The organism is Pseudomonas sp. QC2, assembly GCF_002859085.1.
In the GTDB taxonomy this organism is placed as follows: domain Bacteria; phylum Pseudomonadota; class Gammaproteobacteria; order Pseudomonadales; family Pseudomonadaceae; genus Aquipseudomonas; species Aquipseudomonas petroselini.
In genome coordinates, this window is the sequence record NZ_PKKS01000019.1 from 1 (window position 1) to 229060 (window position 229060).

The following is a 229060-nucleotide window of genomic DNA, read 5'->3' on the forward strand; positions in this document are numbered from 1 at the left end:
CTATGTCTCGCGCTACAACATCAGCAGGCCTCACAGCTATAACGACTACAGGTCGCCGGTCGTGAAGGAAAGGTTGGCGGCGTGAACCGTAATCGGTGTCCAAGATTACTTGACCAGTTCAGCTTGCCCCCGATGAGGCCTGTAAAACCAGTAAAGATCACAAAGCGGGGAAGTGAATCTTGAACGCGGCGCCGCCCAACGGCGAATCGCCCAAGGTCAACCGCGCGCCATAACTTTCAATAATATCCTTGACCACCGCCAAGCCAATCCCCTGCCCCGGATGCTGGCGATCCAGCCGTTCACCCCTTTGCAGAATCCGCGCACGCTGATCCGGCGGAACCCCAGGGCCATCATCCTCAATGCACAATTCGGTGCCTTCCAGGCTTTCCACCAGACTGATGCGCACCTCACTCAGGCACAGGCGGTAGGCGTTTTCCAGCAGGTTGCCGAGCAACTCCAGCAAGGCGCCCTTCTCGATCGGCACATCGCATTCTTCCGGCAACTCAAAAGACACCGTGACGCGTTTATCGCGGTAGACCTTGTCCAGCGTATCGCACAGGCTTTGCAGCACCGGCGCCAGGCGTACCTGATGGCGCACCAGCCCGCTTTTGCGCAGGCTGGCCCGCTGCAACTGGTAGCTGATCTGCTGGCTCATGCGCTCGATCTGCGATTGCAGCACCCAGGCCTGATCGCGATCTTCAGGACGCTGGGCCATGTCTTCGCTCACCCCCTGCAAGACCGCCAGCGGGGTTTTCAGGCTGTGGGCCAAGTCGTCGAGGGAATCGCGGTAGCGCGTCCGTTGCTCACGCTCGCTGTGCAGCAGGCGGTTGAGAGAGCCGGTGAGACGCAGCAGTTCGCGGGGGTGTTGCTCGGAGAGGCTTTCGCGCGTGCCGCCTTCGATCTGGTCGAGTTCCTGGCTCAGCCGCCGCAGCGCTTGCAGGCCCCAGGTCAGGCCCAGCCATAACAAGGTCAGCAGCACCAGCAGCGCTGCGCCGAAGCCCAGGTAGAGGTTTTCGCGCAGGCCTTCGAGGGTCAGTTGGTATTCGCGCACCGGTTGCAGGGCGACGATGCTGAAGGCCGCGCTCTTGCCACCGAGCAGCCTGACCTCGACGTCATACACGAAGAATTCCTGGCCGTTGGCCTCGCGAATCCGCGCAAATTCATTGCCGCGCCCGTCGTAGCGCGGCTTGTAGTTGATATTTTCTTCCTTGGTCGCCCGCGAACGCCATACCAGATGACCTTCACGGTCGTAGATATAGCCCAGCAGACGGCTATCGGTCAGGTTGAAGCGCTCGTCCGGCAACTGCGCCGGCATCAGCAGGCGGTTGTTTTCGACCCGCGCGGCAGAGATCAGGGTGGTGACATCCGACGCCAGGCGTTGCTCGATGGAGTCTTGCAGCGCCAGGCTGAACGCGCCCTGCATGGCCGGCAACAACCCGAGCATAAACAACACGGCCAGGGTGGCGGCCGCCAGCATCAAGCGCACGCGTAGCGAGCGAATCAACGGCAGCGCTCATTGAACAGGTAGCCCAGGCCACGCACGGTGTCGATCGGTTTGAACCCGCCCGGGCCTTCCAGCTTGCGACGCAGGCGGCCGACCAGCACTTCAATGACATTCGGATCGCGCTCGTCGTCATCGGGGTAGAGCTGTTCCATCAAGCGGTCCTTGGCGACCACTTGCTGGTGATGACGCATCAGGTATTCGAGGATGCGGTATTCGTAGGCCGTCAACGCCAAGGGCTGTTCGTCAAGGGACGCCTGCTTGCGGTTGAGGTCCAGCAGCAAAGGCCCGGCAACGATGGTCGACTGGGTAAAGCCACTGGAACGACGCAGCAAGGCGTTCATGCGCGCCTCCAGCTCTTCGAACTGGAACGGCTTGACCACGTAGTCGTCGGCGCCGGCCGCCAGGCCTTCGACCTTGTCCTGCCAGTTGCCGCGCGCGGTGAGGATCAGGATCGGGAAGGTCTTGGCCTGGGTACGCAACTGGCGGATCAGGTCCAGGCCGCCCATGCCGGGCAGGCCCAGGTCGATGATCGCCAAGTCATGGTTGAACTGGCCGGTCTGGTACAGGGCCTCTTCGGCATTGGCCACGGCCTCGACCACATGCCCGCTGTCGGTCAGGCGGGTCAACAGGTGATGACGCAGCAGCGCCTCATCTTCCACCACCAGCAATTTCATAAGGCTCTCCAAGGCAAATCAACTGTCCGACAGAGGGATATCATAGCGGCCCTGCAGGTCTTGCGGGCGCAGTTTAATACCATTGAACTGGCCGGTCAGGTGTTCATAGCCGGCGCGGTAGTCCGGCTGCGGGGTTGCAAGGCCCAGGGACTGGCCCCAAGGCGTGGGTTGGCTGCCGGCGTCTTCGAAGCTGACACGCTGGATCAGCGCGCTGGCTTTCTTGGTTTTCTCACGTCCGAATGCGGCAAAGGCGCCGTCCGAGGCCTGGACCCCGGCGGTGGCACTGAGCATGGTTAACGCCAACATCAGCTTTTTGATCGCAGTCATGGTGTTACCTCTACGCGTTTGGCTGTTGCAGCCCAGACTACGCAGGCGCCCCTGAACTCCCCCTGAACAGGCTCTGAACCTCACCTGAACCGCAGCGGGCTATCCGCAAGCGTTTGAACTCGGCAAAATACCGGCCCATGAATCCCCTACCCGCTTGCTGCACCCCACTCGACGCCCACTGGCCCCTGCCTGAGCCCTTGCCGGGCACGGTATTGCTCAGCACCCGCTTCGACCCTGCCTTATTAACGGCAGGCGACTTCCAGCGCAGCGCCGTACCGCCGCCGGCCAGTATCCAGCGCTCAGTGGCCAAGCGTCAGGCCGAGTTCCTGGCCGGCCGTCTGTGCGCCCGCGCGGCGCTGCAACAACTCGATCACCTCAACTACATCCCCGCGATCGGTGAAGACCGCGCACCGGTGTGGCCCGCACATATCTGCGGCTCTATCACCCACAGCACCGGGCATGCCGCCGCGATCGTCGCGCACAAGGCGCAATGGCGCGGGCTGGGGATGGACCTGGAGAATGTGCTGAGCCTGGAGCGGGCGGAGCGGTTGGCGGGGGAAATCCTCACGGCGGATGAGCTGCACCGCATGGGCTCGCTGCCGCGTGAACAGCATGCGCTGCTGGTGACGCTGACGTTTTCGGCCAAGGAGAGCCTGTTCAAGGCGCTCTACCCGATCGTGCAGAAGCGCTTCTACTTTGAGCATGCCGAGGTGGTGGAGTGGTCAGCTGCAGGCCATGTGCGCCTGCGCCTGCTGACGGACCTGTCTGCCGAGTGGTCCCATGGCACACAGCTGAGCGCACAATTTGCGCTGCATGAAGCTCAGCTGTTGAGCCTGGTGGCCATCAGCGCCTGAGCCCCCCCTCCCACACTCGACCGAGTTCCAGCGTTGGGATGCCATCGACTGAGGGAGGGGGCTTGCTCCCGATAGCGACATCAGGATTTATCCTGATCCCGTGGCCAACTCAGGCTGAAGCAGGCCCCACCCAAATTATTGCTCTTGCCGATCAACGCCCGCCCGCCGTGCCAATAAATGATTCGCCGCACAATCGACAACCCCAGGCCATGCCCACCCGAAGCACGGGTGCGGCTGTCATCCAGGCGCAGGAACGGCGTGAAAATGCGCTCCCAGGCACTTTCCGGCACGCCGGGGCCGTCGTCCTCCACATCGATGCGGCAGCGCACCTGGCCGACCTGATAGCTGATCAACACCTGCCCCTGGGCATGGCGCATGGCATTGCTCACCAGGTTCTGCAGCGCCCGATGCAGATAACGCGGCTCGGCATCCACCCAGGCGTCATCCCAATGCACCGAAGACAGGCAAATACCCCGGGTCACGTTGACCTGCGGGCGCAGTGGCGATAATTCGCCGATCACCTGATCGAGCAGCGCATTGAGGTCGACCCGCTGGAAATTCAGCTCCGGCGAGCCTTGCTCCAGACGTGCATACGTCAGCATTTCGTCCACCAGGCCATCAAGGTCCTGGATATCGCTGTCCATGCCCTCCAGGTATTTGCGCCGCGCCTCGGGGGTGGTGGCATCGCCGACCATCTCTAGGCCGAAGCGCAAGCGCGCCACCGGCGTGCGCAGCTCATGGGACACCGCGCGCACCAGTTCGCGCTGGATCGCCAGCAACTGTTGCAAGTGCTCGGCCATGCCGTTGAACGCCGCGGCCAGGCGCCCCACCGAGTCAGCGCCGCGAGCCGGCACGCGGACTTCCAAGTTGCCCTTGGCGATGCGGGTGGCAGCGGCTTCCAGGCCGCGCAACCGGCGTTCAAGCTGACGCACTAATAGATAGACGATCAGACCGATCAGCGTCAGGCCGATCAAGGCAATCAGCACCAGCCATTGCGCCGGATAAGGACTCATCTGATACAACGGGCCGATTTCCAGCACCCACGGCGTGCCGACCATGCCGGCAAACACGCGGATCGAATCGCCGCCCTTGCCCAAGGCCATCACCGTGTCGCCTTCCGATACGCGGCGGCGCTGGTCTTCATCCATATCAGTCTGGTCGAGGGTCATCAGGTGCATGTCAAAGCCAAAACCCTTGGCTTCTTTTATGTCTGCCAGGCGTTGCGGTTGTTCCGCCACCGGGAAGCGCACCAGTTCGTCGGCGAGCAGGTAGATGGTCGCGCGGGCCAGTTGCTCGCTGATCTGCTGCACCTCTCCCTCCAGCACCAGTTGATCCTGATCACTGACCCATCGCAGCACCCGTGCGGCATGCGGCCCGGTCTGCTCCACCAGCACCTGCCCACGTTGCAGGCGGTTGCGCTGGCTCGAGTCCAGTTGCGTATCCGCGAGGGGGCGCAATTGCAGCGGGATACCCAGCAAACGTTCCCACACCGCCAGGGCGCGTTGGCGCTCGATGGGGCTCATGGGCTGCAGGTTATCGCCCATCAACGCGAAGGTGCCGTGGGCCAGGCGCTCGCGGTATTGGCCGCTGCGCACCTCGTTAAGCAGGTGCAGGGCCAGCACGCCGAGCAGCGCCACCAGGATCAGCGCCGCGCACATACCGCCGTAGATGCGCAGGAAGATCGAGTTCACAGCGGCATGTCGGCGGCGGCTTCGGGGACGAACAGGTAGCCTTTGCTGCGGATGGTCTTGATCAGGCGCGGGTGGATCGGGTCGTCGCCGATTTTCGGGCGAATACGCGAGATGCGCACATCGATGGAACGGTCCTGGCCGTCGTAACCGATGCCGCGCAGGGCGATGAAGATTTCTTCGCGGGACAGGATGCGCCCGGCATTCGCCACCAACAGCCACAGCAAGTCGAATTCGGCGCTGGTCAGCTCGATGCCGGCATTATTCAGCCAGGCCTCGCGCAGGGCGTTGTCCACCACCAAAGGGCCAAATTGCAGGCGGCGCTGGCTTCCCACGGCAGTCGGTTCCGCCGGTTCGCTGCGCCGCAGCAGGGCCTGGATGCGCGCCAGCAACAGGCGCGGGCGTACGGGTTTGCACACGTAGTCGTCGGCGCCCATGTCCAGGCCCAGCACCTGGTCCATGTCGTCGGTGCGCGCGGTCAGCATCAGGATCACGCCGTCATAACGCTCGCGCACTGTGCGGCAGATGCTCAGGCCGTCTTCGCCGGGCAGCATCAGGTCGAGGATCACCAAGTCCGGCTGTTCAGCGATGATCCGCGCCGCCGCCAAGGCCCCATCGCCCTCCACCGACACCTGCAGGCCGTTGCTCTCCAGGTACTCGCGGGTCAATTCGGCGAGCCGCTCGTCATCCTCGACGATCAATACCTGCCAGGCTTCTTGCTCCACGGGTGATCCTCATTGTTATAAAGAAGGTCGTCCTAACCATGCGATCTATTGTCGGAGGGGCTTGCGCTCACATTCTGATCTGCGCCAGCCACACCTTATTTGTAATGTTGGGAAGGCATAACAAAGACCGATTGTAGCCATGCCGCAACCCTGGAACACAAGCTTGGAAATGCATTCGGTGATCGCATTTTTTTGTGATAGGGTTCGCGCCCTCAAAAATCCAATCAGCTGTTTTTACCTTGGAATATTCGGTGACAAACGGCCGAATCCAGCAGCAATGCGGCCTACACGGGTGTTCCACGTTTCATACACATTTTACCCACAGCGTTATCCACAGGTAGTGCGTTGCTAAGCCCCCCAAAACGCATTATCTTGTAGCTCGGCGCAAAAAAAACCCTACATGTAGGGTTTTGAGCGAAAAAACCAAACACAGATCAGACAAGAAACTCAAGCCCTTTCTTGCTCTCGTTTGGTTGAACCAAAGCATTTTTCGAAAGCCCAAACCGCTCACGCGGATGGCAGCCGTTTTCACGCTCCAACAGCGCAAAACGGTACGGGTGTTGCAGTGCTTGAACCTGGCAACTGTCACCCACCAGGAATACGGCCAAGGGCTTTTGAGCCCCGAACCGAAGACTTCGGCATGGAAGCGGCGCGAACAGCTCCCTTCCTCCTGTCCCGAAGTTGTTATGCCAGGCCCAGGCCTGCTGTAAATGCTTCAGGACGGAACGGTGGGCACCGTGATGGTGCCCAAATAAATATAGAACGTGGAGACAACCCCCCATGCAAACCGACACAACTCGCGAGAACCCGCAGGGCTCCGTGCCGCAGGCCGCTGATTCGAACCTGGATCTGTCCGCCACCGCACCTGGCCAACTGCGCGTGATCAAGCGTAACGGGACTGTCGTTCCTTACACCGATGACAAAATCACCGTCGCCATCACCAAAGCGTTTCTTGCAGTTGAAGGCGGCACCGCTGCCGCTTCGTCGCGCATCCATGACACCGTTGCCCGCCTGACCGAACAAGTCACCGCGACCTTCAAGCGTCGCATGCCCTCGGGCGGCACTATCCACATCGAAGAAATCCAGGACCAGGTCGAACTGGCCCTGATGCGTGCCGGCGAGCAGAAAGTTGCCCGCGACTACGTGATCTACCGTGACTCGCGCGCCAAGGAACGTGCCGTGCGCACGCCAGCCGAAGAAGCCGCGGTACAGGCTCACCCGTCGATCCGCATTACCCTGGCCGACGGCACGTTTGCGCCGCTGGACCTGGGCCGCCTGAACACCATCATCACCGAGGCCTGCGAAGGCCTGGAAGAAGTCGATGGTGACCTGATCCAGCGCGAAACCCTGAAAAACCTGTACGACGGCGTGGCCCTGACCGACGTCAACACCGCGCTGGTGATGACCGCCCGTACCCTGGTCGAGCGTGAGCCGAACTACTCGTTCGTGACCGCTCGCCTGCTGATGGACACCCTGCGTGCCGAAGGCCTGGGCTTCCTCGGCGTAGCCGACAGCGCCACCCACCACGAGATGGCTGACCTGTACGCCAAGGCCCTGCCGGCCTACATCGCCAAGGGTATCGAATTCGAATTACTGAACCCGATCCTGGCCACCTTCGACCTGGAAAAACTCGGCAAGGCGATCAACCACGAGCGCGACCAGCAGTTCACTTACCTGGGCCTGCAAACCCTGTACGACCGTTACTTCATCCACAAGGACGGTATCCGCTTCGAACTGCCGCAAGTGTTCTTCATGCGCGTGGCCATGGGCCTGGCGATCGAAGAGAAGCACAAAGAAGACCGCGCCATCGAGTTCTACAACCTGCTGTCGTCCTTCGACTACATGTCGTCGACCCCGACCCTGTTCAACGCCGGCACCCTGCGTCCACAGCTGTCCAGCTGCTACCTGACCACCGTGCCGGATGACCTGTCGGGTATCTACCACGCGATCCACGACAACGCCATGCTCTCCAAATTTGCCGGTGGCCTGGGCAACGACTGGACGCCGGTGCGTGCGCTGGGTTCGTACATCAAGGGCACCAACGGCAAGTCCCAGGGCGTTGTACCGTTCCTGAAAGTCGTGAACGACACCGCCGTTGCGGTCAACCAGGGCGGCAAGCGCAAAGGCGCTGTCTGTGCCTACCTGGAAACCTGGCACATGGACATTGAAGAGTTCATCGAGCTGCGCAAGAACACCGGTGATGACCGTCGTCGTACCCACGACATGAACACCGCCAACTGGATCCCTGACCTGTTCATGAAGCGCGTCTTCGATGACGGCCCGTGGACCCTGTTCTCGCCTTCCGAAGTGCCGGACCTGCACGACCTGACCGGCAAGGCCTTCGAAGAACGCTACGAGTACTACGAAGCCCTGTCCCAGTACCCAGGCAAGATCAAGCTGTTCAAGACCATCCAGGCTAAAGACCTGTGGCGCAAAATGCTGTCCATGCTGTTTGAAACCGGCCACCCATGGCTGACCTTCAAAGACCCGTGCAACCTGCGCAGCCCGCAGCAGCACGTGGGCGTGGTCCACAGCTCGAACCTGTGCACCGAGATCACCTTGAACACCAACAAGGACGAGATCGCCGTTTGCAACCTGGGCTCGATCAACCTGCCGAACCACATCGTCAACGGCAAGCTGGACACCGCCAAGCTGGAACGCACCGTCAACACCGCCGTTCGCATGCTCGATAACGTGATCGACATCAACTACTACTCGGTGCCACAGGCGCAGAACTCCAACTTCAAGCACCGTCCGGTCGGCTTGGGCATCATGGGCTTCCAGGACGCGCTGTACCTGCAGCACATTCCTTACGGTTCGGACGCTGCGGTCGAGTTCGCCGACAAGTCCATGGAAGCGGTCAGCTACTACGCGATCCAGGCTTCCTGCGACCTGGCCGATGAGCGCGGTGCCTACGAGACGTTCCAGGGTTCACTGTGGTCCAAGGGCATCCTGCCGCTGGATTCGCAACAGATCCTGATCGAGCAACGTGGCCAGAAGTACATCGACGTTGACCTGAACGAATCCCTGGACTGGGCGCCGGTACGTGCCCGTGTACAAAAAGGTATTCGTAACTCCAACATCATGGCCATCGCGCCGACCGCGACCATCGCCAACATCACCGGCGTATCGCAGTCGATCGAACCGACCTATCAGAACCTGTATGTGAAATCGAACCTGTCGGGCGAATTCACCGTGATCAACCCGTACCTGGTTCGCGATCTGAAAGCCCGCGGCCTGTGGGACTCGGTCATGATCAACGACCTGAAGTACTACGACGGTTCCGTGCAGCAGATCGAGCGCATCCCGCAAGAGCTCAAAGAGCTCTACGCGACCGCTTTCGAAGTGGACACCAAGTGGATCGTTGACGCGGCCAGCCGTCGTCAGAAGTGGATCGACCAGGCCCAGTCGCTGAACCTGTACATCGCCGGCGCATCGGGCAAGAAGCTGGACGTGACCTACCGCATGGCTTGGTACCGTGGTCTGAAAACCACTTACTACCTCCGTGCCCTGGCCGCCACCAGCACCGAGAAGTCGACCATCAACACCGGTAAGTTGAACGCTGTTTCCAGCGGCAACCACGGTGACGATTCGGTACTCGCTGCTCCGGCCGGCCCGGCGCCAGTGCCAAAGGCCTGCGCCATTGACGAGCCGGATTGCGAAGCTTGCCAATAAGCTGAGTCGTTCTTGGGCTTGAACGCCCGGGATTGAAAAAACCCCTGATAAACCCTGGATGTATTGGGTTTACCGGGGTTTTTTCTTTTCCACTATATGAAAGCGTAAGCATTGCCCTGCTGAGGCCTGCCGCCTTTCTGGCCCCACAATTCAATGTGACCACCAATCACCGCCATTGAATGCCCGCCATAATCCACGACCCCTAGCTTACCGCTTGCGAGTTCAGAGCTGGATGACTGTCTGTAGAGCCCCTTCAAACCAAGCCGATCCAGCGCCTCCCAGCCCATTTCGCCATTGTTCAGGCTTTGCATCGCGTGGGCAAAACTACGCTTTGCATCATTGGGGTTGTCATCAACGCCATTACCCTCCATCTGTGCGCGCTTGGCACTCGCCGCGTACATGAAGTTAGCGTCGGTCATCATGGCCGGATCATCACCTTGAAATTGCGCATAACTCGCTGCTTGCTTCAATTCAGCCTTTGACAAATGCAGATCAAACCCATCCCGCATCTTCACGTCATAACCATCGCCTGCCTGCTTTACTTCCTGAAAGACATCGGTAGGTTTCTGGCCAAACTTCATCATTGCCGACTTTATGGCTGAAACAGTGACACAGTTACCGTCCGGCCCCTGCTTGAAACCACTCCAGATATTGCCAGCTTCTCTGCCCATGCCGGGTTTTTTACCCGGGTTGCTAGGGTCAGGCTTGTAATCAAAGTGGCGCGCGCCCTCGGTAAAGGGCTTGTTGGTCATCGGCTCACTGCCGCCGAAATCGCTCGGATTAACCCTGCCGCCGCCACCACCGCCACCGCCACCGCCACCGGGTGATGGCGGAGACGGAGACGGAGGCGGAGTAACGCCCTCATCATCCTCAGGGAACAACTCTTTCAGCAATCGCTTGAGAAACTCAAGAAACTGCTGATCAGCCTCGTCGATCAGCTTGTTAAGGATTTCCTTGAATTTCTCATCGCCCATTTGCTCGCGCAGTTTGTTTAATTTATCCCGCGAGTCTTGAACCGTCTGCGTCTTGCCTGTTTGCTGCGCCTCAAACATTTCGTTGAGCAGCTTTTTGACCGCAGTTACCTCAGCAGTGGGCGTGACCGATGTGGCATCCCCTCGCACGACACCCGGTAAAGGAACTGTCCGCCCAGCACCTGGCCCAAAAACGCCTGAACTCCACATACTCCGTTCCCCTTGATTGGTGAACCTCCTGGGCTCTGATCCGATCAGTGGCAAGACGGGTAATAGGCGTTCCTTACCGGGCAATTCAGCGCGTAACCCTAGGTGTCGCGGGCTATATTCCTACACGCAAAAAAAAGCCCCTCTTACGAGGGGCTTCTTGTAGAGCATTGATGCATCAGGTCATCTGAATGATGGTCTGCATGATGGTGCTCTGGGTGGAGATGGTCTTGGCGTTCGCCTGATAGTTGCTCTGGGCCTTGATCAGGTCCACCAGCTCGTTGGTCAGGTTGACGTTGGAGTTCTCCAGGGAGTTGGCCACGATCGAACCCAGGGTACCGGCTTGCGGGGTGTCATAACCTGGCTGGCCCGAGGCGAAGGTCTCTCTCCAAGTTGTGCCGCCCGAAGGCTGCAAGCCTTGTTCGTTGTTGAAGCTGGCCAGGGAGATCTGGCCGATGGCCTTGCTCTGCTGGTTGCTGAAGGTGGCGAACATCACGCCGTTGCCGTCGATTTTCAGGCCGGTGATCTGGCCGGTGGCGTAACCGTCGGTGGTCGGCGGGTTGCGGTAGCTGGCCGAGTTGTACTGGGTGACGTTGCCCAGGTTGACGGCAATATTCGGCGCTGTGGCGTCGTTTGGCGCCCATGTACCGTTGGTCACCTTACCCGGTACCCAGCCGGTGAGCGTCAGGGTGGTACCGGTCACACCCGCACCGGCGATGCTCAGCAGCTTACCGGCACCGTCAAAGTTGAAGGTTGCCGGCACGGGCGCTGTGGCGCCAGTGGTTGTAGGCTTGGTGCCATCCAGGTTGCGGCCATCGATCAACGTGTAGGCCTTCCACTCGTTGGCGTCGGTTTTCACCATGTACTGCACCATCTCGTGGGAGTTGCCCTGGGCATCGAACAAGGTGGTGCTGTTCTGGGTGGTGAAGGAACTGGATTCGCTTGGGTCAAACGGATTAGTGGTCTGGTTGATCACCGGCGCCGACGAGTTCAGGTTACTGGTGGAGTCCACCTTGGTGGACGCCTTGGGTGGCAGGTACGACAGGTTCAGTTGCAGGTCGGTCAGGCCGCCCTTGACGATATTGCCGTCCTCGTCCGCGGCATAGCCTTGCAAGCGCGACGTGCCGGTATTGTTGGTGACGTAGCCATCTTTGTCGGCACGGAAGGCACCGCTGCGGGTGTATTCCAGCGAACCGTCGCTGCCCTTCTGGACGAAGAAGCCACCGCCCTGGATCGCCATGTCCAGCACGCCGCCGCTGTTGTTGACGTCACCTTGGGTGAACTGCTGGGACACGGCCGCCAGGTTTACACCGTTGCCGATGCTGTTCTGACCAGTGCCCAGTTTGGACGCGGCGTAGATGTCCGCGAATTCCGCGCGGGACGACTTGAAGCCAGTGGTCGCGACGTTGGCGATGTTGTTGCCGGTCACGTCCAGTTGTTTGTTGGCCGCATAGAGGCCGCTAAGGCCGATATTAAAAGACATGTTTCTCTCCCTCTGCCGTATTTAGCCGGCTCTATGTACCGATAGTCTGAATTTGCGACAGCTTGACGCTGCCCATGCCACCTGCAAGGTTCAGCAGCATCTCGCCGCCGGTCTTGCTCAAGGTCACGCTCGTTACCGTCGCAGGCAGCGAAGTGGCCAGGGCGACAGCCTCGCCCTTGTCGTTCTTGGTAGTGGCATTGAAGGTGTAGGTGCCCGCAGGAGCGACCTCGCCATTGTCGTTCTTGCCATCCCAGATGAAGCTTTGGGTACCGGCGCTCTGGGCCCCCATGTCGAGGGTGCGCACCACAGTGCCATCTTTGTCGGTGATCTTGACGGAGACGTTGCCCACCGCCGAGGTCACCGCCACGGAACCGTTCATGCTCTTGCTGGTGTCGACCATGGCCTTGTCGGTCTGGATGATGATCGACCGCCCTACCAGCGACGACGCCTGCAGCGCTTGCGAGGAGCTGAAGTTGCTGGAGATGTTATTCACCGAATCGTTCAGGGTGTTGATGCCTTCCAGGCTACTGAACTGTGCAAGCTGGGCCACGAACGCGCCGTTGTCCTGAGGCGACAGCGGGTTCTGGTTTTTCAGCTGGGTCACGAGCAGTTGCAGGAACGCGTCCTTGCCCAGCGACTGGTTGCCCGTCGCGGACTTGGCGGCATCGCCGACGCTGCTGTTGTCCGTTGCAGTCTTGACCTTGGAATTGAAAAGGTCCTGGACTGCCGTGGTGTTACTCGTATCAACGATGGCCATTATTTGGCGCCCCTTATCACTGACCCAGGGTCAGGACCTTTTGCATCATGGTTTTGGCGGTGTTCATCATTTCCGCATTGGTCTGGAACGAGCGGCTGGCAGAAATCATGTCCGCCATTTCCTCGACCACGTTGACGTTCGGGTAGTACACGTAGCCTTTTTCGTTGGCCGCCGGGTGGTTAGGCTCGTAGCGGGCCTCCAGATTGCTCTGGTCTTCAACCACACCGAGTACCTGCACGCCGGAGCCTGCGGCACCTTGGTCCTGGAACAGCGAGTCGCTGCCGCCGCTCTGGCCACCCTGGAACATGGTGGCGAACACCGGGTGACGGGCGCGGTAGGTCTGGTCAATGCTCGAAGACACGGTCTCGGCGTTGGCGATGTTACTGGCGACGGTGTTCAAGCGCGTGGTCTGCGCGCTCATGCCACTGCCGGCAATATTGAAAACACTGGACAGGGACATGGCTTACTCTCCGCGCAGGGCTGACATCAGCCCTTTGAATTTGCTGTTAAGCAGGGTGAAGCTGGCTTGGAAGTTCACCGAGTTCTCGGCGTAGGCCGATTGCTCCAGCTGCGCGTCGACGGTGTTCTGGTCGATCGACGGCTGCATCGGCGTGCGATACAGCAACGACTCGTCACCACTGCTCAGGCCTTGCGCTTCAATATGACGGCTGTTGGTCATGTTCAAGGCGAAGGTGCCGTTCTTGGTCTTGTCCTGCTGGGCGGCGAGCACGGCAGAGAAGTCCAGGTCCCGAGCCTTGTAGTTCGGGGTATCGGCGTTGGCAATGTTGTTGGCCAGGACTTCAGCACGCTGGGCGCGGAAGCCCAGGGCTTTTTCGTGGATACCGAGCGCTTTATCGAAGCTGATGCTCATGGCGGAAACCTTTAGGCTGACCTGCTTTTCGTTAACAGGGTTATAGCAAGGTGCATGCCAATCTGATGGAGGCCCGTATATCAAGGGCTTGCGAGGCGGTTGCCGGCGACGATGCCAGAAAAGCGGCAAGCGATTTCCGCGTGGCGCCAGTAAAGCGGCAATGGGGAGTTGCCGCTCTCTTGAAATTTGCCGCAAAAAAATGTGGGAGGGGGCTTGCTCCCGATGACGGTGTGTCAGTGATAGCTATATCAACTGAACCATCGCCATCGGGAGCAAGCCCCCTCCCACATTGATCGAGTGAGATCGTCTTACTTGGCCTGGTAGATGATCCCAGGGCTGCACTGCACCATCTGGTAATGGTCCGGCAGGCCATTCAACGCTTCGGAAGCCCCGAGGAACAGATAGCCGCCGCGCTTGAGCGTGCCGTGAATGCGCAGCAGGATGTCTTTCTTCACCTCGGCCGAGAAGTAGATCAGCACGTTGCGGCAAAACACCATGTCGAACTTGCCCAGGCTCGCGTAGCTGTCGAGCAGGTTGAACGAGCGAAACTCCACGCGGCTCTTGATCGGCGCCTTGACCGCCCAACGCCCGGCCCCTTTGGGGTCGAAGTAACGTTGCAGGCGTTCCTGGGACAAACCACGGCCCAGGGCCAGGCTGTCGTACTCGCCGGTCTTGCAGTTGGTGAGCATGGTGCCGGACAGGTCGGTGGCAACAATTTGCGCGCCTGCCTTTAACTGGCCCATGTTGGTTCGCTCGAACTCATCGATGGACATCGAAATCGAATACGGTTCCTGCCCCGAGGAGCAGGCAGCAGACCAGATGCGCAGACGCTGGCCCGGGCTGGCCTTGATAGCTTCCGGCAGCACTTTGCTCTTGAGCACTTCAAACGGATAGGTATCGCGAAACCACAGGGTCTCGTTGGTGGTCATGGCATCGACCACCATCTCCTTGAGCCCACTGCGCGGCTGCCCCTGGATGCGCTGTACCAGCTCACCCAAAGACTTGATGCCCTGCTGCTCCATCATTTTGTTGAGACGGCTGGATACCAAGTACTGCTTGTTTTCACCGAGCAATATGCCACAGGCTTTTTCCAGGAAGACCCGGAACTGTTCAAAATCCAAATTACCCGTAGACACTGATACCGCCTCTTAAATCGTAAGACCGCCAGGGAAAAGGCCCCTAGCTATGATCTGCTGCCTTGATCCGGTCGACTACCCGGGATGCCAGGTCATCAGGACGGAATTTGGCCAGGAAGTCATCGGCACCGACTTTCTTGACCATCGCCTGGTTGAATACACCCGACAACGAAGTATGCAGGATGATATGCAATTTTTGCATGCGCGGATCGTTGCGTATCTCGGCCGTGAGGGTGTAGCCGTCCATTTCCGGCATCTCGATGTCAGAGATCATCATCAAGAACTCTTCCTCCGGCTTCTTGCCTTCATCCACCAGCTTGCGCAGGTAATCCAGCGCCTGGCGACCATCGTTGAGCGCTACCACTTCGACGCCGACGGTTTGCAGGCAACGGGTCACCTGTTTACGCGCCACCGAGGAATCGTCCACCGTCAGTACCCGCAGCGAAATAGCCTTGTGCGCGGTTTCGGCGTCCACCACACCGACGGAAATCGATTCGGACGTGGGCGCGACTTCGGCGAGGATCTTCTCCACGTCGATGATTTCCACCAACTGGTTATCGACCCGCGTCACCGCCGTGAGGTAGTGATCGCGACCGGTGCCCTTGGGCGGCGGATGGATCTCCTCCCAGTTCATGTTGACGATGCGCTCCACCGAGCGCACCAGGAAACCCTGGGTCTTGGTGTTGTATTCGGTAATGATCACGAACGGGTTCTCGCGGTCCTGCAACCCAGCGGAACCGGTGGCCAGGGCCAAATCAAGAATCGGAATCGTCGCGCCACGGATGTTAGCGACGCCACAGACCACAGGACTGGACTTGGGCATGATGGTCAACTTGGGGCACTGCAGCACTTCCCGCACCTTGAACACATTGATGCCATACAGCTGCTTGCCATCCAGACGAAAAAGCAACAACTCCAGGCGATTCTGCCCTACCAGCTGTGTGCGCTGGTTTACTGAATCCATTACTCCTGCCATGCCTTGACTCCTACGCTAAAACCTTTGGGGGTGCGATGCGCACCCAACACTAAACGGCACGAGCTTTGCTATTTATTGGTTTATGGATATTAAAACGACAGTTTCCCGACGCCCTGGTGCCCGACGATTGCGCAGATTGCTCTGCGCCGCGATGGCATTGCTTGCTGTTAGCCTGGGCACCACGGCCCGTGCCGATAACGTCACATTGCCTGATCTACTTATCGGCGTCACTCAAGGCTTTCTTGAGTTCACTGTAGAAGATTATCTGGCAACCACTCAGACGCCGGGGCGTTATGAAATCCAAGTCAACCAGTTGGACCCGCGTTTACGCATGCCAATGTGCGACAAGGAATTGACAGCCACGCTGGAAAGCCCCGCCCAACCCATCGGCCGCGTGACGGTGAAGGTGCGTTGCGACGGCGCCTCGCCCTGGACAGTGTTCGTGCCGGCACAGGTCAAACTGTTCCGCGATGTGGTGGTGGTTGCCCGGCCAATGAAACGTACCGGCATCATTGGTTTCGAAGATGTGGTACTGCGCGAACGCGACATCAGCATGATCAGCCAGGGCTACCTGACCTCCCTCGACCAAGCGGTCGGACAGAAATTAACCCGACCAGTGGTAACAGACCAAGTCATCACCCTGGTGCATCTTGAACAGGCAGAGGTGATTCGCAAGGGCGATCAGGTGGTGATTTCCGCCAGCAGTGGCGGGCTGAACGTAAAAATGCCGGGGGAGGCACTGTCCAACGGTGGCATGAGTGAGCAGATACGGGTCAAGAACCTCAACTCCAACCGCGTCATCAAGGCGCGAGTGACGGCCCCCGGGCAAGTCGAGGTTGCTTTATAGAGTGCTGGCAGAGGACGCTGGGTTTTTCTACACTGTGCACGAGATATTCCGTGCGCAGATTTATTGTCATTCGCGCCTAAAGTTCGTCCGGGTATTGCCGAAAACATGGCAAGCGTCCAAATACCCAGAGGTTTTTTGATCATGGTCATCGATTTCAGCCGTTTAAATAACACCCCGACAACGTCAGGCACTACGCGTACCACCGGTACCAAGGAAAACGTAGAAGCCAAGGCCCAGCCACTGCCCGCCAAGGCAGAACAGGCCGCCGTCAGCCAAAGCGGGGAATCCGTACACCTGAGCAATGAGGCTCAACAGTTGCAGAAGGTCACTGACTCGCTGCGCGATCAACCGGTGGTCAATAAAGCCCGTGTGGCCGAATTGAAACAGGCAATCGCCGATGGCAGCTATAAAGTCGACAGCAACCGTGTAGCCAGCAAGCTGCTTAATTTCGAAGCCGAGCGCTAGGCAAAGGCCTGCGCCGGGCTTTTGGACGCTTAAAACCCAAGGCCAGCCATGCATCACGACGAAAATCTGCTTCAACTGATCATTGATGATCTAGCGCCGACGCAACAGCTGCTCGAGCTACTCAGGGAAGAATCCCTGGCCCTCTACGGCCGCGACATGCCGCTGCTGGAAGAAATTCTAGCGCGCAAGCAATCGCTGATTGTCCTGCTGGAACAGCATGGCAAAAAACGCAGCCAGATCCTCGTCAGCCTTGGCCTGCCCGCAGACCATGACGGCCTGGCGCAGCTGGCCAGCCACTCTTCGGTCGGCGATCAATTACTGGCCCAGAGCAAAGAACTCAATCAATTGCTCGCCCAGTGCCAGGAAGCCAACCTGCTCAACGGTCAGTCGATCCAGCTTCAGCAAGCTACGACCGCCAACCAGTTGCGTATACTTCACGGCGGAGAGCCTCCAGCGCTTTACAACGCTCAAGGTTCCACCTCGCGCCTGGTCAAGCCAAGCACTCGCAGCCAAGCCTGACGCCGGTTTACAGCGCGGCTATCCAAGACGCGCCACATACTGGCAGAATGCCTGCTCTTGCGTGTAGTCGTATTTTGTCTGGAGATGGAAGAACCGTGTTCAACGCCCTTAATGCGGAAGATGCTCCGCAGCCACCCAAGGTCCTCACCACCCCTCTGGAAATCGCCAGCACCTTGCGGATGCTGCAAGAAAGCCATGACCCGCTGATCATCACCTTCCACGAACGCAGCCAGCGCTTCCAGAGCTACCTGGTCGACGTCAACCGCGACGGCGGCTCCCTGGCCCTGGATGAAATGATCCCCCGCGATGGCGAACGCCACCTCGAAAATGGCGAACCCTTCCGCATTGAAGGCTTCCACGACGGTGTGCGCATTGCGTGGGAAAGCAACGGCAGCCTGAGCATCAGCGAAAAGGACGGCCACCGCATCTACACCGGCAGCCTGCCCGCCGAAGTGGTTTACCATCAGCGCCGCAATGCGTTCCGCGCCGCCTTGAAGCTGGCGCAACTGGTCAACATCGAACTGGGTGGAGAGAAGCTCAAGGCCCCGGTCAACGGTAAGCTGCTGGATATTTCCGCGACGGGCTGCAAATTGCGCTTTGAAGGAGATATCTCCGAGCGCCTGCAGCTGGGCCAGGTGTATGACCGTTTCATCGCCGCCCTGCCCTTTGGCAGCATGACAACCTCAGTCGAACTGCGCTACCTGCACTTCGAAGAGAAGATCAACACCACCTTCGCCGGCGTGCGCTTCCACAATATGAGTGGCTTGGTGCAGCGCCAGGTCGAGCGCTTTGTTTACCAACTGCAACGCGAAGCACGGCGTTTCGACAAAGACGACGACTTTTAAACCTGAAAAGATCGCTGTAAAAAAAACGGGCAGATCCTGATGGACCTGCCCGTTTTTACGTTCAGGGGCGCGCCCTGCTCAAGTCGTGAGGGTGTTCGTCAGGCCCTGCAGGCTCAGGCGGCCCTTCAAAGAGCGGCTCATCCGCCTGCGGATCGGGATCCGTCTCCGTCTCCGGCTCAGGTTCCGGGGCAGCGGTTTGCATTTGCTCCTGCACCACCTGCTCATCGACACGCGGATCCAGAGCAGCCACCAGCGGTGAACTGGACATACTGTCGGGCATCGCCACGTGATGCAGGGGCGCGTCTTCCACCTGATGCAAATTGGTGACGGCTTTCGGCCGGATACGCCACACCAGGATCAACGCACACAGGCTGAAAAACGCATACAGCATGTGGCTGCCGAACATCTTCATCACCACACCGGCCAGCAACGGCCCAATGCTGGCGCCTACGCCGTACGTGACCAGCAGCATCGCCGTGAGGGATACCCGACGATCACCTTCCACATGGTCGTTGGAGAACGCCACTGCCAGCGGGTACAGGCAGAACTGCACCAGCGAACACAAGAAACCCGCCACAAACAGAACTTCCAGCGGCACCTTGGTCATTATTGCCAACGGCAACGCCGCCACCGCCAGGCACAGGGCAAAACAACGAATCAGCAGCGCGCGATCATAGCGGTCCGACAACCACCCCAGCGGCCACTGCACCAGCAGGCCGGCAAAAATGCAGCTACCCATGAACAGGCCCACCTGCTCGGTGGTCAAGCCTTGTTGAGAGGCATAGAGCGGCGCCAGACCGTAGAACGAGCCCACGATCAACCCCGCCCCCAGCACGGTGCTCAACGACTGCGGCACGCGCTTGATAAAGAAGCGCGGCTCCATCGGCGCCGGGTGCAGGGCCGCCGGGTGAATCCGCCGAGTCATGGCCACCGGCACCAGGCACAGGGCAAAACACAGGGCAACCAGCATCAACAGCTCAAGGCCGAGCTGAGGGTGCATGACCAGGATCAACTGGCCGAGTACCAGGCCCAGGTAAGACGCAATCATATAGCCGCTGAACACCACGCCGCGTTGCTTGGCGTCCGCCTGCTCGTTGAGCCAGCTTTCGATGACCATGTACTGGCACATCATGCCCAGGCCCACGATCATCCGCAGCACTATCCAGGCCGGCAGCCAATCGATCAGGCCGTGGCCCAGCACGGCCGCACCGACAATACCGGCACAGGTGGCATAGGCCCGGATATGCCCGACCCGGGCAATCAGGCGGTGCCCGATCTTGCCGCCCAGCACCAGGCCAAAATAGTTGGCCGCCATCAGCGCACCCACCCACAGGCTGTCGACATGGTCGGCCGCCAGGCGCAGGGCCAGGTAAGTACTGAGCAGGCCGGAGCCGATCAGCATCATCAAGGAGGCGAAATAAAGGGCTCGAAAAGATTTCCAGATTTGGCGCATCGGCGTTCCGAGCGGCTCCTTGCAGTGAGAGACAGGGCTATCGGCATGATAGTCCGGGGTGGCCGGGTCCGGACAGGCGGCAGGCGCTGTTTCCGGGGATTAATTTGCTTACAGACTCAGACGCTGTCCGGCCGCTTGCGGGATACACGGATTGCGATAAATACACCGTGCACGTGCTGTGAACCCTGGACTGCAGCAAGGTTCGACTGAATCGTTGGAAAACGCGCACAAAAAAGCCCTGCCAGAATATTCTGTGCAGGGCTTTGAACCTGGTGTCCCAGGGCCGGTTCGAACGGCCAACCTTCCCCTTAGGAGGGGGATGCTCTATCCAATTGAGCTACTGGGACAAATGACCGACGTCGAGCCAAAGACGCGGCGACGGACGGCGTGCATGTTAACGGCCGAGGTGGGTTTTGTCATGTCGTCCGTAGGCTTTTCGAGTGTAGGCCAACCCACACCCGAGTGATTGCGGCCAGCCCCCGCAAACACGGGCACTTGCTACCATCGTGCAAAATGCACCCCCCCAAAATGCCATCATTGCAAATTGCAACCTTTCCGGCATTTGAAGTAGACTCAAGCCATTGATTTTATTGGATTAATAGTTTGGCACGGCACCTGCAATACTTCTCCTACAAACCCAACAAGCCACGGCGTTAAGCGGAGAACATAACCATGAACAGTGCCCTTCTGTTAGCCCTCAATACCGTCGCCTTGGCCGCGTTGGTCACGTTCCATTTCCAATCGACTGGCAGCAATGACCCGGCGCAGATCAGCCAGGCCGTGCCGCATCATCTTCAACAGCGCCCACAGTTGGCGGTGATGACACCGAACGCACAGTCGCCCGTCCGCCTGACCCAAGGCACCCAGGCGGCACCTGCATCTGAACACTGGGTTTTCTGAGGAGGCCACCGATGACCAAATTTGCCTGGCTGTTTCTGTGCCTGACCGCGTTCACCGGCATGCTTGGACTGGGCGCTGAGTCACAAGACGGCCAAACCACGGCGTTCATTGCCAGTGCCGTGTTTGCCAGCCTGCTGCTGCTCACCCTGATTGTGGGTCGTCGGATCAAATTCGACCCGGTCCTGCGCTGATCCCCCTCCCGCCTTACCTTATGTCGCCTCATCCTCGCTAATCGGCAAATTGCCACTAGTCTTAAACCTAAGGGCAAAAGGCCACTTTGCGATAGCATGTGCGACCTCAAACCCTGTGGTGGCCTGGACTTACGGGAAGTTCCCCTGCGCGATTGCGTATGCAAAAGTTTTCCAACCAGTCCGCAAAAATGCAAATGAGTGCTGGCATAAAGCCTCTAGGCAGTTCAATATTTGTCACAGAATTGACGCCAAGGAACTGGCAAATCTGAGGCATGATGCGGCCTCTTTGCAATTCAGGTTGAACTTTGGTCGTGAGCCTTGTCTTAACACTCATCTTGCGGCCAATTCCAAAAACCGCTCCCCTGAACTAACCGGTTAAATATATGCGCCCATTGAAACAGGCAATTTATTCCAGCCGTACGGCTGACAAGTTCGTCGTACGTCTGCCAGACGGAATGCGGGAACGCATTGCCGAGGTGGCTCGCAATCATCACCGCAGCATGAACTCCGAGATCATCGCTCGCCTGGAACAAAGCCTCATTCAGGAAGGTGCGCTGGGCGACGAGTTGAGCATGCGCATGGACAGCCCCGAGCTGTCGCTGCACGAACGCGAACTGCTGCAGCGTTTTCGTCAGCTCTCCCACCGTCAGCAAAATGCTCTCGTCTCGCTTATCGCGCACGACGTTGAGGCGGCCGCAGAAGCCAATTGATTTGCAACTGAAAGCCGAAGCCAGCCATGTGCTGGCTTTTTTTTGCCTGGGATTTGGTGGGAATCTATAGAAGCCGAGCTTCTTTAGCGAGCAAGCTTGCTTGCACTGGAGCGCGAAGCACCTGCCAGGGATACGACTGCTGCGCAGCCGAGCGGGAGCAAGCTCCCTCGCCACAAAAAGCCAGCGCCCAGAGAGGAGCCGGCATGCGATGAACGATCAGAGCAGGAAGATCGTTGCCAGGCCCAGGAAGATGAAGAAGCCACCACTGTCGGTCATGGCCGTGATCATCACGCTGGCCCCCATGGCAGGGTCACGCCCAAGGCGGGCCAGGGTCATGGGGATCAGCACCCCCATCAGCGCAGCGAGCAGCAGGTTGAGCGTCATGGCAGCGGTCATCACCACGCCAAGGGACCAACTGCCATATAGCAAGTAGGCGACCACACCGATCACTCCCCCCCACACCAGGCCGTTTATCAGGCCCACCGCCAACTCTTTGCGCAGCAGGCGCGACGAGTTGGCGGTACTCACCTGATCGAGCGCCATCGCACGCACAATCATGGTAATAGTCTGGTTGCCGGAGTTACCGCCGATCCCGGCAACGATCGGCATCAATGCCGCCAGCGCCACCAGCTTCTCGATTGAACCCTCGAACAGCCCGATCACGCGCGACGCGATAAAGGCGGTAATCAGGTTGACCGCCAGCCAGGCCCAGCGGTTATGCAACGAACGCCAGACCGAGGCAAAAATATCTTCCTCTTCACGCAAACCGGCCATGTTGAGGACTTCGGTTTCACTTTCCTCACGAATCAGGTCGACGATTTCATCGATGGTCAAACGACCGATCAACTTGCCGTTCTTGTCGACCACCGGCGCCGAGATCAAGTCATAACGTTCGAACGCCTGGGCGGCATCGTAGGCATCTTCATCCGGGTGGAAACTGACCGTGTCACTGGCCATCAGATCCGCCACTCTTTTGTCCGGATCATTGACCAGCAGGCGCTTGATCGGCAGCACACCCTTGAGAATGCCTTCGTAATCAACCACGAACAATTTGTCGGTGTGGCCAGGCAATTCCTTGAGGCGGCGCAGGTAACGCAGGACCACTTCCAGGCTGACGTCTTCGCGGATGGTGACCATCTCGAAGTCCATCAGGGCACCGACCTGATCCTCATCGTAAGACAGCGCCGAACGCACACGCTCGCGCTGCTGAGTGTCCAGCGCTTCCATGAGTTCATGGACAACATCACGAGGCAGTTCAGGGGCCAGGTCAGCCAACTCGTCGGCGTCCATCTCCTTGGCTGCCGCCAGAAGCTCGTGATCGTCCATGTCGGCGATCAGGGTTTCACGAACCGAGTCGGATACTTCGAGCAGGATATCGCCGTCGCGGTCAGCCTTGACCAACTGCCAGAGGGTCAGTCGATCATCCAGCGGCAAGGCTTCGAGAATATAGGCGACGTCGGCGGAGTGCAGGTCGTCGAGCTTGCGCTGCAACTCGACGAGGTTTTGCCGGTGAACCAGGTTTTCGACCAGGTTGTTATTCGGGCCATCCTGGCGGTGCGTCAGGTCTTCGACCACGCGCTGGCGCTGCAGCAGCTCGATGACTTGAGCGAGACGATCCTGCAGGCTTTCTTGTGTTTTCTTTACTTCTACTTCGGTCATAGGCGAGCTCCACTCCCAGCAGCGGGGCACGCCGGAAGGATCAATCAGTCAATTCATGATTGGTAAAACGGGGTACTGAGTCACTACTGGGTAAGTCCATGGAGGTATTCCACAAGCCCCGGCGGGGCTGACGGGCGCAATGATACACCGCCCGGCCACTTTAAACGTTAAAAAACTGGAAAGAACAAGCGCTTGCGAGCCAAAGTTGAGTATTGGCTGCATCTATGAACTGCGACGTCGCAGCAAGAAAGGAAAACACAGGGGAGCAGGAGAAAAAGATGAAATCCTACACAAACCCCAGACGGCAAAAAGCCCGCACTTGGCGGGCTTTTTGTTTGTATGGTGCACTCGACAGGATTCGAACCTGTGACCGCTCGGTTCGTAGCCGAGTACTCTATCCAGCTGAGCTACGAGTGCAGATTGTGTTTTTAGACCAGATCACAACTGGTTGTAACCGAATCACCTGCATGACTGCAACTGACTCTTAAATGGTGCACTCGACAGGATTCGAACCTGTGACCGCTCGGTTCGTAGCCGAGTACTCTATCCAGCTGAGCTACGAGTGCATTTGTTGCCGCGCATTATAGGCCGTTCAATCTCTATGTAAAGCTATTTTTTCGAGTAATTTCAAGCACTTACCGAAAAAACCAGATTGCAACGTACTAAGCAAATAATGGCGGAGAACGGGGGATTCGAACCCCCGACACCCTTTTGAGGTGTACTCCCTTAGCAGGGGAGCGCCTTCGGCCACTCGGCCAGCTCTCCGCAACACGGGGCGTATATTAACCACGTTCATCCCCGTTTGCAAACATAAAAAACGATAAAAATTAAAGGCTTGGTTCTTCGTCCTTCTCTTTCTTGATCCGCAGGTAGATTTCCTCGCGGTGCACCGCTACCTCTTTCGGAGCGTTAACCCCGATACGTACTTGATTGCCTTTGACGCCGAGCACGGTCACGGTGATTTCGCCATCACCGATAATCAGGCTTTCTGCGCAACGACGAGTCAGAATCAGCATACCTTTCTCCTCACGCATTTCAGTTCAGGAACAACAGTCTGCAAAAAAAAGGCCTTCGACCTACAACCAAAAGGCCATAGCCCTACCGCCTAAGTATTGTCGAGCGCGCGCAAAAGAACATGCGCCCTACAAAAAAAGAAAGGCGCGGTAAACCGCGCCTTCCTGGCACTGCATCACTCGCCCTGTCGGGCCGGAGCGTCCAGCTCAAAAGCGGTGTGCAAAGCACGCACAGCCAGCTCCAGGTATTTCTCTTCGATCACCACCGAGACTTTGATTTCCGAGGTGGAAATCATCTGGATGTTGATGCTTTCCTTGGCCAGCGCCTCGAACATGCGACTGGCAACGCCGGCATGGGAACGCATGCCTACGCCCACGATCGACACTTTGGCAATCTTGGTATCGCCGACCACTTCACGGGCGCCGATTTCCTTCGCTGTGTTCTGCAGGATCCGCTCGGCCGCATCGTACTCGTTGCGGTGCACCGTGAAGGTGAAATCGGTGGTGTTATCGTGCGAAACGTTCTGCACGATCATGTCGACTTCGATGTTCGCGCCGCTGATAGGGCCCAGGATCTTGAAGGCCACGCCCGGGGTGTCTGGCACGCCACGGATAGTCAGCTTGGCTTCATCACGGTTGAAAGCGATACCGGAAATGATCGGCTGTTCCATGGATTCCTCTTCATCAATAGTAATGAGGGTGCCCGGACCCTCTTTGAAGCTGTGCAATACGCGCAGCGGAACGTTGTACTTGCCGGCGAACTCCACCGCGCGGATCTGCAACACCTTGGAACCGAGGCTGGCCATTTCCAGCATCTCTTCAAAGGTGATCTTGTCCAGGCGCTGGGCCACGGACACCACACGCGGATCGGTGGTGTAGACGCCATCCACATCGGTGTAGATCTGGCATTCATCGGCCTTGAGCGCCGCGGCCAGTGCCACGCCGGTGGTGTCCGAACCGCCACGCCCGAGGGTGGTGATGTTGCCCTGCTCATCCACACCCTGGAAGCCTGCTACAACTACCACGCGCCCGGCTTTCAGGTCAGTACGGATTTTCTGATCATCGATCTGCAGGATACGCGCCTTGGTATGCGCGCTGTCGGTCAGGATACGCACCTGGCTGCCAGTGTAGGACACCGCCGGCACACCACGCTTATTCAGCGCCATGGCCAGCAAGGCGATGGTCACCTGCTCGCCGGTGGACACGATCACATCCAGCTCACGCGGGAGCGGCTGTTGGTCGCCACTGATTGCCTTGGCCAGATCGATCAGGCGATTGGTCTCGCCGCTCATGGCCGACAGCACCACCACCAGATCGTCGCCGGCATCGCGGAATTTCTTAACCTTGTCGGCCACCTGCTCGATTCTTTCGACGGAACCGACCGAGGTGCCTCCAAATTTCTGTACGATCAAAGCCATTTCTAAGCCGCCTCAGCCCGTAAAGGGGCGCCTAATATCCAATCAACCAGCACCGAGCAGCCCGTGACTAGACCACGGGCCGGTTAACAGTGCCTTAAATACCTGCTTCGACAAACGGCACGGTCAGGGCCAGGGCCGCGTCCAGGGCGCCAGCGTCTACACCACCGCCTTGCGCCATGTCCGGACGACCACCGCCCTTCCCGCCCACTGCCGCGGCGGCTTGCTTCATCAAATCACCGGCCTTGAGTTGGCCAGTCAGGTCCTTGGTTACACCGGCAACCAGAACGACCTTATCCTCATGGACACTGCCGAGCAGGATCACTGCGCGGCCGAGCTTGTTCTTCAACTGATCGACCAGGGCCAACAACGCCTTGCCGTCCTGACCATCCAGGCGCGCAGCCAGGACTTTGACGTCCTTGACGTCCACGGCCGAAGCCGACAGATCGTCACCTGCAGCGCTGGCCGCCTTGGCTTGCAACTGCTCCAGCTGTTTCTCCAGGGCGCGGTTGCGCTCCAGCACAGCGGACAGCTTGTCGATCAGGTTGTCGCGGCTGCCCTTGACCAGGCTGGCCGCTTCCTTGAGTTGCTCTTCAGCTGCATTGAGGTAGGCCAGGGCCGCAGCACCGGTCACCGCCTCAATACGACGCACACCGGACGCGACGCCGCCTTCGCTGATGATTTTCAGCAGGGCGATGTCGCCGGTACGGTTGGCGTGAATACCACCACACAGCTCCACCGAGAAGTCGCCACCCATGCTCAGTACGCGAACATTGTCGCCGTACTTCTCGCCGAACAACGCCATGGCACCCTTGGCCTTGGCGGTCTCGATGTCGGTCTCTTCGGTTTCTACCGCAGTGTTCCTGCGAATCTCAGCGTTGACGATGTCTTCCAGGGCCTTGATCTGCTCAGGCTTGATCGCTTCAAAATGGCTGAAGTCAAAGCGCAGGCGCTGGCTGTCCACCAACGAACCTTTCTGCTGGACGTGCTCGCCCAGGACCTGGCGCAGTGCCGCGTGCAACAAGTGCGTGGCCGAGTGGTTCAGCGCCGTTGCATGGCGTACGTCGGCATCGACCTGGGTGTCCACCGGCGCACCGACCGTCAAGTTGCCCAACACCAACACACCGTGATGCAGGAACGCACCGCCGGTCTTGGTGGTGTCGCGCACCTCAAAACGACCGGACGTCGAGCTCAGGAAACCGCAGTCGCCAATCTGGCCACCGGATTCGGCGTAGAACGGCGTCTGGTCCAGGACCACAACCGCCTCGTCGCCTTCACTCAACACGTCGACCGATTTGCCGTCTTTATAGAGGGCAACGATCTTGGCCGCGCCAACGGTAGCCTTGTAACCGGTGAACTCGGTGGGCACGTCAACCTTGACCAGGGTGTTGTAGTCCAGGCCAAAGGAACTGGCGGAACGCGCACGCACACGCTGGGCTTCCATCTCACGTTCAAAACCGGCCTCATCGATGGTCAACTCGCGTTCACGGGCGATGTCGGCGGTGAGGTCCATCGGGAACCCGTAGGTGTCATACAGCTTGAACACGACATCGCCCGGCACAACGGTGCCTTTGAGCTCAGCCAAGTCCTGTTCCAGAATCTTCAAGCCGTGCTCCAAGGTCTTGGAGAACTGCTCCTCCTCAGCCTTGAGCACGCGCTCGATGTTGCCTTGCTGCTGCTTGAGTTCCGGGAAGGCTTCGCCCATCTCGGCAACCAGCGCGGCCACGATTTTGTAGAAGAAGCTGCCGGTGGCGCCCAGCTTGTTACCGTGGCGGCAGGCGCGACGGATGATACGACGCAGCACGTAGCCACGGCCTTCGTTGGACGGCAGTACACCGTCGGCAATCAGGAAGCCGCAGGAACGGATGTGGTCCGACACCACCTTGAGCGAAGACTGGCTTTCATTGGCACAGCCAATGGCCGCGGCCGAAGCGCTCAGCAGGTTGGTGAACAGGTCAATTTCGTAGTTGGAATGAACGTGCTGCATCACCGCACTGATCCGCTCCAGGCCCATGCCGGTATCCACCGACGGCGCCGGCAGCGGATGCAACACGCCATCGGCGGTGCGGTTGAACTGCATGAACACGTTGTTCCAGATCTCGATGTAACGGTCGCCGTCTTCTTCCGGCGAGCCCGGTGGGCCACCCCAGATGTCGGCGCCGTGATCATAGAAAATCTCGGTGCAGGGGCCGCATGGGCCGGTATCACCCATGGTCCAGAAGTTATCGGAGGCGTAAGGCGCGCCCTTGTTGTCGCCGATGCGAATCATGCGCTCGACCGGCACACCGATTTGCTGGGTCCAGATGTCGTAGGCTTCGTCATCGGTGGCATAGACGGTGACCCAGAGTTTTTCCTTGGGCAGCTTCAACACGCCGGTGAGGAAGGTCCAGGCGAACGTAATCGCATCTTTCTTGAAATAGTCACCGAAGCTGAAGTTACCCAGCATTTCGAAGAAGGTGTGGTGGCGGGCGGTGTAGCCGACGTTTTCCAGGTCACTGTTCTTGCCGCCGGCACGCACGCACTTCTGGCTGCTGGTGGCACGGGTGTAGGCGCGCTTTTCCTGGCCCAGGAAGCAGTCCTTGAACTGGTTCATCCCCGCGTTAGTGAACAGCAGGGTAGGGTCATTGCCTGGGATCAAGGAGCTGGAGGCGACACGGGTGTGACCTTGCTCTTCGAAGAAGCGAAGGAAGGCTTCACGGATTTCTGCGCTTTTCATTAGGTTCTTCCACGGAGTCTGCGGCCAAAGGCCAGTGCGCAACATCATCAGACGAAGCGACGGCAAAGGGCCGCATTATATCGGCCCTTTGCCGGTGGTACAGCGTGTTTATGCGATAGAGAGGTTCAATTAGACGGTCTGCACGCTCATTTTGGCGAAAACTCGACAAATGCCTGCAGCACGCGCTCCATCTGCGCGCGGCTGACATCCATATGCGTGACCATGCGCAGCCGCGGCGCAACGCTCAGCTTGATCCCGCGCTCGGCGGCAAAGGCCTTCAGGGCATCGGCCCGGTCACCGATCTGCACGTAGACCATATTGGTCTGCACCGGCTCCACGCTGTACCCGGCCTCGCGCAGCGCATCCCCCAGCCACAGGGCATTGGCATGGTCATCGGCCAGGCGCTGTACCTGGTGATCCAGGGCATACAACCCCGCCGCCGCCAGGGAACCGGCCTGGCGCATACCGCCACCGACCATCTTGCGCAGGCGCCGGGCCTTGGCGATCAGCGCCGTGGAGCCGCACAGCACCGAGCCGATCGGCGCGCCGAGGCCTTTGGACAGGCACACCGACACCGAGTCAAAGTGCTGGGCAATCGCGCGCGCATCCACCCCCAGCTTGACCGCTGCGTTGTAGAGCCGCGCGCCGTCCAAGTGCAGCGCCAGGCCATGTTCACGGGTGAACGCGCGGGCGTTCGCCAGGTACTCCAGCGGCAACACCTTGCCTTGCATGGTGTTTTCCAACGCCAGCAGGCGGGTGCGGGCGAAGTGGAAATCGTCCGGCTTGATCGCAGCCAGCACCTGGTCCAGGTCCAGTGAGCCGTCCGCCTGCACGTCCAAGGGCTGGGGCTGGATCGAACCGAGCACCGCCGCCCCGCCCCCTTCGTATTTGTAGGTGTGAGCTTGTTGGCCGACGATGTATTCCTCGCCGCGCTCACAATGCGCCATCAACGCCAGCAGGTTGCTCATGGTGCCGGTGGGCACGAACAACGCCGCGGCAAACCCCAGGCGCTTGGCCAGCTCGGCTTCCAGGCGGTTGACGCTGGGGTCTTCGCCGTAGACGTCATCACCGCTGGCGGCAGTGGCCATCGCATCGAGCATGCCAGGGGTGGGTTGGGTCACGGTGTCGCTGCGCAGGTCAATCACGGACATGAATCAAGCCTCTGACGATTTGAATAAGTGCCTTATAAGCATGATTACTGCGGGCAAAGCCTCGGAATATCAAGCCCCCGCTGCATTGAATCGAATACCAACCAAACAAACCGATATAGCTTATCGATACGGCGGTCGTGCAGTTTTCGAAAAACCGTGTTAAAAACTCTCCGCCGCCAGGGTTCTGGCGGCAACGTTCTCAGGGCGGGGTGCAATTCCCCACCGGCGGTAATTGCACGCAATGTGCATAGCCCGCGAGCGCTTGGCGCCTCGAACTGCTCACGCGGTACGGCGACAAGGTCAGCAGACCCGGTGTGATCCCGGGGCCGACGGTCATAGTCCGGATGAAGAGAGAACGGGATTGGCACCTAAGGGCCGCGCACCCCGTGTGCTTGCGTACCCTTAAATCCCATTCGATTCATAACGCCCTGTTTTTTTCTTAAACAGGAGTCAGAACATGCAACCCACCGCTATCGACAGCAAAAGCAAAAACCATCACGGCGAGCGCGTCGCGTTTATCCAGGCCTGCTGGCACAAGGATATTGTCGACCAATCGCGTAAAGGCTTCCTCGCCGAAATGATCGCCCAGGGCTACCAGGAATCGGACATCGATTTCTTCGAAGTCGGCGGCGCCTTTGAAATGCCCCTGCACGCCAAGCTGCTGGCCAAGACCGGCCGTTACGCCGGCATCGTTGCCGCCGCGCTGGTGGTTGACGGCGGTATCTACCGCCACGAATTCGTCGCCCAATCGGTGGTCAGCGGCCTGATGCAGGTGCAGCTGGAAACCGAAGTGCCAGTGTTCTCGGTGTCGCTGACCCCGCACCACTTCCACGCCGGCAGCGAGCACACCACGTTCTTCTACGAGCACTTCGTGCACAAGGGCCAGGAAGCTGCGCGTACCTGCGCCGACACCCTGCACAAAGTGCGGGCGATCCGTCGCAGCGAGCCGCGCGCGCTAGCCGTCTAAGCAACACAGCAAAACAAAATGTGGGAGGGGGCTTGCTCCCTCCCACATTTGGATCCGGTTAAGACTTGAGATCTAGGCCAGGCCGGCATCCGTCGTCGGCACAATCAATATCCCCGCCCGCAAACCATTCTTCACCTTCGGGTTAGGGAAGATGATGCGTGCACCCTCCTCCTCGATCACCCAGCGCGTCTTGGCCACATCTTCGGCCAGCAGATAACCCTTTTCCAACTCCGAAAAGTTTTCCACGTCAGCCGGCAAATGCAGCAGGAACGCATCACTGTGCTTGATGACTTCGCGCGACACGGCGAACAGTTTCAACCCGTCCAGGCTGTCAGTCTCAGGTTCGGTGCCTTCGATGATCTGCTTGAGGCGCAGCTCCAGGCGGGAAACATTCACGCCCTGGTTCTGCCCAAACGGCCGCGCCTTGCCCAATTCCAGGGTGAAAGCCTCGGCCTCCAACTGTTCATAGGTAAACGCGGTGAAGGTGATCGAGGTCTTGTTCTGCAGCAGCACCGCTTGCATGCCTGCAGCGTTCAGGCGCGCCAGTTGGTGACGTGAATGCTGGCGACCTTCTTTCCACGGGTACAAGGCGAACTGCTCGATCTTCGAGCCACGAATGGCCGTGTGCAGGTCGTAATGCAGGCGCGAACGGCCCGGCAGGCTGAAGAAACTGCGAGCCAGTTGCTCCAGCTCGGCGGCGCGCATGGCTTCGGGGCCGATGTTTTTTTCATGCCGACCGTTGAACAGCCGGTTGACGTCCAGCTCGAGGTAACGCTCGCCGCGGCGCATGGCCTCGGTGTTGCCGAACAGGAAGAGGACACGAGAGCGGGGTTTGATCTCCCCACGGGCGATGCCATGCAACAGGCGGTCGAGCAGTTCGATCGGCGCGGTTTCATTGCCATGGATGCCGGACGACAGCAGCAGGTCGCTGCCGTTGTCGCGGGCCTCAGGTGGGCGCACTTCAAGCGCGCCCTCACTGAGCCAGCGCATCTGCACGCCGTCGACAGTCAGTTGAATTTTTTGCGCCGGTTCGCGACCGGCGAGGGTCAGTTCAAGCAGTTTGCCGAGGGCGAGCATAAGCAGCTTCCTTAGTGGTTGCAGCCAGGACCGTGGACGTGGTCGTCGTCATCGCCTTCAACGTCGGCCGGTTCCATTTCCAGTTGCAGGCTCATCAGGTTGGTAGCCAGCGGGCGCATCAACAGGTTGGCGTACTCGGCGTCGCCTTCTTCCACGTCCACACCGATCAGCAGTTGGCCACGGCCGTCGTGCTGGATCCAGATCTCCTTGCCCTGCCACACCACGGCGACGCGGGTGCAGGAGGTTTCCAGCTGGGTGCCGTCGGTGTCCTCAAGGATCAGTTTCAGGGTGTCGGTGGTCATAGAGTAGCTCTCAGCATAGGGCGTAAAAGAAGGTGGCGTTAATTGATCTGGAACGGATAAACCGAGCCCAGTTTAAGGATTTGCGTCAGTTCATCCAGTGCCGTCCGGCACTCAAGCAGCAATTGCGGGTCAGCCAGGTCGGTTTCACGCAGGCTGTCGCGGTAGTGCTTGTCGACCCATTGGGTCAGCGTGTCGTACAGCGGCGCCGTCATGATAACGCCTGGATTCACCGCCGCCAGTTCCGTTTCGTTCAAGGCGACACGCAAGCGCAGGCATGCAGGGCCTCCGCCGTTCTGCATGCTTTGCTTGAGGTCGAACACCTTCACTTCGCGGATCAACCCACCGGACGCGGTCAGGCCTTGCAGGTACTGCCAGACGCGTTCGTTGGCGCGGCACTCTTCCGGCACGATCAGCAGCATCGAGCCATCGGCGCGGCTCAGCAGCTGGCTGTTGAACAGGTAGGAACGCACCGCGTCCTCGACACTGACCTGGGCGCGGGGCACGCACACCGACTGGAAGTGGCCGCCCAGCTTGCCTAGCTTGCCGTGCAGTTCGCCGAGCATCTGCTCGGTATTGAGGAACGCATCCTCGTGATAGAACAGCACTTCACCGTTGCCCACCGCGATCACATCATTGTGGAACACGCCGGCATCGATCACCGCCGGGTTCTGCTGGGCGTAGACCACGCCGTCGTCCTGCAAGCCGTGCAAGCGCGCGACCGCCTGGGACGCTTCGAGCGTCTGGCGCGCCGGGTACTTCTGGGGTGCCGGGTAACGGGTATCAAAGGCGCTGCGCCCGTACACAAAAAACTCCACGCCCGCCTCGCCATAATCGCGGCAGAAGCGTGTGTGGTTGGCCGCGCCCTCGTCACCGAACTGCGCCACCGCCGGCAACGCGGCGTGGTGGGCGAAGTGCTTCTGGTCGGCAAACATCGCCCCCAGCACGCGGCTGGTGGTCGGGTGTTCAATGCTGCGGTGGTACTTGCAGTTGAGGTTGGCGGCGGTGAAATGCACGCGGCCGTCAGCAGTGTCGGCACTCGGGCTGACGGTGGCGGCATTGGCCACCCACATGCTCGACGCCGAGCAGCTCGCGACCAGCAGCGGCATGGCGTGCTTGGCCGCCTGCTGGATGACTTGGGCGTCGGTACCGCTGAAACCGAGGTTGCGCAAGGCGGCCACATCCGGACGCTCCTGGGGGGCCAACACACCTTGCACAAAGCCCATGTCCATCAGGGCTTTCATTTTCTGCAGGCCCTGCAACGCCGCTTCCTTCGGATTGGAAGACTGCTGGCTGTTGCTCTGGGACGCGACGTTGCCGTAGGACAAACCGCCGTAGTTATGGGTCGGCCCCACTAGACCGTCAAAATTGACTTCATAGGATTTCATCGGCGAGGCTCCACGAACATCTGTATTTTTATAGGCATCAATAACAAAGCTTCTGTGGCGAGGGAGCTTGCTCCCTCGCCACAGGGTTTCATTGCCCCCCTAAGACAAGCGCACGCCGGGGGTCAGCGTTGCCGGGACCACCAGGCTCGGGGTCTCCAACGAGGCCACCGGGTATGCGCAATAGTCCGCCGCGTAATAGGCACTGGCGCGATGGTTGCCCGACGCCCCTACCCCGCCGAACGGCGCGGTACTGGCGGCGCCGGTCAGTTGTTTGTTCCAGTTGACGATACCGGCGCGGCTTTCCAGCCAGAACTGCTGGTAGCGCGCTTCGGAATCCGACAACAAGCCCGCGGCCAGGCCGTACTGGGTGTTGTTGGCCTCGGCAATCGCCGCTGCAAAATCCGCGTAGCGGATCACCTGCAACAGCGGGCCGAACAATTCTTCGTCTTCGCGCGCAGTCACGCCGGTCACATCGATGATGCCTGGCGTCAGCAGCGCAGCCTGATCCTGTGGCTGGGTCATTTCCAGCAGCGCCACGGCGCCGTTGGCCAACATCAGTTCCTGGGCATCCATCAACGCCTTGGCAGCCGCCAGGGAAATCACCGACCCCATGAACGGCGCCGGTTGCTGGTCGAACGCACCGACTGCAATCGTCGCGCTGACTGCCACCAGGCGCGCCAGCAACGCATCGCCCCAGGCGCCTTCCGGCACCAGCAGGCGACGGGCACAGGTGCAACGTTGGCCGGCGGAGATAAACGCCGACTGAATAATGGTGTAGACCGCCGCATCCACGTCGGCCACTTCGTCGACCACCAGCGGGTTGTTGCCGCCCATTTCCAGGGCCAGGATCTTGTCCGGGCGCCCTGAGAATTGCTGGTGCAGGTGGTTACCGGTACGGCTCGAACCGGTAAAGAACAGCCCGTCGATGCCGGGGTTGGCCGCCAGGGCGATGCCGGTTTCCCGCGCGCCTTGCAGCAGGTTCAGCACACCCGCCGGCAGGCCGGCTTCAATCCAGCATTGCACGGTCAGCTCGGCGACTTTAGGGGTCAGCTCGCTCGGCTTGAACAGCACGGTATTACCCGCCAGCAAGGCCGGGACGATATGCCCGTTCGGCAAGTGACCCGGGAAGTTGTAAGGCCCGAACACCGCCACCACACCGTGTGGCTTGTGGCGCAGTACAGCGGTGGCATCGCCCAGGGGGCCGCTCTTCTCGCCGGTACGCTCGCGGTAGCTCTGCACCGAGATCGCGATCTTGTTGGCCATGCTGGTGACTTCGGTGGCCGACTCCCAGAGCGGCTTGCCGGTTTCTTCGCCGATGCAACGGGCGATCTCATCGGCGCGGTTTTTCAGCGTGGCTGCGAAGGTCTCGAGCACACTGATACGCTCTTCCAGCGGGCGCCGGGCCCAGGCCGGGAATGCTTGGCGCGCGGCCTGCACGGCGGATTCAACCTGCTCGGCAGTCGCACCGTTGCCGGACCACAGCACGTGCTGGGTCACCGGGTTGCGCGACTCAAACAGTTCACCCTGGCCAGCCAGCCAGCTACCTGCGATATACAGCGAATTCATTGTTTCGACTCCCGAGCAGCGGACAACGGTACGGCGCGCACTTGATCACCCACCACCAGTTGCAGGCGCTTGGCGGTCAGCGGATCGACCACCAGCGTGCCTGCCGCCAGGCGGGCCGGTGCGGCGGTAATGCGGCAATCCTCGCGCTTGCGGTTATGGATCAGGAACGGCGTGGCGTCGTCCCCCGGCGTGCCGATGGCCAGTACCAGCGACTGGCTGTCGCGCACGGCGCGGATCTTGGTGGTTTCACACTCCACCGCGGGGCCGGCGTCGAAGATGTCGACGTAGCCCTGGTAGCTGAACCCTTCGCTCTTGAGCATGCTCAGCGCCGGTTCGGTGTCCGGGTGGACCTTGCCGATCACGTTGCGCGCATCCTCGGACAGGAAGCAGCTGTACAACGGAAACTTCGGCATCAGCTCGGCGATAAACGCTTTGTTGCCCACGCCGGTGAGGTAGTCGGCCTGGCTGAATTCCATCTTGAAAAAGTGCCGACCCAGGCTTTCCCAGAACGGCGAGCGCCCGGCGTCGTTGGACACGCCACGCATCTCGGCAATGATCTTGCTGCCGAACAACTGCGGGAACTCAGCGATAAATAGCAGGCGCGCCTTGGCCAGCATGCGGCCGTTGAGTCCGGTGCGGTAATCGGCGTGCAGGAACAACGAGCACAGCTCGGAATTGCCGGTGAGGTCGTTGGCCAGGAACAGCGTCGGAATCTCGCGATAGATGTTCAGCTCCTGGGAGGCGCTGACGGTCAGGCCGACCCGGAAGTTGTACCAGGGCTCACGCAAGCCAACGGCGCCGGCGATGGCAGAAATGCCCACCACGCGGCCTTCGTCATTTTCCAGCACGAACAGGTAGTCGGCATCGCCGCGCCCGGCGTCGCCGCGAAAGGTCTTTTCCGCCCAGCCCACACGATGGGTCAGGCGCTCTTCGTTGGCCGGCAAGGTGGTGAGGCCGGTGCCGGTGCTGCGCGCCAGATCAATCAGGGCCGGTAAATCGCTGCTGCGTACGGGACGAACGATCATGCTATCTCCTCGAACGGGCCGCTGTGGTCAGCCACCCGCGAAACTCTCTTTTTAAACCGCTACCAGGCGCACGCTCGCGCCTTCGCCAACACCCAGGGCTTCGGCCGCTGCGAGGTCCAACGTCACCGGTTTACCCGGCGCGTAATCCAGCTCCAGCATCACCGCGCGGTAATCCTGCAACTGCGCGTTGCTCACCAGGTACTGGCGGCCGACACCCTTGACCATCTCACCGATCTTCACCGGCACCACGCGGCTCTGGGCGATGGAGCGAATGCCCGACACCCGCGCATGCAGCGTTGGGCCACCGTCGAAGATGTCGATGTAATGGTCGGTCTCGAAGCCTTCGCGCATCAGGATGTCGAAGGTGATCTGCGCACGCGGGTGCACCTGGCCCATGGCTTCCTGGGCTTCGTCCGGCAGCAGCGGCACGTAGATCGGGTAGTGCGGCATCAGCTCGGCGAGGAACGTGCGGCTTTTCAGTCCGCACAGGCGCTCGGCGGCGGCGTAGTTGAGGTCGAAGAAGTTGCGACCGATGGCGTCCCAGAACGGCGAATCACCGTTCTCGTCGCTGTAGCCGACGATCTCGGTCACCACCGAGTCGGCAAAGCGCTCGGGGTGGCTGGCGACGAACAGCAGGCGGCCACGGGAGTTGAGTTCCGACCACGGCGAACCGACCAGCGCAGGCTTCACGTAGAAACTGGTGAGCAGGCTGTTGCCGGTCAGGTCGTGGCACTGGGAAAGCACGTGGATCTTGTTGTGGATCTTCAGCTCGCGGGAGGCGTGCACGAAGGTTTCGTTACGGAAGCTGTAGAACGGCTCCGAGTAACCGGCCGAGGCGACGATGGCCGAGCAGCCGGCGAGCTTGCCGGTCTCGGTGTCTTCGAGCACAAAGAAGTAGCTCTCTTCACCGTTGAAACTCACCTCGGCCGCGAAGGAGGCTTCGCTGGCGGCGATTTTATCGCTCAGGCGCTCCACATCGTCCGGCAAGGAGGTGACACCAATCGGGCTGTCCGCAGCCAGACGCTGTACCTCGCCCAGATCAGCCATTTGCGCGGGGCGCATCACCAGCATGGTGTCACTCCTTAACTCGAAAAACTCACAGGGAAAAATGCCGGACAGGTCCTGATTCAACACAGGTCCAAATGTGGGAGCCGGCTTTTGTGGCGAGGGAGCTTGCTCCCGCTGGGCTGCGTAACGGCCCCAAAGATATTGGGAGCGCTTCGCACTCCAGCGGGAGCAAGCTCCCTCGCCACAAAAAGCAGCTCCCACATTTGACTCGGTCCGGCCTACAGAATTTTGCTCGACGCCTGATCGCCAGGCGCCGAACGGTCCATCAGGCTTGTGTCAACGACTTCACGGCACGCTCAAAACGGTCCAGGCCTTCGTTGATGTCCGCCTCTTCCACCACCAGGCTTGGGGCAAAACGCACCACGTCCGGGCCGGCTTGCAGGATCATCAGGTTTTCTTTCTCGGCCGCGTTGAACACGTCCTTGGCCTTGCCTTTGAAGGCATCGCTCAGCACGCAACCGATCAGCAGGCCCATGCCACGGACTTCGGTGAAAATGCCGTATTGCTTGCCGATCTGCTCCAGGCGCGCCTTGAACAGGTCGTGCTTGGCGTTGACGCCGGCCAGCACCTCGGGGGTGTTGATCACGTCGATCACCGCCTCGGCGACCGCGCACGCCAGCGGGTTGCCGCCGTAGGTGGTGCCGTGGGTGCCGACCACCAGGTGCTTGGCCAGCGCCTCCGTGGTGAGCATCGCCGCAATCGGGAAACCGCCGCCCAGGCTCTTGGCGCTGCTGAGGATGTCCGGCACCACGCCGTAATGCTGGTAGGCGAACAGGTGGCCGCTGCGGCCCATGCCCGTTTGCACTTCGTCGAACACCAGCAGTGCGTTGTTCGCGTCGCACAGCTCACGCGCGCCTTGCAGGTAGGCCAATTCGGCCGGCAGTACGCCGCCTTCGCCCTGGATCGGCTCCAGCACCACGGCGCAGGTCTTGTCCGACACGGCGGCTTTCAGCGCGTCGAGGTCGTTATAAGGGACGTGGGTGATACCCGTGATTTTAGGCCCGAAACCGTCGGAGTACTTCGACTGGCCACCGACGTTGACGGTGAACAGGGTACGGCCGTGGAAGCTGTTCAGCGCGGCAATGATCTCGTACTTCTCAGTGCCGAAACGGTCGAACGCCACGCGACGGGCCAGCTTGAAGGCGGCCTCGTTGGCTTCGGCGCCGGAGTTGCAGAAGAACACGCGCTCGGCAAAGGTGGCGTCGATCAGCTTATGCGCCAGGCGCAGGGCCGGCTCATTGGTGAACACGTTCGACACGTGCCACAGCTTGTTGGCCTGTTCGGTCAGCGCACCGACCAGCGCCGGGTGGGCGTGACCCAATACGTTGACCGCGATGCCGCCGGCAAAGTCGATCAGCTCTCGACCCGCCTGGTCCCATACGCGCGAACCTGCGCCACGCACGGGGATGAAGGCGGCAGGTGCGTAGTTGGGAACCATCACCTGGTCGAAATCGGCACGTTGCACCGGGGCTTGCTCAACGGACATCGGAGTCTCCTGAAGAGGAACGCCTGCCTGGAACTGGCGGGCGATGCAGGGATTGTAAGGACAGTTTTCAGAGCGGCCTTGCCGCCAAGCGACAACTTCTTATAGCGCCAACCCCCGTTTTACGCGGGTTTACGCCAATGCGACAAATAGCGTCGCAATGGCGCAGTTTAAACGTTCCACGCCGTCTTAGGCAGCGGGAATGCCGGCAGGTTATTTATCTACCGCCGAGTGCCGGCGCCGGATTGCTTTGCTGACAGCCTTCTTGATCATGCAAAGGACCGCGCTCGTGACCCCATCCTCCATCCCCCTCCACACCCCGCCCTTGAACGCCTACGCCGACGTGCATGAGGAAACCCTCAAACAGTCGATACCCGCCTGGGTCATCAACGCCTCGCCAGCCAAGCGTGCGGCCCTCAGTCGCGGGCAAGCCGCCATTGCCGACTGGTACAAAACCGCAACCCCCAGGGAACATGACACCCTCAAAGCCCTCGTCGGGGCGGCCTGGGTCGCGCAAAACCAGGTGGATCAGGCGATGAACAACCTGCTGTCACCCGCCGATTTTGGCGCTCCACTGCTGCAACAGTTACTCAAGCAGCGCTTCGGCATGGACCTCGATGTACGGGCTACCTACCTGCGGTTTTACGTGCCCCAGACTGTCCCGTGGTTTCCCATCCGCACCGGCGCAGCCCGGACCTGGACCGTCTCCCTGCTGGACGCCGCCTTGCATAACTTCGAAGCGGGTGAAGCCTTTGAAGCCCAGTCGGGCTTCATCACGCAGCCGCGCCACGATGGCCAGTTCGAGCCTTTGCCCACGCTTGACGCACGCATCAGCGTGGCCCAGTTCACCGCCCTGTGCCGCGAACTCGATATAGGCGGTCGGTACCAACACTACCTGGATCAATTCTTCGATGCCCGGAACGCGGTGGCCGTGACCCGACTGCGACTCAAGCTCGACACCACCCACAAAGCGGACCTGGCCGTTGCCCTGCAAATAGCCTGGATGAAAAAAGACCTGCTCGACGACCAGTCCTTTGTGCTGTTGCAACGCCTGCTCAGCCCACAAAGTGGCGGTAAACCCGGCGCGCCCCTGCAGTGTTACGACCTGAGCATCATGTCGAGCACACTGACCGGCATCGTGCTGTTTTCGCAGAGCCTGGGCAGCCGTCACGACGTTCCGATGATCGCCTACATCCCGGACGACCCCTACGCGCCGCTCAAACAATACCCCTCCCCCGCCGCCTTCATGAAGGCCTTGGGAAACAACTTGCGCACCGTCGAGTATCAACAGTTTTTCAGCCGTTTCATCCACCACGACGAGCGCGGGGAGTTTTTCGCCGACCTCAATCACCGACTGTCCCGCGTCACCTGGCACCCACACACACGGGGCGACCCGCTGCCGACGTGGCGCGACACGCCTATCGACAACCCTCATCTGACATTCGGTGGCCATGTCATCCAAGGCGACCTATTCCAACACCTGTACCTGCAAAAGCTCAACAAGGTGTACCGGGACGCGAAAGCCCTCGCCGTGTCCACCGCCAGCGTCGATCAGAAGGTGCGCTGGGAGCGCTGGAGCGTCTTTCAGAAAATTGCTTCGACGCTGCTGCAAATCGCCGCCTTTATTGCTGCGCCCTTTATTCCGCCGATTGGCCTGGTGATGCTCGGCTATACCGCCTACCAGATGCTCGATGAAGCCTTCGAGTGGATTATCGACTGGGCCGAAGGCGAGGTCAGCGAAGCCTTCAGGCATTTGCTGTCGTTCGTCGAACAGGGCATACAACTGGGGCTGTTCATTGCGGGTGCGCCTTTGGCCACTGGCGCCTTGCGCAAGCTGCTACCGCCCGAGGCCTGGGCGTTTTTCGAGCGTCTCAAGCCCGTGATATTGCCAGATGGCCAGGCGCGCCTGTGGAAACCCGACCTCTCACCCTATGCCCACGACCTCACGCTGGCCAAGCACTCCTACCCCAACGTGCAGGGCCTGCACCCCTATAACGGCATAAAGGTACTGCCCCATGCCAAGGGCATGCTGGTGGTACAAAGCGACCCGATCACCGAGCAGCCTTACCTGCAACATCCGTCCCGGCCCAACGCGTACCGCCCGCCCTTGACCACCAACGGCAAGGGTGCCTGGCTGACCGAGTTGGACCGCCCCCTGAGTTGGGACAGCCAGACCCTTATGCAACGCCTGGGCCCGCACACCCAGGGTTTGACCCACGAACAACTGGCCAATGTGCGCCGCATCAGCGCTACCGAAGAAGGCGCGTTACGCAAGATGTACGCCACCGGCCATCCCCCGCCCGCGCTCCTGCTCGACACCCTGGAACGTTTCAAGATCGACCAGGGCTTGCAGGACTTCATACGGCAAATGAGCAGCGATGACCCGCAGGTCTATGGGCATGCCGACATCCAGACACAACTGCAACTGCTCACTAACCTGGGCCAGTGGCCCAAGACCGCGACCCTGCGTTTTGTCGATGCCCAAGGTCAACGCCTGTGGGAGTTTGCCGGGGATAAACAGGCCCGCGTCATTCTGATCCAAGAAGCCCAACTGCAAAACGGGGACCTGTTGCACACCCTGCTCGACGCCCTTGATGAGCCGCAGCAAAAGGCACTGCTGGGCGAATACTTCGGTGACCCGACCCTGTCCACGCGAGCGCGCGCCGCCAACCTGCGTAAAAAGCTGGCCGGCCTGGCCCGATCACACCGCACGGAACTCTTCGAGTCACGCTACCTGCTCCTTGACCGCCCTGCGGACGCGCGGCAAAAAGTGCTGGTCGACGCCACTCCCGGACTGCCTGCCAGCGCCGCCGAGGCCATACTGCACAGCGCAAACAGCGAGGAACTGCAACAACTCGACCAAGACACGCTGGCGCCACGCCTGGCGGAACTGGCCAAAACACTGCAGGAACAAGCCCATCTCAATCACACCTACGAAGGCCTGTTCCTGGACGCCGTCGACGACCTCGACACCCACCGGCTGGCCCTGCATTCCCTCGAAAGACTGCCAGGGTGGACAGGCACCGTGCGCATGGAGATCCGCCGACCGGCACCGGCCTCTACGCTCATCGACGCGATTGGCACACCGGCAGCGCCCACCCTTAGAACCCTGATTCGCGAACCTGATGGGCGTTACACCCCACACGACAGCGAAGGCCCGCTGTTTGGGCAGACGGATCTGTACACCGCCATGCTCCAGGCCCTTCCCGACAGTGAACGCGATGCCCTGAGCCTGCGAATCGGTCAAGCCCCCCAACTCAAGCAGGCACTGGCTGCCCACGCACTGGAGCGTGCACCGCTGAAAAAACTGATCATCGCCCACCCCGCGCCACCACCCCGCGACACCCGCACGCATCTGCGCCTGCTGGGCATGGACGGCTATCGTGCGGCGCCCGGGGAGTCGAGCGCCGGCCCGAGCCACCGGCCTTCCCTGGAAGAACAGGCACAACAGCTCTTCCCTGCGCGCACCGCCGAACAAATCAGCCAACTGATTCACAACTTGCAAACCCACCCCGGTGGGGCTCAACCGCGACTCACTGCACTGAAGCAGGAATATCAACAGCTGGGCCGAGACCTGGACACCTGGGTGGTCAACACCCCCCGGCTATACCCCGGTACCGAGGTGCGCATCAGCCGTTCGGAGTACGGAAACAACAAACAAAATCGACACCTTTGGGCACAAGAGCTCAGACGCTGCTGGCGCCAGGAAACCGAAGTCGACCCGTATTTCGACGTGCCCGAGCGAAACGGCCAGGTACTGACGCTGCTCCACCCCGTCTCCGGCGAACTACCGTCGCTACGGGTGCGCTTCGATCACATTTCCAAACTGGAGATCACCGGCCGTGGCGAGGCATTGGAGGTTGATACGTTTCTACAGCTGTTCCCCAGGCTTCGTCATCTGAGCCTGAGGAAGATCCGACTCCACAGCCTCCCTGGGACGATCGGTACATTGGGGCATCTAAATGCGCTGATCCTCAGCGAATGCAACATCACCCTGACACCCATCAGCCACATCACGTTGACCACCCTCAGCCGGCTCCGGGCCCTGGACCTGTACAACAACCCCTTGGGCCTTATTCCCAACATCGAAAACCTGCCTGAGCTACGCGACCTGGACCTGTCCTCCACAGGCATCACGGCGCTACCCACGGGACTTTTGAGCCGCCCTCAACTGGAACTGGCCGTGCTATCCGACAACCAGATCAGTGAACTGCCGGCGGCTTTTTTCGAGCTGCCCGGCGATACCCGAAAGGAGTTCGACCTTTCCAACAATCCACTTTCCCTGCAGACCCTGGAGCACGTCAAAGCCTACTTCCTGAGGACCGGCCGCCACTGGGACATCGATGCGCCCAGCGAGGAGGTCGAGCAGGTCAATACGCTGTTCCCGAGCTTCAGCACAGACGAGGTCAACCGCCTGATTTTCGGCTTACCCGGAAACCTGGAAACCGGCCGAGTCGAACTGGCCCGCCTGCATCAGCAATACCAAGGCTTGAATAGCGACCTGAACCGCTGGGTCAGCAGTGCGGCATCCCCCGAGGAACAAGCCCGGCGCCTGGCCTTCCAGCACTCGCTCCAGGCGTGCTGGCGGCGGGAAACCCCGCTGGACAACAACAGCCCTCAAGCCATTCCTACCTACACGCTTGAGCATCTACAGCCGATTGAAGGTGAGTTCCCGCCGCTGGACAGCGTATTCAGCCACGTATCCGCGCTGCGGCTGCAAGGCGAAGACGGTCCGTTCCCTTTGCACTCAGCCCCGTTTTTAAGGGGTTTCCCGACACTCAATCACTTGTCGATTGGGCATTACACAATGGGCGATATTCCTGGCCCGCTGCTCGAACTGCCGCAGCTCACGTCTTTAAGCCTGCGCTACTGCGCACTCACCTTGTCTGCCGACAGCGCGGCCTCACTTGTCACCCTGGACGCCCTGGATTTACTCGACCTCAGCCACAATGCGCTGGAATGGGTGCCGGAATTCGGCCGCTTACCACGGCTGTCTCGCCTCAACCTTGAACATACCGGCCTCACTCAAATTCCCGACAGCTTGCTGACACCGGTAGCGCGCACGCAGATCAACTTGAGCGGTAACCGGATCACCCAGATTCCCGACGCGGTATTCAAGCTACGCCCCGAGGTGACCGGCGCCTTCGACCTGTCCCGTAACCCCCTGACAAACCAGGCACTGGCGCAGGTCAAACGCTATTGCCAACGAACCGGCGAACACCTGAAAGCCGACCCTCCTACCGCACTGAGCGAGCGGATCAAGGCCCTGTATCCCACGTTTACCGACAACGAAGCCAATCGCTTTTTCTTTGAATTACCCGGCGACCTGGAAGCAGCGGCGCCGGCGATTGAAGGCCTTGAACGCGAATTCCACCAACTGATGACCGACCTGCAGCAATGGGCCCTGGATATCCCCACACGACACCCCATCCTGGACGTTCCGCTGGACGCTGTGATGCGGGCTCAGGAGCAATTCAACCGCCTGGCCTTCAAGGCACTGCTGGAAGAGGCGTGGCGCAGGGAGACCGAACTGGACGAAACCAACGGCGCCATCACCCACAGAATAGTGTTCGAGAGTCCATTGATGGGGGCGTTGCCGGAACTGTCCGCACGCTTCGACCATGTTTCGCTGCTGGAACTGGGAGGCGAAGGCGCCACCACAAACGTCGACGGGCTCCTACAGCGCTTCCTGCAACTCGACACCCTGATCCTGTCCAAACTCGGCTTGGGCGCTGTTCCCCAGCGGGTATTCGATATGCACAGGCTGACCAGCCTGACCCTGGCGGAGTCCAACATTCGACTGACGGCTGCCAGCGCCGATGCACTGTCAGGCATGAGCACCCTCAGGTACCTTGATTTGAGCGAAAACCCGCTGGGTATCACGCCGGACGTCAGTCAGCTCAACCAACTGGATTCGCTGTACCTGCAGGACACCCAGATCAGCGAAATCCCCCGCGGCCTGTTTGAATTGCGCGAACTGGGCGTGCTGGACTTGAGCGACAACCTGATCACCGAGATACCGGCAGACATCATCGACCTGGCGCCACGGCTCAACGGCGCGTCCGACCTGAGCGGTAACCCGCTGTCGGTGCAAAGCCTGGAGCATCTGCGCCAGTGCTATTTACTCACCGGTAACGACTTCGGCATCAGAGAGGCCACCCAGGATGCCGCCGGCAACCCGTTGGTGCGACCGGACGCCACTGAACCCATGGAGGAATAATCAGCCGCGCTCGGAGGGTACCGACGACAACTCGAATGGGCTGCTGCTGCGTCGCTGGTTGCGGTCTTCGCGAGGGGTGGCGCCGAAGAAGTTGCGGTAGGCGCTGGAGAAGTGCGGCCCCGAGGAGAAACCGCACGACAGGCCGATCTGGATGATCGACTTGCTGGTTTGCATGAGCATCTGGCGCGCTTTGTTCAGGCGCAATTCCAGGTAGTACTGGCTGGGGACACGATTGAGGTACTGCTTGAAGATGCGCTCGAGTTGTCGTCGCGACACACACACGTGCTGGGCGATTTCGTCGGTGGTCAGCGGCTCCTCGATATTCGCTTCCATCAGCAACACCGCCTGGGTCAGCTTCGGATGGCTGGAGCCCAAGCGGTTTTGCAGAGGGATACGCTGGCGCTCGCCGCCTTCGCGGATGCGCTCCACCACCAACTCTTCGGACACCGCACCGGCCAGTTCGGCGCCGTGGTCACGGGCGAGTACCGCCAACAGCAGGTCGAGTACCGACATGCCACCGCAGGCGGTCAGGCGGTCGCGGTCCCAGTCGAACAGATGGCTGGTGGCGATGACTTTGGGGAAGCGTTCGGCGAAATCGTCCTGCCAGCGCCAGTGCACGGCGGCGCGGTAGCCATCGAGCAAACCGAGTTGGGCCAGCGGGTAGACACCGGCCGATAGGCCGCCGATCACGCACCCGGCGCGCACCAATTGCTTGAGCGCAGTGCTCAGTTGTGACGCGATCACGGTCGGCGGTTCGTCCGCCAGCAGGAACAGTTTCTGGAAGCCCTCAAGCTTGCCGGCCCACGGCACGCCCGGCAGTTGCCAGTCGCCTTCGGCGGGCGGTTCGGCCTGCAGGAACGAGAGTTCATACACCACATCCGGATGCACCCGCTGAGCAACGCGCAAGGCCTCCTCAGCCAGCGCAAGCGTCAGTGCTTTTGTGCTGGGCCAAATCAGGAAACCAATTTTGTGGGCGGTCATGGAGTGCTATCCGAAGCCTGTAACAGTAATGAAGACAAGGGCCAATGCTAGCCCGTAAACCAACACAAATCTCAAAAACAATGAAGATCAATGTGGGAGGGGGCTTGCCCCCTCCCACACAGAGCCAACCCCACAAGCAGGAATTATTTCAAGCTGCCGGACAGGAACTGCTGCAACCGCTCGGACTGCGGGTTCACCAGTACTTCACGCGGGTTGCCACGCTCTTCGACGATGCCTTTGTGCAAAAACACCAACTGGTTCGACACTTCACGGGCAAAGCCCATTTCGTGGGTCACCACCACCATGGTGCGGCCTTCCTGGGCCAGGTCCTGCATCACCTTGAGCACTTCGCCGACCAGCTCCGGGTCGAGGGCCGAGGTGGGTTCGTCGAACAGCATCACCTCCGGCTCCATCGCCAGGGCACGGGCAATCGCCACGCGCTGCTGCTCGCCGCCGGACATGTGGCCGGGGAACGCATCCTTACGATGGCCCACGCCGACTTTGGCCAGGTAGTGCTCGGCCTTTTCACGCGCGTCTTTCTTCGACATGCCCAGCACGTGCACCGGTGCTTCCATCACGTTTTCAAGCGCGGTCATGTGCGACCACAGGTTGAAATGCTGGAACACCATGGACAGGCGCGAACGCATGCGCTGCAGTTGCTTAGGGTCGGCGGCCTTCATGGCGCCGTCCTTGTTGGCCACCAGCTTCAGCTCTTCATTGTTGAGCAGGATCTTGCCGGCGTGGGGTTGCTCCAGCAGGTTGATGCAGCGCAAAAAGGTACTTTTGCCTGAACCACTGGAACCGATGATGCTGATCACATCACCGGCCGCGGCGGCCAGGGACACACCTTTGAGCACTTCATGACTGCCATAGCGTTTATGCAGGTCTTGGACTTCAAGTTTGTACATGCGGTCGGTTCTCACAAAAACAGGTGGTCAGTCGTTGAGCAAGCGCCCGTGACGCAGCGCTTCGCGCCCCGCCACCTTGGCCAGCCAGAAACCCGCTTGGGCATAACGTAGCCGTTCAACGGCAAACAACACCCCCGAGGTGCCCGCGCAAATCGTGCTGACGCGGTCTTCCAAGGGGTCAATCACTTCAAAAATCGGCTCGCCTTTTTCGACCACATCACCGGCTTTACGCAGGTAACTGATCACCCCGGCGTGGGGCGCGAACAGCAGTTCGGTGCCTTCAAACGGCAGGCCTTCACAGGGTTCGAACTGCGGCGCGGGCCATTCCCCCTTGATCAAGCCCTGCTCGGCGAGGAACGCGAGGATGCCTTCGGCGTGGAAGATCGCTTCATCGCGTCCGGTGTCGGCTTGGCCGCCCAGTTCCAGCGTCGTCGCCAGACAGGCCAGCGGGATCTGCGCCCCAGGGAACGCCTGGGATAAACGCAGCCATGGCAGCGAACAGGCCTCATCGAACGAACTGCCGCCGGAGTCTTCCGCCAACAGGCCGACTCTCACATTCAAGTGCGCCGACAGCGAGCGCCACTGCGGCCAGTGCTGCGGCAGCGCGTACATGTGCAGCGCGGCTTCGGCATCGCAATGCAGGTCGAGCACCACATCGGCGGTGCACGCGTGGCGGAGCAGGATGCGCTGCATGCCCTGCAACTGGCTGCTCGGCTCTGGCAATGCGCTGAGCACATCGTTCATGGCCTGGCGGATCATGCGCACGTTGGCATGAGGATCATCGCCCAACTTGCCCTTGAGCAGCTCAGTGACCGGCTCGCTCAACTCAACAAAATCGCGGTTGAAGTTCTTGCCGCTGCCCACTTCGAAACGACCCTGGTGGCTGCCTTGCAGCAACTGGCCAAGGCCCATCGGGTTGGCCACCGGCACCAGCTCGATCACGCCGTTGAGGGCGCCTTGCTGTTCCAGTTCGGTGAGACGCTTTTTCAGCTCCCAGGCGGCGCGCATGCCGGGCAATTCATCGGCGTGCAAGCTGGCCTGGATATAGGCCTTGCGCTCGCCCTTGCCGAAACGGAATACGCTCAGCTGGCGCTCGCAGCCCAGGTGGCCCCAGGGCAACAGGTGATCGATACGTTCCATATCAGTGCTTCCGTGGAGCCAGGTAGCTCAGCCAGCGGCGCTCGGCCAACTTGAACAGGCGCACCAGGATGAAGGTCAGGCACAGGTAGAACACACCGGCGGTGATATAGGCTTCGAACGGCAGGTAGAACTGCGCGTTCACCGTGCGTGCGGCACCGGTGATGTCGATCAGGGTGACGATGGACGCCAGGCTGGTGGTCTGCAGCATCATGATCACTTCGTTGCTGTACTGCGGCAGCGCACGGCGCAGGGCCGACGGCAGCAAAATGCGGCGGTACAGCTTGTAGCGCGACATGCCCATGGCCTTGGCCGCTTCGATCTCGCCGTTCGGCGTGGCCTTGAGGCTGCCGGCAATGATCTCGGCGGTGTAGGCGCTGGTGTTGATCGCAAAGGCCAGGCACGCGCAGAAAGTCGCGCTGGACAGCAGCGGCCACAGGACGCTTTCGCGCACCGCCTCGAATTGGGCCAGGCCGTAGTAGATCAAAAACAGCTGCACCAGCATCGGCGTGCCGCGAATCACATAGGTGTAGAGCCAGGCCGCACCGTTGACGATCGGCTGCTTGGACACGCGCATCAAGCCCAGGGGCAAGGCAGCGAGCAGGCCGAAGAACAGCGAGATGGCGAGCAGTTTCAGGGTGGTCAGCAGGCCGCCAAGGTACAGCGGCATGGCCTCCCAGATGACGTTGTAGTCGAAGATCATAGATCAGCCGCCCTTACGCCTACCGAGTAGCGCTTCTCAAGAGAACGCAGGGCCAACAACGACACGCTGGTGATCACCAGGTACATCGCCGCCACTGCGAGGAAGAAGGTAAAAGGCTCGCGGGTGGCATCTGCCGCCTGCTTGGCCTTGAACATCATGTCTTGCAGGCCCACCACCGAAATCAGCGCAGTAGCCTTGGTGAGAACCAGCCAGTTGTTGGTAAAACCAGGGATCGCCAGCCGGATCATTTGCGGCACCATCACCCGGAAAAACACCTGGAAACTGCTCATGCCATACGCAAGGCCGGCTTCGGCCTGACCCTTGGGAATGGCCATGAAGGCGCCGCGGAAGGTTTCCGACAGGTAGGCGCCGAAGATGAAACCCAGGGTGCCGATACCGGCGGCCAAGGGGTTCAAGTCGATATAGTCGTCGTAGCCGAGCATCGGCGCGACGCGGTTGAGCAGGTCCTGACCGCCGTAGAAAATCAGCAGGATCAGCACCAGGTCCGGGATCCCGCGGATCACCGTGGAGTACAAGTCACCCAGCCAGGCCAACCAGCGCACCGGCGACAGGCGTAACGCGACCCCGATCAGACCCAGAACAATGGCCAAGGCCATGGACGACAAGGCGAGCTGAAGCGTCAACCATGCGCCATCGAGGATGACGGCCCCGTAGCCTTTCAACATGATTCAGGTCCTCGAAAAGGGGGATGAAAAAATGGCGCAAACCGCAGGAATTCTGTTGCTTGCGCCATTTTGGACAGACCGTTGCGACGATTTACTTAGGGTCAGCGCCGTAAATATCGAAGTCGAAGTACTTGTCCTGGATTTTCTTGTACTCACCATTGGCACGGATCGCGGCAATGGCTGCGTTGATGCGGTCCAGGTTTTCCTTGTCGCCTTTACGTACAGCGATGCCGATGCCGTCGCCGAAGTACTTGGGGTCGGTGAACTGTGGGCCCACGAACGCGTAACCTTTACCGGCTGGGGTTTTCAGGAAGCCGTCTTGCAGCAGGGTAGCGTCAGCCACGGTGCCGTCGAGGCGACCGGCTTCCACGTCCAGGTAGATTTCGTTCTGCGAGCTGTAAGGCACAACCGTGGCGCCTTTAGGGGCCAGGACTTCCTTGGCGAAACGATCGTGGATCGAACCGCGTTGCACGCCGATTTTCTTGCCCTTCAATTCATCCAGGCTGTCGCTGACGGTGGTGCCTTCCTTCATCACCAGTTGCGCTGGGCTCAGGTAATAGCGGTTGGTGAAGTCCACGGACTTCTTACGGTCTTCCGTGATGGACATGGACGACAGGATCGCGTCGATCTTGCGCACTTTCAGCGCTGGGATCAGGCCGTCGAACTCTTGTTCGACCCAGGTGCACTTCACGTCCATCTGCTTGCACAGGGCGTTGCCGATGTCGTAGTCAAAACCGACGATGCTGCCATCGGGCGCTTTGGAAGCAAACGGAGGGTAAGCCGCTTCGATACCTATTTTCAGAGGCTTGCCTTCAGCGAAAGCCTGCATGGACAGCACGGACAGCGCCAGGGCGCCCAACAGCACGAGTTTCTTCATCTTGGGACTCCATCGGTATAGGGCAAAACAGCAGTATGAGCCATGGCCCACGATGCGACGTAAGGGAAACCGAATTGCGCTGCTGCGTCCTACACCAGTTACACACCGGAGACGACGAGCGAGTGATCGGCATTCTAACGACAGGCCGGAAGCCGATATTTCCTCAATGCGACAACAATTTACAGAAGCACCGAGAAAGCGGTTCCAACTCATTGACAGCCTCTGGATTTTATGCAGAGACAAAAGACATTAAACCTGTAGACGCTGCAAATTGCGGGCCTATTATTCGCAAACCCTTCTAGCACGGCAAGTGTGGCGTTTAATCTTATTTCTGGGGGTGTCTGGAACGCGGTTTTTCGGGGCATGGGCGTAGCACATTGCCTCATGTCTGGGCGCGAGGTTACACATTCAGGGCTGGCGGTAACATTCAGAAACGCCCTACACGAAAAACCGATATTTATTTGACTGGCGCAGATCCCATGTGGGAGGGGGCTTGCCCCCGATAGCGGTGGACCAGCGCCAAATATGGCCACTGACACACTGCCATCGGGGGCAAGCCCCCTCCCACATTTGATCTCCATTGGTTTCAAGATCCCACAAAAAAGCCCCACCCGACTCACGCCGGATGGGGCTTGGTCCCACTAACCCGCGTTACGCGACGTTCATGGTCTTGTGCGTCTCAATCAAATGCGCCACCACGCCCGGATCCGCCAGGGTGGAGATATCCCCCAACCCGTCATACTCGGCCGTGGCAATCTTGCGCAGAATCCGCCGCATGATTTTCCCCGAGCGCGTCTTCGGCAAGCCCGGCGCCCATTGGATCACGTCCGGCGAAGCAATCGGCCCGATCTCCTTGCGCACCCAGTTTTTCAACTCCAGGCGCAGCGCTTCGTTCGGCTCTTCGCCATTTTTGAGCGTGACATACACATAGATGCCCTGCCCTTTGATGTCGTGCGGCACACCGACGACGGCCGCTTCGGCAACTTTCGGGTGCGCAACCATCGCGCTTTCAATCTCGGCGGTGCCCATGCGGTGGCCGGACACGTTCAACACGTCGTCCACACGCCCGGTGATCCAGTAGTAACCGTCCTCGTCACGCCGCGCACCGTCACCGGTGAAGTACATGCCACGGAACGTCTTGAAGTAGGTGTCGACGAAGCGGTCATGGTCGCCAAACAGCGTACGCGCCTGGCCTGGCCACGAATCGAGGATCACCAGGTTACCTTCGGCGGCGCCTTCGATCAGGTTGCCGAGGTTGTCCACCAGCGCCGGCACCACGCCGAAGAACGGGCGTGCCGCCGAACCCGGTTTGAGCGCATGCGCGCCCGGCAATGGGCTCATCATGTTGCCGCCGGTTTCGGTCTGCCACCAGGTGTCGACGATCGGGCAACGGGATTGGCCGACGTTCTTGTAGTACCAGTCCCACGCCTCTGGGTTAATCGGCTCCCCCACCGAACCGAGCAAACGCAGGCTGCTGCCATCGGCGCCTTCAACAGCGGCGGTGCCGGAAGCCATCATCGCGCGGATCGCGGTCGGGGCGGTGTAGAGAATATTGACCTTGTGCTTGTCGACGATCTTCGCCACCCGCGTGATATCCGGGTAGTTCGGCACGCCTTCGAACAGCAAGGTGGTCGCGCCATTGGCCAGCGGGCCGTAGACAATATAAGTATGGCCAGTGACCCAGCCGACGTCGGCGGTGCACCAGTAGATTTCGCCTGGGCGGTAGTCGAACACACGCTCATGGGTCAGGGCCGCATACAACAGGTAGCCGCCGGTGGTGTGCTGCACGCCCTTGGGCTTGCCGGTGGAGCCAGAGGTGTAGAGGATGAACAGCGCTTCTTCGGCGCCCATCTCTTTGGGCGCACACACGGTGCCCGCCACTTTCATCAGGTCTTCGTACCAGATGTCGCGATGCTGGTTCCACTTGATCTGGCCATTGGTGCGCTTGCACACGATGACCTTCTGGATGCTGCTGGTTTCCGGGTTGGTCAGGGCGTCGTCGACGTTGGCCTTCAGTGGAATTTTCTTACCGGCGCGGATGCCTTCGTCTGCAGTGATCACCACCTTCGACTTACAGTCGATGATGCGACCGGCCAGGGCCTCCGGCGAGAAACCGCCAAACACCACCGAGTGAATCGCACCGATGCGGGTACAGGCCAGCATGGCGACCACGGCTTCGGGGATCATCGGCATATAGATCGTCACCACGTCGCCGCGGTGCACATCCTGGCCACGCAGGGCGTTGGCGAACTTGCAGACTTCTTCATGCAGCTCGCGGTAGGTGATGGTGCGGCTCTCGGCAGGGTCATCGCCCTCCCAGATGATCGCTGCCTGGTCGCCACGCTCGGCGAGGTGACGGTCCAGGCAGTTGTAGGAAACGTTCAAGGTGCCATCGGCAAACCACTTGATGTCGACATGGTGATCGTCGAAAGAAGTCTGCTTCACCGTGGTGAAAGGCTTGATCCAGTCGAGGCGCTTGGCTTGCTCGCGCCAGAAGCCATCGGGGTTGACCACCGACTGCTGGTACATGGCCTTGTAGGTTGCCTCGTCGGTCAGCGTGTTGGCTGCTACTTCGGGGCGAACGGGGTACAGGGAAGCCGCACTCATCTTTCTTACCTCGGTGACATAGTTGTTGTTGTATGGCCCTGTTGTAGCCGGGGCTGGCCTATAGAACCATTCGACGATGGTAGTAACAAGCCCCTACAAATTGCCCTGATATCCCCTCCTGCACCTCTAGCCCGCGGCCTGCGGCGCTTCGCAGCATTGTGAAAAAAGCTTTACCACAGGATTGTTACAAAAACCGCCAACAGTGTTTATCAAAAGTACGGGTATATGAATATAACCTGAGGGCCTAAAATCACTTCCGCCAACACGGCACTTTAGTTAAATACAGCAGTGATTAACAACGCAACAGCCCCCACGAAGGCAACGTTAATCCGAACTTCCCAACTCTTAAGTTACACACGTGGCCTCACAAGGGTCCCGTGACCCCTTTCGCCCTGAAGAAGGTAAATAGAGAAATGAAAGCTTTAGTAGTTATGGCCCTCAGCAGCCTGTGCGCCACCGCCGCCCTGGCCGACGAAGCCCCGACTGACGTAGCTGGTCGCAACACCCCGGTCGTTGAGGACTACACTTACAGCACCCATCTGGACGTAGCAAAAGTACTGTCCATGAGCAACATTCCAGAAGTATGCGAAGTTGTACCGGTAAAGATGGAATACGAAGACTCACAAGGTCAGCGTCATATTCTTAATTACCATGTGATGGGCAATGGTTGCTCTAACGGGTAATAACTTGGTTATTTAGATTCAACTCGGATCTTGGTCGCCGCAAGAAATCGATCTTGCGGCCAAGAACCGACCCCAAGCCCGACACCGCCCAAATGTGGGAGGGGGGCTTGCCCCCGATAGCAACAGCCGCCACACCCACCCTATAAAGCCTGACTCACCACTCCTCTCCCCGCCCTACAAAAAACATCCCGCCGCCCGTCAAAAAAATCCAACAGCAGCAAAGCCTTATAAACCCGCACTCTGGCCGAAAAACACGCCATTCGGGCCCGTCTCCGTGACCATCCGCCTCAACACAAACCGGTTTTTTTCCCCTACAATGCGCGGGTAAATCGGGCCTGCAATATCCCTTTACACAGGGATGAAGAGCCAGACCTGAGGCCTCCGCTGGAGCAAGCACCTACCGCTCCGCCCCTCAAGCCTCACGCAGAGCACCCGTTACCCTATTGCGTTTAATGCCTGCGCTAGCTGCTGCAACAAACGATTCCTTAAGATCCACCGCGGCCCTGGGGCCGTGTGAACACCCAACCATCCGGTTTCACACGGGCACCTTGAGCCCTCACGCAGGAGACGACACGTCATGCTGAGCTGGGACGAATTCGACAAAGAAGAAGACGGCGAAGTAGCCACCAAAGGCGCCAACGCCGGCCACGCCACCGAAGCCAACATGGACCGCCTCGACGGTGCCGGCGCCGCCGCCGCGCTGGAAGCCCGTAACGTGACCGCCAACGACTCCGCTGCGATCATCCGCGCCAAGGCCGCCCTCGACAAACTCGACGTCGCCGAAGGCCTCGCCGAACTCGAAGGCTCCGCCGCCCGCGTCGCCGTCGACGAAAAGCGCATGATCAACTGCCGTGCCGACCTCAACCAACTCGTGCCCTTCAAGTACGACTGGGCCTGGCAAAAGTACCTCGACGGCTGCGCCAACCACTGGATGCCGCAAGAGGTCAACATGACCGCCGACATCGCCCTGTGGAAAAACCCCGAAGGCCTGACCGACGACGAACGCCGCATCGTCATGCGCAACTTGGGCTTCTTCTCCACCGCCGACTCCCTGGTGGCCAACAACCTCGTGCTGGCCGTGTACCGCCTGATCACCAACCCGGAGTGCCGCCAGTACATCCTGCGCCAGGCCTTCGAAGAAGCGATCCACACCCACGCCTACCAGTACTGCATCGAATCGTTGGCCATGGATGAAGGCGAGATCTTCAACATGTACCACGAGATTCCCTCGGTCGCCAAAAAGGCTGCCTGGGGTCTGAAGTACACCCGTTCGATCTCCGATCCGAAGTTCGAAACCGGCACCGTCGAGACGGATAAAGAGCTGCTGCGCAACCTGGTCGCCTACTACTGCGTCCTGGAAGGCATCTTCTTCTACTGCGGCTTCACCCAGATCCTGTCCATGGGCCGTCGCAACAAAATGACCGGCGTGGCGGAACAGTTCCAGTACATCCTGCGCGACGAGTCGATGCACCTGAACTTCGGTATCGATGTGATCAACCAGATCAAAATCGAAAACCCGCATTTGTGGGATGCCGAGATGAAGGAAGAAGCGACCCAGATGATTCTGCAAGGGACGCAGCTGGAGATTGAATACGCTCGCGATACCATGCCACGCGGCGTGTTGGGGATGAATGCGGCGATGATGGAGGATTACCTCAAGTTCATCGCTAACCGTCGCCTGTCGCAGATTGGGTTGAAGGAAGAGTATCCAGGGACGACGAATCCGTTCCCGTGGATGAGCGAGATTATGGACTTGAAGAAAGAGAAGAATTTCTTTGAGACCCGGGTGATCGAATATCAGACTGGTGGGGCGTTGAGCTGGGACTAAGCAAATACATAGCTAATAAAGACCCTGAGCTAGCTCAGGGTTTTTATTAACCAAAAACATGATTATTCAATAGCTACGCCTTAGCCTCAGCGACAGCCAATCTTAGGGCATCCAATTCCGTCATCAGTAGTTTATTCATGCGCTCTAGTTCAATATTCCTCTCCTTCAGTACCGCCTTAGACGGCTTATCTGAATTATGATAGCTAGGTATATCAAAAGCTAACTCCAGCTCATCTTTATAAGGCATCAATGGCTGATACAGCTGATAAAACGCCCTCCCAACAGCACCTTTAAAAAGCTCAAGCTCAGGCTTATTTTGTCCCGATGACAAAATATGCTGCGTTGCGATACCTGGATACGGATCTATATAAACTATCTTCTTCAAGCCTAATTGATACGCTTTTTTTGCACAGAGTTCACAAGGGCTTGCCGTGGTGAACAGCACACCACCAGCCAACTTCTGTCCTCCATGCTTCGCTATCTGCATAAACGCATTTTCTTCAGCATGCAGCGCTCGGGTATGAACCTGATTTTTCTCGCCCTCAATTTCATTTTGAACGCTTTTGAAGCAGAAAGAAAAATTCCTATTAGACTCTTTATTTGTTGCAATTAGCTGAGAGTATTTTGCAGAGACCGCCTCTCTAAAAACGGGAGACTTCAACTCATACTCACTATAGTCAGTCTTATTTCTCCCCTCCAGAAGATCCTCAGCGCTTCTCAACATGCAAGGAGTTTGTCCCTGCGGAGTATTATTCCAACCAATTGCCTTGACACTATAACTCTCATCAGTAACAACTGCTCCAACCTGCCGAGAGATGCATCCTGAACTCTGCTTTGCCGTGTATGCGATCTGCATGCAGCTTTCGATTGAGGTTGGCATGACTAAACCTGGATGCATCATCAAGGTGACATACCAAGCTAACTGACTGACTAAATCATTATGAGTAAATTCACTATTTTTCGAGTTATAAATATGTATATCAGAAATCTCAATACACTCTTGTACGTTCTGTGCAACAAATTTTTTCATGCCTGAAATTTTCTCGGGATATTCCTTATCATCCAGAATTTTTATTTCGTGATCAGATAGTTTTCTATATCCTCTAAGGCTATTCAATCTTTCTAAATTTGACGTATTGATTGAAACCAAATAAAAATTTGCATATCGCCGCTTAAGGAAAAATGCCTCATAGGGATTTCTGATTGCATCTATTACGATCCGGCAAGGCACTTTATCTAAGCGTGCTTTCTTATGAGCCAACTTAATCAAAACATTCAAATGTTTTGGAAAATTAAAAATCTCGGCCGCTACAAAATCAGAGCTATTTGCCGCTCCTGAAGATCGAACGTTATCACCAGCTTGTTGATAAACCTGTGTAAATCTTGCCCTTCCTAAAAACCCCATAAAAAGATTGGTAACCTTGGGCATTTCTACGAAGTACAGTTCAAAATTAGCATTTATACGTTTATCTTCCGTAGAGTCACGCGTCTCTTCAACACTCAAAACTCTAGTTCGAACCTCACTCAGAGTTGAAGAAAAACTAGCGACTTCAACATCAGATACTGGAGCAGTGAAAGAAAATCGATTTATATACTCGCAAAACTCACAATCAGACAATAAAAGTAAATGATATGTAATAAGGCTACTGGCTTCAATTCTATAAAATGGTGCCCAACTCCCACCGTCAATATACCTCTTTATTATCTTATGTTTTTTGAACTCGTTACGGGTCAACCCTTCATACCCCTCACTAGGTATGTCGAGCCGTTCTTCACAGAGTATCTTTGCCGCTGTAGTACACCCAGACCCGGTACGACCAGTCATACCTATAATCAGAAAATCCTTTGCATCCTCATAGATATTATCAACTACCAAAGAAGTGCTCGACATCCCTGAAATCTCCATTTTCCATTTAAAATAGCGATTTAACGATGCATTACATTCACACCGCTACCCGTCCATATGAAACCGTTGCTGGCAAAAAGCCTTTATATATTCGCACACTTTTCCAATTGTAGAAATCTCCGACAGTGAAACAGGAATATGTCGTTATTGTTTTCATAAGCCAGCGGCTCTACTCTGGGCTTCGGTGCCTAAGAAACGCCCAACGTGGAAGCGACGTCTCACTCACACAGCAGAACACTGCCTGACCTAAAAGGCGGAATAATGCTGCGCTGAGGCTTAGCCAGTTGGAGTTTCTTAAATCCGCTCTCTACGTTGGGCCCTGGCCCTTCCGAAAATCACGTAGAGGTCATAGGAAATGCCTAGTCCATATCAGCTCGACTTACCAGCCACCAAGAAGGTAGTTCTACCTGCGCCTTCAATTGCCATTATTTTCACCCGACAAAATCTTCTTCTACATGCCCTCCTTTTAGAAAACCAACCGTGGTTCTGCGCGCGCGACCTCGGTCGCTTGATGGGCTGCTACCTAGATGAGCGAACGACTCGAAAGCTCGATGACGATCAACGGCAATACCTGAAGTTGCTGTTTCACGGTCAACCGGAAGAAATGCTGATGATCAGCGAATCCGGTGCATATGCACTGCTGGTCTATCACTACGCACCAGAGAACCGACGACTACGCAGTTGGCTCACCCACGAAGTCGTCCCGACGTTGCGGGACGAGCGTCAGCCACGAACGGTGGAGCGACCACTATTGAGCCTGTTGGATTGGCCAGAGATGTCGCTAAACCTTCTGCATTGGCAGGATGAAGGCTGGATACGTCTTAGGGATATGCCGTATTTGTTGGTGAATCGAACCTATCGCAGAGAGCCGGTAAGAACTCCGTGGTGGCGAAAGCTCATTCAACCGTTCCGAACGAAGCAGCGAATTTACTGACGTAAATGACCGCCAAAGCCCAACAACGCGTAGGAAATTTCGTAGACGCCATAATGGCTACTCAGTATCGTCCGAGGGTTTTCTACCCTCGGCGGCTGTATGGATATTACGAAAGACAAAACGGACTGGAACGACGCGGAACTGGCAGCAGCGGTCGAAGCGTACTTAAAGATGTTGGCCTGGGAAAAGAGCGGCCAACCTTTCAACAAAGCGCTCGAAAACCGCCTTCTCCGTGAAGGCCCGGTGGCAGGCCGTGCAAAGGGCTCCATCGAGTTCCGCATGCAAAACATTTCCACCGTGCTTGTGCGTATGGGCTGGGACCGCATAGAAGGCTATAAGCCTGCAAAGAACGTGGGCACAGGCGTAGAGCAACGTATCCGCCAAGCCCTCGCCGCACAGGGTGTATTCGAATCCGACGACGCCGCCCAAACAGCGGATGAGCAAACGCTTATCCGCCGCGCGTCCAAACTGCAGCAGCAACCTTTCCCTAAGCTACCGGACGGCATTGCCCAGCCCCAGAAGGTATCGACCGTCAGCACGGCCTTCGTCCGCGATCCAAAGGTCCGCGCCTGGGTGTTGAAAGAAGCCAAAGGCATCTGCGAAGGCTGCGGCTCAAACGCGCCTTTTGAAGTCGACGGTTTGCCATTTCTTGAAGTACATCACGTCAAGCACCTCGCCCAGAAGGGTTCGGATCGCATCTCCAATGCTGTAGCCTTGTGCCCCAATTGCCATCAGCGTTGTCACCGGTCGAGCGATCGGGATGCCTTCACCGAGGGGCTTTACGCCAAAGTCGGAAGATTGGCACGGGAGTAAACTCCTGCTGTCACACCTGATGCACACTCAAAAAATACTAGATAGGACCGAGGCCAACCCGTGAACCCAGACATGCTCGAAGCCGGCCCCGCTGACGCCAAAGTACTCTCCGTCTTTGACTTCGACGGCACCCTCACCCACCACGACAGTTTCGTGCCGTTCCTCAAGTTCGCCTTTGGCACCGGTGAGTTTTATGGCCGGATGGTCAAGCTGGCGGTGCCAGGTCTGCGCTTTTTGTTGCAGCAGATCAGCCGGGATGAGTTGAAGGCGCAATTGATCCGCACCTTTATGACCGGGGTGGAGAAGGCGTGGGTGCAGCAGAAGGCCGAGGAGTATTGCCAGCGCAATTGGGCGCGGTTGATGCGGCCGGCCGGCGTGCTGTCGGTGGAGCAGGAGTTGGGTTCGGGGGCGGTGGTGACGCTGTGTTCGGCGTCGCCGGCGTTGGTGTTGCAGCCGTTTGCCGATCGTCTTGGGATCAAGTTGATTGGGACTGAGCTTGAGGTGGTGGATGGGGTGCTGACCGGTAAGCTCACCGGGAATAACTGCCGGTGTGAGAACAAGGTGCTGCGGCTTGAGGCGGTGTACGGCGATTTGGGCGAGTATCGGCTGCGGGCCTGGGGCGATACGCGTGGGGATCGGGAGTTGCTGGCGGCGGCGCAGGATGCGCATTTTCGGCATTTTCATGCGAAGAAGAAGCGGGCGAAAGTGCTGCGCTGATCATTGTGGTGAGCGGGCTTGCCCCGCGCTGGGGCGCGTAGCGGCCCTAAAACCAAACGCCGCATTCTGTCTGACAGCATGCGGCGTTTTTATTGGGACTGCTGCGCAGCCCAACGCGGGGCAAGCCCGCTCACCACAGGTTGATCAAACAGAGGCCTTGAGTTCTACGCCCAACGCCGTCGCAAAGGCTTTTACCATCGGGCTGCGCGGGGCGTTATGGCGCAGGATCAGGTTGAAGGAGGTGCTCAGGTGCACGTGCTCCGGGCACAGTGCGCGCAGGCGCCCTACCCTTACCAGTGGCGCGGCGTAGTGTTCGGGCAGGAAGCCGAGGAAGCGGCCGGTGAGGATCAGGATCGCGACGGCTTCGACTTGCGAGGCCGAGGCGGACTGGCTGTCATAGTTGACGAAGTTGGCCTTGTCGCGATGGATCGCATACCGGTGGTTGACCACTTCATATTGGCGCAGCACCTCGGGCGTAATGTCGTTCGCGGTGAAGAGCGGGTGTCCTACGGCGCAGTAGGCGTGGGCCTTTTCTTCGTACAGCGGGAAGTAGTCGAATTCTTCGCGGCGCTGGTAGACGGGGACGATGCCGACAATCAAGCGCCCTTCCACCACGCCACGTTCAACTTCGTCCAATTGCGAGGCATGTAGGCGCAGTCTAATCTTTGGCGATTCGCTATGTAATTTCCCCAACGCGGTAATTAGCGGGGAATTAACGTCGGACACGGTGTTATCAATAACCCCCACACTAAGGTCGCCGATCAGTTCGTTTTGCGCCGAACTAAGCTTGTCGCGAAAACTGTCCACCGAGGTAAATAACTCGATGGACGCCTGATACACCAACTTGCCTTCTTCGGTCAGCCCAAACCCTTCCCTGCCCCGTGTGCACAGGCGCATGCCGATGCGAATCTCGAGGTCAGAGATCTGTTTGCTGATGGCTGCCAGGCCCACGTTCAGCTCGTTTTGCGCGGCGCTGAAGCCGCCGGCTTCGACCACGGCCATAAATACCCGCAGCAATTTGAAGTCCAGCCCGCTCAGTTGCAGGGGCGGTCGTGTGCCGGGTTTTGGCGGTAGGTTTCCAGAAGTGGAAAGTGGAGTTTCCATAATACGCGTTGACCTCAAGTGCCATATTCAACAGGCTTCAACCCAGTCCTTGAACATAGCCAGGCGGCGATAATGAACATAAACAACCGCCCTTGGCAACCTTGAATACGGCGCGTCAGACGCTGATTCAGTCTAGTTGAAAACTTATTTTTACTGCCTCCGACTCTTCTAAAAACAAGCGTGAGGAATACCCATGTCCCAGCCCACCGACCGCCTTTGGGGCGCTCGTTTCAAGACCGGTCCGTCTGCTGCATTGGCCGCGTTGTCGCGTTGCCCTGAGCGCTATTTTCGCCTGACGCCCTACGACCTCGCCGGCTCCCGTGCCCATGCCCGTGAGTTGCAGCGCGCCGGTTTGCTGGATGAGTCGGAGACCTTGCGTACCCTCGAAACCCTGGAGGGGATCGGCGCTGACTTCGCTGCCGGCCGCCTGCATCCGACCCTGGATGACGAGGACGTGCACACCTTCATCGAACGCGTATTGACCGAGCGCCTCGGCGCCTTGGGCGGCAAGTTGCGCGCCGGGCGTTCGCGTAACGACCAGACGGCCAATGACCTGCGGCTTTTCCTACGCGACCATGCGCGCACCATCACTACCGAGGTGCTGGGTCTGCAACAGGCGTTGGTGGAGCAGGCTGAGCAGCATATCGAGAGCATCTGCCCCGGCTTTACCCATTTGCAGCAGGCGCAGCCGATTGTGTTTGCCCACCATTTGCTCGCTCATGCGCAGTCGATGCTGCGGGATGTGCAGCGTTTGGTGGATTGGGATGCGCGTACAGCGCTGTCACCGTTGGGTGCGGCAGCCATGGCCGGTTCGGCGATTGCGCGCCAGCCGGAGCATTCGGCCAAGGAAATGGGCTACACCGGGCCGTGCGAAAACTCGATTGACGCCGTCGCCAGCCGTGACCATGTGGCGGAGTTTCTGTTTGTGGCGGGCATGCTCGGGGTGAATATTTCGCGGCTGTCGGAGGAGTTTTGCCTGTGGTCGTCGCGCCAGTTTCGCTGGGTGGTGTTGGACGATGCCTACGCCACCGGCAGCTCGATCATGCCGCAGAAGAAGAACCCGGACATTGCCGAATTGGCGCGGGGCAAGGCTGGGCGTTTGATTGGCAACCTGACCGGGTTGATGTCGACGCTCAAGTCGTTGCCGCTGTCGTACAACCGCGATTTGAGTGAAGACAAGCACAGTGTGTTGGACAGCGTGGACACCTTGCTGCTGGTACTGCCGGCGATGGCCGGGATGGTTGCGACCATGAAGGTGCAGGTGGAAGAGCTGCGGCGCCAGGCGCCGATGGGCTTCACCTTGGCGACGGAGGTGGCGGATTGGTTGGCCACCCGTGGTGTGCCGTTTAAAGAAGCCCATGAGATTACCGGCGCGCTGGTGCAGGCCTGTGAGAAGCATGAGATTGAGTTGTGGGAAGCCTCGCCGGCGATGTTGGCGGAGGTGGATGCTCGGTTGCTGCCTGAGGTGCGGGACTGCTTGACCCTGGAGGCGGCGATTGCGGCGCGCAGTGGGTGGGGTGGGACGGCGCCGGAGCGGGTCAGGGAGCAGATTGGGCGGTTGAAGGTGGCGTTGGCTGAGCAACAGCGATGGGCTGAGAGTTATCAGGGGTTTCGGATGTAAGCCTGGGAGATTTGTAGTGTTTGGGCTGGCGCTTTCGCAGGCAAGCCAGCTCCCACATTGGATCGGGTTTTAACTGTTGGATCGAGTAGAGCGGTAATCGCTTTTTTGGAGAATCACCATGAACCAAACCCCGGCCAAGCGCTTGGAAATAGAGCGCAAGTTGTCCGAGAACCAGTTCGATATCACGCAGTACGAACACGTGCCGCGTCGCTATTACGGGCGGATGTTTTTTGCCACGTTGATCGTGATCGTATTGGCCGCGCTGTTGCGCGCATTCGCCAACGGCCAGATCGAATGGTCCTACATCGGTCAGTTCCTTACGTCTGAGGCCATCCTCTGGGGCCTGGTGAACACCATCGTCATGTCGATCCTGGCGATGGCGCTGGGCGTGGTGATCGGGGTGATCACGGCGATCATGCGCATGTCGGCCAACCCGATCCTGCGGTATGTGGCCATTACCTACACCTGGCTGTTCCGTGGCACGCCGTTGATTCTGCAGTTGCTGCTGTGGTTCAACTTGGCGCTGATTTTCCCGGTGATCGCGGTTCCCGGCCTGTTCAGCATCGACACCGTCGACCTGATGACACCGTTCGTGGCCGCCCTGCTCGGCTTGAGCATCAACCAGGGCGCCTACACCGCCGAGGTGGTGCGCGCCGGCTTGCTGTCGGTCGACACCGGCCAGTACGAAGCCGCCAAGTCCATCGGCATGCCGAGCCTGCAAGCGCTACGTAGGATCATTCTTCCGCAGGCGATGCGAGTGATCATCCCGCCTGTAGGCAACGAGTTCATCAGCATGGTGAAAATGACTAGCCTGGCCAGCGTGATCCAGTACTCGGAGCTGCTGCACAACGCGCAAAACATCTACTACGCCAACGCCCGGGTCATGGAGCTGCTGATTGTGGCCGGCATCTGGTACCTGGCGGTGGTGACTGTTCTTTCATTTGGTCAAAGCCGCCTCGAGCGTCGTTTTGCCCGCGGCGCCGGCAAGCGTTCGTAAGTTTGGGTTGAGGAGATTTGCCCCATGAGAAGCATCGTCAAGGCCGTCAACCTGAACAAGTATTACGACCAGTATCACGCGCTGCGCGACATCAATATCGAGGTCGAGCAAGGCGAAGTGATGTGCATCATCGGCCCGTCCGGCTCGGGTAAAAGCACCCTGCTGCGTTGCGTCAACCAACTGGAAAAAATCGACAAGGGCGGCCTGTGGGTCGACGGCGAACTGGTGGGTTACCGCGTCATCGGCAACAAGCTGCATGAGATGAATGAAGCGCAGATCGCCCGCCAGCGCCTGGCCACCGGCATGGTGTTCCAGCGCTTTAATTTGTTCCCGCACATGACCGTGCTGCAGAACATCATCGAAGGCCCGTGCCAAGTGCTCAAGCGCTCGCCCAAGGAAGCCATCGAGGATGCGTTGGAGTTGCTCGCTCGCGTCGGCCTGGCGGACAAACGCAATGCTTACCCGGTGGAATTGTCTGGCGGGCAGCAACAGCGCGTGGCAATTGCCCGTGCGTTGGCGACGCGCCCCAAGTTGATGTTGTTCGACGAGCCCACATCAGCCCTCGACCCGGAGCTGGTCGGCGAAGTGCTGTCGGTGATGCGCGATTTGGCCACCACCGGCATGACCATGATCGTGGTCACCCATGAATTGGGCTTCGCTCGCGAAGTGTCCAACCGCATGGTGTTTATGGATGCCGGCCAGATTGTGGAAGCCGGCAGCCCTGAAGAAATTCTAATAAGCCCACAAAACCCGCGTACCCAAAGCTTTATTTCTGCCGTTCGCACTTAACTAGAAAACTAACGAGAACGCCCCCATGAAAAAATTGTTTATCCCCACGTTGCTCGCAGGCCTGATGGCCTCCACTGTTGTTTTCGCGGCTTTGCCGGCGGCAATCAAGGACAAGGGTGAGATCAGCGCGGCCATCGTGCCGAACTATCCACCGATGGATTTCAAGGACCCCGCCACCAATAAGCTCACGGGTTTCGACTTCGACTTGGGCAACGCCCTGGCCGAGCGCCTGGGTGTGAAGATCAAGTGGCAGGAAACCGGCTTCGAGCAAATGCTCAGCGGCCTGACCACCAAGCGTGTGGACATTGTGCTGTCGGGCATGAGCGACACCGCCGAGCGCCAAAAGGCGGTGACTTTCATCGACTACTTCACCAGCGGCCCGCAGCTGTACACCCTGGCCAAGCGTGAAGACCTCAAGGAATTGACTGACCTGTGCGGTAAAAAAGTCGGCACCAGCCGCCGTACCACCTGGCCGTCGGAAATTGCCGCGTGGAGCAAGCAAAACTGCGAAGCGGCGGGTAAGCCGGCCATCGTGGTGATTGGCACTGAAGGCTCGGCGGATGCTCGCGCGCAGTTGCAGCAGAACCGCCTGGATGCGGCGATGCAGGGCAGCGAGACGATTCCTTATTTGATGGCGCTGGACAAGGGCAAGTACAAGCCGGTGGGCCTGGCAATTTCCAAGCAGTTCACCGGGCTGGGGATTGAGAAGAGCAACACCGAGTTGGTCACGGCGATCAGTGAAGCGTTGCAGGGCATGATTGATGATGGGACCTACGGCAAGATCCTGAAGAAGTGGGAGCTGGAGCAAGGCGCGGTCGAGAAGATCACCATCAACTCCGGCCAGTAAGTCGATCCAAGTGTGGGAGCTGGCTTGCCTGCGATGGCGGCGTCATCTTGCATAATCATTGCCTGAACCACCGCTATCGCAGGCAAGCCAGCTCCCACATTTGATGTGTGTTGTCTTTAGAAAATAACAAGGACACTTGCCCCCAACCGTGGCCACCTACTCCCTGGTAATCCGCCGCCTGCTGGTCTGCTCGGTGACCATCGTGGTCAGCCGTGCCATGACCAGCCCGCTGTTGGCCTTGCTGCTCAGCACGCGCCTGGGCCTCAACCAGCAGGACATCGGCCTGCTGATGGGCATCGCCGTCTTCATCGCGACACTGCTGGGCCTGTACGGCGGCTACATCATCGACCGCCTGGAAAAACGCAAGCTGCTGATCCTGGCCATGCTCTCGAGCGCCATCGGTTTTCTGTTGCTGACCTTTGCCAGCAACCTCTACCTCACCACCTTGACCCTGGTCATCACCGAAGCGGCGTCGGCGCTGTTCCTGATCGGCTCCAAAGCCATCATCAGCGAGAACCTGCCGGTGGGTGACCGTGCCAAGGTGTTTTCCCTGCGCTACACCCTGACCAATGTGGGCTACGCGACCGGCCCGATGGTCGGCGTGGTGATCGCCGGGCACCTGCCGCTGGCGCCCTTCCTGATCGCCAGCGCCATCGCCTTTGGCAGCGTGTTCCTGATGATCGGCATCCCACCCACCCAACGGGATGACAGCCACAAACCCTTGAGTTTCCTCAGCACCCTGCGCACGTTGCGCAGCGACCGCACGCTGATCCTGTTCACCAGCGGCAGCCTGCTGAGCACCATTGTCCATGGGCGCTACACCCTGTATCTGTCGCAGTTTTTGCTGGTGGCCTACAAGCCCGCCGAGGCGTTGAAGATTCTGTCTGCGGTGCTGGCCTGCAACGCCATCACCGTGATCTTGATGCAGTACCAGATCGGGCGGTTTCTCAAGCGTGAGCAACTGCGTTACTGGATCGTGCTCGGCACCTTGCTGTTCATTGTCGGGCTGATCGGGTTCAGCCTGGCCGACAGCCTGGTCACCTGGTGCCTGGCGATGTTCGTATTCACCTTGGGCGAGATGATCATCTACCCCTCGGAGTTTCTGTTTATCGACACCATTGCTCCCGATGCCCTGCGCGGCAGTTATTACGGTGCGCAAAACCTGGCCGCGTTTGGCGGGGCAATGAGCCCGGTGATGTGTGGGTATTTGCTGATCAATGCGGCGCCAGCCAGCATGTTCTATGCATTGGGGGCGCTGACGGCGGTCGGTGGAACGCTGTGCTTCTTGAGCGGCCGAAGGGTTGCAGTTTCTTGCTGATATTTGCGCGGGATCCCGCTATTAATAGCGAAACTTCTCACGGACCCGAGCCCCATGAAATTCGACACGGCCTACAGCCTGAGTCTCGACGACAAGCTGTCGATCTACGACGTACGAGACCTGAATTTCGACGAAACCGCCGATTTCGATTCCGACAAGGACAGCTTCCTCTGCCCCAACGAGGCCTGCCGTGCGGCGTTCGATACGGGCAATACGCTGAGCACCTTCAACGCGAAGAACGTTAACTATCAGCGCACGCCCCATTTCAAGAACAAGACCAGCACCCAGCATATCGACGGCTGCCGTTACGCCAGCACCCACAAGACCGCGACCGGTGAAGGTGACGACGAGCGTGAAGACAACTTCCCCTCGGAGTTTGTACTCACGCGCCGTCAATACGAACGTAAGGCCCCGCTTGCCGGGGCTGAGGGAAGTGCCCCACGCGAGCCAGCGAAAGCGCCTTCAAACCGTAGCTCTGCGCCCCACAGCACCCACGACACCACCCCGGACAAAACCAGCGTCTTCGCCCACCCGGTGGAATGCTATGTGTCGAATATCGACGACAAGGACAAGCTCAAGGCGATGCCGCTGAAGATTGGCGACCACACCGCGACCTACTGGACGTTTTTCAAGAAAATCGAATACCTGCAAGACAACAAGGGCCTGATCTACTGGGGCAAGATAAAGGCGATCAAGGACTACACCAGCAGCTTTCGCATCGACTTCGAGAAGAAGGTGTGGCTCGACAAAAAGCCCTATTCGGTCAACGTCTACCTGAGCAAAAAACTCATCGACACTTACCGCAAGCGCAAGGCTTTCTTGGAGCAGATCAAGGCGGCGGTGGACAGTGAGCGAGCGCTGTATTGCTTCTTCTACGGGGTGACGCCGGCGTTGAAACACGTACCGAGCACAAAAAAACCCGAACAGACGTTCGGGGTGTTCAGCGCGAACATCGAGAACCTGGATCACCTGATTATCCGGGAGGCGCCGGGGGTGGAGTAACGGCTGATTAAACATCCAGTTGATGAGCGGTCAAAACAACTGTACAAAAACACAGTATAGTTTGCCCTCCCCCGTCGAATCCTGGAGAAAACCATGTCCTCTCTGGCAATGAGCTCTTTTGTAGAACAGCAGATCGTCCTGCATCAATTCACCGCCAAGCACAGCGTGCAGGCCCGCGCGATGCTGGGCTGGAGCACCGAAGACCTGGCCCGGTTGGCGGGCGTGACGGCGCAAGCGGTTCAGCACTTCGAAAGCCAGGGCGACGTGGGCGATGAAACCCGCCTGGCATTGGCGTTCAGGCTGGAGGCTGAGGGGCTGGTGTTTTTTCCGGGCTTTGCGCCGGGGTGGGGAATGAGTGTGCGTCGGTTCGACCTTCCTTCAACCGAGCCCACTGCCCACAACAGCGCCCGACGCTCCCTTTGCGATGTACTGGGATGGCCGGTCAAAACCCAGGTTTGATTGCCACCTGGGCGGCCTGCTCATACCCATGGGCCACTGCCAACAAGGTAGGTTCAGCCCAGCGAGTGCCGAAAAAATAGGCACTGGTGGGTAAACCGTCCTCATCCGTCCCGGAAGGTACGGCGATCCCTGGGTAGCCGGCTGCCGCGACACCGAAGTAACTGTTTGTCTCGAAATCCGACACCATGACGTCCAGGTTTTCCGATTTGATCGGGTCATCTATGGCGCTGCGGAAATCCTGGATGAGCGCGTCCCACAGTGGCTGACGCTGCTCCGGCGTCAGGGTTGAGGCACTGATTTCCTTGAGTAGTGGTTGATGATCCTCGTTGGCGCCATCACGTTCATCGTTGAACCTGATGAGTTCGGTCAGTGATTTGACCGGTAGTCCCGAGCGATTGGCCAAGTAAGCATTGAGTTCTTCTTTCGCGTCCGAGAACAACAACTCGTCATAGCGTGAAGCATCGGCCAGGCGCATGTTGACGGGCACCAGTACCGCGCCTTGCTCGCGAAGCACCTCGAGTGTCCGACTGAATTGCGCACTGTTCACCACAGGCAGGGTTTCACCCTCTTTGGAAAACGTCGCAGGGTAACCGATACGCTTGCCCTTCAACGCACCTGGAACCAATAGCTTTGTGTAATCAATGCCTTGGGGCGCGCCCACACTCGCCGTGTCCTGGGGATCGCTGCCTGACATGGCATTGAGCATCAACGCAGCATCCATTACCGAGCGAGCCATCGGGCCTGGCGTGTCCTGGTGCTGGCTCGCGGGAATAATCCCATTGCGGTCCAGCAGGCCGACGCTGGGTTTGAGCCCCACCACACCATTGCGGGCGGCCGGCACAATGATCGAACCATTGGTTTCAGCCCCCACCGCCAAGGGCGCCAACCCTGCCGCGACTGCGGCGGCAGAGCCGGAACTGGAGCCCCCGACGTCGGCATCCGACTGATGCGGGTTACGGGTTTGCCCGCCCCGGCTGCTCCAGCCATCGGGGCCTCCACGAAACCCGGCCATTTCACTCATGTTGGTTTTACCCAGGATGACCGCGCCCTGCTTGATCAGGTAATCCACCAACGGGGCATTCTTGCCGGCACTTGCCCCCACAAGCCCAAACGCACCTGCACTGGTTTGCATGCCTGTGGTTTCGAGGGTGTCCTTGAGCAAAATGGGAATGCCATGCAGTGGCCCGCGCACCTTGCCGCTGGCTCGCTCGCGATCCAACTCGCGCGCTGCCTCAAGCGCTTCAGGGTTGAGCTCGATGACGGACCTCAGTTGAGGGTCCAGCCTGCGAATCCGCTCTTGCAGGAAACTGACCAGATCGACCGAGGTGAGCCCACCCGGCCGGGCCATTTGCCTGCCGAGTTCATTGACACTGAGGTATTCGGTACCGGGGGCGACTGGCTTGGAGGCCGCAGGTAAGTAGTCGCCTGCAATGGACTGCAGGGCCAGCTGGGCAATCGAGCCCAGACCATACGCAATAGAGAACATAAGACCTCTTCAGGGAGTCAGAAACGACGAAGGACCCACATCGATCCATGCCCCAGTCTAAAAACCTCTCGCCCTCCCAGCATTGCGACGCACGTCGCTTACACCGTGGGATTAGTCAACACGTCGAGTAGCCCGGCCTGTACCGGTGTCAGGCGCCGAGCATTGCGGTACACCCGCACCAGAATCGGCAGTAAATCCTTGGAAGATCGCGCGCCATAGAACCACAGCGTTGAACCGTCCCCGAGCGGCTCGCCAAGCCTTGGGTAACCCGTCCAGCACGCCGCATGGAACGCAGCGCTTTGACTGTCGGACACCAGCGCATCCAAGCGGTATTGACTCATTAGCGTGTCGATTTCATTGCGGGTGTGCAGATCGAACCTCAGGGAGTCATCCGCTCGCTGTGCAGGCACCGGCACCAGTGTCAGCCCAGCCAGACGAAGGGTTTCCAGCGCCAGCGTAAAGAGCGCACGGTGCTCAATACGTTCGTGGTCATTGCCGTGCTCGTACCGTTCTGCAACCCCCACGCACAGCCCAGTCGTTCTCCGGTCTGCCGTGAAGGTGGTGTTGTTCTGCACCAAAGGCACCTCCACCATCACCGGCCCCGAAGGATCGATGCCGCTTAAGGCAATCAGCGACAGCGATGGGTCACGCACAGGTTTCACGGGCAGGGCAGGCGCGTCATACCCTGGAATCGGGATGCCGCCCGCGGGGCGTTTGTCGCCACCGGGGGCCGTCCCGAAAGCGATACCGCTCGGGGCGGGTGTATCGACGGAGGGAGTGGGTGGCACTGTCGCCAGACCTGCTATCTCCGCCGGCGAAGATGACGGTGGCGGCGCAGGTGAGCCCGGTCGACAAGGCACGCCCAGCAGCCAAATTTTCCTACACTTGATGTCCATGTGGACAGCCCTCCGGAAGATGACTTTCCGAAGGATCATCGCACCCTCATCCGAGGCCTGGAACTGCTTGGAAACACCCGGAAAACTCCTTTTTCCGACGCGTCTTCCGACTGCCAGCCCAGTCGTCAGCCAGCCAAGTGCTCTTGCGCACCTTGTGTTTCCACCTCCAGCCACCACGCATACCCACGCTCAGGCTGGTTCAAGCTGAATGCCTGCCCCATCGGCGGTGTGGTAATCGACACGTTGCGCTCCCAGGCCAGCGCCATGATCCGGTCAAACGGTTCGTGCCAGGCATGGAACGCCAGGTCGAAGGTACCGTTGTGAATCGGCAGCAGCCAGCGCCCCTTGAGGTCGATATGGGCTTGCAGGGTTTGCTCAGGTTGCATATGCACATGGGGCCAATCGACGTTGTAAGCACCTGTTTCCATCAGCGTCAGGTCAAAGGGGCCGTACTGTTCACCGATACGTTTAAAGCCGTCGAAGTAACCGGTATCGCCGCTGAAAAAGATCCGCCGCGCCCCGTCGATCATCACCCAGGAACACCACAGGGTCTGGTTGGCATCAAACAGCCCGCGTCCGGAAAAATGCTGCGCAGGTGTCGCGACAAACCGAATACCGTCCACCTCAGTGCCCTGCCACCAATCCAACTGGCGCACTTTGCTGGCCTCCACCCCCCACTTCACCAGCAGGTCACCGACACCCAACGGCGCAAGAAAACAGCGGGTTTTCTCGGCCAATTGAACGACAGCCTTGCGGTCAAGGTGGTCGTAATGGTTGTGGGAAAGAATCACCGCTTCCAGCGGTGGCAGCGCTTCAAGACTGATGGGCGGCTGATGGAAGCGCTTGGGGCCCGCCCAACTGAACGGTGAGGCACGCTCGGCGAACACCGGGTCGGTGACCCAGAATTTACCGCGCATTTTCAGCAAAACCGTCGAATGCCCGAGGCGGAACACGCTGTGATCCGGGGCGGCCAGTAATTGCTCGCGGGTCAGCGATTGCACCGGGATCTGCCCCACCGGCCGTGTACTGCGTGGTTTGTTGAACAGCATGTTCCAGAAAATACGCAAGGTCTTGCCAAAGCCTCCGTGCTGCACGGGAGGCTCGTTGCTGAAATGCGCCTGATCGTGCCTGGGCGCTGCTGGCGAAGAATCGACACGGGACGAGATCGTGGCCATTACCGGGTGACTCCTACGGATCGCTTATAAGTTACACTGCACAGTGTAGTTTCAAGATTGCAACAAAATCCGGAGCAAGTAAACTGCCGAGTGTAATTTCCTTGAAGAGCCGAACGCCACCCATGACTGCCCCTCAACGCCTCACCGACCGCAAGCGCGAAGCCATCGTGGCAGCGGCCATTGCCGAGTTTCGCGCAAACGGTTTCGAGGTCACCAGCATGGACAAGATCGCCGCCACCGCCGGCGTTTCCAAGCGTACGGTGTACAACCACTTCCCCAGCAAGGAAGAACTGTTCGCCGAAATCCTCCACAAACTCTGGGCAAGCAGTGTTGCACAGCTCGACGTCAGCTACGCCAGCGACCGCCCGTTGCGCGAACAATTGCGGGGGTTGCTGGAAGCAAAGATGAAGATGATGTCGGACGTGAATTTCCTCGACCTCGCCAGGGTCGCTATCGCTGCCACCATCCATTCGCCGGAACGTGCGCAGGACATGGTCACCCGCCTGAGCCAACGCGAAGAAGGGTTTACCCAATGGGTGCGTGCCGCCCAGGAAGATGGCCGGCTCAACTGCAGTGACCCGGCCTTTGCCGCCCACCAGATCCAAAGCCTGCTCAAGGCGTTTGCCTTCTGGCCACAGATTACCCTTGGGCAACCGACCCTGGATGCGGCCAGCCAAGCCAGCGTAATCGAGTCGGCCATCGACCTGTTCCTGGCCGGCTACGAAGTCAAAGCACCGGGCCAGCCGTAAAAAGCCGTTGCACGAGCGACGTCCCAGGTCGTTTTTGACGCATTCGCCCTCTGTTTTGCGCAAATGGCCTGGAAGGACACTGATTATTCCCCCGCGAATAATTGACAATATTCGTGGGCATTCTCCGATCAGCGGTGAAGCCCACGAACATGTGTCGTCGTATCTGCAAAAAAGAGCTGACCCAGGAATTTATGGAAAACAGACAAGGCAAAGGGCTTTCCTTTGCCAGGCGTATCTACAGGCCAAGGATTATCGGCACAGCCATGTGCTGTATCAGCGTGATAGCGGCCCTGTACCCGCTCGCGATGCCGGGTTGGCTCTGGGCGCTGTTATTGATCAATGCTTTCGTCTGGCCACACGTGGCGTATCAATGGGCAACCCGCTCCAAATACCCCTATGACGCCGAGCAACGCAACCTGCTGTATGACGCACTGTTCAGTGGGTTCTGGGCGGCGACGCTGCAATTTACCCCGCTGACCACCGTGACCTTGCTGTCGATGGTCGCCATGAACAACGTCGCTGCCGGTGGTAAGCGCCTGCTGATACGTGGCGCACTGGCCCAAGTGCTCGGCGCCGCTATCGGCGCTGTGGTGTTCGGCCTGCACTTCAACCCGTCGGTCAGCCTGGTTGAGGTTTACGCCTGCCTGCCCATGCTCACGCTCTACCCCATGGCCATCGGCATGGTCTGCTATCAACTGGCGATCAAACTGTCGGAACACAAGCGAGCCCTCAGCGCCCTGAGCCGTATCGACAGCCTCACCGGCCTGCTCAATCACGGTTCGTGGAAAGACCTGCTGCACCTCAAGTTCCACAAGTGCCAGCAACAGCAAAGCCATGCCACCATCGCCTTGATCGATATCGATCACTTCAAGCGAATCAATGACACCCACGGGCATATCGTCGGCGACGCGGTCCTGCGGCAACTGAGCCTGGAGTTGCGGCGCAACCTGCGGGAAAACGACCTGGCCGGGCGTTACGGAGGCGATGAATTCTGTGTGATTCTTCCACAAATGCCGCTGGAACAAGCCGCCCAGGTCATGGAGCGCATGCGTGAAACCTTCAGCAATTACCGCAACCCGCAGATCCCGGAACTGCGCGTGAGCCTGAGCATCGGCCTGGCGGGGTTCCAGCCGTCCTTTACCAATGCCGCCATGTGGCTCAATGCGGCGGACCGGGCGCTGTATGCCGCCAAAGACACCGGGCGCAACCGGGTCAGCGTAAGTGACGACAAGGTCGCCTATTCCGCTTGACGTTGTCCGATAACTGCTCGTCTGAATAGTGCGTCCTGCACCCCAGGCAGCAGCATAATGCCACCATTGGTCGCCTGCCCAAAAAAGGTCCTGCCCCTGGGGCGAACTTCCCGTCAGGCTGATCACTCTGAACCCGTTGTTCCACCCCGTTCTGTCGGCACAAGGAAGCTGACAATGAGCAAGTCAACCGTATGGCGTATGCCTTACGGGGGCAGGCGCATACCCAAGGAAACTCCAGCAGTCGCTTGCCCGAGCACCCGACCATGTTATTCAACACCCATAAACAAACCATCAACACCCTGCAACACACCGTCGCCCAACAGGCCAGCCTGCTGGATGCCATCGAGCGCGCCATGGCGGTGATCGAATTCGACCTGCACGGCAACGTGCTGCGCGCCAATGCCAACTTCCTGCAGACCATGAACTACCGCGCCGAGCAGGTGGAGGGCCAGTCCCACCGCATGTTCTGCACCCCGGCGTTCGCTCGCAGTGCCGAGTACAACCAGTTGTGGTCGAACCTGCGCAATGGCCAGTTCCAGTCCGGCACCTTTGAACGAGTGGCCGGCAATGGCCAATCGGTGTGGCTGGAAGCCAGCTACAACCCGGTGCGAAATGACGCCGGCCAGGTGATAAAAGTGGTGAAGTACGCGATGGACGTCACCCCACGCCTGCAGGCGGAAAGTGAAGCCAATGCCAAACTGGAGGCCATCGGGCGTGCCATGGCGGTGATCGAATTCAACCTCGACGGCACCATCATCACGGCCAACGCAAACTTTCTGCAGCGCATGGGTTACACCTTGGCGCAGATCCAGGGCCAGCATCACCGCCTGTTCTGCACTGCGGAACTGGCCGGCAGTTCGGCCTACAGCGACTTCTGGCGACGCCTGAACCAGGGCGAATTGTTCAGCGGCCAGTTCGAGCGGGTCGATAAAAACGGCCGGACCGTATGGCTTGAAGCCAACTACAACCCGGTGTACGACGCCAGTGGGCGCCTGTGCAAAGTGGTGAAATTCGCCTCGGATATCACCGCCACGGTGCAACAACATGCGGCCGACGCCGCCAGCGCCGCCCAGGCGTACCACATCTCCCTGAACACGCGGGACATCGCCGAAAAAGGTGCCGAGGTGATCCAGCAAACAGCCAGCGGCATGCGCGACATTGCTGCGGACATCGATGGCTCCTCGCAACTGATCGCCAAGCTGGGCGAGCGTTCGCAGCAAATCACCGCCATCGTCAACACCATTCGAGGCATCGCCGACCAGACTAACCTGCTGGCACTCAACGCCGCCATTGAAGCGGCGCGGGCAGGCGAACAAGGTCGCGGGTTTGCCGTGGTGGCTGATGAAGTCCGGCAACTGGCAGCACGTACCAGCGGCTCCACGACGGAAATTTCCAGCATGATCGCAATGATCCAGGACGAAACCCGCCAGGCCATCCACAGCATGGACGGCACCCGCGACCGCGCCGCGCAAGGTCTCGACCTGGCCGATCGCGCCGGTACGGTGATCCTGCAGATCCGCGCAGGCACGAGCGAGGCTGTGCAGGCGGTGAGTGCGTTTGCCAATGAACGTGGGGCCAACTGACCCGATCTTCATGCGGGCAGCCGGGGGCTCGGTCTATAGTGCACAACTGTCTATTTGTTGAGCACCCGAGCCCGCCATGACCTCAGAAAAGCCCGAAGCCGCCCCCGTCGACCACCTGCGCTTCCACCGCCGCCACGCCCATTTGGCGCCGACCTTCGGTAACGACACCTTTGCCCTCAAGGCCGAAGCCTTCGCACGCTTCTTCGGTACGCCCACGTTCCTCGGTGCGCAAACCGCCATTGTGGTGCTGTGGGTGGTACTGAACATCACCGGCATCACGCATTTCGACGTGTACCCGTTCATCCTGCTCAACCTGGCCTTCAGCCTGCAATCGGCCTATGCCGCGCCCTTGATCCTGCTGGCCCAGACGCGCCAGGCCGCTCGCGACAAAGCCCAGTCCGACGCCGACGCGCAGCACCGCGAAGCGCTGGCCGTTGCCAACACCGAACGCCAGGCCCAGGCCGCGCAGACCACCAAACAGTTGCTGGAACTGCTGGAACAGAACACCCGGCTCACGGAAATGACCAAACAGCTGACAGAACATATCGAAAGCCTGACGTGCGAAATGCATGAGCACTTTGTGCGAAAAACCTAAGGCAAGCGCACATGCCCACTCAGCTCATCAAACAGTGTCACCACCGAGCGCAACGCCCGGCAGTCAGGGCGCGTAAGCAACCACAGCGCCGTATCGTGCCCCGCCAACGCGGGGCCCAGCGGTTGCAGGCCGTCGTCGACTAGAAAGTCGGGCAACGCCGCCACGCCCAACCCCGCCCGTACCAACTCGGTGACCGACTGCATACTGTTGCAGCGATAACTCAAGCGCACGCCGGGCAGGTGCTCGCGGCGCCAGGCCACTGTGGGATGATCGGGCAGGAAATCATCCGGGGCGATCCAAGGCAGGTCCGCCCACTCCCGGCCCGCGTATTGGCTTGCCAACCCTGGGCTGGCGCACACCCGATAGGCCACGCCGCCCAAACGGCGGCCAACCAGATGCTCCGGCGGCGCGCGGGTGAGGCGCAAGGCAATATCCGCATCGCGGCGGCTGAGGTTGGTGAAATCATTCGACGTGCTCAGCTCCAAGGTCAGCGCCGGGTACTGCGGCATGAACTGCGCCAGGGCCGGCAACAGCAAACCTTGCAGCACCGAGTCGGTACAGGTCAGGCGCACCGTGCCGCTGATCACCTCACCGCCCTGCTCCACACCGACGCGCGCCGCTTGCAGCGCTTGTTCGGCACATTCCGCCTGCTGCGCCAGGTGGCTCGCCAGGCTCGTGGGCAGGTAACCGGCGCGGCTTTTTTCAAACAGCGTCTGGCCCAACGCCGCCTCCAGGCGCCGCACCGCACGAAACACCGTGGACACATCCACACGCAATAACGTCGCCGCCCGCGCCAGGGTACCGCCGCGCACCAGGGCGAGGATCAGCGACAGGTCAGGGTAGTCAATGGAATAGTGCGTGGCTGCATTGAACATGTGGGCAAACGCCAATTTTGATTGCGTGAACGCCAATCTATAGTGCGCCCCAGGACACCACAAGCCACGGGATGTACACCATGAACGCCACGCCCTTGCACCTCGCCCTGATCGGCGATTACAACCCTGATGTTGTCGCTCACCAGGCGATTCCCCTGGCGCTGCAACAGGCGGCCGACACGCTGGGCCTGACCCTCCATACCCAATGGCTCGACACGGAGGCGATGCCAGAAACCCTCCACGACTTCGACGGTTTCTGGTGCGTCCCCGGCAGCCCCTACCGCGACACCGATGGCGCACTGCGGGCGATCCGTTTTGCCCGCGAACAGCGGCGACCGTTCCTCGGCACCTGCGGCGGTTTTCAACATGCCGTACTGGAATACGCGCGCAATGTGCTCGGTTGGAAGGACGCCGAGCACGGCGAACTCGCCCCACAGGCCAAGCGCGCGGTGATCGCGCCGTTGAGCTGTACCCTGGTGGAAGCCACCGACAACGTGCGTCTGGTGCCCTACACTCGCATCGCCGACGCCTACGGCACTCTTGATCTGCTGGAAGGTTATCGCTGCCGCTACGGCGTGAACCCTGAGTTCGTCGATGCCCTGCTCGAAGGCGACCTGATCCCCAGCGGCCATGATTCGGCTGGCGACCTGCGCGCGGTGGAACTGCTCGATCATCCGTTCTTCGTGGCCACGTTGTTCCAGCCCGAACGCAGCGCGCTGAAAGGCGTCACCCCGCCCTTGGCGATTGCCCTGCTCAACGCCTGCCAGGCGGTGTCGGCATGATCGCCCGTACGCCCAACCCGCCCTACTACGCGGTGATCTTCAGCTCACTGCGCACCGAGGGCGACCAAGGTTACGGCCAGGCGGCCGGCCGCATGCTCGAACTGGCGCGCGAACAACCGGGGTTTCTCGGCGTGGAATCGGCGCGGGAAGACGGCCTGGGGATCACCGTATCGTACTGGGAGAGTGAGGCGGCGATCCTGGCCTGGAAGCAGCAGGCCGAGCACCAGGCGGTGCGCGAACAGGGGCGCGCCACGTGGTATTCGGCCTTTCAGACCCGGGTATGCAAAGTCGAGCGGGCCTACGCCTTCCAGAATTGAAAGACAGGCCCCTCCTGCGCCTAACTGACCAGGCTGCGCAACGCAGTGATCTGCGGGATTTCGACCCGACGCATATACACCCGCAGTGGCTCGGTGATGTTGATGCGGTCATCGACGTTCTGGTCCAGCAGCAACTGGATGCGTTCGCGGGACAGGGTCATGGTCTGCTCCGGGGCCGGCAGCCAGACGAATTCGGCGGTAGGGATGATGCCGTCATCGGCCACGTCCATGCCGAAGGCGTCTTCGCTGAAACGTACGATGTACTGGCCCGTCTTGCGGTTGAGGCCAACAAACCCGTGGAGTTGGTCGGCGGCCTGGCAGATAAGCTCGGAGGTGATGCGCATGGTAAACCTCACTGAAAAGTCCCACAGGGACTGGAAAGATGGTTTACACGCGTGGCGAAAGTACTGCCCTCTGACGGGGCAGCTTCGCGCAAGAGTACTGCAATGCATCCCCTAAAAACCCGAAAAACTTTGGCCGTGCGCACGTTAATGTCGGTTTGGTGATAGCGCCTTTCGCAATCACTTGTTAAAAAGGAGGCCTTCTCAAAGCTACCTCCACGAAAGGACTTCGCATATGCCTGTCACGTTTACCAAGAGCGCCCTGCTGCTCGCCCTGATGCTCGGCCTCGGCCAGGCACATGCGCAAGACCCGATCAGCCCGGCTGAATTGGCGACTAACGAAGGCATCCCCTACCCTGCCGTGATCGCCCACCGTGGCGCCTCCTATGACGCCCCCGAGTCCACCGCCGCCGCCTACAAGGTCGCCCGCGACCTGGGTGCCGATTACCTGGAAATGGACCTGCAGCGCAGCAAGGACGGCATGCTGTTCGCCCTGCACGACAACAACCTGCAGCGCACCACCGACGTGGCCACCAAGTTCCCCGACCGCAAGGACGCCCCGGCCAACGAATTCACGTGGAAAGAATTGCAAACCCTCGACGCCGGCAGCTGGTTCAACGCCGCCTACCCGGACCGTGCGCGCCCAGGTTTCGTCGGCCTGAAAATCCAGAGCCTGGACGACATCATCAAGATCGCCGAAGGCAACCCGCAGCACAAACCGGGCCTGTACATCGAGACCAAAGAACCCAAGCAATTCCCAGGCATCGAAGCCGACCTGAAGAACAAGCTGCTGGACAAAGGCTGGCTGAGTTCGGCCGGTTCCAAGCTGGGCAAGAGCAACACCGGCGTCGGCCAGGGCAAGGGCCGCGTGGTGCTGCAAACTTTTGAAGTGGCAAGCCTCAAAGCGCTGCAGAACGAAATGCCCAACACCCCGAAAATCCTGCTGTTGTGGGTGGGTGAAGGCAGCATCGAGCCGAAAAACAAGCAGACCTTCGCGGAGTCCGGCGAAACCACCAAGGCCGCGTATTACGCCAAGCAAGAGCCGAAGGATGCTGCCGAGTTCGAAAAATGGGTCGACGAAGCCAAGAGCCTCGGCGCCATCGGCACCGGCCCTTCGGCTGAGCTGACCGCCCATGGCGACCAGAGCTACACCGACCTGGTGAAACCCGAAATGAACAAGCTGACCCACGACAAAGGCCTGCTGGTGCACGTGTATACCGTCGATGAGCCGGTGGACTTCGACAAGGTGATGAAAGCCGGCGTCGACGGCATCTTCACCAACCGCGCCGCCGAACTGCTGAAGTTCTACAAGCGCTGGCCGTCGTCCAGCGTGCAGGATCTGTTGAACGACTATAAGTACTGAGTCAACGGCCTGATCCTCGGGGCGCTGGGACGCATAGAGGCCAGTCGCTAACTGTTTCATCCGAGTCTCGCTTTTACAGGAGGCTCAAGCCTGAAAGCCTGAGTGTTAATCGGATTGAACAAACGGCGTAACGGCTTGAACTAATTAAGGATGAATTAAGTTGCACTGGCTAACCTGATCCCACTTAAACAGCTCACAGAAGAAGGACACACCATGAAAACCCTGACTACGTTGTTCGCCGCTACCGCCCTGACCCTGACCGCCGGCCTGGCCCAGGCTGATGTTCGCCCGGACCACATCGAAGGCCTGCTCAAGTCCGGCGCAGTGATGCCTTTCGAGAAACTCAACGCGGCCGCTGTGGCCAAACACGCCGGTGCCACCATCAACGACACCGAGCTGGACCACAACAAAAGCGGCGTACTGGTCTACGAAGTTGACCTGACCGACACCACCGGCAAGAAGTTTGAAGTGAAACTCGACGCCAAGACCGGCGCCGTGCTGGAAGACAAACTCGATACTTGAGTGACCGCCTCACATAAAAACCGCGCTACCTTTGGGTAGCGCGGTTTTTTTATGCCTGCGGGTAGGAAAACCCTCCCTCTAACGAATGAAATAACACCTACAGCGCACAAGGTCGCTAAAATCCCACTCATTGGCCGGGGCATAACGCTCACCACCTTACGGATCGAGAGTGCTGCATGGGGCAAAAAGCCGCCGACATCGCCACCATTGGCAGAATCAGTGCCGTCCCCGCGATGCTCAAAGTCATCAGCGATATGACCGGCCTGCGCTTTGCCGCCGTCGCGCGGGTGACCGACGACACCTGGACCGCCTGCGCCGTGCTCGACCAACTGGACTTCGGCCTTGGGGTGGGCGGTGAGCTGGACCTGGCCACCACGATCTGCCACGAGATTCGCGGCTCCCACGTGTCCGTGGTGATCGACAAAGCCAGCGAAGATCCGGTCTACCGCGACCACCACACCCCGCGGCTCTACCAGTTTGAAAGCTATATTTCGGTGCCGGTGTTCCGCACCGACGGCAGATTCTTCGGCACCATCTGCGCCCTGGACCCCAACCCCGCCCATCTGCGCAGCAGCAGTATCCAGAGCACCATGGAGTCGTTCGCCCGGGTGCTGTCCTTGCAAATCGAAGCCGAAGAAGCCGCGCATTACACGCAAGCGCAATTGCAGGAAGAACGCGGCACCGCCGAATTGCGCGAGCAATTCATTGCAGTGCTCGGCCACGACCTGCGCAACCCGCTGTTCGCGATCAACTTCGCTGCGGAACGGCTGCTGCGCAAATTCCCCGACCCGGCCACCGACACCCTCGTACGCCATATCCTCACCAGCGGTCGCCGCGCCGCGCAGTTGGTCGAAGACCTGCTGGACTTTGCCCGTGGCCGCCTGGGCAGCGGTATCCCGCTGAACATCGGCGATTGCCAGGGTTTGCAGGAGGCATTGCAGCATGTGGTCTCGGAAGTACAGAGCGTGCACCCGCAACGGGTGATCCAGGCGAATATCGGCGACCTGCAGGGCGTGAGCGGCGACCGCGATCGCCTGGCGCAGTTGCTCTCCAACCTGGTGGCCAATGCCATCCATCATGGTCATCACGATGGACCGGTGGAGGTCACGGCAAAAATCGAACAGGGTCGTTTCAACCTGAGCGTGAAAAACCCCGGACAGATTGACGCCCAAGCCTTGCCCCGGCTGTTCGAGCCCTACTCGCGCCCCGCCAAGGACACCCCCCAGGCCGGTCTGGGACTGGGGTTGTACATCGTCAAGCAGATTGCCGACGCCCATGGCGGTGAATTGAGCGTCTCCACCACCGCTGAGCACGGCACCGTGTTCACGTTCAGCCTGCCAACCGCCTGATCAAGCGCCTAGGCGCGCTGTCACCTCGTTCAACTCGCTCGACAACCCGCGCAGGTTGTGGCTCGCCGCTTCGGTGCGCTTGACGTTGTCGAGGTTGGCCGTCGCCACCGTGGTGATCTGCGTGATATTGCGCGAGATGTCCTCGGCCACCGACGTCTGCTCCTCGGCCGCCGTGGCAATCTGGCGATTCATGTCACGGATGGCCTCGACGGCCTGGGTGATGTGCGCGAGCATGGCGCCGGCCTGGGTGACCTTCTCCACACTGTCATCGCTGCACGACTGACCGCTCACAATCGCTTGGGCCGCATCCACCGCGCCGGTCTGCACCGCCTCGATAATCCCGTTGATCTCGATGATCGACGCCGCCGTGCGTTGCGCCAGGCTGCGCACTTCATCGGCCACCACCGCAAAACCGCGGCCGGCTTCGCCTGCGCGCGCGGCCTCGATGGCGGCGTTCAGTGCCAGCAAATTGGTCTGCTCGGCGATGCCACGAATCACTTCCAGCACCTTGCCGATGCGCACGCTATCGGTTTCCAGACGACGGATGATGGTGCCGGTGTTGAGGATCTCGTTGCGCATCTGACCGATGGTCGCGATGGTGACCTTCATCACTTCGCCGCCTTCACGGGCCGAGTGGTCCGCCTCGTCGGCCGCACGGGAAGCACTGGCGGCGTGGCGCGCGACTTCCTGGGCGGTGGCTGACATTTCGGTCATGGCCGTGGCCACTTGGTCGGTGCGGTTGAATTGATCGCTGGTGCCGGTCGCCATCTGCCCGGCGATGGCATTCAGTTCGCCGCTGGCACCGACCAGGTCGGTGGCGCTGCGCTGCAAGCGGCTGAAGGTTTCGGCGAGGAAGTCGCGCAAGGTATTCGCGGCAGCGGCCAGGTGGCCCAGCTCATCCTGGCGCCGGCTGGCCACGCGCTCAGCGAAGCGACCGTGGCTCAGTTGCGTCACATAGTCGATCAGGCTACGGATCGGCAGGATCAAATTGCGGTTGATCAGCCACAGGCTGAACAGGCCGATTAACACACCGGACAGCAACATGATCGCCAGGCCCACCAGCACGGTGCGCTCGGCGTAGGCACTGATGGCCTTGGATTGCTGGCTGCCTTGTTCGCGCAGGTCACTGACCAGCGCGCTCATCTGCTCACTCGCGGCGCGATCCACACCCTTGACTGCGGTGTCGCCGACGGTTGCATCGCCACCCGCCGCCACGTAGGCATCGCGGCCCTTCTGGTAGGCCACACCCAGTTGCTGGCGTGCCTGGCGCAGGGTTTCGATGCGCTGGTTCAGGGCCGGGTCGCGGGTGGTCTGGGTGACCAGACGCGCGAGGATGCCTTGCACATCGCGTTGGCGGTCCTGGAACTGACCCCAGTATTTCTCCATGTCCTGCGGCTGCTTGCCGCGCAGCAACACGTTTTTCCATTCCTGCACCTGCACCTTGAATTGCAGGTTGGCCTCGTCGATCAATTGTGAGGTCAGCAATGGCCCATCGATCAAACTGCGGTAACTCTGCACCCCGTTGGACAGGAAATTGAAACACGCCAGGGCGATCAATAGCATCGCCAACAGGCTGCCACCGAGCAGCGAAAGGATTTGTGCTCTCAAGGAGGTTCGCAAAACATTCATCGGGGAAAAGCCTCGATACAAGGAAGTGGTGCATGCACGCCGTTAACTTCCCTGTCATCAAAAGCACCGCCGGTCCACAGCGGTTGCTAATGCTTTGGATCCGCCGTGCTAGAGGCTTCTTGAACGGTTCCTGACAAGAGGTCAAATAAATGTCACCGCAACGAAATAAATCGCAAGCCGTCACAAAACTGTCAAATTCCCTTGCAATGATTCGCTACGCGCCCTGTGAAACGTCCTACAGGCCTTTTCTCTGCGAGCCCTCATGAACCACAGCATCGACCACAGCCACCAGGACTCCGACCTGTTTGGCTTGCTTTACGGTTTCCGTTTCCGCCCCGGTGAAAAGGGTGAGCAAATCGATTCGGCCACGGCGCTCCAGGCGCTGCAACAACCGGCCGACCCGGATGAGTTTTTGTGGCTGCACCTGAACCTCGCCCACGCGGCGTGCGAGCGTTGGATGCAGGCACACCTGGATTTGCCGGAAGAATTTTTCGAAGCCCTGCATGAAGGTTCACGCTCCACGCGTATCGAACACGTCGACTCGGCCTTGTTGGCGGTGGTCAACGACGTGGTGTTCAATTTCAGCAGCATGGTGTCGTCGGATATTTCTACGCTGTGGGTTTGCGCCCGCAGCCGCCTGCTGATCAGCGCGCGCCTGCAACCGCTGCATTCGGTGGACAAGTTGCGCTCGTCGGTGAAAGCCGGTGAAAGCTTTCGCTCGCCGCTGGCGTTGCTGGTGCACCTGCTGCGCGACCAGGGTGAAGTGCTGACGCAGATCGTGCGCAAGACCAGCATCAGCGTCGACCATATCGAAGACCAGTTGCTGTCTTCGCGCCTGTCCACCAACCGCGCGGAGCTTGGTGCCGCGCGCCGGGTGCTGGTGCGCCTGCAACGCCTGCTGGCGCTGGAACCGGGCTCGCTGCTGCGCCTGCTCAACCGGCCGCCGCAGTGGCTGCAGAAGGAAGACGTGAAGGAATTGCGTAAATCCACCGAGGAGTTTGCGCTGATCATCAACGACCTGATGGCCTTGGGTGAGCGGATCAAGCTGTTGCAGGAAGAGATCGCCGCCAACCTCAACGAGCAAAGCAACCGCACGCTGTTCACCCTCACCGTGGTGACGGTGTTGGCATTGCCGATCAATATAATCGCCGGTTTTTTCGGCATGAACGTGGGCGGTGTGCCACTTTCGCAGGACCCTGAAGGCTTTTGGATATTGGTGGCGTTGGTGGCGACCTTTACCTTGATTGCCGGGCGATGGGCCTTCAGGAAGCGCAAAGACTACTGAACTGGAACGCAGTTGACATGTGAGAGGGGGCTTGCCCCCGATAGCGGTGGATCAGGCAGTTTGTCTTTAGCTGACCTACTGCAATCGGGGGCAAGCCCCCTCCCACATAGGTTCTGCGGCGTATACAGGATCAGCGGCTATCCCAATTCCATCAAACACTGACCTATGGCAGCATCTCTGTAACATTCTGCAATGACTATGAACGGCATCCTCACAACACTGGATGCTCCGGCATGGCCACCCCTTCCCTGACTGCCTCCACCCACACCTCAGTTGCAGACCCCAAACCCAGGCTGGACAAGAAACCCAGCCTGGTGACGGTGATCATCTTCTTCGCCGTGCTCGCCATGGGGCTGTTGTTCACCGCCTACAGCCTGATGCATGACATGCATGAAATGGGCGCCCAACTCACCACGTGGACGCCGTTTTTGCTGCTCGGCGTGGCGCTGTTGATCGCCTTGGGTTTCGAGTTCGTCAACGGCTTCCACGACACCGCCAACGCCGTGGCGACGGTGATCTACACCAACTCGCTGCCGCCGCATTTCGCGGTGGTGTGGTCGGGCTTTTTCAACTTCCTCGGCGTGCTGCTGTCGAGCGGCGCGGTGGCGTTCGGGATCATTGCGCTGCTGCCGGTCGAGTTGATTTTGCAGGTGGGTTCATCGGCCGGTTTCGCGATGATCTTCGCCCTGTTGATCGCCGCGATCCTGTGGAACCTCGGCACCTGGTGGCTGGGTTTGCCGGCGTCGTCGTCCCACACACTGATCGGCTCGATCATCGGCGTGGGCGTGGCGAATGCCTTGATGCACGGGCGTGACGGCACCAGCGGCGTGGACTGGAGCCAGGCGATCAAGATCGGCTACGCCTTGCTGCTGTCGCCACTGATCGGCTTCGCGTTTGCGGCCATGCTGTTGCTGGCCCTGCGCGCCTTCGTCAAAAACCGTGCGCTGTACAAGGCGCCGAAAGGCGACACCCCGCCACCGTGGTGGATACGCGGCATGCTGATCGCCACCTGCACCGGCGTGTCCTTCGCCCATGGCTCCAACGATGGGCAAAAAGGCATGGGCTTGATCATGCTGATCCTGGTCGGCACCCTGCCGATGGCCTACGCGCTGAACCGCACCATGCCGGCCGAGCAGTCGTTGCAGTTCGCGGCCGTGGCCGAAGTCACCCAGGTTGCCCTGGTGAAAAGCGCACCGCAACCGCTGAGCGGCGATCCGCGCCCGATTCTCTCGACCTACGTGCGCACCAAGGAACCCACTGCAGAACTGGTGCCGGCCCTCGCGGCCCTGGCCGGGCAGATCGGTGAGGAAGTCAAAGGCTACGGGTCCTTGGCGAAAGTGCCTGCCGAAGCCGTCGGCAACGTGCGTAACGACATGTACCTGAGCAGCGAAACCATTCGCCTGATGGACAAGGGCAAGGTCGGCAATTTCGACGCCGATACCCAAGGCAAGCTGCAACTGTTCAAGCAACAGATCGACAATTCCACGCGCTTCATTCCGCTGTGGGTCAAGATCGCCGTGGCAATCGCCCTGGGCCTCGGCACCATGGTGGGCTGGAAGCGCATCGTGGTGACCGTGGGTGAAAAGATCGGCAAGACCCACCTGACTTACGCCCAAGGCGCCTCGGCTGAAATGGTGGCAATGCTGACCATCGGCGCGGCGGATATGTATGGGTTGCCGGTGTCGACGACGCATGTGTTGTCGTCGGGCGTCGCGGGGACGATGGTGGCTAATGGCGGTGGGTTGCAGATGCGCACTATCCGCAACCTGGCGATGGCGTGGGTACTCACGTTGCCGGCGGCGATCCTGCTTTCCGGCAGCCTTTACTGGCTGTTCACCCAACTCTTCTGACACAAAACCAAAGCAAAAGTGAACAGAGAACCAAATGTGGGAGGGGGCAAGCCCCCTCCCACAGTTTTATCCAGCGAACAGTCCAGCCATCATCTTCAGGCGCTTTTTGTAGATCCGCCGCGCTTCCAACGCCTCCTCCAGTGTCACCGCCACAAACCCCGCCCGCTGGTTCGGCTGCATCTGCCCAATCAAGTCCAGGTCGGCGCTGATCACGGTGCCAATCATCGCGTAGCCACCGCCCGACACCGCGTCCCGGTGCAACACAATCGGCTCCAGCCCGGCCGGTACCTGGATCGAGCCGATCGGGTAGCAACTGTCGACGATATTCGACGGATCCGATCCCGCGCCAAACGGCTGCTCCCGTGGCTGGAAGCTCAGCGCACTGCCGCCTTTGAAGCGATAGCCGATGCGGTCGGCTTCGGAACCCACGGTCCAGGGCTCGGCAAAGAAGCTGCTTTTGGCCGCAGCGGTCAGGCGCTCGTAATACAGGCCAGGCACCACACGCAGGGTCACATCGCCACCCACCGACCGGCGCAACGCCATCGGCAGGCTGTTGCCCGCACGGCCCGTGACGCTGGGTTCGCCGATGGGCAATTCATCGCCTGCCTGTAAGCGTCGACCGTGAAACCCGCCGAGTGCGCCAAGGGTATAGGTGGAGCGACTGCCGAGCACCAGCGGCACGTCAATGCCACCCGCCACCGCGAGGTAGGTGCGCGCGCCGGCCTTGGGAAACTCAAAGCGCAAGACCTGCCCGGCGCGCACCTGGAATGCAGTGTCCTGATGCACGACTTCACCGTCCAGGCGCGGCGACATCAAGGCGCCGCTGAGTGCCACCAGCGCGTCCTGCTGAAACTCAAGCTCGGGGCCGATCAGCGTGCATTCCAAGCCCGCCGCGCCCACCGGGTTGCCCACCAGGTGGTTGGCCGCACTCAGCGCGTACTGGTCCAGTGCGCCCGACGGCGGGATGCCCAAATGGTAATAACCTTCGCGGCCAAGGTCCTGCACGGAGGTGGCGAGGCCGGGTTTGAGGACCTTGATCATGCCAGCGCCTCCTGCAGGGTTTTCGGATAGCCGATGGGGTCGGCGAGAAAGTCGTCGAGGGAAAACTCCACCGGACGGATGCGCAAGTCGAAGCGTCCTGCGTCCACCTCGGCGACGGCAAGATCGTAAGCGTCGCGGTCCATGGGTTTGAACTGCACGATGTCACCGGGGCGGAAGAACACCATGTGTTCCTTGAGGTACGCCAATTGCTGCGCCGGGTCGTAGATGGGCGCCGGGGTCACGCCGAACATCTGGTAACCGCCGGCACCGCGCACCGAGTAGATGCAACCAAAACAGCCGCCATGGCCGAGGGTCAGCTTCGGTGTATCGGTGCGCGGCCGCAGGTACTTGGGCACCTGCAATTGGCGCTCGCGCTCGACCATCTGGAACATGAACGGCAAGCCCGCGACAAACCCGACCATCGACACAAACCACGGCGCGCCGCTGTGGGCGGCGATAAACGCATCGACATCGGCCAGGCCATTGATGCGCGCGGCGTACTCCAGGTCGGTGCCGCTGGGGTCTTGATGGCGGTCGCGAAAACGCATGAGCGTTTCATGGGTCCAGGGGTCGTTGTAGAGCACCGGGATTTCGATGATGCGCGTGTGCAAGGTGCGCTCGGCCACAGCCTGGGCTTCGGCAGTCTGCACCGCATCGAGCAATACATGGGGGGCAATGCGGTCGGGGTCGAAGCGAATCTGGAACGACGCATTGGCCAGGCACACATCCAGCACGCCTTCGAGCGCCAGGCGTTCCACGGCGCGTGTCACCGCCATGCCTTTGAAAAAGGCCTCCAGGGACATGCTGTCACTGACCTCGGCAAACAGGTGTTCATCACCGCCGAAGCTGTAGCGGATGGGGGACATTTCAGCCATGTCTGTTCCTCTTGGAATCATTGTAGAAAGGCAGGCGAAAAAAAATGTTCAGGGCGTTTCTTGTTGTGGTGACTGGGCTTGCTGTGGTGAACAAGCTTGTTGTGGTGAGCGGGCTTGCCCCGCGCTGGGCTGCGAAGCGTCCCCTAAACCCGACGCCGCGTGTAGCCTGACACTACGCGGTGGTCTTACTGGGGCGGCTTCGCCACCCAGCGCGGGGCAAGCCCGCTCACTACAGAAACCCATTCGTTACCACGATTCCTGCTTGATCCAGGGCTTCGCGGGTGGCTTCTACCAACTCAAGCGCGCCGGGCGTGTCGCTGTGCAGGCAGATGGAATCGAATTCGATAAACACGTCTTCGCCTTCTACGGTGCGCACCAGACCGGTCTGGCACGCACGCAAGACTCGCGCCGCGACCGTTGCCGGATCCAGCGCCCGGACCTGGCGGGTAAACACGATGGAGCCGCTGAGATCGTACTCACGGTCAGCATAAAACTCGCGCACCACCGGTTGTCCCAGTTCCGTGGCAACCCGCCAGATCACCGAATTGGGCATGCAGTAGAGCAACAGCGTCGGCTCGAGGATTTGCAGGTTCTGCACCAGCAACCGCGCCGCTTCTTCATCGCGGGCGAGGTGCATATACAGCGCGCCATGGGGTTTGATGTGTTGCAAGGTCATGCCCTGGGCCCGTGCGATTTCACGCAGGGCGCCGAGCTGGTAGAGCATGTCGTCGACCAATTCCTGAGCCGGCGCGTTGATGTGGCGACGGCCAAAGCCGACCAGGTCCCGAAAGCCCGGATGCGCGCCGATGGCCACGCCCAATTGCTTGGCCCGCTCGACCGTACGACGCATGGTGCCGGGGTCGCCGGCGTGAAAGCCGGTGGCGATATTGGCCGAGCTGATGTACGCCATCAGCTCCGCATCCACACCGTCGCCGATGGTCCAGGGGCCGAAGCCTTCGCCCATGTCCGAATTGAAATCCACTGCCTGCATCGAGGTCGCTCCGCCTAAGTGATGCAGGAAAAGTAGGCTGCGGCTTGACCCCTTGGGAAGATCTATTATCAGATGGCCCATCTTCTGAAAATCAGATAGCCCTACGTTTTGGAGAGGCCGATGTCCCTGACCCTGCGCCAAGTCCGCTACTTCGTCGCCACCGCCGAAATCGGCCAGATTTCCCAGGCGGCCATCCACCTGAACATCTCCCAGTCGGCGGTGACTACGGCAATCAAGGAACTGGAAGCCATGCTCGGCGTGCAGTTGTTTGTGCGCTCGGCCCAAGGCATGAACCTGACCGACGCCGGGCGGCACTTTCTCAACCGCGCCTATGTGATTCTGCGCAGCGTCGATGACGCGCTGAACAGCCCGCTGCCCGACTACCGCGCCAGCGGCGTGCTGCGCCTGGCCGCCAGTTACACGGTACTCGGCTACTTCCTGCCGCACCACTTGCAGCGCATGGAACACTGGCACCCGGACGTGACCATCGAGGTCTTCGAGCAGGAGCGCCAGGCCATCGAGCACGGTTTGCTCGACGGCCAGTTCGACATGGCCGTGGTGCTCACCGCCAACCTCACTCACCCGGATATTGTCTCGGAAATCCTGTTCAATTCGGAACGCCGCCTGTGGCTGCCCAGCCATCATCCCTTGTGCGAACGTGGCGCCGTGAGCCTGGCCGATGTGGCCCGCGAGCCCTACATTTTGCTCACCGTCGACGAGGCCGAACACAGCGCCATGCGCTACTGGGAACAGGCCGGGCAAACGCCCCAGGTGCGGCTGCGTACCAGCTCGGTGGAGGCGGTGCGCAGCATGGTCGCCAACGGCAGCGGCGTGGCGATCCTGTCGGACCTGGTGCATCGGCCCTGGTCACTGGAAGGCAAGCGCATCGAAACCCTGACGGTGACTGACCCGGTCACGCCGATGAGCGTGGGCCTGGCCTGGCACCGCGAGCGCACATTCACCCCGGCGATGCAGGCGGTACGCGATTACTTCCACGATGCATTCCTGGCCCCGCAGCAATTATCGGCGCGGCGTTAGAGCTGGGATTGCAACGTTGCCGCCAGCCAATCCATGAACACCCGCACGCGTTGCGGCAGGTGCCGTTGGCCCGCGTAGAGCAGTGATACATCCAGCGCTGGCGCGGGGTAATCCGGCAGCACTGCGACCAGTTCACCGCTGGCCAATAAATCACCGATGCCCAAGGCCGGCACCTGAGTAATCCCGAATCCCCCCAGGCACGCCGCTTTGTACGCATCGGTGCTGTTGACCGTCACGCGCCCGGCCATGGCAATACGCTGCACCTTGTTGCCCTGCACGTATTCAAACCCCGCCGAACGCGCGCCCAGTGGTCGCACGTAATGCACCAACTGATGCTGCGCCAGGTCGGCCAGGGTCTCGGGCACGCCATGACGTTGCAGGTAGGCCGCGCTCGCGCAGTTGATCATCGGCAGGCTGCACAACCGCCGTGCCACCACCGTCTGGTCCGGCTGTGCGCCGACCCGCAACACACAATCAAACCCTTCGGCGAGCAGGTCGACCTGGCGGTCGGTGGTGCTGATTTCCAGCTCAATCAACGGGTGCGCATCCATGAATGGCGGCAGGCGCGGCAGGATCAATTCCCGCGCCATCATATTGGGCATGTCCACTCGAATACGCCCGCTGAGTTGCGCTTCATCCTGGCGAAACAGCCCCTCCAGCTCCTCCATGTGCGACAGCAAATCCTTGCTGCGCTCATACAGCACACGTCCGTCCTGAGTCGCCTGCACCGTGCGCGTAGTGCGCTGCAACAGGCGCGCGCCGAGCAGTTCCTCCAGCGCCTGCACGTGCTCGGACACGGTTGAGCGCGGCAAGCCCAGGCTCTCGCCGGCCTGGGTAAAACTCGACAGTTCGGTGACGCGCACGAAGGTGCGCAGCAGCTCAAGTTTGTTCATGGGATTGTTCGCCTTATCCGGCCAGTGATTCCGGTATAGCGCTGTTTATCACGATATGGCCGGACAAATAAACTTCTCCCAACACTCAATCACAGAGGACATCACCATGACCCGCAAAATCGCATTGATCACCGGCGCCAGCCGCGGCCTGGGCAAAAACAGCGCGTTGCACTTGGCAGCTCAAGGCGTCGATATCATCGGCACTTACCACAGCAAGGCCGATGAAGCGCAGGCGTTGGTCGCCCAGATCGAACAACGGGGCGGCCGCGCGGTGATGCTGAAACTCGACGTGAGCCAAAGCGCGACCTTTGGCGATTTCGTCGGCGAGGTTGCCAGCGCACTCAAGGATGTTTTCGCACAGGATCACTTCGATTTTCTGATCAACAACGCCGGTATCGGCATTCACGCCAGCTTTGCCGACACCACCGAAGCGCAGTTCGACCAACTGGTAGCGATTCAATTCAAAGGCCCGTTTTTCCTCACCCAGAAGCTGTTGCCACTGATCCGCGACGGCGGCCGCATCCTCAATATCTCCAGCGGCCTGGCGCGTTTCAGCCTGCCCGGCTACGCCGCTTACGCCGCCATGAAAGGCGCCATGGAGGTGCTCACCCGCTACCAGGCCAAGGAACTGGGTGGGCGTGGCATCAGCGTCAACATCCTCGCCCCTGGCGCGATTGAAACCGACTTCGGCGGCGGCGCGGTACGCGATAACGCCAACCTCAACGCAATGGTCGCCAGTAACACTGCACTGGGCCGCGCCGGCTTACCGGACGATATCGGCGGAGCGATTGCCAGCCTGCTGGCCGACGGTAGCCACTGGATCACCGGCCAGCGGATCGAGGCCTCGGGCGGTATGTTTCTGTAGGAGTTTGTCGCGCAGCACGTCATACCCCCAGTGATACACATAGGTGTACGGCAGGAAGAACAGCAGTACACCGATGTCGAGCATAAACGCCTGCATCAGGCTGATATTCAGCCACGCCGCGATCAGCGGCACGGCCACGATAATCAGCCCGCCTTCAAACATCAGCGCATGCAGCACCCGCGTCCAGCCACCCGCGGGGAGTTGCAGGCGCACCTTGAGGCGGTCGAACAGGCTGTTGAACACGATGTTCCAGGTCAGTGCCAGCAGGCTCAGCCCCAAGGTCACCGCGCCCATTTCCAGGGCCGGCCTGCCTGTGATCCACACCAGCAGCGGTGTACAAATCAACAACGCCAAGCCTTCAAAGCCCAGGGCTTGGCAAACGCGTTCAGTAATCGACTTGGTAGGGCTCATAACCTGCGCTCCATGAATGACGAGGGTTGCCATGATCACGCCCTGACTCGATACTTCATAACCAATAACCATCGACCAAGGCGATAGACATGGCGTCCAACGAAGTGCTGCAAGCGTTTGTCCAGGCGGCCACCCAAGGGTCGTTTTCCGCCGCGGCGCGCAAGCTGGGCAAGAGCCAGTCCACCGTCAGCGCGGCAGTCGCGAGCTTGGAGATCGACCTGGATGTGGTGCTGTTCGATCGCAGCAGCCGCAAGCCGACGTTGACGCCAGCCGGCCATGTGCTGCTGGAACGGGCCGAGCAGGTGCTGGAAGCCAGCAGCCGCCTGGAACTGGCGGCGAGTCAGTTAGCCCAGGGGTTGGAGCCGAGACTGACGATTGCGATGTCGGACACGTATCAATCGCAGCGTTTTGAAACCGCGATCATTGCGTTCGCCGAGCGTTACCCCGACCTCGAACTGGAATGGCTGATCGCCGAATGCGACGACCTGATCGACCTGGTGCAAAGCGGCCGGGCGCAGATTGCGTTTATCGAACAGCAGGACGTCTACCCGCCTGACCTGACGCGCTCGCCGGTGCAGGAGCGCACCGAGATCGCGTTGTTCGTGTCGCCGCAACATGCCTTGGCCAGCCTCGACAGCGTCGACCACCAGACCTTGAAACACCATCGCGAATTGCGCTTGGCGAGCATCGTCAAACCTTACGACAACCGCGCCGCTGGACGAGTCTGGTCCGCCGCCAGTTACCTGATGTTGATGGAGATGGCCCAGCTGGGTTTCGGCTGGGCGCCCCTGCCCCGCTGGCTGGTGGAGCGTTTTGGCAACGCCAGCCTGCAGGAACTCAAGGTGCGGGGCTGGCCACGCTCGGTCACGGTGGATGCGTTGTGGTCGCGCCAGCATGCACCGGGGCCGGCAGGGAGTTGGTTGTTGGCCACGATGCTGGAGTGAGCCCTCTGGACAATGAAGGCAGTGTGGGAGCGGGCTTCATTGTCTGGGGGATTGGAGTTCGGCCAGGCGTTGTTCGAGGAAGCGTCTTTCCGGGATTTGCTGGGTCAGTGACAGGGCTTTTTCGTAGGCCGTGCGCGCTGCTTCGACACGCCCCAGTTGCCGACAGAACTCGCCCCGCGCCGAATGCGCCAGGTGATAATCCTGCAACTCGCCGCGCGCCAGAATCTGCTCTACCTGCTGCAACCCCGCCAGCGGGCCATCGCGCATGGCCACCGCTACGGCGCGGTTCAGTTCGATCACCGGCGACGGCATTATCCTGAGCAGCACATCGTAGAGCCCGACGATTTGCCGCCAGTCCGTCTGGTCTGCACGTGTGGCTTCGGCATGCACCGCCGCGATGGCGGCCTGCAGGCCATACGGGCCAAAGCGCCGGGCGCTCAGCGCCTGTTCCGCCAACGCACAGCCTTCGGCGATCAAGGACGCATCCCACAGCGAGCGGTCCTGTTCATCCAGCAGCACCAATTCGCCACTCGCCGAAGTGCGCGCCGAGCGTCGGGACTCGTGCAACAGCATCAGCGCCAGCAGCCCCATGACTTCCGGCTCGGGCAGCAACGCCATCAACAGACGCCCCAGGCGGATAGCTTCGCGCGTCAACGCTTCACGGGTCAGGTCAGCGCCCATGGAGGCCGAATAGCCCTCGTTGAACACCAGGTAAATCACGCGCAACACGCTGTCGAGACGCTCGGGCAGCTCCGCCAGGGACGGCACCTGATATGGGATTGCGGCCTCGCGGATCTTGCCCTTCGCCCGCACGATACGTTGGGCGATGGTGGCCGGCGTGGCCAGAAAAGCACGGGCGATTTCCTCGGTGGTGAGGTCGCAGATCTCGCGCAAGGTCAGCGCCGCCTGGGCGTCGGCCGCCAGCGCCGGATGGCAGCAGGTGAAGATCAGGCGCAGGCGGTCGTCTTCCACGTCTTCATCACTCCAGTCAGCCGCCTCCAGCGCATCGGCCTGCGCCTGCAGCAACGGGGTAAAACGCGCCTGGCGGCGCAGACGGTCGATGGCCTTGAAGCGCCCGGTCGAGACCAGCCACGCGCGTGGGTTGTCCGGCACACCGTCCAGCGGCCAACGTTGCACCGCGACGAAAAACGCTTCGTGCAGGGCTTCTTCGGCCAGGTCGAAGTCGCCGAGCACGCGAATCAGCGTCGCCAGCACCCGCCTTGATTCGCTGCGGTAGATCGCCTCGACCGAAAAGGTCAATCGCGCATGCCTTGGGTGACCAGGGTTACCAGGCGGTCGAGACTTTGACCCCAGCCATCGTGAAAGCCCATGGCTTCGTGGGCCTGTTTGTCTTCGGCACGCCAATGCATGGCGCGGGCGGTGTAGAGGGTCTTGTTGCCCTCGACCTCCTGCAGGGTCACTTCGGCGGTCATGAACGGCTTGCCCGACGGAATCCAGCCCGGCGTAAAGGCGTCGGTAAACACCAACCGCCGTGGCGCGACGATCTCCAGGAACACGCCCTGGGTCGGGTATTCCGCACCGTCGGGCGCACGCATCAGGGTGCGAAACAGGCCTCCGACCCACAGGTTCATTTCGCACTCGGGGGTGGTCATGCCGTGGGGGCCCCACCATTGCTGGAGCAAGGTGGGCTCGGTCCAGGCACGGAACACGCGGCTTCGCGGTGCATCGATCACGCGGCTGATGGACAATTCAAACTCGGCAGGTTGCGTAGACATGGGGTAAACCTCTTGAGTCTTATGGTTGTTGTTCAGAGATTCAATTCGCGCACGGGGCGCACTTCCACACTGCCGACCCGGGCGGCCGGAATGCCGCCGGCCACCTGGATCGCTTCGTTCAGGTCCCGCGCCTCGATCAGGTAGAAGCCGGCGAGCTGCTCCTTGGTCTCGGCAAACGGCCCGTCGGTGATCGACACCTTGCCATTGCGCATGCGCACGGTGGTGGCGGTGGTGACCGACTCCAGCGCTTCGGCGGCCAGCATGCGGCCACTGCCGTGAACGGACGCCGCATAAGCATGGCATTCCGGGTCCTTGGGGCTGTCGGGCAGACTTTGCAGCAACGCTTCGTCGCTGTAGACCAGGCACAGGTATTTCATGACGTTCTCCGTTTTCGGACTACTGACTATAGATCGCGATAGTCAAGGTTTCAGGTCGAACAGACCGGTGCCGGTTTCCATGTCGAAAGGTGCAGACCAGTGCTCATGCACCACTTTCCATTGGCCATTGATGCGCTGGTAACCGGCGGTTACGCGCATCCAGCAGGTTTTAAGCACGCCATCCGGCCCGGTGCCACCACAGTGGGCGAGCCAGTGGGCAAAGGCGCTGTCGTCGGCGGCGACGATATGCAGCTCATGAAAGTCAAACACGCCGGGGCCAGGGCAAAACTCCATGCAGGCCTGCCAGTGCGCCTGGTAAGCGGCCTTGCCCTTGAATTGCAGGGCGCTGACGGCGTCGAACGCGACGATATCGTCGGCGTAGAAGCTGACAATTTTCTCGACATCCTTGGCGGTGACGGCGTGTTTCCATTGTTCGATCAGGGTGTTGATGGCGGTGCTCATGGTGATACTCCTTCGGGAGGAAAAGCGCGGAATACACCCTTAATCGAACAAGCCAGCGGCAAATCGACAGCCCACTGAAAAATAATTTCGCCCCCGGCAAACCCGCTAGAATCCACGCCTCTTTGTAGGATTTCGGATGCGCCACTGATGGAAACCCGCCTCGTCCCCTATGAGACGCTGAGCCTTGTGCAGAAACAGCACCTCGACACCCTGCAAGTGCATCCCGAGCAACTGGCGTACTCCGGCGATATCTACTGCGCGCTGAACAGCCTGTTGGTCAACCCCAACCCCAACGCCATCAAAGGCTTCGCCCTGCTCGCCGACGACCTGCCCGTGGCCTTTCTGCTGCTCAAACGCCCACCGTGCCTGCCCCATTGGGCGGATGAGCACAGCGCGACCTTGCATGCGTTGCAGGTGGATCGGCATCAACAAGGGCGCGGGTTCGGCAAGGCCTGCTTGCAGGCGCTGCCGGCGGCGGCATTGCAGGCATGGCCGCAGATCAAGGGCCTGGAGTTGTCGGTGGACGCGGATAATGTGGCGGCGATGGGGTTGTACTTGAGGGCTGGATGGGTGGATAGCGGGGAGGCGTATAAGGGCCGGATTGGGTATGAGCGAAGGTTGAGGTGGGTGGTTGGTCAGGCCAAACTTGACACCTTCAAAATGTAACGTATACATAACTTAAATATAACCAAGTAATGAATATGTGACATGGATATTTCTGTAATCACTCAGCGACTCGGCAACCAACTCCGTACCATGCGCCTTAACCGTGGCTATAAACAGGCGGATCTGGCGAAGTTGGCCGGGGTTACACGACAAAAACTGATCGAAATCGAGAAAGGCAGCCTCTCGGTCTCGATGAATGCCTATGCCCGCGTGACTGCAGCCTTGGGCAGCGAATTCAAATTAGTGCCTGTGACCCTGCCGACCTTGGAGGAACTGGAGGACTTGTTCAATGAATAGCCCCCACTTACGCGTTCATACCCCTCAAGGTGAAAGCGGCCGTGTGTTGATGAGTGCCGACGACTATTTGTTTCGCTATGGCGATAGAACACTCGCACATAGCGCAGTCAGTCTGTCGATGCCTGTTCGCGTAGAAGAATATCGCCGCCGAGAACTTCACCCTATCTTCCAAATGAACTTGCCGGAAGGCTACGTCCTGGAGCAACTGCGCAATCGACTCGCCAAGACGGTTAAAGTCGACCCGATGTTGCTGCTGGCGCTCTCCGGTAGCAGCGCGCCGATCGGCCGTATTTTTGTGTCTTCGGATCAAGTAAACGATCTGCTCCATCGCAACAGCCCTCCCACGACCGGGGAAAGTCTCGACGAAATCCTTGCCTGGGACGGCGCGGAAGATCTATTCGTCCAACTGGTGGATCGCTACATTCTGCGAGCGGGTATTTCGGGTGTGCAGCCTAAAGTGCTGGTGCCGGAAAAACCGCATACACCCGAACACAAATTCACCTCGAAAACCAACGACCTGATTATCAAAAGCGGGCGCAACGAATTTCCGGGGCTGGCCATCAATGAATACCTGTGCATGTCCATTGCCCGCGATGCAGGCCTGCCCGTACCGCCGTTTTACCTGTCACAGAATAATAAGCTGTTCATCATGCGGCGCTTTGATCGGGACGATCACCTCAACCCCCTGGGGTTCGAGGACATGACCACACTGATGGGCCTGTCCGCCGAGCAAAAGTACACCAAGAGTTACGCTGCGGTCGCCAAGGCCGTGCGCGTCTTCTGCGCGCCGGAACATCTACGCAGCTCGCTTGATCAGTTGTTCGATAGCGTGGCACTGAGTTGCATAGTGGGGAATGGCGATGCACATCTGAAAAACTTCGGTGTGCTCTACAGTGACCCGGTGAAATCGGATACGCGGTTGGCCCCTGCTTACGACATCGTGAATACCACCGCCTACATCCCCGAGGACTCGCTGGCGCTGGACCTGAGCGGAAATAGATCATTGTTCGCCTCACGCCTGGGTATCCTCGATTTTGCGAGAGCCTGCGAAGTCGAATATCCCGAAACGCGTATCCAGGCGCTGCTCCAAACCCTCGAAATAACACTCAAGCGGGAAGACGATTACTGTCGGTTGGCACCTCACGTTGCAAAAGCCATTCGGCAATCCGCACAGAGCTACCAACACAGCTTTGGCGGCTGAACGCCCCTGTATTCATCCAAGGACAAGGTGACTCACATGCTGACAACCCTCGAACAACTCGAAACCCTCTACGGCCTCCCCCACGAGCGCGCCGTGCGCAAGGAAATCCCGTTTCTCAACGAGGACTACCAGGCCATGGTGCGGGCGTCGCCGTTGGTGGTGGTGAGTTCGTCCGGGCCGGACGGCATCGACGGTTCGCCACGCGGCGATGTGCCTGGGTTTGTGCGGATTGTGGATGAGCGCACCTTGGCGATTCCGGACCGGCCCGGGAACAATCGCGTGGATACCTTGCGCAACTTGGTGCAGGACCCGCGGATTGCGTTGCTGTTCATCATTCCAGGGGTTGGCGAAACCTTGCGCGTGAACGGCCGGGCGCAGATTTCCATCGAGCCTGAACTGCTGGAGAGTTTTGCGGTGAATGGCAAGCCGGCGCGGTCGGTGATTCTGGTGCAGGTAGAGGCCGCGTATTTCCACTGTTCCAAGGCGTTTGTGCGCTCGGACTGCTGGAACCCGGAGAAACATTTGGACCGCTCGGCGTTGCCGTCAGCGGGGGCGTTTCACAAGCGGCTCAATGATGGGCAGTTTGATGCCGAGGCGTATGACCGGGAGATGCCGGAGCGGGTCAGAAGTACGTTGTATTGATGTCCCGTAGGAGCCGGCTTGCCGGCTCCCACAAGGGTCGCGGTCAGCCTCTTTCGCCTACCGGCAACCAGATTTCCACCGTCCCGGTGCCTTTGCGCCCGTCAAAATCGGCACTGTAGCGCTCGAAATCCGCGCCCATCACCTTGTAGCCCGAATGCGGCAGCCATTCGAACATGATGCGCTCGTACGTTTGTTCCAGTGCCTGCACCGGCCCGTAATGCGGGAACACGGCATAGTTGAGCGGCGGAATCTCGATGGACTCGAAGTTGCTCGGTACGTCGCCCTTGGTCGGGACCTCGACACCGGCCATGTAGTCGAATTCGCCATGCTTGGGGTTGTGGCAAACACCATACGTCACGCCGCCAACCCGTTTCTTGATGTCCTTGATGCAGGTATCGAACAATTCCCACAGCTTGGGGATATCCCCCACGGTGGCCTTTGAGTAACGCCCTTGCACCCCGGCGATCACCAGGGCTTTACCGGCTTCCATGCGTGGCTCTAACGGTTGTTTTGTCTGCTGATCCATACGAACAGTCTCCTTCTTATGAGGGTACAAACCCGTATCGAGTATAGGGGCATATCCGCGCTGGACTCCATGCAGAAAATTTTCCTACGCATCTGGACAACTGGCCATCATCGACCGTATTGTCTGCCCCGCAGGCCACCGCAGTGGCCGACGTCGCTCGGACGGTTCCGGGCGCTTACGTACTCTCGAGGCAACAATGGCAGACCAAGGTTCGCCGCGCCGCTTTGCGCGCATAGATCGACTCCCCCCTTACGTTTTTAATATCACTGCCGAGCTGAAGATGGCTGCGCGTCGGCGCGGCGAAGACATCATCGACTTGAGCATGGGTAACCCGGACGGCGCCACTCCCCCGCATATCGTGGAGAAAATGGTCACCGTCGCCCAGCGTGAAGACACCCACGGCTACTCCACGTCCAAAGGCATTCCGCGCCTGCGCCGGGCGATTTCGCGCTGGTACAAAGACCGTTATGAAGTGGACATCGACCCCGAAACCGAGGCCATCGTCACCATCGGTTCCAAGGAAGGCCTGGCGCACTTGATGCTGGCCACCCTGGACCAGGGCGACACGGTGTTGGTGCCGAACCCGAGCTACCCGATTCACATCTACGGTGCCGTGATTGCCGGCGCCCAGGTGCGATCGGTGCCGCTGGTGCCCGGCGTGGACTTCTTCGACGAGCTGGAGCGGGCGATTCGCGGCTCGATCCCCAAGCCAAAGATGATGATCCTCGGCTTCCCGTCCAACCCCACCGCGCAGTGCGTGGAACTGGACTTCTTCGAGCGCGTGATTGCGCTGGCCAAGCAGTACGACGTGCTGGTGGTGCATGACCTGGCCTACGCCGACATCGTCTACGACGGCTGGAAAGCCCCGTCGATCATGCAGGTGCCGGGCGCCAAGGACATTGCGGTGGAGTTTTTCACCCTGTCCAAGAGCTACAACATGGCCGGCTGGCGCATCGGCTTCATGGTCGGTAACCCGGAACTGGTCAACGCCCTGGCGCGGATCAAGAGTTACCACGACTACGGCACCTTCACCCCGCTGCAGGTGGCGGCGATTGCGGCGCTGGAAGGCGACCAACAGTGCGTGAAAGACATCGCCGAGCAGTACCGCCAGCGCCGCAATGTGCTGGTCAAGGGCCTGCATGAGCTGGGCTGGATGGTGGAGAATCCGAAGGCGTCGATGTACGTCTGGGCGAAGATTCCCGAGCAGTATGCCGCCATGGGGTCGCTGGAGTTTGCCAAGAAATTGCTGCTGGACGCGAAGGTGTGTGTGTCGCCGGGGATTGGCTTTGGCGAGTATGGCGATGACCATGTGCGCTTTGCGCTGATCGAGAACCAGGACCGCATTCGCCAGGCGGTGCGGGGGATCCGGGGGATGTTCAGGGCGGATGGGTTGGCCCAGAAAGCCTGACCCGATCCACCTGAAGAAATGTGCTCAAACTGTGGGAGGGGGCTTGCCCCCGATAGCAGAGTGTCAGTCACTGCATCCGGTGACTGAACCACTGCCATCGGGGGCAAGCCCCCTCCCACATTTGATTGGGTGACCCCATGGGATGCTGCGGTGTGGCTTACACCACCAACGACAGCAACATGATGAAGATCAACGCTACGACCGACAGAATGGTCTCCATCGCCGTCCACGTCTTGAACGTCTCAGCCACGGTCATATTGAAATACTGCTTCACCAGCCAGAACCCCGCATCGTTGACGTGAGACAGAATCAACGACCCCGCCCCCGTTGCCAACACCAGCAGTTCACGGTTAACGCCTGGAATCATCCCCACCACCGGCACCACGATGCCCGCGCCGGTAATGGTTGCCACGGTGGCCGAACCGGTTGCCACACGAATCACCGCCGCCACCAGCCACGCCAGCAGGATCGGGTTGATCTGTGCGTTCACCGCCATGTGGCCGATCACGTCACCCACGCCGCTGGTCACCAGCATCTGCTTGAAGCCACCACCGGCACCGATGATCAGGATGATCGCGGCGGTCGGCGCCAGGCTGGCGTCGAGCAGCTTGAGGATCTGCTTGGAATGGATGCCCTGGCGATGGCCAAAGGTGTACAGCGACAGCAGCAACGCCAGCAGCAGCGCGGTGATCGGGTGACCGATCATGTCCATCCAGTTGCGCACCACGTTGCCTTCGGCAAACGCGATGTCGGCGAAGGTTTTCAGCAGCATCAGGAACACCGGCAGCAGCACGGTGACCAGGGTGATGCCGAAGCTCGGCAACGACTTGTTATCGGTCTCGCGGGCCAGTTGGTCGACCAGTTCCTGGGACGGGTTGCCCGGGATGTACTTGGCGATGAACGTACCGAAGATCGGACCGGCAATGATGGCGGTCGGCAAGGCGACGATCAGGCCGTACAGGATGGTCTTGCCGATGTCCGCGCCAAACACGCCGATGGCCAGCAGCGGGCCGGGGTGCGGTGGCACCAGGCCGTGTACCGCCGACAGGCCGGCCAGCAGCGGGATACCGATCTTGATCAGCGACACACCGGTACGGCGCGCGACGATGAACACCAGCGGGATCAGCAGCACAAAGCCGATCTCGAAGAACAGCGGGATGCCCACCAGGAACGCGGCGAACATCATGGCCCACTGGACCTTGTCCTTGCCAAAGGCGCGGATCAGGGTCTGGGCGATCTGATCGGCGCCGCCGGACTCAGCCATCATCTTGCCAAGCATCGTGCCCAGCGCGAGGATGATGCCGACAAAGCCAAGCACCCCGCCGAAGCCGTCCTGGAAGGCCTTGATGATCTTGTCCACGGGCATGCCCGAGGTCAGGCCGAGGAAGCCTGCGGCGATGATCAGCGCAATAAAGGGGTGAACCTTGAACCGGGTGATCAACACGATCAGCCCGATGATGGTGACGACTGCATCTAACAGCAGGTACGACTCGTGGGACATGCCAAACATGGGGGGTCTCTCCTGTTTGTTGTTGTTATTAAAGCGGGTGTTGAATTTCCTGCCGGGGATAGCGCTATCTTTTCCGGCAAAAAATTATTTGGATGGTTCAAAACCGTGTTTCAGCCACCAGGCATTGGTCTGCTCGGCCAATTCCTCGACGCTGTCTTCGCTGGCGTTGAGGGCCAAGGTCAGCGGCTCGCCTTTGGGCGACTCAAGGGTGGCGAACTGGCTGTCGATCAGGCTTGCCGGCATGAAATGGCCGGGGCGATGGGACACGCGGTCAGCGGCCACGGCGCGGGTCAGTTCCAGGAAGACGAAACCCAGGCCCGGCGCGGCTTCGCGCAGGTGGTCGCGGTATTTCTTTTTAAGCGCTGAACAGGTGAGTACGGGATGCTCGCCCGCTTTCAGCGAACGGCGCAGTTCATCGCACAGGATGTCGAGCCAGCCGGCGCGGTCGTCGTCGTTGAGGGGGTGGCCGGCGCTCATCTTTTCGATGTTGGCGGCGGGGTGAAAGCTGTCGCCTTCAATGGCGGTCGCACCGTTCAGGCGGCACAGGGCCTCGCTGACGCTGGACTTGCCACAGCCGGAAACACCCATGATGACCAGGGCGGTAACAGGTTGACTCATGGAACACCTCAGGACGCAGATAGCGCTACCTTTGCACGCTGTAAGGCTAGTGCAAAAACAGGCTTTTCCCGCGCCGTCTTGTCTTTTTTTATGGAGTGACGCGTGCATCCGCTCCAACGCGTTGAACAGGATCAGGCAACCCTTTGTTCAAGAATTTGCAGCCCTTTGGAGACAGCGCTACCTTAGTGCCTCGATTTTTGTTTGGCAAGCCGCCTGATGACCTCTAAGAACGATAAAAAAATGCGCACTACCGGTCGCCCGACCCTTAACGAAGTCGCCCGCCTGGCCGGCGTCAGCCCGATTACCGCCTCCCGTGCCCTACGCGGCATCAGCACCGTCGCCACCGAACTGGTGGAAAAAGTGCAACACGCCGCAGCCGAACTGAACTACGTGGTCAACCCCGCCGCCCGCGCCCTGGCCTCGGCCCAGAGCCATTCGGTGGTGGTGCTGGTGCCGTCGTTGTCCAACCTACTGTTTATCGAAACCCTCGAAGCCATCCACCAGGTACTGCGGCCCAAGGGCTTTGAAGTGCTGATCGGCAACTCCCACTATTCGCGCGATGAAGAAGAAAACCTGCTGCGCAACTACATGGCCTACCAGCCACGCGGTTTGTTGCTGACCGGGTTTGATCGCACCGAAAGCGCCCGACGGATGGTCGAGGCCAGCAATGTGCCGTGCGTGTACATGATGGACCTGGACCCGAACGCCGGCGTGAACTGCGTGGGGTTCTCGCAGCTGGCGGCGGGCGAGACGGCGGCAGCGCATTTGATCTCCCGTGGGCGCAAGCGCCTGGCGTACATCGGTGCGCAGTTGGACCAACGCACCTTGCTGCGTGGCGAAGGTTTTCGCCGAGCGCTGCAACAAGCCGGCCTGTACGACCCGGCGCTGGAGTTGCTGACGCCGCGCCCCTCCTCCGTGGGCCTGGGCGGCGAGTTGTTTTTACAGTTACTGGCGGCGCATCCGGACGTGGACGCGATCTTCTTCGGCAACGACGACCTGGCCCAGGGCGCGCTGCTGGAAGCCCTGCGCCATGGCATCAAGGTGCCGGAGCGTGTGGCGGTGCTGGGCTTCAACGACTTGCCGGCGTCTTCGTTCATGGTGCCGCGCCTGAGCAGCATCAGCACCCCGCGTGAAGCGATTGGCCGGCGGGCGGCGGAGCATTTATTGACGATCATGGCGGGCAACAAGATCGCCAAACCGGTGGTGGACATGGGGTTTGAGTTGCAGGTGCGGGAGAGTACGTAGGACGCCTGTAGGACGCGACTGACATTGCGGTAAGCGCCTTGCCCGGTTGCCTACGCTTACGTCAGAATCCGCCGGCTTGTGCGCCTGGGTGGGGGTCTCTAAGGTTGTCTGGTCGCTGAATTTCTCGGTGATCGGGTTTATGTAGCCCGCTTCCTCACACAAGATAAATGAGCCTATCGATGCTTGATGGTGGCTGTGCGCAGGGCGCCTTCGGGTGCGCCGGGTTTGTGTGGGATACCGGTCTACTAACCTGCGTACAGCTGCCACCCTCGTTTAGTAGCGATGAGGTATCAGCCCATATCAGGTACTTCACTCATGCACAGCATCCCCACGCACACGCTCTTCACTGTCATCCCTGACACCTCCACAGAAACCCTGCTGATCAACAGCTACGAAGCCGTATGTTCCGTCAGCACCTTGCTGCTCGACCTGTCCGATGACCTCAGCGGCAAGCACCGCGATGTGGCCCTGGCGATTTACCAACTGAGTGAACTGAGCATCTTGCTGCTAGGAAAAGCCGTGGACCAGCACACACCAAGCTGCTGAAAGAAGGCTGCGTGAGTTTAACAATTGATTGCCCCTGCAGAACAAAGTCCAAGTTATTGCGTCAGAAAGCCCACTATAAAATCTCAGTACGTTAGCCCAGTCAAATACAATAAGACACTGTGATTTCTGACAGTAGACGTGGTTCCGATAATACGGACTAATAAGCTTCCTGACTCCCAATATGCTCAGGACCAAACGTTTATTTAAACCGGAGGAAAGCAATCATGACCGCTGGCATCCCACACACACCCGACATCAACATCAAAACTAAAAAGGCTAAAGGGCACTTTGATATTGAAGCGTCTCCGATCGGAGCTTTTTTTACTAGCGATGTAATTATGACCGATCGACAGGGCATATTTCGCTTAACCGGCACTCATATTCACTCAAACGAAAACACTCGAGTCACTGTGTATATCGGCAATGAGCCCGGCTCTGTCGAGGGTGAGATCGTAAGTGATGACGTACCTCCTTGGGGTTTTTACGATATCGACAATACAAGCTACCAGGCTTTACGTGGGAAGGTTAAATCAACCTATATTCCTAACCAACTGCATGTAACGCTGGAATTTAGTTTTTTTATAAACATAAAAGGACAGGAGCACGAAGTTAAAGGTGAGGCCAACATTCAATACTTTGATGAACTATAACAACCTCTCATACATTGAGACTTCTCAGCCAACCGGCTCTATATAACACTCTGAGCCGGTTTCTTTCATAGGCACAGTTTCCGCGCAACTCGCTCTTATACGTGCTCCCTGCTACATTGGCCACTGCACATTTCCACCGCCAGGGAAGCACCATGGGCCACTCACTGAAAATCTTGGGTCGCACGTCCTCCATCAACGTGCGCAAAGTACTCTGGACCTGCCAGGAACTGGGCATCGACTACCAGCGCGAAGACTGGGGCATTGGCTTCAAGCCCACCCAGTCCGACGAATTCCTCGCCCTGAACCCCAACGCCCAGATCCCCGTATTGATCGACGACCACGGCGTGCTGTGGGAGTCCAACACCATCTGCCGCTACCTCGTGAACCTTTACCAACGGCATGATCTGCTGCCCGCCGAACCCGCACCGCGCGCGCGGGTCGAGCAGTGGATAGACTGGCAAGCCGTCGAACTCAACCGCGCCTGGGGCGATGCCTTCACAGCCCTGGTGCGCGGCAACCCGGAGGGTCTGGACGCGACGCAGATTGCCGCCGCCGTGCAGCGGTGGAACGACAAGATGGGCATTCTGGAACGCCAGCTGACCAAGACCGGTGCCTACGTGGCCGGCGACGAATTCACCCTCGCCGATATCCTGATCGGCCTCTCGGTGCACCGCTGGCAAATGACGCCCATGGAGCGCCCACCCTACCCCGCCATCGCGGCGTACTATCAACGCCTCAGTCAGCACGCTGGCTTCAAGGCCTTTGCCCTCGACGGTCACAACTAAACCAAGGACGACACCGTGAAAGGACTCAACGTACTGCTGACCGGCGCCTGCGGCAGAATCGGCAAGACGTTTTTCGAAGGCTCGAAAGACCGCTACCGCTTCACCCTCACCGATCGCATCGCGCCGGATTTCGACGTGGGCCAACACCGCTTCGTGCACGCCGACCTCAGCGATCAATCCAGCCTGGTTGCCCTGCTCGACGGCATCGACGTGATCGTGCACCTGTCGGGCATCCCCCATGCCAGCGCCTCGTTCGACGAGTTGCTGCCCAACAATATCCTCGCCACGACCTACCTGTTTGAAGCCGCTGTGAACGCCGGGGTAAAACGCCTGGTATTCGCCAGCAGCGCGCAAACCATCGAAGGCTACCCGGTGGATCGCCAGATCACACCCGGCATGCCCGTGTTGCCCGCTAACCTGTACGGTGTGAGCAAATGCTACGGCGAGGCGTTGTGCGGCTACTACGCGGCAAAAACCCCGCTGTCGACGATTGCCCTGCGCATCGGCGCCTTCGAGTTCCCCGAAACCCACGACCTGAACAACGCCCGCGACCTCAGCGCGTGGCTCAGCCCCCGTGATGCGGTGCAGTTGCTGCAACGTTCGGTGGAGGCCGAGGGCGTGAAGCACTTGATTGCCCATGGTATTTCCAATAACCGCTTCAAGCGCTTGGATTTGAGCGAGACCACGCGGGTGCTGGGTTACCATCCCCAGGATGACGCGTTTCAAACATTCGAGATTCCGATCACTTATTGAGTTTCCCCATGCCCACACTCTCCAGTACCGACGGCATCGACCCCCTCCGCGCCGCCCACATCAGTGCGCGCATCGACCGTCTGCCCGCCGTCGCTACCGTTTGGCGCTTGGTGGCTCTGCTGTCGATTGGTGGTTTTTTCGAGCTGTATGACCTGTTCCAGACCGCCTACATCAGCCCCGGCCTGATCAGCGACGGGATTTTCCACACCGGCAGCGAAGGCGTGTTCGGCTTCTCGGACCAGGCGGCCTTCGCCTCTGCGACCTTCCTGGGCCTGTTCCTCGGCGCCAGCCTGCTCAGCCCCATCGCCGACCGTTTTGGGCGCCGGGCAATCTTTACCTTTGCGTTGATCTGGTACACCGTCGCCACCGTGTTGATGGGCATCCAGACCTCGGCCTTGGGCATCATCTGCATGCGCTTCCTGGTGGGTATCGGCCTGGGCATCGAGCTGGTCACTATCGACGCCTACCTCTCGGAACTGGTGCCCAAGCGCATGCGCAGTTCGGCGTTTGCCTTTGCGTTTTTTATCCAGTTCCTGTCGGTGCCGGCGGTGGCGCTGATGTCGTGGTGGCTGGTGCCGCAGGCGCCGTTCGGCATCTCGGGTTGGCGCTGGGTAGTGCTGTCGAGCGCCGTGTTCGCGTTGTTTATCTGGCAACTGCGCAAACGCCTGCCGGAATCACCGCGCTGGCTGGCACAGAAAGGCCGCTTCGACGAAGCCGGGAAGATCATGGACAACCTGGAAGCGCGCTGCCGAAAGGATCACGGCAAACCGCTGGACGAGCCCGAACCGCAAGCCGTCAGCGTGCAGGGCAGCGGCCGCTTTGCCGACATCTGGCAACCGCCGTACCGCCGGCGCGCGTTGATGCTGATCGTGTTCCATGTGTTCCAGGCCATCGGGTTCTTCGGCTTCGGCAATTGGCTGCCCGCGCTGCTCTCAGGCCAGGGCGTCAGCGTGACCCACAGTTTGCTCTACGCCTTCATCATCACCCTCGCCTACCCGCTGGGGCCGTTGTTATTCGTGAAGGTGGCCAACCGCTTTGAAAACAAATGGCAGATCGTCGGCTCGGCCCTGGGCGCCGTGATCTTCGGCAGCCTGTTTGCCCTGCAAACCACGGCGGTGGGGCTGGTGATCTGCGGGGTGATGATCACCTTCTGCAATGCCTGGCTGAGCTTCAGTTATCACTCGTACCAGAGCGAACTGTTCCCGACCAACATCCGCGCACGGGCGGTCGGGTTCTGTTACTCGTTCAGCCGCTTGTCGACGGTGTTCAGCAGCCTGTTGATCGGCTTTATCCTCGAACACCTGGGCACGCCGGGCGTACTGGCGTTTATTGCCAGCAGCATGTTGATCGTGATGATCACCATCAGTTGGTTCGGGCCACGCACGCGTAACCTGGCGCTGGAAAATATCGCCCACTGATGACGACGCAACCATTGGTCGTAACTGTTATTTCTGACAGTGGACCTGCGGCACTTATGGGCGCCTGATTTGCGCAGGGCTTGCGACACAGCTCTGTCAATTCACCAGTTAATAAACAAGGACGGCGCCATGACAGACTCCCAAATGGAAAGTAACCATAGGAACCCCACAAATGGGAAATTCACAGCACAACTCGTGAGAGGTAGTTTGGTTCTTGAATACAGAGCCGATGAAATCAGCTTAAGAAGAATGGCCTTCCGCTACACATTGGACACGACTCAGAGAGGTAGCGATGTCGTTTATATGGAATTCCATCTCCCACTTGGAATTACCGGAAACCGCGACAAATACGACATCACCCCCGGCGGCCCAGTGACCGCTACCTGCGATTTAAAATACGCCTCCGACCCTCAGCAGATCCGTTTTCAAGCGACAGCGGGGCAAATTACGTTTTTTGAATTTAATACCAACACTGGAAAAGTTTTCGCAAGGTTCTACTTCAGAGCCAGTGACACAGATGGAAACTCCTTAGAAGTCAATGGTGGGGAGATGGATTTGACTGGAATTGGCGTTCTAGATAACAACCAAGCCATCACACCACCACACACTGAGTGATGCCGTGAGACAGCCGCCAACGGCAAGAATTGGCCGCAAACAGGACAGTTCTTGCCTTAGCGACATAGATACGCGCCCTAATTCCAGGCGTTCACACCCGGCACGCTATTTGCTCCTCCTGAGGCACCGAACATTTCCCTAGGTGACCGATCATGCTGGTTAACAACAACACCCAAGCCGTGTCGACCCTTCAACAGATCAAACGGCCCGACATGGACCCCGCCAACGCCGCCGCCAGCGCGCTGTACAGCGGTGCCTTGCAAGCTGCGCAGCAAAGCGTGACCGTGCCGGCCGCGCAGAAGGAGTTGGACAAGGCGACTGACCGTATCGACGAAGCCTTCGCCAAGACCCGCGTGCAGTTGCAGACCACCACAGAGGCCGTTACCGCCTCCACGGCGACAACAGACGTGCCGAAAACCGGTTCGACCACCAGCACGGCGCGGTCCGAGTTCACCGATTACATGAGCAAATCCCCGGCCGAGCGCATTCGTGAGCAGTTGCTCAAGGAGCAGGGTTTGACCGAGGCGGATGTGCAGAACATGTCGCAGGAAAAGCAGGACGCTATTTCCAAGCAAGTGGCGGAACGCTTGAAGCAGCAGCAAGAACAGCAGGTAGCTGCAAAGACCACTGACCCGCAGGCGCGGGCGGTAAAAGAAACCCTGGCCGCGATCTAAGCCCCTTAGCCTGTAGTGAGCGGGCTTGCCCCGCGCTGGGGGGGGGCGAAGCCGCCCTAAAACCAGTCGCCGCATTCTGCCTGACAGAATGCGGCGTTTTTATTGGGGCGGCTTCGCCCCCCAGCGCGGGGCAAGCCCGCTCACTACGCAAAGCGTGCTCGGGGTTACTGCAACTGCAACGTCGAATTGAACTGCCCGATCGCATCCACCACATGCCGTGAGCCTTCCTGAATCTCCAGGATCACCTGCCCCGCTTCGTTCGCCAACTCTACACCCAGCCCTGTGCGGCTCAAGCTCGATTGCATGCTCGACACGGCGCTCAGCGACAGGTCGTGGTTCTTGCGCACCACATCAACAATTTCCACCGTCGCCTGGCTGGTCCGCCCCGCAAGGCTGCGCACTTCGTCGGCCACCACTGCAAACCCGCGCCCATGCTCACCGGCCCGCGCCGCTTCAATGGCAGCGTTGAGCGCGAGCATATTGGTCTGCTCGGCAATGCTGCGGATGGTCTGCACAATGGCGCCGATGATGTCCGACTGCTTGCTGACCGCGTCGATACTCACGGCCGCCTGGTTCAGGTCGAGGGAGATTTCTTCGATGATCTGCACAGTTTGCTGCACCACTTCCGACCCCTTACGGGCGCAGGCATCGTTTTGCACCGAGGTGGCGTGAGCCGAGTCAGCGGCGCTGCGCAGGGTGGTGACTTGGTCGGTGATGTCGCTGGCGAACTTCACCACTTTGTACAAGCGGCCATTGGTGTCGAAGATCGGGTTGTAGGAGGCTTCCAGGAACAGCGTCTTGCCGTATTTGTTTTTGCGCTCGAAGCGGTGCGAGTGGTACTCGCCGCGGTTGAGGGACGCCCAGAACGCCTTATAGGCGGGCGACTCCACTTCGCTGCGGTGGCAGAACAGGCTGTGGTGCTGGCCGACGATCTCATCCAGGGAGTACTGCACGGTTTTCAGGAAGTTGTCGTTGGCGTTGAGGATCTGGCCCTGGGGCGTGAATTCGATCACCGCCATAGAGCGGCCGATGGCGTCGATCAGGCTCTGGTTTTCATGCTCATGGTGAACCCGTGCGGAAATATCCGACGCGACTTTGATCACGCTCAATACGTGATTGTCTTTGTCCAGCACCGGCATGTAGCTGGCTTCGAGCCAGACTTCCTGGCCATGTTTGTTCAAGCGCATAAAGGTGCCACTGAGCGCCTCGCCCCGCGCCAGGTCACGCCAAAGCTTGGCGTAGGCGTCGGTTTGGGTGTAGGCCTCGTCGCAAAAAAGGCGGTGATGTTTGCCGCAAATCTCCTCGGCGCTGTAGCCCATGGCTTTGCAGAAGTTGTCGTTGGCGTCGAGAATCACGCCACTGGGGTCGAACTCGATCATGGCCATGGAACGGCTGATGGCGGCGAGTTTGGCGTTGGATTCAGTGAGTGCGCAGGAGAAACGTTCGATTTGTTGCAGGTCGGATTTGTGATGGCGGTTGAACATGGTCAGATCACCCTTGATTACCGGCGCCCAGAAGGCGCATTCCATTCATTTGTTGGCTATTGCTGGCACACCTTCATGGGGAAATAACCATCCAAATCGCTTTATATGCCAAGCGTCATCAACGGTTCTGGGTGAGCATAGACACGGCTTGGCGCTATGCAAGGCCACTAGTCAGCCAGCATTTTTAACAATGCGCCGGCAGCAGCGGAGGGCGGACAGTGTTGCGCTGCGACCAGGGAGAACTCGCGGTGCACGGGCACGGCCAGTGGCATCACCCGCAGGCCCTGGCGTTGGGCTGGCAGGGTCATTTCCGGCACCAGGGTCACGCCGACACCTTCGCGAACCAGGCTGAAGGCACTGCTCCACTCGCGCACTTCCACGCGAATATCACTCAGCGTCAGCCCGGCATCAGCGCCCAGGCTGCGCGCATTGGCGGTGCAGCCACCTGTGGCCAGTACAAAGGGCTGTGCCAGCAATTCCTCCAGCGTCACCGTGGCCTGCGCCGGACGTTGGGCCAGCGCGTGCTGCACCGGCAACACCGCCAGCCAATTGTCCCGCCCCAACACCGTGGCATTGCGCCCAGGATGGGGGTTGAGCACTACGCCGAAGTCGATCAGGCCTGCGTCGAGCAACGTGTTCACTTCGTTGTCAGTGACTTCAAGGGTGGTGACCTCTATACCGGGGTGAAGCTGCGCGAAGCGTTGTAACAACGGAGTGAGAAAGGCCACCAGCACCATGGGGAAACTTGCAATGCGAATACTCCCACGCAGCATGGGCCTGGCTTCGTCCACGGTGCTGCGAATCGCCTGCAAGGCTGTGAGCATCACCCGCGCCTGCTCGACCACACTCAAGCCCAAGGCAGTGGGCAAGGTCTTGCGCGGCTCGCGGGTAAACAGCTGCGCACCCAGTGATGCCTCCATGCCGGCCATGGCCTGGCTGGCGGCGGATTGGGTCATGCCCACATGCTCGGCGGCGGCGGTGATGCTGCCGTGATCGGCCACCGCCACCAGCAGGCGCCAATGCATCAGGTTCATCATGGCAGTAGCGATCCTTATGGCAGGGGTCTGAAGGTTTAATTTTACGCAAGGTGCCACGCCCACGAGACTGGCGCAAATTCAACGGAGCTGCCCCAGATGAAACTGTATTTCGCCCCCCACGCCTGTTCCCTCGCCCCGCATATCGTCCTGCGCGAATTGGCGTTGCCGTTCGACCTGGTGCGGGTTGATAACCAGGCCAAAACCACCGCCGATGGCGAGGATTTCCTGCAGATCAACCCCAAGGGCTACGTCGCCGCGCTGAGGCTGGACGATGGCCAGGTGCTGACCGAAGCCAGCGCGATCCTGCAGTACTTGGCCGACCTGAAACCCACCGTCGGACTGGCCCCGGCCAATGGCAGCTGGGAGCGCGTGCGGTTGCAGGAATGGCTGAATTTCATCGCGACCGAAGTGCACGGCGGGTTGGCGGTGTTCTTCAACGATGCCATCCAGGGCGAGGTGCGTGCCCTGTTCCAGGCCACCCTCTTCAAGCGTTTCGCGGTGCTGGTGCAGACGCTGGAACACCAGGATTATCTGTTGGGCACCGCATATTCGGTAGCGGACGCCTACCTGTTCGTGGTGCTGCGCTGGGCAGGGTTTCACGCTATTGATCTGGGCGAGTGGCCGGCGCTGGCGGCGTTTCAGCAGCGGATCGGCGCACGGCCGGCGGTGATTACGGCCCTGGCAGCAGAAAGCAGATGAACTGAAATGCAATCAACCTGTGGGAGCGGGCGTGCTCCCACATTTGATCGGCTTCGCTGCAGAGAACCGGTTTCAAGCGGCCATTTGGGGCTTACGGTAGAGGCTGGGAAATCTTGCAGAGGGTTTGCTTACAAGCGTGTCACTCAGTGACCGAACAGGCCTGTCTCAGTTTTCTTGGCTTTTTTGTCGGCGCGTTTTTCATCTGCGGTCTTTGCCGGTTTCTTCTTCGCGGCTTTCTTTGAATCCATACCTTTGGCCATGATGCGTGCTCCACTGACAGGGGATGTAGCAGTGGGTATACCACCTATTGCAAGACAGAAGGCGCTTATAATCCCCGGTCCTTGATAACGCTTGCCTGAACACCATGCCCCCATTGCACATCGAACCGCTGGCAGAGCCGCTTTGGCCGTTGCTGAATAAATTTTACCGCAGCCACAATTCGCCGATGAAGGCGCTCAAGGGCGGGCGTTTGTGGGTGGCGCGCGATGGCGAGATTGTCGCGGGTCTGTGCCTCACACCCGTGGTCGGCGGGCAGTGGCTGACCGGAGTGTTTGTTGATCCGGCCTATCGCGGCCAGGGGCTGGCGGCGCAGGTGATCGCGGCGGCGGTGGCCGATGTCGAAGGTACAGTGTGGTTGTTGTGCCATCCGGACTTGGAGGGGTTGTATCAGCGCATGGGGTTCAGTCAGGACACGCTGTTGCCGCAGTCTCTCAGCGAACGGCTGGTGCGCTACAAACGCAACAAACCGATGATCGCGATGGGCTTAGATCGTTTGGTGAGGTCGACCTCGGATAATGTGTGATCCGAGCGTACAGGGCCCATGCTAGCCTCGGCGGCACAGTGGCCCTTTACAGGATGATCATGAAAACCACACTCGCAGCTCTGTCCCTCACCGCCCTGCTCGCCCCGGTTTTAAGCCAGGCAGCCGACGCCACCTTCACCGCCCAGCAGTACCAGAGCGTGCTCGCCGGCAGTTGGCGCGACCCGGCCAACAGCGCCCGCGACGGTTATCGCCATCCGCAACAGACACTGGCGTTCTTTGGCTTGGGCGCCAAGCAAACCGTGATCGAGATCACCCCCGGCGGCGGCTGGTACAGCGAGGTGCTGGCACCGCTGCTCAAGGATCACGGGCATTACATCGCGGCGGTGCAGGCCGCGAGCAGCAGTGCCTATGCGCGCACCTCGGAAGAGAACCTGAAAAAGAAATTCGCGGCTGACCCTGTTCGGTACGGCAAGGCTGAGGTGGTCGAGTTCGACCCCAAGGCGCCGGTGTTCGGCAAACCCGCTTCGGCAGACGCCGTGCTGACATTCCGTAATGTGCATAACTGGGTCGCGGCTGATACCGCAGCGAAGACGTTCAGTGCCTTCTACACCGTGCTGAAACCGGGTGGCGTGCTGGGCGTGGAGGATCATCGGGCCAAGGAGGGGGCCGATCTGGACGCGATCAAAGACAGCGGTTACCTGACCACGGCCCAGGTGGTGAAACTGGCGACGGATGCCGGGTTCAAGCTGGCGGGACAGAGCGAAATCAACGCCAACCCGAAAGACACCAAGGACTATCCGGCTGGGGTGTGGACGTTGCCGCCGACATTGAAATTGGGGGAGCAGGACAAGGCCAAGTATGTGGCGATTGGCGAGTCGGATCGGATGACGTTGCGGTTTGTGAAGCCGGCCAAATAACCCGACTTGAAAGGCATCCCAACGGTGGGAGCGGGCTTGCTCGCTCCCACCGTTCGGTCTCATTGGGCCTGAACGCTAGGCGTCGGCCGTGGGATCCATGTCCGGAAACATCACCTCGATAAACCCGAACTTGCTGAAGTCAGTGATCCGCGACGGGTACAACCGGCCGATCAAGTGATCGCACTCATGCTGCACCAACCGTGCATGAAAACCATCGGCAAACCGCACGATAGGTTCGCCCTTCGGATCAAACCCTTCATAGCGAATCTGCTGGTAACGGCTCACCGCGCCCCGCATGCCGGGCACGGACAGACAGCCTTCATACCCCTCTTCAAGCACCGGGCCCAGCGGCGTGATCAGCGGGTTGATCAGGATCGTCTGCGGCACCGGCGGCGCGTCCGGGTAGCGTTCGCTGGCCTCGAAACCGAAGATCACCAATTGCAGGTCAACGCCGATCTGCGGCGCGGCCAGGCCGACGCCGCCCACGTGTTCCATGGTCTGGAACATGTCATCGATCAATTGCCACAGTTCGGGGCTGTCGAACATTTCCGGCGGAACCGGAGGCGCGATACGCAGAAGGCGCTCGTCGCCCATTTTCAGGATTTCACGGATCATCGATCAGACTTCGTCAGGGGTGGGCTTGGAATGGTCCCGGCCAAGGCCTGAGACGTGCTGTTTTTCAACGGTGTGGCCGGGTTCATCGAACTCTTTTTCGCCAGGGTCCTTGCCCTCGGCGGACATGTGCTCGATCACCGCATTCATCTCCGCGCCCAGCAACAGCACGGCCGCAGAAATGTAGAAGTACAGGAGCAACACGATGATCGCACCGATGCTGCCATACATGGCGTTGTAGTCGGCAAAGGTTTTGACGTAATAACCAAAACCCAGGGAGGCCACGATCCAGACCACCACGGCCAGCACCGAGCCTGGGGTGATAAAGCGAAATTTCTGCTCGACGTCCGGCATCACGTAATACATGAGGGCCACGGCAAACATCAGCAGGATCACGATCAACGGCCAGCGCACGATGGTCCACAAGGTGACCACGAACTCCTGCATGCCGATCTGCCCCGCCAACCACTCCATCACCTGCGGGCCGAGCACCATCAACGCTGCAGCGGCCAACAGCATGCCGGCGATGCCGACGGTGTAGAAAATCGACAGCGGAAAGCGCTTCCAGATAGGCCGACCTTCGACCACGTCATACGCGGCGTTCATCGCACTCATCATCAGACGCACGCCGGCCGAGGCCGTCCACAGCGCAATCACGATACCCACCGACAGCAGGCCACCCTTGGATTGCTGCAACTGGTCGATCACCGGGTTGACCTGCTCCAGGGCCTGGGGCGGCAACACCAGCTCGGACTGCAGGCGCAGCCAGGTAAAGAAGTCCGGCAGGTGCAGGAAACCGATCAGGGCAATCAGGAACAGCAGGAAGGGAAACAGCGAGAACAGCATCTGGTAGGCCAGCGCCGAGGCGTAGGTGGGCATCTCGTCATCGACAAATTCCTTGACGGTGCGCACCAGCACTTTGTGCAGCTTGAGGCCTTCTAGTACCGGGAAAATCATAGCGTCTCCTTTCGCCGCAAAAGGAAGGTTCGTGGGCGACTCAGGGGCCGTTTTCTACATCAAGGTAGCCTATTTGGCGACCTTGAAACAATTTCGAAACTTTAACCGCATCAGGTGACACAAAAACGGCCATCCGTGGATGGCCGTCGGGCTGCGTGAAACCAGCCAGCGATTCAGGCTTACTTGGTCGCTTTTTTCACGGCGTCTTTGGTATCGCCGACAGCTTTCTGAACTTCGCCTTTCTTTTCCTGCACCACGCCTTCAGCGCGCAGTTTGTCGTTGCCGGTGACTTTACCGACGCCTTGCTTAATGTTGCCGACCGCTTCGTTCGCTACGCCTTTAACCTTATCGGATGTACTGCTCATGGTATTTCTCCTGAAACAATCGATGGTTTTTGGTCATTACGTAAAGATTGACCTGAGGCCGTTCGGCAGAGTTTCAATTATTTTTGCGCAGGCATTTCATCGCCGGTTGCAGGTTTGGCTTTATGTTTTGCGGCCAACCCACGAGAATGCCCGGCACATTCAGGCTACAACGCTGAATAACAGATCCCGTAGGAAGGTTATGAAACTCAATAAAGCACAGGCCATCGCCCGCAGAAACACTGAACTGGGCGGTGCCGTACTCGGCGTCAACAACTGCCACTTCACCGACCTGGACAGCAAACGCAACATCTGGTGGTTCGACTTGCCGGTGGTGCGGATTGGCGTGGGCCAGTACGAGTGGATTCATCTGTTGATGCATAACGCCGAGACCGACCAGTTGCTGCATCTGAAGGTGCCGACGGTGTTCCTGCGCGAGAATCTTGAAGGCCTGGTGGTGCGCAACGCGGGCAAGCGCAAGCCGGAGATCACCCTGGAGCTGAGCGCGGATAAGGATTCGTTCTTGAAGGATGTGCGCCCTGCAGGCGCCGGTGTGAGCTTCGCGCAGTTCGCCCTGTAGAAAACGCATAAAAAATGTGGGAGGGGGCTTGCCCCCGATGCCGGTGTGTCAGCTGCAGATTGCTGACTGATACACCGCTATCGGGGGCAAGCCCCCTCCCACATGGGTATAGCGTTACTTTTTCAGACCGAGCTTCTTCAACTCTTCATCGCGCAACTCACGCCGCAGGATCTTGCCTACGTTGGTGGTCGGCAACGCATCGCGGAACTCCACGGCCCTGGGCACTTTGTAGGCGGTGACGTTGGCGCGCATGTGCTCCATCACCTGCTCCTTGGTCAGGGTTGCGCCTGGCTTGACCACGATAAACAGCTTGATGTGCTCCCCGGACTTCTCGTCCGGCACGCCGATGGCCGCGCACTGCAGCACCCCCGGCAAGCCCGCCAACACGTCTTCCAGTTCGTTGGGGTACACGTTGAAGCCCGAGACCAGGATCATGTCTTTCTTGCGGTCGACAATGCGCATATAGCCGTCGGGCTGGATGATCGCGATGTCACCGGTCTTCAGCCAGCCTTCGCTGTCGAGCATCTCGTCGGTGGCTTCCTGGCGCTGCCAGTAGCCCTTCATCACTTGCGGACCCTTGACGCAGAGCTCGCCGGTTTCACCCAGTGCGAGTTCGGTGCCGTCGTCGGCGATGACTTTACACACGGTGGACGGCACGGGAATGCCGATGGTGCCGATCTGGATGTGCTGGATCGGGTTCACGGTAGCCACGGGGCTGGTTTCGGTCATGCCGTAGCCTTCGCAGATGCCACAGCCGGTCACGGCCTTCCAGCGTTCAGCGGCTGCCAGTTGCAATGCCATGCCGCCCGACAGGGTGACTTTCAGCGCGGAGAAGTCCAGCTTGCGGAAGGCTTCGTTGTTGCACAGCGCGACGAACAGGGTGTTCAAGCCGACAAAGCCGCTGAACTTCCACTTCGACAGCTCCTTGACCATCGCCGGCAGGTCGCGCGGGTTGCTGATCAGGATGTTGTGGTTGCCGATCAGCATCATCGCCATGCAATGAAAGGTGAACGCATAGATGTGGTACAGCGGCAGCGGCGTGATCAGGATCTCGCAACCTTCGTTGAGGTTGGAACCCATCAGCGCCTTGCATTGCAGCATGTTCGCGACCAGGTTGCGGTGAGTGAGCATCGCGCCCTTCGCCACGCCGGTGGTGCCGCCAGTGTATTGCAGCACGGCTACATCGCCGCTGGCCGGGTTGGCGTCGCTGACCGGTTGGCCATGCCCCTTGGCCAACACGTCGTTGAACTTGATCGCCTTGGGCAAGTGAAACGCCGGGACCATTTTCTTCACGTACTTGATGACGCTGTTGATCAGCAGGCGCTTGAGCGGCGGCAACAGGTCAGCGACTTCAGTGACGATCACGTGCTTGATGGCGGTCTTGGGCACGACCTTTTCCGCCAGGTGAGCCATGTTGGCCAGGCAGACCAAGGCCTTGGCCCCGGAGTCGTTGAATTGGTGTTCCATTTCCCGCGCGGTGTACAGCGGGTTGGTGTTGACCACGATCAGGCCGGCGCGGATGGCACCGAATACGGCAACCGGGTATTGGAGGACGTTGGGCAACTGCACGGCGATGCGGTCGCCGGGCTTCAAGTCGGTATGTTGCTGCAGGTACGCGGCGAAGGCGCCGGACAATTCATACAATTCACCGTAGGTGATTGTCTTGCCCAGGTTGCTGAAAGCCGGTTTGTTGGCGAAGCGCTGGCAGGACTGCTTCAGTACCGCCTGAATATTTGGATACTCGTCTGGATTGATTTGTGCAGCAATCCCGGCGGGGTACTTATCCTTCCAAAAGTCTTCGTTCATGGAAGCCCACTCCTCAGCGACGTCAGCGACGCGAATTCATCATCGCATTTGATGCGATTATTATTGGTGTATGTTTTTTTAGGTGAATCTGGCGCTTTCAAGCAGGCCGAGACGTCACAAAGCGCGCCGAGAGTAGCAGCTTTGCCAAGGGCCGCCTAGAGCCAAAGAAGGGGCCCACGGTCATAAACACGACTGTCCTACAATAATTGGTCACGCTTTAAACGAAGCCGAAATACGCTCATGAACGGCTCTGGAACGAGGCTTTCAGGACAACACAGTACCCATGTAGGAAGGGGGCTTGCCCCCGATGGCGCCAGTTCAGTCGACATATGTTGTGACTGACCTACCGCCATCGGGAGCAAGCCCCCTCCCACATTTTTACTGCATTTCAAATCAGGCGATGTCGCGCAGCTCACGCCGCAAAATCTTGCCAACCGGCGTCATCGGCAACGACTCACGCAACACAATATGCTTGGGCACCTTGTACCCCGTGAAGTTGGTCTTGCAGTACGCCTTCAATTCCTCAAGGCTCACCCCTTGCGCACGCGCCACCACAAACAGCTTCACCGCCTCCCCGGTGCGATCATCCGGTACGCCGATCACGGCACAGTTGGCCACCGCCGGGTGGGCCATCACCACGTCTTCGATCTCGTTGGGGTACACGTTGAAGCCCGAGACGATGATCAGGTCCTTCTTGCGGTCGACAATGCGCACAAAGCCATCGTCATCGATCACTGCAATGTCGCCGGTCTTCAGCCAACCTTCGGCGTCCAGCGCTTCGGCGGTGGCAGCCGGTTGCTGCCAGTAGCCCTTCATCACCTGCGGGCCCTTGATGCACAGCTCGCCGCGTTCACCCAACGGCAGTTCGAGGCCCTGGTCATCAATCACCTTCATTGCCGTGGCTGGCACAGGAATGCCCACGGTGCCCAGGCGTGATTTGTTGCCGTAGGGGTTGGTGCTGGCCACAGGGGACGTTTCGGTGAGACCGTAGCCCTCGCCTATCGCACAGCCGGTGATCTGCTCCCAGCGCTCGGCCGTGGCCTTGATCAGCGCGGTGCCGCCGGAGTTGGTGAGCTTGAGGTGGGAAAAATCCAGGCTTTTGAAATCCGGGTGGTCCATCAAGGCCACAAACAGCGTGTTGAGCCCCAACAGCCCGGTAAAGCGCCACTTTTTAAGCTCCTTGATAAAGCCGCCGATGTCGCGCGGGTTGGTGATCAGCACGTTGTGATTGCCGGACACCATCATGCACATGCAATTCGCGGTGAAAGCATAGATGTGGTAAAGCGGCAGCGGCGCGATCATCACCTCCTGCCCTTCCTTGATCAGTGGATGGCCGTCCTCGCCGGTCTGGGACATGCAGGCGCGCACCTGTTGCATGTTTGCCACCAGGTTGCCGTGGGTGAGCATCGCGCCCTTGGCCAAGCCAGTGGTGCCGCCGGTGTATTGCAGCACGGCGATGTCATCCAGGGTCACCGGGTGGCGGGTCACCCCCAGGCCTGCGCCCATGCGCAGGGCGCGCTTGAACGACACCGCGCGCGGCAGGCTGTAGGCCGGGACCATCTTCTTGACCTTGTCGACCAGGGTGTTCACCAGCCAACCCTTTGCGGCGGGCATGAAGTCGCCCATCTTGGCTTCGATCAGGTAGTCGATCTCGGTGTCGCTGCACACCTCTTGCACCCGCGAACCGAAGAGGTTGAGGTAGACCAACGCACGCACACCGGCATCCTTGAACTGGTGACGCATCTCGCGCGGGGTGTACAGCGGGTTGGTGTTGACCACGATCAGCCCGGCGCGCAAGGCACCGAACACGGCAACCGGGTAATGCAGCACGTTGGGCATCTGCACCGCAATGCGCTCGCCCGGCTTGAGGTCGGTGTGCTGCTGCAGGTAGCCGGCGAACGCTGCGCTCTGGCGTTCAAGCTCGGCGTAGGTCAGGGTGATGCCCATGTTGCTGAATGCCGGACGGTCGGCAAAGGCCTTGCAGGAACGCTCGAAGACTTCGATCACCGACTTGTAGGCCGCGAGGTCGATGTCATTGGGTACGCCCGCCGCGCGTTTGTCATTCCAGAAATCAGGTTGCATTATTCTTGTCCTCTTACCTGAGTGTGTCCGGCCGCTGCTGGTGTAAAACCTCTACATCTATAAAAAGCGGAGCTCAGGGGACGTTAGCAGCTATGGCCAAACAGGCAAATACAGGAAAGAGCGTCATTAACTGTGTGAATCTTCCTACAAGGCCCTGCACTGATCAGACGCTTCCCTCGGGATGAGCTATACACTGGAACGAACCTGAGCAGACCAGACCTTGAGCAGACCTTGAGAAAAGGAACCGCTATGAACCACAGCACCTTCTGGCTGACCGCGAATGACCGCTGCCGCCTGTACGTCAATCAATGGATGCCCGACGGTCCGCCCAAGGCCCTGGTGATGCTCTCCCATGGGATGGCCGAGCACAGCGGGCGCTACGCACGCCTGGCCGAAGCCTTGTGCGGTGCCGGCTACGGCCTTTACGCGCTGGACCAGCGTGGCCACGGCCGTACCGCCGATGAAGGCACGTTGGGTCTGTACGCAGAGAAGGACGGCTGGAACAAGGTGGTGGGCGACCTGGCCAGCCTCAACCAGCATATCGGCCAGCAGCAGCCGGGGTTACCGATCATTCTGCTCGGCCACAGCATGGGCAGTTACATCGCCCAGGCCTACTTGGTGCACCACAGCGCCAGCCTGACCGGGGCGATCCTCAGCGGTTCGAATTTCCAGCCGGTGGCGCTGTACCGCGCCGCGCGGGTGATCGCACGGGCCGAGCGCCTGCGCCAGGGCTTGCGCGGGCGCAGTGCGCTGATCGAGTTCCTGTCGTTTGGATCGTTCAACAAGGCGTTCAAACCCAATCGCACCGCTTTCGACTGGCTCAGCCGCGACCCGGCGGAAGTCGACAGGTACATCAACGACCCGCTGTGTGGGTTCCGCTGCACCAACCAGCTGTGGATAGACCTGCTCGGCGGCTTGCAGCAAATCAGCAAAGCGTCCAATCTCGCGCAGATCGATCCCGGCCTGCCGATCCTGGTGATGGGCGGCGAATGTGATCCGGTGAGTGAGGGCAAGCGTCTCAAACACCTGGCCCACGCCCTGCGTGAAGCCGGCTGCCAGCACCTGCAATTGACTATTTACCCGCAGGCGCGTCACGAAGTGTTCAATGAGACCAACCGCGATGACGTCACCGCGGATGTGCTGACGTGGCTCGACCAGGCCCTGACCTTGCACAGGCCCGCCCGCTGCGAATGAATTTTCACTTAAAATCAAACAGTTAAATTACCGATTAGCCACAGGATGCACCTTTAGATGACCCAGGTAACCAACACCCCGTACGAAGCCCTCGAAGTCGGCCAGACCGCCAGCTACAGCAAATTGGTGGAAGAGCGCGATATCCAGCTGTTCGCCGCGATGTCCGGTGACCACAACCCGGTGCATTTGGATGCCGAATACGCCAAGGCGACCATGTTCAAGGAGCGTATCGCCCACGGCATGTTCAGCGGCGCCCTGATCAGTGCGGCGGTGGCCTGTGAGTTACCTGGGCCGGGCACGATCTATATCGGCCAGCAGATGACCTTCCAGAAGCCGGTGAAGATCGGCGACACGCTGACGGTGCGCCTGGAGATCCTCGAAAAACTGCCGAAGTTCCGCGTGCGCATTGCCACCCGTGTATTCAACCAGCGCGATGAGTTGGTGGTGGACGGCGAGGCGGAAATTCTGGCGCCGCGTAAGCAGCAAGTCGTGACCCTGACCGAGTTGCCGCCGATCAGCATTGGCTAAAACTTATGCAATACGAATGTGGGAGGGGGCTTGCCCCCGATAGCGGTAGATCAGTCACAAGATGCAGTGATTGACACTCCGCAATCGGGGGCAAGCCCCCTCCCACATTTCTTACAGCATTTACAGCACAGGGCTTACGACTGGGCGCGAGCCTGGTTACGCAGGGCTTTTACTTGGTCGTGGTTGCGTTGTGCGCCGTGGAACTGACGCTCAACCAGGTCACGAATGCCCAGCAGGTTGTGCTTGTTGATCTTCTCGATCGCTTCCTTGTAAGCCTTCAGGGCGTGGTCTTCACCACGCTCGGCTTCGTTCAGCACGGCCTCTTCATCTTTACCGGTGACCATCGACTTCACGTCGACCCAGCCACGGTGCAGGGCGCCGGCCACGCTGCCGGACTCTTCCGGATCGCCACCCAGAGCACGAACAGCGGTCTGCAGCTCGGCAGCCGCAGTAGCACAGTCAGCAGAACGTTTCACAAACAGGGCTTTGAGCTCTGGATGCTTGATGTCTTCAGCACAAGTCGCGAAGCCTTTCTGGCCGTCTTTGCTGGTCTCGATCAGGTCGTTGAGTACGGAGATCGATTCTTTGTTGATGTCAGTCATTTTTCAATTCCTTGTGCGGGTTTAGAAACGTGTCTTAGTAATTGCAGCGCCCGTGCCAGGTTTTGACAAACAACTTTTCTATTAATTATCAATAGCTTACGAATTATTGAACCATCTGTATGTACGTTATTTGCATGATCTGTCATTTGGCCTTCATGCAGAATGCCTGTATTTTCGAAGACCTCGCCTCTACCGCCTGAAGCTCATGAACCCGGAAAAACTCGAACTGCTGATCACCCGCGAAATGCCCTTCGGCAAATACAAGGGACGGATCATCGCCGACCTGCCCGGTCCTTACCTGAACTGGTTCGCCCGCGAGGGTTTCCCCCACGGTGAACTCGGCGGTTTGTTGGCATTGATGCAGGAAATCGACAGCAACGGTTTGTCTGAACTGCTTGAACCCCTGCGCGCCAAACACGGCAAGCCCGCCCCTCGTCATTAAGAGCCACCTATGCCACGGAATGCAGACAACGAACGTCACTGGCAGGCCGTCGCGCAGCGCTATGCGCTGGAGCCCGGCCCGATCAATCTGGAAAACGGCTATTTCGGCCGCATGAGCCACGCGGTGCAAACGCACTATCTGGAGCAGGTTGCGTTTATCAACCGCAGTAACTCGCTGTATGTGCGTCAGACGTTCGAGCAGGGTGAGAATGTGGAGATTCGTCGACAACTCGGCGAGCTGATGGAGGCTGATCCCGAATCGCTGGCGTTTACCCGTAACGCCACCGAAGCCTTGCAATCACTGATCCGCAACTACAACTGCCTGCAACCGGGTGACCAGGTGCTGATCAGCGACCTGGAGTACGACACGGTCAAAGGGGCCATGCGCTGGTTGGCGGGTTACCGTGGCGTGGAGGTGATCGAACTGTCCCACACTCACCCGGCCAGTTTCGACAGCCTCGTGCAAACCTATCGTGACGTGTTCACTCAGTACCCGCGCCTCAAGTTGATGGCGCTGACCCACGTTACCCACCGCACCGGGCTGGTCATGCCCGTTGCCGCGATTGCCCAGGCGGCGCGCGAGCATGATATCGACGTGATCCTCGATGACGCCCATGCCCTGGGCCAGATCGAGTTCAACCTCGCCGAGTTAGGCATTCAGTTTGCCGGTTTCAACCTGCACAAATGGATCGGCGCGCCGCTGACCCTGGGCTTTCTGTACATCGCCCCGGAGCGCCTGGCCGATATCGACCCGGACATGGGCGAGTTTCACTACCCGGCTACCGACGTACGCGCACGCACGTCCTACAGCACGCCGAACTTTCCGGCGCTGATGACACTGCCATTGGTGTTTGAAGAGCACCGGAAGTTGGGTGGCTCGGCGGCCAAGGGTGCGCGGGTTAATTACCTGCGGGATTTGTGGGTGAACCAAGTGCGGGCTTTGCCGGGGATTGAAGTGCTGACGCCGAATGATCCCAGGTTGTATTGCGGGATTACGGCGTTCAAGTTTGTCGGAAGGGACCAGCAGGTGATGGTAGATCGGTTGCTCAGGGACTTTGACTTGTTTACTACCACGCGTGTCGGTGCAGCATTTGGCACGTGTATCCGGGTAACGCCGGGGCTAGTGACTTCAGCTGCGGACATCAGCGTGTTGGTGAACGCGATTACCCAACTGAACGCAGACTAAAAATGTGGGAGCGGCGTTGAATTCAAGTTTTCTACAGGCAAAAAAAAGCGGCACACCGACCAAGTGCGCCGCAAAAATGCCGTTAAGCACAGCAACAACGATTCGGTAAATCAGCTCAATCCAGCAGCGCCAGCGCCTGTGCGGTGACTTCCTGGATGCGGGCCCAGTCGCCGTTCTTGACCCATTCCGGGTCCAGCATCCAGCTACCGCCCACGCACATCACGTTTTTCAACGCCATGTAGTTTTTGATGTTGGCCGGGCCCACGCCGCCGGTCGGGCAGAACTTCACTTCGCCGAACGGGCCGCCCAGGGCCTTGATGGCCGCGACGCCGCCGCTGACTTCGGCCGGGAACAGCTTGAAGCGGCGGTAGCCCAGGCCATAGCCTTCCATGATGCCCGAGGCATTGCTGATGCCCGGCAGCAGCGGGATCGGGCTGTGCACCGAGGCTTCCAGCAAGTCGCGGGTAATGCCAGGGGTGACGATGAATTGCGAACCGGCCACTTCGGCCGCTTCGAGCATGTGACGGTCGAGTACGGTGCCGGCACCGGTGCACAGTTCAGGACGTTGCTCACGCAGCACCTGAATGGCCTTGAGGCCGAACTCGGAACGCAGGGTCACTTCCAATGCGGTCAAACCACCGGCTGCCAGGGCATCGGCCAGCGGCAGGATGTCCTGTTCGCGGGCGATGGTGATCACCGGCAGGATCCGCGCCTTGGCGCAGAGGCTGTCGATCAGGGCAACTTTATCCGCCATGGACACGGTCGGTTGAGGGCTTTTCATAGCGGCTGATCCTTGGCTCATGGGCACCAGTAAATCTCTAATGTGGGTTGCAAAAACGCGCGAATCGGCATGGCAGCAACGTCGTTGCTGGCCAGCGCGGCGCTCAAGGTGGTCAACTTCGAACTGCCGGAAATCGACAGCACGGTGTAGTTCGCCGTGGCCAGCAACGCGCGACTCATGGTCAGGCGCTGGTGCGGCACGGTCGGCGCCAGCATCGGCCAGCAACGGCGGGTACCGTCGGCCTGCAGTGCTTCAGCGAGGTTCGGACTGTTGGGAAACAGCGAAGCGGTGTGGCCGTCATCGCCCATGCCCAATACCAGCACATCAATGGCGGGCAGCTCGGCCAGCAGGCGATCGGCCTGTTCGGCGGCCTCTTCAAGGTTGGCCGCAGCGCTGTAGAGGCTGAGGAACTTGGCTTTAGCCGCCGGGCCTTGCAACAGGTTTGCTTTGAGCAAACCGGCGTTGCTGTCCGCGTGCTCCACCGGTACCCAGCGCTCATCGGCCAGGGTAACGGTGACCTTGGACCAGTCCAGGCCTTGCTTGGCCAGGTTCTGGAAAAACGCGACGGGGCTACGGCCGCCGGAGACGACCAGCGTCGCTTCGCCACGGGCACTGATGGCCTCACGCAGTTGTTCGGCCACGTCATTGGCCAGGCCGTCCGCCAACAAGGCAGGCGTACGGAACTCATGGGCCGTCACACCCTGAGGCAGTTTCAATTCAGATATCGCCATACCACGACCTCCCATCCCGCGTGATCAGTGCAATCGAGCTCATCGGCCCCCAGGAACCCGCCGCGTACGGCTTGGGCGCATCACCGGACTTTTTCCACCCGGCAATCAACTGGTCACACCACTTCCACGCGGCTTCGATTTCATCTTTGCGAACAAACAGGTTCTGATTGCCGCGCATCACTTCCAGCAACAACCGCTCGTAGGCATCCGGGATACGGGCGCTGCGGTAGGTGTCGGAAAAATTCAGTTGCAGCGGGCCGCTGCGCAGTTGCATGCCCTTGTCCAGGCCCTGCTCCTTGGTCATCACGCGCAAGGAAATACCTTCGTCCGGCTGCAGGCGGATGATCAGTTTGTTGCTGATCTGCAGGCGCTGCTCGGGGGCGAAGATGTAGTGGGACGGTTCCTTGAAGTGGATGACGATCTGCGACAGCTTTTGCGGCATACGCTTGCCGGTGCGCAGGTAGAACGGCACCCCGGCCCATCGCCAGTTGCGGATATCGGCACGCAGGGCGACGAAGGTCTCGGTGTCGCTCTGGGTGTTGGAGTTCTCTTCTTCCAGGTAACCCGGCACCGGCTTGCCGGCGCTGTAGCCGGCGATGTACTGGCCGCGTACCACTTGGGTGGTCAGGCCATCCGGGCTGATCGGCGCCAGGGCCTTGAGCACCTTGACCTTCTCGTCGCGGATGCTGTCGGCGGACAGGTCGGCCGGCGGGTCCATGGCGATCAGGCAAAGCAGTTGCAGCAGGTGGTTCTGGATCATGTCACGCAGCTGGCCGGCCTTGTCGAAATAGCCCCAACGGCCTTCGATACCGACCTGCTCGGCCACGGTGATTTCCACGTGGGAGATGTAGTTCTGGTTCCACTGGGTTTCGAACAGGCTGTTGGCGAAACGCAGGGCGATCAGGTTCTGGACGGTCTCTTTGCCCAGGTAGTGGTCGATGCGGTAGGTGCGGTTCTCCGGGAAAAACTGCGCCACGGCGTCGTTGACCTTGCGCGAGGACTCCAGGTCCGAACCGATGGGCTTTTCCAGCACCACGCGGGTGTTTTCCGCCAGGCCGACCTTCGACAGGTTCTCGCAGATCGCGCCGTACACCGCCGCCGGGGTGGCGAAGTAGGCGATCAGGCGTTGCGCAGTGCCGGCGATTTCCGCCAGGGCCACGTAGTCATCGGCTTTCATGAAGTCGACGTGAACATAGGTCAGGCGCGCCAGGAAACGCTGGGCGATAGTTTCGTCCAGTTCCTTGCCGACGTATTTGCGCAGTGCTTGTTCGATGTGCGCCAGGTGCTGCTGCTCGGAACCGGCTTCACGGGCCAGGGCCAGGATGCGCGTGTCGTCGTGCAGGAGCCCCGCGCCATCAAGTTGGTAGAGGGCAGGAAATAACTTGCGCAGCGCCAGATCACCCAAGGCGCCAAACAGGGCAAAGGTGCAGGGTTCTACGGTTATCGAAGGCATGATGTTTGTTCTTTTATCAAGTTAAGCTACAAATACCTTTTTTCAAGGCATCACTCAAGGAAAAATGTAGTAATAACCACAACATTTTCCCGAAATACGCATTCCGAGTGGTGGTGTTCAGCTACCCTCAGTAGGATAGGCCACCGCAAAAGACCACTTATCGATTGGTTACCACCCTAATTTGCATCGTCGCCCGAAGGAAAGACTGAATGGACCGCGTGCGAAATCTTCTGGAACAGATCCGGAACCGCCTCGAAGAATTGAACAAGGCCGAGAAAAAAGTCGCCGAGGTCATCCTGCTCAACCCGCAGCAGGCGACCCGCTTCTCCATTGCCGCCCTCGCCCAGGCTGCCTCGGTCAGTGAACCGACGGTCAACCGTTTCTGCCGTTCGTTCGGCGTGAGCGGTTACCCTGAACTGAAATTGCAGCTGGCGCAAAGCCTGGCCAGTGGCGCGGCGTATGTCAGCCGCGCTGTGGAGGCCGATGATAACCCTGAGGCCTACACCCAGAAGATCTTTGGCAGCGCCATTGCGTCCCTGGACAGCGCCTGCCAGGCCCTGGACCCGGCGCTGATCAGCAAGGCCGTGGACCTGTTGATCCAGGCACGGCAAATCCACTTCTTCGGCCTGGGCGCTTCGGCCCCGGTGGCCATGGATGCGTTGCACAAGTTTTTCCGCTTCAACCTGGCCGTGACCGCGCACGCGGACGTGCTGATGCAGCGCATGATCGCGTCGGTGGCGCACACGGGCGAGTTGTTCGTGATCATTTCCTACACCGGGCGTACCCGTGAGCTGGTGGAAGTGGCGCGTATCGCGCGGGAAAACGGCGCGTCAGTGCTGGGCGTGACGGCCGAGAACTCACCGCTGGCCAAGGCCAGTACCGTGAGCCTGAACATTCCGCTGCCGGAAGACACCGACATCTATATGCCGATGACCTCGCGGATCATCCAATTGACGGTGCTGGATGTGCTGGCAACCGGCATGACCTTGCGCCGTGGCGTGGATTTCCAGCCGCATTTGCGCAAGATCAAAGAGAGCTTGAATGACAGCCGGTATCCGGTGGGCGACGAGTTCAACTGAGCAAGGCTGTGTGTTGGTTTCACTGGCCTCATCGGGGGCAAGCCCCCTCCCACATTTGAAGGTATTCACAAATTAAACTGTGGGAGGGGGCTTGCCCCCGATGAGGCCATCAACCACATCGCTAAACCCCAGCCCGCGCCTGCAAACTGAGATGCGCCCGCTCCCCCGGCGCCAAACTCGCCCCCGCCATCGCCGACTCCACGCACACAAACCCCGACGCCTCGTTAAAGCTCACGCCTAACAACGGCCGACTGCCTGGGTGCCACACCACCGTGTCGGCGCTGTCGCCGGTGTCGATGCACAGTTCGCGCTGCCAGGCGTGGTCCTTGAGTTGCAATTCGCCTTCGTGATGGAACACCCGCTGGCACCCGCCCTCCACCCGCAGCTCGCCTTCCTGCTGGCAAACCTGGCGATTGAGCTGGTCGTAACCTTGTGCACCGTCGAGCCCAGACAGCGCTACCTCGTCAACGTGACCAATACGCCAGTAAGCGTGCAACGCATGGCTCAATTGGCACGGCAGCTCGTCCTGATGCTCGGTGCTCAGGCGCAATTCCAGGGTGTCGCCCAAGTGCGCGTGCAGGTCGACCTGCCAGTCGCACAGCTGCAATTGCCAGTGCAGGCGCACGCCGTCATCGTCGGTGCTGCTGTCGAGCAGTTTCCAGTCGATCAAGCGCGCCCAGCCATGGGACGGCCAGGCATTCTCACTCGGATGGCGGCCATACCACGGCCAGCACACCGGTACGCCACCACGGATGGCGCCAACTTGCGGCCACTTGGCTGCACACCACAGCCAGGGTTTTTGGCCACGGGGCTGGAAATGCAACAGTTGCGCGCCCTGGCGACTGAACACCGCCTGGCACAGCGGGTGGTCGATCACCAGCACGTCGCGCATCTGGAAGCGCTCCCAGGCGAACACAGGACGCTCGCGCAGGGATTTGAAAAAGCGTTGCAGCGGTTGCTCATGCATGTGCCACGGTCCTGAATATCTTCACAATGCAACCCAAAAAAAAGCGGATAGCCATGGCTACCCGCAAAATGCGCACAGAGAGAAGGAGCTTATCGCAACAGCGTTAGAACGTAGACTGAATTTTCAGGCCCGCCACCAGCGCGTTGTCGACTTTATCCACGCCGCCCGGTTGGACGACGTATTGCAGGTTGGGACGCACGGTCAGCCAGTTGGTGACGTGGAAGCCGTAGTTGATTTCGAAGTTGTACTCGGTTTCGCGGATCGGCGAGAACAGCGCGTTGTCGTAGTCGTTCACGCCATTGGCGACGTTGAGCAGTTCGGCGTTTTTCTTCACGTCGTCGTTGACGTGCAGACGTGCGGCACCAATACCCACGTCGTCTTTTGGACGCGCATCGAATGGGCCTTTGTACACCAGCATCAACGACTGGTAGTTATCGACCAGGTTGGTTTCTTTGTCGTGGAAGGTCGCGTTAGCCGCGATGTTCAGGCCACGCGAAGCGTCGCCGTTGTGCGTGGTGAGTTGTTGTTGGGCAACGAACCAGTAGCCTTTCTTGCTGCTGCGGGTACGGTATGCAGCACGCGTGGTGGCGGCATCGTTGCCGTTCACGTCTTCACGTACGTCAGCGGCATCGGCGGCACTTTTGTAGTAACCCACACGGTATTCGCCCGGCAGGTTATTAACCTTCGGCGACCAGACCAATTCCACCGGAATCACGGTACCTTTGGTGCCGCTGCCGCTGAGCTTGAAGCCATTGCCGTGCTCGAGCTGCGATGGGTTCTGGTTGTACGCACCGATTTGCGCATACAGCTCAGGCGTGATGTTGTATTTCACGCGGATCGCGGCTTGGCTGACGGGCCAGTTGTACCAGGTGTTCACATAGTTACCGACCTGCGAGCCGCAGAACGACAGGTTCTGGAAGTCGCATGGGAAGGTGTTGAAGTCTTCGCCTTCACCGAAGTAACCGAGTTTCACGTCCAACTTGTTGTCGAACATCTGGTGCTGGATCCAGAACTGGGTCAGACGCACCATGTGGCCACGGCCGTAGACTTCCATGGAGGAACTCAGCGTGCCGGCACGCGGGTCGCCAATGCGGTCGTTGGAGATGTTCTGGCCATTACGGTTGGTAAACTGGATCTTGGCCTGGGTGTTATCCCAGCCCCACAGCTTTTGCAGGTCCAGTGCTACGCCCAGACCGAACTGGTCAGAGTAACGGCCGGTCCTGTCGTCGTTGTAGCCGCCGCGCAGGTTGGCGCCCATTTCCCCTACGTAGTCAGCCTTGATGTCGATACCTTGCTCGATCAGCTTGGTACGCTCACCACCCCAATCGCCGGTCATCCACTTGGAGTCGGCACTGAATGCATCGGCCGCCATCGCATTGGCGGACAAAACCAGGGCTGCTGCAGCTGACATTTGGCAGATCAGCCGAGTGTTGTTGTGTTGCTTTTTCATCCCTACATCCTCGTCTTTATTGTTATTAAACTGTTTTTATCTAACGCGGGTTACTTTTTTATTTAAAACAACAACTTAGCTGCTTCAGCGGCCTTTGAATTGGGCCACGTTGTCGGCATGCCCCTGTGCGGGCAATGAAGAAGCAGTGCCTAGGCGTTCGCCAGTGTTGGCGTCGAACAGCAATACCTTGGCCGGATCAAATTGCAGGGTCAGGGTCTCGCCGACCTGGGGCGCCACATCCGGCGCCAAACGGCAGCAGACCTTGGTGTCATTGAGCTGCACGAACACCAGGGTGTCCGGACCGGTCGGTTCGGTGACCTGGACTTCAGCGCGAATGCTCGACGAACCGTTGCCCTCACCCGCCGCCAACACGATCTGCTCCGGGCGCAGGCCCAGAATCACATCACGGTCCTCCAGGCCTGCGTCGTTCATGCCCAACGGCAATTCGCAACGGGCCTGGCCGCTGTCGAGCAGCGCGACCAAACGACCTTCCTTGCGTTTTAGGCGCATAGGAACGAAGTTCATTGGTGGTGAACCGATAAAGCTTGCCACAAACAGGTTGGCCGGGTCGTTGTAAATTTCTTTCGGCGTGCCGAATTGTTGGATGATGCCGTCCTTCATCACCGCCACTTTGTCGCCCAGGGTCATCGCTTCGATCTGATCGTGGGTCACGTAGACCGTGGTGGTCTTGAGGCGCTGGTGCATCAGTTTCATTTCGGTGCGCATCTCGACGCGCAGCTTGGCGTCGAGGTTGGACAGCGGCTCGTCGAACAGGTAGATCTTCGGCCGGCGCGCCAGGGCACGGCCCATGGCCACGCGCTGTTGCTGGCCGCCGGAGAGCTGGCCCGGCTTGCGGTTGAGCAGGTGTTCGATCTGCAGCAGCTTGGCCACGCGCGCCACTTCGGCGTCGATGTCCGCCTGGGCCATCTTGCGGATCTTGAGGCCGAACTCGATGTTCTGGCGCACGCTCATGGTCGGGTACAGCGCGTAGGACTGGAACACCATGGCGATGTCACGGTCCTTGGGGCTCATGCCGCTCACGTCCTGGTCGCCGATCATGATCGCGCCGCCGGTGATGGTTTCCAGGCCGGCGATGCAGTTCATCAGCGTGGATTTACCGCACCCCGAAGGGCCGACCAGGATCAGGAACTCGCCTTCCTTGATCGACAGTTCGATGTTCTTCAAGGTGTCGGGCAGGCCGGCGCCATAGGTCTTGTTTACATTGCGAAGTTCAAGCGTAGCCATGATTACCCCTTGACCGCGCCGGCCGTGAGGCCGCGCACGAAATACTTGCCTGCGATCACATAGACCAGCAGGGTCGGCAGCCCGGCGATCATCGCCGCCGCCATATCCACGTTATATTCCTTGGCCCCGGTGCTGGTGTTGACCAGGTTGTTCAGCGCCACCGTGATGGGCTGGGAGTCGCCGCTGGAGAACACCACACCGAACAGGAAGTCGTTCCAGATCTGGGTGAACTGCCAGATCAGGCAGACCATGATGATCGGAGTGGACATCGGCAGAATGATCTGACGGAAGATGGTGAAGAAACCGGCGCCGTCCAGGCGTGCCGCCTTGATCAGCGCATCCGGAATGCTCACGTAGTAGTTACGGAAGAACAGCGTGGTGAACGCCAGGCCGTAGACCACGTGCACAAACACCAGGCCGGTGGTGCTGCTGGCCAGGCCCATCTTGCCGAGGGTGAACGACGCCGGCAGCAGTACGGTCTGGAACGGCAGGAAGCAGCCGAACAGCAGCAAACCGAAGAACAGCTGCGAACCACGGAAGCGCCAGAACGACAGCACATAACCGTTCAACGCACCGATGGCGGTGGAGATCAGCACAGCGGGAACGGTGATCTTGATCGAGTTCCAGAAGTAGCCATCCACGGTGGCCCAGGCCTTGACCCAGCCGATGCCGGAGACCACGGTCGGCCAGCTCAGCAGGTTGCCGGTGCTGATGTCTTCCGGGGTCTTGAAGCTGGTCAGCAGCATCACCACCAGCGGCACCAGGTACAGCAGCACGGCGAGGATCAGCACCGCGTAGATCGCGATGCGACTCAGGCTGATGGCAGGTTTGGAGGCGAGACTAGTCATTACGTTTGGTCCTCAGCTCGGAATAGAGGTAAGGCACGATGATCGCGAGGATCGCACCGAGCATCAGGATTGCACTGGCCGAGCCCATGCCCATCTGGCCACGGCTGAAGGTGAACGAGTACATGAACATCGCTGGCAGGTCGGACGAGTAGCCCGGGCCGCCGGCCGTCATCGCCGCCACCAGGTCGAAGCTCTTGATCGCAATGTGCGCCAGGATCATCACCGCACTGAAGAACACCGGACGCAGGCTTGGCAGCACCACGCTCCAGTAGATGCGCGGCAGGCTCGCACCGTCGATCTGTGCGGCACGGATGATCGATTGATCAACGCCACGCAGGCCGGCGAGGAACATCGCCATGATGAAGCCCGAGGCTTGCCAGACGGCGGCGATCACCAGGCAGTAGACCACGCGGTCCGGGTCGATCAGCCAGTCGAGACGGAAGCCTTCCCAGCCCCAGTCACGCAGGAGTTTGTCCAGGCCCATGCCCGGGTTGAGCAGCCATTTCCAGGCGGTACCGGTGACGATCATCGAGAGCGCCATCGGGTACAGGTAAATGGTGCGGATAAAGCCTTCACGACGGATTTTCTGGTCGAGGAAGATCGCCAGTGTCACGCCGATGACCAAGGTGATACCGATAAACATCCCGCCGAACAAGGCCAGGTTTTTGCTCGCGACCCACCAGCGATCGTTGTCGAACAAGCGCTCGTACTGTGCAAGCCCTGCCCATTTGTAACTCGGCAGGAACGTCGATGTGGTGAACGACAGTACAAACGTCCACAGGATGTAGCCGTAAAAGCCCACCAACACGATGAACATGCTGGGCGCCAGCACCAGTTTGGGTAGCCAGCGCTGCAGTGCATCGAACGGCGAGGCTTTGCTGAACACAGCAACAGAACTCATGGGAAAATCCAGTACAGGGAAAAAGGACTACAGCCTGTCGGAGCCAGTGTGTTGTGGCGAAGGCGCTCCGCCTTTGGGGGTGCTTCGCACCCCAGCGGGAGCAAGCTCCCTCGCCACAGCAATCCGACTCCTACAAAAGGTGTTACTTGGCAGACTTGATCGCAGCGCCGAGTTTCTTGGCGGTGTCGGCCGGGTCGGCTTTCGGGTCGTTGATGTAGTTGGTCACGACATCAAAGAACGCACCTTGCACAGCCAGGGTGGTGGCCATGTTGTGCGCCATGCTTGGCTGCAGGCCGCCGGTCTTGGCGTCTGCCAGGAAGTCCTTGGCGGCAGTCTGGGCACAAGAGTCAAAGCCGAGCTTGTCCATTTCATTGAGCATGTCGGTACGAACCGGGATCGAGCCTTTGTTGATGCTGAAGACTTTCTGGAAGTTTTCACCCAGCACGACCTTGGCAATGTCCTGCTGACCCGCAGCCGTGCCTTTGTCTTTCTGCTTGAACACCGCCAGGGAGTCGATGTTGTAGGTGAAGGCTTTGTCGGTGCCTGGGAAGGCTACGCACTCGTAGTCTTTGCCAGCGACTTTCTTGGCGGCCGTCCATTCGGACTTGGCCCAGTCACCCATGATCTGCATGCCGGCCTTGCCGTTGATAACCTTGCCCGCTTCGAGGTTCCAGTCCTGGCCTTTGCCGTCGACGTCCATGTAGGTCGCGACTTTTTTCAGCTCAGTCAGGGCCTTGACCATTTCCGGACCGGTCAGCGCGCCGTTATCCAGGTCGACCAGGGCTTTTTTGTAGCCCTCTGCGCCCATCACCGACAGGACGACGGCTTCGAACACCGTGCTGTCCTGCCACGGCTGGCCACCGTGGGCGAGCGCGATGAAGCCGGCTTTCTTCAGCTTGTCGCCCGCGGCGTAGAATTCTTCGAGGGTGGTCGGGTTCTTGGTGATACCGGCTTTCTTGAAGACTTCCGGGTTGATCCACAGCCAGTTCACGCGGTGGATGTTGACCGGTACGGCGACGTAGTCACCGTCGTACTTCACGGTATCGGAGACTTTCTTGTCGAGCAGGGAGTCCCACTTTTCTTCTTTGGCGACGTCTTTGAGCACGTCGGTGTCGAGCAGGCCGGTAGACGCCCATTCCTGGATGTCGGGGCCTTTGATCTGGGCAACGCCTGGCGGGTTGCCGGCGACCGCGCGGCTTTTCAGCACGGTCATAGCCGTGGCGCCACCGCCACCTGCGACGGCACCGTCTTTCCAGGTGAAGCCGTCTTTCTCAACTTGGGCCTTCAGGACATCTACAGCCGCCTTCTCACCACCCGAGGTCCACCAATGCACAACTTCAACCGTCCCTTTCGAGTCGGCGGCAAATGCACTGAGGGGAAACAACGAGGCAATGGAAATAGCGACGGCGAGGCGATTAATCGCGTTCATCTGAGTACCTTTTCTTGTTGTTATGCATGCAAGTCTTAAGCTTGCGCTGCACGGAGTTTAAACATGGATTTTTGAGGCGCAGGTAACAAAGGGATGCACAAATGTCACCAACTGGTGACATAAAGCCCAGCCCCGATGGCACTGGCCATACTCGGTGCCAAGGGCAGTGCAGGCAGCACGACCGCTTGCCAAGCATGGTACAGGTCTGGCTTGCCGCCCCAGATGTTGCTGCTGGGTTGGTTGTGCGGGCTGAGTTCGTGGTGCCAACTGCCGTGGAGACGGTCGATAAAGTGGGCCTCGCAAAACTCCCAGAAACGCCGGTACCAGGTTTCGTAATGCAACTCGCCCGTGCGCTTGAGCAACGCCTGGGCAGCGGCGCTGGCTTCGGCATGGGTCCAGTGCAGGCGTTCACGCACCACTGGGCGATGATGGTTCCAGTCCAGCGTGTAGACGATGCCGGGGGCGCCATCCACTGCCCAGGCGTATTCACAGGCACTGGCGAACAAGCCCTTGGCGTCAGTCACCAACCATTCAGGTGTGACGAGCCCGGCTTGCAGGCGCGCCGCCTCCAGGTGCAGCACCAGCCGCGCCCACTCGAAGCCGTGGCCGGGGGTAATGCCATAGGGACGAAAGCCATCGGCGGGGTTGTCTTCGTTGTAGCCGAGCAAAGGTTGCCAATGAACGTCGAAATGCTCGATCACCATGAACTGGTTACCGGCGGCGTGGGTGTGGATCACACGCTCGACGATCCGCAGCGCGCGGTCCAGCCAGCGCGTATCACCGGTCACATCGGCGAGGGCGAGGAAGGCCTCGGTGGCGTGCATGTTGCTGTTGGCGCCGCGGTAGGCCTCGACGCCGCTCCAGTCCTGGGCAAACGACTCGAGCATCACGCCCTCCTCCTCGCTCCAGAAAAACTGGTCGATGATAGGGATGGCGTCGTTCAGCAGGGTGCGCGCGCCAGGAGCGCCGGCCACAACCGCAGAGCTGGCGGCCAGGGCGACAAAGGCGTGCAGGTAAGCGGCCTTGCCACGGTTACCATCGAGGGCGTGGGGCGCGGCGAACCAGCCGCCATGCTCAGCATCGCGTAATGGGCCGTTGAGGCAGGCAACCCCGTGTTCAACCAGCTCGGCATAACCGGGCAACCCCATGGCGTGGGCCATGGCGAAGCTGTGGGTCATGCGGGCGGTGTTCATGGTTTCGGCGCGAGCATCGGCCGCCAATTGGCCTTTATCGTTCAGGTTGCCGAAGCCGTCGGGCAGTCGAGAAGCTTTGGCAAACGCCAGCAGACGCTGGCCTTCGGCGGCGAGCCAGGCGTGATGAGCAGCCGCGTTCAGCCAACTGCTGGCAGGCAGTGGTTGCGTGGTCATGGGTGGCCCTTATTATTTTTTGTGGGATGAACGGAGTCTAAACAAGGGCACGGTGGGGGCAAGTAACGAAGGGGAAGGGAAATGTCACCGGATGGTGACATTTGCCGTTACACCCTTATTGACCGAGGGGCGTGATCTTCGCCGGCGCGTTGAGTTGCTGGTTGAGGGTCTGCACCTGGCTTTGCAACGTGGTGATATTGCGCGTGGTCTGGATGCGGAACACATCAAACTCTTTATTGGTGGGCGCATCGCTGTTGACCGGCTGGTTATCCTGCGCGCTTTTGAGCACTACCAGATCCTGCTCGATACGGGCGATGGCCGCACTGGGGTTGCCCTGTTTCTTCAAGGCCGCCACGTCAGCGGAAAGCTCCTTGATTTCGCTATCGCGCTTGCTCGCATCACCTTGCGCCGCCTTGAGCGTTGCCACAGCATCGGTCAGGGCCTGGACCTGGCCTTGCAGCTTGCTGTTGGCGTTGGACAGCTCAGTGGTGCTGGCCGTCATTTGCGCCAGGCGCTTATCCAACTCGGTCGCCTGGCCGGCCACGCCGACTTGCTGTTTACCCTGCTCCAGCAACTGGCTTTCAAGTTGCTTGATCTGCAGTTTCAGCGCCTCGCTGCCATTGTTGACGCTGGCTTCACTGGCCACCACCTTGCCGGAAATATCCTGCAGGCGCCCCGCCGCTTCTTCGCTGATGCGCGCAAAGCTTTCCTGGGTGGCAACCAACTGCTGGCCCATCAAGGAGATCTGCTGGAAGCTCCACCAGGCCAGGCCCGCAAAGGCGATCAGCAACGCGCCGATCAAGGCCCACAATGGGCCGGTGCTGGCGCTCTTGACCTTGACCACCTTGGTTGTGCGTGACCGCACCGAGGTGGCGGGAGAAGGCTCGAAATCATCATCATCCCCGACATCGGCCCGCAGGCTGGGAACGTTGTCGAAGTCGTCTTTAGCATCGTTGCGCATGAATCAACCCTGAATCGGTGAAATGGCGAGCGACGGGAGTATAAACCGTGATCCCGGCGCACTGATCGACCCGGAACGCCGAAATCGGTTCCCGAAGTGTTGCCTGTTGTGTGCTTACTGGATCCCCGGCGCCTGGGCTTTCCACCAACTGCAGAACTCGTCGAGGGCGGTCCACAGGCTGACCTTGGGCTCATAGTCCAGATAATGCCTGGCACGGCTGATGTCGAGGGTGAAATCTTTGTTCATGACTTGCATGCCCAGGCGAGACAACGCGGGTTCCGGCCGCCCCGGCCACATCGCGCAGAAAGCTTCGTTAAGTGCCGCCACGCTGTAGGACAGGCCGTAGGACCGATACCGCGTCACCTGCGGCATTTCCATCTGGCGCATCACATAGTTCACCACATCCCACACCGGCACTGGCGCACCGTTGCTGATGTTGTAGGCCTTCCCGAGTGCCGAGCCGGGGGCAAGCAGACTGCTGAGCAGCGCCTCGTTGAGGTTGTGCACGCTGGTGAAGTCGACCTTGTTCAGCCCGTCGCCGACGATCGCCAGGCGGTTCTTGCGCTGCATTTTCAGCAACCGCGGGAAGATACTCATGTCACCTGCGCCCGTCACGAAGCGCGGGCGCAAGGCCAGTACCTCGAGGCCGAACTCCTGGGCGCCGAACACCTTCTGCTCGGCCAGGTATTTGGTGGCGGCATAGGGGTGCTTGAAACGCTTGGGAACTTGTTCTTCGGTCACGCCCAGATGATCGCGGCCATCAAAGTAGATCGACGGTGACGACAGGTGGACCAACCGGCCGACGCGCTGCTTGAGGCAGGCTTCGACGACGTTCTCGGTAACGAGCACATTGCCTTGGTGGAAGTCCTGGTAACGCCCCCACAGCCCAACGGCGCCCGCGCAATGCACCACGGCTTCGACATCGCGGCACAGGTCACGCACCAGCGCGGCGTCATTCAAATCACCCTGGATAAACTCGGCGCCGCGCCTGACCAGGTGTTCCACACCTTCGGCGCGTCGCCCGTTGACCCGTACGTCCAGGCCCTGCTCCAAAGCGAAACGCGCAAAGCGCCCGCCAATGAAGCCGCTTGCGCCGGTGACCAGAATCTTCATGTATTACCCCGTGTTCTTTCATTTTTCATCGCTGTTGCCTTGACGCGCGCCATCACTCCAACGGCACCAACCATTGACCACACGCCTGGGCCAGGTGGTCGGTCAACAAGCCCAGCAGTTGCCCGCCACTGCGCCAATGATGCCAGTACAACGGCACATCGATGGGCTTATCTGGCAATAACTCGACCAATAGGCCCTTTTCCAGTTGGTCACGTACCTGCAATTCCGGCACCAGCCCCCAGCCCAGCCCCGCTTCCGTCAGGCGGATAAAACCTTCGGAGGATGGGCATAAATGGTGCTCGAACCCGCCGTCCACACCGAGGGATGCCAGGTAGCGGTGTTGCAGGAAATCATCCGGACCGAAGACCAAGGCCGGCGTACGCGCCAGTTGGTCCGCGCGCACGCCGTGCGCAAAGTGCCGGGCAATAAAGGCCGGACTGGCCAACGCGCGATAGCGCATGGCCCCCAGCAAGAGGCTGCGCGCGCCCGCCACCGGGCGCTCGCTGGCGCAGATACAGGCCGCCACCTCCCCGGCGCGCATGCGCTTGAGGCCCACGGTCTGGTCCTCTACAACCAGGTCCAGCAGCAGATGCTGCTCGGCGCAAAAACCGCTGACAGCCTCGGCCCACCAAGTGGCAAGGCTGTCGGCGTTCAACGCGATGCGCAGGCGCTCAGGCATGCCTTCGTCGTCCAGCGCCGGCACCTGGCTTTGCAGGTCACGTTCCAGCAGGCGCACCTGTTGCACGTGGTTGAGCAGACGCCGGCCGATATCGGTGGGCGTCGGCGGCGTGGCGCGCACCAGTACCGGCTGGCCGATACGCGCTTCCAGCAACTTGATGCGCTGGGAGATCGCCGATTGCGAAAGGCCCAGGACTTGAGCGGCACGCTCGAAGCCCGCTTGTTCCACCACCGCCGCCAGCGCGGAAAGCAATTTATAGTCGAACATCAGTTTCTCTAATGAGCGATCAGCAATATTTGTTTTTCTTATACAGCCTGCCTCACGAGAATAGCCAGCATCGCTTCTCTTTATAAGGAATCTCCCATGGCTGGCGAAACCGCTCTGGCAACCCTGCTGCGCAGCATGAGCCCCCATCTCAACGACGGTGACTATGTGTTCTGCACCCTGCCCGATCACCGAATTCCTGCCGGTTGCGAGGTGATCGGCAGTTTCCGCGAGCAGGAAGGCCTGACGCTGATCCTCGAACGCCAGCACGCGCAACAGGCCGGGCTGGCGTTTGACTATGTCGCCGCGTGGATCACCTTGAATGTGCACTCGGCCCTGGACGCCGTGGGCCTGACCGCCGCGGTCGCCAGTGCACTGGGCAACGCCGGCATCAGTTGCAACGTGATTGCCGGCTATTACCACGATCACCTGTTCGTTGGCCGTGCCGATGCCCAGCGCGCCCTACAGGTGTTGCAACAACTGGCAGCGGACGCGGAGTAAATCCTATGTGGCAGAGTTATCTGAACGGTCTGCTGGTAGCCCTCGGCCTGATCATGGCCATCGGCACCCAGAATGCTTTTGTATTGGCGCAAAGCCTGCGCCGTGAACATCATTTGCCCGTGGCGGCGCTGTGCGTGGTGTGCGATGCACTGCTGGTGGCTGCCGGGGTGTTCGGTTTGGCGACGGTGCTGGCGCAAAGCCCGGTGCTGCTGGCGGTCGCACGTTGGGGTGGCGCGGCGTTTCTGCTCTGGTACGGGACGTGCGCACTGCGCCGGGCCTGTTCGAAACAGAGCCTGGACCAGGCGGATAATCTCAAGGTGCGCTCACTGCGTGCGGTGCTGCTGAGCGCGTTGGCCGTCACGCTGCTCAACCCTCACGTGTACCTGGACACCGTGTTGCTGATTGGCTCACTCGGCGCCCAACAAACCGAGCCCGGCGCCTATGTGGCCGGTGCCGCCAGCGCTTCGTTGCTGTGGTTCTCCACCCTGGCGCTCGGCGCGGCGTGGCTGGCACCCTGGCTGGCACGCCCTGCCACCTGGCGTCTGCTGGACCTGTTGGTGGCAGTGATGATGTTCAGCGTGGCCTATCAATTGATCAGCGCTTGATGAATATTCCAAAACGCTCTGGAACCTCTATCCCACACAGTTGTTGCGTGGTTTTGCCGCACCCCCGGTGCTATGATCCGGACCCTGCGCCGCAAAGAGTACAAACTCCCCGGCGCTTGTTTGGCCGCCCGTGATCGGCCTTGCGCTCACCGCAACTGACCTGATTAGGAGAATCATCATGGCTTTCGAATTGCCGCCGCTGCCCTACGCACACGATGCCCTGCAGCCGCACATTTCCAAGGAAACCTTGGAATACCACCACGACAAGCACCACAACACCTATGTCGTGAACCTGAACAACCTGGTCCCAGGTACCGAGTTCGAAGGCAAGACCCTGGAAGAGATCGTCAAATCCTCTTCGGGCGGTATCTTCAACAACGCCGCTCAGGTCTGGAACCACACCTTCTACTGGAACTGCCTGGCGCCAAACGCCGGCGGTCAACCCACCGGCGCGCTGGCTGAAGCCATCAACGCTGCGTTCGGTTCGTTCGACAAGTTCAAGGAAGAGTTCACCAAGACGTCCGTCGGCACCTTCGGTTCCGGTTGGGGCTGGCTGGTGAAAAAGGCTGACGGTTCCCTGGCCCTGGCCAGCACCATCGGCGCCGGCAACCCGCTGACCAGCGGCGACACCCCGCTGCTGACTTGCGACGTGTGGGAACACGCTTACTACATCGACTACCGCAACGTGCGTCCAAAGTATGTGGAAGCGTTCTGGAACCTGGTCAACTGGAAGTTCGTGGCTGAGCAGTTCGAAGGCAAGACCTTCACTGCCTAAGCAACGCTTGCAGTAGAAAGAGCCCGGCATTGCCGGGCTTTTTTGTGGCTGTTCCACAACGTCGACCTGCCCAGAATCGTGGAACCCGCGGAAGGGAAACTGCCACCCATCCAGTGAGAGGAATAACCCTCCCACACGCTTCTGGAGAATCAATGATGGAAGAAATCGGAAAAGCAGGCGGACAGATGGCGATGCAACTCATCACCGGACTTATGAAAGGCCTCGCCGGCGGGGCGGGTGGCGGTGGCGGTGATGGCGCTGCTGCCAGCCCTCCGGGCAAACCAGGCGAGGACATGATGCCGCCGGCGCCGCCAAAGATCGAGATTTCAGCCTATCAATAACAGCGGCCACGGTAGCAAAGGCATTTGCCTGACCACTCGTACGCCGAGCCCCCCAGGCGGCGGAGCAAATCCGCCGTTTTTTCTGGTTTTTTCTCCCTCCCCACCGCCAAGACGTCTCCAGCCCTAATGTTCCTTTGACTGGCCTCACGGGATTGCCAATACTCATGGCATATTGAAGGCCACCCGCATGAGACAAGGAATGCCCCTTTGAAGCTGGAACTCAAGAACAGCTTGTCGGTGAAGTTGCTACGGGTTGTGCTGCTGTCGGCATTGATCGTAGGCGTTGCGCTGAGCGTGGCGCAGATCGTTTTCGATGCTTACAAGACGCGCCAGGCCGTGGCCAGCGATGCCCAGCGCATCCTCGACATGTTTCGCGACCCTTCGACCCAGGCCGTCTACAGCCTGGACCGCGAGATGGGCATGCAAGTCATTGAGGGTCTGTTCCAGGATGATGCCGTGCGTATCGCGTCCATCGGCCATCCCAACGAAACCATGCTGGCTGAGAAAAGCCGTGCGTTGCAGCAATCCCCCAGCCGCTGGTTGACCGACCTGATTCTTGGCCGGGAACGCACCTTTACCACGCCTCTGGTAGGCAAAGGCCCTTACAGTGAGTATTACGGTGACCTGAGTATCACGCTCGACACCGCCACTTATGGCCAGGGTTTTATTGTCAACTCGGTGATTATCTTTATTTCCGGCGTGCTGCGCGCCCTGGCCCTGGGCCTGGTGCTGTACCTGGTCTATCACTGGCTGCTGACCAAGCCGTTGTCGCGGATTATCGAGCACCTGACCTCGATCAACCCGGACCGCCCCAGCGAACACAAGATCCCACAGCTCAAGGGGCACGAGCGCAACGAGTTGGGGCTGTGGATCAATACCGCCAACCAGTTGCTCGAATCCATCGAACGTAATACCCACTTGCGCCATGAAGCCGAAAGCAGCCTGCTGCGCATGGCTCAGTATGATTTCCTGACTGGCCTGCCGAACCGCCAGAAACTGCAGGAGCAACTGGACAAGATCCTCACCGACGCCGGACGCCGGCAACGGCGCGTGGCGGTGCTGTGCGTGGGGCTGGATGATTTCAAAAGCGTCAACGAACAGTTTACCTACCAGGCCGGTGACAAACTGCTGCTGGCCCTGGCCGACCGTCTGCGCGCCCACAGCGGCCGCCTCGGCGCCCTTGCCCGGCTGGGTGGCGACCAGTTTGCCCTGGTACAGGCCGATATCGACCAGCCTTACGAGGCCGCCGAGTTGGCACAGAGCATCCTCGACGACCTGGAGGCGGAGTTCGCCCTCGACCACGAGGGCATCCGCCTGCGCGCCACCATCGGCATCACCTTGTTTCCGGAAGACGGCGACAGCACCGAAAAGCTCCTGCAAAAAGCCGAACAGACCATGACCCTGGCCAAGACCCGTTCGCGCAACCGCTATCAGTTCTATATCGCCAGCGTCGACAGCGAAATGCGTCGGCGCCGCGAACTGGAAAAAGACCTGCGGGAGGCACTGGGCCGCAACCAGTTCCATTTGGTATACCAGCCGCAGATCAGCTACCGCGACAATCGGGTGGTCGGCGTAGAAGCACTGCTGCGCTGGCAGCACCCGGAGCACGGTCTGGTACCACCGGACTTGTTCATCCCGCTCGCGGAACAAAACGGCACCATTATTCCCATTGGCGAATGGGTGCTGGACCAGGCCTGCCGGCAATTGCGCGAATGGCACGACCTGGGCTTCACCGACCTGCGCATGGCCGTCAACCTGTCCACCGTGCAGTTGCACCACACCGAGCTACCGCGGGTGGTCAACAACCTCATGCAGATCTACCGCCTGCCGCCGCGCAGCCTGGAACTGGAAGTCACTGAAACCGGCCTGATGGAAGACATCAGCACCGCTGCCCAGCACCTGCTGAGCCTTCGCCGCTCGGGCGCGTTGATCGCGATTGATGACTTCGGCACCGGCTATTCATCCCTCAGTTACCTGAAAAGCCTGCCGCTGGACAAAATCAAGATCGACAAGAGCTTCGTCCAAGACCTGTTGGACGATGATGACGATGCCACCATCGTGCGCGCGATTATCCAACTGGGCAAAAGCCTGGGCATGCAGGTCATCGCCGAAGGCGTGGAAACCGCTGAGCAGGAGGCCTACATCATCTCCGAGGGTTGCCATGAAGGTCAGGGCTACCACTACAGCAAACCCTTGCAGGCCCGGGAGTTGGCGGCTTTTCTGAAGCAGTCTGAACGCAATAACGCAGCGATTCTCTGACGTGGCAACGCCGCCACAGGGTCAGTCTTCTCGCTTGACTGGAGAGCATGGGGACTTGCCCTAAACACGATACTGAATATTTCCCGCGTATAACCCTTTACACAAAATGCAAATCTTTCGCATTATGTCGCAGTTTTTGCGCTCCCCCGCGCGCCCCCTCAACAACCGAAGCAGGATGTTCGCCATGATTCGTATGCCCCTGGCCACCGCCAGTCTGCTGGCCATTGCCATTTCTCTCGCCGGTTGCGGCGAAGGTAAAGACAAGCCCGCAGCAAACCAGGCGCCGACCCCGGCCGCCAGCACTACCGCTCCAGCGGCTGCCACGCCTGCCGGCCAGGTCGACGAAGCGGCCGCCAAGGCTGTGGTCGCGCATTACGCTGACATGGTGTTCGCGGTCTACAGCGATGCCGAGTCCACCGCGAAAACCCTGCAAACCGCAATCGACGCCTTCCTCGCCAAGCCGAACGACGAAACCCTGAAAGCCGCACGCACTGCCTGGATCGCCGCCCGCGTGCCGTACCTGCAGAGCGAAGTGTTCCGCTTCGGCAACACCATCATCGACGACTGGGAAGGCCAGGTGAACGCATGGCCGCTGGACGAAGGCCTGATCGACTACGTCGACAAGTCCTACGAACATGCCCTGGGTAACCCAGGCGCGACTGCCAACATCATCGCCAATACCGAGATCCAGGTCGGCGAAGACAAGGTCGACGTGAAGGACATCACCCCGGAGAAACTTGCCAGCCTCAATGAGTTGGGCGGTTCCGAAGCCAACGTCGCCACCGGCTACCACGCCATCGAATTCCTGCTGTGGGGCCAGGACCTGAACGGCACCGGCCCAGGCGCGGGCAACCGTCCTGCGTCGGACTACCTGACCGGCGACGGCGCCACGGGCGGCCACAACGAGCGTCGCCGCACCTACCTGCGCGCGGTCACCCAACTGCTGGTCAGCGACCTCGAAGAAATGGTCGGCAACTGGAAACCTAACGTCGAAGACAACTACCGCGCCACCCTGGAGGCAGAACCTGCCACCGACGGCCTGCGCAAAATGCTGTTCGGCATGGGCAGCCTGTCCCTGGGCGAGCTGGCCGGTGAGCGCATGAAGGTTTCCCTGGAAGCCAACTCGCCGGAAGACGAACAGGACTGCTTCAGCGACAACACCCACAACTCGCACTTCTACGACGCCAAGGGCATCCGTAACGTCTACCTGGGCGAGTACACCCGCGTCGACGGTACCAAGCTGACCGGCGCCAGCCTGTCGTCCCTGGTGGCCAAGGCCGACCCGGCTGCCGATACCGCGCTGAAAGCAGACCTGGCAGCGACCGAAGCGAAGATCCAGGTCATGGTTGATCACGCCAACAAGGGCGAGCACTACGACCAACTGATCGCTGCCGGTAACGACGCGGGCAACCAGATCGTGCGTGATGCGATCGCTGCGCTGGTCAAGCAGACCGGCTCGATCGAAGCGGCCGCGGGTAAACTGGGCATCAGCGACTTGAACCCGGACAACGCTGATCACGAGTTCTGATCCACACAGGTTCACGCTCAACGTCGGTAAAAATGCCCCGAGGTACACCTCGGGGCATTTTTTTATGCACTGAGACCCCGAAGGGCTCGAGCGCGGAAGATGAAGAGACTGACCTCGCCGCCGTCAACAGACGACCGAACCCCTCCGACCAAAGTCACAAAACTGTTGTTCACCTGCGCTCGGGCCACGAGATTGCGTGTTTCAGAGCGCATAGCGTGTACCCTGGGTTGCACATTGACACCTTCGTCGACCCAGTTACCCTGCACTCGGCGCAACGACATCCAATACACCGTGTCACGCCCCGGTCGCGTAAACAGTAACTCGCCAACGACGTTGTAACCGTCGAGTATCTGATAACGACTGCGCGTCAACACCTCAATCATCAGCGCCCGCAATGTGCCCTCGGTGCCCGACGTCAACGTGTTGTGTAACAGCAGCGCCACAGGATCGGTACGAAACCGCAGATGGCCGAAGAACCCCGACGATTCCCCCAGGTGCCAACCACGCCCGGTTCTGCCGGTGATAGGGAGCAGCAACAACGGGTCGCCAAACTTTGCCATGGACGACGATGGCGACTGGATCCAGTCATTCAGAGTGACCTGCAAGACGCGATAGCCCCAGGCCGTCAACCCTGACGGGTTAGCCCGCCTGAACAGTGCCCTGGCGACTTGTAGCTGACTGGTTTCATGCAGCATGGGAAATGCGCCGGCTACATAGGCCGATATCGTGCGCCGAAACGGCAATTCAATCTGGTTGATCCACCGATTAATCCCTCTATAAAACCGGGTGAGCCTGGGTTGGTTGAACAGGTCGGTTCTCAACATGTGCTCAAACTGGTCAAAGCTATCAAGTACCAGATTGGGATTACGCATATAGGCGACGCTACGTTGCACATCGCCCCCGACAGGCAGGATCGGGTAACAGCGTTCATCGATCCTGATGTAGTCACCCGTCGCGTGGCTCGCATTGCCCGGTATTCTGCGGACTATGTCCCTCTCGGCGTTCAACACGTTCAGTTCGGCAGCGTCGATGGTCTGCCCCCACTCGACAAACCGTTCATGGGGGAGCCTGTCGGGAGACGGTCGAGGTAAGGGGGTACGGTCAGCGTTGACCGTAAGCGCTTGAGGCATCCGTCCAGGGCTGTCCCCGCCACGCAAGCGCGACGCCAACCGTTCTGGCGTGATCGTGAGGTACGGATGGAAGGGATCGAGGGCGACTCCGCTTCTCAAGTGATAAACCAGGTCCAACCCAAATGCGATTTCCTGTCCCCGCGGAAAGTTGAACGAGTCAAGCACCCGCCAAGCCTGCGCCTCGTCGAAGAACGGATAAACCTCCATGAGCGCCCGGTGCGGCGGCTGACCGCCCTTCAAGCCTCTGCCTGGGTGCGAACCGATGTGCCATGTCCCACTGGCATCCAGTCGAATGGGGTCGTAATAGTATTGCAGCGGTTTGCGTACATCCCTGATCCGCCAGGCCTGCTCTGCGCCGTCATCAAGGATCGAGTACCAGTGCTGATGCTGGTTGATGAAATACACCCTCGAGCCGTCTTTGGAGGTCGTGAAGTAAACCCCCTTGCCCTCCCACCCCTTCAGAGGCAGTACGCCGTCCGGCTTTTTCGCCAGCGCCATGTGCGGGTTCAATTGCCCAATCGTCTTGCTGCGATTGACGCCGGCCGACCGGCTGCCGATGGCCCCATCCACCAGCGCCCCCACCAGCTCTCCAAACGCCCGCACAAAGTGGTTCGCTGCCGCCGTACGGTCTCCCAGGTTCGCCGACTCGACTCCGTTGAACACCGAAAACAGACTCCTGGCCAAGCCAATAGGCAGCATGATCTTGATGGGCAACACCATGGAGGCAATATCGAACGCCGTGGTGGCAACCGTCAGTGCGGTTTCCACATTGGTTTGATGAGTGCTCGTGGATAAGGCCTGGGCATCGTTGATCACGAAGTTGGCGTCAACCTCATAGGCGTCCTCCATGAAGTTATTGTCGATTCTGCCGAAATGAACCATCGAGGTGTCACCTCGCCCCCTCAACACGGCGCGCACTTGCGGCTGGAACGCGCGCTCAACACGGCTCACCAGGTATTCGCGCCAGGAGCTGCTGTGGACGAAATCCCTTATCAGGGTTTCATCCGGGTACTCATGAAACACCCGCCCAGTCGGTGCCTGCGGTGTATAGACCACTACCGAGCCGCCGCCGGCGCTGGCGGTGCGCAGCATCAATACCCCGCGCACCCGCTGGCCGCGCAGCTTCAAGTACTCCACCAGTATGCGATGACCTTCTACGCGCTCGCGCTGGTCGCTATCAATCGGCTCATCAAGCACGACGCGCACCCAGTTGAAGCCACGTTCCAGTCGATCCGGCAAGAAATCGCCGGCAATCCTGGCCTCAATGGCATCCAGCCGCAGTTGATGCGCCAGTACTTGGACATAGGTTGTTTTCTGCGCCAACGCTTGCGGGGACGTGATCAGCCGCTCACGCAACAGCGCCCCATAGGTCCCGCCCACATTCACACCGCGCACCAGATCCCTGACCTGTTCCACGGTCAGCCCTTCATAAACCTTAGCTGTCTTGAAGTCCTCCGGTCGCAGCGCTTCGTCGGGCTTGTCGAGGTCTTCGGTTTTTTCGGTCAAACGCGAGAAATTGATGAAATTGAGATCCAGGCCACCGACGTTTTCCAGGGCCAGTTGGGTCAGTGATCGGCTGCGGCTTTTATACAACGGCGTGCCGGGCTCTCTGATGGAGTGGCCGGGCGCGCCTGGGACTATCACGCTGGGAGGGACATAAGCTTCCTGGGTGTGCACGAGAATATGATCTGGGTTGATATCCAGCCCGTATGCGGCCACCAGCACCTGGCGCAGTTGCTGATTGGCGTAAGCCAGCAGTTTGCTCTTGTCGCTGAATTGCGCCCAGGAAGGCAAGCCGTCCGCGGCCAGCAGGTTTGCCAACTGTTCGTAATATTGCGCACTCGCGGCGCTCCACGCGTCTTTGTCGCTTTGACTGGCGGCACTGAGAAAGGCCTTGATCTGCGCCTGCCCGCGTTTTTCCAGGCTGGCGAAGAGTGCACCCGCGCCATCGAATGCCCGCGTCAGGTCCATTACCTCGTCCAAACTCTGCGACAAATACGTGCTGTCCGCCTGCAAACCCAAGGTTTGATAGCGCGCAAGGGTCGCGGCAACGTTCTGTTGAAGGTGCAGGCATTGGGATTCGATAGCGTAATCGAACGGGGAGTCCAGTCGTTCAAGGTACTTCAACTGGCCCCGTTCATGACCTTCCCGGCACCGCGCCAGCGCCAGCGATTGCTGGTCTTGCGCCACCATCGCCAGGATGCGGGGGAACGCAACGCCATGGCTCAGCCGCCGATGCAGCTCGCGGTCAAGGTCACTCAACGAGGCAAACTCTTCAAGGCCTGCGCCGGGCGTGAACACCACCACCGTGCCGACGTTCGCCGACGGCTCAATGGGTCGAACCTGAGGCACCTGAGCATCGCTTTGCCAGCCCACGTGGGTATCTTGCGGGTCCCGGGCGGTCAAGATAAAGGCCCCATGCAGCGGGATATCGTCGGTATCCCCAGCCTTCAAAGCGATCCCATAGACACACGGTCGATAGCTGCCCAACGCCTGACGCGCCAGGGCGTCCGGGTATTTCAGCACTTTGGCGAACAGCGCCTGCGCCGTCGCACTGAACAGGTTTTCGGCGCTGAGCAGGGCGAGCTCGGTGCTCAATTGCTCGGTTCGCGTTTTAATCAACTGCTGCTTGATGGTGTGCGCCTCAGTCGGCCCATGCGCCAAGGCCAGGAAGGCTTGCTGGGATTGCTGATAACGCCCTGAAAAACCATCGGCAAATTGGTCAAGGAAACGATCGAAAGCGCTCGGTGTGAGCCCGGTAACAGGCTCCCACTCCCCTTCAGCGGTCAAGCGCGCATGGAAACTGACAGGCCGGCTGGCGTAGCCCGAAGCCTGGTTGGCAACCATGCGCTGCACCACCGCTTCCATGAGGTTCAACCTCGGCACCAGGGCTTCCTCGGGCACCGGTTCGCTGTTTTCAGGGAGGGGTGTGCCGATGGCCCGTGTCTCTTGCTCATCGTACTGGATAACCCCTTGGTCTATATCCAGCAGCGGTTTGCGGTCAGGGAATGCGTGGTCAAAGGCCTGCTGCACCAGGGCGTGAAACGTCGGTTGCCGCTGGAGCAACTCGAACAGTTCGATATTCAGTGCAACCAGCTTCTGGCGCAGGCTGGCCTGTAAGGGGGTGTCGCGCAGCGTCAGGCGACTGATCAGCGGCGTCGGTGATAACCGGTCATGCGGCATGGCGTATATCTCGAAAATAGGAGGTACACCATCGTGCCGCTGCAGGCCGGGACGGGGGCATTACATAGCTACTCGCCAAGCCAATGTCCGCTCCGGTTTACTTGCCCCACACCCCAGGTAGAATGGCGCCTCTGCCCTACCTCGAGCGAACTTCATGGCGTTGCCGACCCTACGCATCATCGGTTTCATCATCGGCATCTTCCTGATCACCCTCGCGATCGCCATGGTCGTGCCCATGGCAACCCTGGTGATCTTCGAACGCACCAGTGACCTGCCCTCGTTCCTGTGGGCCAGCATGATCACCTTCATTGCCGGCCTGGCCCTGGTGATTCCCGGTCGCCCGGAACATGTGCACCTGCGCCCGCGAGACATGTACCTGCTGACCGTTACCAGCTGGGTGGTGGTGTGCATCTTTGCCGCGCTGCCGTTTCTGCTGACCCAACACATCAGCTACACCGACTCGTTTTTTGAAAGTATGTCCGGCATCACCGCCACCGGCTCCACCGTGTTGAGCGGGCTGGACACCATGTCGCCGGGCATCCTGATGTGGCGCTCGCTGCTGCACTGGCTGGGCGGCATCGGTTTTATCGGCATGGCGGTGGCGATCCTGCCGCTGCTGCGCATTGGTGGCATGCGCCTGTTCCAGACCGAATCCTCGGACCGCTCGGAAAAAGTCATGCCCCGCTCGCACATGGTGGCGCGCCTGATCGTGGCGGCCTACGTGGGCATCACCATCCTCGGCAGCCTGGCGTTCTGGTGGGCCGGGATGGGCCTGTTCGATGCGATCAACCATGCGATGTCGGCGATTTCCACCGGCGGCTTCTCCACCTCCGATGAATCCCTGGCGCACTGGAAACAACCCGCCGTGCACTGGGTGGCGGTGGTGGTGATGATCCTCGGCAGCTTGCCGTTCACCCTGTACGTGGCGACCTTGCGTGGCAATCGCAAGGCACTGATCAAGGATCAGCAAGTACAGGGCTTGCTCGGTTTGTTGCTGGTGACCTGGCTGGTGCTTGGCACCTGGTATTGGTGGACCACCAACCTGCACTGGCTGGAGGCCCTGCGTCACGTGGCACTGAATGTCACGTCGGTGGTGACCACCACGGGTTTTGCGCTGGGGGACTACAGCCTGTGGGGTAACTTCTCACTGATGCTGTTTTTCTACCTGGGGTTCATCGGGGGTTGCTCGGGCTCTACGGCGGGCGGGATCAAGATCTTCCGTTTCCAGGTCGCGTATATCCTGCTCAAGGCCAACTTGAACCAACTGATTCACCCGCGTGCGGTGATCAAGCAGAAGTACAACGGCCACCGTCTCGACGAAGAGATCGTGCGTTCGATCCTGACCTTTTCGTTTTTCTTCGCCATCACCATCTGCGCCATTGCCCTGGCCCTGTCGCTGCTGGGCCTGGACTGGATGACCGCCTTGACCGGCGCCGCGAGTACAGTGTCCGGCGTGGGCCCGGGCCTGGGCGAAACCATCGGCCCGGCGGGCAACTTCGCCAGCCTGCCGGATGCGGCCAAATGGATCCTGTCGCTCGGCATGCTGCTGGGCCGGCTGGAGATCATTACAGTCTTTGTTCTGTGCATTCCGGCGTTTTGGCGTCACTGACGGTCGACGCTTCCAGCAACCGCGCCCGGTATTCGCCGGGCGTGGCATCGAACCAACGACGAAACGCGCGGAAAAAGTTGCTCGGATCAGCGAAGCCTAACAGGTAGGCAATTTCCAGCAGAGTCATGCTCGGCTGCGCCAGGTACTGCTCGGCCAGCTCGCGACGGGTGTCGTCGAGCAACGTCTGGAAACTGGTGCCCTCTTCCTGCAAACGCCGCTGCAAGGTGCGCTGGGACAGGTGCAACGTCTGGGCGACCACCTCTCGCTTAGGCTCGCCCTGGGGCAACAAGCGGCACAACACTTGGCGCGCCTTGTGGGTCACGCGGCTTTCCGAGAAGCGCGCCAGGTATTCACCGGCAAATCGATCGTGCAGCAGCGCCATGGCCTCATTGGCCGTGGGCAGTGGCGCGTCCATATCCGCCCGTTCGAAAATCAGCGCGTCATAGGGCGCGTTGAATTCCAGGGGGGCATGGAACGCTTGTTTATAGGGGGTGAGGTCCGCCGGTTGATCGCCTTGCAACACCACCTTGCGTGGTTGCAGGGTACGGCCGGTCAGCCAGCCACACAGTGCCAAGGCACTGGCCAGTGAGGCTTCGGCGCTTTGCCGGGTGGGGGGCAAGTGATCACCGTGCACCGTCAGAATCAGCGCATAACCTTCGGGGATCAGTCGGAAACTCAGGTCGGCACTTTCGGCGATGATCCGCTGGTAGCGCACCAGGCGCATAAAGCCTTCCGCCAGCGTGTTGCTGGACATCAGTGCGTAGCCGGCCACATGAAACGACGCCGGGCGCACGACCTTGCCCATGTTCAGGCCAATCGCCGGGTTACCCGAAAGCTCCACCGCCCGTTGCCACAGACGCGTCATGGAGTCTTGCGGGAACCGCGCATCGGGATCGTCAAGGGCGGCGTAGTCCAAGCCGAGTTGCTTGAACAAGGCACGGCAATCCAGGCCGTCCATTTCCAATGCCTTGACTATCCCCATCGCCCAGCTTGCAGAAGTTGTTCGTTCGCTCATGGCGTCTTCTTAATAAAGCAGGCTCAAACAGCAGCCAGGAAGCCAAGGATACTAAAGTGGCATCTATTGTCACTGGCTGTTACTACTGATCACTCTAGACTCAAATTTAAGCTCCCCGCCGAACATCTGTTCGGCGGAACAATAATCAAGGGCCGGTCGCCGTGGAAAATGTTAAACGTTTCAATAGCTTCGCCGAGTTCTACCCCTATTACCTGAGCGAGCACGCCAACAGCACCTGCCGGCGCCTGCATTTTATTGGCACGACGCTGGTGATCGGTATCCTGGCGTATGCCATTGGCAGAGGTTCTTTGGGCTTGCTGATTGCCTTGCCGATCGCCGGCTACAGCTTTGCCTGGATCGGCCACTTCTTCTTCGAAAAAAACCGCCCGGCGACCTTTCAGCACCCGTTCTACAGCCTGCTGGGGGACTTTGTGATGTACCGCGACATGATTCTCGGCAAGGTGCCGTTTTAAAGCGGGTGTGACCCTATGTCACTTGCGCTTGAACGATGAGCTTACGTAAATCCGGCGATATAAAAGTCTATTTGTCATTTACAGTGCTGTATCCTGCCAAGGCTTTTTGAGAGCGCGGAATCACCTGCGATTGAAAAAACAGACTTTGCGAGGAGCGACGACGATGCACGAGATACCTAATCTCCCCTTCCCAAGCCTGCACCCTACAGAGCAGCCAACCCCGCAGCAGGCCAGCGACAAACAGCCTGAGGCCAAAGAAGCAAAACCAGTCGAGCGCGAAAGCCAGGACTGACGCCGTACCAGACCGTGTGGAAAGCGCACCTTTGAGCGCTTTCCACACTGCCTGAATAAATCGAGATACCCATCATGACCGAGAACCTCCCCAATACCCCGGACACCGCCGTACTCGATGCTGCCCTGCAGATGGTCGAGATCTGGAACCGCCTCAGCGCAGACAAACAGGCCGTGCTGCTCAAGCGCTTCGGCACCCAGGAAAACGCCCTGGCCGCCCTGGTCACCACCCAATTGCTTGCCCCTGCACAAGCCTGAGGTCTTTTTGATCTGAGATTTTTGCGGTTTACCGCCCTGCACGGGGCAAACCACCGGTATCATTAGCAGCCTATCTTTACCTGCTGCGACAGTGGACCTCTCCCATGCCCGATACCCAGCGCCCCCTGGCGGTCACGCTGCAAGTTGTTTCCATCGTGTTGTTTACCTTCATCGGCTATCTGAATATCGGCATTCCCCTGGCCGTGTTGCCAGGTTATGTGCACAGTGAGCTGGGCTACGGCGCAGTCATTGCTGGCCTGGTGATCAGCGTGCAATACCTGGCCACCCTGCTGAGCCGCCCCTATGCGGGCAAAATCATCGACACGCTGGGCAGCAAGCGCGCGGTACTGATTGGCCTGGCGGGCTGCGGCCTGAGCGGTGTGTTCATGCTGCTCGCGGCGTGGTTCTCAAGCCTGCCGGCGTTGAGCCTGGGCAGCCTGCTGATCGGCCGCCTGGTACTGGGCAGTGCTGAAAGCCTGGTGGGCTCGGGCGCCATCGGCTGGGGCATCGGCCGCGTCGGTGCGGCGAATACCGCCAAGGTCATCTCCTGGAACGGCATCGCCAGCTATGGAGCCCTGGCAGTCGGTGCACCGCTGGGCGTAGTGCTGGTGAGACATTTCGGGCTGTGGAGCATGGGCGTCAGCATCATCCTGCTGGCAATCGTGGGCCTGTTGCTAGCCTGGAACAAAGTCGCCGCCCCCCTCGTTGCCGGCGTGCGCCTGCCATTCATGAATGTGCTGGGTCGAGTATTGCCCCACGGCTGCGCACTGGCGTTGGGCTCCATTGGCTTTGGCACCATCGCCACGTTCATCACCCTGTATTACACCACCCAGCATTGGGATAACGCGGTGTGGGCCCTGAGCCTGTTCGGCGCCAGTTTTATCGGTGCGCGGCTGCTGTTCGGCAATTTGATCAACCGGATCGGCGGGTTTCGCGTAGCGATTGCTTGTCTGTCGGTGGAGGTTCTAGGCCTGCTGTTGCTGTGGCTCGCGCCGGACGCCAACCTGGCCCTGGCCGGTGCGGCATTGAGCGGTTTCGGCTTTTCCCTGGTGTTTCCGGCCTTGGGCGTGGAAGCCGTCAACCTGGTGCCGGCGTCCAGTCGTGGCTCGGCAGTGGGGGCTTATTCACTGTTTATCGACCTGTCGTTGGGCATCACCGGGCCACTCGCCGGGGCCGTGGCGGCAGGCTTCGGCTTCGCGTCGATCTTCCTGTTCGCCGCCCTCGCCGCCCTCGGTGGTTTACTGCTGAGCGTGTACCTGTATCGCCAGGCACCCAAGGCCCGCGAAGCGCGCGGCGACTAGAAGTCGACCTTGCCGCGCCCGGCCTTGATGCTGCCGCGCTTGGTCTTGGATTCGAGCCGTCGCTTTTTCGAGCCCAGGGTCGGCTTGGTCGGACGGCGCTTCTTCTCCACCTTGGTGGCGCTGAGGATCAACTCCACCAAACGCTCCAGCGCATCCGCGCGGTTCTGCTCCTGGGTCCGGTATTGCTGGGCCTTGAGCACCAGCACGCCTTCGCTGGTGATACGGCTGTCGCGCAACGCCAACAGCCGCTCCTTGTAGAAGTCCGGCAGCGACGACGCCGGAATATCAAACCGCAAGTGCACCGCACTCGACACCTTGTTGACGTTCTGCCCACCGGCACCCTGGGCGCGAATGGCAGTCAGCTCGATCTCGGCATCGGGCAAATGCACGTTATTGGAAATCACCAGCATTGAGACAGGTCCGCGGTTCAGGTTCGCCAGCATACGCGAACGAGTCACGATGCTACACCGGCCCGCTTCCCGCGCAGGTGCTTCGACGCGCCTCATGTCCTGTTGGCAAAGGCCTGTTCCAACAGAGACTTGGCTAGCAACGTTGAATGGATCATCGCTTGGCGATCGGTGGGTTTTTCATCATTCAGCGTCATCTCGACGCCCGACACCACCTCCGGGAAGGAATGAGAAAAGATCAGCGCAGGCTCAACCCGTTTTGCAGACAAACCGTGCAAATCGCTGCGCATCTTGTCGTAGAAGCCTTGGGCATTGTCTGTGACTTGGTTACGCATCAGATGAAACACCAGCCCCATCATCGCTGCCCGGCCGTTCTTTTCGTCCATCCCGCTTGGCCACATGGATTGACCTTGTAATTGGGCTGCATATCGAATGGTCGAGGCGACATCCGATGCGCCACCCGAGGTACCCAACATGACGGGCATGCCAAGCTCATCGCGCACCTGAGTGCCCAAGTCGTTGCGCAAATCCGTGCCATGGCGGCTGGTGAAATGATGTGTCTTCACACCGTCCACAACACGGTTCGACCCCACGCGATGCTGCACGGTGTAGGCATCGACGCTACTGAGCATCGGATCATGCGCCTTGAGCGCCTCGGCAATTGCCTTGATACCAAAGCCCATTTCCGCACCTTGCTGGGCATGCTCACGGGTCAACGGCCCCTGCTCGCCGCGAACCAACAGGGCGTGCAGGTTTTTCATACTCAAGTACAGACCGCCTGTGCCCTCTCCAGCCAGTAGAACGTTGCCGGGGTCATTGCTCGGCGCCAACAACTCCTTGTGCAGCGCCTCGCGAAACGCGGGATCACTTTTTGAATGCGTCCACAAACCGCGAACCAGGTGTGCCATATGTGATGACAGTTGCGATGCTGGCGAGTCGTCGCGGAGCAAATCTTTCTCAACGCCCAGACCAATGGCCATTTCAGACTCGATATGCGTAAAGAAATGCTTCGCTCGGCGCGCAAGGTGTTCTGGGTTCTCGTAGTTGGAGTTTTGCAGCGTATCGTTGACGAAGGCATTGACCAGGTAGTCTTTTTCAGCGGGAGAGTAGTTTTTCCCCGCGATGGAGACTCCGGTGTGCGGCGTGAATGCCGGGGTTTCCTCACCGGCGTACAGCTTATTGCCGCAGCCGGTATCCAAGGCCGGTGCGTACTCATTGGCTGGATTGAAAGGTTGCCTGCTGACGGAAATCAGATCTCGCATACATCACCTCAAATATTCAGATAAAACCACTATCTATTTATTGCAAGGCAACACCACACAGTTCCGGCGACGGGCTGCTGACAGCAACAAACCGAATAATCAGGCAACGGACAAGCCCAACTCCGACAACAACATCGACGCCTGGGCTTTGGAAATCACGGCGCCTTTGAACAATTTGGCATCATTGAGGCGAAACCCGCTCAGATCCGCACCGCGCAGGTCGGCGCCGGCGAAATTGGCACCGTTGATACGCGCGTGGGCGAGGCTGCAGTCGATCAATTCGGCCTTGCGAAAATCCGCATCCGACAAATCGCTGTCGGAAAAATCCAGGTTATTCAGCACAGTACGCGCGAACGACAACCCCGACAGAAAGGCGCTGTTCAACCGGGTTTCGCTGAAGCTCAGGCCCAGGGAGGCGCAATGGGTGAAGTTGGCGCCGGTCAACTTGCAGTGCTCAAAACTCGCCTGGGACAACTTGCTGCGCTGCCAACGGGTGTTGTTCAGGTCGCAGCTGTGGAACTGCGCCTCCAGCAGGTTCGCCGCTTCAAAGATGGCGTGGCCGGCGCGGCAGCTTTTCCACTGGGTACCCTCTAAGCGCGATCCAAGGAACGAGGTCTGGACCAGGATGCAGCGTTCGAACACCCAGTGATCCAGGGCCATACGCGACAGATCGGCGCCACTCAAGTCAACGCCCACCAGGCGCAAGGGGCCGCCGTGCTGATCGATCAGGTCTTCCAGCTCACAGCGCTGCAAGGTGCCGCCGTCGATGTCGGTGTGGTGCATGGGTGGGCTCCAGCCAATGAACAGATCACAACAAGACGCGAGTCTAACCCGTCGACGCCCACAAAAAACCCGGCACTGCGCCGGGTTTTCCTTTTAGGTGCGGGCGCTTACTTCAACGCTTCACTCGCTGTCGTCAGCGCCGCATCGGCACTGCGCTTATTCTTGAGCCCATAACACCCCGCCATGAACACCACCCACACCGGGATCGCGTACACCGACACCTGAATCCCCGGGATCATCAGCATGATCACCAGGATAAACACCACGAACGCCAGGCACACATAATTGCCATACGGGTACCACAGCGCCTTGAACAAGGGCACCTGGCCGGTGCGGTTCATGTGCTGGCGGAACTTGAAGTGAGAGAAGCTGATCATCGCCCAGTTGATCACCAGCGTTGCCACGACCAGCGACATCAGCAGTTCCAGCGCGTGTTGCGGGATCAGGTAGTTCATCAACACCGCCACCAGGGTGATCGCCGCCGAAGCAAGGATGGCGCGTACCGGCACGCCGCGCTTGTCGATCTTCGCCAGTGCTTTAGGTGCATCGCCCTGTTCGGCCATGCCCAGCAGCATGCGGCTGTTGCAGTAGGTGCCGCTGTTGTACACCGACAGCGCCGCCGTCAGGACCACGAAGTTGAGGATATGCGCGGCAGTGTTGCTGCCCAGCATCGAGAACACCTGCACGAACGGGCTGCCGCTGTAAGCGTCGCCGGAGGCATTGAGGGTCGCCAGCAGGCTGTCCCACGGCGTCAGCGACAGCAGCACCACCAGGGCACCGATGTAGAAAATCAGGATGCGATAGATCACCTGGTTGATCGCTTTTGGGATCACCGTGCGCGGCTGGTCGGCTTCGGCTGCAGTGAAGCCGAGCATTTCCAAGCCGCCGAAGGAGAACATGATGATCGCCATGGCCATCACCAATCCGCCGACGCCGTGCGGGAAGAAGCCGCCGTGGTCCCAGAGGTTGCTCACCGAGGCCTGCGGGCCGCCGGTGCCGCTGACCAGCAGGTAGCTGCCCAGGGCGATCATGCCGACGATGGCCACCACCTTGATGATGGCGAACCAGAACTCGGCTTCACCGAAGACTTTGACGTTGGCCAGGTTGATCAGGTTGATCAGCACGAAGAACGCCGCTGCCGAGACCCACGTCGGGATCTCCGGCCACCAGTAGTGCACGTATTTACCGACGGCCGTCAGCTCCGACATCCCCACCAGGATGTACAAAATCCAGCAGTTCCAGCCCGACAGGAAGCCGGCGAAACCGCCCCAATACTTGTGGGCAAAATGGCTGAAGGAACCGGCAACCGGCTCTTCGACGATCATTTCGCCGAGCTGGCGCATGATCATGAAGGCAATGAAGCCGCAGATGGCATAGCCCAGGATCATCGACGGGCCAGCGGATTTGAGCACCCCGGCCGAGCCGAGGAACAGGCCGGTTCCGATGGCGCCACCGAGGGCGATCAACTGGATATGCCGGTTTTTCAGGCCGCGTTTCAGCTCGCCTGAAGAGGAATGGGGTCCACTCATGAAAAGGGTCTCACGCAAGGTTTGAGGATGTTGAATGCAGGTTGCTGCCTTGAATTACCGACTCAAGCAGCGCCGCTCAAACCCCAGCGCAGGCACCAGGAGTACAGCGTCGTTCTAACGGTCATGCGTCACCTGTTTGTTTTTATCTGTGACGAAATCGAACCCGTCCGGCTCGTGGCCAGGCGGAGTGATCAGGGCGGGTAAACCCCGAGGTCTTGGCCTTTTGCGTGGTTACGCAAGGGGGTCACAGTAAAACGCGGCGGATTGTACACCGCTCGACCGCTTGGGGGGGGGCCGCGAAAAGCGAGTGCGACGATCTGTCAGGTAATCCTTACAGCGCAGGATCGGCCAACAATGTCGCCATCTACTCGTAAATTAATCGTTACAGCATGGAAAATTAGCGTTACAGCTGTAATTTTAATAAAAATTGACGGTAGGAAATTTCTGGCAGATTAGTCGCGCCAGCTACCTGTATTCATTCAAGAAAAAACGATCGCCTAAAAACAGAACAAAAAATCCAAATGAAACCGTGTCAATAAAAATTTTGCATTTATAAACACTCTCTCCTAGGTTCATCCCACTTGCCCGCGAAGCCCGTTGGCAAGCCGTTCTCAAACAACGTCCTCTAGGAGATACACCATGCAAGCACTGGAAAACGACCTGGAAACCGAACTGCAACTCGACGATTGGTTTGAAGCGCCGACCCATGAGGCCGCCGTTGAAATGATGCAAGCCGATGCCGTTGTGCCGTTCGGCACCGCGATGTGGCCATTCTAAAAACCGGCAGGCATTCGGCAGGTGCTGTGCACGGCACCTGCCCCCTTACCCAAGGCACAGAAAGGAAGTACGTCATGGACAAGGCCCGCGCCGTCGAACACTTTCTCTACTACCTCGCGCACCACCCGGCGCTCAACGGCCTGAGCTGCCCCACTGTGTTGCTGGGCCATACCGAGCGCTACGACGCCATCGCCCAGGCGATCACCCACAGCAGTGCCGCCCGCTTCAACTTCCAGGTGCAGCGCCTGGACCTGGCCACCAGCGATACCCTGGCCGAAGCGATTGAAACCTGCGACCTGTACCTGTTCCTCTACGATTCCTCGACCTTGCCCAACCCTCGCGCCGAAGGCCCGGACTTTATCCGTGCCCTGCAAGGCGTGATGGCCGAGCACTGGAAAAAATCCCTGCTGTTCAAGGATTACGGCGACTACTTCTACGACACCTTCAGCGTCGAACCCCAGCGCATTGCCGACCTCAACGCCACGCTGATCCGGCGCATGTCCCAAGCCACTGTGCTGAGCTTTACCGATAAGCACGGTTCGCGGCTGGAAGCGCCGATGAGCAGCATCAAGAAGTGGACCAATATCAACGGCGTCGGTAACCACGACCTCGCCCCCGGTGAGATCGCCACCCACAGCGAAGCCATCAATGGCCAGGTGCGGTTTGTCGGCACCTTTCTCAGCACCATCCCATTCGCGCGTAAATACGGCGTGCTGCAATCACCGCTGGAGCTGTGGATCGAGAACTCGACCATCTGCAGCGTGGCCAGCGACGTGCCTGGGCTGGCGGATGATTTCAATAAATACCTGAATGCCAACCCGTCCAACCGGCGTGTGGAGGAACTGGGAATAGGCACCAATGAAGGCGTGAAGGACCTGTATGCGCGCAATGCCGGGTTTGAGGAGCGCCACTGCGGGTTGCACCTGGGCCTGGGGGGCGGGCAGAAAGGCAGCCATCACCTGGATCTGATCTTCGCCAGTGGGGTGCTGGCGCTGGATGACAAGCCGGTGTTTGATGGCACCTTTGCATTCTAAGCGCTGACGTCGATTCTCATAGAGATCCACTGTGGGAGGGGGCTTGCCCCGGATGGCAGTGGGTCAGCTGATGTATGGGGTGGCTGGCACACCGCTATCGGGCGCAAGCCCCCTCCCACATTTTTGACGGTATTCCAAAGCAAAAAAAAACGCCAACCCGAAGGTTGGCGTTTTTTTATGCAGCACTTACATCACTGCGGCTTCTTGCGACCAAAACCCGGGCGTTGACCCGAACCGGCCGGGGCGCCACGGCGCTTGCCCGACGGCTCGTCCGCGACCAGTTTCGGGCCGGGGCGCTTGTTGGCCGCCGGCTTGGCTGGACGCTTGGTGCTGGCGTTGTCCGCTGGACGATCGGCTTCACCGCGGTTGCTGCGACCACCCGCCGGGGCAGGACGCGGGGTGCGCGGAGCACGCTCGCCTTCCTGACGCGATGGCGCGGTGGGGCGGCGCTCGCCTTCGATCTGCGGCTCACGCGAAATACGACCGCCGGTCGCCGGTGCATTCAGCGCCGGGCGCAGGGTGCGGGCAACACGTTCGGTGCGAGCCACAGGGCGCGACGATTTACGCTGCATACGCTCGAGCTTGTCTTTGCTCTTGGCGTTCATCTGCGGCATCGCGACCGGCGTCAGGCCGACTTCGGCGCTGAGGATGTCGACTTCGTACTGGCTCATTTCGCGCCAGCGGCCCATCGGCAGGTCGGAGTTGAGGAACACCGGACCGAAACGCACGCGCTTCAGGCGGCTCACCACCAGGCCCTGGGATTCCCACAGGCGACGGACTTCACGGTTGCGACCTTCCATCACCACGCAGTGGTACCAATGGTTGAAACCTTCACCGCCTGGGGCTTGCTTGATGTCGGTGAACTTGGCCGGGCCATCTTCCAGCACCACGCCAGCCTTCAGGCGCTCGATCATTTCGTCATCGACTTCACCGCGTACACGCACGGCGTATTCGCGGTCCATCTCGTAGGACGGGTGCATCAGACGGTTGGCCAGCTCACCGTCGGTGGTGAACATCAGCAAGCCGGTGGTGTTGATGTCGAGACGGCCGATGTTGATCCAACGGCCTTCTTTAGGCTTAGGCATCTTGTCGAACACGGTCGGACGGCCTTCCGGGTCGTCACGGGTGCAGATCTCGCCATCGGGCTTGTTGTACATGATCACGCGGCGCACCGATTCGGCGGCCTCTTCACGCTTGATGACCTTGCCATCAATGGTGATTGCATCGTGCAGATCGACGCGCTGGCCGAGGGTGGCCTCGACGCCGTTGACCTTGATGCGCTTCTGGGTGATCCAGGCTTCGACGTCGCGGCGCGAGCCCACGCCGATACGCGCCAGCACCTTTTGCAGTTTTTCGCCTGCTGGGCCGATTTCCTGGCTGTCGTTCTGGTCTTTGTCGTTCATCTTAAGCACCTCCCGGTGGGTCGATTCAGGCGTGGCCTGAAGAGTGTTGAAAGCGGGGCTTTGGCCGAATAGCTCGGCAAAGGGTCGCGAATCATACGCGCATGGCGCGCGTTGCGCATCAGAGACTAGTCGATATGCGCCCAGTCATTTGCTTTTCCGCCGACCGGTGGCGCCCAGGGCCAGCAATCGCAGCTCGGCTTCGGCCAAGACGGTACGCTTGTCGGCTTTGTCGAGTTTCTTCCAGGCACGGATCTCGCGCTTGCTGCGGCCGCAGCCAACGCAGATGTCGTCGTTGAATTTGCAGAGGCTGATGCAAGGGTCTTTGGTGGAGCTCATGCGTTTTCCCTGACAATCAAAGTCAAATGTGTGGGGCTTGCTGTGGTGAGCAGGCTTGCCCTGCGCTGGGCTGCGAAGCAGCCCCTTGAGTCGGCGGTGAACCTGTCGGGGGACAAGCCCCACTCACCACAGCAAGCCCCCTCCCACATGAGGGCAGTGGAGGTAAATAAATCGCGTCAGTCTTCGAACTGGCGGCGCTCGGCCTCGATCGCTTCGGCCAGGGCCCGGGCTTCGTCTTCTTCGTCGCTCAGCGGCGGCTGTTCGAGGGCAGCGACGGCTGCCAGGAGTTTTTCCCGCGCTTGGGCCACGCCGAGTATGTCTTCCTCGGGCGCTGCTTCTGCTTCGACTTCAGGCTCAACTTCAACGTTCACTTGCGCTTCAGGCTCAGCAGCACCGTCACGCAACAAATCATCAAAGTCGGTCTTGATCCCCTGCTCCATGTCATCCAGCTCCAGCAACAACGTGTGGAAACTGGTCTCGTCCTTCGGTTCTTCCGGCTCTGCGGTCGCGTCGGCCAGTTCCTGCAGGCTCGCGGGCACCGGCGCGTCGTCGAAATCGAGCACCGGCTCGGCTTCCATCTCGCGCAGTTCGGCCAGCGGCGGTAAATCGTCGAGGTTCTTCAGGTTGAAGTGGTCGAGAAACACCTTGGTGGTGGCAAACATCGCCGGTTTGCCGGGCACGTCGCGGTAACCGACGATACGGATCCACTCGCGCTCCAGCAGGGTCTTGACGATATGGCTGTTGACCGCCACGCCACGCACGTCTTCGATCTCGCCACGGGTGATCGGCTGGCGATAGGCGATCAGCGCCATGGTCTCCAGCATCGCCCGTGAATAACGCTGTGGGCGCTCTTCCCACAAGCGACCGACCCACGGGGAAAACTTCTCACGTATCTGCAGGCGATAACCCGACGCCACCTCGCGCAATTCAAAGGCACGTCCGTCGCAGGATTTACGCAGGATCTCCAGCGCCTTCTTGAACACCGGCGGCTCAGGGCGCTCGGCCTCCTCAAAGAGTTCGAACAGGCGCTCCAGGGATTGCGGTTTACCCGAGGCCAGGAGAAAGGCTTCCAGCAATGGGGCCAGTTCGCGGGGTTCAGTCAGATTCATCGATTCAGCTCTTTATTCGGCTCGCGCCCGCACGTGGATAGCCGCAAAAGGCTCATTCTGGACCAGCTCGACCAAGGATTCCTTCACCAACTCGAGGATCGCCATAAAGGTCACCACCACCCCCAGGCGCCCTTCTTCGGCCGTAAACAGCTCGACAAACGGCACGAAGCCGCCGCCCTTGAGGCGCTCCAGCACGTCGCTCATACGCTCACGGGTGGACAGCGCCTCGCGGCTGACCTGGTGGTGCTCAAACATGTCGCCACGGCGCAGCACCTCGGCCATGGACATCAACAATTCTTCCAGGCTCACATCCGGCAGCAACTTGCGCGCACGGGCTTCGGGGGCGTCGAGCTTGGGCACCACCACGTCGCGACCCACACGGCTCAAGCCGTCGATACCTTCGGCGGCGGCCTTGAAACGTTCGTACTCTTGCAGGCGGCGGATCAGTTCGGCGCGCGGGTCGTCCTCTTCAGCTTCGACCGTCTCCGAGCGCGGCAGCAGCATGCGCGACTTGATCTCGGCAAGCATGGCGGCCATCACCAGGTACTCGGCGGCGAGCTCCAGGCGCACCGACTGCATCAGCTCCACATAGCCCATGTACTGGCGAGTGATTTCCGCCACCGGAATGTCGAGGATGTTGATGTTCTGCTTGCGGATCAGGTACAGCAACAAGTCCAACGGACCTTCGAAGGCGTCAAGGAAGACTTCCAGCGCGTCCGGCGGAATGTACAGATCCAGCGGCATTTCCATGACCGCCTGGCCATACACCATGGCAAACGGCAGTTCCTGCTGGGCGCCTGCCTGGGGGTCGACGGTTTCCACGGCCGACATTCAGGCCTCGACCATAAACGGCGCCGGGTCGCCGCAACCCACGCGGATCACTTCCGGTTCGCCATCGGCCAGGTTGATCACGGTGGACGCCTTGCCGCCGCCGAAACCGCCGTCGATGATCAGGTCGACCTGTTTTTCCAGCAATTGGCGCATTTCGTACGGGTCTTCCAGCGGTTCGGTATCGCCAGGCATGATCAGCGACACGCTCATCAGCGGTTCACCCAGCTCGGCCAACAGTGCCAGGGCGATGGGGTGCTCCGGCACCCGCAGGCCGATGGTGCGCTTCTTCGGGTGCAACAGCAGGCGCGGCACTTCGCGGGTGGCGTTCAGAATAAAGGTGTAGGGCCCTGGCGTGTGGGCCTTGAGCAGGCGGAAGGTGCCGGTGTCGACCTTGGCGAACAGCCCCAACTGGGACAGGTCGCTGCAGATCAGCGCAAAGTTGTGCTTGTCGTCCAGTTGACGCAGACGTCTTACACGCTCGACCGCGCCTTTGTCGCCGATCTGGCAACCAATGGCGTAGGAAGAGTCGGTTGGGTAGATCACCACGCCACCGGCGCGAATGATCTCGACGGCCTGTTTAATCAGGCGCGCCTGGGGGTTTTCCGGATGAATCTGGAAGAATTGACTCACGTGTTCTACCTGTTCAGACGGTGGCAATAATGGGGTCATGCTTGAATCGCCCCCACAAGAGCGGCAAGTCTTCCGGGACGGGGCGATACTCGCCGATCTCGGACCAGCCGCCTGGGCCATGAAAATCACTGCCGGCACTGACCAGCAGACCAAATTCGCGGGCAAGAATCGCCAGGCTGCCGACCTGTTCGGCGGGTTGATGCCCGTTGACCACTTCGATTGCGTGGCCGCCCGCTCCAATATAGTCGGCAATCAGCTTGCGACGCTTGCTGCGGGTGAAATCGTAATGCCAGGGATGCGCCAGGCTGACCCAGGCCCCAGAGGCGCGCAGGGTCTCGACGGTGTCTTCCAGGGTCGGCCAATGTTGCTTCACATCCCCCAACTTGCCGGCGCCCAACCACTTGCGAAAGGCTTCGGCACGGTCCTTGACGAAACCTTCCCGCACCATCCAGTCGGCAAAGTGCGGCCGGGCCGGTGCATTGCCGCTGTCACCCAGTTCCTGCTGGATGGCGCGGGCGCCTTCGAGCGCTCCAGGCATGCCTTTAAGGCTGAGCTTGCGGCTTATTTCTTCGGACCGCAGCCAGCGGCCATCGTGCAATTGGGCGATGGCCGCGACCAAAGGCGCGGCGTTTTGATCGAAACCGTAGCCGAGCACATGAATGGTGGCGCCGCCCCAGGTGCAGGACAACTCCACACCGTTGACCAGTTGCATGCCCAGTGAATGGGCGGCTTCGCGGGCTTCGTCGAGGCCTTCGAGGGTGTCGTGGTCGGTCAAGGACAGGACTCGCACGCCTTTTTCAAACGCACGCGCAACCAGTACCGCGGGCGCCAGGGCGCCGTCGGAGGCCGTGCTGTGGCAGTGCAAATCGACATTCACGGGGATGTGTAACCTCAAGTCAGCTGGCGCTTTCGCTACCTAGGATGTTTGTTATTATGCCGCCACATCCAGCTTCTGGCTCTTACTGTGAAACAATTCATCGACTTCATCCCGCTGTTGCTGTTTTTCATCGTCTACAAACTCGACCCCAGGGTCATCGATCTGGCCGGCCATGAGCTGACGTTCGGGGGCATCTACAGCGCCACCGCCGTGCTTATCATCAGCTCCGTCGTGGTCTACGGCGCCATCTTCATCTCCCAGCGCAAACTGGAAAAAAGCCAATGGCTGACCCTGGTCGCCTGCCTGGTCTTCGGCAGCCTGACCCTGGCCTTCCACAGTGAAACCTTCCTTAAATGGAAAGCCCCGGTGGTGAACTGGCTGTTCGCCCTGGCGTTCATCGGCAGCCATTTCATCGGTGACCGCCTGTTGATCAAGCGGATCATGGGCCATGCGTTGACCCTGCCGGAGCCGGTGTGGACGCGTTTGAACGTAGCCTGGATCGTGTTCTTCCTGTTCTGCGGCGCCGCCAACCTGTTCGTGGCATTCACGTTCCAGGACTACTGGGTCGACTTCAAAGTCTTCGGCAGCCTGGGCATGACCGTGCTGTTCCTGGTTGCCCAGGGTATTTACCTGTCACGTCATCTGCATGACGCCGATCCCACCACGCCAAAAACCGAGGACTGACATGCTCTACGCCATCATTGCCACCGACGTTGCCAACTCGCTGGAAAAACGCCTGAGCGTGCGCCCGGCTCACGTCGAACGGCTGAAACAGCTGCAAGCCGAAGGACGTATCGTGTTGGCCGGCCCGCATCCTGCGGTGGACAGCAATGACCCGGGCGATGCCGGTTTCACCGGTAGCCTGATCGTTGCCGAGTTCGCGTCCCTGGCCGATGCACAGGCCTGGGCCAAGGCTGACCCTTACGTCGCGGCCGGCGTTTACGCCGACGTCGTGATCAAACCGTTCAAGCAAGTCCTGCCTTGATCAAAAGGCGTGCCGAACCTATTCGGTTCGGCGAACGCCTAATTGCTCATTATTCTGGGTAACCTGCCGACAACGTTCTGAATATTCGTGTGGAATCAGGAGTTCCGATGCGCTTACGTCAGTTGTGTCTGTTGGCAGTGTTAATGATCGGGGCTACGGCCCACGCTGAAGAAACCTCGAACACCGGCAGTTCCACGCCCCTGTCCTTGAGTGCCGGCGCCCAGATCAGCGAGTTGCAGCAACGTTTGAAAGAAAGCGAACGCCAGCGTGAAGAACTGAGCAAGCAACTGCAAAGTGCGGACGCTACCCGCGAGAGCGCCCAATTGAATCGCCTTCGCCAAGAGAACCAACGCCTGGCCCAGCAACTCAAAGAGACACAGGGCGGGGCCTTGACCCGATGGCTGACCGAGCAACAACAGTGGTTCGTCACCGGCGGGGCTGTCGCACTGATCGCCCTGCTGTGCGGGATCTTCGCCAGCGGTGGGCACCGTCGCCGTCGACAATGGCTAAATTGAGTGAGTCATGAGCGAGCTGTTACTGATAGATGATGACCAGGAGCTCTGCGAGCTGCTGACCAGTTGGTTAAGCCAGGAAGGCTTCCAGGTGCGCGCCTGCCATGACGGCTTGAGCGCCCGCAAAGCCTTGGCCGACAGCGCCCCGGCAGCGGTGGTGCTTGACGTAATGCTGCCCGACGGCAGCGGCCTTGAGCTGCTCAAGCAATTGCGCAACGACCACCCTGAGCTGCCGGTGCTGATGCTGTCGGCCCGCGGCGAACCGCTGGACCGTATCCTCGGCCTGGAACTGGGCGCCGATGATTACCTGGCCAAGCCCTGCGACCCTCGCGAGCTCACCGCCCGCCTGCGCGCGGTACTGCGCCGCAGCCACCCGGCGGCCGTGTCTACCCAACTGGAGCTGGGCGACCTGTGCTTCAGCCCGGTACGCGGCGTGGTCAGCATCGATGAACAGGAATTTGCGCTCACCGTCTCCGAAAGCCGATTGCTGGAAGCTTTGCTGCGCCAGCCCGGCGAACCGTTGGACAAACAGGAACTCGCGCAGATTGCCCTGGGCCGTAAGCTGACCCTTTACGATCGCAGCCTGGACATGCACGTGAGTAACCTGCGCAAAAAGATCGGCCCACACCCGGATGGCCGGCCACGGATCGTTGCGTTGCGCAGTCGCGGTTACTACTACAGCCTCTAACGCTCCCAGCGTTCCACGGTAGAGGCTGGCGTGTTTGAATAGTCAAACCCAAGGGTTTTGTCAGTTTGCAACAAAACCCTCTTTACCCAAGCTTTACGCACACCTGACCGCCGCTGACCTTGATCTCCGTAATCTACTCACATCCGGACTCACCGGAATAGAGACAGGAGAATCACCATGCGCAAGACCCTTATCGCTTTGATGTTCGCCGCCGCCCTGCCGACCGTTGCCATGGCTGCAATGCCCGAAGGCCCCGGCCCGATGGGCGGCCCAGAAGGCCACATGATGGGTGGCCCGGGCCACGGCGGTGAACACGGTCCGCGCGGCAAAGGCGGCCCTTTCAGCCAACTGGACCTGAGCAAAGAGCAGCGCGAGCAGATCGGCAAACTGATGGGCGACCAATGGCATGCTCGTAAAGACCTGACCAAAAAGTACCTGGATAAACTGCCCGCTGCCGACCAGAAAGCCATGCAGGACGAAATCGCCGCCGGCAAGCAGAAAACCCAAGCTGACATCCGTGCCGTGCTGAAGCCCGATCAGCAGAAAAAATTCGACGAGATCGTCAAGAAGCAAGAACAGCGCCGCGCCGAATGGAAGGAATTCCAAGCCTGGAAAGCGCAACAGCCGCAAAAAGCGCAATAATGCCCCCGTAACGCTCCCAGCCCAGTGGCTCCCGCCACTGGGCTTTTCCTGTTTTGAGGGTTTCCTGTGCGTTCATTGTTCTGGCGCATCCTGGCCAGCTTCTGGCTGGCCATCGCCTTGGTTGCCGGGTTGTCGATCCTGCTTGGGCACATGCTTAATCAAGATGCCTGGATTCTCAGCCGTCACCCCGGCCTCAATAACCTGGCCGAAGAGTGGACCCAACTCTACGAAGCCCAGGGTGAAGACGCTGCCCAGGATTTGCTGCAACAGCGTAAACGCCAGTATCACATCGATGTGCAGGTACTGAACGAAAGCGGCGAACCGGTGGTACGCGGTACGTTCCCGCGCCGCGCCGCCGCTTTTGAGGCTCGGCAGAACGACAGCAATGACGGCCACCTGCCTTGGCGCCGCCTGACCGCTGAATACACCAGTGAGAAGACCGGCGACACTTACCTGTTGATCTACCGCATCCCACACCCGGAGCTGGACGAATGGCACCGCAGCAGCCTGGCATGGCCGTTAATGGCATTGGTCGTCGCCTTGGTGGTGCTGACCCTGTTCAGCCTGTTCGTCACGCTGTCCATCACGCGCCCGTTGAGCCGCCTGCGCGGTGCCGTGCATGACCTTGGCCAAGCCACTTACCAGCAAAACAGCCTGGCGCAGCTGGCCAACCGACGCGATGAGTTCGGCGTGCTGGCCACCGACTTCAACCGCATGGGCGCGCGCCTGCAAAGCCTGATCGGCAGCCAGCGCCAGTTGCTGCGCGACGTGTCCCACGAACTGCGTTCGCCCCTGGCCCGCCTGCGCATCGCCCTGGCCCTGGCCGAACGCGCCAGCCCCGAGGAACGCGAAAAACTCTGGCCTCGCCTGACCCGCGAATGTGATCGCCTGGAGGCACTGATCAGCGAAATCCTGGTATTGGCCCGCGTCGATGCCGACAACGCCAGCGCCGAAGAGATCGACCTCAACCCGTTGCTCAAGACCCTGCAAAAGGACGCCCAACTCAGCGCGCCGGACCAGGTGGTGCAGCTCACCACCGATACCGAACTGCACCTCAAGGGGTGGCCGACCATGATCGAACGGGCAGTGGATAACCTGCTGCGCAACGCCCAGCGCTTCAACCCGCCGGGCCAGCCGATCGAGTTACACGCCCACCTTCACGGCGAGCATATTGTGATCAGCGTGCGCGATCACGGCCCCGGCGTTGACGCCGAGCACCTGAGCCAATTGGGCGAACCGTTCTACCGCGCCCCTGGCCAGACCGCACAAGGCCACGGCCTGGGCCTGGCGATTGCCCGGCGCGCCGCCGAGCGCCATGGCGGCAGCCTGTTCCTGGCCAATCATGCCCAAGGCGGTTTTATCGCCAGTATCGACCTGCCGCTGGAGCCTGGGGTTGTCACACCGGCCTGATGATCTTCTATAGTGGCCCTTCTATTACGGAGAGCCTTTGATGACTGACCTGCTGACTCCCATCCAAGCCGCACTCGACCTGCCACACACCCCGCTGACGTTGACCGAAGCCGGCGCCCTACCCTCGACCTTTGCCGTGACCGACCTGGCCTGCGCCAGCATCGGTGCCGCCGGCCAGGCCGTGGCCCAGTTGATCCAGCAACAGACCGGGCGATTGCCCGGCGTCAGCGTGGACCGCCGCCTCGCGTCCTTCTGGTTCTCCTCCTCTATTCGCCCGGTAGGCTGGGAAACCCCACCGCTGTGGGACCCGGTGGCTGGCGACTACGCCAGCGCCGATGGCTGGATTCGCCTGCACACCAACGCGCCCCATCACCGCGCCGCCGCCGAGCGGGTGTTGGGAAAAGCCGCCGACCGCAGCGAGATGGCCGCCTATGTTGCCAAGTGGAAGGCTGCTGAGTTGGAGCAGGCGATTGTCGATGAGGGTGGCTGCGCGGCGCAGATGCGTTCGTGGCAGGCATGGCAGTCGCATCCCCAAGGGTTGGCGGTGAATGCCGAGGCGTTGGTGCAGCGCCAGACCTATCAAACCACCCCCGACAAAGCCTGGCTCGGCTCGGTGGCGCGGCCGCTGGCGGGCCTCAAGGTCCTGGACCTGACCCGCGTACTGGCCGGCCCCGTGGCCAGTCGTTTTCTCGCGGGCCTGGGCGCCGATGTGCTGCGCATCGACTCCCCGAGCTGGAACGAGCCTGGCGTGGTGCCGGAAATGACCCTGGGCAAACGCTGCGCCCGCCTGGATCTCAAGAGTGCCGAAGGCCGCCGGATTTTCGCCAGACTCCTCCAAGACACCGATATCCTGTTCCACGGCTACCGCGCCGACGCCCTGGAGCAACTGGGCTACACCGCCAGCGCCCTGCAAACCCTCGCCCCTGGCCTGATCGACGTGAGCCTGAACGCCTACGGCTGGAGCGGCCCGTGGCGCAATCGCCGAGGTTTCGACAGCCTGGTGCAGATGAGCAGCGGGATTGCCGCGGCGGGCATGGCCTGGAAACAAGCGGACAAACCGGTGCCGCTGCCGTTGCAGGCGCTGGATCACGCCACCGGGTACTTGATGGCGGCCAGTGCGCTTCAAGCCTTGAGCGAACGCTTGAAATCCGGGCGTGGCGGTTCGGCGCGGTTGTCGTTGGCGCGTACGGCAAAATTGTTGGTGGAGGCAGGGCAGGTGCCGGAGCAGCCGGCGTTGCGAGCCGAGGAAGCGAGCGATCAAGGGCTGGTGGTTGAACAGACCGCGTGGGGCCCGGCGCATCGTTTGCTTGCGCCGGTGACCATCAGCGGTACACCGTTGCAGTGGGATCTGGCGGCAGGCGAATTGGGGTCACACCGAGCGCAGTGGTGAACCGACTGCCGCCATCGGGGGCAAGCCCCCTCCCACATTTTGACCACATTCCAACGGATGTACCCGGTCAAGTGTGGGAGCTGGCTTGCCTGCGATGAGGCCAGTACAGACAGTATCAATCTGACCGCTGCAACGACGTCCACAAATGTTGCGCCGCATACGCCCTCAGCGGCCGCCACGCCTCAGCCCGCGCCAACAACTGCCGGGCAGACACCGGCCCGCCCTCCAGCGCCGCCAGCGCATTGATCAGCCCGATATCCCCCGACGCAAACGCATCCGCTTCGCGCATCTGGCGCATGGCGATGTACTGCGCCGTCCAATCGCCAATCCCCGGCAACGCGACCAGCCTGGTGACGCCCTCCTTGAGGCTGGCCTTGGGTTCGAACACCTCAGGATCATCCAGCAATGCCTGGGCGACACCTGACAACGTGCGCCCACGCGCCTTGGGCATGCCAAGGGTGGCCAGGTCCGCCACGGCCAAGACTTCAGCCGTGGGGAACACATGGGTGATACCGGCGTAAGGCGTTTCCAGCGGTTGGCCGTACTGCGTCACCAACTTGCCCGCCAAGCGAATGGCCGCCACCACGGTGATCTGCTGGCCCAGCACTGCACGAATCGCCAGCTCCAGCCCGTCCCAGGTGCCCGGTACGCGCAAGCCCGGACGGGCCGCAACCAACCGGGCCATCAATGGGTCGGTCGCCAGTTGCGCATTGATCTGCTGGGGTTGGGCGTCCAGATCAAACATCTTGCGCAGGCGGCGCTCGATCTCGGGCAACGCCGCCCCCTCTGGAAAATCGACGCCAACATCCAACCCATCGCCAGTCCCCGGCGCCACACTGATCCAGCCATGCCGTCCCTCGACGCTGATGCTGCGCCGATACACGCCCGCCTCCACGGTCTCCATCCCAGCGATCGCCCGTGCCGACAGAAAGCCCAACATCGCCGCCCAGTCATACGGCGGCTGATACGCCAATCTCACAACGACAACACCCCGCTGTACAACCCATACGCCGCCAGCCCCGCGCCAGTGACCACGCAGCTGAAAATGCCTTTTTCCAGGTGAGTAAACAAGGGCTGGCCTTGCTCACGCTTGGCCAGGGCAAACAGGATCACGCCCGGTGCATACAGCAACGCCGACAGGAGCAGGTACTTCAAACCGCCGGCGTAGAGCAGCCACACCGCGTAGCCGAGGGCAACCAGGCCAACCAGCAAGTCCTTCATGCGCTGGCCGTGGGCGCCTTCGTAGGTTTCGCCGCGCCCGCTCAATAAGACGGCATAGGCCGCCGACCACAGGTACGGCACCAGGATCATCGACGAGGCGAGGTAAATCAGGGTGGTGTAGGTGCTGTGGGAAAACAGCGTGATCACCAGGAAAACCTGGATCATCACATTGGTCAGCCACAACGCGTTGACCGGCACCTGGTTGGCGTTTTCCTTTTTCAGGAAGGCCGGCATGGTCTTGTCATGGGCCGTGGCATAGAGGATTTCGGCGCAAAGCAACGCCCAGGACAGCAAGGCGCCGAGCAGGGAAACCGCCAAGCCAATGCTGATCGCCATCGCGCCCCAGGGGCCGACAATATGTTCGAGCACGCCGGCCAGGGACGGGTTCTGCAATTGCGCAAGTTCCGGCTGGCTCATGATCCCCAGGGACAGCACATTCACCAGCACCAGCAAGGCCAGCACCCCAAGAAAACCGATCACCGTGGCGCGGCCCACGTCCGAGCGTTTCTCCGCGCGCGCCGAATACACGCTGGCGCCTTCGATACCAATAAACACAAATACGGTGACCAGCATCATGTTGCGCACCTGGTCCACCACGTTGCCGATGTTCGGGTTGCCCAGGCCCCAGATATCCCGAGTGAAAATATCGGCCTTGAACGCCACACCCGCGATCACGATAAACATCAGCAACGGTACAATCTTCGCCACGGTGGTGATCTGGTTGATGAACGCCGCCTCCTTGATCCCGCGCAGCACCAGGAAATGCACGGCCCACAGCAGCAACGACGCACACCCAATGGCCACCGGCGTGTTGCCCTGGCCGAACAGCGGAAAAAAGTAACCCAGGGTACTGAACAGCAACACGAAGTAACCGACGTTGCCCATCCATGCACTGATCCAATAGCCCCAGGCCGACGAGAACCCCATGTAGTCGCCGAAGCCCGCCTTGGCGTAGGCATATACGCCCGAATCCAGGTTGGGTTTGCGATTGGCCAGCGTCTGGAACACGAACGCGAGGGTCAGCATACCGACGGCGGTGATCGCCCAGCCGATCAACACCGCCCCCACCTCGGCACGCGCGGCCATATTCTGCGGCAACGAAAAAATCCCACCGCCGATCATCGACCCCACCACCAGGGCAATCAGGGCGCTGAGTCGAAGTTTTTGAGCGGGTTGAGACATGAACACTCCTGATTAAATAAAAGTTTTGACTGATAAGCGCGCACTCAACTGATTAATCCAGCGCGTGTAGCGTTATTAGGGGCCGCGATAAAAGTACCCTGCTCATAACCCTGCGGTATGACAGTTTATATATTTTAAGCTTATTTATAATTTAAATACGGACGATCATTCGTCGCATCCAAGCTACTTACTGTCGCATTCCCGAAAAGTTTGCACATTCCTGAAAAAGGTCTAGTTTAAATCCTCCATACGCAGCACTAAATGATTAATCAACACGCAGAGATCGCTCTGGAAAGCGCCTTTGCGCGAAAAACTATTGCCCAGGACTTTCCACCCTAAGTCATTAATTCACAATGGAATGTGCCAATGAAGTGATCTGAGTCAGCTGTTTGATTAGCGCACGGATTTATTCTGTGGTCTCTCTTCTCCTGCATTGGAGTTATGCGATGTCTGAATCTCCCGGAAAACTTCGATTGGGCGCACTGGTTGCACTTGTCGTCGGCTCAATGATTGGCGGCGGGATCTTTTCACTCCCGCAAAATATGGCCGCCAGTGCCGATGTTGGTGCGGTATTGATTGGTTGGGTGATTACCGCCATCGGCATGTTGACCCTCGCCTTTGTGTTCCAGACCCTCGCCAACCGCAAGCCCGACCTCGACGGCGGGGTGTACGCCTATGCCAAGGCGGGTTTCGGCGACTACATGGGCTTTTCATCAGCCTGGGGCTACTGGATCAGCGCGTGGCTGGGCAACGTTGGCTACTTCGTGTTGCTGTTCAGCACCCTCGGCTATTTCTTCCCGATCTTTGACGAAGGCAATACGCCGGCGGCGGTGATCGGTGCTTCGGTGCTGCTGTGGGCCGTGCATTTCCTGGTGCTGCGCGGCATCAAGGAAGCCGCGTTCATCAACCTGGTGACTACCGTCGCCAAAGTGGTGCCACTGGTGCTGTTCGTGCTGATCGCCGTGTTCGCGTTCAAGCTGGATATCTTCACCGCTGACATCTGGGGCGTGAAAAACCCGGACCTGGGCAGCGTGATGAACCAGGTGCGCAACATGATGCTGGTCACCGTGTGGGTGTTTATCGGCATCGAAGGCGCGAGCATCTTCTCGTCCCGTGCGGAAAAACGTTCTGACGTCGGCAAGGCTACCGTCATCGGTTTTATCACCGTGCTGCTGTTCCTGATGCTGGTGAACGTGTTGTCCCTGGGCATCATGACCCAACCGGAACTGGCCAAGCTGCAGAACCCGTCGATGGCCGCCGTGCTGGAGCATGTGGTGGGCCACTGGGGCGCGGTGCTGATCAGCGTCGGCTTGATCATCTCGCTGCTGGGGGCGCTGCTGTCGTGGGTGCTGCTGTGTGCGGAGATCATGTTCGCCGCCGCCAAGGACCACACCATGCCGGAGTTCCTGCGCAAGGAAAACGCCAACCACGTACCGGTCAACGCGCTGTGGCTGACCAACGCGATGGTCCAGATTTTCCTGGTGATCACGCTGTTTTCCGCCAGCACTTACCTGTCGCTGATCTACCTCGCCACCTCAATGATCCTGGTGCCTTACCTGTGGTCGGCGGCCTACGCCCTGCTGCTGGCGGTGCGCGGCGAAACCTACGAAACCGCCCTGGCAGAGCGCAAGAAGGACCTGTTCATCGGCGCCGTCGCGCTGATCTACGCGGTCTGGCTGCTCTATGCCGGCGGCACCAAATACCTGCTGCTCTCGGCCCTGCTCTACGCCCCCGGCGCGATCCTGTTCGCCAAGGCCAAGCGTGAACTGGGCAAACCGATTTTCACCAACGTCGAGAAGCTGATTTTCGCTGCAGTGGTCGCAGGCGCCCTGGTGGCTGCTTATGGCCTCTACGACGGCTTCCTGACCTTGTAATTGTGTCTCACTGGAGGATCTGTAATGACCACGGAAAAAGTGAAGTACGGCGTACATTCCGAAGCCGGCAAACTGCGCAAAGTCATGGTGTGCTCCCCAGGTTTGGCCCACCAGCGGCTAACCCCCAATAACTGCGATGAACTGCTGTTCGATGACGTGCTGTGGGTGGCCCAGGCTAAGCGCGACCACTTCGACTTCGTCACCAAGATGCGCGAGCGGGACATTGATGTGCTGGAAATGCACAACCTGCTCACCGACATCGTCGCCATCCCCGAAGCCCTGGACTGGATCCTGGAACGCAAGATCACCTCCAACACCGTAGGCCTGGGCCTGGTCGAGGAAGTCAGTTCGTGGCTGCGCAGCCTGGAGCCGCGCAAGATCGCCGAGTTCCTGATCGGTGGCGTGTCGGCCGATGACCTGCCAAGCAGCTTCGGTGGCAAGACCATCGAGATGTTCCGCGACTTCCTCGGCCACGCCAGTTTCATTCTGCCACCGCTGCCCAATACCCAGTTCACCCGCGACACCACCTGCTGGATCTACGGCGGTGTGACGCTCAACCCGATGTACTGGCCGGCGCGACGCCAGGAAACCCTGCTGGCCAGCGCCATCTACAAATTCCACCCGGAGTTCACCCACGCGGACTTCCAGATCTGGTACGGCGATCCCGACCAGGAACACGGTGCCGCCACGCTGGAAGGCGGCGACGTCATGCCAATTGGCAATGGCGTGGTGTTGATCGGCATGGGCGAGCGCTCGTCCCACCAGGCCATCGGCCAACTGGCGCGCAACCTGTTCAAGAACAAAGCCGTGGAACGCGTGATCGTGGCCGGCCTGCCGAAATCCCGCGCGGCGATGCACCTGGACACCGTGTTCAGCTTCTGCGACCGCGACCTGGTCACCGTCTTCCCTGAAGTGGTCAACCAGATCGTGCCCTTCACCCTGCGCCCAGATGACAGCAAGCCACACGGCATCGACATCCAACGGGAGAAAACCAACTTCCTCGACACCGTCGCCGCAGCCCTCAACCTCAAGGCGCTGCGCGTGGTCGAGACCGGCGGCAACAGCTTTGCCGCCGAACGCGAGCAATGGGACGACGGCAACAACGTGGTGGCCGTGGAGCCTGGCGTGGTGATCGGCTACGACCGCAACACCTACACCAACACCCTGCTGCGCAAGGCGGGCGTGGAAGTGATCACCATCAGCGCCGGTGAACTCGGCCGTGGCCGCGGCGGCGGTCACTGCATGACCTGCCCGATCATCCGCGACCCTATCGACTATTAATTTCCAGGCCTTGGCCGTCGCTCATAAGGCGCCGGCCAAGGGGATAACCTAAACAGAAGGAGATCCATCATGGCTTTCAACATGCGCAACCGCAGCCTGCTCTCGCTGATGCACCACACCACCCGCGAGCTGAACTACCTGCTGGACCTGTCCCGCGACCTCAAGCGCGCCAAATACACCGGCACCGAGCGTCCGCACCTGCAGGGCAAAAACATCGCGCTGATCTTCGAAAAAACCTCGACCCGCACCCGCTGCGCCTTCGAAGTGGCGGCCCATGACCAGGGCGCCCACGTCACCTACATCGACCCGGTGTCGTCGCAGATCGGCCACAAAGAAAGCATGAAAGACACCGCCCGCGTACTGGGCCGGATGTTCGACGCCATCGAATACCGTGGCTTCGAACAGGAAATCGTCGAAGAGCTGGCCAAGTTCGCCGGGGTGCCGGTGTTCAATGGCCTCACCGCCGAATTCCACCCGACCCAAATGATCGCCGACACCCTGACCATGCGCGAGCACAGCGACAAACCGCTGCATGACATCAGCTACGCCTACCTGGGCGATGCGCGCTACAACATGGGCAACTCGCTGCTGATGATCGGCGCCAAGCTGGGCATGGACGTGCGCATCGGCGCGCCGAAAGCCCTGTGGCCGCACGAGGATTTCATCAAGCAATGCCAGGCGTTTGCCGAGGAAAGCGGCGCGCGTATCACCATCACCGAAGACCCGAAGGAAGCGGTCAAGGGCGTGGACTTCATCCACACCGATATCTGGGTGTCCATGGGTGAGCCGGTGGAAGCGTGGGACGAGCGCATCGAGCAGCTGCTGCCGTACCAGGTCAACGCCAAGATGATGAAAGCTTCGGGCAACCCTCGGGTGAAGTTCATGCACTGCCTGCCGGCCTTCCACAACAGCGAAACCAAGGTGGGCAAGGACATCGCCGCGCGTTATCCGAACCTGGCCAATGGCGTGGAAGTGACCGAGGACGTGTTCGAATCGCCGGCCAATATCGCGTTTGAGCAGGCGGAAAACCGCATGCATACCATCAAGGCGATTCTGGTGTCGGCACTCGCAGATATCTAAATCTTACTGCTGGAACACAGTCAGTGTGGGAGGGGGCTTGCCCCCGATGGTGGTGTGTCAGTCAGCACATTGATCAACAGATCCACCGCTTTCGGGGGCAAGCCCCCTCCCACACTGGCCGTGTTCACAACGATGAATTTCAGAAGGACACTCTTTATGCGCATCGTCGTAGCCCTGGGCGGCAACGCCCTGCTCCGCCGTGGTGAACCCATGACGGCGGACAACCAACGCGCCAATATCCGCATCGCCACCGAACAGATCGCCAAGATCCATGCCGGCAACGAGCTGGTGATCGCCCACGGCAATGGCCCGCAAGTCGGCCTGCTGTCGTTGCAGGCGGCGGCCTACACCCAGGTGTCGCCTTACCCGCTGGACGTGCTCGGCGCCGAGACCGAAGGCATGATCGGCTACATCATCGAACAGGAACTGGGCAACCTGCTGGACTTCGAAGTGCCCTTCGCCACCCTGCTCACCCAGGTCGAAGTCGACGCCAAGGACCCGGCCTTCCAGAACCCGACCAAACCCATCGGCCCGGTGTACTCCAAAGCCGAAGCGGAAAAACTCGCCGCCGAAAAAGGCTGGGCGATTGCACCGGATGGCGACAAGTACCGCCGCGTGGTCGCCAGCCCACGGCCCAAACGCATCTTTGAAATTCGCCCGATCAAGTGGCTGCTGGAAAAAAACGCCATTGTGATCTGCGCCGGCGGTGGTGGCATCCCGACGATGTATGGCGACGACGGTAAGCTCAAAGGCATCGAAGCGGTGATCGACAAGGACCTGTGCTCCTCCTTGCTGGCGGCGCAACTGGACGCCGATCTGCTGGTGATCGCCACCGACGTCAACGCCGCGTTTATCGACTACGGTAAGCCGACCCAGAAAGCCATCGGCCAGGCCCACCCCGACGACCTGGAAAAACTCGGCTTCGCCGCCGGTTCCATGGGCCCCAAGGTCCAAGCCGCCTGTGAGTTCGCCCGCCAGACTGGCAAAACCGCCGTCATCGGTTCACTCTCGGACATCGAAGCCATCGTCCAGGGCAGTGCCGGCACGCGCATCAGCACGGCAACACCTGGCATCACCTATCTGTGAAGTAGAGGAGATACGCCTATGGCCACCTTTGAACCGGGTCACCTGCACGTTGAACGTCACGCGCTGAACAAGGATGACTACAGCTACAACCTGTGTATCGATTACGAAGTCAGCCAGGACCCAAAGGAAGGCAAGGGCATGCTGTTCAAGCTGCACGGCTCGGTGCAGGGCAAGGACCTCAAGGAAGAGTTCTTCTTGCCCAAGGACCAGGCATTCGACTTTGCCCGGCATGCGATGAACATCGCGCAGAAGTATGGGATGCCGAAGATTGCGGTACTCAATGGCTCGATGCACAAGCAGTACGACCAGATGTTCGAAGATGTGCGGCATCAGTTGGATGTGAAATCGGGTGACCCCATCAAACCCGAACACTTGGAATAACTGGCACAACCTAGCTTCAAATGTGGGAGGGGCGGTGCGACGATTCGACTTGCCCCCGATAGCGGTGCATCAGTTACAAATTGGCTGACTGACACACCGCCATCGGGGGCAAGCCCTCCCACATTTTGATCTCCACCCTCTGCAAGGCATACTTGCTGCCTCTCGCGTCCCAGAATTGTCAGCAGCCCCATGCGTATCCACGTCAGTTTCATCGACCGCGTCGGCATTACCCAGGAAGTCCTGGCCTTGCTCGGTGGGCGCAATCTCAACCTGGATGCGGTGGAGATGGTGCCGCCCAACGTCTATATCGACGCGCCGACCCTGAGCGCCGACGTCCTCGAAGAACTGCGTGACGCGCTGTTCAGCGTGCACGGCGTGCAGGCGGTCACGGTGGTGGACATCCTCCCCGGCCAACGCCGCCACCTGCAACTCGACGCCCTGCTGGCCGCCATGACCGACCCGGTGCTGGCGCTGGACAGCGCGGGCAAGATCCTGCTGGCCAACCCGGCGTTGATCGCCCTGTACGGTCGCGAACCGGCCGGGGAAAGCATCAGCGAGCTGTTCAATGACCCGGCCCTGCTTGAGACCTTGCTGGAGCAAGGCTTTCGCTTGCCGCTGCGAGAGATCAGCGTCAACGGCCAGACGCTGTTGCTGGACGCCACGCCGATTACCGACGCCGGCGCGCTGCTGACGCTCTATCAACCCAATCGCATTGGCGAACAACTCTCGGCGTTGCACCACGACCATGCCGAAGGCTTTGATGCGCTGCTCGGCGAGTCGCCGGTCATCCGCACCCTCAAGGCGCGCGCGCAGCGAGTGGCAGCGTTGGATGCACCGCTGTTGATCCAGGGCGAAACCGGCACCGGCAAGGAATTGGTCGCGCGTGCCTGCCACGCCATCAGTGCACGCCACAGCGCGCCGTTCCTGGCCTTGAACTGCGCGGCGCTGCCGGAGAACCTCGCCGAGAGCGAGCTGTTCGGTTATGCACCGGGCGCCTTTACCGGCGCGCAACGCGGTGGCAAGCCAGGGCTGATGGAGTTGGCCAACCAAGGCACGGTGTTCCTCGATGAGATCGGCGAGATGTCGCCGTACTTACAGGCCAAGCTGCTGCGTTTTCTCAATGACGGCAGCTTCCGTCGTGTCGGCGGCGACCGTGAAGTGAAGGTCAATGTGCGCATTCTCAGCGCCACCCACCGTGACCTGGAAAAAATGGTCAGCGAGGGCACCTTCCGCGAAGACCTGTTCTACCGCCTCAATGTGCTTAACGTTGAAGTGCCGCCCTTGCGCGAACGCGGCCAGGACATCCTGCTGCTCGCCCGCTACTTCATGCAGCAGGCCTGCGCACAGATCCAGCGCCCGGTGTGCCGCCTGGCGCCCGGTACTTACCCGGCGCTGCTCGGCAACCGCTGGCCGGGCAACGTTCGGCAACTGCAGAACGTGATCTTCCGCGCCGCCGCCATCTGCGAAAGCAGCCTGGTCGACATCGGCGACCTCGACATCGCCGGCACCTCGGTGGCGCGCCAGGGCGACGGCGAAGTCGACAGCCTGGAACAGGCCATGGAAGATTTCGAACGCAGCCTGCTGGAAAAGCTCTACGCCAGCTACCCCTCGACCCGCCAACTGGCCAGCCGGCTGCAGACCTCCCACACGGCGATTGCTCATCGCCTGCGCAAGTACGGCATTCCCTCCAACAAGCCCTGACTGGCTGGGTCGATAGAGGTCAAATGTGGGAGGGGCGGTGCGACGATTCGACTTGCCCCCGATAGCAGTGTGTCAATCAAAGCATCTCTAACTGACCCATCGCCATCGGGGGCAAGCCCCCTCCCACATTGGCAGCATTCCAAACATCGACCGCCTGCCAGGTTTTGGTCTGAGAACGACATCGGCTGTACTGAAAGCGCTACAGCGTAACGATATCGCTACAACCCTGTTTTTTGCGCGCCATGCAAGGCTTTGATCCACATAGGCTTTTTTTCACGCGCACGCGTGTAGCGAAATCGCTACAGCCAACCGTCATATCGTCATCACCATTTTCTATAACCTACTGATTTATAAAGACTTAACAACCTTGGCCGCGATATTGCTAAGCAACTCCCCATTATTCCAATCCCGTCCACCAGACGAATCTGGCCCCGAGGAGTTTCCATGAGCGAGTTGCGTTTCACTGAAGATCACGAATGGCTGCGCGCCGAAGCTGACGGCAGCGTCACCGTGGGTATCACCGCGTTCGCGCAGAACGCGCTGGGTGATGTGGTTTTCGTGCAACTGCCGGAGTTGCAGGCCTACGACAAGGGCGCTGAAGCGTCCACCGTGGAGTCGGTCAAGGCCGCCAGCGGTGTGTACATGCCGCTGGACGGTGAAGTGCTCGAAGTGAACGACAAACTCGATGGCAGCCCGGAGCTGGTCAACGAAGACCCGATGGGCGAAGGTTGGTTCTTCCGCTTTAAACCCGCTGATGCCAGTGCAGTGGCTAAGCTGTTGGATCAGGATGCGTACGACCGCCTGATCAAAGCCAACGCTGAAGCTTGAGGAGCGCGCCATGACCGTTAATCTGACTACCGCCAACGAATTCATCGCCCGCCACATCGGCCCGCGCCAGGAAGACGAGCAACACATGCTCGCCAGCCTGGGCTTTGACTCCCTGGAAGCCCTGAGCGCCAGCGTGATCCCGGAAAGCATCAAGGGCACCAGCGTGCTCGGCCTGGAAGACGGCCTGAGCGAAGCCGAGGCCCTGGCCAAGATCAAGGCTATCGCCGGCCAGAACCAACTGTTCAAGACCTACATCGGCCAGGGCTACTACAACTGCCACACGCCGTCGCCGATCCTGCGCAACCTGCTGGAAAACCCGGCCTGGTACACCGCCTACACCCCGTACCAGCCAGAAATTTCCCAAGGCCGCCTGGAAGCGTTGCTGAACTTCCAGACCCTGATCAGCGACCTCACCGGCCTGCCGATCGCCAACGCCTCGCTGCTTGACGAAGCCACCGCTGCCGCCGAAGCCATGACCTTCTGCAAGCGCCTGAGCAAGAACAAGGGCAGCAATGCCTTCTTCGCCTCGGTCCACAGCCACCCGCAAACCCTCGACGTGCTGCGCACCCGTGCCGAGCCACTGGGTATTGATGTGGTGGTGGGCGATGAGCGTGAACTGACCGACGTCAGCGCCTTCTTCGGCGCCCTGCTGCAATGCCCGGCCAGTAACGGTGACGTGTTCGACTACCGCGCGCTGACTGAGCGTTTCCACGCTTCCAACGCCTTGGTCGCGGTGGCCGCCGACCTGCTGGCCCTGACCCTGCTGACCCCGCCGGGTGAGTTCGGTGCCGACGTGGCCATCGGCAGCGCGCAACGCTTCGGCGTGCCGCTGGGCTTTGGTGGCCCGCACGCGGCGTACTTCTCCACCAAGGATGCGTTCAAGCGCGACATGCCGGGCCGTCTGGTCGGCGTCTCCGTGGACCGTTTCGGCAAGCCGGCCCTGCGCCTGGCCATGCAGACCCGCGAGCAGCATATCCGTCGCGAGAAAGCCACCAGCAACATCTGCACCGCCCAAGTGCTGTTGGCCAACATCGCCAGCATGTACGCCGTGTACCACGGCCCCAAAGGCCTGACGCAGATCGCCCAGCGCATTCACCAGCTGACCGCGATCCTGGCCAAGGGCTTGACCGCACTGGGCCAGAAGGTCGAGCAGGAACACTTCTTCGACACCCTCACCCTCAACACCGGTACCAACACCGCCACCCTGCACGACAAGGCCCGCGCCCAGCGCATCAACCTGCGTGTCGTGGACGCTGAGCGTCTGGGTGTGTCGGTGGACGAAACCACCACACAGGCCGACATTGAAACCCTGTGGGCGATCTTCGCCGACGGCAAGGCCTTGCCTGACTTCGCGGCCAACGTGGACAGCACCCTGCCGGCAGCGCTGCTGCGCCAGTCGCCGATCCTCAGCCACCCGGTGTTCAACCGCTATCACTCCGAAACCGAGCTGATGCGCTACCTGCGCAAGCTGGCCGACAAAGACCTGGCGTTGGACCGCACCATGATTCCGCTGGGCTCGTGCACCATGAAGCTCAACGCCGCCAGCGAAATGATCCCGGTGACCTGGGCCGAGTTCGGTGCCCTGCACCCGTTCGCTCCAGCCGAACAAAGCGCCGGCTACCTGCAACTGACCTCGGACCTGGAAGCCATGCTCTGCGCGGCCACCGGTTACGACGCGATCTCGTTGCAACCGAACGCCGGTTCCCAGGGCGAGTATGCAGGCCTCTTGGCCATTCGTGCCTATCACCAGAGCCGTGGCGAAGAACGTCGCGACATCTGCCTGATCCCGTCGTCGGCCCACGGCACCAACCCGGCCACCGCCAACATGGCGGGCATGCGTGTCGTGGTGACCGCTTGCGATGCGCGTGGCAACGTCGATATCGAAGACCTGCGCGCCAAGGCCATCGAGCACCGCGATCACCTCGCCGCGCTGATGATCACCTACCCGTCCACCCACGGCGTGTTCGAAGAAGGTATCCGCGAAATCTGCGGCATCATTCACGACAACGGTGGCCAGGTGTACATCGACGGCGCCAACATGAACGCCATGGTCGGCCTCTGCGCACCGGGCAAGTTCGGCGGCGACGTGTCCCACCTGAACCTGCACAAGACCTTCTGCATTCCTCACGGCGGTGGCGGCCCGGGCGTTGGCCCGATCGGCGTCAAGTCGCACCTCACGCCGTTCCTGCCGGGCCACGCCGCCATGGAACGCAAGGAAGGCGCGGTATGCGCAGCGCCGTTCGGCAGCGCGAGCATCCTGCCGATCACCTGGATGTACATCAGCATGATGGGCGGCGCGGGGCTCAAGCGCGCTTCGCAGCTGGCGATCCTGAATGCCAACTACATTTCCCGTCGCCTGGAAGAGCACTACCCCGTGCTGTACACCGGCAGCAACGGCCTGGTGGCGCATGAATGCATCCTCGACCTGCGCCCACTCAAAGACAGCAGCGGCATCAGCGTAGATGACGTGGCCAAGCGCCTGATCGACTTCGGCTTCCACGCGCCGACCATGTCGTTCCCGGTTGCCGGCACGTTGATGATCGAGCCGACCGAAAGCGAATCCAAGGAAGAACTGGACCGCTTCTGCGACGCCATGATCGCCATCCGCGAAGAAATCCGCGCGGTGGAAAACGGCACCCTGGACAAGGACGACAACCCACTGAAAAACGCGCCGCACACCGCGGCGGAACTGGTGGGTGAATGGAGCCATCCGTACAGCCGCGAGCAAGCGGTGTACCCGGTTGCTTCGCTGATCGAAGGCAAGTATTGGCCGCCGGTTGGCCGGGTCGACAACGTGTTTGGCGATCGCAATTTGGTGTGTGCGTGCCCGTCGATCGAGAGCTACGCATAACTTAAGGATGTACTGGGTACAAATGTGGGAGGGGGCTTGCCCCCGATAGCGGTGGGTCAGAGACAGATGAGCTGACTGGCACACTTTCATCGGGGGCAAGCCCCCTCCCACACTTGACCAAGGCGACCTCCAGAAAATAATAAGAAACCGGAGAACAACTCATGTCTTTAAGCGTGTTCGACCTGTTCAAGATTGGCATCGGCCCCTCCAGTTCCCACACCGTGGGCCCGATGCGCGCCGCCGCCCGATTTGTCGAGGGCCTCAAGCGTGACAACCTGCTGAGCACCACCACCGCCATCAAGGTGGAACTCTACGGCTCGCTCGGCGCCACCGGCAAAGGCCACGGCAGCGACAAGGCCGTACTGCTTGGGCTAGAAGGCGAACACCCGGACACCGTGAATACCGAAACCGTGGCAACGCGCCTGGCGCAGATGCGCAAGGACGGCCGCCTGAATCTGCTCGGCGAACACAGCATCGTGTTCAACGAGAAAGAACACTTGGCGATGATTCGCAAACCCCTCGCCTATCATCCCAACGGCATGATTTTCCGCGCCTTCGACGCCGCCAATATCCAGATCCGCAGCCGCGAGTACTACTCGGTGGGCGGCGGTTTTGTGGTGGATGAAGACGCCGCCGGCGCCGACCGGATTGTCGAAGACGCCACGCCATTGACCTTCCCCTTCAAGCACGCCAAGGACTTGCTGGGCCATTGCACCACTTACGGGCTGTCCATCAGCCAGGTGATGCTGACCAATGAAAGCGCCTGGCGCCCGGAAGCGGAAACCCGCGCCGGCCTGCTGAAGATCTGGCAAGTGATGCAGGACTGCGTGGACGCCGGCTGTCGCAATGAAGGGATTCTGCCTGGCGGCCTGAAGGTCAAGCGTCGCGCCGCGGCGTTGCATCGTCAGTTGTGCAAGCACCCGGAATCGGCGCTGCGCGACCCACTGTCGGTGCTGGATTGGGTCAATCTGTACGCGCTGGCGGTCAACGAAGAAAACGCCAACGGCGGGCGCGTGGTCACGGCGCCCACCAACGGTGCGGCCGGGATTGTGCCGGCGGTGCTGCATTACTACATGCGCTTTATCCCCGGCGCGAACGAAGACGGCGTGGTGCGCTTCCTGCTCACCGCCGCCGCCATCGGCATTCTGTACAAGGAAAACGCTTCGATCTCGGGGGCCGAAGTCGGCTGCCAGGGTGAAGTCGGCGTGGCCTGTTCCATGGCCGCCGGCGCGCTGTGCGAAGTCTTGGGCGGCAGCGTTTCCCAGGTGGAAAACGCCGCCGAAATCGGCATGGAGCACAACCTCGGCCTCACCTGCGACCCGATTGGCGGGCTGGTGCAGGTGCCCTGCATCGAGCGCAATGCGATGGGCTCGGTCAAGGCGATCAATGCGGTGCGCATGGCGCTGCGTGGCGACGGGCAACACTTCGTCTCGCTGGACAAGGTCATCCGCACCATGCGCCAGACCGGCGCCGACATGAAAAGCAAATACAAGGAAACCGCCCGTGGCGGTTTGGCGGTCAACATTATCGAGTGCTGACGCCTAACGGCGCGCCAGCACGTTTTTCAGGAGCTGAATATGTCCACCGAAACCCTGTTGAAAACCCCTCTGCACGCCCTGCACATTGAACTGGGCGCGCGCATGGTGCCCTTCGCCGGCTACGACATGCCGGTGCAATACCCACTGGGCGTCATGAAGGAACACCTGCACACCCGTGATCAGGCCGGGCTGTTCGACGTGTCCCACATGGGCCAGATCCGCCTGACCGGTGCGAATGCCGCCAAGGCCCTGGAAACCCTGGTGCCGGTCGACATCATCGACCTGCCGGTAGGCATGCAGCGCTATGCGATGTTCACCAACGCTCAGGGCGGCATTCTCGACGACCTGATGGTGGCGAACCTTGGCAACGACGAACTGTTCCTGGTGGTCAACGCCGCCTGCAAGGACCAGGATCTGGCGCACCTGCGTCAGCATATCGGCGACCAGTGCAGCATCGAGCCATTGTTTGAAGAGCGCGCCTTGCTGGCGCTGCAAGGCCCGGCGGCGGTCAAGGTGCTGGCCCGCCTGGCACCGGAAGTCACCCAGATGACGTTTATGCAGTTCGCCTCCCTGCGCCTGCTGGGCGTGGACTGCTATGTCAGCCGTTCGGGCTACACCGGTGAAGACGGCTTCGAAATCTCAGTACCGGCCGCCAACGCCGAAAGCCTCGCCCGCAGCCTCCTGGCGGAGACCGAAGTGCAGGCCATCGGCCTGGGCGCCCGCGATTCGTTGCGCCTGGAAGCGGGCCTGTGCCTGTACGGCCACGACATGAACACCGACACCACGCCGATCGAAGCCAGCCTGCTGTGGGCGATCTCCAAGGCCCGTCGCGCCGATGGCGCACGTGCCGGTGGCTTCCCGGGTGCCGACACGATCTTCACCCAGCAGCAAGCCGGTGTGAGCCGTAAACGTGTAGGCCTGTTGCCACAAGAGCGCACGCCCGTGCGCGAAGGCGCGGAGATCGTCGACGCCGACGGCACAGTGATTGGCAGCGTATGCAGCGGTGGTTTCGGTCCGACCCTCGGCGGCCCGTTGGCAATGGGTTATCTGGACAGCGCATTCATCGCACTGGATACCGAAGTCTCTGCGTTGGTGCGTGGGAAAAAGGTGCCACTTCGTGTAAGTAAAATGCCATTTGTACCGCAACGTTACTTCCGTGGCTGATTGACTGTTTCTATAAGTAACGCGGTTGCGTTAACGTGCACTAATCTGTAACGCAACCGCCATAAAACAGTGCACTGTCGATAGTCTTTGTTATAGGGTTCAACCTATAACAAGTGACCAACTCTATCGAATAAGTCAGACCCACAACATTCATACAAGTGTCATTAGCCCCAGCAAAAGCTGGGCTTTTGGCAGGACTTGTTTTTTCTCTGTTAGTTGGCGTAGAGTTTGACCACTGTGTTTGCATGGGTCGCTTGGAACCTGGACCTGGGCAGTAGCTGAAGTAGTTGTGCTACAACCCGTTCGACGTCTCTTACTTTCCTGCAACCCAGCCCAGTACTCTTTCATTCGAAAGGGGCTGTCATTAATTTTTAGCGTCAAAGGAAAGAAGAAATGTCGACACGTCAGAGCGGTACCGTCAAGTGGTTTAACGACGAGAAAGGGTTTGGTTTTATCACTCCAGAAAGCGGTCCGGATCTGTTCGTGCATTTCCGCGCTATTCAAGGCAACGGCTTCAAGAGCCTGAAAGAAGGCCAGAAGGTGACCTTCGTTGCCGTGCAGGGTCAAAAAGGCATGCAGGCTGATGAAGTAATCGCAGAAGCCTGATCCTTCCCTGCGACAAAAAGCCCCTGATGCTGACATCAGGGGCTTTTTTATGCGCGTTTGCTCGTAAAATGGCTTTTTTCATAAGAGAGCCCTGCCATGCCGAAACCCCTGCTGAGCCCCCAAGGCGAGTTCCCCGCCGTTGGCCTGGGCCGTCGCCTGGCAGCGATGTTCTATGACTTCCTGTTGTGCACTGCCCTGCTGATTGTCACTGCGTTTATCTACAAGCTGGTCTGGATCGCGTTTGTTGGCGAGGCCAAGATGCGCACCCTCACCGAATCCGGCGCGCTGGACGGCGACCCGTTGCTGTCGACGATTCTGTTGTTTGTGCTGTTTGGCTTCTTTGCGAAGTTCTGGACCCATTCCGGCCAGACCCTGGGCATGCAGGTGTGGGGCGTGCGCGTACAGAACGCGGACGGCTCGCGGATCAGCCTGTGGCAGGCGCTGTTGCGCTTTGTGGTGGCGATCGCGTCGTGGTTATGCGTGGGGCTGGGGTTTATCTGGTCGCTGTTTGATAAGCGCAAACGCAGCTGGCATGACATCTATTCGGATACGCAGTTGGTGCGGATTCCGAAGCAGAAGAAATAACGCCCTGACGAGTGGAAATCAACCTGTGGGAGGGGGCTTGCTCCCGATAGCAGGGTATCAGTTGCAGATGAGCTGACTGACACTCCGTTATCGGGAGCAAGCCCCCTCCCACATTTTTTACTGAGCCCGCCTTGAGTCAGGCGTTGCCGGCGAGTTTAAGGCGTGCGGCCTGGGTGAAATCCAGCATGCGCTTGAGCGGGCGCACCGCCTGCGGGATCACGGACGGCTCGACGAAGATCTCGTTAGTGCCCTCACGCAGGCACTGCAGCGTGCGCTCCAGCGTGTTCATCGCCATCCACGGGCAATGCGCGCAACTACGGCACGCAGCCCCGTTGCCGGCGGTAGGCGCTTCGACGAAGACCTTGTCCGGGCACAGCTGCTGCATCTTGTAGAAAATGCCGCGGTCGGTGGCGACGATAAAGGTCTTGTTCGGCAGGCGCTGGGCAGCCGCAATCAGTTGGCTGGTCGAACCCACGGCATCCGCGAGTTCGATCACCGCAGTCGGCGACTCAGGGTGCACCAGAATGGCTGCGTCCGGGTACAGCGCCTTCATGTCTTCCAACTGCTTGGACTTGAACTCTTCGTGGACGATGCAGGCGCCATCCCACAACAGCATATCGGCACCGGTCTGGCGCTGGATGTAGGTACCCAGGTGCTTGTCAGGTCCCCAAATGATGGTTTCACCGTTGTCCATCAGGCTTTCGACGATTTCCAGCGCGCAGCTCGACGTCACCACCCAATCTGCCCGGGCTTTGACGGCCGCCGAAGTGTTGGCATACACCACCACGGTGCGTTCGGGGTGCTGGTCGCAGAACGCCGAGAACTCCTCCACCGGGCAGCCCAGGTCCAGGGAGCAGGTAGCTTCCAGGGTGGGCATGAGGATGCGTTTTTCGGGTGTGAGGATCTTGGCGGTCTCGCCCATGAAACGCACACCGGCAACCAACACGGTCTTGGCCGGGTGGGCGGCGCCGAAGCGGGCCATTTCCAAGGAGTCGGAGACACAGCCGCCGGTTTCTTCGGCCAGGGCCTGGATGACCGGGTCGCAGTAGAAGTGAGCAACCAGCACAGCGTCTTGCGCTTTGAGCTCGGCGGCGATGGCGGTACGCAGGCCAGCCTCTTCATCGGCGCTGAGCGCCTTGGGCTGCTTGGCGTCGAGGTGGGCTTGAACCAGAAGGCGTTCGGAAATTTGCGTCATGTTCGCAAGACCTGCAGGCGCCGTTGCGCGAAAGTCGAGTGTACCACCGGCTCTGGAGCCCTTCGGGCGCCGCCGGACGAAGTGATTGTGTTCATCAAGCACGGTTAGCGATGAAGCTGCGCAAGGCTACAGAATATCCAATGGTTTCAAAAGCCTAATCTGGCATTCGCGGGTACGTCCGTCGGGTGTAAAAAAACGGGAAACCCCAAGGCTGGGGTTTCCCGTTTTTACAACCGACGCTGTGCGTTGCGCGGACGTCAGAAGCGGTAAGTCACCGACCCACCAAAGCCATTGGCGCTATTTTCATACTTGGCATCGTAGGTGAGGCCTACCTGGGAAAGGTTCTGCCGCACCTTGATCGGCTCTTCCTTGAGATAGGAATACGCCACATCGAAGGTCAGGTTGTCGACTGGCGTCCAGCCCGCGCCCAGGCTGAAAACCGTGCGATCACCCGTCGGAATCCGCACGGATCGGTCAGTGTTGTTGGTCGGCGTCTGGTCCACCGAAAAACCGGTCCGCAGCACCAGTTCTTTGTTGACCCGATAGGCCGCGCCGATGGCGTGGGACCAGGTGTCATGCCAGTGCTGTTGCTCGGTGATCGAACCCAGGCCGCCGAATTGAGCAGTGAGGTCGGACACACCGTCGTTGTTGATGGTGATCTTCTTCAACTGACTCCAACGCGTGTACGTGCTGCCGAGGTAGAGGGTCCAGTCATCATTCAGTTGCTGGGTGACCGAGAAATCCACCGACGAAGGGGTTGTCAGGTCCAGGCTGGCGTCATACTTCTGCGGCCCACCGTCAAAGGTATCGGAAATCAGGCCGGACGCATGGGTCTTGCCGCTGAGGTGATACACCACCTGCGAGTGGTAGGTCACACCGATGCGCGTGCTGTCGAGAGGCTGCACGAGGATACCGGCGTTGAACCCCGTGGCGTTGTCGTTACCCTTGACCTTCACGCTTTCGCTGGCGCCACCCCCCAGGGGCACGTTGGAATCCAGCTCGCCGTCGATGCGGTTGAAAGTCGGGCCAAAGCCCACCGACACTTTGTCGTTGAAGGCATAGCTGACCGTTGGCTGCACGGTGATGACCGACACCTTGCTCTTACTGCCAAAAGCATTGCCCTGGAAGCTGTGCTCATAGTCGGTCACCAGGCCGAACGGCGCGTAGATGCCCAGGCCGAACGCCCAGTGCTCATCGATGGGCGTGACCAGGTAGCCCATCGGCACGGCAATGCCGGGCACCATGTCGCCTTTGTTGGTGCCTGGGTTGTTGGCACCGAACTGCGAGGAACTGGCGTCTTTGATATCGGTTTTGGCATCAAGGTAGGTCGCGCCGAGGCTGACTTCATTCTTCTTCAAGCGGGACATGCCGGCGGGGTTGCCGAACACCGTACTCGCGTCCTCGGCCGAAGAGGAGCGACCGGCGTAGCCCGTACCCATTGAACTGATGCTTTGTTCATTTAATGCGAAACCACCGGCGAACAGCTGGGTTGAGGCCAGGGAAACGGCAAGCGCCAAGGCGCCTTTAAGAGTTTTGTTATTCATTATTAGGACTCGAATGATGGGGCAGCGATGAGGAAGCTACCAACGTTCGAGCGGGTGCTTTATGAAGAGTTTTTCATCCATTGGATTGTCGGACAATCCTATGGATTTCAAAGACTTTGGCCGTATTTTTGTCTCCAGCAATGACCTTGAGACCCGATTGTGACCCATGGGTTTTGGCGACAACGGCAGCTTCGCGCAGATACAAAAAAAACCCAGGCTTTCGTTGGCCTGGGGCTCGCTGTGTTTTCAAACAGGCAAAAAAAAACCCGGAAATCCTCACTTGCGTGGGCCTTCCGGATTTTCTAAACCGCCAAAAATGGTGGGTCGTGTGGGATTCGAACCTACGACCAATTGGTTAAAAGCCAACTGCTCTACCAACTGAGCTAACGACCCGCTGTGTGGTGGCGCGTATAATACTGATTTCTAAGGATTATTCAACACCTTATTTGAAATAAATCAGAAATAACGCGTTGGGTCAGCAATTCCGGCGGCTTGGAAGCCTTCTGCACGCAGTCGGCAGCTGTCGCATTTCCCACAAGCACGGCCGTCATCGTCTGCCTGGTAGCAGGAAACAGTCAGCGAGTAATCGACGCCAAGTCCTACGCCAGCCTTCACGATATCGGCCTTGCTCAGGTTTTGCAGTGGCGCCAGGATGCGGAAGCCTTGCCCTTCTACACCGGCCTTTGTGGCCAGGTTGGCCATGCGTTCGAACGACTCGACGAATTCAGGGCGGCAGTCCGGGTAGCCGGAGTAATCCACCGCGTTGACGCCGATAAAGATATCTCGAGCGTTGAGCACTTCCGCCCAGCCAAGGGCCAGGGACAGGAACACGGTGTTGCGTGCCGGCACATAAGTCACCGGTATGCCTTCGCTGGGGGCTTCCGGCACGTCGATGCTGCTGTCGGTCAGCGCGGAGCCGCCGATGCCGTTGAGGTTCAAGCCGATCACCTTGTGCTCCACCACGCCCATGTCACGGGCGACACGGGCGGCGGCGTTCAGCTCGGCACGGTGACGTTGGCCGTAGTCGAAACTCATGGTGTAGCAGCTGTAGCCCTGCGCTTGCGCCATAGCCACCACCGTGGCGGAGTCGAGGCCGCCGGAGAGCAGGATTACCGCGCGTTTTTGATCCATGGTGTGTTCAGTCATATCAGCGTCCTGGCTCGTCGTTCCAAAGGTATTTATGCAACTGCAATTGCAGGCGCACCGGTAGATTGTCCGCAACCACCCAATCGGCGAGGTCACGGGCGTTCAAGTCATGGTGGCTTGGCGAGAACAGCACTTCGCCGGCGCGTCGGTCCAACCCGTATTGAATCAGCTTGGAGTTCGCCCAGTCGTAGTCCTCGCGCGAACAGATGACAAACTTGACCTGATCGTTGGCCGTCAGCAGCTCGATGTTCTCGTAGCGGTTACGGTGCGCTTCCTTGGAGCCTGGGGTCTTGAGGTCGACCACGCGGCTTACACGGGGATCGACTGCCGAGATATCCAGCGCACCACTGGTCTCCAGGGAAACCTCGTAGCCGGCGTCACACAGCTGCTTGAGCAATGGGATGGCGTTGGGCTGGGCCAGCGGTTCACCGCCGGTTACGCAGACATAGCGCGGCTTGTAGCCGGCCACCTGCTCCAGGATGTCATCGAGGGTGCGCACGGTGCCACCACTGAAGGCGTAGGCGCTGTCGCAGTACTGGCAACGCAAGGGGCAACCGGTGAGGCGCACAAAGACTGTGGGCAGGCCGGCCGTTCGCGTTTCACCCTGCAACGAGTAAAAAACTTCGGTAATACGTAATGTGTCTTGCATAGTCGCCACGGGCGTAACAGCTAAACAGGCTGTCCGCCTCCGTCAGGCACTTTAAGGTACCCCGCCAACGCGCAGGCCCCAAAAAGCGTGTTTCATAAAAGGGCGTGGATTCTAACGAAAAAACCCGCGCCAGGCGCGGGTTTCTTCTAAACGGGCTGCTTCGCTTACAAGCGCTGCAGGTCCCGTTGGGCCAACTGGGCAGCCGATGTACCCGGATATTGGGCCACAACCTGCTGCAGAATGCCTTTGACCTTGTCGGTATGACCCAGGCGGCGTTCTACGTCAGCGAGTTTATACAGCGAGTCCGGCACCTTGGCGTGCTTGGGGTACAGCTGGCTGACCTTGGCAAATGCCTGGCCTGCCCCCTGCAGATCACCCTTTGCCAGGTTGACCTCGCCCAACCAGTATTGGGCGTTGCCCGCGTACTGGCTGTTCGGGTATTTACGCAGGAAAGCGGTAAATGCCTGGCTGGCCTTATCGAAATCCTTGGCTTTGATCAGGTCGAAGGCTGCATCGTAATACAGTTTCTCCTTCGCCGGATCACCCGGTTCGCTGCTCGCGGCAGGGGCCTGGCTTGCCGCCGCAGCCCCCGCTGCTGCACCGCCGGCAGCGGCACTGGGCGCGCCACCGGCAGAAGAATTATCAGGAGTTGCGGCAGGTGTAACGCCGGCTCCAATGCGTCGATCAAGATCCTGGTATCGCTCCAGGCCTTCTTGCTTCAGCTGATTCACTTGGTTCTGCAGAACTTCAATCGCGCCTTGTTGCTGCGCCAGTTGATCCTGCATGCGTTGCAGCTGGTTGAACAGTTCGCCCTGTGCGGAGGGGGCGGACGTAGCCGCCCCCCCAGCATAGGCGCCGTTCGTGCCATAACCCGCTGGCGGATAACTGCTCCCGCTATTGTTATAGCCAGAGTTGCTATCTTCCACAGGAACCGCAGCCCACACCGCAAGCGGTGCGAGACTGAGAGCCAATACAGTTAGAGCACGACGGCACGTTCGCATGACGAATTACTTACGCAGTTCGACGCGACGGTTTTGAGCCCACGACTGTTCGTCGTTGCCAGTTGCAACTGGACGCTCTTTACCGTAGGAAACCAGTTCCAGTTGGCCTGGAGCAACACCTTGCAGTACCAGGTAGCGCTGAACGGCTTTCGCACGACGCTCGCCCAGTGCCATGTTGTACTCACGAGTACCACGGGCGTCAGTGTTACCTTCCAGAACAACGCGAGCGCCGTTAGCTTTCAGGTCCTTCGCGTGAACGTCCAGAGCGCGCATGGCTTCTGGTTTCAGGTCCGAACTGTCGTATTCGAAGTAGAAAGTGGTGATAGCGCGCAGAGCAGCTTCTTCGCTCAGGGAGCCGTCAACTGCACCAGTGTTAGCGCCGTAACCAGCGTTTGGATCAACAGCTGCGCCTTCACCGGCATTGTCGCCGCCTTTAGACGAGCAACCAACGGCTACGGACAGAGCCAGAGCCAGAGCAGCAAACTTACCAAACTTCAGCATTTCCATCGTGAAACTCCTAATGAACCCCAGTGTGTTAAGCAAATCTTTTTTTGTAGCGCCGCGTCAGTTCAGGTAAGGGGACCAGGATGGTTCTCTGACTTCGCCTTGTGCGGTAGGAAGCGGGAGCCTTACGCGTCCATTAATGGACACGAGCATCAAGACTCCCCGGCCCTGCTGGCGGGTGGCGTAGATTACCATGGTGCCGTTGGGCGCAACAGTGGCTGACTCATCAAGGTTGGTATCTGTGAGGATTTTTACGGTTCCGCGCTGCAAATCCTGGGCCGCAACCCGGAAATTAGTGAAACCATCCTGACGGTGAATCATCACCAACGTCTTTTCATCAGCCGAAAGCTTAGGGTTGGCGTTGTAGTTACCGATAAAAGTAACACGCTCCGCACCACCGCCATTCACGTTCGCCTTATAGACCTGCGGCTTGCCGCCTCGGTCAGAGGTGAAGTAGATGGTCGAACCATCCTTGCCCCAGAACGGTTCGGTATTGATACCCGGGCCGCTGGTTACGCGAGAGATCTGGCGCGAAGCCATGTTCATCACGTAGATGTCCGGGTTGCCGTCCTTGGACAGCACGAATGCCAGGCGCGAACCATCCGGCGACCAGGCTGGCGCACCGTTGAGGCCTTCAAAGTTGGTGATCTGCTCACGACGGCCAGTATCAATGTGCTGGACGAAGATACGCGGACGACGCTGCTCGAAAGATACATAGGCAATACGCTTGCCGTCCGGCGCAAAGCGCGGCGACAGGATTGGCTCACGCGATTGCAGCAAGGTCACAGCCCGTGCACCGTCGTAATCCGAGCGCTGCAATGTGTAACGAGTGTTGTCTACGGAAAAACGTTCAGCGGTCACGTACAGCAGACGCGTCGAGAAAGCCCCCTTGATACCGGTGAGCTTCTCAAACGACTGGTCCGAGATGTAGTGAGCCATGTCCCGCAGTTGTTCGGCGGTGCCCGACACGCTGCCGGTCAAGACCTGCTGCTCGGTGGCCACGTTGAACAAGGTGTATTGGATTTGCAGGCGACCACCGGCCGGCGTGATGTTGCCGACCATCAGGTACTGCGCACCCACCGCTTTCCAGTCACGGAACACGACTTCGCTGGCCTGGTTCGGCTGGCTGATCATGTTGCCTTTCGGAATCGGCGCGTAGTAGCCGGAGTTGCGCAGGTCGTCGCTGACGATCTGGGCCATGTCGTCCGGCAGCACGCTGCCGCCCTGCCAGCCAAACGGTACAACGGCGATCGGAGTGGCCCGATCGCTACCGCTGGTGACCAGGATGTTCTTTTCATCCGCCGCCGCTATCCCTGCCATACAGCAAATAACGACAAGCATTCCTCGAAGAAGGTTTCTCACAAGGCTAGATCCTCAGGTGTGAATGTCATCTTGAATGAACGATAGGGAGCGAAGTCGCTTGGTTTCATTCCCTGCATCTCGGTCAACCGGCCAATGTTCTTGACCGCGGCAACCGCCGAACTGTCGAACGAACCGTCACCACTGGACTTGGCCACGCTGACCGAAGTCACCGTACCGTCCGGCAACATGCCGATCTGCAGCACTACTGTCATGCCTTTACGCGCCGAAGGTGGACGTGTCCAACCCTCTGCTGCCCGCGCCCGAATCAGGTCGTCGAAACTGCCCGCGACATCATCGCCCTGCTCATCGGCCAAGGCTTGCTGACGCTGAGGCGTGTCGGAAAGCAAATCTGCCAAGGCCTGGGCCTTTTTCTCTTCGGCGGATTTACGCGCTGCTTCCTGGGCCTTTTTCTTGGTGGCGTCGGCGGCAGCTTTCTTCTTCGCGTCGTCGGCGATTTTCTTCTTCGCCTCGTCTGCTTCAGCTTTTTTCTTGGCGTCTTCGGCGGCTTTCTTCTTCGCGTCTTCGACTATTTTCTTCTTGGCGTCTTCAGCGGCCTTTTTCTTGGCCTCTTCTTCAGCAGCTTTCTTGGCTTCTTCTTCAGATTTCTTCTTGGCTATATCAGCCAATTGTTTCTCTTCGGCTTTTTTAGCTTCGGCAGCCTTCTCGGACTTTTTGGCTTCATCAGCCTTTTTCGCCTCGTCGGCCTTCTTGGCTTCGTCTGCCTTTTTCGATTCCTCGGCCTTTTGAGCCGCCTCTTCTTTCTTTTGTTCCGCAGCAGCCTTCACCGCTTCCTGCTCGACCTTCTTCTGTTCCATCTGTTCGACTTCAGTCTGGCGCGCAGCCGACTTCTGGGCCTCACCCGCAATCTTCTGATTGGTCTGGGTGGTGGCCTGGCTTTTCGATTTCAGCTGATACAGGGTCGCCTGCACGATCGGCTTGGCTGGCGGCAGGTCCGGGGTCATGGCAAAGCTGACGAACAGCATGCCAAACACCAGGACGTGCAGGGCAATCGCCCAGACGCTAGGCCAGAAGAAGCTTTCCGAGGCGGACGGCTCTCGCTGTTGCTGCATCAGGGCGCCTCGGTAATCAAGCCAACGTTACCCACGCCGGCCTTCTGCAGCCCGCCCATGGCGCCCATGACAGAGCCGTAGTCGACCGATTTGTCGCCACGGATGAACACCTGGGTGTGCTTGCCGCCTTCGTTGCCGGAGCGAATGATCTTGGTCACGGCATCGGTCATCGCGGGCAAGGTCAGGGCCTTGTCTTGCTGCTTCTGCGTGTCGACTTCGCTGCCAAGGTTCCAGTAATAGGTCTTGTCAGCCTTGATCGAAATGGTCAGGACTTGAGTGTTGTTGTCTTGCGGCAAGGCTTCACTGGAAACCTTGGGCAGATCAACCTTCACGCCCTGGTTGAGCATCGGCGCGGTCACCATGAAGATAACCAGCAGCACCAGCATCACGTCGATGTAAGGCACTACGTTCATCTCGGCGACCGGCTTGCGCTTTTTGCGAGCTCGAGCGATTAAAGCCATTGGGAATTACCTGCTTATTCTTCGCTGGTGTGCACTTTACGGTGCAGGATCGCCTGGAACTCATCGGCGAAGGTGTAGTAACGGCCGATCAACGTTTCGCTGGTGGCAGCGAAGCGGTTGTAGGCGATTACTGCGGGGATAGCGGCAAACAAGCCGATCGCCGTAGCGATCAGGGCTTCGGCGATACCGGGGGCCACGGTGGCCAGGGTCGCTTGCTGGGCCTGAGCCAGGCCGCGGAAGGAGTTCATGATCCCCCAGACGGTACCGAACAGACCAATGTACGGGCTGACGGAACCTACGGTGGCGAGGAACGGCAGGCTTTGCTCAAGCTTTTCTTCTTCGCGGGAAATGGCGACGCGCATGGCGCGGGCCACGCCTTCCATGACCGCTTCAGGGTCAACGCCTGGCTGCTGGCGCAGACGGGAGAATTCCTTGAAGCCGGCACGGAAGATCTGCTCTACGCCCGAATCAGGGTCCGGGTTGCTGCCGGCCTGGCGGTACAGCTTGGACAGGTCGATACCCGACCAGAAGCGCTCTTCAAAGCTCTCCAGGGCACGTCGACCGGCACGCAGCAGGTTGCTGCGCTGAAAAATCATGACCCAAGAGGTAACCGATGCGGCTACCAGGGTCAGCATGACCAGTTGAACCACAACACTGGCATTGCTGACCAGGCTCCACATGGAGGAATGGTCGACGACGGTAGGTTCCACGCTAAATCTCCTGCTTTGATTGTTTACCCGCGCCGCTTACGTCGGCAAAGGCCGCACGTAGAGCTTCGGGAATGGCCCGGGGTTTCAAACTATTGGTGCGCACACAGGCCACCAGGAACTGCCCCTCACAGAGCAGCGTTGCATCCGTTGCCCGCCTGACCTGCTGCTTGAAACGCAGGCTGACACGGTTCAATTCGATTACTTCAGCGCTGACCAACAGCTCGTCGTCCAGCCGCGCCGGCGCGTGATACCGCGCCTCGCTGGAGTGCACGACGAACAACAGGTCCTCCCCTGCCAGCTGGGATTGGGCAAAGCCCAGCTCCCGTAGCCGCTCGGTTCGAGCCCGCTCCATGAACTTGAGGTAATTGACGTAATACACGATGCCGCCGGCATCGGTGTCCTCGTAATAAACGCGACAGCGATGTGCGAACGACTGATCCCCGTTTTGCGCGCGCATACTCTAGTGCTTACTCCTCAGGTTGCCAATCCGGCCCGCAACTGTTTTTTCATTATCACTCTTCATCCTGAAGAATATTTCTACTGACTGAAAGACGACACCAGCCACTAGGACAGCACAAACCTCGGATAAATCGTCTGGCGTGAAGCTTTTAATCGTCCACTGCATCGAGGAATTCGTCTACTACAGGCATCTCGCCCAATCGTGACGGAATGTTTAACCCAAAGTGCAGATAGGCGTGCCGCGTCACCACCCGCCCCCTTGGCGTGCGCATGATGTAGCCCTGCTGGATCAGGTACGGCTCCAGCACGTCTTCAATGGTGTGGCGCTCTTCGCTGATGGCCGCCGCCAGGCTGTCGACACCCACCGGGCCACCGTCGAACTTCTCGATCATGGTCAAGAGTAGACGCCGATCCTGGTGATCGAAGCCATGCTCATCCACGTCCAGCAGGTTCAAGGCCAGGTCGGCCACGGCCTTGGTGATATGCCCCTTGGCACGCACTTCGGCAAAGTCCCGCACGCGACGCAGCAAACGGTTGGCGATCCGCGGCGTGCCACGGGCCCGACGGGCGATTTCAAACGCGCCTTCCGGGTCCAGCGGTAAACCCAGGATGCCCGCCGAACGGCTGACGATCGTCGCCAGGTCCGCGGTGCTATAAAACTCTAGACGTTGAACAATGCCGAAACGGTCTCGCAGCGGGTTGGTCAGCATGCCGGCACGGGTGGTCGCGCCTACCAAGGTGAATGGCGGCAGGTCGAGCTTGATCGAACGGGCCGCCGGGCCTTCGCCGATCATGATGTCGAGCTGGAAGTCTTCCATGGCCGGGTACAGCACTTCTTCGACGATCGGCGAAAGCCGGTGGATCTCGTCGATAAACAGCACGTCATGCGGCTCAAGGTTGGTCAGCAGCGCTGCCAGGTCACCCGGACGCTCCAACACCGGACCCGAGGTGGACTTGATCGACACGCCCATTTCCTGGGCAATAATGTTGGCCAGCGTGGTTTTACCCAAACCCGGCGGGCCGAAGATCAGCGTGTGGTCCAGGGACTCACTGCGCCCCCGGGCAGCCTGGATAAACAGTTCCATCTGCTCGCGCACGGTGGGCTGGCCGATGTAGTCGGCCAGGCTCAGGGGGCGAATGGCCCGGTCCTGGACCTCTTCACGGTCTCGCGGGCCGGTGGCCGCAATCAGACGATCTGCTTCAATCACTTAAATCATTCCCTTCAGGGCGCGGCGGATCATGTCTTCACTGCTCAGGTTCTTGTCCTTGATGGCCGACACAGCCTTGCTGGCTTCCTGCGGCTTGTAGCCCAGGGATATCAGCGCGCTGACCGCATCGCTTTCGGCACTGGCCACTTGGCCCGCCGGCATATCTGGCTGATTCGGCACCAGGGCAAACATGCTTGGCACAACTTCCCATGCCTTGAAACGGTCCTTGAGCTCCACCAGCAGGCGCTCGGCGGTCTTCTTGCCGACGCCCGGCACCTTGGTCAGCGCCGAAGTGTCCTGGGCCGAAACAGCACGCATCAGCTCATCGACTTCCAGGCTCGACATCAACGCCAGCGCCAATTTCGGGCCCACGCCATTGAGGCGGATCAGCTCGCGGAAGAAGTCGCGGTCGCGCTTGCCAATGAAACCATAGAGGAGTTGCGCATCTTCGCGCACCACTAGGTGCGTGTGCAGCGTTATCGGCTCACCGACCGACGGTAGGCGATACAGGGTGGTCATGGGCACTTCCAGCTCATACCCCAGCCCGTTCACATCCAGAATCAGGTGCGGCGGCTGTTTCTCAGCCAGGGTGCCGCGCAAACGTCCAATCACGGTTCAGATCCTTAAAGCTTGGGGTCAGATCAAGGCCTGACCGGAAATAACGATTGCGCTGATGCTATCAGAGACGCAGGCGCCCGCCACGACTGCGTGCCGTCCCCAGGCCATGCGGCAGCAGGCTGGAGCGTGTGTGCGCATGGCAAATGGCAATGGCCAGGGCGTCGGACGCATCGATCTGCGGTTTTGAGGTGAGCTTGAGCATGTGCATGACCATCATCTGCACTTGCTCTTTGTTGGCGGCACCGGTGCCAACCACGGCCTGCTTGACCTGGGTCGCAGTGTATTCGGCGATTTCCATGCCCTCTTCGGCGCCGGCAACGATGGCGGCACCACGGGCCTGGCCCAGCTTCAGGGCGGAGTCCGCGTTCTTCGCCATAAACACCTTTTCGATGCCCATAGTGACCGGCCCGTACGTCTGGATCACTTCACGCACGCCGCGATAGACGATCTGCAGGCGCTCGGCCAGCTCGCCCGCACCCGTGCGGATGCAGCCCGAGGCGACGTAGACACAGCCGCGCGGGGTCTGTTGCACCACGCCAAAACCGGTGATGCGCGAACCGGGGTCGATACCTAGGATTAAAGTCATAACGCCTGCAGTTTTGTGGAAACACATAGATCCAATGTGGAAGCTGCTTTTGTGGCGAGGGAGCTTGCTCCCGCTCGACTGCGTAGCAGGCGCAGGTTTTTGGGGGCGCGTCGCACCCCAGCGGGAGCAAGCTCCCTCGCCACAAAAGCCCGCTTCCCCACTGGATTTCATCATGCTTAAGCGAGTTGTTCGGCTACTGACTCTGGGATGTCGGCGTTGGAATACACGTTCTGCACATCATCCAGGTCTTCAAGCATGTCCAGCATCTTCAGCACTTTCTGCGCGCCGTCCAGGTCCAGTTCGGCACTGGTGGTCGGCAGCATGACGATTTCTGCATCGGTGCCCTTGAAACCGGCGGCTTCCAACGCATTGCGCACGGCATAGAACCCGGCAAACGACGTGAATACATCAATGGAGCCGTCTTCATTGGTCACCACGTCGTCGGCATCGGCCTCCATTGCGGCTTCCATCAGTGCATCCTCATCCGTGCCCGGCGCGAAGGAGATCTGCCCCTTGCGCTCGAACAAGTAGGCCACCGAGCCATCAGTACCGAGGTTACCGCCGCACTTGCTGAACGCATGGCGCACGGCTGCCGCGGTGCGGTTACGGTTGTCGGTCATGCACTCGACCATCACCGCTACCCCACCCGGGCCGTAGCCTTCGTAGGTCAGTTCGACCATGTCGTCGGTGTCGGCGGCACCGGCGCCACGGGCCACGGCGCGATCAATGATGTCGCGGCTCATGTTGGCGCCAAGGGCCTTGTCCAGCGCCAGGCGCAGACGCGGGTTGGAGCCTGGGTCACCCCCACCTTGGCGCGCGGCGACGGTCAGTTCGCGGATCCACTTGGTGAAGATCTTGCCTTTCTTGGCATCCTGACGCTCTTTGCGGTGCTTGATGTTCGCCCACTTGGAATGGCCAGCCATAACACAACTCCGAAATTCTGTAGAAACCTTATCAATCCCGCCCCAGGCAGGACTTCTCTCTTTAAAACACAACCCTTGTAACGCAAAGGCGCATCCGAAGATGCGCCTTTTTAGACTGCGTAAACCTCAGTGCGCTTTCACGCAGCAGCCTTACTCAGCCTTCGGCGTCTCGCGCAGGCGGATGTGCAGCTCGCGCAGCGCCTTGGCATCCACCACACCCGGAGCCTGGGTCATGACGTCCGCAGCGCTCTGGGTTTTCGGGAAGGCAATCACTTCACGGATCGACTGGGCGCCGGTCATCAACATCACCAGGCGGTCCAGGCCGAACGCCAAGCCACCGTGCGGCGGCGCGCCGTACTTCAGGGCGTCGAGCAGGAAGCCGAACTTCTCTTCCTGCTCCGCTTCGTTGATGCCCAACAGGCGGAAGACCGCTTGCTGCATCTCTTTGCGGTGGATACGGATCGAACCGCCACCCAGCTCGGTGCCGTTAAGCACCATGTCGTAGGCGCGGGACAGGGCGCCGGCCGGGTTGGCTTCCAGCTCAGCCGGCGAGCACTTCGGCGCGGTGAACGGGTGGTGCAAGGCGCTGAAGCTGCCGTCGTCGTTCTCTTCGAACATCGGGAAGTCAACGACCCACATCGGGGCCCATTCGCAGGTCAGCAGGTTCAGGTCGTGACCCAGCTTGATCCGCAGCGCGCCCAAGGCTTCGCTGACGATCTTGGCCTTGTCGGCGCCGAAGAACACGATGTCACCGTCGACTGCACCGACGCGGTCGAGGATCGCGTTCAGGTTGTCCAGCGGAATGTTTTTCACGATCGGCGATTGCAGGCCGTCAACACCGTTGGCGCGCTCGTTGACCTTGATGTACGCCAGGCCCTTGGCACCGTAGATGCCGACGAACTTGGTGTAGTCGTCGATCTGCTTGCGCGGCATGCTCGCGCCGCCAGGCACGCGCAGGGCGGCGATGCGGCATTTCGGGTCGTTGGCCGGGCCGCTGAACACCTTGAAGTCGACGTCCTTGAGCTGGTCGGCCACGTCCACCAGTTCCAGCGGGTTACGCAGGTCTGGCTTATCGGAACCGTAGCGGCGCATGGCTTCTTCGAAGGTCATGTGCGGGAAGTCGCCGAATTCCAGGTCCAGCACTTCCTTGAACAGGTTGCGGATCATTTGTTCGGTGAGGCCCATGATCTCTTTTTCATCGAGGAAACTGGTCTCGATGTCGATCTGGGTGAATTCCGGCTGGCGGTCAGCGCGCAGGTCTTCATCGCGGAAGCACTTGGCGATCTGGTAGTAACGGTCGAAGCCGGCCACCATCAGCAATTGCTTGAACAGTTGCGGCGATTGCGGCAGGGCAAAGAAAGAACCGGCGTGGGTACGGCTAGGCACCAGGTAGTCACGCGCGCCTTCCGGGGTGGCCCGGGTCAGGATCGGGGTTTCGACATCCAGGAAGCCGTTCTCGTCGAGGAAACGACGGATGCTGGTGGTCATGCGCGAACGCAGGCGCAGCTTCTCGGCCATTTCCGGACGACGCAGGTCCAGGAAGCGATAGCGCAGGCGGGTTTCTTCGCCCACGTCGGAGTATTCGTTGAGTGGGAACGGCGGGGTTTCCGATTCGTTCAGCACTTCCAACTCGTAACCCAGCACTTCGATGCCGCCGGACGCCATGTTCTTGTTCACGGCACCCGCCGGACGCAGGCGAACCTTACCGGTGATCTTCACGACGTACTCGCTGCGCACGCGGTCAGCGGCGGCGAAGCTCTCGGCGCGGTCAGGGTCGAACACCACTTGGGCCAGACCATCACGATCACGGATATCGAGGAAGATCACCCCGCCGTGGTCGCGGCGACGGTGAACCCATCCGCAAAGGGTGATTTCCTGACCTTCCAGGGTCTCGTTCAGTTGGCCGCAATAATGGCTGCGCATCATGGTAGTGGTTTCACTTCTCGTAATTCGAAATTCGGTGGAGGCCTGCCTCGTCACCGTACATTAAAGCAGGGGACGGATAATGCAGGAGCCTGCGCGTAGAGTTCAACTCAGTCTGCTTTGTCGCCGCCGGCGAGGTTCTTCTTGGCGCCGGTCTTGAAGTCGGTCTCATACCAGCCGCTGCCGCTCAGGCGGAAGCCCGGCATGGACAACATCTTCTTGAGCTCCGGTGCCTGGCAGGCAGGGCAATCGACCAGCGGCGCGGCGCTGATCTTCTGAATGGCTTCCAACTGATGACCACAGGAAGCACATTGATAGTCGTACATGGGCATGGAGATGTCTCGGCGATCAGATCGTTACTGCGCCACGCCTGCCCTACGGGTTCCGCAGCATGCGTAGCAAAGCGCGGGATTATATCTGGTAAATCGAGGCAGCGCAGCCGGCTTTCTGCCGGAGCCTTGCCCATCTCAGCGTACGACCTTGTGGTGAGCGGGCTTGCCCCGCGCTGGGTGGCGAAGCCGCGCCAATGAAGCCACCCCAATAAGGACACCCGAGGTCCAGGATAGGCCTGGGTCGCCTGGTTTGGGGCCGCTACGCAGCCCAGCGCGGGGCAAGCCCGCTCACTACAAGGGCAGGTGCCGGTGCTCAATGCACTATTCCGGTGAACAGGACGGTTCAACACCCCCTTTCAAGGCGTGAACCACACAGACCACCCTGACCAACCCACTGAAGTTTTTCACACCGCCATAACGCAAGTGCACTTCCCGGTCGACATAGGACAGCAACGCACTGACTGAACAGGCGTTGATCCTGGCTATCTCCGTGAGGATATTCCAGTAGATCTGCTCCAATCGCAGGCACGTGGAAAACCCGTTGAGCCTTACCGACCGGGACAATGGCTTGGCCAGACCCATATCGAACCCTTTCGCAAAAGGGTCGATCTTTATCCTATGAAAACCACCGGTTTCCATCACTCCATTACCCACTCCGCGTGACATACACCTGACACTCCATTGCCAAACAGCAGCCCATGGGTTGTCCCATTGGGCGATGGCCTTATAAAACCGCAGGCAGAGGCAGGCAGCCAGAAGACGGGGAGTTGATAGACGTAGGACAACGCCAGGAAACGCGCGGAAACAAGCGAGCGGCGCCAGGAAGGCGCCACTCAGGGCAGGTGTTTACTGATTTTCGAGCAGGGAGCGCAGCATCCACGCGGTTTTCTCGTGAACCTGCATACGCTGGGTCAGCAGGTCGGCCGTCGGTTCATCGCTGACCTTGTCGAGCAGCGGGAAGATGCCACGTGCGGTGCGAGTGACCGCTTCCTGGCCTGCCACCAACTGCTTGATCATCTCTTCTGCGCTGGGCACGCCTTCTTCTTCCTTGATGGAAGACAGGCGGGCATAGATGGAATAGGCACCCGGTGCCGGGAAACCCAGGGCACGGATACGCTCGGCAATGGAGTCCACTGCCAGCGCCAGCTCGTTGTACTGCTCCTCGAACATCAAGTGCAGCGTACGGAACATGGGGCCCGTGACGTTCCAATGGAAGTTGTGGGTCTTCAGATACAGTACATAGGTATCGGAAAGCAGCCGTGAAAGCCCGTCGACGATGGATTTACGATCTTCTTCACTGATACCGATATCGATTGCCATGTTTATCCCCTTCAATTGACAAGCATTCATTGATCAGGTGCAGGACCACTCTAGCAAGAGTGCCGGTGATGCGCAGCCCGGCGCGGCAATTCGCCCCGGCGTGGCCGTTCAAACGGTGCGGCCGGGCCTCTGGCCCAAGTAGGAAATATCCCTGCAACCCGTTTGAAAAGCCTGCACGTGTCTAGGACAAGCGTTTGACACAGAAATGCCGTCATCCTTGCAACACCCCGAAATGCTTGATTTGAGTAGGCACAGCCTTTGCTGTTAAATAGGCGGCGTGTCGTCGCCGTTACTTTCTGCGGCAGCGGCATAGGCTGATACCCCGCGCACGTGCCCAACGCCTCCCATTGTTCAGAAGCGAACCGTGCCAGTCAGCTCTTCCTCGTGATCCGTCTTAAAGTGAGTTAATCAAAATGTTGAAAATCGTCCACCTGCTAACGGGCGTTGCAGCGTTGCTGCTGTCCTTTATACCGAGCTTGCAACAGGGAAGCCCTCCCTACCTGGAACAACACGACGCTCTGTACCTGGCCTTGTTCGGCCTTCTTAACCTGACGCTGGCACCGGTGATCCCTTACTGGAACAAAGGCACACGTCATCAACTGCAAAACCTGGTCAGCGCGCTGCTGGTACTGACCGTGGTCGTACAAACCCTCACCCTCCTGGCACCTATGCCTGAAGTCGGCGGCCACCCGGCCATCCTGCTCAGCCTGGTGATTGCTGTGGTCGCCATCGTTCTTCACCTGGCCATCAGCTTCTACCGTTCCTCCCCTGCGGCCTCGTCGCAAACCTACGACATGACCAATCGGGATACCGGTACCGTCAAGTGGTTCAACACCTCCAAAGGCTTCGGCTTTATTTCCCGTGATTCGGGCGACGACATTTTCGTCCACTTCCGGGCCATTCGCGGCGAAGGTCATCGCGTCCTGGTGGAAGGCCAGCGCGTGGAATTCTCCGTCATGAATCGCGACAAAGGCCTGCAGGCCGAAGACGTGATCGCTGCACTGCCGCGTCGCTGATACCCGCGTTCGCAGCATAAAAAAACCGCGATCCAGCTTGGCTGGGTCGCGGTTTTTTTATGCGCGCCTGTTAATAATGAGGCGGCGGCGCTTCTTCTTCGGAGGTTTCGAATTGGCCGCCCATTTCTTCCTGGCGTTTAAGTAGCGCGGTCATCTGCAATTGCAGGCGCTCGACAGCACGCTGCTGGGTGACGAGGATGTCATTGAGGGTCTCGATGGTGTCGTCCTGGAAGGCCAGGCGGCTTTCCAGGTCGGTGACGCGGTCTTGCAGATCCATGATTCAACCCTGGGTAAAGATGAAGTCGGCGGGCAACAACTCGCGCAGACGGCCGCGGATGGCTGCCACTTGCGCATCGGTGTAAGGCTGCGCCGGATGTTTGCCCCATACCGGCGCCGGCCAGGCGGCATCGTCACGCTTGCGCACGATCACATGCACGTGCAGCTGGCTGACCACATTGCCCAGGGCGCCGATGTTCATTTTGTCGGCGCAGAAACCGTCATTCAGCGACTGGGCCAGGGCCGTCGTCTCTTGCCACAACCGCTGCTGATCGGCGACATCCAGCTGAAACACTTCGCTGATAGCGTTGATACGCGGCACCAGAATGAACCAAGGGTAGTTCGAGTCATTGGACAGCAGCAGGCGGCACAGGGGGAAATCCCCCATGACCAGCGTGTCTTGTTGAAGGCGTTGATCTAAAGCGAACACCGCAGGCACTCCGTTCGGCAGGTCAGGTTCAAGGCCCCCAGCATACCTGCGAATCGCCCACGCTTCACGCCAGCGCCTGCGCGCATGAACATGGCGCAATGAAAAAAAGTGCACCATTTAGAGACAGGCGAATATTTCGACTACGCTCAATGACCAATCCTGCTGCGATTGGCCAAACACTGATCAAAAGATTATGGCGAGACCCGCGACACAGAGGCCTCAAGAAACAAGGCATTGAGCCATCACCGCAATCAAGCGATATCTGGGGGCCTGCACCAAAATGACCCATTTATGCCTCAAAGAGATCCGCCGTCTACCCACCGACTGGGGTGAATGGGTAACGTTTTCTCCAGATTCAGGATGTGCGCACCTCTACACCGATGCGGAGCATGGGCGTCCGGGCCAAACCAATCGGCGTAAAAACCCCGTGCTTATGCGGTTTTCACGGAGCGACGACGTTTTTCACGAAAAAATGACATTCGGTTTGCGGTTTGGGCACGCTTGCTGCATTCATCCTCTTATCGTCGGCAACGGCACCAGAAGGGAATCAGGTGTTTCGCGATGAAAACAACAGCGGTTCAATGCGCGCCAAGGACGATTTCAAACTTTTAAAGTCACGTTTTTTACGCTCTTTTAACGGTTTAGAAACAGTATTGAAGTTGTCAGTCTCGTTACAGTGAGGCTGTGAATTTGCGACATGGATATAGCAATCTACGACAAGCTCGTAAAGAAGCTGAAAGGAAAGTTGGGCAAGTATCGCCAATATTGTCAGCGTGATATAACTTTGCGCCGACACAAAAAGAAAGAGCCGCCCAGACAAAAATACAGGTGGGACGGCAGTACTCTTCCTAAAACCAAAGGAGCAAATCACGATGCGCGTGATGAAGTGGAGCATGATCGCCCTGGCTGTTTCAGCAGGCACCTCGCAGTTCGCAATGGCGTCCGCCCAGGACGATTCCAAGGGCTTTATCGAAGACAGTACCGCCAGCATTCTGACGCGTGCCTTGTACTTCAGCCGTGACCGCCGTAACCAAGGTGCGGAGCAAAGCCGTATCGAAGAAACCGGTCTGGGCTTCCACGGTCTCTTCAGCTCGGGCTACACCCAAGGCACCATCGGTGTCGGTGTCGATGTCATCGGCCTGCTGGGCGTTAAACTCGACAGCGGCAAGGGCCGCGCCGGTACCGGTCTGTTCCCAGAGGGTTCCGACGGCCGTTCGCAGGACGACTATTCCAAAGCAGGCGCTGCCGTGAAGTTCCGTATTTCCAATACGGTCCTCAAGGTCGGTGATCAATACACTACCGCTCCAGTGTTCGCCTCCGATGACAGCCGCTTGCTGCCGGAACTGCCGCAAGGCGTTTCCATCACCAGCAACGAAATCAAAGACCTGAAACTGGAAGCCGGTCACTTCACCTCGATCGTTGCCCAGGATCAAACCTACCGCGACAGTATCGGCAGCTCCGAACCAGGCTCGAAACGTGGCCTGCGTGACGCCAACTTCGTGGGCGGCGTTTACAGCTGGACGCCAGAGATCACCACCAGCCTCTACTACTCCAAAGTGGAAGACTACTGGAAGAAGCTCTACGCCAACGTGAACTGGACCCACGCACTTAGCGATGACCAATCCGTGGCTGTCGACTTCAACATCTACGACACCAAGAGCGACGGCGCCGGCCTGGTACGTGCTGACAAAGACAGCACGACCAAACTCGACAACCGTGCGTTCAGCTTGCAAGGTGCGTACACCATTGGCGCTCACACCTTCACCCTGGCGGCGCAGAAAGTCAGCGGCGACGGCCAATACGGTTATGGCGTAGACGGCGGCGGCACGATTTTCCTGGCCAACTCCATCGCTCGTTCCGACTTCAACGCTGAAGACGAGAAGTCCTACCAGGCTCGCTATGACCTGAACATGGCAACCTTTGGCATTCCGGGCCTGAGCTTCATGACTCGTTATGTGAAAGGTACCGGCGCCAACACCTCTACCACTAACAACGGTAAAGAGTGGGAACGCGATATCGAAGCCAAATACGTGATCCAGAGCGGCCCAGCCAAAGACCTGAGCTTGCGCGTACGTCAAGCGACCTATCGCTCGTCTGATCAGGTTTACTCGGGTTCTCTCGACGAACTGCGTCTGATCGCGCAATACCCGCTGAACATCTTGTAATTGACGGTTTGATTACAACGATGACTTGAGGCCTCGGCCTTAAATAAAAAGCCGCTCCTTTGTTTAACAAGGGAGCGGCTTTTTTATGGCTGTATTGTTTCAGCGGAAAAATAACTAGCAAGCTAACTAACGAGATTAACCTGTGCACCTTGAACCTGACCTAACGGCCAAGTTCAAGACTATGACTTCCCATTACTTGGCGACTGTTTCCTGCATCACACGAATAACCCGCTGCGGAAATGGAATATCAATCCCCGCCTCTTTTAAACGATCACGTGCAAGTTCGTTCAGCATAAACACCACGTCCCAATAATCCGACGTCTTGGTCCAGCAACGCAGGGATACGGTGATCGAACTGTCGCCCAAGGTCGACACCACCGCCACAGCGGCCGGGTCTGCCAACACACGCGGGTCTTTCGACAGTTCCAGCAACACCTCACGGGCTTTCTGCAGGTCGGCCTCGTAGTCCACACCCACGTCGAACACCACCTTGCGAGTCGGCTGGCGGTTGGTGTTGGTGATGATGCCGTTGGACAGGATGCCGTTCGGTACGATCACGGTCTTGTTGTCGCCGGTACGCAGCACGGTGTGGAAGATCTGGATGCTATCGACGGTACCCGAAGTGCCCTGGGCTTCGATCCAGTCACCAAGGCGGAACGGGCGGAACAACAGAATCAGCACGCCACCGGCGAAGTTCGCCAGGCTGCCTTGCAATGCCATGCCGATGGCGAGGGTGGCGGCACCGATCGCCGCAATGAAAGAGGTGGTTGCCACACCGATCATCGAAGCCACGTTGACCACCAGCATGATCTTGAGCGCAATGTTCGCAAGCCTGGTAATGAAATGTTGCAGCGCCATGTCGGCATTACGCAGTGCAAGCAAGCGCCCTACCCGGTGGGTCAACACGTTGATCAGCCACCAACCGATGACCAGGGTGACCATGGCCAGCAAAAACCGGCTGCCGTATTCCATGATCATCGGGAGCCACGATTCTGAGGTCTTGATCAGGTGATCCATTTCAGCGTTCAAATCCATCTACATTCTCCTGTTTACCGGATGTTCGGTGTATTGAGTGGCCATAAATGCAATTGAGCCCCGTAGGGCTCAATCGTGGGAGCAGGTGCTGGGGCGTGGGACGTCGAAAACGACCCCAGGTTCCCCAAAGTGCCATCAGTCGCGGAAGTTATTGAACTGCAGCGGCATGTCGAACGTCTTGGCGCGCAATGCCGCAATGGCCTCTTGCAGGTCGTCACGTTTCTTGCCCGTGATACGCACCTGCTCACCCTGGATGGCAGCCTGGACTTTGAGCTTGGCATCCTTGACGTGGGCAACGATCTTCTTCGCCAGCTCCTTGTCGATACCTTCCTTGAGCACGGCTTCCTGCTTCATCAGCTTGCCGGAGGCGTAGGCGTCCTTGATTTCAAGGCACTGCGCGTCGATCTTGCGCTTGACCAGCGACAGCTTGAGGATCTCGATCATCGCTTCCAGCTGGAAATCGGCTTCAGCGGTCAGGTTGACGGTCAGTTCCTTTTCCTTGAATTCGAAGCTGCCCTTGCCTTTCAAGTCATAGCGACGGTCCAGTTCCTTGACGGCGTTCTCGACGGCGTTGGTGACTTCGTGTTTGTCCAGTTCGGATACCACGTCGAACGAAGGCATGTCATTTCTCCAATATAAGGGGCGGGCTCAGTAGAGATGGAGCGCGCCCGAGCTAAAATGCCGGGGCATTATAGCGGTTCTTTCGCCCCATTCACTGTGAGCGACCCCACGGAGCACAAACTGATGTCGACCACCTGGCATATTCTCGGCGCCGGCAGCCTGGGCACACTCTGGGCCACGCGCCTGGCGCGCGCGGGCGTCCCTGTCAGGTTGATCCTGCGTGATGAGGCGCGTCTGGCCAACTACCAGACTACCCAGGGTCTGACCTTGGTAGAGCACGGTGTAGCACAGACCTACCCGGTGATCGCAGAAACGCCTGACAGCCCGGAGCCGATTCATCGCCTGCTGGTGGCGTGCAAGGCCTACGACGCCCAAAGCGCCGTCGCACAGTTGCAACGACGACTGGCGCCCGACGCGGAACTGATCCTGCTGCAGAACGGCCTCGGCAGCCAGGATGCGGTCGCTGCACAAATGCCCCAGGCCCGTTGCATCTTTGCCTCCAGCACCGAGGGCGCGTTTCGCGACGGCGACTGGCGCGTGGTGTTTGCCGGCCATGGCTACACCTGGCTGGGGGACGCGAGCCACCCTACCCCGCCACTCTGGCTGGATGACTTGCAGGCGGCTGGCATTCCCCACGATTGGAGCGCCGATATCCTCACGCGGTTGTGGCGCAAGCTGGCGCTCAACTGCGCCATCAACCCACTGACCGTGCTGTATCAGTGCCGTAATGGCGAGCTGCAAGCCCATCACTGCGAAGTCGCCACCCTGTGCGCTGAACTCGGTGAACTGCTGGAATGCTGCGGCCAGCCCGCCGCCGCGCTGGATCTGCAGCGCGAAGTGGAACGGGTGATCCTGGCCACGGCGGCCAATTACTCTTCCATGTACCAGGACGTGGCCGCCGGCCGCCGCACCGAAATCAGCTACCTATTGGGCTATGCTTGCCAGGCGGCCGCCCGTCATCAGCTGAACCTGCCGCATTTAAACCAGCTGCAAGTACGCTTGGTCGAGCAGCTGCTCGCACGCGGATTGCCCCGCGACTGAGCCACGCGCTACCCTGCCCGCCTGTCTATCACCTGGGAAAACCCTGATGCCGCTGCGCCAGCGTCTTGAAAACCTACCCGTCGGGCAGAAATTGCTGGCCGCCCTGCTGGTGCTGTTGACCACTGTATTGCTAGTGGCCAACCTGACCTTTATCAGCGCCGCCTACTGGATCTCCCAGGAAAGCATGGCCCCCCAGGCCTTGCAGGCCATTGGTCGCCTGGTGTCCAACCCCGCGCTCGCCGCCGAGGCCCTCGAATCACCCGCCAAGGCTGACGCCCTGCTCAATGAGCTGACCAGCTATTCACCCTTGCGCGCTGCCGCCCTTTACGACGGCGAAGGCAACCGCCTGGCGCAGATGCAACACGGTGACCGCCTGCACCTGCCCGACAACTACCGGCATATCGAAGCGTGGCGCGTGACCGAGTTTCGCAGCAACCAGGTCATCACCCTGCCCCGTGCGGGCCAGCCGTCCGGTCATCTGCTGCTGGTGGCCAGCAGCGAGCTGCCGGTGGCGTTCTACACCGGCACGCTGACCGCCAGCCTGGGCATCCTGATTTTCAGCGTGTTGCTGTGGCTGATCATCGCCCGCCAGATCAAACGCCTGATCACCCGGCCGATCCATGAACTGGAAGAGCTGTCGCGCCAAGTCACCCGTGAAGAGAACTACGCCCTGCGCGCCGGTCGTGGCAACCACGATGAAATCGGCAGCCTGGCAGAAGCCTTCAACACCATGCTGTCGCGCATCGAAGCCCGCGAGCAGCAGCTCAAGCGTGCACGTGACGACTCCCAGGCCGCCTACGATCAGGCCCAAGGCTTGGCCGAAGAGACACGCCACACCAACCGCAAGCTGGAACTGGAAGTCCAAGTCCGCAGCAAGATCGAGAAAAAACTCACCGGCTTCCAGAATTACCTGAACAGCATCATCGACTCGATGCCCTCGGCACTGATCGCCCTGGATGAACAGCTCTACGTCACACAGTGGAACCAAGAGGCCAGCGCGCTTTCCGGCACGCGACTGGATGAAGCCCTGAACCAGCCGATCTACCTCGCCTTCCTGCCACTCAAGCCGTATCTGCCGCAGATCAGGGCGGCGGTCGAGCAACACACCGTGGAGCGCATCGAACGTGTCACGTGGTTCAAGGACGATGAACCCAAGCATTACGCCCTGACGTTCTACCCACTGATGGGCGGTGCCGGGCGGGGCGTGGTGATCCGTATCGATGACATCACTCAACGGCTGTCCCTGGAAGAAATGATGGTGCAGTCGGAGAAGATGCTCTCCGTGGGTGGCTTGGCCGCCGGCATGGCCCATGAGATCAACAACCCGCTGGGGGCAATCCTGCATAACGTGCAGAACATCCGCCGCCGGTTGTCTCCCGACCTGCCCAAGAACCTGGAACACGCCGAACAGGCGGGCATCGAGCTGGAAACCGTCAACCGCTACCTGCAAAGTCGTGAAGTGCCGCAACTGCTCGATGGTATCCAGCAGGCCGGGGCACGGGCGGCGAAGATCGTCACCCATATGCTCAGCTTCAGCCGCCGCAGCAACCGGCAGATGGCACCGTGCGACTTACCGGCGCTGATCGACCAGGCGGTGGAAATCGCCGGCAACGACTTCGACCTGGCCATCGGCTTTGACTTCAAGGGCCAGGCGATCATCCGTCAATTCGACCCGCAGCTGGGCCCGGTACCCGGCACCGCCAACGAACTGGAACAGGTGCTGCTCAACCTGCTTAAAAACGCCGCCCAGGCCATCCACCTGCGCGAAGACGACAGCGAGCCGGGGCGCATTATCCTGCGCACCCGCCTCAACCCACCGTGGGCGGAGATCCAGGTGGAAGACAATGGCATCGGCATGAGCGAGAACGTGCGCAAACGTACATTCGAGCCCTTCTTCACCACCAAGGAAATCGGCCAGGGCACCGGGCTTGGGCTCTCGGTGTCGTATTTCATCATCACCAATAACCACAAGGGCCAGATGGAAGTGCACTCCACCCTAGGCCAAGGCACTTGCTTTACCTTGCGCTTGCCTCTGGCCGGCAGCCAACTGCCGCCTTACGAACTTACCCAACTGGAGCAATGACCATGGGCTTTCGCCTGTCGAAAATCTACACGCGCACCGGCGACAAGGGCGAAACCGGCCTGGGCGACGGCCGCCGCGTGCCCAAGGACCACCCACGTGTGGAAGCCATTGGCGAAGTGGATACGCTGAACAGTCAGCTCGGCCTGCTGCTGGCCTATCTCGAAGCACTCGGCGGACAGCATCCGGGTTTGCAGGACGTGATCGAGGTACTCACTCCTTGCCAGCATCGATTGTTCGATCTGGGCGGCGAGCTGGCGATGCCAGAGTACAAAGCCTTGAATGCGGCGGAAGTGGATCGGCTGGAAGCGGCGATTGACCGCTGGAATGAAGAAGTGGGGCCGCTGGAGAACTTCATCCTGCCGGGTGGCTCGGCGCTGATCGCCCAGGCCCATGTGTGCCGTAGCCTGGCGCGCAGTGCGGAGCGTCGGTGTCAGCAGTTGAATGCGCTGGAGCCGCTGGAAGGCGTGGGGTTGGCGTATATCAATCGGTTGTCGGATTTACTCTTTGTGGCCGCCAGGGTTATCGCCAAGCGCCAGGGTGTAGCCGAAGTGTTGTGGCAGGCAGCAGCGAAGCCCCACTAACCCAATAAAAACGCCAAACCTGTAGTGAGCGGGCTTGCCCCGCGCTGGGCTGCAAAGCAGCCCCAACAAGGCCGCCGCGTAGGCTCAGACACAACACGCCGTCTGGTTTTGGGGCTGCTTCGCAGCCCAGCGCGGGGCAAGCCCGCTCACTACATGTCCGCGTTAAGTTTGCGGCCAGAACGCGCGAATGCCCGCCACACCTTGAGCGCCAGCTTCCCAAGCCTGTTCCCGCTCGGCAGGTCCTACCCCGCCCAACAGAAACACCGGCTTGCTGAACCCACGGATCAACTCCGCCGCCTGCGCCCACCCCAACAGCTGCGCGTCAGGATGGGTCTGAGTCGGCTGCACCGGCGACAGCGTGACAAAATCCACGTCCATCATTTGCGCCAACGCCAGCTCTTCAGCGTTGTGGCACGAAGCCGCCAGCCAGCGATCCTTCGGCAGTGGGCGGCCCTTACTCGCGTATTTACGCAGTTGCGCCGCCGTCATGTGCCAGCCGGCTGCAGGAAAGTCCCCCAACCATTCAAACGGCCCCTTGAGCATGAGTTGGGCCTTGCCCGCGCACAGGCCCACCGCGTCGACCGCGAGGTCGCGGTATTTGGGGTCGTAGCCGTTGGGCGCGCGCAGCTGCACCAGCTTGATGCCACCCGCGATGGCTTTCTGGATGCCACGCAACAACGCCGGGGTTTCCAGCTCGCCTGGCGTGATCAGGTACTCGGCAGGCAAGCGCGCCGCCGCAACGATCGGTGCATTGGCCGCCGGAAACTCATAGTTGATCAGGTCCCGAGGGGCGACCCACTCCAGCGGTTGTCCTTCGACACCCTGCGGTTCGCCGGTAAACGCCGAAACCTCCCAGACATCCAGCAACACCTGCTTGTCCGGGTAGTCATGCTGCACCTTGATCAGCGGCCGCGCGGTGGTGACCTGGATACCCAGCTCTTCCTGCAGTTCGCGGGACAGTGCGCTGGCGACCGATTCATCGGCCTCCACCTTGCCACCGGGAAACTCCCAGAGACCGCCCTGGTGCTGGGTATCGGCGCGGCGCGCCAGCAGAATCCTGCCGTCAACACCGCGGATCACCGCTGCTGCTACATGCACTCGTTTCACCGCGATTTTCCTCTTGTCTGTCAGGTACGGTATTCCGCGTTGATCTTCACGTACTCGTGGGACAGGTCGGTGGTCCAGATGGTTTCGCTGCACTCGCCGCGACCCAGCTCGATGCGGATGGTGATTTCTTCCTGCTGCATCACCGCCGAGCCCTGAGCTTCGGTGTAGGTCTCAGCACGGGCGCCACGGCTGGCGATACACACGTCACCGAGGAACACATCGATCTTGCTCACGTCCAAGTCCGGCACGCCGGCACGGCCGACGGCTGCCAGGATACGGCCCCAGTTCGGGTCAGAGGCGAACAGCGCAGTCTTGATCAGCGGCGAGTGAGCCACGGTGTAACCCACGTCCAGGCATTCCTGATGGTTGCCGCCACCGTTCACTTCAACCGTCACAAATTTGGTCGCGCCCTCGCCGTCACGCACGATGGCCTGGGCCACGTCCATGCACACTTCGAACACGGCCTGCTTCAACGCCGCGAACAGCGGGCCGCTGGAGGAGGTAATTTCCGGCAGGTTGGCCTGGCCGGTGGCGATCAGCATGCAGCAGTCGTTGGTCGAGGTGTCGCCATCGATGGTGATGCGGTTGAACGACTTGTTGGCGCCGTCCAGGATCAGGCTGTGCAGCACATCGCGGGAGACTTTGGCGTCGGTGGCGATGTAACCGAGCATGGTGGCCATGTTCGGGCGGATCATGCCCGCGCCCTTGCTGATGCCGGTGACCGTGACGGTCACGCCATCGTGCACGAACTGGCGGCTCGCGCCTTTTGGCAGGGTGTCGGTCGTCATGATGCCGGTGGCGGCGGCGGCCCAGTTATCCACAGACAGGTCGTCCAGCGCGGCTTGCAGTGCGCCTTCGATTTTTTCCACCGGCAGCGGCTCACCGATCACACCGGTGGAGTACGGCAGCACTTGGCTAGCGTCGACGCCGGTCAACTGGGCCAGCTTGGCGCAGGTGCGCGCCGCGGCCACCAGGCCCGGCTCGCCGGTGCCGGCGTTGGCATTGCCGGTGTTGGTCAGCAGGTAACGGATCGTGCCGGCCACGCGTTGCTTGGCCAGGATCACCGGCGCGGCGCAGAACGCGTTGAGGGTGAACACACCGGCGACGGTCGAGCCTTCGGCACAGCGCATCACCACCACATCCTTGCGCCCCGGGCGTTTGATGCCGGCCGAAGCGATACCGAGTTCAAAACCGGCAACCGGGTGCAACGTGGGCAAAGGACCAAGACCAACAGCCATGAATGCGCTCCTTAAAAATAGGTGATGTCTGTGCCGTCATGAACGACGGTGAAATTAATGGCAAAACGCCGCGACGGCAGAGGCCGGTCGCGGCGCGGGGTGTTACAGCGTCAGGCGGAAATCTTATTCGATCTGGCCGTGGCAGTGCTTGAACTTCTTGCCCGAACCGCAATAGCACAGCTCGTTACGGCCCAGCTTCTGATCGTTGCGAACCGGGGTTTGAGCCAGGGCCACATCGATCTCTTCGCCCAATACTTCAGGGGCGTCCAGACCCGGGGCTTCATCGTGCTGGAACTGCATGCGCGCAGCCAGTGCCTCGGCTTCCTGGCGCAGGCGGGCTTCTTCCTCGATCGGGTCTTCGCGACGCACCTGAACGTGGGACAGCACGCGAATCGAATCGCGCTTGATCGAATCCAGCAGTTCGGAGAACAGCGTGAACGACTCGCGCTTGTACTCCTGCTTCGGGTTCTTCTGGGCGTAGCCACGCAGGTGGATGCCGTGACGCAGGTGATCCATGGTCGACAGGTGGTCTTTCCACAGGTCGTCCAGCACGCGCAGTACGATTTGCTTCTCGAAGGTGCGCAGTGCTTCGGCACTCGCCTGCTCTTCTTTCTCGTTGTACGCCGCCAGCAGCTCGGTCATGAGCTTCTCGCGCAGGGTCTCTTCGTAGAGGTGATCGTCCTCGTCCAGCCACTGCTGAACCGGCAACTCGACACCGAAGTCGTTCTTCAGCGCGGCTTCCAGGCCGGCAACATCCCACTGCTCAGGCAGGGACTGTGGCGGAATGTGTGCGCTGACGGTGGCGTTGAGCACGTCCTGGCGGAAATCGGCGATGGTTTCGCCAATGTTGTCGGCGGCCAGCAACGTGTTACGCATGTGATAGATCACTTTACGCTGTTCGTTGTTGACGTCATCGAACTCGAGCAGTTGCTTACGGATGTCGAAGTTGCGGCCTTCAACCTTGCGCTGCGCCTTCTCGATGGCGTTGGTCACCATGCGGTGCTCGATCGCTTCACCGGACTGCATCCCCAGGGCCTTCATGAAGTTCTTCACGCGGTCCGAGGCGAAAATGCGCATCAGGCTGTCTTCCAGCGACAGGTAGAAGCGGCTGGAACCGGCGTCACCCTGACGACCGGCACGACCCCGCAGCTGGTTGTCGATACGGCGCGATTCGTGACGCTCGGAAGCGATCACCTGCAGGCCACCGGATTCCAGCACGGCCTGGTGGCGTTTCTGCCAATCAGCCTTGATCTGGGCGATCTGCTCAGGCGTCGGGTTGTCCAGGGAGGCCACTTCCACTTCCCAGTTGCCGCCCAGCAGGATGTCGGTACCACGACCGGCCATGTTGGTCGCGATGGTCAGTGCGCCTGGGCGACCGGCCTGGGCGATGATTTCGGCTTCTTTTTCGTGGAACTTGGCGTTGAGGACCTTGTGCTCGATGCCTTCCTTATTGAGCAGGTTGGACACGTGCTCGGACGTTTCGATAGTGGCGGTACCTACCAGGATCGGACGCCCCTGGGCCATGCCGTCCTTGATGTCGTTGATGATCGCCGCGTATTTCTCTTCGGCGGTCAGGAACACCAGGTCGTTGAAGTCTTTACGCGCCAGCGGTTTGTTCGGTGGGATAACCACGACCGACAGACCGTAGATCTGGTGGAATTCGAACGCTTCGGTGTCGGCCGTACCGGTCATGCCGGACAGTTTGTTGTACAGACGGAAGTAGTTCTGGAAGGTGGTGGAGGCCAACGTCTGGCTTTCAGCCTGGATGTTGAGCACTTCCTTGGCTTCGATGGCCTGGTGCAGGCCTTCGGACAAGCGACGACCCGGCATGGTACGGCCGGTGTGTTCGTCAACCAGCACCACCTGCCCGTCCTGCACGATGTACTCGACGTTGCGATGGAACAGCTTGTGCGCACGCAGGCCGGCATACACGTGGGTCAGCAGGCCCAGGTTGTGGGCCGAGTACAGGCTTTCGCCTTCAGCCAGCAGGCCGATCTGGGTCAGCATGTCTTCGACGAACTGGTGACCGGCTTCGTTGAGTTCGACCTGGCGGGTCTTCTCGTCGATGGTGAAGTGACCTTCTTTGGTCACCACGCCTTCCACTTCCTCGATGTGCTGCTCAAGACGCGGGATCAACTTGTTGATCTCGGTGTACAGGCGCGAACTGTCTTCGGCCTGGCCGGAGATGATCAGCGGGGTACGGGCTTCGTCGATGAGGATGGAGTCGACTTCGTCGATCACGGCAAAGTTGAGTTCGCGCTGGAATTTTTCTTCCATGCTGAACGCCATGTTGTCGCGCAGGTAGTCGAAACCGAATTCGTTGTTGGTACCGTAGGTGATGTCGGCAGCGTAGGCCGCGCGCTTCTCTTCCGGCGGCTGGAACGGCGTTACCACGCCGACGGTCAGGCCGAGGAATTCATACAGCGGGCGCATCCAGTTGGCATCCCGGCGAGCCAGGTAGTCGTTCACCGTCACAACGTGCACGCCCTTGCCGGACAGTGCGTTGAGGTAAACACCCAAGGTTGCTACCAGGGTCTTGCCTTCACCGGTACGCATTTCGGCAATCATGCCTTCATGCAAGGTCATGCCGCCGATCAACTGGACGTCGAAGTGGCGCATGCCCATGACACGCTTACCGGCTTCACGGGCGACCGCAAAGGCTTCGGGAAGCAGCTTGTCGAGGGTCTCACCTTTAGCTATGCGGGCCTTGAACTCTTCGGTCTTGGCGCGCAATTGCTCGTCCGAAAGGGCAACCATCTGCTCTTCGAAGGCATTGACCAGCTGCACCGTCTTGAGCATGCGTTTGACTTCGCGCTCATTCTTGCTTCCAAAAAGTTTCTTTAACAAAGGCGCAAACATATCGGCAGGTTCTTCCACACATAGGGATGGAGGGCGCACCGTCAGTGGCCCGAGCAGCCCTCACGGCCGCATGCGAACGCGCATTCTACCCGGAATCGTGGGTGAGGAAAGTGGCGTTATTCCCTGATGCTGGCATGAGGCGGTGAGAGGGCTTGTTTAAAATAAGGGCTTTTGCTGGAACTTCAACCCATGGAGGGCAGAAGTTACCAATTGATTTCACGAACAAAACCCAGAAAGGCATGGCCTGGGGGCGTAGAGGTGCTTTCTGCTAAGATGGCCGCTCTGTTACTTTAGGTGTCCAATAATGGCATTTCGCCCCCTGACAGCCCGCGCTCCTGCCGTGTTGCTTCGCGATGCCAAGCCGTTGAAAGCCATCTTTGGCCATGCGCAACGCTTGGGCCATCTGCAACGCCTGCTCGAAAGCCAGCTGCAACCGGCTGCGCGCGAACATTGCCGCGTAGCGTCCTGGCGCGAAGGCAACCTGCTGCTAATTGTCACAGATGGCCACTGGGCAACGCGTTTGCGCTATCAGCAAAAACGCCTGCAACGTCAATTGATGGCGTTTGATGAATTTGCGGGCCTGACCCGGGTCCAGTTCAAAGTACAACCGCCCACTACGCTGCCGGCGGTGGCCGAGCATACTCACGATCTATCGACGAATGCGGCCGAAACCATTCAGGCAACGGCCGAGGGCATCAGCAACCCAGGCTTGCGCGCGGCGCTTGAAAGGCTCGCCGCCCACGCCAAACCCAAGCCCTGACGCGCTATTTGCGCTTGCTACCGCCCAACAGCGACCCCAACAAACCCCGCACCAGTTGCCGCCCCATCTGGTTGGCGGCTTGTTGCATCGCTGACTTCAGGGCCTTGCCGGCCGTGGTGCCCAGAAACGCTCCCGCCTTGTCGGTGAAACTCGGCTCGTCGCTGGCCGACTTGGCGTCCTCGGTCGGCCCCAGTTCCTTGCGTGACATCAGCACTTCATAGGCAGATTCACGATCGATCGGCTTGTCATAACGCCCTTGCAACGGTGAACGGGCCACCAACGCGGCGCGTTCGGCGTCGCTGAGCGGCCCGATCCGCGATTGCGGCGGTGCGACCAATACCCGCTGCACGACTTCCGGCGTGCCCTTTTCCTGCAAAGTGCCCACCAAGGCCTCACCCGTGCCCAATTCGGTCAATACCGACAACGCATCAAATGCCGGGTTTGGTCGAAAACCCTCAGCCACGGCGCGCAGGGATTTTTGCTCTTTGGTGGTGAACGCCCGCAGGCCATGCTGGATACGCAGGCCGAGTTGGGCCAGTACGCTGTCCGGCAGGTCGCCGGGCGATTGGGTGACAAAATACACACCCACGCCTTTGGAACGAATCAGCCGCACTACCTGTTCGAGACGATCCTGCAACGCCTTGGGCGTGTCGGCGAACAGCAAATGCGCCTCATCGAAAAACAGCGCCAGCAGCGGTTTGTCGGCGTCACCGCGCTCGGGCAGTTGCTCGAACAACTCCGCCAACAACCACAGCAGGAACGTCGCGTACACCTTGGGTGCCTCGTGCACCAGGCGGCTGGCGTCCAACAGATGAATGCGCCCGCGCCCGTCACCGGTGGGCTGCAAGATATCTTCCAACTGCAAGGCCGGTTCGCCGAACAACGCTTCGGCGCCCTGCTGTTCCAGCACCGCCAGGCGGCGCAACAGTGCCTGGCTGGAACCGGTGGTCATCAGTGCCGCGTCTTCCCCCAACAACTCCGGGTGATAGCGCAGGTGGTTGAGCAGTGCCTTGAGGTCCTTGAGGTCCAGCAGCAACAGGCCTTCGCGATCCGCCACCTTGAACGCAGCATAAAGGGCCGACTGCTGGCTGTCGGTGAGTTCCAGCAGGCTGCCGAGCAACAACGGGCCCATTTCGCTGATGGTGGTGCGCAGTGGATGACCGGATTGCCCGTGAATATCCCACAGCGTGACCGGATAAGCCTTGGCGGTGTAATTGAGGAACGGCATGCCGGCGATACGTTCGGCAACCTTGCCTTGAGGGTTCGCCGCAGCACCCAGGCCGCACAGGTCACCCTTGATGTCCGCGGCAAACACCGCCACGCCCGCATCACTGAAGGCCTCTGCCAGGCGTTGCAACGTGACGGTCTTGCCCGTGCCGGTGGCGCCGGCGATCAACCCGTGACGGTTGGCCAGGCGCATGGCCTGGGCGATGGGCTGGCCGGAAAGGTCTGCACCGATAAGGAGTTGCGTGGAGTCAGGCATTTCGTCACCCATGGTTAATCTTTAGTGTCGCCAGGTCGATACAGGCTTATGTGAGACCCACAAAGTCCAAAAAAAGGTCAGGTAGTTCCTACAGGGACCCACAGAACTATCACAAGAAGTATCACACCTTTTTTGACGCTGCCATTTTGCGCATCCCATAAGGACGCGCTTCGGATATTAAGACCTTAGCGGACCCTACAAGCCATGAATAAAAATCTGCGCTTCAGCCATAAAATCCTGCTTGCAGCCTCCCTTATCGTCATCGCCGCATTCGCGCTGTTTACCCTCTATAACGACTACCTGCAACGCAACGCCATTCGCGACGACCTCAACAACTACCTGCATGAAATGGGTGATGTCACCGCCAGCAACATTCAAACCTGGCTGACAGGGCGCATTGCTCTGGTGGAAAACGCCGCGCAAAACATCGCCATCAACCCCGAGCCTTCCGTGGTTGCCGGCCTGCTGGAACAGAAAGCGCTGACCTCTGCCTTCATGGCGACCTACGTCGGCGACAGCAAAGGCGCCTTTACCATCCGCCCTGATACCAAAATGCCAGACGGCTTCGACCCGCGCGTCCGCCCCTGGTACAAGGGCGCCCAGAGCAGCAACGGCTCAACCCTGACAGAACCTTATATCGATGCCGCCACCGGCAAACTGATCATTTCCGTTGCCACTCCCAGCACCCAAGGTACCCAGAGCATCGGCGTGGTCGGTGGCGACCTGAGCCTGCAAACCCTGGTGGATAACATTGGCGCGCTGAATTTCGGCGGCATGGGCTATGCGTTCCTGGTCAGTGCCGATGGCAAAGTATTGGTACACCCGGACAAAAACCTGGTGATGAAGACCCTGGCCGACGTGTATCCAAAAAACACCCCGAAGATCAGCCCGGACTTCAGCGAAGTCGAGGCCAACGGCAAGGACACTATCGTGACCTTTATACCGATCAAGGGCCTGCCTTCCGTGAACTGGTACCTCGGTATTGCGGTGGATAAAGACAAATCCTTCGCCATGCTCAGCGAATTCCGCACTTCGGCGGTCATCGCCACGCTCATTGCCGTGGTGATCATCATCGCCCTGCTCGGCATGCTGATCCGCATCCTGTTGCAACCACTGCATGTGATGACCCGCGCCATGCAGGACATCGCCGACGGCGAAGGCGACCTGACCCGACGCCTGACGATCCAGAATCACGATGAATTCGGCACGCTGGGTAACGCCTTCAACCGCTTCGTGGAGCGGATTCATACGTCGATCCGCGAAGTATCCTCGGCCACTGAACAGGTCAATGAGGTGGCACTGCGCGTGGTCAGTGCCTCCAACTCGTCGATGGTCAACTCCGACGAGCAGGCCAACCGCACCAGCAGCGTCGCCGCTGCCATCAACGAATTGGGGGCTGCGGCCCAGGAAATCGCGCGCAATGCCGCGCAAGCCTCCCATCAAGCCAGCGATGCACGGCATCTGGCTGAAGACGGCCAGCACGTGGTCGAGCGCAATATCCAGGCGATGAACCAGCTGTCAGCGATGATCAGTGCTTCCAGCAGCAACATCGAAGCACTCAATAGCAAAACCGTGAACATCGGACAGATTCTTGAGGTGATCACCAGTATTTCCCAACAAACCAACCTGCTGGCGCTGAACGCAGCCATTGAAGCGGCTCGCGCAGGCGAAGCCGGACGTGGGTTTGCGGTGGTCGCGGACGAAGTGCGCAACTTGGCGCATCGCACTCAGGAATCAGCGCAACAAGTGCAAAAGATGATCGAGGAATTGCAAGTCGGTGCCCGGGAGTCGGTCAGCACCATGAGTGAAAGCCAGCGTCACAGCCTCGACAGTGTGGACATCGCCAACCTGGCCGGTGAACGCCTGAACAGTGTGACCCAGCGCATCGGCGAGATCGATGGCATGAACCAGTCAGTCGCCACCGCCACTGAAGAGCAAACCTCGGTGGTGGAGTCGATCAACATGGACATCACCGAGATCAACACCCTTAATCAAGAAGGCGTGGAAAACCTGCAGTCCACGCTGCGCGCCTGTGCCGACCTCGAGCAACAGGCCGCGCGATTGAAGCAATTGGTCGGTAGCTTCCGAATCTGATCCTGGCGGGCAGTTACTCGCCCTCGGGCTCGGGTTTACGCTGCTCCCGCTCCCACAATTGGGCGGCACCGGGAAAATCGGTGCCGTCCTCACTGTCCAGGTCATCCGGATCAAATCGACTCAAACACCCCTCGCCCACCGTCGCCGGGGCTTTTGATGTGGCTTTGTCCAGCGGATCACTCATTGCTCACTCCTCAACGGCACGCAAAGAAAAAGGGCCTGGGACGATTTAACGCCCAGGCCCTTCATTCTTCAATCACAACAGGTCGGTCAGAACACCACCGTCTTGTTGCCGTGCACCAGCACGCGGTCTTCCAAGTGGTAACGCAGGCCACGGGCCAGCACCATCTTCTCGACGTCACGGCCGAAACGCACCATGTCTTCAATGCTGTCGCTGTGGCTGACACGCACCACGTCCTGCTCGATGATCGGGCCGGCGTCCAGCTCCTCGGTGACGTAGTGGCACGTCGCGCCGATCAGCTTCACGCCACGCAGGGAAGCCTGATGGTAAGGCTTGGCGCCCACGAACGACGGCAGGAAGCTGTGGTGAATGTTGATCACCTTGCCGGCGTATTCGCGGCACAGCTCCGGCGGCAGGATTTGCATGTAGCGCGCAAGCACCACGACATCGGCGTCGTGCTGCTTGACCAAGCGGGAGACTTCGGCGAAGGCCGGCTCCTTGTCCTGCGGGTTGACCGGCACGTGGTAATACGGGATGCCATGCCACTCAACCATGCTGCGCAGGTCGTCGTGGTTGGAAATCACGCAAGCGATCTCGCAGTCCAGTTCATCACTGTGCCAGCGGTGCAGCAAGTCAGCCAGGCAGTGGGATTCGCGACTAGCCATCAACACCACGCGTTTTTTCTGCTCGGTGTCGGTGATGTGCCAGGTCATCGAAAACTCTTCGGCGATCGGCGCAAATGCCTCGCGGAAGGCCTCAAGGCCGAAGGGCAGCGTATCGGCACGGATCTCATGACGCATGAAGAACCAACCACTGAGATTGTCCGAGTGATGACTCGCCTCGGTGATCCAACCGTTGTGGGACGCCAGAAAGTTACTGACTTTGGCAACGATGCCGACCCGGTCCGGGCAAGCAATCACCAGCCGAAAAGTGCGCATTAGGGGGAAACTCCAGAACTTCGCAAAGGCCGCCATTCTAGCGATTGCGCAGGAAAACTGCAGTATCCGTTAACGCTTATTCTGATCACCGGCCCACGCCTTGACCCTTAAGACGCTAAGGTTTTACCACCTTTATATGAATCTATTTTGCCACCCTACGGTTGTTCCGCGCATTTCAGGAGAATTGTCTTTAGGTCTACGCCCTTGTAATTAACTCGAATGCATAGCATTGCTACAAACATTTAAAGTAATTCAGAGAAATGCGACCTTAAATGTTTACTTGGGCATACCGCCTGACTATTATTGGGCCACTATCCCTGTCAATCAGCGCTCTACATAAGGTAGTCCACATGTCTCTGATCAACGAATACCGTGCCACCGAAGAAGCTATCAAAGAGCTGCAAGCCCGTTTGAAGAACCTGTCCCAAGACGACAAACTGCAAACCGAGCTGGAATTCGAAGGCAAACTGCGCACCCTGATGGGTGAATACTCCAAATCCCTGCGTGACATCATCGCGCTGCTGGATCCAGAGTCGAAAGTTAAAGCACCGCGCGGCGCTGTGAAAACTACCGGCACCAAGCGTGCTCGCAAGGTCAAACAATACAAGAACCCACACAACGGCGAAGTGATTGAAACCAAAGGTGGCAACCACAAAACGCTGAAAGAGTGGAAAGCCAAGTGGGGCGGTGACGTGGTTGAAGGTTGGGCTACCCTGCTGGGCTAAGCCTCGCCAGGCTCGCGCCTGATACGCGACACATTAAAAAAACGCCAGCCTGCTGGCGTTTTTTATTGCCTGTCTATTCTGTGAGCCGCGATTACAGATTCATCCTCGCGGCTAGAGTGTCCGCATATTCCTGCCATTGCTCCAGCACCCCATGCTGAAACGACGTCGCACTAACGGCAAACTCCTGCCGAGCCTGATTAAATGCGTCAAGGGTATTCGGTGCGCCCCATTCCGGGCTGGACAAACGTTGCTGACAAAAAAGTTTCCAGCGTTGTTGCTCCTCGCTGTTCAAGGTATCGGGGAAGTTACGTGCACGGTAGCGAAATAATAATTCAGGCAAACGGTGATCATCAAATGGCCACTGCTGGCGTGCTAATTGCGCAGGCTCGGCCGTGCGGACTTGTTCACATAAACGCCGATCCCGGTCCCCGATAAAACCGTCGTAAAGCTGTTGTTCCGGGTCGGCACTCGCTGCGAAATCCTCTTCGGCGTAAATGGCCCCTAACTTATCGCGCCAAACTTCCTGTGCGTCAGTTAGCCGCAGCGCTCGCTCCTGATAAATATTCATGTCCAAGTGCAGGCGTTCACGATCTTCTGCCCGTAGCACATTCAAGGGAGCAACCACCGGGCAGCGATTGATATGCACCAATTTGAGCGGTACCGGCAGTTCGCCCTCCGCCAGCGCTTCACGGCGGGTATAAAGGCGTTGGCGCAGCGTGTCGGCATCAAGGTCCAGCAACCCTTGCGGGTCGAGCCCAAGGTCGCAGACGATCAAGGCATTGCGATTGCGCGGATGCCATGCCAGCGGCAGCACAACCCCCAAATAATGACGCTCGGCGGAAAAACGCCCGGAGATGTGCACCATCGGTTGCAGCAAGCGCACCTGGTCCATCACCCGTTGCTTGCTGCGCAGCTGAAACAACCATTCATACAGCTTGGGTTGTTTCTCACGAACCCGTCGAGCCAGGGCAATCGTGGCGCGCACGTCGGACAACGCATCGTGCGCCTGACCATGGTCGATACCGTTGGCTTCGGTCAGGCGTTCCAACTTGAGCGTGACGCGCCCATCCTGCTGTGGCCATTCAATCCCCTCGGGGCGCAGGGCGTAGGCCGTGCGGACGACATCGATCAAATCCCAGCGACTGTTACCGCCCTGCCATTCCCGTGCGTAAGGATCAAAGAAATTGCGATACAGGCTGTAGCGCGTCATTTCATCGTCAAACCGCAAGGTGTTGTAACCCGCGCCGCAGGTCCCCGGGGCGGCCAGCTCAGCGTGCACCCGCGTCATGAAGTCGGCCTCGGCCAGGCCTTTTTCCGCGAGTATCGCGGGGGTGATACCGGTAATCGCACAGGCGACAGGATGGGGCAGGATATCGTCGCTGGGCTGGCAATAAAGATTGACCGGCGCGCCGATCTCGTTGAGTTCGAGGTCCGTACGAATGCCGGCTACCTGAAGTGGGCGGTCGCTGCGCGGGTTGATACCGGTGGTTTCATAGTCGTACCAGAAAATGGAGGTCACGGGCTTTTCCTGTACTGAAGATCGTCAAAGTCTAGGCGTTGAGCAACCCCCGCGACCAGCACCAAATGCACTGTACAAACATCCAGCAAAACCTTGAGTGGTTGCTTCCATCGCCGACACTGCTAGCATCCGTGTCTTCCAGCCACTCTGCACTGCCAAGGATCGCGATGCCGTCAGCCCCATTGGACACCCGCTACCAGATCGAGACCCCGGAGGGCATCGACCTGCCACTGCGCCCGGCCGGCCTGGTGCCACGCGTGCTGGCCTTCGCCTTTGACTTGGGTTTGCGCGGAGTCATCATGGGTATTCTGTTGGTACCGCTGGCCTTGCTGGGCAACGTCGGTATCGGCCTGGGCTCGCTGCTGCTGTTCCTGATCAGTTGGTGGTATATGGTGCTGTTCGAGGTGCTTAACCAGGGATGCTCGCCCGGCAAACAGGTCATGGGGTTACGTGTCGTACAAGATGACGGCACCCCGATTAGCTGGTCCGCGTCACTGATCCGTAACCTGCTGCGATTTGTCGACATGCTGCCATTCGGCTATTTCCTCGGCGCTATCAGTTGCCTGCAGCATGTTCACTTCAAGCGACTGGGCGACCTGGCCGCCGGCACACTGGTGATTTACCGAGAGCAGCCGTTGGAGCGCCCCCAGATACCTCAAGCTGCAGCCTTGCGCCTGCCCTTTGCCCTGGACTTGAGCGAACAACGGGCCATCCTTGCCTTCGCGGAACGCCAGACTGAACTGTCCACTGAGCGCGTTCACGAGCTGGCTTCGATTCTCGCCACCCCTTTGCAGGTATCCCCGGCTCGCGCTGTAGAGCAACTCAACGGCGTGGCCCGTGGCCTATTGGGGCCAACATGAAGCAGAGCCTTTTCGAAAGCCGCCACCAGCCCCAATGGCAAGCCTTTGCCGAACACCTGAAACAGTTGGAGCAAGGTAAGGCCAAGCCCGGCGACGTGGCTGACTTCCCCCATCAGTACCGACGCCTGTGCCAGCACCTGGCCCTGGCCCAGGAGCGTGGCTACAGCAGCTACCTGGTAGACCCACTGCAGCAACTGGCCCTGCGCGGCCATCAACAACTTTACCGTCATCGCAGCCAATTGGCGGCCAATGTACTGGGGTTCGTACTCGCCGATTTTCCTCGGTTAGTGC

217 protein-coding genes, 5 tRNA genes, 2 pseudogenes and 1 riboswitch (1 of these 225 cut by a window edge) are annotated in these 229060 nt (G+C 59.8%); of the genes and pseudogenes, 101 read left to right on the top strand and 123 right to left on the bottom strand.

Annotated features, from left to right (window positions below; translation table 11 throughout):
• Positions 1-157 precede the first annotated feature (157 nt).
• The 3 genes from QCBJ_RS17915 to QCBJ_RS17925 are packed head-to-tail and all read right to left on the bottom strand — an operon-like array spanning position 158 to position 2505.
• Positions 158-1504 (bottom strand): ATP-binding protein, encoded by a 1347-nt coding sequence (locus QCBJ_RS17915; protein ID WP_046035648.1) that lies wholly within the window; start codon positions 1502-1504, stop codon positions 158-160.
• Positions 1501-2178: a response regulator transcription factor gene (locus QCBJ_RS17920; RefSeq protein WP_015885446.1), complete on the bottom strand. Its 678-nt coding sequence runs from the start codon at positions 2176-2178 to the stop codon at positions 1501-1503. The genes QCBJ_RS17915 and QCBJ_RS17920 overlap by 4 nt, the downstream gene beginning before the upstream one ends.
• A gap of 18 nt (positions 2179-2196) precedes the next feature.
• Positions 2197-2505 (bottom strand): hypothetical protein, encoded by a 309-nt coding sequence (locus tag QCBJ_RS17925; protein WP_043205769.1) that lies wholly within the window; start codon positions 2503-2505, stop codon positions 2197-2199.
• 137 nt (positions 2506-2642) lie between these two features.
• Here QCBJ_RS17925 and QCBJ_RS17930 point away from each other — a divergent pair, with 137 nt between their 5' ends.
• The gene (locus tag QCBJ_RS17930; protein ID WP_102061273.1) at positions 2643-3359 is read left to right on the top strand and encodes a 4'-phosphopantetheinyl transferase; all 717 of its coding nucleotides are present in this window, start codon (positions 2643-2645) and stop codon (positions 3357-3359) included.
• A gap of 80 nt (positions 3360-3439) precedes the next feature.
• Here the strand turns inward: QCBJ_RS17930 and QCBJ_RS17935 are convergent, their stop codons facing one another.
• Together QCBJ_RS17935 and QCBJ_RS17940 are read right to left on the bottom strand one after the other, a co-directional pair.
• Entirely contained in the window at positions 3440-5050 is a 1611-nt protein-coding gene (locus tag QCBJ_RS17935; RefSeq protein ID WP_015885449.1) for an ATP-binding protein, read from the bottom strand.
• Positions 5047-5772, bottom strand: a complete 726-nt coding sequence (locus QCBJ_RS17940; RefSeq protein ID WP_015885450.1) for a response regulator — start codon at positions 5770-5772, stop codon at positions 5047-5049. Before QCBJ_RS17940 ends, QCBJ_RS17935 begins: the two co-directional genes overlap by 4 nt.
• A gap of 780 nt (positions 5773-6552) precedes the next feature.
• On the opposite strand from QCBJ_RS17940, the gene QCBJ_RS17945 reads away from it, so the two are divergent.
• Positions 6553-9447 carry a ribonucleoside-diphosphate reductase subunit alpha gene (locus QCBJ_RS17945; RefSeq protein ID WP_015885452.1) on the top strand — a complete coding sequence of 965 codons (2895 nt, stop codon included), beginning with the start codon at positions 6553-6555 and terminating at the stop codon, positions 9445-9447.
• A 92-nt stretch (positions 9448-9539) separates the two neighbouring features.
• Here the strand turns inward: QCBJ_RS17945 and QCBJ_RS17950 are convergent, their stop codons facing one another.
• From QCBJ_RS17950 to QCBJ_RS17980, 7 genes are all read right to left on the bottom strand, one after another.
• Positions 9540-10499, bottom strand: coding sequence for a hypothetical protein (locus QCBJ_RS17950; protein WP_102061335.1), 960 nt, complete (start codon positions 10497-10499; stop codon positions 9540-9542).
• A 304-nt stretch (positions 10500-10803) separates the two neighbouring features.
• Positions 10804-12108, bottom strand: a complete 1305-nt coding sequence (flgE, locus tag QCBJ_RS17955; RefSeq protein WP_102061274.1) for a flagellar hook protein FlgE — start codon at positions 12106-12108, stop codon at positions 10804-10806.
• Between the two features lie 31 nt (positions 12109-12139).
• Complete coding sequence (gene flgD, locus QCBJ_RS17960) at positions 12140-12865, bottom strand: flagellar hook assembly protein FlgD (protein WP_093545481.1); 726 nt, start codon at positions 12863-12865, stop codon at positions 12140-12142.
• A gap of 16 nt (positions 12866-12881) precedes the next feature.
• A complete protein-coding gene (gene flgC / locus QCBJ_RS17965) occupies positions 12882-13325 on the bottom strand; it encodes a flagellar basal body rod protein FlgC (protein ID WP_015885456.1) in 444 nt (147 codons plus the stop codon).
• 3 nt (positions 13326-13328) lie between these two features.
• Positions 13329-13736 carry a flagellar basal body rod protein FlgB gene (gene flgB / locus QCBJ_RS17970; RefSeq protein WP_093545478.1) on the bottom strand — a complete coding sequence of 136 codons (408 nt, stop codon included), beginning with the start codon at positions 13734-13736 and terminating at the stop codon, positions 13329-13331.
• A gap of 308 nt (positions 13737-14044) precedes the next feature.
• Positions 14045-14872, bottom strand: a complete 828-nt coding sequence (gene cheR, locus QCBJ_RS17975; protein ID WP_046035645.1) for a protein-glutamate O-methyltransferase CheR — start codon at positions 14870-14872, stop codon at positions 14045-14047.
• Between the two features lie 43 nt (positions 14873-14915).
• Positions 14916-15848 (bottom strand): chemotaxis protein CheV, encoded by a 933-nt coding sequence (locus tag QCBJ_RS17980; RefSeq protein ID WP_015885458.1) that lies wholly within the window; start codon positions 15846-15848, stop codon positions 14916-14918.
• An 82-nt stretch (positions 15849-15930) separates the two neighbouring features.
• Between QCBJ_RS17980 and flgA the strand changes: the two genes are divergently transcribed.
• The 4 genes from flgA to QCBJ_RS18000 all read left to right on the top strand — a co-directional run bounded on the left by flgA (position 15931) and on the right by QCBJ_RS18000 (position 18524).
• The gene (gene flgA / locus QCBJ_RS17985; RefSeq protein WP_046035644.1) at positions 15931-16695 is read left to right on the top strand and encodes a flagellar basal body P-ring formation chaperone FlgA; all 765 of its coding nucleotides are present in this window, start codon (positions 15931-15933) and stop codon (positions 16693-16695) included.
• Positions 16696-16836: 141 nt separating this feature from the next.
• Entirely contained in the window at positions 16837-17160 is a 324-nt protein-coding gene (gene flgM, locus QCBJ_RS17990; RefSeq protein WP_015885460.1) for a flagellar biosynthesis anti-sigma factor FlgM, read from the top strand.
• A gap of 48 nt (positions 17161-17208) precedes the next feature.
• Positions 17209-17679 (top strand): flagella synthesis protein FlgN, encoded by a 471-nt coding sequence (locus QCBJ_RS17995; RefSeq protein ID WP_015885461.1) that lies wholly within the window; start codon positions 17209-17211, stop codon positions 17677-17679.
• Between the two features lie 95 nt (positions 17680-17774).
• Positions 17775-18524: a flagellar brake protein gene (locus QCBJ_RS18000; protein ID WP_015885462.1), complete on the top strand. Its 750-nt coding sequence runs from the start codon at positions 17775-17777 to the stop codon at positions 18522-18524.
• 61 nt (positions 18525-18585) lie between these two features.
• Here the strand turns inward: QCBJ_RS18000 and QCBJ_RS18005 are convergent, their stop codons facing one another.
• Both QCBJ_RS18005 and QCBJ_RS18010 read right to left on the bottom strand, forming a co-directional pair.
• Positions 18586-19977, bottom strand: coding sequence for an MFS transporter (locus tag QCBJ_RS18005; protein ID WP_102061275.1), 1392 nt, complete (start codon positions 19975-19977; stop codon positions 18586-18588).
• Positions 19978-20247: 270 nt separating this feature from the next.
• Positions 20248-20324: transfer RNA gene (locus QCBJ_RS18010), tRNA-Arg, on the bottom strand.
• Between the two features lie 325 nt (positions 20325-20649).
• On the opposite strand from QCBJ_RS18010, the gene QCBJ_RS18015 reads away from it, so the two are divergent.
• The 3 genes from QCBJ_RS18015 (at position 20650) to QCBJ_RS18025 (ending at position 21778) form a co-directional block, all read left to right on the top strand.
• Positions 20650-20877: a hypothetical protein gene (locus tag QCBJ_RS18015; RefSeq protein WP_015885464.1), complete on the top strand. Its 228-nt coding sequence runs from the start codon at positions 20650-20652 to the stop codon at positions 20875-20877.
• 11 nt (positions 20878-20888) lie between these two features.
• Entirely contained in the window at positions 20889-21068 is a 180-nt protein-coding gene (locus QCBJ_RS18020; protein ID WP_015885465.1) for a PA3371 family protein, read from the top strand.
• A gap of 383 nt (positions 21069-21451) precedes the next feature.
• Entirely contained in the window at positions 21452-21778 is a 327-nt protein-coding gene (locus QCBJ_RS18025) for an Arc family DNA-binding protein (RefSeq protein WP_015885466.1), read from the top strand.
• A 216-nt stretch (positions 21779-21994) separates the two neighbouring features.
• Here QCBJ_RS18025 and mgtE read toward each other — a convergent pair whose 3' ends face one another.
• The 8 genes from mgtE to ltaE all read right to left on the bottom strand — a co-directional run bounded on the left by mgtE (position 21995) and on the right by ltaE (position 29732).
• Entirely contained in the window at positions 21995-23437 is a 1443-nt protein-coding gene (gene mgtE, locus QCBJ_RS18035) for a magnesium transporter (protein WP_015885467.1), read from the bottom strand.
• Positions 23438-23777: 340 nt separating this feature from the next.
• Positions 23778-23854 (bottom strand) — tRNA-Arg (locus tag QCBJ_RS18040).
• A gap of 72 nt (positions 23855-23926) precedes the next feature.
• A tRNA-Arg gene (locus tag QCBJ_RS18045) sits at positions 23927-24003 on the bottom strand.
• 108 nt (positions 24004-24111) lie between these two features.
• Positions 24112-24202, bottom strand: a tRNA-Ser gene (locus QCBJ_RS18050).
• A 62-nt stretch (positions 24203-24264) separates the two neighbouring features.
• Positions 24265-24453, bottom strand: a complete 189-nt coding sequence (csrA, locus tag QCBJ_RS18055) for a carbon storage regulator CsrA (RefSeq protein WP_003175645.1) — start codon at positions 24451-24453, stop codon at positions 24265-24267.
• A gap of 173 nt (positions 24454-24626) precedes the next feature.
• Positions 24627-25868, bottom strand: a complete 1242-nt coding sequence (locus QCBJ_RS18060) for an aspartate kinase (protein ID WP_010208327.1) — start codon at positions 25866-25868, stop codon at positions 24627-24629.
• A 94-nt stretch (positions 25869-25962) separates the two neighbouring features.
• The gene (alaS, locus tag QCBJ_RS18065) at positions 25963-28581 is read right to left on the bottom strand and encodes an alanine--tRNA ligase (protein WP_064055095.1); all 2619 of its coding nucleotides are present in this window, start codon (positions 28579-28581) and stop codon (positions 25963-25965) included.
• A 146-nt stretch (positions 28582-28727) separates the two neighbouring features.
• Positions 28728-29732, bottom strand: coding sequence for a low-specificity L-threonine aldolase (gene ltaE, locus QCBJ_RS18070; RefSeq protein WP_015885469.1), 1005 nt, complete (start codon positions 29730-29732; stop codon positions 28728-28730).
• 191 nt (positions 29733-29923) lie between these two features.
• A riboswitch (FMN riboswitch) is annotated at positions 29924-30093 on the top strand.
• 96 nt (positions 30094-30189) lie between these two features.
• Here ltaE and QCBJ_RS18075 point away from each other — a divergent pair.
• A complete protein-coding gene (locus tag QCBJ_RS18075) occupies positions 30190-30699 on the top strand; it encodes a 6,7-dimethyl-8-ribityllumazine synthase (RefSeq protein WP_015885470.1) in 510 nt (169 codons plus the stop codon).
• A gap of 72 nt (positions 30700-30771) precedes the next feature.
• On the opposite strand, the gene astE is transcribed toward QCBJ_RS18075, so the two are convergent.
• From astE to QCBJ_RS18110, 7 genes are all read right to left on the bottom strand, one after another.
• The gene (gene astE / locus QCBJ_RS18080) at positions 30772-31776 is read right to left on the bottom strand and encodes a succinylglutamate desuccinylase (RefSeq protein WP_046035641.1); all 1005 of its coding nucleotides are present in this window, start codon (positions 31774-31776) and stop codon (positions 30772-30774) included.
• A gap of 11 nt (positions 31777-31787) precedes the next feature.
• Positions 31788-32078, bottom strand: coding sequence for a hypothetical protein (locus QCBJ_RS18085; protein ID WP_003214319.1), 291 nt, complete (start codon positions 32076-32078; stop codon positions 31788-31790).
• A gap of 38 nt (positions 32079-32116) precedes the next feature.
• A complete protein-coding gene (gene astB / locus QCBJ_RS18090; RefSeq protein ID WP_015885472.1) occupies positions 32117-33463 on the bottom strand; it encodes an N-succinylarginine dihydrolase in 1347 nt (448 codons plus the stop codon).
• A gap of 99 nt (positions 33464-33562) precedes the next feature.
• Positions 33563-35029 (bottom strand): succinylglutamate-semialdehyde dehydrogenase, encoded by a 1467-nt coding sequence (astD, locus tag QCBJ_RS18095; protein WP_064055097.1) that lies wholly within the window; start codon positions 35027-35029, stop codon positions 33563-33565.
• Positions 35026-36054, bottom strand: a complete 1029-nt coding sequence (astA, locus tag QCBJ_RS18100; protein WP_015885474.1) for an arginine N-succinyltransferase — start codon at positions 36052-36054, stop codon at positions 35026-35028. The genes astD and astA overlap by 4 nt, the downstream gene beginning before the upstream one ends.
• A 51-nt stretch (positions 36055-36105) precedes the next feature.
• Positions 36106-37125 (bottom strand): arginine/ornithine succinyltransferase subunit alpha, encoded by a 1020-nt coding sequence (gene aruF, locus QCBJ_RS18105; RefSeq protein ID WP_015885475.1) that lies wholly within the window; start codon positions 37123-37125, stop codon positions 36106-36108.
• Between the two features lie 262 nt (positions 37126-37387).
• Entirely contained in the window at positions 37388-38608 is a 1221-nt protein-coding gene (locus QCBJ_RS18110; RefSeq protein WP_093545472.1) for an aspartate aminotransferase family protein, read from the bottom strand.
• A gap of 286 nt (positions 38609-38894) precedes the next feature.
• Between QCBJ_RS18110 and QCBJ_RS18115 the strand changes: the two genes are divergently transcribed.
• Entirely contained in the window at positions 38895-44825 is a 5931-nt protein-coding gene (locus QCBJ_RS18115; RefSeq protein ID WP_256581521.1) for a dermonecrotic toxin domain-containing protein, read from the top strand.
• Here the strand turns inward: QCBJ_RS18115 and QCBJ_RS18120 are convergent, their stop codons facing one another.
• The 7 genes from QCBJ_RS18120 to acs form a co-directional block, all read right to left on the bottom strand.
• Positions 44826-45806, bottom strand: a complete 981-nt coding sequence (locus tag QCBJ_RS18120; protein ID WP_015885478.1) for a GlxA family transcriptional regulator — start codon at positions 45804-45806, stop codon at positions 44826-44828.
• Between the two features lie 143 nt (positions 45807-45949).
• Positions 45950-46714, bottom strand: coding sequence for an ABC transporter ATP-binding protein (locus tag QCBJ_RS18125; protein ID WP_003214336.1), 765 nt, complete (start codon positions 46712-46714; stop codon positions 45950-45952).
• Between the two features lie 27 nt (positions 46715-46741).
• Positions 46742-47854, bottom strand: a complete 1113-nt coding sequence (locus QCBJ_RS18130) for a succinylglutamate desuccinylase/aspartoacylase family protein (RefSeq protein ID WP_102061278.1) — start codon at positions 47852-47854, stop codon at positions 46742-46744.
• Position 47855: 1 nt separating this feature from the next.
• Entirely contained in the window at positions 47856-48554 is a 699-nt protein-coding gene (locus QCBJ_RS18135) for an ABC transporter permease (RefSeq protein WP_015885480.1), read from the bottom strand.
• Complete coding sequence (locus QCBJ_RS18140) at positions 48551-49240, bottom strand: ABC transporter permease (protein WP_015885481.1); 690 nt, start codon at positions 49238-49240, stop codon at positions 48551-48553. Before QCBJ_RS18140 ends, QCBJ_RS18135 begins: the two co-directional genes overlap by 4 nt.
• 91 nt (positions 49241-49331) lie before the next feature.
• On the bottom strand, positions 49332-50117 hold the full coding sequence (locus QCBJ_RS18145) for an ABC transporter substrate-binding protein (RefSeq protein ID WP_015885482.1): 786 nt from the start codon (positions 50115-50117) through the stop codon (positions 49332-49334).
• 651 nt (positions 50118-50768) lie between these two features.
• Positions 50769-52724 (bottom strand): acetate--CoA ligase, encoded by a 1956-nt coding sequence (acs, locus tag QCBJ_RS18150; protein ID WP_015885483.1) that lies wholly within the window; start codon positions 52722-52724, stop codon positions 50769-50771.
• Between the two features lie 413 nt (positions 52725-53137).
• Here acs and QCBJ_RS18155 point away from each other — a divergent pair, with 413 nt between their 5' ends.
• Both QCBJ_RS18155 and QCBJ_RS18160 read left to right on the top strand, forming a co-directional pair.
• Entirely contained in the window at positions 53138-53407 is a 270-nt protein-coding gene (locus QCBJ_RS18155; RefSeq protein WP_093545463.1) for a DUF2790 domain-containing protein, read from the top strand.
• 577 nt (positions 53408-53984) lie between these two features.
• Complete coding sequence (locus tag QCBJ_RS18160; RefSeq protein ID WP_102061279.1) at positions 53985-55235, top strand: ribonucleotide-diphosphate reductase subunit beta; 1251 nt, start codon at positions 53985-53987, stop codon at positions 55233-55235.
• 73 nt (positions 55236-55308) lie between these two features.
• Here QCBJ_RS18160 and QCBJ_RS18165 read toward each other — a convergent pair whose 3' ends face one another.
• The gene (locus QCBJ_RS18165; RefSeq protein ID WP_102061280.1) at positions 55309-57126 is read right to left on the bottom strand and encodes a deaminase; all 1818 of its coding nucleotides are present in this window, start codon (positions 57124-57126) and stop codon (positions 55309-55311) included.
• 370 nt (positions 57127-57496) lie between these two features.
• Between QCBJ_RS18165 and QCBJ_RS18170 the strand changes: the two genes are divergently transcribed.
• The 3 genes from QCBJ_RS18170 to QCBJ_RS18180 all read left to right on the top strand — a co-directional run bounded on the left by QCBJ_RS18170 (position 57497) and on the right by QCBJ_RS18180 (position 59605).
• The gene (locus QCBJ_RS18170; RefSeq protein WP_102061281.1) at positions 57497-58075 is read left to right on the top strand and encodes a Bro-N domain-containing protein; all 579 of its coding nucleotides are present in this window, start codon (positions 57497-57499) and stop codon (positions 58073-58075) included.
• A 99-nt stretch (positions 58076-58174) separates the two neighbouring features.
• Positions 58175-58888, top strand: coding sequence for an HNH endonuclease signature motif containing protein (locus QCBJ_RS18175; RefSeq protein WP_046036440.1), 714 nt, complete (start codon positions 58175-58177; stop codon positions 58886-58888).
• A gap of 72 nt (positions 58889-58960) precedes the next feature.
• Positions 58961-59605 carry an HAD-IB family hydrolase gene (locus QCBJ_RS18180; RefSeq protein ID WP_102061282.1) on the top strand — a complete coding sequence of 215 codons (645 nt, stop codon included), beginning with the start codon at positions 58961-58963 and terminating at the stop codon, positions 59603-59605.
• Positions 59606-59749: 144 nt separating this feature from the next.
• Here the strand turns inward: QCBJ_RS18180 and QCBJ_RS18190 are convergent, their stop codons facing one another.
• On the bottom strand, positions 59750-60709 hold the full coding sequence (locus QCBJ_RS18190; RefSeq protein WP_102061283.1) for a LysR family transcriptional regulator: 960 nt from the start codon (positions 60707-60709) through the stop codon (positions 59750-59752).
• A 193-nt stretch (positions 60710-60902) separates the two neighbouring features.
• Here QCBJ_RS18190 and argH point away from each other — a divergent pair, with 193 nt between their 5' ends.
• The 7 genes from argH (at position 60903) to QCBJ_RS18225 (ending at position 67742) form a co-directional block, all read left to right on the top strand.
• Complete coding sequence (argH, locus tag QCBJ_RS18195) at positions 60903-62330, top strand: argininosuccinate lyase (protein ID WP_046036443.1); 1428 nt, start codon at positions 60903-60905, stop codon at positions 62328-62330.
• Between the two features lie 118 nt (positions 62331-62448).
• On the top strand, positions 62449-63327 hold the full coding sequence (locus tag QCBJ_RS18200; RefSeq protein WP_102061284.1) for an amino acid ABC transporter permease: 879 nt from the start codon (positions 62449-62451) through the stop codon (positions 63325-63327).
• 24 nt (positions 63328-63351) lie between these two features.
• The gene (locus QCBJ_RS18205) at positions 63352-64116 is read left to right on the top strand and encodes an amino acid ABC transporter ATP-binding protein (protein WP_102061285.1); all 765 of its coding nucleotides are present in this window, start codon (positions 63352-63354) and stop codon (positions 64114-64116) included.
• A 25-nt stretch (positions 64117-64141) separates the two neighbouring features.
• Positions 64142-64963 carry an ABC transporter substrate-binding protein gene (locus tag QCBJ_RS18210; RefSeq protein WP_046036446.1) on the top strand — a complete coding sequence of 274 codons (822 nt, stop codon included), beginning with the start codon at positions 64142-64144 and terminating at the stop codon, positions 64961-64963.
• A 148-nt stretch (positions 64964-65111) separates the two neighbouring features.
• Complete coding sequence (locus tag QCBJ_RS18215) at positions 65112-66281, top strand: MFS transporter (RefSeq protein WP_093543106.1); 1170 nt, start codon at positions 65112-65114, stop codon at positions 66279-66281.
• 54 nt (positions 66282-66335) lie between these two features.
• Complete coding sequence (locus tag QCBJ_RS18220) at positions 66336-67283, top strand: hypothetical protein (RefSeq protein ID WP_046036448.1); 948 nt, start codon at positions 66336-66338, stop codon at positions 67281-67283.
• A 93-nt stretch (positions 67284-67376) separates the two neighbouring features.
• Positions 67377-67742, top strand: a complete 366-nt coding sequence (locus QCBJ_RS18225; RefSeq protein WP_064053667.1) for a helix-turn-helix transcriptional regulator — start codon at positions 67377-67379, stop codon at positions 67740-67742.
• Here the strand turns inward: QCBJ_RS18225 and QCBJ_RS18230 are convergent.
• From QCBJ_RS18230 to QCBJ_RS18240, 3 genes are all read right to left on the bottom strand, one after another.
• Complete coding sequence (locus tag QCBJ_RS18230; RefSeq protein ID WP_102061286.1) at positions 67726-69228, bottom strand: amidase family protein; 1503 nt, start codon at positions 69226-69228, stop codon at positions 67726-67728. The two genes, QCBJ_RS18225 and QCBJ_RS18230, sit on opposite strands and share 17 nt — an antisense overlap.
• Positions 69229-69326: 98 nt before the next feature.
• The gene (locus QCBJ_RS18235) at positions 69327-70016 is read right to left on the bottom strand and encodes a hypothetical protein (RefSeq protein WP_371916679.1); all 690 of its coding nucleotides are present in this window, start codon (positions 70014-70016) and stop codon (positions 69327-69329) included.
• A 233-nt stretch (positions 70017-70249) separates the two neighbouring features.
• Positions 70250-71299, bottom strand: coding sequence for an MBL fold metallo-hydrolase (locus tag QCBJ_RS18240; RefSeq protein ID WP_102061287.1), 1050 nt, complete (start codon positions 71297-71299; stop codon positions 70250-70252).
• A 122-nt stretch (positions 71300-71421) separates the two neighbouring features.
• On the opposite strand from QCBJ_RS18240, the gene QCBJ_RS18245 reads away from it, so the two are divergent.
• From QCBJ_RS18245 to QCBJ_RS18260, 4 genes are all read left to right on the top strand, one after another.
• Complete coding sequence (locus QCBJ_RS18245) at positions 71422-72048, top strand: TetR/AcrR family transcriptional regulator (protein ID WP_015885495.1); 627 nt, start codon at positions 71422-71424, stop codon at positions 72046-72048.
• A 191-nt stretch (positions 72049-72239) separates the two neighbouring features.
• On the top strand, positions 72240-73298 hold the full coding sequence (locus QCBJ_RS18250; protein WP_015885496.1) for a diguanylate cyclase: 1059 nt from the start codon (positions 72240-72242) through the stop codon (positions 73296-73298).
• A 263-nt stretch (positions 73299-73561) separates the two neighbouring features.
• On the top strand, positions 73562-74881 hold the full coding sequence (locus tag QCBJ_RS18255; RefSeq protein WP_102061288.1) for a PAS domain-containing methyl-accepting chemotaxis protein: 1320 nt from the start codon (positions 73562-73564) through the stop codon (positions 74879-74881).
• Between the two features lie 76 nt (positions 74882-74957).
• Positions 74958-75476 (top strand): DUF1003 domain-containing protein, encoded by a 519-nt coding sequence (locus QCBJ_RS18260; protein WP_015885498.1) that lies wholly within the window; start codon positions 74958-74960, stop codon positions 75474-75476.
• Here QCBJ_RS18260 and QCBJ_RS18265 read toward each other — a convergent pair.
• Complete coding sequence (locus tag QCBJ_RS18265) at positions 75473-76351, bottom strand: LysR family transcriptional regulator (RefSeq protein ID WP_102061289.1); 879 nt, start codon at positions 76349-76351, stop codon at positions 75473-75475. The genes QCBJ_RS18260 and QCBJ_RS18265 overlap by 4 nt on opposite strands.
• Before the next feature lie 80 nt (positions 76352-76431).
• On the opposite strand from QCBJ_RS18265, the gene QCBJ_RS18270 reads away from it, so the two are divergent.
• Positions 76432-77133 carry a CTP synthase gene (locus QCBJ_RS18270; protein WP_177410670.1) on the top strand — a complete coding sequence of 234 codons (702 nt, stop codon included), beginning with the start codon at positions 76432-76434 and terminating at the stop codon, positions 77131-77133.
• A complete protein-coding gene (locus QCBJ_RS18275) occupies positions 77130-77450 on the top strand; it encodes an antibiotic biosynthesis monooxygenase (RefSeq protein WP_015885501.1) in 321 nt (106 codons plus the stop codon). The genes QCBJ_RS18270 and QCBJ_RS18275 overlap by 4 nt, the downstream gene beginning before the upstream one ends.
• A gap of 20 nt (positions 77451-77470) precedes the next feature.
• Here QCBJ_RS18275 and QCBJ_RS18280 read toward each other — a convergent pair whose 3' ends face one another.
• Positions 77471-77794 carry a DUF2025 family protein gene (locus QCBJ_RS18280; protein WP_046036455.1) on the bottom strand — a complete coding sequence of 108 codons (324 nt, stop codon included), beginning with the start codon at positions 77792-77794 and terminating at the stop codon, positions 77471-77473.
• A gap of 232 nt (positions 77795-78026) precedes the next feature.
• Between QCBJ_RS18280 and QCBJ_RS18285 the strand changes: the two genes are divergently transcribed.
• From QCBJ_RS18285 to QCBJ_RS18295, 3 genes are all read left to right on the top strand, one after another.
• Entirely contained in the window at positions 78027-79154 is a 1128-nt protein-coding gene (locus QCBJ_RS18285; protein WP_102061291.1) for a glycerophosphodiester phosphodiesterase family protein, read from the top strand.
• Positions 79155-79367: 213 nt separating this feature from the next.
• Positions 79368-79676 (top strand): PepSY domain-containing protein, encoded by a 309-nt coding sequence (locus tag QCBJ_RS18290; RefSeq protein WP_015885504.1) that lies wholly within the window; start codon positions 79368-79370, stop codon positions 79674-79676.
• A 176-nt stretch (positions 79677-79852) separates the two neighbouring features.
• Complete coding sequence (locus tag QCBJ_RS18295) at positions 79853-81025, top strand: GAF domain-containing sensor histidine kinase (RefSeq protein WP_102061292.1); 1173 nt, start codon at positions 79853-79855, stop codon at positions 81023-81025.
• Here the strand turns inward: QCBJ_RS18295 and QCBJ_RS18300 are convergent, their stop codons facing one another.
• A complete protein-coding gene (locus QCBJ_RS18300) occupies positions 81026-82654 on the bottom strand; it encodes a methyl-accepting chemotaxis protein (RefSeq protein WP_102061293.1) in 1629 nt (542 codons plus the stop codon).
• Between the two features lie 262 nt (positions 82655-82916).
• Between QCBJ_RS18300 and QCBJ_RS18305 the strand changes: the two genes are divergently transcribed.
• The gene (locus QCBJ_RS18305) at positions 82917-83939 is read left to right on the top strand and encodes a transporter (RefSeq protein WP_015885507.1); all 1023 of its coding nucleotides are present in this window, start codon (positions 82917-82919) and stop codon (positions 83937-83939) included.
• A gap of 233 nt (positions 83940-84172) precedes the next feature.
• Entirely contained in the window at positions 84173-85789 is a 1617-nt protein-coding gene (locus tag QCBJ_RS18310; RefSeq protein ID WP_064053680.1) for an inorganic phosphate transporter, read from the top strand.
• A 66-nt stretch (positions 85790-85855) separates the two neighbouring features.
• Here the strand turns inward: QCBJ_RS18310 and QCBJ_RS18315 are convergent, their stop codons facing one another.
• The 3 genes from QCBJ_RS18315 to QCBJ_RS18325 form a co-directional block, all read right to left on the bottom strand.
• Positions 85856-86830, bottom strand: coding sequence for a biotin-dependent carboxyltransferase family protein (locus tag QCBJ_RS18315; protein ID WP_102061294.1), 975 nt, complete (start codon positions 86828-86830; stop codon positions 85856-85858).
• Entirely contained in the window at positions 86827-87705 is an 879-nt protein-coding gene (locus QCBJ_RS18320) for an allophanate hydrolase subunit 1 (RefSeq protein ID WP_102061295.1), read from the bottom strand. The genes QCBJ_RS18315 and QCBJ_RS18320 overlap by 4 nt, the downstream gene beginning before the upstream one ends.
• 229 nt (positions 87706-87934) lie before the next feature.
• Complete coding sequence (locus QCBJ_RS18325; protein WP_102061296.1) at positions 87935-88696, bottom strand: 5-oxoprolinase subunit PxpA; 762 nt, start codon at positions 88694-88696, stop codon at positions 87935-87937.
• A gap of 120 nt (positions 88697-88816) precedes the next feature.
• On the opposite strand from QCBJ_RS18325, the gene QCBJ_RS18330 reads away from it, so the two are divergent.
• On the top strand, positions 88817-89734 hold the full coding sequence (locus tag QCBJ_RS18330) for a LysR family transcriptional regulator (RefSeq protein ID WP_046036460.1): 918 nt from the start codon (positions 88817-88819) through the stop codon (positions 89732-89734).
• Here the strand turns inward: QCBJ_RS18330 and QCBJ_RS18335 are convergent.
• Positions 89731-90627, bottom strand: coding sequence for a LysR family transcriptional regulator (locus tag QCBJ_RS18335; protein WP_046036461.1), 897 nt, complete (start codon positions 90625-90627; stop codon positions 89731-89733). The genes QCBJ_RS18330 and QCBJ_RS18335 overlap by 4 nt on opposite strands.
• 106 nt (positions 90628-90733) lie before the next feature.
• Here QCBJ_RS18335 and QCBJ_RS18340 point away from each other — a divergent pair, with 106 nt between their 5' ends.
• Positions 90734-91492, top strand: a complete 759-nt coding sequence (locus QCBJ_RS18340) for an SDR family NAD(P)-dependent oxidoreductase (RefSeq protein WP_102061297.1) — start codon at positions 90734-90736, stop codon at positions 91490-91492.
• Here QCBJ_RS18340 and QCBJ_RS18345 read toward each other — a convergent pair.
• A complete protein-coding gene (locus tag QCBJ_RS18345; protein ID WP_064053685.1) occupies positions 91391-91903 on the bottom strand; it encodes a multidrug/biocide efflux PACE transporter in 513 nt (170 codons plus the stop codon). The two genes, QCBJ_RS18340 and QCBJ_RS18345, sit on opposite strands and share 102 nt — an antisense overlap.
• Positions 91904-91992: 89 nt before the next feature.
• Here QCBJ_RS18345 and QCBJ_RS18350 point away from each other — a divergent pair, with 89 nt between their 5' ends.
• Positions 91993-92847, top strand: a complete 855-nt coding sequence (locus QCBJ_RS18350; RefSeq protein WP_015885515.1) for a LysR family transcriptional regulator — start codon at positions 91993-91995, stop codon at positions 92845-92847.
• 36 nt (positions 92848-92883) lie between these two features.
• On the opposite strand, the gene QCBJ_RS18355 is transcribed toward QCBJ_RS18350, so the two are convergent.
• Genes QCBJ_RS18355 through QCBJ_RS18370 form a run of 4 tightly spaced genes read right to left on the bottom strand, consistent with a single transcriptional unit; the run spans position 92884 to position 95422 of the window.
• Positions 92884-94107, bottom strand: coding sequence for an RNA polymerase sigma factor (locus QCBJ_RS18355; protein ID WP_102061298.1), 1224 nt, complete (start codon positions 94105-94107; stop codon positions 92884-92886).
• Positions 94104-94583 (bottom strand): SRPBCC family protein, encoded by a 480-nt coding sequence (locus QCBJ_RS18360; RefSeq protein ID WP_046036465.1) that lies wholly within the window; start codon positions 94581-94583, stop codon positions 94104-94106. Before QCBJ_RS18360 ends, QCBJ_RS18355 begins: the two co-directional genes overlap by 4 nt.
• 32 nt (positions 94584-94615) lie before the next feature.
• Positions 94616-94960 (bottom strand): YciI family protein, encoded by a 345-nt coding sequence (locus tag QCBJ_RS18365; protein WP_102061299.1) that lies wholly within the window; start codon positions 94958-94960, stop codon positions 94616-94618.
• Between the two features lie 42 nt (positions 94961-95002).
• Positions 95003-95422 (bottom strand): nuclear transport factor 2 family protein, encoded by a 420-nt coding sequence (locus QCBJ_RS18370; RefSeq protein ID WP_015885519.1) that lies wholly within the window; start codon positions 95420-95422, stop codon positions 95003-95005.
• Positions 95423-95569: 147 nt separating this feature from the next.
• On the opposite strand from QCBJ_RS18370, the gene QCBJ_RS18375 reads away from it, so the two are divergent.
• From QCBJ_RS18375 to QCBJ_RS18390, 4 genes are read left to right on the top strand one after another with little or no spacing between them, the layout of a single operon-like run.
• Positions 95570-96088, top strand: a complete 519-nt coding sequence (locus QCBJ_RS18375) for an N-acetyltransferase (RefSeq protein WP_102061300.1) — start codon at positions 95570-95572, stop codon at positions 96086-96088.
• A gap of 42 nt (positions 96089-96130) precedes the next feature.
• Entirely contained in the window at positions 96131-96385 is a 255-nt protein-coding gene (locus tag QCBJ_RS18380) for a helix-turn-helix domain-containing protein (RefSeq protein ID WP_102061301.1), read from the top strand.
• Positions 96378-97586: a type II toxin-antitoxin system HipA family toxin gene (locus tag QCBJ_RS18385; RefSeq protein WP_102061302.1), complete on the top strand. Its 1209-nt coding sequence runs from the start codon at positions 96378-96380 to the stop codon at positions 97584-97586. Before QCBJ_RS18380 ends, QCBJ_RS18385 begins: the two co-directional genes overlap by 8 nt.
• Positions 97587-97622: 36 nt before the next feature.
• Positions 97623-98228: a pyridoxamine 5'-phosphate oxidase family protein gene (locus QCBJ_RS18390; RefSeq protein ID WP_064053690.1), complete on the top strand. Its 606-nt coding sequence runs from the start codon at positions 97623-97625 to the stop codon at positions 98226-98228.
• A gap of 43 nt (positions 98229-98271) precedes the next feature.
• Here the strand turns inward: QCBJ_RS18390 and QCBJ_RS18395 are convergent, their stop codons facing one another.
• Positions 98272-98754 carry a GyrI-like domain-containing protein gene (locus QCBJ_RS18395; protein WP_043205791.1) on the bottom strand — a complete coding sequence of 161 codons (483 nt, stop codon included), beginning with the start codon at positions 98752-98754 and terminating at the stop codon, positions 98272-98274.
• Positions 98755-98950: 196 nt separating this feature from the next.
• On the opposite strand from QCBJ_RS18395, the gene alaC reads away from it, so the two are divergent.
• Positions 98951-100162, top strand: coding sequence for an alanine transaminase (gene alaC, locus QCBJ_RS18400; RefSeq protein ID WP_015885523.1), 1212 nt, complete (start codon positions 98951-98953; stop codon positions 100160-100162).
• A gap of 157 nt (positions 100163-100319) precedes the next feature.
• Here the strand turns inward: alaC and QCBJ_RS18405 are convergent, their stop codons facing one another.
• The gene (locus QCBJ_RS18405) at positions 100320-101672 is read right to left on the bottom strand and encodes a GntP family permease (protein ID WP_015885524.1); all 1353 of its coding nucleotides are present in this window, start codon (positions 101670-101672) and stop codon (positions 100320-100322) included.
• Positions 101673-101756: 84 nt separating this feature from the next.
• Complete coding sequence (locus QCBJ_RS18410; RefSeq protein WP_015885525.1) at positions 101757-102290, bottom strand: gluconokinase; 534 nt, start codon at positions 102288-102290, stop codon at positions 101757-101759.
• 213 nt (positions 102291-102503) lie between these two features.
• Here QCBJ_RS18410 and QCBJ_RS18415 point away from each other — a divergent pair, with 213 nt between their 5' ends.
• The 8 genes from QCBJ_RS18415 to QCBJ_RS18450 all read left to right on the top strand — a co-directional run bounded on the left by QCBJ_RS18415 (position 102504) and on the right by QCBJ_RS18450 (position 108976).
• Positions 102504-103535, top strand: coding sequence for a LacI family DNA-binding transcriptional regulator (locus tag QCBJ_RS18415; RefSeq protein ID WP_162471082.1), 1032 nt, complete (start codon positions 102504-102506; stop codon positions 103533-103535).
• 315 nt (positions 103536-103850) lie between these two features.
• Positions 103851-104081, top strand: a complete 231-nt coding sequence (locus QCBJ_RS18420) for a DUF6124 family protein (RefSeq protein ID WP_043205792.1) — start codon at positions 103851-103853, stop codon at positions 104079-104081.
• A gap of 224 nt (positions 104082-104305) precedes the next feature.
• Entirely contained in the window at positions 104306-104731 is a 426-nt protein-coding gene (locus tag QCBJ_RS18425; protein ID WP_102061303.1) for a hypothetical protein, read from the top strand.
• A gap of 152 nt (positions 104732-104883) precedes the next feature.
• Entirely contained in the window at positions 104884-105516 is a 633-nt protein-coding gene (locus QCBJ_RS18430; protein ID WP_015885529.1) for a glutathione S-transferase family protein, read from the top strand.
• 15 nt (positions 105517-105531) lie between these two features.
• The gene (locus tag QCBJ_RS18435; protein WP_093543155.1) at positions 105532-106269 is read left to right on the top strand and encodes an NAD(P)-dependent oxidoreductase; all 738 of its coding nucleotides are present in this window, start codon (positions 105532-105534) and stop codon (positions 106267-106269) included.
• Between the two features lie 8 nt (positions 106270-106277).
• A complete protein-coding gene (locus QCBJ_RS18440) occupies positions 106278-107687 on the top strand; it encodes an MFS transporter (protein WP_064053696.1) in 1410 nt (469 codons plus the stop codon).
• A 129-nt stretch (positions 107688-107816) separates the two neighbouring features.
• Complete coding sequence (locus tag QCBJ_RS18445) at positions 107817-108302, top strand: hypothetical protein (protein ID WP_102061304.1); 486 nt, start codon at positions 107817-107819, stop codon at positions 108300-108302.
• A gap of 152 nt (positions 108303-108454) precedes the next feature.
• Positions 108455-108976: a hypothetical protein gene (locus QCBJ_RS18450; protein WP_015885532.1), complete on the top strand. Its 522-nt coding sequence runs from the start codon at positions 108455-108457 to the stop codon at positions 108974-108976.
• A gap of 164 nt (positions 108977-109140) precedes the next feature.
• On the opposite strand, the gene QCBJ_RS30755 is transcribed toward QCBJ_RS18450, so the two are convergent.
• The 3 genes and pseudogenes from QCBJ_RS30755 to QCBJ_RS18465 all read right to left on the bottom strand — a co-directional run bounded on the left by QCBJ_RS30755 (position 109141) and on the right by QCBJ_RS18465 (position 111497).
• Positions 109141-109710, bottom strand: a complete 570-nt coding sequence (locus tag QCBJ_RS30755; protein ID WP_370636903.1) for a methyl-accepting chemotaxis protein — start codon at positions 109708-109710, stop codon at positions 109141-109143.
• A pseudogene (locus QCBJ_RS30760) lies at positions 109684-110505 on the bottom strand (PAS domain-containing protein); the annotation flags it as partial. The gene QCBJ_RS30755 and the pseudogene QCBJ_RS30760, both read right to left, overlap by 27 nt.
• A gap of 122 nt (positions 110506-110627) precedes the next feature.
• Entirely contained in the window at positions 110628-111497 is an 870-nt protein-coding gene (locus QCBJ_RS18465) for a LysR family transcriptional regulator (protein ID WP_043205797.1), read from the bottom strand.
• Positions 111498-111593: 96 nt separating this feature from the next.
• Here QCBJ_RS18465 and gstA point away from each other — a divergent pair, with 96 nt between their 5' ends.
• The 3 genes from gstA to QCBJ_RS18485 all read left to right on the top strand — a co-directional run bounded on the left by gstA (position 111594) and on the right by QCBJ_RS18485 (position 113876).
• Positions 111594-112196: a glutathione transferase GstA gene (gene gstA / locus QCBJ_RS18470; RefSeq protein ID WP_102061305.1), complete on the top strand. Its 603-nt coding sequence runs from the start codon at positions 111594-111596 to the stop codon at positions 112194-112196.
• Positions 112197-112560: 364 nt separating this feature from the next.
• Positions 112561-112998: a GNAT family N-acetyltransferase gene (locus QCBJ_RS18480; protein WP_043205799.1), complete on the top strand. Its 438-nt coding sequence runs from the start codon at positions 112561-112563 to the stop codon at positions 112996-112998.
• Between the two features lie 59 nt (positions 112999-113057).
• The gene (locus QCBJ_RS18485) at positions 113058-113876 is read left to right on the top strand and encodes a class I SAM-dependent methyltransferase (protein WP_015885537.1); all 819 of its coding nucleotides are present in this window, start codon (positions 113058-113060) and stop codon (positions 113874-113876) included.
• Between the two features lie 75 nt (positions 113877-113951).
• Here the strand turns inward: QCBJ_RS18485 and def are convergent, their stop codons facing one another.
• From def to QCBJ_RS18500, 3 genes are all read right to left on the bottom strand, one after another.
• Entirely contained in the window at positions 113952-114491 is a 540-nt protein-coding gene (gene def, locus QCBJ_RS18490; protein WP_015885538.1) for a peptide deformylase, read from the bottom strand.
• A 3-nt stretch (positions 114492-114494) separates the two neighbouring features.
• On the bottom strand, positions 114495-115445 hold the full coding sequence (locus tag QCBJ_RS18495) for a YihY/virulence factor BrkB family protein (protein ID WP_015885539.1): 951 nt from the start codon (positions 115443-115445) through the stop codon (positions 114495-114497).
• Positions 115446-115624: 179 nt separating this feature from the next.
• On the bottom strand, positions 115625-115810 hold the full coding sequence (locus tag QCBJ_RS18500; RefSeq protein ID WP_028617689.1) for a CsbD family protein: 186 nt from the start codon (positions 115808-115810) through the stop codon (positions 115625-115627).
• A gap of 199 nt (positions 115811-116009) precedes the next feature.
• On the opposite strand from QCBJ_RS18500, the gene QCBJ_RS18505 reads away from it, so the two are divergent.
• On the top strand, positions 116010-116387 hold the full coding sequence (locus QCBJ_RS18505) for a hypothetical protein (RefSeq protein WP_015885540.1): 378 nt from the start codon (positions 116010-116012) through the stop codon (positions 116385-116387).
• A gap of 114 nt (positions 116388-116501) precedes the next feature.
• Here the strand turns inward: QCBJ_RS18505 and fadD1 are convergent, their stop codons facing one another.
• Together fadD1 and fadD2 are read right to left on the bottom strand one after the other, a co-directional pair.
• Positions 116502-118193 (bottom strand): long-chain-fatty-acid--CoA ligase FadD1, encoded by a 1692-nt coding sequence (gene fadD1, locus QCBJ_RS18510; RefSeq protein WP_046035476.1) that lies wholly within the window; start codon positions 118191-118193, stop codon positions 116502-116504.
• A 393-nt stretch (positions 118194-118586) separates the two neighbouring features.
• Positions 118587-120275: a long-chain-fatty-acid--CoA ligase FadD2 gene (gene fadD2 / locus QCBJ_RS18515; RefSeq protein ID WP_046035477.1), complete on the bottom strand. Its 1689-nt coding sequence runs from the start codon at positions 120273-120275 to the stop codon at positions 118587-118589.
• A 249-nt stretch (positions 120276-120524) separates the two neighbouring features.
• On the opposite strand from fadD2, the gene QCBJ_RS18520 reads away from it, so the two are divergent.
• Positions 120525-121469 (top strand): alpha/beta hydrolase, encoded by a 945-nt coding sequence (locus QCBJ_RS18520; RefSeq protein ID WP_015885543.1) that lies wholly within the window; start codon positions 120525-120527, stop codon positions 121467-121469.
• Between the two features lie 57 nt (positions 121470-121526).
• On the top strand, positions 121527-121997 hold the full coding sequence (locus QCBJ_RS18525; RefSeq protein ID WP_015885544.1) for a MaoC family dehydratase: 471 nt from the start codon (positions 121527-121529) through the stop codon (positions 121995-121997).
• A gap of 134 nt (positions 121998-122131) precedes the next feature.
• Here QCBJ_RS18525 and QCBJ_RS18530 read toward each other — a convergent pair whose 3' ends face one another.
• Complete coding sequence (locus tag QCBJ_RS18530; protein WP_015885545.1) at positions 122132-122599, bottom strand: PA2169 family four-helix-bundle protein; 468 nt, start codon at positions 122597-122599, stop codon at positions 122132-122134.
• A 205-nt stretch (positions 122600-122804) separates the two neighbouring features.
• Here QCBJ_RS18530 and QCBJ_RS18535 point away from each other — a divergent pair, with 205 nt between their 5' ends.
• Together QCBJ_RS18535 and QCBJ_RS18540 are read left to right on the top strand one after the other, a co-directional pair.
• The gene (locus QCBJ_RS18535; protein ID WP_010208204.1) at positions 122805-123041 is read left to right on the top strand and encodes a DUF3820 family protein; all 237 of its coding nucleotides are present in this window, start codon (positions 122805-122807) and stop codon (positions 123039-123041) included.
• Positions 123042-123050: 9 nt separating this feature from the next.
• Positions 123051-124226, top strand: a complete 1176-nt coding sequence (locus QCBJ_RS18540; RefSeq protein WP_102061306.1) for an aminotransferase class V-fold PLP-dependent enzyme — start codon at positions 123051-123053, stop codon at positions 124224-124226.
• A gap of 115 nt (positions 124227-124341) precedes the next feature.
• Here the strand turns inward: QCBJ_RS18540 and QCBJ_RS18545 are convergent, their stop codons facing one another.
• Genes QCBJ_RS18545 through zwf form a run of 3 tightly spaced genes read right to left on the bottom strand, consistent with a single transcriptional unit; the run spans position 124342 to position 127191 of the window.
• Entirely contained in the window at positions 124342-125007 is a 666-nt protein-coding gene (locus QCBJ_RS18545) for a bifunctional 4-hydroxy-2-oxoglutarate aldolase/2-dehydro-3-deoxy-phosphogluconate aldolase (RefSeq protein WP_026013852.1), read from the bottom strand.
• 17 nt (positions 125008-125024) lie between these two features.
• Positions 125025-125738, bottom strand: a complete 714-nt coding sequence (pgl, locus tag QCBJ_RS18550) for a 6-phosphogluconolactonase (protein WP_093543163.1) — start codon at positions 125736-125738, stop codon at positions 125025-125027.
• Positions 125725-127191, bottom strand: a complete 1467-nt coding sequence (gene zwf / locus QCBJ_RS18555) for a glucose-6-phosphate dehydrogenase (RefSeq protein ID WP_015885549.1) — start codon at positions 127189-127191, stop codon at positions 125725-125727. Before zwf ends, pgl begins: the two co-directional genes overlap by 14 nt.
• Positions 127192-127409: 218 nt before the next feature.
• Here zwf and QCBJ_RS18560 point away from each other — a divergent pair, with 218 nt between their 5' ends.
• Positions 127410-128270, top strand: a complete 861-nt coding sequence (locus QCBJ_RS18560) for a MurR/RpiR family transcriptional regulator (protein ID WP_170039859.1) — start codon at positions 127410-127412, stop codon at positions 128268-128270.
• Between the two features lie 121 nt (positions 128271-128391).
• Here the strand turns inward: QCBJ_RS18560 and QCBJ_RS18565 are convergent, their stop codons facing one another.
• The 10 genes from QCBJ_RS18565 to QCBJ_RS18610 form a co-directional block, all read right to left on the bottom strand.
• The gene (locus tag QCBJ_RS18565) at positions 128392-129237 is read right to left on the bottom strand and encodes a D-hexose-6-phosphate mutarotase (protein WP_046035480.1); all 846 of its coding nucleotides are present in this window, start codon (positions 129235-129237) and stop codon (positions 128392-128394) included.
• Between the two features lie 103 nt (positions 129238-129340).
• Positions 129341-130687 carry a carbohydrate porin gene (locus QCBJ_RS18570; RefSeq protein WP_102061307.1) on the bottom strand — a complete coding sequence of 449 codons (1347 nt, stop codon included), beginning with the start codon at positions 130685-130687 and terminating at the stop codon, positions 129341-129343.
• Between the two features lie 84 nt (positions 130688-130771).
• On the bottom strand, positions 130772-131932 hold the full coding sequence (locus QCBJ_RS18575) for an ABC transporter ATP-binding protein (protein WP_015885552.1): 1161 nt from the start codon (positions 131930-131932) through the stop codon (positions 130772-130774).
• Between the two features lie 2 nt (positions 131933-131934).
• Positions 131935-132780, bottom strand: coding sequence for a carbohydrate ABC transporter permease (locus QCBJ_RS18580; RefSeq protein WP_102061308.1), 846 nt, complete (start codon positions 132778-132780; stop codon positions 131935-131937).
• Complete coding sequence (locus QCBJ_RS18585; RefSeq protein WP_003175732.1) at positions 132773-133681, bottom strand: carbohydrate ABC transporter permease; 909 nt, start codon at positions 133679-133681, stop codon at positions 132773-132775. The genes QCBJ_RS18580 and QCBJ_RS18585 overlap by 8 nt, the downstream gene beginning before the upstream one ends.
• Before the next feature lie 142 nt (positions 133682-133823).
• Positions 133824-135110, bottom strand: coding sequence for an ABC transporter substrate-binding protein (locus tag QCBJ_RS18590; protein ID WP_046035482.1), 1287 nt, complete (start codon positions 135108-135110; stop codon positions 133824-133826).
• A 104-nt stretch (positions 135111-135214) separates the two neighbouring features.
• Positions 135215-136477 carry an AGE family epimerase/isomerase gene (locus QCBJ_RS18595; RefSeq protein ID WP_102061309.1) on the bottom strand — a complete coding sequence of 421 codons (1263 nt, stop codon included), beginning with the start codon at positions 136475-136477 and terminating at the stop codon, positions 135215-135217.
• 115 nt (positions 136478-136592) lie between these two features.
• On the bottom strand, positions 136593-137438 hold the full coding sequence (locus QCBJ_RS18600) for an ATPase (protein WP_102061310.1): 846 nt from the start codon (positions 137436-137438) through the stop codon (positions 136593-136595).
• Between the two features lie 114 nt (positions 137439-137552).
• Complete coding sequence (locus tag QCBJ_RS18605; protein WP_015885559.1) at positions 137553-138551, bottom strand: NAD(P)-dependent oxidoreductase; 999 nt, start codon at positions 138549-138551, stop codon at positions 137553-137555.
• 52 nt (positions 138552-138603) lie between these two features.
• On the bottom strand, positions 138604-139497 hold the full coding sequence (locus QCBJ_RS18610; RefSeq protein WP_015885560.1) for a LysR family transcriptional regulator ArgP: 894 nt from the start codon (positions 139495-139497) through the stop codon (positions 138604-138606).
• 96 nt (positions 139498-139593) lie between these two features.
• Between QCBJ_RS18610 and QCBJ_RS18615 the strand changes: the two genes are divergently transcribed.
• The 6 genes from QCBJ_RS18615 to QCBJ_RS18640 all read left to right on the top strand — a co-directional run bounded on the left by QCBJ_RS18615 (position 139594) and on the right by QCBJ_RS18640 (position 145503).
• Entirely contained in the window at positions 139594-139995 is a 402-nt protein-coding gene (locus QCBJ_RS18615; RefSeq protein ID WP_015885561.1) for an ACT domain-containing protein, read from the top strand.
• Positions 139996-140000: 5 nt separating this feature from the next.
• Positions 140001-140600, top strand: a complete 600-nt coding sequence (locus QCBJ_RS18620) for a LysE/ArgO family amino acid transporter (protein WP_015885562.1) — start codon at positions 140001-140003, stop codon at positions 140598-140600.
• A 178-nt stretch (positions 140601-140778) separates the two neighbouring features.
• Positions 140779-141375, top strand: coding sequence for a superoxide dismutase (locus tag QCBJ_RS18625; RefSeq protein WP_003212997.1), 597 nt, complete (start codon positions 140779-140781; stop codon positions 141373-141375).
• 152 nt (positions 141376-141527) lie between these two features.
• Positions 141528-141716 carry a hypothetical protein gene (locus QCBJ_RS18630; protein ID WP_046035488.1) on the top strand — a complete coding sequence of 63 codons (189 nt, stop codon included), beginning with the start codon at positions 141528-141530 and terminating at the stop codon, positions 141714-141716.
• A 207-nt stretch (positions 141717-141923) separates the two neighbouring features.
• Complete coding sequence (locus QCBJ_RS18635) at positions 141924-143975, top strand: bifunctional diguanylate cyclase/phosphodiesterase (protein WP_046035489.1); 2052 nt, start codon at positions 141924-141926, stop codon at positions 143973-143975.
• A 184-nt stretch (positions 143976-144159) separates the two neighbouring features.
• A complete protein-coding gene (locus tag QCBJ_RS18640; protein ID WP_015885564.1) occupies positions 144160-145503 on the top strand; it encodes an imelysin family protein in 1344 nt (447 codons plus the stop codon).
• A gap of 62 nt (positions 145504-145565) precedes the next feature.
• Here QCBJ_RS18640 and QCBJ_RS18645 read toward each other — a convergent pair whose 3' ends face one another.
• Entirely contained in the window at positions 145566-149816 is a 4251-nt protein-coding gene (locus QCBJ_RS18645; protein WP_177410671.1) for a dermonecrotic toxin domain-containing protein, read from the bottom strand.
• 154 nt (positions 149817-149970) lie between these two features.
• Here QCBJ_RS18645 and QCBJ_RS18650 point away from each other — a divergent pair, with 154 nt between their 5' ends.
• On the top strand, positions 149971-151425 hold the full coding sequence (locus QCBJ_RS18650) for a TrkH family potassium uptake protein (protein ID WP_015885566.1): 1455 nt from the start codon (positions 149971-149973) through the stop codon (positions 151423-151425).
• On the opposite strand, the gene QCBJ_RS18655 is transcribed toward QCBJ_RS18650, so the two are convergent.
• Positions 151382-152440, bottom strand: a complete 1059-nt coding sequence (locus tag QCBJ_RS18655; RefSeq protein WP_015885567.1) for an AraC family transcriptional regulator — start codon at positions 152438-152440, stop codon at positions 151382-151384. The genes QCBJ_RS18650 and QCBJ_RS18655 overlap by 44 nt on opposite strands.
• A gap of 161 nt (positions 152441-152601) precedes the next feature.
• On the opposite strand from QCBJ_RS18655, the gene QCBJ_RS18660 reads away from it, so the two are divergent.
• The 3 genes from QCBJ_RS18660 to QCBJ_RS18670 all read left to right on the top strand — a co-directional run bounded on the left by QCBJ_RS18660 (position 152602) and on the right by QCBJ_RS18670 (position 154763).
• The gene (locus tag QCBJ_RS18660; RefSeq protein WP_015885568.1) at positions 152602-152913 is read left to right on the top strand and encodes a DUF962 domain-containing protein; all 312 of its coding nucleotides are present in this window, start codon (positions 152602-152604) and stop codon (positions 152911-152913) included.
• 366 nt (positions 152914-153279) lie between these two features.
• Complete coding sequence (locus tag QCBJ_RS18665) at positions 153280-153462, top strand: hypothetical protein (protein ID WP_102061311.1); 183 nt, start codon at positions 153280-153282, stop codon at positions 153460-153462.
• Between the two features lie 104 nt (positions 153463-153566).
• On the top strand, positions 153567-154763 hold the full coding sequence (locus QCBJ_RS18670) for an MFS transporter (RefSeq protein ID WP_102061312.1): 1197 nt from the start codon (positions 153567-153569) through the stop codon (positions 154761-154763).
• Here QCBJ_RS18670 and arfB read toward each other — a convergent pair.
• From arfB to QCBJ_RS18690, 4 genes are all read right to left on the bottom strand, one after another.
• The gene (gene arfB / locus QCBJ_RS18675; protein ID WP_034109044.1) at positions 154760-155173 is read right to left on the bottom strand and encodes an alternative ribosome rescue aminoacyl-tRNA hydrolase ArfB; all 414 of its coding nucleotides are present in this window, start codon (positions 155171-155173) and stop codon (positions 154760-154762) included. The two genes, QCBJ_RS18670 and arfB, sit on opposite strands and share 4 nt — an antisense overlap.
• Positions 155174-155265: 92 nt before the next feature.
• Positions 155266-156432 carry a hypothetical protein gene (locus QCBJ_RS18680; protein ID WP_102061313.1) on the bottom strand — a complete coding sequence of 389 codons (1167 nt, stop codon included), beginning with the start codon at positions 156430-156432 and terminating at the stop codon, positions 155266-155268.
• Positions 156433-156531: 99 nt separating this feature from the next.
• Positions 156532-157215 (bottom strand): pentapeptide repeat-containing protein, encoded by a 684-nt coding sequence (locus QCBJ_RS18685; protein WP_015885573.1) that lies wholly within the window; start codon positions 157213-157215, stop codon positions 156532-156534.
• A gap of 107 nt (positions 157216-157322) precedes the next feature.
• Positions 157323-158744: an amino acid permease gene (locus QCBJ_RS18690; RefSeq protein WP_015885574.1), complete on the bottom strand. Its 1422-nt coding sequence runs from the start codon at positions 158742-158744 to the stop codon at positions 157323-157325.
• 639 nt (positions 158745-159383) lie between these two features.
• Here QCBJ_RS18690 and QCBJ_RS30220 point away from each other — a divergent pair.
• Complete coding sequence (locus tag QCBJ_RS30220; protein WP_003175756.1) at positions 159384-159521, top strand: hypothetical protein; 138 nt, start codon at positions 159384-159386, stop codon at positions 159519-159521.
• 74 nt (positions 159522-159595) lie between these two features.
• Positions 159596-160555 carry a leucyl aminopeptidase gene (locus QCBJ_RS18695; protein WP_102061314.1) on the top strand — a complete coding sequence of 320 codons (960 nt, stop codon included), beginning with the start codon at positions 159596-159598 and terminating at the stop codon, positions 160553-160555.
• A 191-nt stretch (positions 160556-160746) separates the two neighbouring features.
• Here QCBJ_RS18695 and rluB read toward each other — a convergent pair whose 3' ends face one another.
• The 6 genes from rluB to QCBJ_RS18725 form a co-directional block, all read right to left on the bottom strand.
• The gene (gene rluB / locus QCBJ_RS18700; RefSeq protein WP_015885577.1) at positions 160747-161958 is read right to left on the bottom strand and encodes a 23S rRNA pseudouridine(2605) synthase RluB; all 1212 of its coding nucleotides are present in this window, start codon (positions 161956-161958) and stop codon (positions 160747-160749) included.
• Positions 161959-162102: 144 nt separating this feature from the next.
• Positions 162103-162294 (bottom strand): DUF1289 domain-containing protein, encoded by a 192-nt coding sequence (locus QCBJ_RS18705; protein ID WP_015885578.1) that lies wholly within the window; start codon positions 162292-162294, stop codon positions 162103-162105.
• A gap of 176 nt (positions 162295-162470) precedes the next feature.
• The gene (gene scpB / locus QCBJ_RS18710) at positions 162471-163403 is read right to left on the bottom strand and encodes an SMC-Scp complex subunit ScpB (protein ID WP_102061315.1); all 933 of its coding nucleotides are present in this window, start codon (positions 163401-163403) and stop codon (positions 162471-162473) included.
• Between the two features lie 12 nt (positions 163404-163415).
• Positions 163416-164114, bottom strand: a complete 699-nt coding sequence (locus QCBJ_RS18715; protein ID WP_173390412.1) for a ScpA family protein — start codon at positions 164112-164114, stop codon at positions 163416-163418.
• Between the two features lie 120 nt (positions 164115-164234).
• Positions 164235-164864: an L-threonylcarbamoyladenylate synthase gene (locus tag QCBJ_RS18720; RefSeq protein WP_015885581.1), complete on the bottom strand. Its 630-nt coding sequence runs from the start codon at positions 164862-164864 to the stop codon at positions 164235-164237.
• 13 nt (positions 164865-164877) lie between these two features.
• Positions 164878-165741, bottom strand: a complete 864-nt coding sequence (locus QCBJ_RS18725; RefSeq protein WP_015885582.1) for a PHP domain-containing protein — start codon at positions 165739-165741, stop codon at positions 164878-164880.
• Positions 165742-165828: 87 nt separating this feature from the next.
• On the opposite strand from QCBJ_RS18725, the gene QCBJ_RS18730 reads away from it, so the two are divergent.
• The 7 genes from QCBJ_RS18730 to QCBJ_RS18760 all read left to right on the top strand — a co-directional run bounded on the left by QCBJ_RS18730 (position 165829) and on the right by QCBJ_RS18760 (position 171368).
• The gene (locus tag QCBJ_RS18730; protein WP_015885583.1) at positions 165829-166425 is read left to right on the top strand and encodes a septation protein A; all 597 of its coding nucleotides are present in this window, start codon (positions 165829-165831) and stop codon (positions 166423-166425) included.
• Between the two features lies 1 nt (position 166426).
• Positions 166427-166726: a YciI family protein gene (locus QCBJ_RS18735; protein ID WP_015885584.1), complete on the top strand. Its 300-nt coding sequence runs from the start codon at positions 166427-166429 to the stop codon at positions 166724-166726.
• Between the two features lie 107 nt (positions 166727-166833).
• The gene (locus QCBJ_RS18740) at positions 166834-167241 is read left to right on the top strand and encodes a translation initiation factor 2 (RefSeq protein WP_046035291.1); all 408 of its coding nucleotides are present in this window, start codon (positions 166834-166836) and stop codon (positions 167239-167241) included.
• Between the two features lie 7 nt (positions 167242-167248).
• Positions 167249-167926, top strand: coding sequence for a response regulator transcription factor (locus QCBJ_RS18745; RefSeq protein ID WP_003193803.1), 678 nt, complete (start codon positions 167249-167251; stop codon positions 167924-167926).
• Between the two features lie 177 nt (positions 167927-168103).
• Complete coding sequence (locus tag QCBJ_RS18750; protein WP_015885586.1) at positions 168104-168568, top strand: hypothetical protein; 465 nt, start codon at positions 168104-168106, stop codon at positions 168566-168568.
• 66 nt (positions 168569-168634) lie between these two features.
• Positions 168635-169978 carry a HAMP domain-containing sensor histidine kinase gene (locus QCBJ_RS18755; protein ID WP_046035290.1) on the top strand — a complete coding sequence of 448 codons (1344 nt, stop codon included), beginning with the start codon at positions 168635-168637 and terminating at the stop codon, positions 169976-169978.
• Positions 169979-170018: 40 nt separating this feature from the next.
• Positions 170019-171368 carry a CoA transferase gene (locus QCBJ_RS18760; RefSeq protein ID WP_102061316.1) on the top strand — a complete coding sequence of 450 codons (1350 nt, stop codon included), beginning with the start codon at positions 170019-170021 and terminating at the stop codon, positions 171366-171368.
• Positions 171369-171483: 115 nt separating this feature from the next.
• Here the strand turns inward: QCBJ_RS18760 and QCBJ_RS18765 are convergent, their stop codons facing one another.
• A complete protein-coding gene (locus QCBJ_RS18765) occupies positions 171484-172347 on the bottom strand; it encodes a DNA-3-methyladenine glycosylase (RefSeq protein ID WP_102061317.1) in 864 nt (287 codons plus the stop codon).
• Positions 172344-173771 carry an arginine-ornithine antiporter gene (gene arcD / locus QCBJ_RS18770; RefSeq protein WP_102061318.1) on the bottom strand — a complete coding sequence of 476 codons (1428 nt, stop codon included), beginning with the start codon at positions 173769-173771 and terminating at the stop codon, positions 172344-172346. Before arcD (QCBJ_RS18770) ends, QCBJ_RS18765 begins: the two co-directional genes overlap by 4 nt.
• 446 nt (positions 173772-174217) lie before the next feature.
• Here arcD (QCBJ_RS18770) and arcD (QCBJ_RS18775) point away from each other — a divergent pair, with 446 nt between their 5' ends.
• The 12 genes from arcD (QCBJ_RS18775) (at position 174218) to QCBJ_RS18830 (ending at position 188746) form a co-directional block, all read left to right on the top strand.
• Positions 174218-175645 (top strand): arginine-ornithine antiporter, encoded by a 1428-nt coding sequence (gene arcD, locus QCBJ_RS18775; protein WP_102061319.1) that lies wholly within the window; start codon positions 174218-174220, stop codon positions 175643-175645.
• 24 nt (positions 175646-175669) lie between these two features.
• Positions 175670-176926, top strand: a complete 1257-nt coding sequence (gene arcA, locus QCBJ_RS18780; protein ID WP_093543191.1) for an arginine deiminase — start codon at positions 175670-175672, stop codon at positions 176924-176926.
• A 69-nt stretch (positions 176927-176995) separates the two neighbouring features.
• The gene (locus QCBJ_RS18785) at positions 176996-178006 is read left to right on the top strand and encodes an ornithine carbamoyltransferase (protein WP_064453904.1); all 1011 of its coding nucleotides are present in this window, start codon (positions 176996-176998) and stop codon (positions 178004-178006) included.
• A gap of 156 nt (positions 178007-178162) precedes the next feature.
• Complete coding sequence (arcC, locus tag QCBJ_RS18790) at positions 178163-179092, top strand: carbamate kinase (RefSeq protein ID WP_046035287.1); 930 nt, start codon at positions 178163-178165, stop codon at positions 179090-179092.
• An 18-nt stretch (positions 179093-179110) separates the two neighbouring features.
• On the top strand, positions 179111-179473 hold the full coding sequence (locus QCBJ_RS18795; protein ID WP_015885595.1) for a DUF5064 family protein: 363 nt from the start codon (positions 179111-179113) through the stop codon (positions 179471-179473).
• A 189-nt stretch (positions 179474-179662) separates the two neighbouring features.
• Positions 179663-181174 (top strand): sigma-54-dependent transcriptional regulator, encoded by a 1512-nt coding sequence (locus tag QCBJ_RS18800; protein WP_093543194.1) that lies wholly within the window; start codon positions 179663-179665, stop codon positions 181172-181174.
• A 444-nt stretch (positions 181175-181618) separates the two neighbouring features.
• Positions 181619-182002: a glycine cleavage system protein GcvH gene (gcvH, locus tag QCBJ_RS18805; protein ID WP_015885597.1), complete on the top strand. Its 384-nt coding sequence runs from the start codon at positions 181619-181621 to the stop codon at positions 182000-182002.
• Positions 182003-182012: 10 nt separating this feature from the next.
• Complete coding sequence (gcvP, locus tag QCBJ_RS18810) at positions 182013-184853, top strand: aminomethyl-transferring glycine dehydrogenase (protein WP_102061320.1); 2841 nt, start codon at positions 182013-182015, stop codon at positions 184851-184853.
• Positions 184854-185014: 161 nt separating this feature from the next.
• On the top strand, positions 185015-186391 hold the full coding sequence (locus QCBJ_RS18815; RefSeq protein ID WP_102061321.1) for an L-serine ammonia-lyase: 1377 nt from the start codon (positions 185015-185017) through the stop codon (positions 186389-186391).
• Positions 186392-186430: 39 nt separating this feature from the next.
• Complete coding sequence (gcvT, locus tag QCBJ_RS18820; RefSeq protein ID WP_046035284.1) at positions 186431-187555, top strand: glycine cleavage system aminomethyltransferase GcvT; 1125 nt, start codon at positions 186431-186433, stop codon at positions 187553-187555.
• Between the two features lie 393 nt (positions 187556-187948).
• On the top strand, positions 187949-188161 hold the full coding sequence (locus tag QCBJ_RS18825; RefSeq protein WP_007951194.1) for a cold-shock protein: 213 nt from the start codon (positions 187949-187951) through the stop codon (positions 188159-188161).
• 96 nt (positions 188162-188257) lie between these two features.
• Positions 188258-188746 carry an RDD family protein gene (locus tag QCBJ_RS18830; RefSeq protein WP_015885601.1) on the top strand — a complete coding sequence of 163 codons (489 nt, stop codon included), beginning with the start codon at positions 188258-188260 and terminating at the stop codon, positions 188744-188746.
• A 136-nt stretch (positions 188747-188882) separates the two neighbouring features.
• On the opposite strand, the gene nadA is transcribed toward QCBJ_RS18830, so the two are convergent.
• The 20 genes from nadA to QCBJ_RS18930 form a co-directional block, all read right to left on the bottom strand.
• On the bottom strand, positions 188883-189941 hold the full coding sequence (gene nadA / locus QCBJ_RS18835) for a quinolinate synthase NadA (RefSeq protein ID WP_015885602.1): 1059 nt from the start codon (positions 189939-189941) through the stop codon (positions 188883-188885).
• Positions 189942-190198: 257 nt separating this feature from the next.
• Complete coding sequence (locus QCBJ_RS18840; RefSeq protein ID WP_102061322.1) at positions 190199-191485, bottom strand: OmpP1/FadL family transporter; 1287 nt, start codon at positions 191483-191485, stop codon at positions 190199-190201.
• Between the two features lie 317 nt (positions 191486-191802).
• A tRNA-Lys gene (locus QCBJ_RS18845) sits at positions 191803-191878 on the bottom strand.
• Positions 191879-191941: 63 nt separating this feature from the next.
• The gene (gene queC / locus QCBJ_RS18850) at positions 191942-192616 is read right to left on the bottom strand and encodes a 7-cyano-7-deazaguanine synthase QueC (RefSeq protein ID WP_015885604.1); all 675 of its coding nucleotides are present in this window, start codon (positions 192614-192616) and stop codon (positions 191942-191944) included.
• A gap of 16 nt (positions 192617-192632) precedes the next feature.
• The gene (gene queE, locus QCBJ_RS18855; protein ID WP_015885605.1) at positions 192633-193280 is read right to left on the bottom strand and encodes a 7-carboxy-7-deazaguanine synthase QueE; all 648 of its coding nucleotides are present in this window, start codon (positions 193278-193280) and stop codon (positions 192633-192635) included.
• A 164-nt stretch (positions 193281-193444) separates the two neighbouring features.
• Entirely contained in the window at positions 193445-194281 is an 837-nt protein-coding gene (ybgF, locus tag QCBJ_RS18860) for a tol-pal system protein YbgF (RefSeq protein ID WP_046035282.1), read from the bottom strand.
• A 6-nt stretch (positions 194282-194287) separates the two neighbouring features.
• Positions 194288-194788: a peptidoglycan-associated lipoprotein Pal gene (gene pal, locus QCBJ_RS18865; protein ID WP_003193861.1), complete on the bottom strand. Its 501-nt coding sequence runs from the start codon at positions 194786-194788 to the stop codon at positions 194288-194290.
• A 57-nt stretch (positions 194789-194845) separates the two neighbouring features.
• Complete coding sequence (gene tolB / locus QCBJ_RS18870) at positions 194846-196126, bottom strand: Tol-Pal system beta propeller repeat protein TolB (protein ID WP_043205819.1); 1281 nt, start codon at positions 196124-196126, stop codon at positions 194846-194848.
• Positions 196127-196143: 17 nt separating this feature from the next.
• Complete coding sequence (gene tolA, locus QCBJ_RS18875; RefSeq protein ID WP_015885608.1) at positions 196144-197217, bottom strand: cell envelope integrity protein TolA; 1074 nt, start codon at positions 197215-197217, stop codon at positions 196144-196146.
• Complete coding sequence (gene tolR / locus QCBJ_RS18880) at positions 197217-197669, bottom strand: protein TolR (protein WP_161793227.1); 453 nt, start codon at positions 197667-197669, stop codon at positions 197217-197219. Before tolR ends, tolA begins: the two co-directional genes overlap by 1 nt.
• Positions 197670-197692: 23 nt before the next feature.
• Positions 197693-198388, bottom strand: a complete 696-nt coding sequence (tolQ, locus tag QCBJ_RS18885; protein WP_015885609.1) for a protein TolQ — start codon at positions 198386-198388, stop codon at positions 197693-197695.
• 1 nt (position 198389) lies between these two features.
• Complete coding sequence (gene ybgC / locus QCBJ_RS18890; RefSeq protein WP_015885610.1) at positions 198390-198845, bottom strand: tol-pal system-associated acyl-CoA thioesterase; 456 nt, start codon at positions 198843-198845, stop codon at positions 198390-198392.
• A gap of 151 nt (positions 198846-198996) precedes the next feature.
• Entirely contained in the window at positions 198997-200055 is a 1059-nt protein-coding gene (gene ruvB, locus QCBJ_RS18895; RefSeq protein WP_015885611.1) for a Holliday junction branch migration DNA helicase RuvB, read from the bottom strand.
• Positions 200056-200667 (bottom strand): Holliday junction branch migration protein RuvA, encoded by a 612-nt coding sequence (gene ruvA / locus QCBJ_RS18900; RefSeq protein ID WP_102061323.1) that lies wholly within the window; start codon positions 200665-200667, stop codon positions 200056-200058.
• 67 nt (positions 200668-200734) lie between these two features.
• Complete coding sequence (ruvC, locus tag QCBJ_RS18905; protein ID WP_016975450.1) at positions 200735-201259, bottom strand: crossover junction endodeoxyribonuclease RuvC; 525 nt, start codon at positions 201257-201259, stop codon at positions 200735-200737.
• A 176-nt stretch (positions 201260-201435) separates the two neighbouring features.
• Positions 201436-202182: a YebC/PmpR family DNA-binding transcriptional regulator gene (locus QCBJ_RS18910; RefSeq protein WP_015885613.1), complete on the bottom strand. Its 747-nt coding sequence runs from the start codon at positions 202180-202182 to the stop codon at positions 201436-201438.
• A gap of 150 nt (positions 202183-202332) precedes the next feature.
• Positions 202333-204108, bottom strand: a complete 1776-nt coding sequence (aspS, locus tag QCBJ_RS18915; protein WP_015885614.1) for an aspartate--tRNA ligase — start codon at positions 204106-204108, stop codon at positions 202333-202335.
• Between the two features lie 107 nt (positions 204109-204215).
• The gene (locus QCBJ_RS18920; protein WP_003193872.1) at positions 204216-204437 is read right to left on the bottom strand and encodes an FmdB family zinc ribbon protein; all 222 of its coding nucleotides are present in this window, start codon (positions 204435-204437) and stop codon (positions 204216-204218) included.
• 321 nt (positions 204438-204758) lie between these two features.
• On the bottom strand, positions 204759-205103 hold the full coding sequence (locus QCBJ_RS18925; protein ID WP_015885615.1) for a ribbon-helix-helix domain-containing protein: 345 nt from the start codon (positions 205101-205103) through the stop codon (positions 204759-204761).
• Between the two features lie 180 nt (positions 205104-205283).
• The gene (locus tag QCBJ_RS18930) at positions 205284-205757 is read right to left on the bottom strand and encodes a Dps family protein (RefSeq protein ID WP_003193874.1); all 474 of its coding nucleotides are present in this window, start codon (positions 205755-205757) and stop codon (positions 205284-205286) included.
• A gap of 413 nt (positions 205758-206170) precedes the next feature.
• Between QCBJ_RS18930 and QCBJ_RS30560 the strand changes: the two genes are divergently transcribed.
• Positions 206171-206773 (top strand): cold-shock protein, encoded by a 603-nt coding sequence (locus QCBJ_RS30560; protein ID WP_025854767.1) that lies wholly within the window; start codon positions 206171-206173, stop codon positions 206771-206773.
• 70 nt (positions 206774-206843) lie between these two features.
• On the opposite strand, the gene QCBJ_RS18940 is transcribed toward QCBJ_RS30560, so the two are convergent.
• Both QCBJ_RS18940 and QCBJ_RS18945 read right to left on the bottom strand, forming a co-directional pair.
• Positions 206844-207050 carry a SlyX family protein gene (locus QCBJ_RS18940; protein WP_015885618.1) on the bottom strand — a complete coding sequence of 69 codons (207 nt, stop codon included), beginning with the start codon at positions 207048-207050 and terminating at the stop codon, positions 206844-206846.
• A 3-nt stretch (positions 207051-207053) separates the two neighbouring features.
• On the bottom strand, positions 207054-207479 hold the full coding sequence (locus QCBJ_RS18945; protein ID WP_093543426.1) for an HIT domain-containing protein: 426 nt from the start codon (positions 207477-207479) through the stop codon (positions 207054-207056).
• 872 nt (positions 207480-208351) lie between these two features.
• Here QCBJ_RS18945 and QCBJ_RS18950 point away from each other — a divergent pair.
• Entirely contained in the window at positions 208352-209644 is a 1293-nt protein-coding gene (locus tag QCBJ_RS18950; RefSeq protein ID WP_015885620.1) for an OprD family porin, read from the top strand.
• Positions 209645-209836: 192 nt separating this feature from the next.
• On the opposite strand, the gene QCBJ_RS18955 is transcribed toward QCBJ_RS18950, so the two are convergent.
• Both QCBJ_RS18955 and QCBJ_RS18960 read right to left on the bottom strand, forming a co-directional pair.
• Entirely contained in the window at positions 209837-210679 is an 843-nt protein-coding gene (locus tag QCBJ_RS18955; protein WP_015885621.1) for a mechanosensitive ion channel family protein, read from the bottom strand.
• A 135-nt stretch (positions 210680-210814) separates the two neighbouring features.
• Complete coding sequence (locus tag QCBJ_RS18960; protein WP_003209785.1) at positions 210815-211300, bottom strand: YajQ family cyclic di-GMP-binding protein; 486 nt, start codon at positions 211298-211300, stop codon at positions 210815-210817.
• A 123-nt stretch (positions 211301-211423) separates the two neighbouring features.
• On the opposite strand from QCBJ_RS18960, the gene QCBJ_RS18965 reads away from it, so the two are divergent.
• From QCBJ_RS18965 to QCBJ_RS18975, 3 genes are read left to right on the top strand one after another with little or no spacing between them, the layout of a single operon-like run.
• Positions 211424-212341, top strand: a complete 918-nt coding sequence (locus tag QCBJ_RS18965; RefSeq protein ID WP_102061324.1) for a putative 2-dehydropantoate 2-reductase — start codon at positions 211424-211426, stop codon at positions 212339-212341.
• Between the two features lie 46 nt (positions 212342-212387).
• Complete coding sequence (locus QCBJ_RS18970; RefSeq protein WP_015885623.1) at positions 212388-214424, top strand: ATP-binding protein; 2037 nt, start codon at positions 212388-212390, stop codon at positions 214422-214424.
• A 2-nt stretch (positions 214425-214426) separates the two neighbouring features.
• Positions 214427-215005: a cob(I)yrinic acid a,c-diamide adenosyltransferase gene (locus tag QCBJ_RS18975; protein ID WP_015885624.1), complete on the top strand. Its 579-nt coding sequence runs from the start codon at positions 214427-214429 to the stop codon at positions 215003-215005.
• A gap of 162 nt (positions 215006-215167) precedes the next feature.
• Here the strand turns inward: QCBJ_RS18975 and QCBJ_RS18980 are convergent, their stop codons facing one another.
• The 3 genes from QCBJ_RS18980 to secA all read right to left on the bottom strand — a co-directional run bounded on the left by QCBJ_RS18980 (position 215168) and on the right by secA (position 220209).
• On the bottom strand, positions 215168-216112 hold the full coding sequence (locus QCBJ_RS18980; protein WP_102061325.1) for a Nudix family hydrolase: 945 nt from the start codon (positions 216110-216112) through the stop codon (positions 215168-215170).
• Positions 216113-216132: 20 nt separating this feature from the next.
• Entirely contained in the window at positions 216133-217350 is a 1218-nt protein-coding gene (argJ, locus tag QCBJ_RS18985; protein ID WP_015885626.1) for a bifunctional glutamate N-acetyltransferase/amino-acid acetyltransferase ArgJ, read from the bottom strand.
• Between the two features lie 123 nt (positions 217351-217473).
• Entirely contained in the window at positions 217474-220209 is a 2736-nt protein-coding gene (gene secA / locus QCBJ_RS18990) for a preprotein translocase subunit SecA (protein WP_043205822.1), read from the bottom strand.
• A 304-nt stretch (positions 220210-220513) separates the two neighbouring features.
• Between secA and QCBJ_RS18995 the strand changes: the two genes are divergently transcribed.
• Positions 220514-220969, top strand: coding sequence for a DUF721 domain-containing protein (locus tag QCBJ_RS18995; protein WP_015885628.1), 456 nt, complete (start codon positions 220514-220516; stop codon positions 220967-220969).
• A 4-nt stretch (positions 220970-220973) separates the two neighbouring features.
• Here QCBJ_RS18995 and QCBJ_RS19000 read toward each other — a convergent pair whose 3' ends face one another.
• Positions 220974-222452, bottom strand: coding sequence for a helicase HerA-like domain-containing protein (locus QCBJ_RS19000; protein WP_015885629.1), 1479 nt, complete (start codon positions 222450-222452; stop codon positions 220974-220976).
• Between the two features lie 204 nt (positions 222453-222656).
• Here QCBJ_RS19000 and QCBJ_RS30765 point away from each other — a divergent pair.
• Positions 222657-223688 (top strand): annotated as a pseudogene (locus QCBJ_RS30765) (cache domain-containing protein); the annotation flags it as partial.
• A 93-nt stretch (positions 223689-223781) separates the two neighbouring features.
• Positions 223782-224546, top strand: coding sequence for a methyl-accepting chemotaxis protein (locus tag QCBJ_RS30770; protein ID WP_370636119.1), 765 nt, complete (start codon positions 223782-223784; stop codon positions 224544-224546).
• 13 nt (positions 224547-224559) lie between these two features.
• Here QCBJ_RS30770 and QCBJ_RS30225 read toward each other — a convergent pair whose 3' ends face one another.
• A complete protein-coding gene (locus QCBJ_RS30225) occupies positions 224560-224730 on the bottom strand; it encodes a hypothetical protein (protein ID WP_015885631.1) in 171 nt (56 codons plus the stop codon).
• 86 nt (positions 224731-224816) lie between these two features.
• Positions 224817-225665 carry a formyltetrahydrofolate deformylase gene (gene purU / locus QCBJ_RS19010; RefSeq protein ID WP_102061326.1) on the bottom strand — a complete coding sequence of 283 codons (849 nt, stop codon included), beginning with the start codon at positions 225663-225665 and terminating at the stop codon, positions 224817-224819.
• A 350-nt stretch (positions 225666-226015) separates the two neighbouring features.
• On the opposite strand from purU, the gene mvaT reads away from it, so the two are divergent.
• A complete protein-coding gene (gene mvaT / locus QCBJ_RS19015) occupies positions 226016-226390 on the top strand; it encodes a histone-like nucleoid-structuring protein MvaT (RefSeq protein ID WP_005790963.1) in 375 nt (124 codons plus the stop codon).
• 91 nt (positions 226391-226481) lie between these two features.
• Here the strand turns inward: mvaT and sbcB are convergent, their stop codons facing one another.
• Positions 226482-227909, bottom strand: coding sequence for an exodeoxyribonuclease I (gene sbcB, locus QCBJ_RS19020; RefSeq protein WP_102061327.1), 1428 nt, complete (start codon positions 227907-227909; stop codon positions 226482-226484).
• Between the two features lie 167 nt (positions 227910-228076).
• Between sbcB and QCBJ_RS19025 the strand changes: the two genes are divergently transcribed.
• Both QCBJ_RS19025 and QCBJ_RS19030 read left to right on the top strand, forming a co-directional pair.
• Positions 228077-228769, top strand: a complete 693-nt coding sequence (locus QCBJ_RS19025) for an RDD family protein (RefSeq protein ID WP_043205827.1) — start codon at positions 228077-228079, stop codon at positions 228767-228769.
• Positions 228766-229060, top strand: partial view of a stage II sporulation protein M gene (locus QCBJ_RS19030; protein WP_102061328.1) — the beginning only. It continues 686 nt past the right edge of the window; only the first 295 of its 981 coding nucleotides appear in the window; it begins with the start codon at positions 228766-228768; its stop codon lies off the right edge, out of view. The genes QCBJ_RS19025 and QCBJ_RS19030 overlap by 4 nt, the downstream gene beginning before the upstream one ends.

Coding starts and splice junctions, on each gene's coding strand:
- ybgC (WP_015885610.1), bottom strand. CDS start 198,845: ATGCGCGCGCAAAACGGGGATCAGTCGTTCGCACATCGCTGTCGCGTT.
- QCBJ_RS18350 (WP_015885515.1), top strand. CDS start 91,993: ATGGCGTCCAACGAAGTGCTGCAAGCGTTTGTCCAGGCGGCCACCCAA.
- QCBJ_RS18840 (WP_102061322.1), bottom strand. CDS start 191,485: ATGAATAACAAAACTCTTAAAGGCGCCTTGGCGCTTGCCGTTTCCCTG.
- QCBJ_RS18825 (WP_007951194.1), top strand. CDS start 187,949: ATGTCGACACGTCAGAGCGGTACCGTCAAGTGGTTTAACGACGAGAAA.
- QCBJ_RS19000 (WP_015885629.1), bottom strand. CDS start 222,452: ATGCCTGACTCCACGCAACTCCTTATCGGTGCAGACCTTTCCGGCCAG.
- QCBJ_RS18130 (WP_102061278.1), bottom strand. CDS start 47,854: ATGGAACGTATCGATCACCTGTTGCCCTGGGGCCACCTGGGCTGCGAG.
- QCBJ_RS18085 (WP_003214319.1), bottom strand. CDS start 32,078: ATGACCACCGACACCCTGAAACTGATCCTTGAGGACACCGACGGCACC.
- QCBJ_RS18120 (WP_015885478.1), bottom strand. CDS start 45,806: ATGACCGCCCACAAAATTGGTTTCCTGATTTGGCCCAGCACAAAAGCA.
- QCBJ_RS18570 (WP_102061307.1), bottom strand. CDS start 130,687: ATGAAAAAGCAACACAACAACACTCGGCTGATCTGCCAAATGTCAGCT.
- astD (WP_064055097.1), bottom strand. CDS start 35,029: ATGAATTCGCTGTATATCGCAGGTAGCTGGCTGGCTGGCCAGGGTGAA.
- astA (WP_015885474.1), bottom strand. CDS start 36,054: ATGATCGTTCGTCCCGTACGCAGCAGCGATTTACCGGCCCTGATTGAT.
- QCBJ_RS18360 (WP_046036465.1), bottom strand. CDS start 94,583: ATGTCTACGCAACCTGCCGAGTTTGAATTGTCCATCAGCCGCGTGATC.
- QCBJ_RS18500 (WP_028617689.1), bottom strand. CDS start 115,810: ATGAGCAGTACATCCGATAAGGTTAAAGGCGTAGCGAACGAAGCGGTC.
- rluB (WP_015885577.1), bottom strand. CDS start 161,958: ATGAACGACAAAGACCAGAACGACAGCCAGGAAATCGGCCCAGCAGGC.
- QCBJ_RS18310 (WP_064053680.1), top strand. CDS start 84,173: ATGGCCACCCCTTCCCTGACTGCCTCCACCCACACCTCAGTTGCAGAC.
- QCBJ_RS18685 (WP_015885573.1), bottom strand. CDS start 157,215: ATGCACCACACCGACATCGACGGCGGCACCTTGCAGCGCTGTGAGCTG.
- pal (WP_003193861.1), bottom strand. CDS start 194,788: ATGGAAATGCTGAAGTTTGGTAAGTTTGCTGCTCTGGCTCTGGCTCTG.
- QCBJ_RS18495 (WP_015885539.1), bottom strand. CDS start 115,445: ATGATTTTCCCGGTACTAGAAGGCCTCAAGCTGCACAAAGTGCTGGTG.
- scpB (WP_102061315.1), bottom strand. CDS start 163,403: ATGAATCTGACTGAACCCCGCGAACTGGCCCCATTGCTGGAAGCCTTT.
- flgD (WP_093545481.1), bottom strand. CDS start 12,865: ATGGCCATCGTTGATACGAGTAACACCACGGCAGTCCAGGACCTTTTC.
- QCBJ_RS18615 (WP_015885561.1), top strand. CDS start 139,594: ATGGCTGGCGAAACCGCTCTGGCAACCCTGCTGCGCAGCATGAGCCCC.
- secA (WP_043205822.1), bottom strand. CDS start 220,209: ATGTTTGCGCCTTTGTTAAAGAAACTTTTTGGAAGCAAGAATGAGCGC.
- QCBJ_RS17930 (WP_102061273.1), top strand. CDS start 2,643: ATGAATCCCCTACCCGCTTGCTGCACCCCACTCGACGCCCACTGGCCC.
- gcvH (WP_015885597.1), top strand. CDS start 181,619: ATGAGCGAGTTGCGTTTCACTGAAGATCACGAATGGCTGCGCGCCGAA.
- QCBJ_RS18530 (WP_015885545.1), bottom strand. CDS start 122,599: ATGACTGACATCAACAAAGAATCGATCTCCGTACTCAACGACCTGATC.
- QCBJ_RS18930 (WP_003193874.1), bottom strand. CDS start 205,757: ATGGCAATCGATATCGGTATCAGTGAAGAAGATCGTAAATCCATCGTC.
- QCBJ_RS19025 (WP_043205827.1), top strand. CDS start 228,077: ATGCCGTCAGCCCCATTGGACACCCGCTACCAGATCGAGACCCCGGAG.
- def (WP_015885538.1), bottom strand. CDS start 114,491: ATGATCCGTGAAATCCTGAAAATGGGCGACGAGCGCCTTCTGCGTATC.
- QCBJ_RS18665 (WP_102061311.1), top strand. CDS start 153,280: ATGACCGAGAACCTCCCCAATACCCCGGACACCGCCGTACTCGATGCT.
- QCBJ_RS18445 (WP_102061304.1), top strand. CDS start 107,817: ATGACAGACTCCCAAATGGAAAGTAACCATAGGAACCCCACAAATGGG.
- astE (WP_046035641.1), bottom strand. CDS start 31,776: ATGCTCGCCCTCGGCAAACTGCTTGAACTGACCCTCGCCGGTCGCGAA.
- QCBJ_RS18395 (WP_043205791.1), bottom strand. CDS start 98,754: ATGGATCAGCAGACAAAACAACCGTTAGAGCCACGCATGGAAGCCGGT.
- ltaE (WP_015885469.1), bottom strand. CDS start 29,732: ATGTCCGTGATTGACCTGCGCAGCGACACCGTGACCCAACCCACCCCT.
- QCBJ_RS18375 (WP_102061300.1), top strand. CDS start 95,570: ATGGAAACCCGCCTCGTCCCCTATGAGACGCTGAGCCTTGTGCAGAAA.
- QCBJ_RS18320 (WP_102061295.1), bottom strand. CDS start 87,705: ATGGCTGAAATGTCCCCCATCCGCTACAGCTTCGGCGGTGATGAACAC.
- QCBJ_RS18305 (WP_015885507.1), top strand. CDS start 82,917: ATGAACCACAGCATCGACCACAGCCACCAGGACTCCGACCTGTTTGGC.
- tolA (WP_015885608.1), bottom strand. CDS start 197,217: ATGCAGCAACAGCGAGAGCCGTCCGCCTCGGAAAGCTTCTTCTGGCCT.
- arfB (WP_034109044.1), bottom strand. CDS start 155,173: ATGCTGGTGATTTCCAATAACGTGCATTTGCCCGATGCCGAGATCGAG.
- QCBJ_RS18285 (WP_102061291.1), top strand. CDS start 78,027: ATGCCTGTCACGTTTACCAAGAGCGCCCTGCTGCTCGCCCTGATGCTC.
- fadD1 (WP_046035476.1), bottom strand. CDS start 118,193: ATGAACGAAGACTTTTGGAAGGATAAGTACCCCGCCGGGATTGCTGCA.
- aruF (WP_015885475.1), bottom strand. CDS start 37,125: ATGCTGGTGATGCGCCCCGCGCAAATGGCTGATCTGGGCGAGGTACAG.
- QCBJ_RS18135 (WP_015885480.1), bottom strand. CDS start 48,554: ATGATCTTCGACTACAACGTCATCTGGGAGGCCATGCCGCTGTACCTT.
- QCBJ_RS18620 (WP_015885562.1), top strand. CDS start 140,001: ATGTGGCAGAGTTATCTGAACGGTCTGCTGGTAGCCCTCGGCCTGATC.
- QCBJ_RS18590 (WP_046035482.1), bottom strand. CDS start 135,110: ATGAACGCGATTAATCGCCTCGCCGTCGCTATTTCCATTGCCTCGTTG.
- QCBJ_RS18060 (WP_010208327.1), bottom strand. CDS start 25,868: ATGGCTTTGATCGTACAGAAATTTGGAGGCACCTCGGTCGGTTCCGTC.
- QCBJ_RS18995 (WP_015885628.1), top strand. CDS start 220,514: ATGGCATTTCGCCCCCTGACAGCCCGCGCTCCTGCCGTGTTGCTTCGC.
- QCBJ_RS18160 (WP_102061279.1), top strand. CDS start 53,985: ATGCTGAGCTGGGACGAATTCGACAAAGAAGAAGACGGCGAAGTAGCC.
- QCBJ_RS18385 (WP_102061302.1), top strand. CDS start 96,378: ATGAATAGCCCCCACTTACGCGTTCATACCCCTCAAGGTGAAAGCGGC.
- QCBJ_RS18240 (WP_102061287.1), bottom strand. CDS start 71,299: ATGGCCACGATCTCGTCCCGTGTCGATTCTTCGCCAGCAGCGCCCAGG.
- QCBJ_RS18745 (WP_003193803.1), top strand. CDS start 167,249: ATGAGCGAGCTGTTACTGATAGATGATGACCAGGAGCTCTGCGAGCTG.
- QCBJ_RS18125 (WP_003214336.1), bottom strand. CDS start 46,714: ATGTACAAACTTGAAGTCCAAGACCTGCATAAACGCTATGGCAGTCAT.
- QCBJ_RS18975 (WP_015885624.1), top strand. CDS start 214,427: ATGGGCTTTCGCCTGTCGAAAATCTACACGCGCACCGGCGACAAGGGC.
- ybgF (WP_046035282.1), bottom strand. CDS start 194,281: ATGCGAACGTGCCGTCGTGCTCTAACTGTATTGGCTCTCAGTCTCGCA.
- fadD2 (WP_046035477.1), bottom strand. CDS start 120,275: ATGCAACCTGATTTCTGGAATGACAAACGCGCGGCGGGCGTACCCAAT.
- QCBJ_RS18505 (WP_015885540.1), top strand. CDS start 116,010: ATGAAACTCAATAAAGCACAGGCCATCGCCCGCAGAAACACTGAACTG.
- QCBJ_RS18205 (WP_102061285.1), top strand. CDS start 63,352: ATGAGAAGCATCGTCAAGGCCGTCAACCTGAACAAGTATTACGACCAG.
- ruvC (WP_016975450.1), bottom strand. CDS start 201,259: ATGACTTTAATCCTAGGTATCGACCCCGGTTCGCGCATCACCGGTTTT.
- QCBJ_RS18340 (WP_102061297.1), top strand. CDS start 90,734: ATGACCCGCAAAATCGCATTGATCACCGGCGCCAGCCGCGGCCTGGGC.
- QCBJ_RS18430 (WP_015885529.1), top strand. CDS start 104,884: ATGGGCCACTCACTGAAAATCTTGGGTCGCACGTCCTCCATCAACGTG.
- QCBJ_RS18290 (WP_015885504.1), top strand. CDS start 79,368: ATGAAAACCCTGACTACGTTGTTCGCCGCTACCGCCCTGACCCTGACC.
- QCBJ_RS18800 (WP_093543194.1), top strand. CDS start 179,663: ATGCGTATCCACGTCAGTTTCATCGACCGCGTCGGCATTACCCAGGAA.
- QCBJ_RS18255 (WP_102061288.1), top strand. CDS start 73,562: ATGTTATTCAACACCCATAAACAAACCATCAACACCCTGCAACACACC.
- QCBJ_RS18265 (WP_102061289.1), bottom strand. CDS start 76,351: ATGTTCAATGCAGCCACGCACTATTCCATTGACTACCCTGACCTGTCG.
- QCBJ_RS18270 (WP_177410670.1), top strand. CDS start 76,432: ATGAACGCCACGCCCTTGCACCTCGCCCTGATCGGCGATTACAACCCT.
- QCBJ_RS18225 (WP_064053667.1), top strand. CDS start 67,377: ATGTCCTCTCTGGCAATGAGCTCTTTTGTAGAACAGCAGATCGTCCTG.
- QCBJ_RS18190 (WP_102061283.1), bottom strand. CDS start 60,709: ATGGAAACTCCACTTTCCACTTCTGGAAACCTACCGCCAAAACCCGGC.
- QCBJ_RS18165 (WP_102061280.1), bottom strand. CDS start 57,126: ATGTCGAGCACTTCTTTGGTAGTTGATAATATCTATGAGGATGCAAAG.
- QCBJ_RS18210 (WP_046036446.1), top strand. CDS start 64,142: ATGAAAAAATTGTTTATCCCCACGTTGCTCGCAGGCCTGATGGCCTCC.
- QCBJ_RS18155 (WP_093545463.1), top strand. CDS start 53,138: ATGAAAGCTTTAGTAGTTATGGCCCTCAGCAGCCTGTGCGCCACCGCC.
- QCBJ_RS17995 (WP_015885461.1), top strand. CDS start 17,209: ATGCATCACGACGAAAATCTGCTTCAACTGATCATTGATGATCTAGCG.
- flgM (WP_015885460.1), top strand. CDS start 16,837: ATGGTCATCGATTTCAGCCGTTTAAATAACACCCCGACAACGTCAGGC.
- flgE (WP_102061274.1), bottom strand. CDS start 12,108: ATGTCTTTTAATATCGGCCTTAGCGGCCTCTATGCGGCCAACAAACAA.
- QCBJ_RS18390 (WP_064053690.1), top strand. CDS start 97,623: ATGCTGACAACCCTCGAACAACTCGAAACCCTCTACGGCCTCCCCCAC.
- QCBJ_RS18610 (WP_015885560.1), bottom strand. CDS start 139,497: ATGTTCGACTATAAATTGCTTTCCGCGCTGGCGGCGGTGGTGGAACAA.
- QCBJ_RS18735 (WP_015885584.1), top strand. CDS start 166,427: ATGCTCTACGCCATCATTGCCACCGACGTTGCCAACTCGCTGGAAAAA.
- gcvP (WP_102061320.1), top strand. CDS start 182,013: ATGACCGTTAATCTGACTACCGCCAACGAATTCATCGCCCGCCACATC.
- QCBJ_RS18485 (WP_015885537.1), top strand. CDS start 113,058: ATGAAAACCACACTCGCAGCTCTGTCCCTCACCGCCCTGCTCGCCCCG.
- QCBJ_RS18695 (WP_102061314.1), top strand. CDS start 159,596: ATGGACAAGGCCCGCGCCGTCGAACACTTTCTCTACTACCTCGCGCAC.
- QCBJ_RS18670 (WP_102061312.1), top strand. CDS start 153,567: ATGCCCGATACCCAGCGCCCCCTGGCGGTCACGCTGCAAGTTGTTTCC.
- QCBJ_RS18025 (WP_015885466.1), top strand. CDS start 21,452: ATGCGCCCATTGAAACAGGCAATTTATTCCAGCCGTACGGCTGACAAG.
- tolB (WP_043205819.1), bottom strand. CDS start 196,126: ATGCTTGTCGTTATTTGCTGTATGGCAGGGATAGCGGCGGCGGATGAA.
- QCBJ_RS18815 (WP_102061321.1), top strand. CDS start 185,015: ATGTCTTTAAGCGTGTTCGACCTGTTCAAGATTGGCATCGGCCCCTCC.
- QCBJ_RS18170 (WP_102061281.1), top strand. CDS start 57,497: ATGCCTAGTCCATATCAGCTCGACTTACCAGCCACCAAGAAGGTAGTT.
- alaS (WP_064055095.1), bottom strand. CDS start 28,581: ATGAAAAGCGCAGAAATCCGTGAAGCCTTCCTTCGCTTCTTCGAAGAG.
- QCBJ_RS18830 (WP_015885601.1), top strand. CDS start 188,258: ATGCCGAAACCCCTGCTGAGCCCCCAAGGCGAGTTCCCCGCCGTTGGC.
- QCBJ_RS18345 (WP_064053685.1), bottom strand. CDS start 91,903: ATGAGCCCTACCAAGTCGATTACTGAACGCGTTTGCCAAGCCCTGGGC.
- flgB (WP_093545478.1), bottom strand. CDS start 13,736: ATGAGCATCAGCTTCGATAAAGCGCTCGGTATCCACGAAAAAGCCCTG.
- QCBJ_RS18145 (WP_015885482.1), bottom strand. CDS start 50,117: ATGAAGAAACTCGTGCTGTTGGGCGCCCTGGCGCTGTCCGTGCTGTCC.
- aspS (WP_015885614.1), bottom strand. CDS start 204,108: ATGATGCGCAGCCATTATTGCGGCCAACTGAACGAGACCCTGGAAGGT.
- acs (WP_015885483.1), bottom strand. CDS start 52,724: ATGAGTGCGGCTTCCCTGTACCCCGTTCGCCCCGAAGTAGCAGCCAAC.
- argJ (WP_015885626.1), bottom strand. CDS start 217,350: ATGGCTGTTGGTCTTGGTCCTTTGCCCACGTTGCACCCGGTTGCCGGT.
- QCBJ_RS18295 (WP_102061292.1), top strand. CDS start 79,853: ATGGGGCAAAAAGCCGCCGACATCGCCACCATTGGCAGAATCAGTGCC.
- zwf (WP_015885549.1), bottom strand. CDS start 127,191: ATGCCTTCGATAACCGTAGAACCCTGCACCTTTGCCCTGTTTGGCGCC.
- QCBJ_RS17925 (WP_043205769.1), bottom strand. CDS start 2,505: ATGACTGCGATCAAAAAGCTGATGTTGGCGTTAACCATGCTCAGTGCC.
- QCBJ_RS18380 (WP_102061301.1), top strand. CDS start 96,131: ATGGATATTTCTGTAATCACTCAGCGACTCGGCAACCAACTCCGTACC.
- QCBJ_RS18940 (WP_015885618.1), bottom strand. CDS start 207,050: ATGGATCTGCAAGACCGCGTCACCGACCTGGAAAGCCGCCTGGCCTTC.
- arcA (WP_093543191.1), top strand. CDS start 175,670: ATGACCACGGAAAAAGTGAAGTACGGCGTACATTCCGAAGCCGGCAAA.
- pgl (WP_093543163.1), bottom strand. CDS start 125,738: ATGGCGATATCTGAATTGAAACTGCCTCAGGGTGTGACGGCCCATGAG.
- QCBJ_RS30770 (WP_370636119.1), top strand. CDS start 223,782: ATGGTCAACTCCGACGAGCAGGCCAACCGCACCAGCAGCGTCGCCGCT.
- QCBJ_RS18680 (WP_102061313.1), bottom strand. CDS start 156,432: ATGCGAGATCTGATTTCCGTCAGCAGGCAACCTTTCAATCCAGCCAAT.
- QCBJ_RS18525 (WP_015885544.1), top strand. CDS start 121,527: ATGACCCAGGTAACCAACACCCCGTACGAAGCCCTCGAAGTCGGCCAG.
- QCBJ_RS18365 (WP_102061299.1), bottom strand. CDS start 94,960: ATGAAATACCTGTGCCTGGTCTACAGCGACGAAGCGTTGCTGCAAAGT.
- QCBJ_RS18250 (WP_015885496.1), top strand. CDS start 72,240: ATGGAAAACAGACAAGGCAAAGGGCTTTCCTTTGCCAGGCGTATCTAC.
- QCBJ_RS18650 (WP_015885566.1), top strand. CDS start 149,971: ATGGCGTTGCCGACCCTACGCATCATCGGTTTCATCATCGGCATCTTC.
- QCBJ_RS17950 (WP_102061335.1), bottom strand. CDS start 10,499: ATGTTTGAGGCGCAGCAAACAGGCAAGACGCAGACGGTTCAAGACTCG.
- QCBJ_RS17920 (WP_015885446.1), bottom strand. CDS start 2,178: ATGAAATTGCTGGTGGTGGAAGATGAGGCGCTGCTGCGTCATCACCTG.
- nadA (WP_015885602.1), bottom strand. CDS start 189,941: ATGACGCAAATTTCCGAACGCCTTCTGGTTCAAGCCCACCTCGACGCC.
- QCBJ_RS17980 (WP_015885458.1), bottom strand. CDS start 15,848: ATGGCAGGAGTAATGGATTCAGTAAACCAGCGCACACAGCTGGTAGGG.
- flgA (WP_046035644.1), top strand. CDS start 15,931: ATGGATATTAAAACGACAGTTTCCCGACGCCCTGGTGCCCGACGATTG.
- QCBJ_RS18450 (WP_015885532.1), top strand. CDS start 108,455: ATGCTGGTTAACAACAACACCCAAGCCGTGTCGACCCTTCAACAGATC.
- arcD (WP_102061319.1), top strand. CDS start 174,218: ATGTCTGAATCTCCCGGAAAACTTCGATTGGGCGCACTGGTTGCACTT.
- csrA (WP_003175645.1), bottom strand. CDS start 24,453: ATGCTGATTCTGACTCGTCGTTGCGCAGAAAGCCTGATTATCGGTGAT.
- QCBJ_RS18595 (WP_102061309.1), bottom strand. CDS start 136,477: ATGACCACGCAACCACTGCCTGCCAGCAGTTGGCTGAACGCGGCTGCT.
- QCBJ_RS18645 (WP_177410671.1), bottom strand. CDS start 149,816: ATGCCGCATGACCGGTTATCACCGACGCCGCTGATCAGTCGCCTGACG.
- QCBJ_RS18950 (WP_015885620.1), top strand. CDS start 208,352: ATGCGCGTGATGAAGTGGAGCATGATCGCCCTGGCTGTTTCAGCAGGC.
- QCBJ_RS18585 (WP_003175732.1), bottom strand. CDS start 133,681: ATGAGTTCTGTTGCTGTGTTCAGCAAAGCCTCGCCGTTCGATGCACTG.
- argH (WP_046036443.1), top strand. CDS start 60,903: ATGTCCCAGCCCACCGACCGCCTTTGGGGCGCTCGTTTCAAGACCGGT.
- QCBJ_RS18740 (WP_046035291.1), top strand. CDS start 166,834: ATGCGCTTACGTCAGTTGTGTCTGTTGGCAGTGTTAATGATCGGGGCT.
- QCBJ_RS30225 (WP_015885631.1), bottom strand. CDS start 224,730: ATGAGTGATCCGCTGGACAAAGCCACATCAAAAGCCCCGGCGACGGTG.
- QCBJ_RS18920 (WP_003193872.1), bottom strand. CDS start 204,437: ATGCCCATGTACGACTATCAATGTGCTTCCTGTGGTCATCAGTTGGAA.
- QCBJ_RS18330 (WP_046036460.1), top strand. CDS start 88,817: ATGTCCCTGACCCTGCGCCAAGTCCGCTACTTCGTCGCCACCGCCGAA.
- QCBJ_RS18520 (WP_015885543.1), top strand. CDS start 120,525: ATGAACCACAGCACCTTCTGGCTGACCGCGAATGACCGCTGCCGCCTG.
- QCBJ_RS18370 (WP_015885519.1), bottom strand. CDS start 95,422: ATGAGCACCGCCATCAACACCCTGATCGAACAATGGAAACACGCCGTC.
- purU (WP_102061326.1), bottom strand. CDS start 225,665: ATGCGCACTTTTCGGCTGGTGATTGCTTGCCCGGACCGGGTCGGCATC.
- QCBJ_RS18785 (WP_064453904.1), top strand. CDS start 176,996: ATGGCTTTCAACATGCGCAACCGCAGCCTGCTCTCGCTGATGCACCAC.
- QCBJ_RS18175 (WP_046036440.1), top strand. CDS start 58,175: ATGGATATTACGAAAGACAAAACGGACTGGAACGACGCGGAACTGGCA.
- QCBJ_RS18565 (WP_046035480.1), bottom strand. CDS start 129,237: ATGCATGAGCAACCGCTGCAACGCTTTTTCAAATCCCTGCGCGAGCGT.
- QCBJ_RS30560 (WP_025854767.1), top strand. CDS start 206,171: ATGTTGAAAATCGTCCACCTGCTAACGGGCGTTGCAGCGTTGCTGCTG.
- QCBJ_RS18545 (WP_026013852.1), bottom strand. CDS start 125,007: ATGAAAAGCCCTCAACCGACCGTGTCCATGGCGGATAAAGTTGCCCTG.
- QCBJ_RS18580 (WP_102061308.1), bottom strand. CDS start 132,780: ATGACTAGTCTCGCCTCCAAACCTGCCATCAGCCTGAGTCGCATCGCG.
- QCBJ_RS18180 (WP_102061282.1), top strand. CDS start 58,961: ATGCTCGAAGCCGGCCCCGCTGACGCCAAAGTACTCTCCGTCTTTGAC.
- QCBJ_RS17945 (WP_015885452.1), top strand. CDS start 6,553: ATGCAAACCGACACAACTCGCGAGAACCCGCAGGGCTCCGTGCCGCAG.
- QCBJ_RS18480 (WP_043205799.1), top strand. CDS start 112,561: ATGCCCCCATTGCACATCGAACCGCTGGCAGAGCCGCTTTGGCCGTTG.
- QCBJ_RS18230 (WP_102061286.1), bottom strand. CDS start 69,228: ATGTTCTCTATTGCGTATGGTCTGGGCTCGATTGCCCAGCTGGCCCTG.
- QCBJ_RS18965 (WP_102061324.1), top strand. CDS start 211,424: ATGTCGACCACCTGGCATATTCTCGGCGCCGGCAGCCTGGGCACACTC.
- QCBJ_RS18140 (WP_015885481.1), bottom strand. CDS start 49,240: ATGTTGAAAGGCTACGGGGCCGTCATCCTCGATGGCGCATGGTTGACG.
- QCBJ_RS18200 (WP_102061284.1), top strand. CDS start 62,449: ATGAACCAAACCCCGGCCAAGCGCTTGGAAATAGAGCGCAAGTTGTCC.
- mvaT (WP_005790963.1), top strand. CDS start 226,016: ATGTCTCTGATCAACGAATACCGTGCCACCGAAGAAGCTATCAAAGAG.
- QCBJ_RS18425 (WP_102061303.1), top strand. CDS start 104,306: ATGACCGCTGGCATCCCACACACACCCGACATCAACATCAAAACTAAA.
- QCBJ_RS18335 (WP_046036461.1), bottom strand. CDS start 90,627: ATGAACAAACTTGAGCTGCTGCGCACCTTCGTGCGCGTCACCGAACTG.
- QCBJ_RS18275 (WP_015885501.1), top strand. CDS start 77,130: ATGATCGCCCGTACGCCCAACCCGCCCTACTACGCGGTGATCTTCAGC.
- arcC (WP_046035287.1), top strand. CDS start 178,163: ATGCGCATCGTCGTAGCCCTGGGCGGCAACGCCCTGCTCCGCCGTGGT.
- QCBJ_RS18245 (WP_015885495.1), top strand. CDS start 71,422: ATGACTGCCCCTCAACGCCTCACCGACCGCAAGCGCGAAGCCATCGTG.
- QCBJ_RS18640 (WP_015885564.1), top strand. CDS start 144,160: ATGATTCGTATGCCCCTGGCCACCGCCAGTCTGCTGGCCATTGCCATT.
- QCBJ_RS18015 (WP_015885464.1), top strand. CDS start 20,650: ATGAACAGTGCCCTTCTGTTAGCCCTCAATACCGTCGCCTTGGCCGCG.
- QCBJ_RS18910 (WP_015885613.1), bottom strand. CDS start 202,182: ATGGCTGGCCATTCCAAGTGGGCGAACATCAAGCACCGCAAAGAGCGT.
- QCBJ_RS18260 (WP_015885498.1), top strand. CDS start 74,958: ATGACCTCAGAAAAGCCCGAAGCCGCCCCCGTCGACCACCTGCGCTTC.
- QCBJ_RS18075 (WP_015885470.1), top strand. CDS start 30,190: ATGCAACCCACCGCTATCGACAGCAAAAGCAAAAACCATCACGGCGAG.
- queC (WP_015885604.1), bottom strand. CDS start 192,616: ATGGATCAAAAACGCGCGGTAATCCTGCTCTCCGGCGGCCTCGACTCC.
- QCBJ_RS18280 (WP_046036455.1), bottom strand. CDS start 77,794: ATGCGCATCACCTCCGAGCTTATCTGCCAGGCCGCCGACCAACTCCAC.
- queE (WP_015885605.1), bottom strand. CDS start 193,280: ATGCAAGACACATTACGTATTACCGAAGTTTTTTACTCGTTGCAGGGT.
- QCBJ_RS18630 (WP_046035488.1), top strand. CDS start 141,528: ATGATGGAAGAAATCGGAAAAGCAGGCGGACAGATGGCGATGCAACTC.
- QCBJ_RS18110 (WP_093545472.1), bottom strand. CDS start 38,608: ATGTCCGTTGAGCAAGCCCCGGTGCAACGTGCCGATTTCGACCAGGTG.
- QCBJ_RS18600 (WP_102061310.1), bottom strand. CDS start 137,438: ATGCGCAACGATGCTAAAGACGACTTCGACAACGTTCCCAGCCTGCGG.
- QCBJ_RS18420 (WP_043205792.1), top strand. CDS start 103,851: ATGCACAGCATCCCCACGCACACGCTCTTCACTGTCATCCCTGACACC.
- QCBJ_RS18655 (WP_015885567.1), bottom strand. CDS start 152,440: ATGAGCGAACGAACAACTTCTGCAAGCTGGGCGATGGGGATAGTCAAG.
- QCBJ_RS18220 (WP_046036448.1), top strand. CDS start 66,336: ATGAAATTCGACACGGCCTACAGCCTGAGTCTCGACGACAAGCTGTCG.
- QCBJ_RS18955 (WP_015885621.1), bottom strand. CDS start 210,679: ATGGATTTGAACGCTGAAATGGATCACCTGATCAAGACCTCAGAATCG.
- QCBJ_RS18405 (WP_015885524.1), bottom strand. CDS start 101,672: ATGTTTGGCATGTCCCACGAGTCGTACCTGCTGTTAGATGCAGTCGTC.
- QCBJ_RS18020 (WP_015885465.1), top strand. CDS start 20,889: ATGACCAAATTTGCCTGGCTGTTTCTGTGCCTGACCGCGTTCACCGGC.
- QCBJ_RS18535 (WP_010208204.1), top strand. CDS start 122,805: ATGAACCCGGAAAAACTCGAACTGCTGATCACCCGCGAAATGCCCTTC.
- QCBJ_RS18540 (WP_102061306.1), top strand. CDS start 123,051: ATGCCACGGAATGCAGACAACGAACGTCACTGGCAGGCCGTCGCGCAG.
- QCBJ_RS18625 (WP_003212997.1), top strand. CDS start 140,779: ATGGCTTTCGAATTGCCGCCGCTGCCCTACGCACACGATGCCCTGCAG.
- QCBJ_RS18690 (WP_015885574.1), bottom strand. CDS start 158,744: ATGAGTGGACCCCATTCCTCTTCAGGCGAGCTGAAACGCGGCCTGAAA.
- QCBJ_RS18300 (WP_102061293.1), bottom strand. CDS start 82,654: ATGAATGTTTTGCGAACCTCCTTGAGAGCACAAATCCTTTCGCTGCTC.
- QCBJ_RS30220 (WP_003175756.1), top strand. CDS start 159,384: ATGCAAGCACTGGAAAACGACCTGGAAACCGAACTGCAACTCGACGAT.
- arcD (WP_102061318.1), bottom strand. CDS start 173,771: ATGTCTCAACCCGCTCAAAAACTTCGACTCAGCGCCCTGATTGCCCTG.
- flgC (WP_015885456.1), bottom strand. CDS start 13,325: ATGTCCCTGTCCAGTGTTTTCAATATTGCCGGCAGTGGCATGAGCGCG.
- QCBJ_RS18465 (WP_043205797.1), bottom strand. CDS start 111,497: ATGATGAACCTGATGCATTGGCGCCTGCTGGTGGCGGTGGCCGATCAC.
- QCBJ_RS18760 (WP_102061316.1), top strand. CDS start 170,019: ATGACTGACCTGCTGACTCCCATCCAAGCCGCACTCGACCTGCCACAC.
- QCBJ_RS18005 (WP_102061275.1), bottom strand. CDS start 19,977: ATGCGCCAAATCTGGAAATCTTTTCGAGCCCTTTATTTCGCCTCCTTG.
- QCBJ_RS18605 (WP_015885559.1), bottom strand. CDS start 138,551: ATGAAGATTCTGGTCACCGGCGCAAGCGGCTTCATTGGCGGGCGCTTT.
- mgtE (WP_015885467.1), bottom strand. CDS start 23,437: ATGACCGAAGTAGAAGTAAAGAAAACACAAGAAAGCCTGCAGGATCGT.
- QCBJ_RS18925 (WP_015885615.1), bottom strand. CDS start 205,103: ATGTCACGCGGAGTGGGTAATGGAGTGATGGAAACCGGTGGTTTTCAT.
- QCBJ_RS18960 (WP_003209785.1), bottom strand. CDS start 211,300: ATGCCTTCGTTCGACGTGGTATCCGAACTGGACAAACACGAAGTCACC.
- QCBJ_RS18750 (WP_015885586.1), top strand. CDS start 168,104: ATGCGCAAGACCCTTATCGCTTTGATGTTCGCCGCCGCCCTGCCGACC.
- QCBJ_RS18795 (WP_015885595.1), top strand. CDS start 179,111: ATGGCCACCTTTGAACCGGGTCACCTGCACGTTGAACGTCACGCGCTG.
- QCBJ_RS18440 (WP_064053696.1), top strand. CDS start 106,278: ATGCCCACACTCTCCAGTACCGACGGCATCGACCCCCTCCGCGCCGCC.
- gstA (WP_102061305.1), top strand. CDS start 111,594: ATGAAACTGTATTTCGCCCCCCACGCCTGTTCCCTCGCCCCGCATATC.
- QCBJ_RS18410 (WP_015885525.1), bottom strand. CDS start 102,290: ATGAGTCAACCTGTTACCGCCCTGGTCATCATGGGTGTTTCCGGCTGT.
- QCBJ_RS18575 (WP_015885552.1), bottom strand. CDS start 131,932: ATGGCTACGCTTGAACTTCGCAATGTAAACAAGACCTATGGCGCCGGC.
- QCBJ_RS18970 (WP_015885623.1), top strand. CDS start 212,388: ATGCCGCTGCGCCAGCGTCTTGAAAACCTACCCGTCGGGCAGAAATTG.
- astB (WP_015885472.1), bottom strand. CDS start 33,463: ATGAAATCCTATGAAGTCAATTTTGACGGTCTAGTGGGGCCGACCCAT.
- QCBJ_RS18325 (WP_102061296.1), bottom strand. CDS start 88,696: ATGCAGGCAGTGGATTTCAATTCGGACATGGGCGAAGGCTTCGGCCCC.
- gcvT (WP_046035284.1), top strand. CDS start 186,431: ATGTCCACCGAAACCCTGTTGAAAACCCCTCTGCACGCCCTGCACATT.
- alaC (WP_015885523.1), top strand. CDS start 98,951: ATGGCAGACCAAGGTTCGCCGCGCCGCTTTGCGCGCATAGATCGACTC.
- QCBJ_RS18705 (WP_015885578.1), bottom strand. CDS start 162,294: ATGAGCTCCACCAAAGACCCTTGCATCAGCCTCTGCAAATTCAACGAC.
- QCBJ_RS18315 (WP_102061294.1), bottom strand. CDS start 86,830: ATGATCAAGGTCCTCAAACCCGGCCTCGCCACCTCCGTGCAGGACCTT.